Raw genomic sequence first — 230,686 nt, 5'->3', positions numbered from 1 at the left:
TAGCCCACTTCTTTTAACACTAAGTCTCCAAAATCATGCCCGTAGGAGTCGTTTACATATTTAAAATTATCTAAATCTATTATCAGCATCGCGGCTCTAGTATTACTATTAACAACATTTTGTAACATTTTGGCTACCGTGTTCTTGAAAAAATATTTATTAGGTAGCCCTGTAATTCTATCACTATGAATTATTGAATCTATTGTTTTATTGACCATAGATTCTTTCCAATTTTTCGTCAAAGAATCTATATCACCATATTCATTCTCTAAGTCCTTAAAGCAATAACTAGTTCCAGTAAAGTAATACTGTTCATTACTTTTAATTGACTTCCCGACAAGAATAAACTCAACAATGTTACCCCTAGGACTTTCCATCTTGTATTGTAGCTGCATTTGTTCTCTATTTATATAGTGTCTCTTTAAATCTTGAGAGAAAAAGCTTAAAACATTTTGTTTATCTTCTTCACCAACAAAATTTATAAATTGATCTAAAGTTTCATTCTTAGTATCATACTCTTCAAAAAAACTTTTCATTGTATCATCAATTATTAATTTAAGCTCTGATTGATTCCAAATTATATTAACGCCCAAAATTGGTATAGAATCAAATATTTCCTCATGATTTAATTGAAGTTCCTCCCTAATCATATATATACAATCCTTCACATAATTCTATAATTTGTACTATTCCTGTTTGTTAGAATCTTTAGATTTCTTATCATTTGCTAATGATGCTATTAAAGCTGCTGTTGCTGCTATAACAGTAATTAATTTGCCTGTCTTTTTTAAATTCATATAACATCACCTTCCTAACTTTATGAATAATTATTTATTAAGACTCTAATTCTTAAATTGATTTTCTTCTTCCTCGTATTTATAGCCGATACTTATTAATATATTTATAATATCGTCTTTAGATAATTCTAAATCATCACAAAGAATATCTAATGAACCATATTGATCTCTTAATTTCATGTTTATTACACTTAACAATATGTTTGGATCACTGATCCCCATAGGATTATTTTCCATCTCTACTCTTCCTTTTCATCTATTGGTATATGGTTAATTATAGCATAGCATACATTTCCAAATTAATAAATACTTTTAGTTACTTAAGTCTACTCTTCATCGTAATAATCTAGAAAAGAATGCTTTTCTTCGCCCTTTTGCCAACCTAATATTGAATCCATACTAACATTTTCAGCTGCTTTAAAGATAGACTTTTCAACTCCGCTAAAATTCTTCTTTAATTCTTTAATAAGATCTTTTATTTCATATCTCTTATTACCTATTCTTTCAGCTGCAACCATACAAGCGCAATTCAATGGCCATATACCACTATAATTTATAAATCTTTTTATATACTCTTCCTCTATAAAATACATAGGCCTAATTAATTCTAAACCTTCAAAATTTTTAGCTTTTAATTTAGGCAACATTGTCTTAAAATTACCACCATATAAAATGTTTAGCATAGTTGTTTCAATTACATCATTATAATGATGTCCTAATGCAAGTTTATTACATCCAAATTCTTTTGCTTTTGCATAAAGAGAGCCTCTTCTCATTCTTGCGCATAAATAACATGGGTAATCCTTAGCCATTTTATCAACAACATCAAAAATGCCTGATTCATACATATGAATTGGAATATTTAGATGCTCACAATTTTCTATTAGTAAATTTTTTATATCTGGATGATACCCTGGATCCATAGCTAAAAATACTAATTCAAATTTAACTTGACCATGTCTTTGCAACTCCTGAAATAATTTCGCCATAAGTATACTATCTTTTCCTCCAGAAATTCCAACAGCAATTTTATCTCCTTCTTGAATTAAATTATATTCTTTAATTGCCTTAACAAATTTTGACCAAATATGCTTTCTATAGCTTTTAATTATAGCTTTTTCAATCTCTTCTAGTGGCTTTTTTTCTCCATCTGGTATAATTCTTGGACAGCCTTTTCCTGCAATTGTACTCATTATTTCATTTCTCCTTATTATCTTAATAGTATCCAGATCATAGATACTAATTATTCTTGAATATATCTTTCTTTAAAGAGTTTATAATGAACACTTAAGATTTACAAGTGTTTTTAGGTTTTAATATTAGCTGATTTTAATTATTCGTATTTGTACTTTGATTTTCATATATCAAAGTAATGTTTCTTTAGAAAGAGATTTCACTAGTTCTTCAGGGTTTTTGTCTTTCATTAAACTAGACATTATAGCAATTCCACTTGCTCCAGCATCCAATACTTTCTTATAATTATCTTGATTTATTCCGCCTATCCCAATGACTGGAATGTCAATCTTCTTGGAAAGAGCCTCTATTTCCTTAATTCCTCTAGGAGGAAGACCTTTTTTACAATCAGTTTCAAACACATGGCCATAAATAACATAGTCTGCTCCTAATTTAGCCGCTTGTATACCTTCTTCGCAACTATGTATTGAAACGCCGATCATCTTATATATTTTATATTTATTCCCACTAAAATAAAAATTATCCACCATTTCTTTAGAATTTATTGCTCTTCCTGTGCATAACCTGTTACTAATATTTATAAAATCATTAAATGATAACTGAATTCCATCAACATTGGACTTTTTAGCAATATCTATATTGGAATTTAGTATTATTCTGATATTTGTATTTTTCAGTTCCTCTTTTACTTTCAAAACTAATATCATTAGCTCTTCACTGCTTAAATCTTTTTCTCGTATAATTAAGAAATCTAGATTAGATTCTGATATTTTTTTTATTTGATCAAAAAAGTCCCTACAAAGTTTTCTATTTGTTATTCCAATTACAGACATCTTTAGTTTATACCTCTTCTCCTAATATTAATCTAAGCGCCATATTTGCTTCATGACAAGCTGCGATACCAACCCTAGGTGCCATTAACCCCTCATTTACTTTTGCCTCATTTTTAAAGTCTCCACACATATATAGCCTTGTATTTATTTTTTTGCTAATTATTAGATTATTAGAATAATACCCTGCCATACCTGAGGCTGAAATAACCTTTGGTTTTTCTGTCTGAAGTAAAACTTCTCTAACTATCATCGCTTTATTTTCTGCGCCATCAAATGCTTCAATTACAATATCCATATCCTCAAATAAATCTTTAATGTTATCCTTATCTACATACGTATCAACAACTTCGATATTTATGAACGGATTGATTTCTAACAATATTTCTTTTAATGCATGGCATTTTTTCATTCCAATATGTCTTATAAAGTATTGTTGTCTGTTTAAATTACTAGGTTCAACCACATCAAAATCTATTATTTTTATATGTCCAACCCCAACTCTTCCCAACGCTAATGCTACTGTTGAACCAAGTCCACCAAGTCCAGCAATAGCTATCTTCGCCTTCTTAACTTTCTCATGAACCTTTGGAGTATGTCTACTTACCATTAGTGCCTCTAACTCTTCTTTTTTAGGCACCTCGCCTCTCTTAATTAAAGTAACTTTATCGCCTTCATTTAGAGAATAATCTTGTTTAATTGGAAAACCATTTAAAATAACTATATCCGCATCACTTTTTATCCTGCTTCTAACTTCAAATGCAGTAATTTCTCCCTCAATATCTATTTCTCTTTCATTTACTAAAACTTTCAAACTAATATCCCCAATCTAAATAAATTTTAAAACTTAATATATCTGTTCATTATTTACTCATTATTTTCTTATCAGTCTTTTTTCATAATTTGTACGACCAATGGGCAGAACCTCTACTTATTTGGCTTCCATAATAAATTACTAGATAATAAAAAGACTTACACTAAGGTAAGTCTTATAAATCTTCTAAAATATTTATTGCTTCCCTACGGTGGTATTAGCCACATCAGGTCAAAAGAGTTAAAGCAAATAAGCTTCTCTCAGCCAATTAAATTGGCACCCCTAGCCTTTTATACTATTCAATTTCTGTTATGGTTATATATTATCATTTTATTTCTTATAATTCAAATTTTTATGGATTAAATCCATAAATTAGATTTGTAAATTTATTCATATTTTGTATAAAAATCAACTTTTTTCTAAGTTCATAGAATTAAATATAGAATCAGTAATTATTATTACTATATTTAAATTTATATTTTTAAAATATAATTGAACATTTTTTCTAACGTGGTAAAATAATATGTGTCGGTATTCAATTAGAAGCTGAACGGAAATTCGTATATATTATATATTTTTCCGAATTATATCCATATATCAAGGAATAAGAACGGAGGTACCTTATGGAAAGAGGCTATACTAAATCTAAATTTTCAGTTAGACAGATTGCAATGATCGGAATGCTTTCTGCAATTTCAATTTTCTTAGGATTAACCGGGCTTGGGTTCATACCAATTCCACCTGTAAAAGCTACTATAATGCATATCCCAGTTATTATAGGTGCGATAGTTGAAGGCCCCATAGTTGGATCCCTAGTTGGATTAGTTTTTGGTTTATTCTCAATGTATCAAAATTTTACCGCTCCTGGTCCAACATCATTTATATTTTGGAATCCTATAATTGCATTAGTTCCTAGAGTCCTAATTGGAATTGTAGCATACTATGTGTATATACTTCTTAGAAAGAGATTTAAAAATCAAAGCATTAGTATTGCAATAGCATCAATCTGTGCTACATTAATTAACACTATAGGTGTTTTGGGTTTAACTTACGTATTTTACTTAGAAAGATACTCTGCTATTTTAAAGATAAATCCACAAACTGCTGGAATTGCAATTGCAACCATTGGTTTAACAAATGGAGTTCCTGAAGCTATAGTGAGTGCTGTAATATCAGTCCCTGTAATTGTAGCTATATTTAGAATTAAGAAAAAAATTTAACTAAACTCTAAACAAGTAAAATAAAATATTTTTTAAAGAATATAAATTATAAAGAGGCACTTGCTAAAAGCTGCCTCTTTTCTTGTTCTAATTATTGGTTACATATAAAACTATTATGAAGAATTAAAATATGGTATATAATACAAATATACCGATTCCTATTTACTACTTAAAAAGTTACTCACATTTTTTTGATTATAATTTTCTAGAGAATAAAAATTCCTATAGATCACATTTATCTACAGGAATTTTACAAAACTTATTTTTTACTAAAGTGGTTTTATTATTATTTCTTCATCTTTATTATCAATCACAACCTTAGATCCATAGCCTAGTTCACCCTTAATTATCATCCTAGCGAGTCTATTCTCTAAAGTGTTCTGTATATATCTTTTTAACGGCCTTGCTCCATAAACCACATCATAACCTTCTCTTGCCATTATTGTTTTTGCTTTATCTGTAACTTCTATTTCGATATTTTTATCTTTTAGTCTTAAACTTACTTCTCTTAAGAATATATCTATAATTTTCTTAATGCCAGACTCTGTCAAAGGTTTAAACATTATAGTATCATCTACTCTATTTAAAAATTCTGGTTTAAATCTTGATTTTAAAACACTCATTACTTTTGATTTTATTTCTTCATCAACGTGATCTTCATTAGTATTTTCTAATAAATATTCACTTCCGATATTTGAAGTCATAATTATTATAGTATTTTTAAAATCTACAGTTTTACCCTTATTATCAGTTAATCTACCATCATCTAATATTTGAAGGAATATATTAAACACATCTTCATGCGCTTTTTCAATTTCATCAAATAAAATTACGCTATATGGTTTTCTTCTTACAGCTTCTGTTAGCTGACCACCTTCATCATAACCTACATATCCTGGAGGCGCTCCAACTAATCTAGACACTGAATGCTTCTCCATATATTCCGACATATCAATTCTAATAATATTTTCTTCTGAATCAAATAAATTTCTAGCTAGTGTTTTTGCAAGCTCCGTTTTACCAACTCCTGTTGGCCCTAAGAATATAAATGATCCTATTGGTCTATTGATATCTTTAAGCCCAGCTCTTGCCCTGAGTATTGCATTAGTTACAGCTTCTATTGCCTCACCCTGGCCTATAACTCTATTACTCATATCATCTTCTAGTCTTAAAAGTTTTTCCCTTTCTCCTTCAAGTAAGTTAGTTACAGGAATTCCAGTCCATTTAGAAAGTACAGCGGATACTTCCTGCTCAGTTACTTCCTCTTTTAATAGAGCTCCCTCATAATTTTCTCTTAGTTCAATTTCTTTTTGCTTAATTTTTTCTTCTATAGCAGGAATCCTACTATATTGAATCTCAGCAACTTTATTATAATCAAAGTTTCTTTGCGCTACTTCTATTTCTCCTCTAGCATCATCTAGCTCACTTTTTAAGGTTTTAATAGCTGTGATTTGCTCTTTTTCTTTGGTATATTTTGCAGTCATTTCATCATTCTTTTCTTTTAATCCTGCAAGCTCTTTCTCTAAGTCATCTAACCTATTTTTTGAACCCTCATCTTTCTCTTTTGACAAGGCTTCTTTTTCTATTTCTAACTTAAATATTTTTCTTCTTATAACATCAAGTTCTGTTGGGAGGGAATCTATTTCAGATCTTATCATAGCTCCAGCTTCATCAATTAAATCAATTGCCTTATCAGGCATATATCTATCTTGAATATATCTGTCAGAAAGCTTTGCAGCAGCTACTATTGCTGAATCATGAATTCTAATCCCGTGATGAATTTCAAACCTTTCTTTTAATCCTCTTAGTATTGCAATTGTATCCTCTACTGTAGGTTCATCTATAATTACTGGTTGGAATCTTCTTTCTAAGGCTTTATCTTTCTCAATATATTTTCTATATTCATCAAAAGTTGTAGCACCTATACAATGTAACTCTCCTCTTGCTAATAATGGTTTAATCAAATTACCAGCATCCATTGCTCCATCAGTCTTACCAGCTCCAACTATTGTATGAATTTCATCTATGAATAGTAATATTCTACCCTCACTGCTTTGAACTTCTTTTAATACCGCTTTTAATCTTTCTTCAAATTCACCTCTATACTTAGCTCCGGCAATCAAAGATCCCATATCCAAAGCAAATATAATTTTATCCTTAAGGCCTTCTGGAACATCTCCTCTAACTATTCTTTCAGCTAATCCTTCAATAATTGCTGTTTTACCAACACCAGGTTCACCTATTAATACTGGATTATTCTTGGTTCTCCTTGATAAAATCCTTATTGTCCTTCTTATTTCTTCATCTCTTCCTATAACAGGATCTAACTTATGCTTTTTAGCAAGGTCAACTAAATTAGTTCCATACTTTGCTAATGCGTCATATGTCCCTTCTGGATCTTGCGTTTCAACTCTTTGGCTTCCTCTAACTTCAGAAAGAACTTTTAAGAAATTCTCCTTGGTTATATTATATTGCTTTAATATTTTAGAAACTTGATTGTTATCTATTTCTATAATAGCAAGCATTAAATGTTCAACACTAACATATGAATCTTCAAACTGTTTCGAAAATTCTTCAGCTTTAATTAACACTTCCTCTACTTTTCTAGTTATATATACATTGCCAACTCCTTCTCCTAAAACTTTTGGCATTGCATCTAATTCCTTATTTACTGACGCTTTTAAATTCTTTACTGATATACCCATTTTAGTAAGAATATTAGGGACTAACCCGTCCTCCTGCTCTACAAGAGCTGAAAAAAGATGAATTAAATCTATTTGCTGATGATTAAATTTAACAGCTGTAACATTGGCATCATTCAATGCTTGTTGAACTCTCAACGTCATTTTATCAATATTCATACTTATTCCTCCTAAATCTCTATGTTAAATTTCGAAATTATTATTAAAACTAGTTTATCACTATACCTAAATAATTCCTCTTTATCTATATAATAATACATAGGTCAAAGAAAGTCAAAGTTTATTTAGTCTTTTTTTTAATTTTTTTATCATCTAAAGATTTATTTTAAATTTTGTTGTTTTATAGTAAAATAGTAATATAAATATTATTAGCCTGTTATTTTACAGCTTAACGATATTAAACTTTTTTAAAAGAGGTGATGTTATGAAAATAAGTTCTATCATTAAACCAAATTTCCATACAATTAATGTAAACGATACTATAGATAAAGCTTTAGATTTTATGGACAAACTTAATATTAATGGAATGCCAGTAGTAGATGATAAAGAAATTGTAGTAGGAATGGTAGTAAAAGCTGATATATATAGATTCATGATACATCCAGGACATTATGTTAGCTGTCCAGTTGAGTGGGTTATGTCAAAATCAGTTATCTCTGCGCAATCTGATGAAGATCTACTCACTGTAGCTAAGCGTCTAAGAGAAAATGATATTATAACAATGCCTGTTATTGAAGACGAAAAAATTGTAGGAGTTATTAATATAGATGATTTATTAGATTACTTCATTGACTCTTGTTCAAAAAATTAGTAACAATAATATCCATATGAATTTAATAGCTTAAATATATCATTACTGATCTTAAAGGCTTAATTGTGAATATAAAAAAATAGAAGTGGCGATATTTTGTTAATCCATTATAATCGAATTAACAAAATATCGCCCTTCTATATATATTTACGAGAAATTAGATTTTTTTATCAACAGCTAATGCAAGATTAAAGTATTTTAGCGAATCCGCTGTAAGTCCAAGCTTATAATAAAGCTTACCCATATCTACATATCTATTTCTTCTTTCTTCTCTGGTACCAAATTTAAACAACGAATCTAATGATAGATTCATATATTTTTCTGCTTCCAAATGTTTGTCCATTTTCTGAAGAATTATACCTTTAAAATAATATGACTTCTCAATTAACTTTATATTATCAGTCATAATAGCTAAATTTAATGATTCTTCTGTAATCCTATAAGCTATCTCATACTCTGAATTATCAATTAATATTTTTGTACAATAATTCAAAAACTCCACATATTTTTCTACATTATCTTGTGGAAATATCTTTATTCCATCTTCTATTTCAGAGATTGCTTTTTCCTTTTCTTCTACTTCAAAATAATACTTTCCATAATTTCCATGGGATGCTGCCAGAGAAATAGGATTATATTTTTGATATTGAAATGCTTTCTTTTTATATTCATCAACATAATCTTTTTTAAGCTTAATGCATACTGTAGCATATATATGATATATTTTTCCTTTGCTTTCATCTGTTTTAAGGTCATCAACATATCCTATGATTTCTGATAAAATGCTATATGCTTCTTCAGATTTTCTTAAATTCTGATAACACAGAGCCTCATTGTAGCCTATTAAACAGTACTCTGAACTATCAAATCCATCTTCTTTCAATCTAAACATTTCTCTAAGCTTGCTGTAGTAAGAAATAGCCTCAATATATTCACCATTTTGAGATAAATAACGTGCCATATCTTTAAAGTAGATAGCTGTATTTTCTTCCGTATTATTTCTTTGATATAAATCATAATATTGAGAAACTATAAGCTGAATATTTTCAACCTTATTTTCTTCTACATAATACGAGAATAATATGTGTATTAATTCAAAAGCTAAATCATAATATTTATATTTTAGTGCATAGCTTAGGTTATCTTTCAACTTACTTTCAGAATCAGTATCGGAAGATACATTCCTCTTTATTATATTTAGATTATTTGAAATTTGTTCATATACGTCTTCTATTAAATAATCTACATCTATTTCTATCTTCTCAGCTATATAATTCAGTAATTCGGTATCTGCCTTAATCTTTCCATTTTCTATACAGCTCATCTTGGCAATTGAAATCTTATTTCCGCATAATTCTTTCAATGTTATACCTTTAAATACTCTAGCTCTTTTTATCTTTTCGCCAGTAGATAGTATTTCCAAATATCTCACCCACTTACTTATAATTTGTAATTTTCTAACTTTTCTGCTTCATCAAATAACTTTATTCCTTGATTTAAGTAATATGAAGCCTCTTCTTCTTCTTTTTTATCTATGAAATATTTTCCGACTCTCATAGCTAATTCAGCAGCCTTCGACAACTTTCCGCTATTTTTTGCTAGCACATATGTATCAATCAATACACTTTCTGCTTGTTCTGGTTTATCGTCAATATTGAACATAGTATATTTTATTAGTTTACATTCGATTTTTCTGTCTATATCATGCTCTTCAATTCTATTTTCTATATCTTTTAGTATTTTGCTACATTGTTCAGTATTCTTTAACTTCAGATAACTTTTACAAATATCTATTAGTATATCATTTATACATCCTACACGATTTTGTGTACTAATACTTTTTGATATATCATAATGCTTAAGAGATTCATCTAAATTTCCTAGTTCATAAAATAACTTTCCTAAATTATGTTCTATATTAACTATGCTCTTGTTATACTGTATCTTTTTATATACTTCTAATGTTTTCTTTGAATACTTTATTGCATTCGGCAAGTCACCTTTTTTATTAAATTCTTCTGCTAAAGAGAATAGATTTCTCGCATAATCTTCATCATTATAGACTTGTTCAAATCTATTTCTTGCTAGACAAGAATATTCTAAGGCTAAATCCAGTTCTTCTACATCGTAATATGTTCTAGCCATATTGTAGTATATTTCTCCCATTAAAAATTCATCTACAACCTTATTGTCTATATATACCTTTTCAGCCTGTTTTAAGTAACTACTAGAAGAATGATATGCCTTTAATTCTAAAGCAATATTAGCTAAATGTAGGAAAGTTTTTATTATCTGCTCATAATTATTATTTTTTACAAAAATTACATTTGCTGATAAAAAAAACTTCTGAGCCATAGGAAAATCTCTTTTATACATGTAGGATTTTGCTGTTATAAAATATATCATTGCTTTTCTATATTCTAGATTATATTTTTCACAGTAGTATAGAGCATTATCAATATATCTTTGACCTTTTTCGTAATCTCCCTGGAGTATGCATGATTCCCCTACCTGTTCGTAATATAAACTAATCTTTTCAGCTTGGCTTTCTTCTGATTCCATTAAATATTCTACATTTGTGTTCAATGCATCAGCTAAATATTCTAGCAAATCTACTGATGGATTCGAACGGCCAGATTCTACCAAACTTATTTGTCCTGGAGTTATTCTGTCTTTTGCCAAATCCTTCAACGTCATATTCAATTGTTTTCTTCTTCTCTTGATCTTTTCTCCCAATGATAGAATTTCCATCTTTTTAATCCTTCTCTATTCAACAAATTATTTAGTTATTTTAATATAATTTCCTTAATTATAACATAAATTTATAAAAAACTGCATAAAAATATAAATGTGCCCCAAATTTTATATAATTTAATTTTATTATCCATATTTATGTACAAAAGTATAAATACAATAAATAAAAATAAAAAGGCATGAAAGAAATTCATGCCATTCTATTTTTGTTATACCTAATTTTTACATATTATACTTTCTTTTTGTAATTCTATCTCATCCAATCATAAACTTCATGACCTACTGATTCAGCCATATTCCTCATTCTTCTGCCTGCTCTTCTCATTGTTTTTTGACTCCTTCTATCCATACGTGGCATTAGAGACATTTCGACAGCAACTCCAATTAAAAATCCAGTCATCATTCCCTTAGAAAATCTTTCCATAATAAACACCTCTTTAACATCAATTTATTTTCTATAAATATATTGTGTATTAATCAAAAAGTTATCCAAGTTAATTTATTCCATGATTATATACAGTTTTAAAAATATTCTAAAAAGTAACTATGCATATTACAATCAGCTTTCTATATTCCAGTCCTAATTAAGCACTTTTCTTATTTGCATTTTAAATGCAAATCTATTATTCCAACATATATACTGGTTTAATTATTATCAATGTACTCTTTAAGAAGATAAAAAATTAATTTTTCTTTTTCTTTGCTTAATAGCTTAGAAATTATCTTTTTGCCTTCGATATCGTTATTTCTATATAAACCAATAATTTGTTCAAATCTAATTTCATTGTCATCTTTCTTATCTACGTTCAATATATTTTCCATTTGTGAATTTTCATCTTCGCCAATTAAAATTATATTATTTGAATGACTTGGAGCTATGCTTAAGATTTCTTCTTTAACCTTAGTACCAGAAACTCTTATAATATTTTTACTTAACCATTTTTCAACGGTTCTATCAGAAGTTATCCCTAAGCACTCTTTACATTTCTCATCAACAAGCTCGTTAAATAAATCTCCAGTATGACTATCAACTTTTACAAATATAATTTCCATTCCAGAATTTATTAACTCTTGCATCTTTTTATAATATTGCATAGATGATTCTTCTTTTCGTTCCCATGCTCCAGTTGCATGATGAGCTATCCCCTCGTAATCATGAAATAGAACTACTTTTTTTTGTCCATGTTCTAAAGCATATTCAACAGCTCTAACAGCTCCCTTAAGTTCGCCTGCTATTTGTCTTATATTTTTAGAAGAGCTATCTTTTTCAGCTCCGCTTTCTATATATTCTACAACATCATCATTAACACAAACTACCCCATAAGAATATCTTCCGTCAGAAGAATTATAACTTCCATCAACATATGCATGAAGACAGTCTTTTGGATAACTTTCATCACTCTTTTTTAGCATTCTATTTCCTTCGTTTAGATATGATTTTGCCTCTTCTATGTCTTCGAAACTCTTATACTTTGCTCCCTTTACCCCTTTTACATATGCTAAGCATTCATTCCAAGTATTGACTATTACATTTTCAACCTTTTTGTTATTTTTAATATCAAAACCATATTGTATTGCATAAACTTTTTTCGCCATATATTATTCCTTTCTCCGACCGTCTAACTTATTATTATACTTTTCATGGAATATTTATAAACTTATAATCTATATGTTATTAAATTTATAAATAATATTTTCTATAGTGATGATAATTCTTCTACAGCACTATATAATTTTTCAATATTTGCAGCATTTGTAAAGTTAGTTAGATATTCTATTCCTTTTTTTAATACTAAAAGTATATCATTTTTACCTTCCCAATTCTCTACTATTATCGATAATGGTATATCTTTAATAATCTTATTTAAAACAAAAAATATAACTCCAATATCATCAATCACGCCTATAAATGGTATACTATTAGGTATTATGTTAACTGGTACAGTTACATATGCTATTCCTGCCGACATTATAAGCTTAGTCTTTATAGATACTCTTTTATCCTTAAGTAATCTATATATTAAAGAAGCTATGTCTGGTAATACAAATATATACTCTTTATAATTTCTCACATTTTCAGATAATTTATTTGTAATTTTATTTCTTCCGACAGAATAGCAATCTTTAGTTTTATTTATAGTATCCAATGATGCTACATCAATCTCTTCTTCTTCACTTGTTTCTTCAACATCACTTTCCTTTATTAATTCTCCTAGTATTGAAACCTCAACATTAGAAATTTCAGCCCATACCTCTGATTTTTTCATGAAGACCTCACTAATATTTAGATTTATGTATGGTACATCTTGAAGTATTGTATTTATATCAATTATTACTTTATCTCTATCACTATCTATTCCATACTTTTTAAAAGCTTTTGCTAATTGCTTTAACACAAAACTTCTTAATATTCTGAAGAAACCAACATTTAATACTTTAACTTTAACTATCTTTACAGTAATTTTGTTATGAACACACCCAACTAATTGAACCTTTATATTGAAGTCTATATCTATTCCCTTTTTCAAAGTTCCTTCTAATATTATTCCATCATTAATAGTTACTGTTCTTAAATCCAACCCATCAACCTTAACAAATTCATTGATTATACTTAATATATCATTACCAGTTAATTTAACTTTTACTTCTGATATGTTCATTTTTTATTCCCCTTTAGAGTAAATTCTTACTTTATATATAAATTAAATCTAATTACTTTCCTAAATATACTTAAAAGTATACATTATTCCAGAAAATTATTAAAGATATGTTATATATAGAATCTACAATTTTTCTTAATACCAGAAGCCCCCATTTAACTTTCTTATAAAAAAAGAAGGCATGCCTTAATATCATTTTGTTGCCTAAATGATATTTGGCATAGCCTCTCTTCTTGTAATGCAGCATATTTATGCTGCAAATACTACTTATTATTCAATTTCTTTTTTGAATCTATATGTTCAAAATGAACTATTAAAATACTGGAATTACTGAACCATTATATTCTTTTTCTATAAATTCTTTTACTTCTGGTGATGTCATAGCTTTTACTAAAGCTTTGATTTTTTCTTGATTTTCATTACCTTGTTTTACAACAACTATGTTTGCATAAGGTTTAGCAGCTTCTGAAGCCTTATCTTCAATAATAATTGCATCTTTTGCTGGATTAAATTTAGCTTCTATAGCATAGTTTCCATTGATTACTGCAGCATCAACGTCATCTATTGCTCTTGGAACTGCTGCTGCTTCTAATTCATTAAACTTTAAGTTTTTAGGGTTTTCAGTAATATCCTTTGATGTAACTAGTTCTCCATCTTTAATTTTTATTAAGCCTTTTCCTGCTAATAATTTTAATGCTCTAGCTTCATTTGATGGATCATTAGGAACGGCAATTGTAGCTCCATCTTTAAGTTCATCTAAACTTTTTACCTTCTTAGAATATAATCCCATTGGTTCTAAATGTATTGCACCAACTGAAACTAGGTGATATCCCTTAGATGAATTTTGTTCATTTAAGTATGGAGTATGTTGGAAGAAGTTTGCATCTAATGAACCTTCTTCTACAGCAGTGTTAGGTTGATTGTAATCATTAAATTCTGTTATTTCTACTGTATATCCTTCTTTTTCAAGTAATGGTTTAGCTATATTTACTATCTCTTCATGTGGCTTTGGTGTTACCCCAATCTTTATTACCTTGTCATTTTTAGAATCTTTACTTCCTGAAGTAGCTGTGCCCCCGCAACCTACTAATCCTAGTGTCACTACTCCTGCTAAAACTACTGATAAAATTGATTTCTTTTTCATATTTATTCCCCCTATTTTGATAATTTATTGTAAAAATAATTGCCTATAAGCTGTAGTCCTTGTACTACTATGATTAACACAATACATGTTACTACCATATAATCAGTTTGGAATCTTTGATATCCATAGCTTATAGCTACTTGACCAAGTCCTCCACCCCCAATAGTTCCTGCCATTGCAGAATATCCAACAATGCTTATTATTGTAAGAGTAATTCCTGATGCTATTGAAGGAATTGCTTCTTTAAGCATTACCTTAAAGATGATTTGAGTGTTTGATGCTCCAAAAGATCTTGCCGCCTCTATTATTCCTTTATCGACTTCTCTAAGTGATGATTCTATAATTCTTGCTACAAATGGTGCTGCTGCAATTGTAAGTGGAACAATAGCTGCTTCTGTACCTATAGATTTACCAGCAATAAATCTAGTTAATGGTATTATTGCTACCATTAATATGATAACTGGAAAACTTCTTAATATATTAATTATTAAATCTAAAACTGTATAAACTATTTTATTTGGTTTTAATCCGTCTTTTGCAGTAACTGTTAATATTATTGCAGGTATGAATCCTAAAATAAGTGAACCTATAGTCGATGCAAAAACCATCTCTAGGGTTTCTATTAAAGCTTTTACTATTACCTGATTCATTATTCGATCACCTCCAATAAGATATCCTTATTTTCAAGGTACTTTATAACCTTGTCCTTATCCTCTTCGTTGATGTTTATTACAAGCCCACCTAATACTTCGCTCCTAAATTTTTCAAGTTTTCCCCAAACTATAGAAAAATCTATCTCTAATTCCCTTGCCATCTTTGTAATTAGTGCATTTTCAGAAGAATCACTTGGGAAGAATATCTTGATATTAACACCTTCTTCTGGTAATATTCCTTCATCTTCTTCTCCTAAGAATTTCTTTAATGATTTTCCTGGTTGTAAGAATAAATCTTCTGATCTTCCTTCTGCTTTTATTTTTCCACCATCTAGCAATGCAACTTTTTCACAAACTTCTTTTATTACTTCCATTTGATGAGTTACCATTACTATTGTAATCCCTAATTCTTTGTTTATTTTAGAAAGTAATGCTAAAATGTCTTTTGTAATTTTAGGATCTAATGCAGAAGTTGCTTCATCACAAAGTAGTATTTTAGGGTCTAACGCTAATGCCCTTGCTATTGCTACTCTTTGTTTTTGTCCACCACTAAGCTCTGACGGTTTGCTTAGCTTTTTGTCTGTTAATCCAACTAAATCTAATAATCTTAATACTTTGTCCTTAATTTCACTTTTGTTGTACCCCCACACTTCAAGAGGAAGAGCAACATTATCAAAAACATTTTTTCTTTGCATAAGATTGAAATTTTGAAAAATCATCCCCAAATCTTTTCTAAATTCCCTAAGACTTTTTCCTTCTAATGATGAAACCTCTTTCCCCATTACATTTATTGAACCTCCATCATAAGATTCAAGTCCATTAATGCATCTTAATAGTGTTGACTTTCCTGCTCCGCTGTGTCCTATTATTCCATAAATTTCGCCCTCTTTAATGCTTATTGATACATCTTTTATAACTTGTGTTTCCCCAAAATTCTTTACCACATTTTTGATTTCTATCAAACACATTTCCTCCTTTGACTTTGTTTTGTTAGTTTCCGGATAACTAAGGTGATGTAATAATTAACTTAATTATTAACGTTCACCTCAAAACAAAAGCGCTAGAGAATAAATCTCTAGCGCATAAAACACCATACAAATTTATCCTCTCATCTATCAGCTAAAAGCTGCTGGAATTAGCACCATATAAATATCATTTAGTAAAAAATAATATTTCGGTTGCCGGGTTTCAAAGGGCCAGTCCCTCCACCGCTCTCGATAAGATATTCAGATTATTTAATTTAGCTTTGACCTAATTATATACAACTTTTTTTAATTTGTCAAAATCTATAGAATAACCTTTTGCTCTTTCAAATCCAAGTATTGTAATCGGATTGGTTTTATTATATATACTTTCTGCATATATTGCAAGATTTTTTTACGAAATTAATTAATAAATTTAAGTTTATAGTATAAATATTAAATTATTTTATATTTATATTGTTAAATCCACTGTATATGCTATATATTTCTATCAAATATTCAAAATCAATATCTAAGCTAATAAAAATATTAACATAAAAAATAATAGATATTCTACAATAAAATTTGAAACCATACACATGTAGATAAATCTATCTATGTGCATGGCTTCATTTTTACTAGAATTACTTATATATTTTATGCCTCAAAATAATTGCTTCATAATCTTAGGCTGCTTTTTTCTGCTTATCTAAATTCAGTATCTCCCAATTATTTGAGCAATCTGGAGATATCTCTCCATGTTTTTTAATGTAGCTAGTCATTAAACTTCTCACTTGGCCATCATCACCAAGTGCTTTTCCTGAATCATAGACAATAATACTTGGATCAGTATTGCTTAATCCAGCGGCCTTCATAAAACCGCCACCGCCATTAAATCTATAGTTGTTTATAGCAACTGTAAATTCATCTGAATCTTTTACTTCAACACCATTAACCTTTAAATTCTTTATTCTATTTCCTGATATTACTCTTCCTGTTTCCTTGTCGATAGTACATGCAGGTTGTGTTAAATCAATATCATATGTTGCACCATATAATTGATCCAAGTTATAATCTGGAATATTTAATATTGGATCTTTTATTACTGCTGCATTATCCCCTGTTGTTTGAGCATAATATCTAACTGAATATTCCATCCAGTCTTTCAATTGCTTTCCTGTCATTTTTACTCCATACAAAAAGTTTTCAAATACATATACTGCCATCATATCTTTTATTGTAACATCACCTTGAGGTATATATGCCCCAGAACTTAATGGTGCTGCAATTGATAATTGAGTCCCAGCACTTTCTTTTTGTACTTTATTAATCAGCTCCATAATTGCAGTAGGCTCTGTTAACTGTCCACTTCCTGTAAATTCTCCAGTTGAAGTTCCTATTTTTGTATCTACATATTTTAATGTTGTATCTTCATAAGGTTTAATTAAATCGACAATCTCCTGATCATCTACTATGCTATTATCAATAACAATGTTTTTTGTTGAAATTCCTATAAGCTTTGCATTTCCATCAAAGTTCATATCAACTTGTGCCAAACCTGTAGCTCCCTTAGTTGACTCAACTATTGGAACAACTTTACCTTCTGGATTCTTCTTAGTTAGATCATTTACTTTCAAATGTGTATGACCTGCTATAATTGCATCTATACCATCAACTTGTGTTGCTATTGCGTTAATTTCATTTTCTGGTATAACATCTGCATCAGTCTCTTGACCACTATGTGCTGAAATTATAACAACATCTGCGCCCTTGGCTTTTACTTCTTTAACCCACTTTTTAGATTCATCTACAAGGTCATTAAATACCAATCCATCGTAATGTTTTTTATCTTCCCAACTTGGTATGCATTTATTTTCTAAACCTATAACCGCTACTTTTACTTCTTTACCATTAACATAAAAACTTTTCATTATATATGGATCTACAAAATTTGTTGAATCGTTCTTATATATATTGGCTCCAAGTACTTCTATTCCTTCTGACTTATAGTCTTTAATCACTCTATTTAATACATCTAATCCATAATTGAATTCATGATTTCCTAGTGTCCACGAATCATACTTCATAGCTCCCATAACCTTTGCCATAGGGTGCTCTAAAGTAGTGTCTAAAATATCATAGTAATATGATAGTGGTGTTCCTTGAATTGTGTCTCCATTATCAATTAGCATCACATTATTATTATTTTCTCTTACACTTTTAACATATGATGAAACTTTAGCTAATCCCTGTGCTTTAGATGGTGCTTTTCCTGTTCCATAATCATAATTTAAAACTGTACCATGAACATCCGTTGTTGCTAATAAAGTTATTGAACTAGACATATTAACCATTCTTGGTATATCAGTATTAGGTATTGTATTTTTATCATTTTTATCTTTATTTTCTTTACACCAATCTATAAATGCATCTCTTACTAAAACATGAGTATCATTTTTAACATCTAATCCACCGTACTTTGTAAATGCAGTAAACGAATCTCCTCCTTGAGCCACAAAATCTGGAACTGCAACAGATAAACTTTCGTTATCACTAATAGGAGTTCCATCTTCTTTTGTGATAGATTTAACTCTTTGACCTGATGGAAGATTTGAATCATAGCCAAATTTAATTCCCGATACCTGTAACCCCTTACTGTTATCCGCAACAGCCTGCTCTAGAACTTCTTTTAATTGAGATTTTGTCATGCTTAATTTATAAATTGTGTTATCAAAAGGCATAAACTGCCACATAGTTCCGACTGTAATGTTTCCTTGTGGAATATCTATTCTAAGACCTCCATTATTTTGAAATCCAACATCAGCTTTAATAGAATTTCTTGTAACGTCAGATGCCCAATTTCCTAAAACTGATGATCCATATGGAGAAGCATCTAATTTTCTTGTTAAATCCTTTTCTGTATTATACCCAATAACTTCACTCGTCATTGGCTCTATCTGTTTATTGGCATTATCTACAATTTTATCAACATCACTGTCTGTTTGTGGTGTTCCAGTTTTATATCCTTTGTCATTATCTAGCGCCACATAACTTGTTTCAAGATTTGGCTGATCAAATACGATTTTATTATCACTAGTCAACTTGAATTTAGCATCTATATATCCTTTACCGTTTGATCCCCCAATATATACTGGGATATTGGTATTCTTAGCAATTGCAGCAGTTTTAGTATGGCTATGTCCACCAAATACAGCATCTACATTCTGAAGGTTATTAGCTAAATCAAATACTGGCCCTGTTGCATTATCACCCTTATCACCTTCATGCACCAATACAATTACTACATCCGCCAATTTATCTTTCTTTATTTGTAGTGCAATAGGATTTATTTCACTTGCAAGGTCTGTAAATTTATAGTCACTCACAAATTTAGGTGATACACTCGTCTCTGTTTCTCTTGTTATTCCTCCTATAACGGCGATTTTTATGCCATCTTTAGTTATAATTTTATATGGATCAAATACAAGCTTGCCAGTCTTCTTATCGTAAAGATTGCTGCAAACTATTGAATACGCTGCACCCTTCATTGTTGTATTTGTAGTTGTATCCAATCCCCAATCAAACTCATGATTTCCAAGAGTTGTTATCTCCATTCCAATCTTAGACATAGTCTCCTGAACAGGAACCCCTTTCATGATATTAGATGTTGCAGATCCTTGATACAAATCACCTCCACCTAAAATCAATGTCCTATCTTTATTAGACTCTTTCACTTTTTCTATTCTATCTGCTAAAACCCCTGCAACTTGATTTCCTGATGAATCATTAAGTGTTCCATGAAAATCAGTGATTTCGATAACGTCAAACATTTTTTCATTCTCAGTTGCATAAACTCTTATAGAAAACGAGCTAAATAAAGTAATTATGAAGAATAAGCTAGTAAAAATTGATATAACTTTTCTGAACTTTAGAAGTTTTTTCACAATTATTTCCCCCTTAATACTAATCTCATTTACATATTATTACTTACAAAAAATTATATGACACATATTTTTTCAATAGTATATTTATTGTAAATGTCACCCATTTATTATTCAGATTATTTCTATAATAATTTTATCTAGAAACCCCATATTATCTTGTATTCTAACCAAATAAAAAACTACCAAAAATATTTTTATACTTTCGGTAGCATGCTTAATTAATATTTATTCTTTTCCTTAATTGCTCTATCCATGTCCCTCTTATGAGCTTTTTCTAACATCGAGTCTCTCTTATCATAATTTTTCTTACCTTTACAAACTCCAAGCGCAACTTTAACTTTTCCGTCCTTCAAATACAATGATAGAGGTATTAAGGTATATCCATCTCTAGACACTAAACCATCAAGTCTTCTTATTTCATCTCTATGAAGAAGTAATTTTCTCTCTCTTAATGGATCTACATTAAATATATTTCCTTGTTCATAAGGAGATATGTGCATATTCTTTACAAATATTTCACCATTATATATATCTGCATAACAGTCTTTAAGATTCACTCTTCCATTTCTTATTGATTTAACCTCTGTCCCAACTAAAACCAATCCTGCTTCCATTGCCTCTTCTACAAAATAGTCATGCCTTGCTTTTCTATTTTCTGCTAATGAATTCTCATTTCTTTTTCTTGCCATCATAATCACCCGCTATGGTTATATTTCTACTAAAATTATATTATACCCATTTCTGTAAATCAACTTATTTTGAACATTGCTGATATGAACGCTCAAAATAAGTTTATATGCACAAATTTTTGCTCTTTCAGAACATTAAAATCATATCTTATACTTCAACTAACTTTTTTTCTACTTCGCTAATTTTTCCTTCTGATTCAAAATCTTTATCTGTTTCTTCTCTCTTTGGCTCTTGTGTAATCTTAAAAAATATCTCTCTATTTGTTATATCTACATTAACGCATTCTACTTTTACTTTATCTCCAAGTTTATATAACTTTTTAGTTCTTTCACCAATCAAGCTTAAATTTGCTTCATTGAATATATAATAATCATCATCTAGATCTGTTATATGAACTAAACCTTCAATGGTGTTTGGTAACTCAACGAATATTCCAAAAGATGTAACTGAAGATATAATTCCTTCGAATTCTTGACCAATTCTCTCTTGCATATACTCAGCTTTTTTAAGATCATCAACTTCTCTTTCTGCATCTTGAGCCTTTCTTTCCATTTCAGAAGATTGTTTAGCTGCATAACCTACTATATTTTTTAATTTATTTATTCTAGTTCCATCTACTTCTCCATGCAAATATTCTTTTATGATTCTATGAATTTGTAAATCAGGATATCTTCTTATTGGTGAAGTGAAGTGGCAGTAGTACTCAGCTGCAAGCCCAAAATGTCCGCTACATTCTGGTGCATATCTTGCCTGCATCATAGATCTTAATAAAAGTGTACTTACAACTGTTTCTTCGTTTTTTCCCTTAACCTTTTCTAGAATCTCTTGAAAACTTTTTGGTCTTATTTCTTCTGTCCATTGAATAGCATATCCCAAATTATAAACAAATTCTTTAAATTTAGCTAATTTTTCTTCATCTGGACTCTCATGTATTCTGTATACAAAAGGTAGATGAGTACCAAACATATGCTCTGCAACTGTCTCATTTGCTGCCAACATAAATTCTTCTATCATCCTATTTGATATTTCACGATCATACGGTTTAATCTCAATTGGTTTTCCTAACTCGTTAAGTGTTATCTTAGCTTCTGCTATTTCAAAATCAATGGCACCTCTTTTGGTTCTCTTATTTCTTAATATACCGCATAGCTCTTCCATCATTTTAAAGTCATCAACAAGATAGTCATATCTTTTTATAAGTTCCTCATCATTATCTCTTAATATCTTTGTGACATCTTTATATGTCATTCTCTCATCAGTTTTTATTACAGATTCTACAATTTCATGGTCTACAACTTTTCCTTTATGATCTATCTCCATGAAGCAAGTTAATGTTAATCTATCTACTCTAGGGTTTAATGAACATATTCCATTAGATAATTTTCTAGGTAACATCGGAACAACTCTATCTATTAAATAAACTGATGTTGCTCTTTTTAATGCTTCCTTATCTAATGGACTATTTTCTTTTACATAGTGTGTTACATCGGCAATATGAACTCCTAGTTTAAAGTTGCCATTACTTAATTTTTCGATAGATACAGCATCATCTAAATCCTTAGCATCTTCACCATCTATTGTTACCATTCTCAAATCTCTTAAATCTCTTCTGCCTTTATATTCTTCTTCATCAATTTCATCAGAAATACCTTCAGCATACTTTTGAACTTTTTCACTAAATTCTTCTGGAAGTCCAAGTTTTTTAATTATCATTAGAATGTCTATTCCTCTGTCACCTTTTCTTCCTAAAACCTCTGTTACAACTCCTTCAGCTTTTCTATTTTCCTCAGGCCATTTTGTTATCTTAACTGTAACAACATCTCCATCATTGGCACCATTCCTATCCTTCTTTGAGATGAATACATCTTTAGATATCCTTGGATCCTCAGAAACTACAAAACCAAAATTTTTAGAATCTTCATATACACCTACTATTCTAGTAGTGTTTCTTTCAATAATTTCTACTACTTCTCCTTCTCTTTTCTTGGTCTTTGTATCTTCTCTTGTTACTCTAACAGATATTTTATCACCATTCATAGCTCCATTTATACAATTGCTTGGTATAAATACGTCTTTTTGTCCCTCTTCTTCTGGAATTAAAAATCCAAAACCTTTTGAATGTGATTGAAGCGATCCTATAATAAGACCTTCTTCTTCATGATTCGCATTAGCTATCATATACTTGTCTTTTTTAGTTCTTATAATAAGTCCTTCATTTTCCATAGTTCTTAAAGTCTTTTTAAACGCATTATATTCATTTTTCTTTATATCAAATACAGCAATTAACTCTTCAATGTCCATTGGCCTATATGCAGGTTCTTTCATAAAACTTGCTAATGTTTGTTTTATTCCCATAATTTCTTCCTCCATTATACTATTACTATATTTTATTCCTATATACCTATATACTACCACAATAACCTTGTACAATATAGATTTTATCTTATTTTAATATTAGTATTGACATATATATTCTAATTTATTTATATACTATAGTTTAGTTAATTAAAAAATGGCAACATTTGAATTGTTTATATTATGTTGCAATAATAAATTTAATTTAAAATTCTGTTACTCCAAATGCTAAAATAAGTCTAGTAATAAAAAATCCAATTAAAATATACATATTTAGGCATTACTTAACAAAAATAGATATCCTCTTTTATCAAAAGGATATCTATAAATGACTTCATAATTAAACTATTTAAATTTTAGATGTGCTTAATAATTCGTATTATTTTCTTAAATTTTTTTACTTATTTTATGTTTAAAGATTTTTACAATAAATTTTATGCACTAGCGCTAATTGCAGTAGTATAAATCTTCTCTAATAAATTAAGCGCTCCTTTATATCCAATATAAGTTCTTGATAGTACTACTTCATAAGAGGCTGGAAAACCTACTTCAATAATTGCTCCCTTTAATTCTTTAGCTGTATCTCTTTCCCATGTAGTACCAAATATAATAGGCGGCTTATGCCCGAAGTCTGTCTGTCTTAGCAATTGTCCTATTACATATCCATCCTCTGCAAAATCAACATCTGCAGATACATCTTCTGCTAATTTACTATACTCACTCGCAATTGCTCTTCTATACTGCTCTGGAGGATTTTCAGTAATAATTTGTTTAGCCGGAATTAATCCCAGCTGGTTTACTAAAAATTTATTTAGAGCTAAATTATAAGCGCTATCTCCCACTACTGCATATTTAGCCGGTAAGCCCCACCAATATTCAGCATAGAAATCTGAAAAGTGTTCTAAATAATAGTAGTAATTTTTTTCTTCATCTTTTATAAAATTTTCACTTTTTTGTTTATCTATTCCGGAGAAATCAACTACCTTACGCAAAAATGCACTTGTTTCCTTTGCTCCAATAGGAACAGTAGGGATGTGTAGAAATGGTTGTTTATATTTATTTTCTAGATGCTTAGCAGTGTCTAAGCCAAGCCAAGGCGAAATCACTAAATTAAACTGTGCTTTAGGTATATCTCTCCATTCGCTTACTCCTTTTGATTCTGGTCCAAATAGAATGTTTACTTTAAGCCCTGCTCCTTCAAGTACACGTTTTATTTCTGTAAGATCTCCACGCCAAAATGTATTTTGATATGGCAAAAGTGACCATACATTAATTAACCCTTTTTCTTTTTCTCCATCATATTCTCCAACATATTGATCTATAATAGCCTTTGTAACTAATTCGTGGCCTATAAAATTATTTCCTTTAAATCCACCAGTTTCCGCATATACAACAGGGGCTCCTTTTTTCTGAAATTCTCCAACAACTGCTCCTACATCATCTCCAACAATTTCACCTATACATCCAGTAAGAACTACAAATAATTCTGCATCCATTATCTTTAAGGATGATTTAATCAATTCTCTAAGACGATTTTCTCCACCAAATACAACCTCATTTTCACCTGCATTAGAACTCGGCGATACTGCTCCACCACTATATCCACCACCTTGAAAACCATTATAAAATGCGAGACCAGTATACTGCTTATCTGCACAACCAGGACCACAATTTACAATAGGCATTGCTCCAGGAATTGATGATACACTGTAAATAGCTCCTATAGCGCAACCATAACGCACTTGATTTATAGAATTTGTTTGAGTAATATTTACGTCTTTGTTAATCTCCATAACTTCCTCCTTTAAAAAATATCAATTATATTATTTTTTCATTTAATATTTCTGGTTTTTTTGCAAGAATATAAGGATCCTCTTGATCAAGCCACCATTTGGTATAAGGCAGCTTTACATGCTCTTTTAGGTCTTGATGAAATTTCCTATGGGCGAGTACATCCAAAACAGCTTCTCCTAAATTAACCATTCCATCATATCCAATAGCAAGATGTTCATCTCCGAGTGGAGCCGCTGGTATTCCTAATCTGGATGCCAATGGTGCGAGCCCATTATGCCTTATTAATATGAAGTCTGGATTTGTCTTTTTTAAGAGTCCATAAAATTGATATTGTTGTCTATTACTTACACTAAATGAAGGTACATCATCATAATTATCTATTAAAAATTTAAGAGAATCCTGCTTTGGATCTCCACTATCATAAACCGGGTCATGATGAAATACTAAAGAACCATTTACTTCAACTCCTAGTTCTCTTAAAACAGTAATTAAACCATGAGCATAAGCTGAACCAGTTGCAACATATCCTTTTACACCTTTAAGTTTTTCCCTAAGTTCTTTTAACTTAGGTTTTATTCTTTCATGTTCTTTTTTGATAAACTCTTCAGCAAGTTCCTCTCTATGAGTGACTCTTGCTATTTCACGAATCCAAGCATCTGTACCTGCAAAGCCATAAGGTTGAGGTGCCTTTATTTCTGGAACACCAAATTCTTGTTCTAATGCTGCTGCCATATACGATGACAAGGTATAGCAAAACCCAACTGTTCCTGCTGCTTCTGAAAGTTGTGCAAGATCATCTACCGTTGCTAAATCTACAACATAATTTACTCTTAATCCTAGCTCTCCTAGCATTGGTGTAAATACATCAGATCCCCAAAGATTTATAACATTAATTAAATCTTCCTGCTTTTTAGGATTTTTACGTACAATTTTTCTAAGAATTCCATGTTGAGTAGCATCAAAACCTGTGCTCCAATGTTTTGATCTAAAGCCTTCACAGGCAAGTGGAATTACAGGTATGCCAATTTCATCTTCTGCTTCCGCAGCCACACTCTCCATATCTTCTCCAATGATTCCTGTTGCGCAAGATGTACCTAAAAAAATCGCCTTAGGACTATACCTTTCAAAAGCATCTTTAATTGATTGTTTTAACTTTTTAATACCTCCAAATACCATGTCACTTTCATCTAAGTTAGTACAAATAATTCTTATGTTTTCTACTGGTAAATTCCGAAGTGCAAGTCCATTTCGATAAATTGAATTATAAGGTACTTGCCCCACTCCACAACCAATGGGTGAATGTTGAATAAGCACTGCATCTCTTACGTTTCCAGCTTGACATTCAACCATCTGTTCGCTACAAACTGATCCTTGTGTAAAGGGTCCTTTCATTTCACAAAGTCTGCATTGTTTACCTCTGCCCTCGCATCCTCTGCGTTCATAAGAAGATTGCTCTGATAGTTCTGATGCCTTTCCATCCCATGCAATAATAGTTCCAAGTCTTTGTTCACGACTTTCAACCTCTGGAATATCCAGATTGATCTTTTTATATGCCATATCTTTTATCCCTCCTAAAATTTTATTTTATGAACAATAAAACTGAGTCTCTTGCATACTAAATAATGTATAATCAAGAAACTCAGTCTCTAGTTTTCTAGTCAACTTCGTTAATAAAGTTATCATAGTTAAGTTTTTTCCCATCCAAAATCAAAATCTTGTCCTTATATCTCTTATTTCCATAGCTTATTAATTTATTTATATTACTTAGTCATCAAACAATGTTGTACTTAGATATCTATCTCCCCTATCAGGAAAAACAACAACTATATTTCCACTATCGATTTCCTCAGATAACTTCAATGCTGCTGCGAGTATTGCTCCAGATGATGATCCAACTATTAAACCTTCCTTTTTAGCCAGTAACTTTACATTCTTAAAAGCCTCATCGTCATTAACCTTTATAACTTTATCAACCAAAGATATATCCATTGTTTTAGGAACAAAATCATTTCCTATACCCTCTATTTTGTAACTCTTATGCTCTCCACCGACCATTGTTGACCCTTCTGGATCTGCGAGTACTCCTTTAATATCCTTATCCTTTTCTTTTAGATATTTTATGATCCCCGTAAATGTGCCTCCACTTCCCGCACCTGCCACGAAATAATTTATATTACCATCTAATGCTTTATATATTTCAGGGCCTGTTGTTTCATAATGTGCTAGAGGATTATCTTCATTTTCAAATTGACCTAGGCTAATGCTATTTGGAATTTCTTTTAATAATTCACTAGCTTTATTTATAGCTCCAAGCATACCTTCTTCATCTGGAGTATTAATGATTTTAGCCCCCAAGGCTTTCATTAGCTTTTGCTTTTCTATTGAAAATTTGGTTGGTACTACAAAGATTATATTATAGCCTCTATTTATTGCCGCTAGAGCTATACCAAGACCAGTATTTCCTGCTGTTGCATCAACTATGGTATACCCCCTCTTTAAGCTTCCATTTCTCTCAGCCCCCTCAATCATTGTTACTCCAATTCTATCTTTTATACTGCCACCAGGATTAAAACATTCAAGTTTAGCAAATATATTAACATTTTTTTTAACATTGATATGTGTGAGTTTTATAAGCGGAGTATTTCCAATAAGTTCTTTTACATCACTTACATAATTCATATCAAACTCTCCTTAAATGCATTGTTTAAGTCCTCAATTAGATCATCAATATTTTCTATCCCTACTGACAACCTAACTAGATTATCGACAATTCCAACCTCCTGCCTTATTTTATATGGAATTGCTGCATGTGTCATGCTAGCTGGGTGACATATTAAAGATTCCACCCCACCTAGACTTTCTCCTAAAGTTATAAGTCTTAGTGAACTTAGAAACTTTTTGTAATCTATCTTTTCATTTATAACAAAAGATAATACTCCCCCAAAGCCAGATGCTTGTTTCTTATGAATTTCATATCCTTTCGAATCCTTTATTCCTGGATAATAAATTTTAGTTATATATTCACTTTGTGATAAAAATTGTGCTATTTTCTCTGCATTTTCATTGTGCCTATCCAATCTAACACCTAAAGTTTTTATGCCTTGAAGCAATATAAATGAATCAAATGGTCCAAGTACTCCTCCCGTTGAATTTTGTATAAAGTGTAACTTGTCCCAAAGCTCATCATTATTTACAGCTATTAATCCAGCTACTACATTACTATGACCGCCTAAATACTTAGTAGCACTATGAACAACAATATCCGCTCCAAATTCTAAAGGTCTTTGCAAATATGGTGACATAAACGTATTATCTACAACAGTAAGTGCTCCGTATTCCTTTGCAAGCTTACTAACCTCTTCTATATCAGTAATATCCATGAGCGGATTTGTTGGAGTTTCAATAAAAACGGCTTTTATACTTGTGTTGTCCTTTCCATTTTCTAAAATTCTTTTTACATCATTTAGTCTAGAAAAGTCAACTATCTCATATTGAAGATTAAAATTCTTAAATACTTTATCAATTACTCTAAAAGTTCCTCCATAAAGATTACTTGGAATTATCACTTTGTCACCGCTATGAAATAAAGATAAAACAGCCGTAATAGCAGCCATTCCGCTGCTAAATGCAAGTCCACCGCTTCCACTTTCCAGCAAGGCAATAGTTTTCTCTAATGCTTCCCTTGTCGGATTTCCAGTCCTTGAATATTCATATCCTTTATTTTTACCTAACTGTTCTTGCTTATATGTGGAAGTTTGATAGATTGGAACATTCACCGATCCTGTTGTCTCATCCCCATCAATTGCACCATGAACTAATAATGATTCTATTTTCATTTTTCTCTCCTCCTCAAGGTTTCGCTAGTGCAAAGTTTTCTACACTATTCTTTATTTCTTATATATAAAGGTTGCTACTATTTCTAAATATAAATTACTATATATTACTCATATTATTCTTATTTGTTTACTGTGTTTTAGGATAAATGAAATATTTATATTTTATTTATCTTAACGATTGTCATTATGAATCCTTAATAATTTTTTAATACTTGTTTCTATTCATATTAATCAACTAATTTCCTATCCATGAGAGAAAGTTTCAACAACTTCTTTATCATATAATTGACCATGTATATCTTGATTTTTACCTGGAACTCCACAGGCATCAGCTCTGCAATGTTTGCAGTGCCTAAATACATCAAGATATTCACCTGCTTCTCCTCTACATTTATCAAGCATTAGGCATGATGGCGCTTCAAGATGAGAAAGTTCGTTTTGTGGTATTAGTGGAATTATATTTAATATTGATGCTCCTAACCCCTTAGTTACTTTAGCTATCTCCTTGATATGTCTATCATTAATTCCTGGTATTAAGACACTATTTATTTTTACTATAACTCCTAATTCGCTAATCTTTTTAATACCTCTAAGTTGTGCATTTATTAACTTCTTTGCACCTTCTTCCCCTTCTAGTCTTTTACCATCTTCATCAATTACAAAAGAACATATATCTTTTTGAATCTTTGGATCAATGGCATTAACAGTAACAGTTATTGTCTCAACCCCAGCTTCAACAATCTTTTCAGCCTTTTCTTCCAATCTTAATCCATTGGTACTTAAGCAGTTAATAAGATGAGGAAATTCTTTTTTTACTAATTTAAAAGTCTCAAGAGCATGATCAGTTGCAAGCGTATCTCCTGGACCTGCAATCCCTACAACACTAATTTCTGGACATAACATTAATGCTTTCCTAACAGTTTTTACAGCCTCTTCTGGAGTAAGTAGTAATGAACTTACTCCTGGACGCACTTCTGATTTATTAAATCCCCTTCTACAAAACTTACATTGTATGTTACATGAGGGACTCACTGGTAAGTGTATCCTCCCATATTTAAAATGCGCCTCCCCACCTAGGCACGGATGAGTTTTTACAAGGTGGTCAAAATTCCCCATATAGTTCACTTCCTTTATTCTAACTTTGATCAAAATTTATTCATTATCCAAAGTTTAATTTTATAATCTAAGTCCTAATTTAATTGAATTCTTTAAATACTATTTACTTACTTGAATCATACTTATAACTTAGATTATTAATATAAATCTAAAATATTTACTTTTGAATTTAGCACTTTTTTTAGTATATCTTCTATAAAATAAGGTGCCTCAATTCCTTTTATTCCTTTCGCCTCAACCTCAGCTAAGGCTCCTTGTCCAATTCTCGCTACAAAGACTGCTTTACAATCAGATATTAATTCAATAGATTTACTTAAAGCATCCTCAGTGTGCTGAAATTCTTGGCACGATGGCTCATTAAATCTTGTCTCTACATACTTATATTCTTTATCATCCACTTCAACAATTAAGAATTGCTTTGTTCTTCCAAAATGTTGATTTACAACTTTTCCATCACTGCTTGCAAATGCTATTTTGTATGACATATCTTCCTCCTCTTTAAAATGCTGGAACTACCGCAGAACCATATTTTTCTTTAATAAAGTTTTTAACATCATCTGTAGTTAGGACTGAAATAAGTGCCTTGATTTCTTTTCTATCTTTATCTCCTTTTCTAACCGTAATTACATTTGCATAAGGAGAATCTCCATCTTCCCTAAGAATTGCTGTATTTGGATCAATTTTAGCATCTAAAATTATATTAGTATTTATTACTGCTCCCGCTAAATCTCCAAGAGATCTAGGTAATTGTGCTACATCTGCCTCTACAAATTGAAGATGTTTAGGATTTTCAGCTATATCATTTGGTGTCGCAGAATAATTTTCTAATCCACTTTTTAGTTTAATTAGTCCATTTTTTTCAAGAAGAACTAAGGCTCTATATTCATTTGAAGGGTTATTAGGTATACCTATCTTATCCCCATCTTGTAAATCATTTATTGATTTAAGTTTATTAGAATATAATCCTATAGGCTCAACGTGTATTTTTCCTGCCACTTCAAAGTCGTATCCTTTTTCTTTTGATACAGACTCTAAGTAAGGAACATGTTGAAAATAATTTGCATCAATTTGCTTTTCATCCAATGCCGGATTTAGCTGGCCTTCATCATCAAGGGTCACTATTTCTAAGTTAATACCTTGTTCCTTTAGTTTTGGCTTAATATGCTCTAATATCTCAGCATGCGGTGTTAATGCTGCACCTACTTTTAAAGTCACTTCGCTCTTTTCAGTTGTTGTTGATGCACTTGTAGCTTTGCTTGCATCTTCTTTGTTAGCTGAGCATCCAGCAAATACTCCTACTAAAAGTAATCCACTTGTAATTATTGATAATAATTTTTTCTTCAATTTAATCCCTCCATATTTATTCAAACTTAAATCTCTTCTTATTAATTGACTTTGCGATGAGATCTCCAATAAGCTGTATAGCTTGTACTATAATAACTAGAATAACTACAGTCCCTATAAGTACATCTGTACGAAATCTTTGGTAGCCAAATCTTATAGCTAAACTTCCAAGTCCACCAGCACCAATTGCACCTGCTATAGCTGTAAAGCCTATTATTCCTATAATTGCTATAGTTATTCCTCTTACAATTGAAGGAAGAGCTTCTGGAAGCAGAACTTTTTTTATTATATCAATAGGAGTTGCACCCATTGATTCTGCAGCTTCTATTTTTCCAAATTCAACTTCCTTTAAGCTGTTTTCAATTATTCTCGCAATAAATGGAGCTGAACCTATTGAAATAGATACTATTGCTGCATTTGCACCTAATGTGGTCCCAACAATAAATTTTGATAATGGCAATAATATAATTATTAATATTATTTCAGGCGTGGATCTTATTACATTAATTAAGAAACCAGCGATTTTGTTAACTTTATATAAAGGAAAAATTCCGCCTTTATCCGTAACAACCAATAATACTCCAATTGGCACACCTATCAAAAAGGCTACTATGGATGAAAGCAATACCATATATAAAGTTTCCTCTGTTCCAACTAAAAGCAATTTAACTAAATCATTGCTCATATTCCTTCCCCCCCTGAAAATTTCCTATTATTTTGAAATCCTTCTGTTATTGTTATAAATTTCTTTAAAGTATCACTTTTAGGATTTAAAAATAAGTTTTCTGTATTCCCCTCTTCTACTATATGACCATCTTCTAAAACTACCATATTATTAGTGCAATACCTTAACACATCTAGTTCGTGTGTTATTATCACTATTGTTAAGCTTAACCTTTGGTTTATATTTTTCAAAAGTTCTAAAATTGAAAAGGTGGTTTGTGGATCTAAAGCAGAAGTTGCTTCATCACTTAAAAGTACATCCGGATCATTAGCCAAAGCTCTTGCAATACCAACCCTTTGTTTTTGCCCTCCACTTAGTTGAAGTGGATATGAATCCCTTTTTTCTGACAATTCAACTAATTCCAATATCTCTTCAACTCTTCTCTTTATTGCCTCTTTCTTATATCCTGAAATTTCTAATGGAAAAGCAATATTTTCATAAACAGTTTTTGAATCAAATAAATTAAATTGTTGAAATATCATACCTATTTTTTTTCTAGCACTTCTTAATTCTTTTCCATTTAACTTAGTTATCTCATTTTCTCCAATGATTATATTACCAGAATCGGGTTTTTCAAGGCCATTTAAACAACGTATTAATGTCGATTTACCTGCGCCGCTAAAACCAATTACTCCAAATATATCCCCTCGCGCTATTTCTAGGCTTATATCTCTCAACACCTCAACTTTTCCTGTTGGAGTATTAAATGTTTTACTTATATTCTTAACAGTTATCATAAAATTGCCTCCCATTACCTCGAATAGTGATGTTTTAAGTCTTCCTATTCCTTATAATATGTCTAAAAGATTTTAAACTAAATTATATAATCCTCATCTAAATCCATTAATCCATATTCTATTAAAATTTCTTCGAGTCTGTCTTGAGTCATTGGTTTTGGAATTACAAATAAATCATTTTCTTCTATCTTTCTAGCTAATTCTCTGTACTCATCAGCCTGTTTATCTTCTGGGTTAAACTCTATGACAGTCTTTTTTCTTATTTCAGCTCTCTGAACAACATTATTTCTTGGTACAAAATGAATTAATTGTGTTCCAAGTTCCTTTGCAAAAGCTTTTAACAGGTCAAGCTCTCTATCAACATTTCTGCTATTACATATTATTCCTCCAAGTCTAACTCCACCTTTTAGCGCATACTTTTGAATTCCTTTGGAGATGTTATTTGCAGCATATAATGCCATCATTTCACCGCTTGCAACTATATATATTTCTTTTGCTTTACCTTCTCTTATAGGCATTGCAAAACCTCCACATACAACATCCCCAAGAACGTCGTAAAATACATAATCTAAATCTTCAGTGTAGGCTCCTAACCTTTCAAGCATTCCAATAGAGGTTATAATTCCTCTTCCTGCGCATCCAACTCCAGGCTCTGGACCTCCAGATTCAACGCATTTTATACCTTTAAAACCTGTCTTCATAATGGCTTCAAGCTCTATATCTTCTCCTTCTTCTCTCAAAGTGTCTAAAACAGTTCTTTGAGCTAGTCCCCCCAATAATAATCTTGTTGAATCTGCTTTAGGATCGCAACCAACTACCATTACATTTTTTCCAAGCTCTGCAAGCCCTGCTGTTAAATTTTGAGTAGTTGTTGATTTTCCTATTCCCCCCTTACCGTAAATTGCCACTTGTCTTAAAGTTTTTTCTGCCATTGCTATATTCTCCTTTTTTATAAATTATTAAAACTTATCGGCATATAAAAATATGAATTCTTTTAATTGGTCATTTCCCTATTTTAATATACCTAAAGTATTTTTAAACTTTCCCTATACTTAGCTTAAAGCTTCCTTAAAAGCTTGTCTTAAATCATTAATTAAATCTTCAGAATCCTCAAGGCCAATTGAAAGCCTAATAGTTTCTTGAGGAATTCTTGCTAATTTTAATTGTTCCTCTGTTAATTCTCCATGGGTTGTTTTAGGTACATTAACTATTAAAGATCTTGCATCTCCAACATTTGCCTGATAACTAAATAGTTTTACTGAATTTATTAATTTATAAATTTGTTCTGTATTTCCTTTAAAACCAAAAGTAAAGGTTGATCCTGCTCCTTTAGCAAAATATTTATCTGCTAAAAATTTATATGGGCTTCCCTCGATTTCAGGATAATTTATCCAGGCAACAGATTCTTCATTTTTAAGATAATCTATTATTTTTCTTGTATTATTAATTTGCTTCTGGACCCTTTCAGATAATGTTTCTAAACCTATTAATATCAAATAAGCATCAAAAGGACTTAAAACTGCTCCAAAATATGTTAGATAATCTAATCTGATTTTTCCAGCAAATGCACTTTCTTTAAATACATCTATATAACTTCTTTCATTTCCCTCTAAATCTTTTAGAGTAAAGTACGGTTCAGAAAACTGAGGATACCTTCCATTTGCCCAATTGAATTTACCACTATCAACTATTACTCCTGCAATCACGTTTCCATGGCCACTTAGGGCTTTTGTTGCTGAGTATATTACTATATCTGCTCCATATTTAATAGGATTAAATAGATATGGTGTTGCGAATGTATTATCAACAATTAGTGGAATATTATTTTCATGTGCTATCTTAGCGATTGCCTCTAAATCATATAATGCTGCATTAGGGTTACTTATAGTTTCTATAAAAATTGCTTTTGTGTCTTCTTTTATAGATTTTCTAAATTCCTCAATATCATTGTCATCTTCAATCCTGTCAATTTGGATTCCGAACTTAGGATAAAGTTTTTTTAAAGCATCTACGGTTCCACCATACAATTGATGTGTTGTTAAAATTCTTCCTCCCCCTTCTGCTACTGCAAGTAATGCATAAGTTATAGCTGCCATTCCTGATGCAACGCCTACCGCTGCTATGCCACCATCCAAAGAAGCTATTCTATTTTCCAAGACACTAACTGTTGGATTTCCAAGTCTGCTATAAATAAAACCTTCTTCTGAAAGACTCGCTAACCTATCAAATCTTTCTGCTTCACCTACTTCAAAAGATGCTGTTGCATATATCGGTACTGATACAGCATCATTATGTTCCTTTGGATTGTATCCTCCTCTAACTTTAATAGTATCGAACTTGTAATTACTCATCTTTCTCCCTCCAAATTTATCAATTATTGATGTTAATTTGCATTAATAATTCTTATAAAAACGCTCATATTTAAAACCTCTATAAATCCATATAATCCCTTTCATCTTTTATATTTGGTTGGCTTAAATCCATCTCAAACCCGCTATTTATCTATAAATATTTATATATTTAAATTCTTATCTAGATACATATTTAAATAGTTAAATTTTTTTCTATTTAACTATATACATATTTAAACTCTTACATATTTTCATATTTATCTATAGGTGTTTAGCACTCTATCATATATATCCTCAATTGCTCTAAGCCCCCCATTGTATCCTGCGTAACCACAATTTAATACAAGTCTATATGTTACTGGCACACTAGTGATAAGCAAATCTGCATTTAATTTTGCCGCTAAATCTCTATCCCAGCCACTTCCAAGTATTAAAGCCCTGCCTTCTTGAAAATCTTTTTCTTTTTCCTTTTCTATTTCCAATTGAACTGCGCCAGCATCTACATTAAATTCAACTTCTGCTGATCTATACTCAGATATATTCTTAAATTCTTTTATTATAGATTCTTTATATTGTTCTGGTGTATCATCAATAATAAATTGCTTTCCAGGAAGTATACCCAGTTCATTTAATAAAAATTTAGAAAAACCTAAGGAATATGATGAATCCAAAATACTGTAGAATTTTCTAGGTAATCCATATCTAAACTCAAGCATAAAGTCCGCAGTTTTTTCTATATGAAAATAAAATTTTTCTTCCTCTTTCTTTATAAAATTCTCAACTTTATTTTTATCTAAATGCCCAAATTCACCAATTTGTCTTAAAAATCTTGATGTCGCAATTGCTCCTATTGGCAAGTATGGAAAATGCACGTATGGTGTTTTATATTTATTTTTTAGATGTTCTGCAATATTTAATCCTACCCATGAACTTGCAACTATATTAAACTCTGCATTAGGTATTGTCTTCCATTCTTCAATACCATTAGATTCATTTCCAAAAAGTATATTTACTTCTAAACCAATACCTTCAAGAACTCTTTTTATTTCTTCTAAATTTCCACTCCAATATGGATCTTGATAAGGTACTGTTGCAAATACATTTACGAGCCCCTTTTTTACTCCATTGCTATTTTTGAATTTATCTACATATTGATCTATTATTGCATTGACAACTTCACTATGACTTACGTAATTATTGCTTTTAAATCCACCTGTCTCTACATATACAATAGGTTTATCTCCTTCTTGATATTTTGACGTAACACTTCCTACATCATCTCCAACAATATCTGATGTGCATCCAGTAAGTACCACATACAAATCAGCATCTATTACTTGGAAAGCTCCCTCAATAACATTCTTAAGTTTTCGTTCCCCACCAAACACTACATCAGCTTCTGTAGCATTAGTACACGGAATTGTATTTCCTCCAGCATAGCCTTCACCTTGTCCTATTAAAGAACTAATTTTATTACTGCATCCTGGTCCAGAATGTAGTATAGGAACTCCTCGTTTTATGGCTATTACTGTTTGCTGTGCTCCTAAAGCACAGGAAAATCTAGGTTGTTCAATAATTTTCGACACTACTATTACCTCCTAAGAAAGTAAATGGATCTTGATCTAGCCACCATTTTGTATAAGGCATAGTACTATGCTTGGCTAAATTACTTACAAATTCTCTATTATCAAGGGTTTCAACTATTCTTGAAGCATAATTTAAAACTCCCTGATATCCAAAACCAAATTGCTCATCCCCAATTAATAAAGTTGGTATTCCAAGCTTTGCCCCCCACATAGTCATTCCACCATGTCTTGCAATCATAAGATCTGGTTTTACTCTGTTTAATATATTAACCAATTCATAGGCTTGTTTATTACAAACATTGTAGTGCTTGATATCACCATAAATATTGACTGTTTGAGCTAAAGCATCCGAAGTTTTATCTTTATTGTCATATAGAGGATCATGATGAAATATTGCTGCCCCTTGAACATTTAACCCAAGCTCTCTAAGCATTGCTATTATTGCATGACCATGAGCAGCTCCCGCTGTTACATATGCTGTCTTCCCTTTTAGTTTGTCTCTATATTCTTCAAGTTTAGGTAGTACCCTTTCATGCTCCTCTTTTATAATTTCTTCAATTTCTTCCTCTTTGCCTAATACTCTGCCAATCTCTCTCATCCATATATCTGTTCCTTCTATACCATAGGCTGGTGGAGACTTTATTTCTTTGACTCCATATTCTTGTTCTAAAGCTGCCCCTAAATAAGTGCTAAGGGATGGGCATATATGGATTGTTGCTGCTGCCTCTGAAATATACTCAAGTTCTGCAACCGTTGAAAATGGTACAATATATTGTGCTTCATAACCCAATCTATTTAAAAATTCATCAAAAATATGACTTCCCCAGAAATTAGCTACATTGATTTTATTTGTTTTCTTTCTAGGCGGCTTTACTAACTTTCTTAAAATTGAGTGATAAGCAGCATCAAAGCCTGTTGTCCATATTTTAGATCTAAACCCTTCACAAGAACATGATATAACTGGTATACCTAGCTCTTTTGACAAATTTTCAGTTATCGCATCTACATCCTCACCTATGATCCCAGATGCACAAGAAGTTGTAACAAAGATTGCATTAGGTTTGGTTCTTTTATATGCTTCTCTTACGGTATCCTCTAATTTCTTAGCTGCACCGAAAACAGTATCTTTTTCTTCAATGCAGGTACTAAAATATCTTCCTATTGTAGCCGGAAGCTCTCTTTTCATCTGTTCGACTCTATAAGTAAAATTAAATCCAAAGAAATCACCTGCGCATCCTATAGGTGCATGATTAACAACAACTGCATCTCTTATCATAGATAATTGACAAAAAGCATGACCTGCGTTACATCCCATACATTGAGAAAATTTTCTTGAACTATCTTTCAATTTTCCCGCATGAGCACATGTGACAAGTTCCTTGGCTGATCCATTAAAGCCAGTAATTGAACCTAACCTTGTCTCCCTTATAGTCACTGAACATTCTTTTAAATTAATTGTTCCCATAATTACGACTTTCCTCCTTAAATTATTTAGAATAATATTTTTCTTAAAAAAGAAAAGAGGACATACTTCTATTAATTAGAAGTATGTCCTCTAGCTTTCCAGTCAGACTTACTTAAATATTATTCTTTTCCATATCCTCTTATTCATATAAGATTGCTGTGTTTTTATATGATATATTCTTCTCATTCGTATATGTCAACATTTTTATAAAAAATTATAAATTATTTTATTAGACCAATATTCTTTGGCTTCCTAACATATACTCCTTCACATGTAAATTTTTATCTTATTCTTATTTTTTCATTTTTATCTACTTGTATAATTACTCCATCTTGTATTATCAAAGTTATAGACCCATACCTTATTTTCTCAACCATCTTTAGTATTTCTTCTAGCTTTTTATTTTCTGTGAGTTCTTTACTATTAACAGCCACACAATCACCCCCAAGATATACATATAAATACCTTATATATTTGTTTTTATTATATAAATTATATATAATTTCCCTCAAAATTTGATATATAATTCTTTTACGCCTTTGCTTTTTTTGAATGCATGTGAGAAAAATCTGCATATAAAAACATTTTATATAGGAGATAAAAAGTTAAATGCGCTCCCCACTTTTTTTATACGTGTATATTTCCCTTTTTATTCTCTGACACTCGTAAACTTTTCAATAAACTATTCCCTCAAGTAACTGTTGTATAAATTTCTAAAGAATAAAATAAAAGACCCCTGTTATAAAACAGAGGCAGAAAATTTCCGCGGTTCCACTCTGATTATTATGCTTAAAATTTAATCGGTCTTACGCAGCATAACATCTTTATGTGCTATATCAGGCACTACTGCTAAGCCTACTAATTCAAGTATATAAAATAATTGATCTACAAAATTAAATTTAACGACCTTATTATTTTTAAACATACCAAAAATTCAACTTAGTACTCCAGGATGCATTCTATAGAGTTCCATTTAGAATTCCTTTCAGCTATTTTAAGAATTCCTCTCTGAAAATTTTCCTCAATATACTTATTCCCTTCATCGCATTAAAATTATAATTAGTATATATTAATATATACTATACTTTTTTCTTATTATTCCTATTGAATTACTATGATTTATTATTACCTATTATATTCTATATAGTAATAATTAGTCAATATACTTTTTCATTTTTACAAAAAAATTTCTATAACATATTAAGCTTTATTATTAAAGAATCCCTTATGATTTTAGAACCCCAAAAATAAATTAAGCTGAAAGTGAAGCTATTACATTAATTAATCTATATATAATATACCATATTATTTTCACTTAGTTAGACAGATTCTTTATAAAGCAAATACTCTTTAAACTTATACTTTTGTCATTCGAATAAAATGAGATATGTGGGAATTAGTATAATATGCTATAAAAAACTATATCTTCTTATTCTTTTTCATGGAGTATATATTTCAAATATACGTTTTTATTTTCTAAATACATAACTATTGAATCCATTAACAATCCTATCATAGCTATAACAATAACTATTCCTATTACCCAATCAACTCTGTACATATTTTGACATGATTTAATTAGAAATCCAAGGCCAGAACTCCCTCCCATCATCTCTGCGGCTATTAGCATAAATAATGAATAATTCAGACTTAGTTTAACACCATGCATAATTTGCGGTAAAGCACCTGGTAATAATATTTTACTTATAAAATTCCATTTATTAAGTGCAAAAGATTTTCCATGTTTAATATAAGAATCGTCTACATTAAGTATTCCAGTTATGGTACTAAAAAGTATTGGCCAAATGCATGTCCATGTAATAACTACGATCTGCGTAAATTCTCCAACACCTAAAATAATTATAATTAGATGATAAATAATAAATGGATTTATCTGGGAACACGCATCTAAAACAAGTTCTACTGATGATTGCATTTGTTTTACTAAAATACTAATTGCAATACCTAATGGTACTGCAATTATAATTGAAAGTAAAAATCCTAAAAAAGACCGATAAAAACTTAGCTCTATATGATATAACAGTTTTTGCTTTAAAAACAATTCACCTATTCCAGTTATAACTTTCGAAAAAGATGGAATAAGCACAGGATCTAATATTTTAAGTCTGCAAAAAAATTCCCAAGCAAAAATAAAAATTACTATTGTAATATAACCTCTTATATTCACATTTTTTAGTTTCACCTAATTCAACTCCTCCCTTTTAATATCATAATAAAGCACTTGTTAATCACACTTTACTCTTTAAAGAATTCAATAGGATGTTCTGATTTATACGCTGCCAACTTTAATTGCACTTCTCCTAAAATTAATATTCCCGCTATAATAATGGATAAAATAATTAAAGTAAAGTTGTCTATTTTTTTATAGGTTTTATGATTTTTAAAAAGTGACTCTGGTTTTTCCCATAAAAACAACCCATTTTGTATATATCTGAAAAATCTATTTATAATAACTCCTAATATTATTATAATTACACAGCTCGCATATACTTTAGGTGCATCAAAATAATGATGTGCTCCGTTGTGCAGAAGATATCCAAGTCCTGAATTGACGCCCAACATTTCCCCAACGATTATAATAAAAAATGTCATTTGAACGCTTATTCTGATCCCAGCAAAAATGCTATGTGCAGATGCTTGAATATATACTTTGAATATTATATCAAATAACGAAATATTCATAGCTTTAACGTTTTTTATTAAATCCTTGTCGATTTGTTTTATCCCATTTAATGTTCCCAGTAATATCGGAAACACGCCAACCCATATAATTGCTGCAAGTCTTACCATTTCACCTGTTCCAAAAAATGCAATAAATACAGGAATTAAAGAAAAGGGATTAACTTTCGAAAAAATTCTAATTAAAGGTTCAAACATTAAATAAATATCATTATATTTTGCAAATATACTTCCTACAGCCACACCTATTAAAACGGCTGATAAAAGTCCAAATGTAAATCTCCACAATGTTGACATTATATGCATATATAGATCCTCATTTCCCCACAGATAACCTATTTCTCCTATAGTTACCGTAAAACTTGGAAATACATCACTATTTATAATTTTTGCTCTAGCTATAAATTCCCAGATTATAATCAAAATTATCAAACCTGATATTTCTATTAGTTTATCTTTAAGCTTTAAAAGAACATCTGTATTTTTTTTCATTATTGTGCCTCAAATTTATGTGTTATAATATCATCTACTTTAATAGCTCCTTTAGGAATAGCGCCTGTGTTCTCTAAGTCTTCAATCCATGGATTTATAGTCTGTTCATCAATTTTCGTAGTTTCAGAATAATAGTGATTTCCTTTTACTTCAGTTCCTATAAATTCACTAGTTAATTTTGCTGTTTCTTCAACATTTGCATTCGCCCATTTTTGTGCCTTAGTCATAGCTTTAACAAATGCTGCTACTTTATCTGGATGTTTTTCTATAAAACTATCTGAGAAATAGTATAAATAAACTCCAGTTGCTTCACCAAGTCCCGCTTCTGATGAATCTGCAATTTGAGTAAGTCCTGCTTCTTGCGCTGCATCGAAAAATGGCGGATGAACACCTATAATATCAACTTGTCCAAGTTTTAAAGCTTCAATTTTTTGAAGATCTGTTTCAAATGTAATCCATTCAAATTTATCTCTTGAAACACCTTTAGTATCTGAAATTTTATTAGGAATGAAATCTTCACAAGTATTAGTATAACCAGCTGACTTAAGTTTTTCATTGCCTTTATAATTTGTTAAGTCATTCCATGTTTTAACTCCAGCAGCTACTGCATCTTTATTCACGTAGAACCTCATATGTCTCAATTTAGGATCTACTCCAGGACCAGGTTCAATTATTGAACGCCCTACCGCTTTAATTTTTGATCCCCCATATACCTTAAGCGCTAATGCATTCGGATGTGTATCCGCTACATCATTATCTCCAGACAAAATTGCAGGTGTGACAGCATCACTACTTAGTTCACCAGTAAATACTAATTTCAATCCTTCCTCTTTAAAAAATCCCTTTTTATCTGCTACCAAAAAAGGGGCTAATGTACAATCTTTTCTTGTTGCCGTTTTTATTGGAAATAAATCATCATTACTGGCAGAAGTACTATCATCACTTTTTGCGCTACTATTAGCTTCCAAGGATTCAGATGGAGATGAATATTTCGTCTTACCAAGTTGCGCTCCTATAATAATACCTCCTATAACCAAAACTGCTATTGCTGCTTGAATAACTCTTTTTACTTTTTTTTCTTTTTCTATTGCCATTATAATTTACCCTCCTTGAATATATTAAAAAGTTTTTTCTTTCCATACAAATAATTTGCTCTCTAATATGTTTAATATTTTATTTATAGTTATCCCTAATGCAGCAACAAATAATGTTCCTCCATATAAGTTAGGAAGATTATATTGTGTTTTCGCAATACTTATAAACCATCCTAATCCAGCTGATGAACTCAGCATTTCTGCTGAAATAACTAATATAAAAGCTATTTGCGCGCTAAATTTAATACCAGTAATAATATCTGGTAATGCTGCTGGTAAAATTACTTTGAAAAATTCTGTTTTAGGTGATGCTCCAATTGTTCTTGCTGACTTTATTAGTAGCTTATCTACACCTTCCACGCCAGCTATAGTGTGAAAAATAATTGGCCAAACTGCAACCCAAAAAATTATTATTACTTTGCTAAATTCTCCTATTCCAAAAAACAACATAAACAAAGGGAAAAGTGCAAACGGATTGAGTTTTTCGAAAAATTGTAAGATTGGAATTACGTAATTTCTCAACTTCTTTGAAATAGAAGCTAAGAAAAAACCTATTAATAATCCTACTATTAGTGCCACAAAAAAACCTATTATAGCTCTTTTAAATGTCAGTAATGTATGACTAAGCAAATCACCCTTAAATATATTTGTAGCCAATTGATTAAATACTTTTAATGGTTCAGGAATAATTCCAGTATCTAAAATTCCAGTTGAAGTCGCTAAATACCAAATTACAAAGAATGCTGCTGTTGATAAAGTGCTAAACATCAATTTTCCTATTTTAGATATTACTTTGTTTTTTTCCTTCACGTTACTCACCTCTTTCCTTATTTATACACTATTCTTCCTTTAAATTATCTTCCCAAACAATTATTGAGCTTTTTAAATTATCAGCTAATACCGATATTAATGCTCCCACTATTGCTATAGTCAAAATTCCTACATATAATTTAGGTACATCATAATTTTTTTGAGAATTAGAAACAATCCATCCTATTCCTGCTTCGGAACCAACCATTTCGGTACCAATAAGCATAGTAAATCCTACTGTTAATGCTGTCTTTATACCAGTAAATATTCTACTTATGCTTCCCGGAAGAATAACATTGAAAAATATTTGTATTCCAGTAGCTCCCATTGATCTTGCACCTTTAATAAAGATTGGATCTATTTGATTTATTCCTGCCATTGTTGTAAAAAGCATTGGCCATAATATAACCCAGAAAATAATACTTACTTTACCTGCTTCTCCAATTCCAAATAAAATTATAAATAATGGAATTAAAGTAAATGGATTAACCTGAGAAAAATTTGTAAACAGAGGATTAAAGAAGCTTGCTAACTTAGGAACCCATCCTCCTAAGATAAATCCAGCTGGTACTGCTACAATTGTAGCTAAAATAAATCCTATTGCCATTCTCTCAATACTTATAGCAATATGGATAAATAATTCGCCACTTAATGCCATCTTAAACATTCTTAATGCTACAGTTGAAAATGCCGGTATAAATTGAGTATCTAATATTCCAGTTCTAGCTGCTAATTCCCATATTAAAAAGAAAATAGCTACAACAATAATATTTACATATCTTTGTTTCATTCTTCCTGTCACACCTTTCCAAATTATTTAAAATTATAAGAAATATCATCATAAAAACTTTTATGATGTTATTATCTTTGTATCTGTTGCTGTGACTATAGTATAAAGTCTTTCTAGGAATGTTAATGCCCCTCTATAACCAACATAACATCTATCAATAACAATTTCATTTGACACAGGAAGAGCAATTTCCATAATATATCCTTTCAATTCTTTTGATAAATCTCTATCCCATGATGTACCAAAAATTATTGGTGCTCTACCCTTGAAATCAGTATTTCTAATGATTTCATCTATTGTATATCCATCTTCAGCATATTCAACTTCAGTAGATACACCTTCTGAAAGATTTTCAAATTGATTACTTATTTGTTTTCGATATTTTTCTGGTGGATTATCTGTAATAACCTGTATAGCCGGAACAAAACCTAATTGGTCTGCCAAAAATCTATTAAGTGCTAAACCATAAGTTGAATCACTAATTACAGCATACATTGAGGTTACACTCCATCCATACTCTGCATAGAATTCTGAAAAACTATCTAAATAATGATAATATCTTTTTTCTTCCCTTTTTATGAAGTCCTCAACCTTTCTCTTGTTCTTACCTGAAAACTTTGCTACTTTTCTAAGAAAATCTGTTGTCTCCTTTGCTCCAATTGGCACAGTAGGAATATGCAAAAATGGTTGTTCATATTTCTTCTCAAGATATTCTGCTATTTCAAGGCCAACCCATGGTGAAAGTACAAGATTAAACTGCGCTTTAGGAATGCTTTTCCATTCTTCTACACCATTACTCTCTACACCAAAGAAAACATTAACCTTAAAACCTGACCCTTCCAATATTCTTTTAATTTCTTCTAAATCTCCACGCCAAAATGTATTTTGATAAGGTACTTCTGACCATAAATTAATAAGTTTATCTTCTTTTTCACCAATATAATCACCTACAAATTGATCAATTATAGCTTTAATAACTATTTCATGACCAATTAAATTATTTCCTTTGAATCCACCTGTATCTGCATGAACTATTGGAAATCCTAACTCCTGAAATTCTTTTACAACTGCGCCTATGTCATCTCCTACTAATTCGCCTATACACCCATTTAGCACTACGTATAAGTCTGCTTTAACTATAAGTAAAGTACCCTTAATTAACTCTCTTAACTTTTTTTCTCCACCAAATACAACTTCTTTTTCTGTTGCATTAACGGATGGGATTACGGGACCGGCACTATATCCACCACCTTGAGCGCCATTACTCATTAATACACCGGATTGTTTTGATGTACATCCTGGCCCACAATGTGTGATTGGCATAGCATATGGAATTGCTGATACTGATGCAAGTGCTCCTATTGCACATCCATAGCGCACTTGTTCTATAGAATTTGTTCTCACTATCTCTTTAACTTTTTTACTCATCTATCTTCTTAACTCCTTCTAAATAGCTGCTGCTCTTCTTGATTCAAGTAATTCATTAAATTTCTGATCTAAAAGGTTAGGATTTTTAGCTAATACATATGGATCAGATTGTTCTAACCACCAGTCTGTATACTGCATTTCTGTATGTTCTTTCAGAATGTTATGGAATTTCTTTTTTGCTAAAATATCTAATATCTTGTTTCCCAGATATATCATTCCCTGATAACCTATTGTTAAACTTTCATCACTTAAAGGTGCAGCTGAAATTCCCAATTTTGATGCAAGTGGTGATAATCCTCCATGTTTTATTAAAATAAAATCTGGATTAACTCTTTTTAGCAAGCTATAAAATTGATACTGTTGTCTGTTGCTAACACTAAAGTTTTTAACATCTCCATAATTATCGACTAAGTGTTTTAAGGAATCTGCTTCTACATTTCCACTATCATATACTGGATCATGATGGAATACTAAAGAACCATCTACTGATATTCCTAGTTCTCTAAGTACTGTGATAAGACCATGAGAATATCCAGAGCCAGTTGAAGTGAATCCTTTTACTCCTTTTAGTTTCTTCCTTAATTCATTGATAATAGGTTCAACTCTCTTATGTTCTTTTTCAATATATTTTTCAACTAATTCTTCTCTATGAGTTACTCTTCCTATTTCTCTAAGCCATGCATCAGTTCCCTTGAATCCATATGGTTGCGGAGCTTTTATTTCTGGAACTCCAAAATACTGTTCTAAACCAGCTGAAAGATAAGAGGATAATGTATAACAGAAGCTTACGGTACCCGCTGCTTCTGATAGCCTTTCCAAATCCTCAACACTTGCTAAGTCAATTACAAAATTAACTCTAAGCCCAAGCTCTCTAAACATTGGGGTATATACATCTGATCCCCAAAGTGTAATAATATTAATTAAATCTTCCTGCTTTTTAGGATGCTTGTTTACTATTTGTCTTAAGATACCATGCTGTGTAGCGTCAAATCCTGTAGTCCAGTGCTTTGACTTAAAACCTTCGCAAATCAATGGCACTATTGGAATTTTAAGTTTTTTTTCATATTCAGATGCTACACTTTCAATATCTTCTCCAATTATTCCAGTCGCACATGATGATACTATAAAAATAGTCTTTGGTTTATACCTCTTATATGCATCTTCAACTGTCTGTTTTAACTTCTTTGTTGCTCCAAAAACCATATCACCTTCAAGTAAATTAGTGCTCATAATTTTTACATTTTCTATTGGGAGATTTCTTGTTGCAAGTCCAAAACGGAATAGTCTGTTATTTCCAACTTGTCCAGCACCACATCCAATTGGTGAATGTTGTATTAATACTGCATCTCTAACCTGACCTGCTTGACACTCTACCATTTCCTCAGAACATCCAGAGCCTTGAGCAAAGGGGCCTTCTATTTCACATAGTCTACAACTGCCATTTTTACTGCCGCACCCTCTTCCATTATAGTCAGATTGCTCTACAAGTTCCGCTGCATTACCATCCCAAGCTATAATTGTTCCCAATCTTGTTTCACGCTTTTCTACTTCTGCAATATTTAAATTTATTTTCTTCATGCTTCTCCACCTTTCTTAATTTTTTATTGCTTTTAAACCATAGCTATAAGTAATTAATGTTGAAACAGTTTTTTTTCATAATTATACAAATCGGTAATTTAATAAAAGAAAACTGGAGGATGTATATTCTATCTTTTAATAAAATATATATCCTCCAGTTTTCTAGTCAGACACATAAAATTGTATATTCTAATCTTTGGTTCTTTTCTATGGTTAATATCTAAAAGTTTGCTAATCCCAAAATGGTAACACATCTGCAAAAATACTCTTAAGAAAATTCTCTTCATTTAAATCACTATTAATAATTCCCATTGATTTTTGAATATGTATATATTCCTTTAAATTTTCTTTACCTGTTTTAACTGAAGGCATCCACATAAAATATTTTGTTTTAGCTTCTTCATCCTCACTTACATTTTTTATATATCCTTTTTCCACAGCATTACTTAAAGATTTATCCTTACCTTCCTCAACATCAGCCGCACCTTCAATCCACGCGCGTAAAATACCTGCTGTCTTTTCTGGATACTTGTCAGCAATCTCACTTCTTACTCCAGCAAAATTAATATAAAAATAACTATTGCCATGATTACCATGATTATTGCCTGATGAATTTTCACTATCTATAAGTCCAGTTTTATATATAACATTAATATTATTATCTTCTCTATTTATATCCCAAACCACAGCAGCATCAACCTCTCCATTTTCAATAGCTGTTGTTGGATTTTCATCCTTTAAATAAACCCATTTAATACTATTATCATTTATATTATTTTTATTTAATACATTAATGGCAGCGGCCATAGTTCCATCTCCTTGATTTACAATACCTATTCTTTTATTTTCTATATCGGTAATTTTTTGAAGATTACTATCTTTTGATGTTATAATTTCAATTGCACCGCTTGTAATACCCATACTAACTTTCATATTAATATTAGGATTATTCCATTTTAAAAATTTATAATCGCATGTAAATGCATCAATATTTCCATTCTTTATTTTTTCTTCAACTTCATTATCATTAATTTTTACTAATTCTACCTTTACTCCTTCTTTCTCAAAATATCCATTTTCATATGCCGCAAATAAAGGCAATTCAGTAAAATTTCCAATATATCCTATTTTTACTATATCGTCATTTTCATATAATTTTGAGCATCCTGTAAACATCAATGCTAATATCACAATAGTTAATATAAAAAATTTATTCTTCATTAAAATCTACCTCTTTAATTGCTTTGTGAAACTAAACTTAAGCTGCTTCATTATCACCTGCTTTAAAAATAAATTAACAACATCGGAATTATACATATACACTAGGATTATTTCTATAATCTCTTACATCTTATGTGTCTCATCTTTTAATCCATTAAAAACTAGTGAAAATTTTAGTTAAATAGCTCCTATTATGATTTTGCACACTAAATAACAACTTTATAATGCTATTGCAGGAGTTATTTCTTTTGAAATGATCAATTCATCATCATACTTCTCTTTTTTCTCTTCTGTTTTATTATGAAGATATTCATATATCTTATTAGTTATCCTGTTATAATCCGCTGAAGCTCTCATATCAGAATTTGTTCTTGGTCTTGGTAGATCTATACTAACTATTTCTTTTATGGTTCCAGGATTTCTAGTCATTACTACAACTCTATCTGCAAGAAGAACAGCCTCTTCAATACTATGAGTAACAAAAATTATTGTTTTATTCGTTTTGTCCCAAATTCTCATAAGCTCATCTTGAAGATTTTCTCTAGTCTGAGCATCAACTGCAGCAAATGGTTCATCCATAAGCAACACCGCTGGATCATATGCAAGAGAACGCGCTATAGCAACCCTTTGTTTCATACCTCCTGATAATTCATGAGGATACCTGTTTTCAAAGCCTTTAAGTCCTATAAGCTCAATGAATTCATCACTTATTTTATTTCTTTCTTTTTTAGGAACTTTCTTTAATTCAAGACCAAACTCAACATTTTTTCTTATTGTTCTCCATGGAAATAATGCATACCCTTGCATTACGAATCCCCTGTCTAACGCTGGCCCATTAACAACTTTTCCGTCAATAGAAATACTTCCTGATTCTGCTTTTACTAAACCTGATATTATATCAAGAAGTGTTGATTTTCCGCACCCACTTGGACCAACAATTGCAATAAATTCTCCTTTACCAATTGATAACGAAAAATCTTTTAACGCTTGAAATTTTTCTTTTTTTGAATTTTCCTTTATATAATATACTTGACTTAAGTTATTTAATACAATTTTTGATTCTTTGCTTTCTACATTATTTACTGTCATAATATTTTCCTCCAAATTCATTATATTGTTCTTAAAATCATTAAGATAAGTAGCGTTAATACTATTTGCTATAATGCTATTATTTTACTTAAAATTATGTGATTCAAATATCAAAGAAGGCATTAAATAAAATTATATTAATCCTATTTAATGCCTCTAGCTTTCTAGTCAGCTTAATCCAAAATATTTGAACCTAGTTAATATGGCCTTTTAGTTTAATCTTCAAAGGCTTGTGATAAATCATAAATTATATCATCAATATGCTCTGTTCCTATTGAAAGACGTATTGTATTTGGTTTGATTCCCTGATCAAGTAATTCTTCTACACTTAGTTGTGAGTGTGTTGTACTAGCTGGATGTATTACTAATGATTTAACATCCGCTACATTTGCTAGTAATGAAAATATCTCTAGTTTATCAATGAACTCTTGAGCTTCTTTAGCATCACCCCTAATTTCAAATGTGAATATTGAACCTGCACCATTCGGAAAATATTTATTATATAATTCATTATCTGCATTTTCTGATAATGATGGATGATTAACTTTTTCAACTTTCGGATGTTTATTCAAAAACTCTATTACTTTTAACGTGTTTTCAACATGTCGTTCAACTCTTAGCGAAAGAGTTTCTAGCCCCTGCAGTAGTATAAATGCATTAAATGGACTTATACTAGCTCCAGTATCTCTTAATAAAATAGTACGAACTCTAGTTATATATGCTGCTGGTCCAGCCGCTTCTATAAATTTAATGCCATGATAACTCGGATCTGCTTCTGTTAATTGAGGAAATTTTCCTGAACCTAACCAATCAAATTTTCCAGAGTCTACTATTACCCCTCCTAAAGTTGTACCATGACCACCTATAAACTTTGTTGCTGAATGAACAACTATATCTGCTCCATGCTCAATTGGTCTAAAAAGATATGGAGTTCCAAATGTATTATCAACAATTAGGGGAATTTTGTGTTTATGTGCAATTGCTGAAAGTCCATCAACATCTATAATATTTGAATTTGGATTTCCAAGTGATTCTATAAAAATTGCCTTTGTATTATCTTGAATTGCATTTTCAAAATTTGATAAATCCTCTGGGTCTACAAATGTTGTTGTAATACCATAAGTAGGTAATGTATTTGCTAATAAATTATAAGATCCTCCATATATAGTTTTTGCAGAAACTATATGATCTCCTGCACGAGTTATATTTTCAATAGAATAAGTAATTGCCGCTGCTCCTGATGCTACTGCAAGACCAGCAATTCCTCCTTCTAAGGCTGCAACTCGGCTTTCAAAAACATCTTGTGTAGAATTTGTTACACGTCCATATATGTTGCCAGCATCAGACAATCCAAATCTAGCTGCAGCATGTTCAGAATTTCTAAACACATATGAAGTTGTTTGATAAATTGGGACTGCTCTTGCATCTGTTGCAGAATCTGGTTTTTCTTGTCCTACATGTACTTGTAATGTTTCAAATTTTAATTTTCTTTCTTGATTACTCATAATTTTTCCTCCATTTTATTTAATTATTTTTTGTAATTAATATCTTCTCTAAGTTTCTTGATTAATGTTTCTACTTTCGACAATTGCTTAGCTATGCTTATTATTATTGAGTAAAATTAAAAGGAGACTAATTTATCTTCTATAAGTTTAGAAAATAAATTTAGTCTCCAGTTTTCTGGTTAACTTCCACTAAGAAAAAATCTTCAGTATTCCGATAGTTTTTATAAGAAATGTATTTTTATTATATTATAACATTTAGATAACTTTGTCAATGAACAATTTGTATTTATTAACTTAAATATTTTGACTCTAAAATTATTTCAATATAATGATTACATATCATTTAATTAACATTAGAATCTATCTTATCTACTACACTTATTTTGCTTTTTATCATTCCCATTCCACACGTATATGGTATTTCTCTTATTTCTTTAGGCGTAAATTCAATGATATTCTCTCCTTCTTTCAAATGCTTATCAATATTTAATTCTGAAATAACAATCTCGTTATTACACTCATTTAATTTATCTTTTTCCACTTCTATAATCCATTTTACTGGCACATCTTTTTGAACACGTATCTCTGGAAATGAATCTTTCTCAAGCTCTGTAATTAAATTTTGACTACCTCCATTAATGTATGATGTATAAACTTTACTTGAATCTTTTGATTCCATTTTCATATCCATCGCATTAGCTCCAAATAATGCAAAACCTCTATTTATTAGTGAAAATCCTAATATAAAGACTAGTATTGCTCCCACTTTAGCTATTTTAACAGTATATCTTCTGTTTAACCGAGAATTTATAGTTCCAAATATCATCAAAACTGGAAGCGTGCCTATACCAAATAGAAACATAGAAAAACTTCCAACTATAATACTTTTACTTCCTAATGCATATAATTCTACTGTTTGAAGCGGTACACATGGCATTATTCCACTAATTAGACCTAAGAATATTGGTCCATAGTTTCTTCCAACTCCAATTTTTCTTATAATTTTTAAAGAAGGATTCCAATTGAACTTTCTTAAAAATTTTAAAAATCCCAATTGATTTATAGCAGTAATAATTATAAATATTCCTCCTATTATTGGAACAATCCCTTTAAGTATTTCAGTAAATCCAAGAACACTCCCAATTCCACCAGCAAGTCCACCAACAATAGTATATGAAATTATTCTTGAAGCATTATATAATAAATATCCGTTAAATTTTTTCTTATTTTCTACTTTACTCCCTAATACTTGAGAAATTGTAAAACCTCCGCACATAATGATACAATGAAAAGAACTTAGTAATCCGAAGATAAATATTATACCATAACTTGTGTTTGTATTAAGATCCGGCAGATATTTAAGCAATAGTATGTTTTGAAAAAAATTTATTACTTCATTTCCCCATTCATTCATCAAAAGCTCCTCCTTTCTCTAAAAAATGGCTTTTTGTTGCTTAGTCGCATTTTTAAACTTAATGAATTTAAAAGTACAGATAAAGAACTAGCTGACATTGTAATTGCAGCAATGGCTGGTGTTAAATGCCCTGTAGCTGCAAACGGAATTGCTATTATATTATAGATAAATGCAAAAATTAAATTTTCTCGGATTTTTCTTCTTATCTTTTTAGCCTTCTTAATCGCACTTGGTATAGAAAATAGATTACTATTCAAAATAATTACATCTCCTATTTCTATTGCCACATCCGTTCCACTTCCCATAGCAAAATTTACATCTGCTTTTGACAACGCAACCGCATCATTGATTCCATCTCCTACCATTGCAACAGTTCTTCCATCAGCTTTTAACCTATCAATTACTTTTCCTTTTTCTTCTGGCAGTACTTCTGCGATAACACTAGTAATCCCTACTTTATCACCGATTTCTTTAGTGGATTTTTTATTATCACCACTTAACAGTATTACATCTATACCATTATTTTTTAGCTTCGCAATAGCCTCCTTAGCATCTTGCTTTATAGTATCAGATAACAAAATAATTGCTTCACAGTTATTATTTATGCCTATAACAATAACTGTCTTTCCATTTTCATAACCTTTATTTTCAATTAAATTACTTAGCGCATTATCTAAGCAAATACCTTGCTCCTTTATAAATTTTTCTGTTCCAATGATTATTTCATTGTTATTATAGATAGCAATTATTCCTCTCCCTGGAATAGCTTTAAAATCATCTGGATCTTCTATTTTTGCTGAAAAATCTTTCTCAATTTCTTCATATATAGCTTTACCTATTAAATGTTCTGATTTTTTTTCAGCAATTGCAGCAAGTTTTAGAATTTTTTCTTTTTCTAAATTACTCTTATCTTTTACAAATATAATTTGATCTACAGTTAGATTTCCCGTAGTAATTGTTCCTGTTTTATCAAATACAACTGTATCTAAGGTACATAATTTTTCTATGCTGGCACTATTTTTTATTAATATTCCTTCTTTAGCGAGATTTCCAATTCCAGTCATAATAGCAGTTGGCGTGGCAAGTCCTAGTGCACACGGACAAGATACAACTAAAACAGCTACAGAGTATATTATTATTTTTGATAAAAAGTAATAACTCCCTTTTAAGATAATGAAATACCAAATAATGAATGTAACTATTGAAATTAAAACAACCACAGGAACAAAAATGCTGCATACTTTGTCCACTAAATTTTGGATTGGAGCCCTGCTGTTTTGAGCTTCTTCTACCAGTTTTAGTATTTCACCAAATTTTGTTTTACTTCCAACTTTAGTTGCTTTAAACTTAAATGTGCCATACATATTCAAGGTAGATCCTATTACTTCATCTCCGATGCTTTTTTCTACAATGAAACTTTCTCCTGTAATCATTGCTTCATTTACTGATGAATTTCCTTCTAATATAATGCCATCTACGGGTATTTTTTCTCCCGGTCTTACTATAATTTTATCTTCTGGCTTAACTTCTTCTATTGGAGTATCTTTTTCTACTCCATTCATTTCAACTCTGGCTGTTTTAGCTTGTAGATTAAGTAAAGATTTTATCTCCTTTGAAGTCCTTCCTTTCGTTATTTCCTCTAAATATTTTCCAAGTAAAACAAATGTTATTACAACCATAGAAGATTCATAAAATACATTTTTTATCCCTGATGAGTTGGTTACTCCAAAGAATGATGTATATAAACTATAAAAATAAGTTACGGTTGTTCCTAATACCACAAGTACATCCATATTTAAAATTTTAGCTTTCACAGCAAAATAAGCTTTTTTATAAAATCTAGAACCTACTATAAACTGAACTGGAGTTGCCAATATAAACTGTAATCTCCAATCATGAAGGAAGAGAGTTTTATATCTTAAGCTTTCTAAAAATTTACTTAAGCTTGATTTGTTTAAAATGTCAAAAGATATACAACAGTCACTAGCTCCATTAAGGATCATCATTAAAATCATAGGACTGGTTAAAACAAATGATATTATTACTAATTTTCTTAATGTGTCGATTTCACTTTTTCTCTTATTAGGCACATGATTTTCTTCTGGATCGTATAAATAATATCCACTTTTCTTAAGTTTGTCTTTTATCATTGAAATAGAAATTATTTTACTATCATATTCAATATTAACCTTCTCGCTTGCATAACTGGCTTGAATATTTACTACTCCATTTAATGTTTTAATTGCATTTTCTATTATTATTGTACAAAGTGTACACGTCATTCCTTCTACTTTTAAAGTAGTTTTTTCAATCAAAAGCATCACCTCTATAAAACTATAAATAATATTCTAAATCTTTAGGTTTACTTACCAGATTTAATTTTTCAAGTATTCTCTTACGTAGCTTCAAAAAATCATCACTGGTACGATTTCTTGGTCTTCTTAAATTAACATCAATTATCTCTTCAATTTTTCCAGGCCTTGGAGACATTATTACAATCCGATCACTTAAATATACAGCTTCATCAACATCATGAGTAACTAAAATCATTGTGTTTTCTCTTTCTTTCCATAATTCTAGTAGCTTGTCCTGAAGTGCAAATCTTGTAAAGGAGTCTAGCGCTCCTAAAGGTTCATCTAATAATAAAACCTTAGGACTGTTTATAAGCGCTCTAACTAAAGATGCTCTTTGTGCCATACCTCCAGATATTTGATGAGGATAAGATTTTTCAAATCCTTTAAGTCCCGCAATTTCTATATAATGTGATACCTCTTCTTTGTGCTCTTTATATATTTTTCTTGCTCTAAGGCCTGCTGAGACATTATCCTCAATATTTTGCCAAGGAAACAGATTAGCCTGTTGAAAAACATATCCTCTTTCATAACTAGTTCCATTAATTTTTTCACTATCTAAAAATAATTCGCCTTCTTGTGCTTCATCTAAACCTGCAATAAGTCTCATAAGTGTTGTTTTTCCACATCCTGAAGGCCCTATAAAAGATATAAATTCTCCAGATTCAATATTAAGATTTATATTTTTCAACGCTTCAACTTCATTACCATTTACATCAATATAAGTTCTGAAGACATTCTTTACAGTAATTGAACCATAGTTCTTGCTATTTTCTTCTATCATTTTAACAACCCCTTTTGCCATACTAATACCTTATCTCTAATTTTGAATATAATAGCCATTACTATTGAAAAAACAATTGCCATTATTATTATAGAAGCATAAACTTTAGCATAATTAGACCACCCTTTAGCCCAATTAATATACCATCCAAGACCAGCCTTAGCTCCAATCATTTCTGATACCACTAGGGTTGCAAATGAGATTCCTGTAGCTGTATAGATGCCTGTAAAAATTGAAGGCATCGCACCCGGTATTGCTACTTTAAATACTAAAAAATCTTCTTTTGCACCTAGTGTTCTTGCAGCTTCAAAATAAGATTTTGGTAAATTTTCAATTCCTGAAGACGTCATAAATGCAACAGGAAACCATACACAAATTACTATTAAAAATATTTGGGCATAAAAACTTGAAGGGAATATAAACATTACTATAGGAATCCAAGCTGTAGCTGGAACTACCCCAATTATTTTTATTATTGGAAATATCCAATAATGCCACTGCCTGTACCAGCCTATTAATACTCCTGTAGTTGTTCCTAAAATTGTTCCTATTGTAAATCCTATAACTAACAGCCTCATTGAATGTCCGGTACTTATTATTAAAGTTCCATAATCTTCGACCATAACTTGAAGTATTTGAGCAAAGCTTGGAAAGAATGGAAGTGGTAAAGTATTAGATTTTGTTGTTAGTAAGTCCCATATTATAAGCAATATACCTATTCCCGAATACAGTTGCGCATTATGATTAATCTTAGCTTTAATCTTAGAATTAAATAATGCGATTATATTTGTTACTATAAAATACACTATTAAAATTATTAGAAAAAATCTGTAAGGTTCTAAAATTACATTTTGCTTTAATGGAATTACAAAGCTTACAAGAAGCGCTAAAGCAAAAATTGCAATATTAATAATTCTCCATACTACAGATTTTGGCTTCCAATAAAGAGCATCTAACAATTTCAATCCAATATCTTCTTTATTTCTTTTTAATATAATAATATTTGATACATTTTTTGCCTTCTCAATATTTGCTTCCTGTAAATCCATGTGCACAACTCCTATCTTTTTTAACTCTTTAAAATATCATAATAAGTATCATTGGCAAATTGGGCTGGATCTGTATTATCCTTTAAAAATCCTGTTTTATCTAATTTTTTAACAAAATAACTAATATCATCTTTTGCAGTATCTGTTGTGTATTCAAAATCGTAAGACTTAATAAGCTGTGTTACAAGCTTAACATCATCAGATGCTATATATTTTTTATCTATTTCAAGTTGTGCTGTTTCTTCTGGATGTTCTTTTATCCATGCATCAGCCTTTTGATATGCTCTAGCTATAGCTTTAACTTTATCCGGATTTTCTTTTATTTGATTTTCGCTTGCATATAGAAAACAGCAGCTTTTACCTTTAAACAATGGGTCTGTTGAAATATCAGTTAATACAGTATATCCATTGTTTTCTACAGCTAATGTTCCAAATGGATCCCATGCTGCAAATGCATCAACTTCTCCTTTACTAACAGCTTCATTTAATTGATCTAAAGGATATGGTTTCCATGTTACTTCGGTTTGAGGATTAATTCCAGCATTAGCTAATACAATTGTTGCTACTGACATTGGTGTACCACCAATTTCATCAACACCTATATTCTTACCTTTTAAATCAGCAGCAGTCTTAATTGGTGAATTTGGTGGAAGTACTATTTTTATACATCCTTTGTGTAGCCCTCCAATCACTTTTAAGTTCATTCCTTGTTGTATAGATGGAAACCATTGAAAATCACCATTAGTTACAACAAACTCTCCAGTTGCAAGCCCAGTTTTATTTTCATCTAAGGTTCCACTAACAAGTTCTACATCCAAGCCTTCTTCTTTAAAAAATCCCTTTTCATATGCAACATACGCTGGTGCCCCGCAAACAGCTCCACTAAGTGCTTGTATTTTTAATTTTCCATATTTATATTCTGAATTGACTGCTTGATCTACATTTTTTTGACATCCAGTAACAAAAACACTGATAGCACAAACTAATGTCAGAGATAATAATCTTTTGAATTTACCCATTACTCTTTCTCCCCCTATCTATAAAAATTTTAATTAATTTCTTTAAATATTTATTGCAAACTCAGACCTTAGGTTTCATATAAGTGATTCCAATAACTTATATGAAATCCTAAGATCTTTTTTTAGTATGCTTTGATGCATATAATTTTTACGGAATATCTAGGCATATTATCACCTCCTTAAAGTACTTAATTTTAAATATAGACTTAAATAAAAATCTAAATAGCATAAATATTATTCCTTTATCTATAAGGTGCATTATTAAAAGAAAAGGGCATATTTCCATAGCTATAGAAACATGTCCTCCGGTTTTCCAGTCAGATAACTAAATCTAATTAATTTTTATGCTTTATATTCTTCTCATTTATTCAAGTATGTAGCTATTAAATATCTTTGTAATGCAAAAAGAGGACATATTCAAATTAATGAAAATGTCCTCTGGTTTTCCAGTCAGATAATCTTTTATTTCTTACAATTCCTATATATTTAGTAAAGTATATTAAATATATATCACATTGAATAATTTGTCAATATATATTTGCAATTTTATTAGTATTTATTAAATACTTTAATTTATTTTTTTAGTAAATTTCTCATAAAAAAAGCTACCTAAGTAAAGTAGCTTATAGTTATTATTTTATTAAATTTAATAAAACTGTATTAATTGCAAACAACGCCATAAAAATAACTGTTAATCTCACAAGAATTACTTCTTTAGTTCTCGATTTATTTTTTGCAAAGAATGTATCTTTTGTGCTTCCTTGTATTAAACCACTTAACGCATCAGCTTTACTAGGTTGCATATAAACAGTTATAATAGTAGCTAAGCCTAATATTCCTTCAAAAATTAATAATATATTTTGCATAGGTAACACCTCCTATAATGATCAATAACATACGTTTAATAATATCACATTTATTTACTTATTACAACTTATGTAATAAAAATTACATTAAGATCAAATTATTTAGAATTTAGAAAAAAGTTATAAGAACTATATTCCTATAACTTTTCCTAATAAACTTTATTATGATTTATCCTTAAGCAAAATTACTTCTTACTTAAAAATTATCTTTAATAATAATTTATTTTATATTAAAGAAAGCTTTTCTTCCTCTGTACTCAGCAACATCATTTAACTCTTCTTCAATTCTTAACAATTGATTATACTTAGCAACTCTTTCTGATCTAGCTGGTGCTCCAGTCTTTATTTGGCCTGCATTTACAGCTACAACTAAGTCAGCTATAGTTGTATCTTCTGTTTCTCCTGATCTATGAGAAACAACTGCTGTATATCCAGCTCTATTTGCCATTTCTATAGCATTTAATGTCTCTGTTAATGTACCTATTTGATTTAGCTTAATAAGAATTGAATTAGCTACACCAAGATCAATACCTTTTTCAAGTCTTTCTGTATTAGTAACAAATAAATCATCACCAACTAATTGAACTTTCTTTCCTAATCTTTCAGTTATAAGCTTCCAACCTTCCCAATCTTCTTCTGCCATACCATCTTCAATTGAGATAATTGGATATTTATTAACCCAATCTTCAAAGAAATCAACCATCTCTGCTGATGTTAATGTTCTTCCTTCATGTTCTAATACGTATTTACCATCTTTATAATATTCTGATGAAGCAGCATCAATTGCTATAAAGATTTCTTCTCCAGCCTTATATCCAGCTTTTCCTATTGCTTCAATTATTACATCAAGAGCTTCTTGATTTGATTTTAAGTTTGGTGCAAATCCACCTTCATCACCAATACCTGTTGAATAACCTTTATCATTTAAAATTTTCTTTAATGTGTGATAAACTTCAGCACACATTCTTAACGCTTCACTAAATGTAGGTGCTCCTGCTGGCATGATCATAAATTCTTGTAAATCTACAGAGTTATCAGCATGTGATCCACCATTTAATATGTTCATCATAGGGACTGGCAATACTTTTGAATTAACTCCACCAATATATCTATATAAAGGCATATCTAATGAATTTGCAGCTGCATTTGCAACAGCTAATGAAACTCCTAATATAGCATTAGCACCAAGCTTACTCTTATTGTTTGTTCCATCTAATTCAATTAGCATTTTATCAATGTAAGTTTGTTCAAACACATTGCATCCAATTAATTCTTCTGCAATAATTTCATTTACATTTCTAATTGCATTTAAAACACCTTTTCCTAAAAATTTATCTTTATCACCATCTCTTAATTCTACTGCTTCATACATTCCTGTTGAAGCTCCTGATGGAACTGCTGCTCTTCCAATTGTTCCATCTTCTAAATATATTTCTACCTCTACTGTTGGGAAACATCTTGAGTCTAAAATTTGTCTTGCAACTACATCTACAATTTCTAAATAATCTTTCATTTAATATTACCTCCTCATTTTTATAATTGTATTGAGAATTCTTATCAATATAATTATAATACATAATTTACTAAATAAAAAGCTTTTTATTTCATTTACCATAATATTATTGGTAAAATAATTTAGGAATATTCATATTATTTTTTATGTAAATATAAAACTGACTTATATGATCTAATTAGATCAAAAATCAAACTTACATAACATAACTTATTTGTTTAATTTATATAATTCTTCTTAACATATTATCCGATATAATATTTTATATAAATTCCATTAGAGATTTACTCAAAATGATACTAATGTCATAAAGTTTATAATTGCTTTACTTAAAACTCATTACATTAAATATTCATTTTGAGTTATCTTCTCCTATATCTTTATATATTTAATCATCATCTAATATCGATAAATTTTTTGCCCCACAATATCTTCTAAATTTTAATTCCCATGATGCAGCTTTCTTTGCGTCTATTTTTTTTATACATTCAAAAAATTCATCCAATACACCAACTTTGCATAATCCTTTCATTAAGTGTCTTGGATAATCAACCTTTCTAGTATACGCCTTTTTAGGATCTATTATCATAAGTTTTTCATCCTCTGAGACATAAACATCTTTACATCTTATATCTAATTTCTTAAATTTAAGTCTCTTGAACTCTAATAATAGTTCATATATGTTTCTAACTAATCTTTCACTTAATCCATTTTCCTTAATATGCTTATCAAGCCTTATTCCATCCACCAAGTCCCTTATCACATAGAATTTTCCTCGCTTATACATATAGGGAAAGTATTTTGATCCATTAGTTTTAGCAAGAATACTGCCTTCATCATTACATACCTTTTTCCTCAGAAATATTTTGATAGCTTTTTTATTTGGCAACTCATAAACCACACCATTGTTTCCCTCACCTAGATACTTAGCCTCTCTAAATAATTTTTCTGTATACTCATCAAAATCAGCAGAATATGCAAAATTCTTTTTCATATTATCAATCCTAAATCTTTTTTACTAATATATTAATTTTATGCTTACTTTATGCAATTCTGATTAAATCCTTCTTTAAAATCTTGTCTTTCTTACCTTATCTAAGTAGATTTATATTTAGTCATATATATTTTTAAATTCACACTTACTGATAAAATTCTTGCAATATTTTCAGAATTATCATAAAGAATTATTTTTGCAATATATATCATAAGTTTTAATTCATGAAGCTTATAATTTAGTGTATACAACATTGTTTTTTTAATGACAACTCAAATTTTAATAAAGAAATTTCAAAAAATTATATTTTTTCTAAAATAAAAAACTGCCTGAAACAATTTTAAAATTATTTCAAGCAGCTTTTTTATTAATTAAAATTACTTATTTACTATTAGATTTTCTCCAGTCATTTCTGTAGGAACTTCAAGTCCTAATTGAACTAACATTGTTGGAGCAATATCAGCAAGTTTTCCGTTGCTTAATTTCTTACCTTCAGTATCATTTGCAACCCAAACAAATGGCACTTCATGTGTAGTATGCGCTGTATATGGGGTTCCTGTTGAAAAATCTATCATAGTTTCAGCATTACCATGATCCGCAGTGATAAATAAGCATCCATTCTTTTCTAAAATTTTATCTGCAATCTTTCCTACACATTCGTCAACTGCTTCGATTGCTTTAACTGCAGCCTCAACAACTCCTGTGTGACCTACCATATCTGGATTAGCAAAGTTTAGAATTACCATATCATACTTATCGCTATCTAATCTATCTAGTAATTCATCTGTTACTTCATATGCACTCATTTCTGGTTTTAAATCATAAGTTGCAACCTTTGGTGAAGGTATAACTTTTCTGTCTTCACCTGGATTTTCTTTCTCTACTCCACCGTTAAAGAAGAAAGTAACGTGAGCATATTTCTCAGTTTCTGCTATTCTTAATTGATTTAAGCCCTTATTACTTACATATTCTCCAAGAGTATTACTTAAAGTTTGAGGAGTATATGCAACATTTACTCTTTCTAGAGTCTTATCATATTGAGTCATTGTTACAAAAGTAAGATCTAGAGTTTCTCTCTTGAATCCTGCAAATTCTTTATCATTAATAGCTCTAGTTATTTCTCTTGCTCTATCTGGTCTAAAGTTAAAGAATATAACTGAATCTCCATTTTTAATATTTGCAGTTGGATTACCATTTTCAGTTACAACTGTTGGTAATACAAATTCATCAGTTTTATTATCATGATATGATTTTTCTATAGCTTCAGTTGCACTACTTGCAGTTTCACCTTTTCCTAAAACTAAAGCATTATATGCAAGCTCAACTCTTTCCCATCTATTATCTCTATCCATTGCATAGTATCTACCACTTACAGTTGCAATCTTACCTACCCCTACTTCGGCCATCATCTTTTCAGTTTTTTCAATGAATTCTTGTCCTGATGAAGGTGGAACATCTCTTCCATCCATAAATGCATGAACATAAACATTTTGAACTTCTTCTTTTTTAGCAAATTCTAAAAGACCTCTTAAATGTTCTATATGTGAATGAACTCCACCATCTGATAATAAGCCCATTAAATGTAAAGACGATCCTGTCTTTTTAGCATTAGTCATAGCTAATTTTAATGATTCGTTCTCAAAAAAATCTCCATCTGCTATTGCTTTTGTAATTCTTGTTAATTCTTGGTATACTATTCTACCAGATCCGATATTTAAGTGACCAACTTCTGAATTACCCATTTGACCTTCTGGTAATCCAACAGCTAAGCCACTAGCTTGTAATTGTGAAGTTGGGTATTTTTCGAATAGTTTATCTAAATTTGGCTTTTTCGCTAAAGTTACAGCATTTCCTTCTGATTTTGGTGCAATCCCAAAACCATCTAATATCATTAACATAACAGGTTTTTTTGACATTTCCTATCCCTCCAAATATTTTCACAAAATATACTATAAAATTCTTAGATTTCTTTATTAAATTAATATCTGTAAGTTAACTAAATAAATTTATTTGTTATAAATAGATAATATTAAATATTATCATTTATTATGTTTTACATACTATTAATATCTTAAATTATATTATTTTTTTACACTTAATGCAACTTTATAAAGATTTAAAGTAAATTTATGTTATTATAATATAAATGTTTTATGAATTACTTTAATATCAAATTATTATTTACTTAAAAAAAGCTGTCTTAGTGCGATTTTCGTCATTCTAAGACAGCTTAAAAAATTTAATACTAATAATTAACTATTGCAGCGAAATCAGCTGGAACTAAGCTAGCTCCACCAACTAATGCTCCGTCTATATCAGACATTTCCATTTGTGCTTTTATTGTATTTGGTTTAACTGATCCACCGTATTGAATTCTTGTTTTTTCAGCTGATTCTGATCCATACATTTCAGCAACCATAGCTCTTATAGCTTTGATTGTTTCATTTGCTTGTTCATCAGTAGCAGTTTTTCCTGTTCCAATTGCCCAGATTGGTTCGTAAGCAATAACAAGTTTTTCTACTTGTTCATTAGTTAATCCAGCTATATCAGCTTTTATTTGAGCTTCAATAACTTTATTAGTAGTTCCGTTTTCTCTTTGTTCTAAAGATTCTCCACAACAAAGTATTGGAGTAATATTATGTTCGAAAGCTTTCTTAACTTTTTTGTTTAATGCTTCATCAGTTTCATTGAAGTATTCTCTTCTTTCACTATGACCTAAAACAACATAATCTATTCCCATAGCTTCAAGCATTCCTGGAGCAACTTCTCCTGTGAAAGCTCCACTTTCTTCAAAATGCATGTTTTGTGCAGCAACCTTTATATTTGAACCAGCTACAGCCTTTTTAACAGCATCTAAACATACAAATGTAGGACATACAACTACATCACATGTAGCATCTTTAACTAATGGCTTTAATTCTTCTACCATTTTAACTGCTTCATCAATAGTTTTATTCATTTTCCAGTTTCCTGCGATAATTGCTTTTCTCATTCCACTCACCTCATAATTTTTTTATTAATGAAACTTATAAATTGTCTTAATTATATTATGAATCTATATAAGCTTAAGGAAAGTGATCAAATTTCCTTAAGCTTATTATATATCTACAAAAATTACAAACTAAATATTTAAGAATGGCTCCTTGGCCTTGGACCCACCAAATCCCGTCGAATTTGCTTCCTAAAAAAATAGCTTATTACTTTTTTTGAATATATATTCCCTAACTATTCAAATATCTTACTTAACCATCCAGCATCTTCAAAAATCTATTACTTAAATATAAGAGATATGTTTACACTCTTGTGGATAAGTTCAACTTAAATTCATTAGGGGGCAATCACTACCTATCAAGTTTCACTTTATAATCTAACTAAACTTATAAACTTCTTTTGAAAATATTATTTATTCAAAACCAATTATTTAAAATTAGTCGTTTAATGCAGCGATTCCTGGTAATACTTTACCTTCTAAGAATTCTAATGATGCTCCACCACCTGTTGAAATGTGAGTCATCTTATCTCCAAATCCTAAAATATTAACAGCAGCAGCTGAATCTCCACCACCAATTATAGTAGTAGCATCTGCATCAGCCATAGCCTTAGCTACTGCAATTGTTCCTTTATTATAGTTTTCGAATTCAAATACACCCATTGGTCCATTCCAAATTACAGTCTTAGCATCTTTAATTGCATCAGCATATAAAGTTTCTGTCTTTGGTCCAATATCCAATCCCATGTTTCCTACTGGAATATTTTGATCTTCAGTAATTGTAGCTTCTACATCTTTAAATTCTGCAGCAACTCTGTGATCTACTGGTAATAAGAATTTAACTCCTTTTTCAGCAGCCTTAGCAACCATTTCTTTAGCATATTCAAGTCTATCTTCTTCAACTAATGAAGTTCCGATTTCATATCCTTGAGCTTTTAAGAATGTATAAGCCATTCCTCCACCGATAATAATTGTGTTAACTTTATCTAAAAGATTGTTTATAACAGCGATTTTATCAGAAACTTTAGCTCCACCTAAGATAGCAACGAATGGTCTTACTGGACTTTCAACTGCATTTCCTAAGAATTTTAATTCTTTTTGGATTAAGTATCCACATACAGCTGTATCTAAGTAATCAGTTACACCAACAGTTGAACAGTGAGCTCTATGAGCTGTTCCAAATGCGTCATTAACAAATACATCAGCTAATGAAGCTAATTCTTTAGAGAATTCTGGAATGTTCTTAGTTTCTTCTTTTCTGCATCTTGTGTTTTCTAATAAAACGATGTCTCCATCTTTCATTTCTGAAACTGCTTTTTTAGCGTTTTCGCCAACAACTTCTTCATCCCTAGCAAAAACAACTTCTTTCCCTAGCATTTCGCTTAATCTTGTAGCGACTGGTGCTAATGATTTTGAAGCATCTTTTCCTAAATGTGAACAAAGAATAACCTTTGCACCTTTTTCTACTAAATATTTAATAGTTGGAAGAGCTCCTACCAATCTATTTTCATCAGTTATAACTCCATCTTTAAGTGGTACGTTAAAGTCACATCTTACTAGCACTTTTTTTCCACTCACTTCAATATCTTCAATTGTTTTCTTATTGAAATTCATTTATTTTCACCTCTGATATTTATTTTATTGATTATTCCTTCATTTTAAAATAGTCTGGCTTTATAGCCTTATACTACAAAACCAGACTTATTTACTTTAACATAAATTTGCGCTCTTTATGTTCTAAGATATAATTCAAATTACTTTAAGTTAGCGAAGTATCCTAAAGTTCTGATTAATTGGTTAGTGTATGACATTTCGTTATCGTACCAAGCAGCTACTTTAACTAATTGTTCTCCATTAACTTCCATAACTTTAGTTTGAGTACCATCGAATAATGAACCGAAGCTGCTTCCGATTATATCGCAAGAAACTATTTCATCTTCAGTGTATCCGAAAGATTCAGTTGCAGCAGCTTTCATAGCAGCGTTAACTTCATCTACAGTAACTTTCTTAGATAAAGTACAAACTAATTCAGTTAATGAACCAGTGATTGTTGGAACTCTTTGAGCACCACCATCTAATTTTCCAGCTAATTCTGGAATAACTAATCCGATTGCTTTAGCAGCACCAGTTGAGTTAGGAATGATAGAAGCTGCAGCAGCTCTAGCTCTTCTTAAATCACCTTTTCTGTGTGGAGCATCTAAAGTATTTTGATCGTTAGTGTATGAGTGAATTGTAGTCATGAAACCTTTTGTTAATCCAAAATCATCACTTAATACTTTAGCCATTGGAGCTAAACAGTTAGTAGTACATGAAGCACCTGAAATAACTGTATCTTCTGCCTTTAAGATGTCGTGGTTTACATTGTAAACTACTGTTGGTAGATCATTTCCTGCAGGAGCTGAAATAACAACTTTCTTAGCACCAGCTGCGATATGAGCTGAAGCTGATTTCTTTGATGCAAAGAATCCAGTACATTCTAAAACGATATCTACGTTTAATTCTCCCCATGGTAAGTTTTCAGGCTTAGCATCAGCAGTAACCTTAATTTCTTTTCCATTAACTACGAAAGCTCCTTCTTTAACTTCGATTTCTCCATCGAATCTTCCTTGAGCTGAATCATATTTAAATAAATGAGCTAACATTTTAGCATCTGTTAAGTCGTTGATTGCAACCACATTAAATTCAGGGTTGTTAATCATTAATCTTAAAGCTAATCTTCCTATTCTTCCAAAACCATTAATTGCTACGTTTACCATTACAATTACCTCCTAATAATGCTTTTCTTTTTTATAAAAATAAATTTTACAAACTAATTCAATAACTGAATTTAACTATTTAGTTTACTTAATATTCCTTTGGCTGCTGCCTCATCTGTAACTAAAACACCATCATTGTCGTTATATTCAGTTGCAATAATTGACTCTACTTTATTTTTCCCACCTGCTACTGCAATATGTGTTTTTATTTTTCTTGCTTCATTAATTTTAATTCCAATTGCGGTAGTTTCTGAGATTATTTTCGAATCTTTATTAAAATAACATCCAAATGCTTCTCCAACAGCTCCATTATTAATCAAATTATCAATTTCTTGCTGTGGTACACCTCTTTTTCGAGCCATTTGCACCGCGTTACCTATACCATAAATTAGTACATCTGCCTTATGTATAGTATCTATAACAACTTTTACCGCCTCTTCTTTAAGCAAGGTGCCTATTATATCTAGACTCAAATTTTCTGAGATGTGAAGCATCTTATAAGTACCATTTAATTTTTTTGCCAAAGTGGCTGCTAACGTATTGGCCTGGGTTTCAACCTTTTTCCCCATTCCACCTCTAGCTGGTACTACTTGTATCTGAGATAAATTTGTTACTCTTGGAAAAGCTTCTACAACTTCTTTTAAAGTGCTCCCGCCTGTTAATGCTATAATAGAATTATCTTTTAGCACATCTTTAACATAATTAGCACATGCTTTTCCTAAATCCTTTAAAACTAAAGGATTTTCTTCTACATCTCCTGGGACTATGATTACTTTTTTTAAGTTAAGAGAAGATTGTATTTTCTTTTCAACTTCTGAAAGACCTTTTATTTCATGAATGAAATCATTTAGTTTGTGTATAATCTCTACGCCTTCACTTGTAACTGTCATTCCAGAAGTATTTATCTCAATTAAACCTTGTTCTTTTAAAAAACCTATTTCTGTTCTAACTGTTCTTTCACCAACATTTAACATATCAGCGAGTACTCTTCGTCCTATAGGTTGATTATGAAAGATTGTTCTGAGTACGTTATACCTTTTCTCCAATGTATTTACAAGCTCAGGAACTATCTTCTTTTGTAATTCTAATATTTCCTGCAACTCAAACACTCCTTTGGTCACTACGTGTCCCATATCATTTCATTACGTCCCACATCTATTATTATAAAACACCTTTTTGAAATTTTAAAGTCTTTAGGAAAACTTTTTTTATAATATTTCAAAAAAAACAAAAAAACCCTAACAAAATAAATTATTAGCAAACTTTTTTCTAGTTTTATACAGCGTTTCATATTTAATATTATTACGCTTAATAATAGCTATGTGAAATAGTATTTTTGAATTCAAGAACCATTTTATCAACTGTCAATATTAATTACAGAAAAAGTAATCATGAACTTTATATATTACTATACTCAAAGTTAACATATTCTTAAAACGTAATTGAATATTGACAATTGAATTTTTAACATTAAAATTTTAAAGTAATTATTTTATGGAATTTTTATAATCTCTTCCTTGCAGAAGATGATTTAATACCTAATTCCTCTCTATATTTTGCGACAGTTCTTCTAGATATATTCATATTTTTTTCTACTAACATAGAACTTATTAGTTGATCTGACAAAGGCTTACTTTTATTCTCTTCTTCTATTATTTTCTTTATTTCATTTTTTATTTTTGAAGTTGCCATATCTTCATTATTATTTGAGGATAACCCACTTGCGAATAAATCTTTTATTTTAACTGTTCCATAACTTGTTAAAACATATTTATCTTTAATTGCTCTACTTACAGTAGATTCATGAAGATTGATTATTTCTGCAACTTCTTTTAATGTCAAAGGTTTTATATACTGTCTTCCAAACTTAAAGAAATCATTTTGCTTTTCAACAACACATTCTAACACCTTATATAATGTATTTTTCCTTTGCTCTATTGACTTAATTAAGAAAAGTGCTTGATTAATTTTTTCCTTAACGTAAGTGTTTGTTTCCGAATCTTGATTATTTCTTAAAACATCTCTATATGTTTTATTTATCATAAGTCTTGGCAAAACACTTTCATTCATCAAAATGAAAAATTCACCATCAACATTCTTTATTTCAGCATCAGGAATTATATAATTAACCTCTTCTCCTGTATAAAATCCTCTTGATGGTTTAGGTTCCAGCTTTTTTATTAAATCACCATATCTTTGAGCTTCTCTTGGATTTATATTAAGGTCCTTTGCCACAGTTTCATATTTATTTTCCGCAATATTTTCTAAATGATTTAAAATTATCTTTTCTATTACATCATCTAAAATATTTAATTTTAGACTCTGGATAAGCAGACATTCCTTGATATTCCTAGCACCTATTCCATATGGTTCCAACGCCTGTACCACATCTAATGCCTTATTAACTATCTCTTCAGGTATATTCAATTCTTCTGCAAGTTCTCCTGTTGATATTTCCAAATACCCTCTATAATCCAATGATTCAACAATATAATTACATATATCTAACATATATTGATCTATGTCGGCTTCAATCAACTGCTCTTGTAAATATTCTTTTAGTGATACTTTTTTCTCAATGAAATTTAATGGCGAAACTTCTTCATTAGAATAATTTGTTTCTGATCTATCCTTGTAATTATCAGAATATAATTCTTCAACTAATTTTTTATGATCGTATTTGTCTTCTATATTAACGTCTCTGTTTATCTGTTCATCATCATATGAGCTTATTTCCTCATTAACCTCTAACACTGGATTTTCCGAATATTCATTGTCAATATATTCTCTCAAATCATGAAGAGACATTTGTAAAAGCTTTATGGATTGTTGCATATTTTGAGTGAGTACTAATCTCTGTTCCTGGGTCATCTTCATGTTATAATCCAAATTCATAAGTTTCCTCCTTATAATTTATATAAATTATTTTTAATTAAACGTATTCATTAAATTTATTGAAGTAATCTCTCTTTCTATTAGTATACCTCCTATTCTGTAAATATTGCAAGTCCACTATATGTAACTATGAAAATTAGGTCTGGTAAAATAAATATAAAAACATGCTTATATACTACTTATATCAACTATGTTTAAATATAAATTGTAGCTAAAAGCATGTTTTTTATTTATTAATTAAATTTATTTATTTAAAAAAACTAATCCACAGCAGCCAGGTCCAGAATGTATACATACAGTTGATCCAACTGGACATTCAATAAAGTTAACACCATTGTCCTTCATATATGTTCTAAGTGCTTCCTTTACTTCAATATTATTTACGTCAATCAATATTACAGGTACTTCATCATCTAACGTCGCGTTTTCTAAATCACTAATAATTTTCTTAATCGCCTTTTTATTTCCTCTAATTTTATCTTTAACTGACATTATACCATCTTTTATTTCAAGTATTAATTTTATTCCAAGCATTCCACCAACCATGCCAGCAGTTTTTGAAATTCTTCCGCCTCTCACGAGGTATTCTAAAGAATCAAAGTAAACTGAAAGCTTAACTTTATTTCTAATGCTATTTAATTTTTCTTCAACTTCTGAAATGTTATAACCATTTTCTCTGAGCTTAACAGCTTTTAATACAAGTATTCCTAAAGCGGCTGTTACATTCTGAGAATCAACAACTATTATATCTTGGCTTTCTAGCATTTCCTTAGCAATACATGCCGATTGGTATGTTCCACTCATCATAGAAGACATATGAATTGATATAATTTTACATCCTTCCGCTAAGTACTTCTTATATATTTCAACAAATCTATTCGGAGTAACTTGAGCTGTAGTTGGAAGTATATTTTCATTTCTAATTCTTTCAAAAACTTCATCCGTATTTATCTCAACACCATCTAGATAACTTTCTTCACCAAAGTTTATCAATAATGGCAAAACTTCTATATCGTATTTCTCATATATATCTTTTGGCAGATCAGCAGTGCTATCTGTTATAATTTTTATCTTTTCCATATATCTTCATTCCTCTTCAATTATTTCATATTAGGAAATCCTATCTGCCTTAAAGCTTCATAAGCCACTATAGCTACTGTATTAGATAAATTTAAACTTCTAGTACTTGATTTTATCATTGGAACCCTAAATCCAATATGCCTATTATGCACCTCTTCAGGAACTCCACTAGATTCTCTTCCAAACATTATAAAATCCCCTTCTTTGAAGGAAATTTCATCAAAATGCGTTTCTCCATGTGTAGTGGATAAATATATTGTTTTATCACCATATTTTTTCAAGAATTCTTCATAGTTATCATGTATTTCTAGATCTAAATCTTTCCAATAATCTAAACCTGCTCTTCTCACTTGCTTTTCATTTATTTCGAACCCAAGAGGTTTTATTAAATGCAACTTGCTGCCTGTTAAAACGCAAGTTCTTGCAATATTTCCAGTATTCTGAGGTATCTCAGGTTCATATAATACTATATTTAAATTCAAAACGTCACCTTCTCCTATTTTGTACAAAAATTATTTCACTTTAATTTAAAATTATACTATATGGTTCATAACAAGTCAAAAATAATAATTGCTTAACCATAGAAAAGTCTTTCACTATAAAAGGTATATTATTGTGTATTCTAATCAGTAAATTATTAAATATATTAAAGTTGTTTTAACCTTAATAAAACTTAAGCATATTTTCTTTAATTAATCTTAATAATTCCTAAAGAAAATATGCTTTGAGTTTTTTATAAATATTAAATTTTTATCTATTGTGTTGGTTGAGCTACAGGTGGTTCTGCTGTTGGCTGAGCTACTGGTGGCTCTGCTGTTGTTTCTGGCTGTTGAGTCGCATCTACAGGTTGAGTTCCTTTTTTGACTACTATCCCTACACTTGCATAAGTATCTGTTGATACTACTTCTCTATTCACTTCAGAACCATTTTCATAAGTTATCTGATATGCTCTTGCTCTATAACCAGTCATTCCAGCTCCCTCTGTTACTTCTTGTCCTACTGGTAAACTGCTATCATCTACCACTTTTGTTTCTGGTGGTATTGTTTCAAGAATTTCACTTGCCATATCATATGTTCTTCCATTTAAAGCACTAGGATCTCCATATATACTGTAAGTCACTACTTTACCTGACGTATTTCCTTGAATATATATAGGAAAATCATATGTGTTTTTAAACTTATAATCTAAATATCCATATGAAACAGTGGCATCAAGCCCAGGTTGTGCATAACCAACAGCCATGGAATGATTTGTTCTTTCAATAGACCTTAGGTTTGCTTTCATAGCAGCTCTATAAATAGTGGTCGATACTTGACATATTCCACCACCAATTCCGGGCTCTATTTTATTTCCAACATATGTTCCAGCTTCCTTATAACCTCTTTCAGCTGTTCTAGGTCCTACAACGTCATTAAAACTAAATATTTCTCCTGGCATAACTATTGTTCCGTTTATTGCTGAAGTAGCTATTTCTATGTTATTACATCTTCCTTCCGGCGATGTGGAATAATTTGATGAAAAAGTACCCATTACTCCTTTTATCTTGGATAGATCTTCTTGAGTTATTTTAGGTTTTGTTACTTCTAAATCAATTGATACTGAATTATCAGAATTAATATCTCCATTTATATTTTCTTTCAACTTCTGATCTAGTGTATCTAAATTAACTGTCTTTCCTTCTGTCTCTGGTTTAATCACAATATTATTCTTTTGTATGCTAACTGCTGCATCTTTAGCAGGTTGATTAACAGCTATCTGAAGTTTTTCCTCGTATTCCTTCAAATTTTCTTCATTATAAGAAAATTTGATTGGAACCTCCTTGCTCTTACTATTATTACTCTTTATGCTTATATATCTGCTTAAGACCCCATCTTTTTTTCCAAGTTTATAAGCCTCTTCAACAGTTGCATCTATATCATATTTAGGATTAATATCAGAGTAAATAAGTTCATATTGTTTGTCCTCTATTTTAATAGATAACTTTTTATTTTCTATAGATGTTACAAATGTTTCGGTAAGCTTATTCTTAGCTTCTTCTTTAGTCATTCCTCCAATATTTACTTCTTGTACAGTTACTCCCGGATATATTTTATCATCCCACTCCTTAACTATACCTTTTATAGCTATTGAGTATGCAATTAGTGCAGCAGCTCCTACTATAATTAATGTAAATATTGCGAGCATAATTTTCTTCTTTTTATTATAATTGTTTTTAGAAGCGTTTGCTCTTTTGCCGGTGCGTTTTTCCACTCCCTTATTCTCCTTTCAAGGAATTAAATATCATACATCTTCTATGTTTAATATTTATTTTGAGTACATTTATCGATAGCAATTTACATATTTTTCAAATTGTCATCAATGTTTTCATTATATCATATTCCAACTATCAATAGAAATATGATTATATTCCCATATAAGCTGAAATACGATACTATTTATTATAGATTTACTTTTGCACGAGTTTTTGAAGTTTCTCCATCATAATCAAAAGCTTCAATTGATACTTCTACTGGTGCATTTTTCTGAGTATTTACCTTATTACTAGTTATTAAGTAACTTGTAGCATTTTCATCAACAGTTCCAACCCATTCTCTATTTACAAAAATGTTATATCCCAATAAATCTACATCAGGATTTCTATTCCAAGAAACATTTATGTTCCTATTCTGGTACGCTGCCTTTAATCCAGTAACAACACGAGGCTGCCTTAATAAATCTACATTATCCGGTCCCCAATTTGCATCAACAGGATTCCCAATTCCTTGTACAGTTTGGCTTTCACTATATTGCCATATCCTCCATCTGGTCCAGCCTCCAACATTAGGAGGGAATTCAGGATTAATAGGGATGCTTGTATACATTGCAATCCATAGTGGCATATTTTTTAGTGGATAGCCACGTCCAGGAATATAAAAATTATCATAAAGCTCTATAAAATTTGTTCCTGTGTAAATCATAAGCCTTCTTCTAGTTTTTCTTTCAAATCTTTTTCTAAATCTATCAATCCAATCAATTAATGTTCTTGTACTTATTGATTTATCCAAAGGTGCCTCTACATCTATTACAGGAAACAAATCCCCATAATCATTGTTTCCGAACCCCTGCTGCAGTGTATTTATAAAGTCATCACATTGTCTATCCGCATCTGTTAGATCATAAGATGGCATAGAAAAATGATATGCTCCAACTGGGATTCCATAATTCCTACTATTCTTCGCATAATCTACAAACTTTCTATCAACCCTAAACCTTCCTGTTGCAGATCCTGACGCTCTCAAGTACAAAAAATCTACTTTTGTTGCCAATACGTTAAACTGAACACTTGTTGTATATTCATTTATGTCTACTCCAAAACGACTGTTAGGATTTTTGTTTTGCATATTTCCTCCACATAAAAATACTTCTCTAATATAAATATTAATTTACAACAGAAAAAGTACCTATAATTTAGTAATTAATTATAGGTTTAGTTGTACATAAAAACTTATATTATTTCCTACTGATTCAGCCCATATTTTGCCGTCATGCAATTCTACTATATTCTTAGAAATAGCTAACCCAAGACCTGATCCTCCTGTATTAGTATTTCTCGATTCATCTAGTCTATAAAATCTATCAAATAATTTTTCACTTTTTTCTTTTGATAAATGGTCTCCTTTATTTCTAAAAACTACAATGGCTTTACCATCCTTCTCGTATAATCCTATTAATATTTCTCCTGGTTTATACGAATATTTTATTGCATTTGTTATTATATTCTCAAAAACTCTAAGCATCTTTAATGTATCTATAGAAACTGAGATTTTTTCAGATTCGAATTTTTTATATATCGTTAATTTATTTTCATCGAGTAACGGTGTCAATTCTTCTATTAATTGTGATAGAAATTCTGCTAGATTAACTTTAGTCTTTGTTAGTGTTATTCCGCTGTTATTTAGCTTAGTATACTCGAATAAATCATCAATTAGTAGCTTTAATCTTTCAGCTTTATTGAATGCTATGTTTAAGTATTCCTCCATTTCTTTTTCATCTTTATACCTGTTTTGAATAACAAGCCCTATGTATCCCATCACAGATGTCAGTGGCGTCCTTAAATCATGAGAAACATTCGTTATCAAATCTGCTTTTGTTTTTTCTGCATCTCTCTCAGCACTAATTTTCTCTCCAATTTCTTTAGCCATTTGATTTATATTATAAGCTATATTTTTAATTTCATCTGTTCCCTTTTCTTCTATCCTATAATTCAAGTTACCACTTGCTATTATCTTAAGACCGACTGCAATCTCATCTAAATATTTCATCTTATTATTAGTTATTACAACAAATAAAACTATAAAAACTATAACTGTAAGAATTAGTGCTAAAGATGAATTTGACGTGCTAATTGTATTGTATGTTATCCTTGCTTCTGGAATCTTTGAATAGATTAAATACACCCTATCAGTTCCTATCTTTAGAGGCATTATATAACTTTTTTCTCTTGGTTCACCAATCTTTTCACTATTTACATTTGTCATTGCACTTTTTAGTGCACTATAAATATCTATATTTTCCTCTGCAACATTTTTAGTTTTATATAACACCTTTCCATCTAAATCTGTTATATAACTTTCCTCTCCATCAGATACATTTTCTAAAATATCATTAATCTTATCTTTATCTTCTAATTTCAAATTTTCTTGAGACTCTATTTGTTTAGCCAAATCATTTGCAGACCTCTCAATAGAATCATAATCATATTTTATCTGCGGCTCAGTATGCTCTCTCTTAAAAAGATTATTAGAAAAACTATAGAAGATAAATGCTACTAAAAAGCATATTCCTATAACCATCATAAGTTCAAATCTTATATTCTTCTCAATTCTCTTTTTTATACTTCGTATTAATTTTTCAGTATACTGTAGTAATTTTGAATTTGGAATGTCATTGCTAAAAGTTCTATGCCTTCCAACATCTTTATTTCTCAACTTTATATCCTACCCCCCAAACAGTCTTTATAAATCGAGGATTTCTTGGATTTTCTTCTATTTTCTCTCTTATTTTTCTTATATGAACCATAACAGTGTTATCAGAAGTCATGAATTCCTGATTCCAAACACTCTCATAAATATTTTCTATTGAAAATACTTTACCTCGGCTTTGAGCTAACAATGATAATATATCAAATTCTGTTGGAGTAAGTTTCACTATATTATCGCCTAACAATACTTCATGTGTTTCTAACTTTATTTTAAGATCTTCTATTTGTATTATATTTTCTTCTTCTACTTCTAACATATTTGTGTTCTTACCAAACATATGAAATCTTCTAAGTTGTGACTTGACTCTTGCAACTAACTCTAATGGATTGAATGGTTTCGTTAAATAATCATCTGCTCCCATATTAAGTCCTAATATCTTGTCAATATCTTCACTTTTCGCAGATAACATTATTATAGGCATTTCTTTAATCTCTCTAATCTTTAAACAAGTCTCTATTCCATTTAAGTTAGGCATCATAACATCTAATATAATTAAATCTATATCATTATCTCTAACTAAATTAATAGCTTCCAAACCATCACATGCATTTATAGTATTAAATCCATCACTCTTAAGATATATATCAACTAAATCTCTTATTTCCTTTTCATCATCCACAATTAGAATAGTTCCTTTTTCCAAACATTCCATCTCCAATCTAAAAATTTTATATCTGAATTCTATTATAATTTCATTCTAACCTAAATATCTTAAAAAAAATTACTAGTAGTTCTTAATATTTTATAAAATATGTTCATGCATATTTTTATGTCTGACTATCAAAATAATTAAAATACTCTCTATATGTGCATATAATACACATATAATTTCCTGATAAAAGGCATGCATTGTCATAGTTTATGAAACCTAATAAACTGTAATTAAGTTCACATTTGCACCATACACAAAACATGCCTTTATTTATAATGTTAATAGTCTTTCTCCCAGTTTTCTCTTTATAACTTGTTAGTCTATCTCACATTAAACTAACTAGAAAGCTCTTCCCATTGTTCATATAATTTTTCAATAGTTTCTTGAAGATTCTTAATTTCCTTATTTACTCTCTCACTTTCAGATGGATTAGAATAAACTTCTTCTTTACAAAGTTCCTCCTGTAACTTTTCAAGAGCTTCTTCATTTTGAGTTATATTAGTTTCTATATTCTTAATTTCATTTTGCTTAGCCTTAGCTTCTTTCTCTAGAGCCTTTTTCTTTTTCTTTTCTTCATTTAATTGAGTTTTTGTCTTTCCAGATGCTAGCCCCTCATATGTTTCAAATCTCTGTGGATTCTTCTTTTTTTCAGTATAGTAGCTATAATTCCCAAGATATTCATTGACTCCATGCTCTTCTAATTCCAATATTCTATTAATTACTTTATTTAAAAAATATCTATCATGGGAAATTACAATTAATGTACCATCATAGCTTAAAATTGCTTCTTCAAGAGCCTCTCTCGAAGGAATATCCAAATGATTTGTAGGTTCATCTAATAGAAGTAAGTTTGATTTAGATAACATTAATTTTAGTAGATTTATTCTACATCTTTCTCCTCCGCTCAACTTGTTTATTTCTTTAAATACATCATCGCCTCTAAAAAGAAATGATCCAAGAAATCCTCTAAGTTCACTTGTAGTTAACTCTGGAAAGTCATCCCATACTTCATTTAATATTGTCTTATTAGGATCAAGATTAGATTGTTCCTGATCATAGTATCCTACATTAACATTTACTCCTAAAACCTTAACTCCTGAATCACTTTTAACTTTATCCATTATTATATTAAAAAGTGTGGTTTTCCCCCGGCCATTTTCACCTATTAACGCAATCTTTTCTCCTCTTTTTAAATCAAAAGATAAATTATCGAATAATTTCTTTTCTCCATAGCTTTTAGCCAATTTTTCCACATGAAGCACATCATATCCACTTTTAACGGAAGCCTCAAATTTAATCTTCGATGCGGTTTTTTCTTTATCAGGAGCATCTACAATTTCCATTTTATCAAGTGCCTTTTCTCTACTTTCAGCTGCTTTTATACTTTTCTCTCTATTGAATGACCTAAATTTTTCTATTATTGCTTCTTGTCTTTTTATTTCCGTCTGTTGTAAATTATAAGCTTTTAATTTAGCCTCATAATCTTTCTTCATAAGTTCTAAAGATTTTGTATATGGAGCATTATAACAATTCACATGACCATTTATAACCTGAAATGTTCCTGTTGTTACAGAATCCAAGAAAAATCTATCATGGGAAATTACAATTACAGTTCCTTTATAGGTTTTTAAATATTCTTCAAGCCATTCAATTGCTTCCAAATCCAAATGATTTGTAGGCTCATCAAGCAATAATATATCAGGATTTAAAAGTAATAGCTTACAAAGTGCGACTCTAGTTTTCTGCCCTCCACTTAAAGTTGAAATTAGTTTATCAAAGTCACCTTCAGTAAATCCCAATCCCTTAAGAACTCGAGATATTTCTCCCTTATATGTATATCCACCTCTGTTTTGATACAGATCTTGGGCAGTTCCATAGTCTTTTATAATTTTCTCATGATATGAAGCATTATTTTCATCATACGGTTCATTCATCTTAGCTTCTAACTCTGTAATCTTCCGTTCTAACCTTTGGAGATCTTCAAAAACAATGAGCATTTCATCATAAATCGTTTTGCATGAATCTAATGCTAAATGTTGAGCAAGATAACCCAAAGATTTATTTTTATCTATAAATACTTCTCCATCATCTTGCGTAATTTCTTTTGATAATATCTTAAATAAGGTCGTTTTTCCTTCTCCATTTGATCCAATTATACCAACCTTATCTCCTTCATTTATTGAAAATGTTACATCTTTTAAAATAGTATTTATACCATAACTTTTACATATATTTTTACAACTTAATACAATCATTTTTTATCCTCCAGTATTTCATACGAAAATCCAGAATTTAAACTATAAAGGTTTAATTTAATATTAAAACGTAAATCCTATATATAATGGATTAATAGTTTAACTAAATTTTCTCTACTAAATTATACTATCTTATCGGTGTTATATCAATTTAACTATATTAAGAGTTAATTGATAATTTTTTATTATCTCTACGTAAAATTTGGATTATTATTTAATTTGCTTTATAATAAGTTAAACACGTAATTTGGAGGCAAAATATGACTTTAAAGAATAACAACAAATCTCTTACCCAGAATAAAAAACAATTAAAAGAGGAAGAGTTATTTTTAGCGGCATATGATTTATTTCTTAAAAATGGCATAGAAAAAACTTCGATCGATGATATAACTAAAAATGCAAAAGTAGCAAAAGGGACTTTTTATCTGTATTTCAGTGATAAATATGATATTTTAAATAAATTAATTCTTCAAAAAAGTAATGAAATAATACGAGAAGGATTAGCTAAAACAAATGCTTTTGGAAGCAAAGATTTTAAAGAACGTACACTATTCTTTATTGATTATATAATAAATTATTTAAAAGATAATGTTTCTCTGTTGAAGCTAATTAATAAGAATATTTCATGGGGACTTTATAGAAAGGCAATAATGAAACCAGAAGCATATAATGATGTAAAGAAAGTTCTAGATATTTTTGTAAAAAACCTAACTAAATCAGGAATGAATGAAGAAGAAGCTGAAATGACATTATTTATGATTTTTGAATTAGTTGGCAGCATATGTTTTACTACTATAATATTGAAAGAACCTACAGATATCGAAAGTATAAAACCAATACTTTTTAAAAAAATTTTAGCTATGATAAGCGTGTAACTCATATATATTGAAACCTATTTTTAAAAGCTATGTAAAGAAATATCTTAAAGATTTTACATTATAGTAGTTGTAAATCTTCAAGATATTTTTGTATGTTAAACTGGTTATTAATAGTTATTATTTTTATCGCAATATGCTAATGTAAGTTTTATCAACCTTTTTATAATTACTCTAACTATCGGACGAGGAATTCTATATGAATAGAGAGTCGCGAATATTCCTGGATGTCTTCTTTCAATTCTAGCATAAATTTTATTCACATCATTATCAGAATTATTTCTTTCAAGATCTTCTTCATTTAAATCTGAATCAAGACCTCTTAGTGCATCAAAAGTAGTAGGTATTTCATTATTAGCTATGTTATTAAAATTGAGACCACTACTAATTCCCTCATTTTGATTATCGGAATAATAACATAATTCAGGCATGCCTGTTTCGGAAGGAAATAAATCTAAATTACGATTATTATCATCAATACCAAACGAAGCTTTTTCGTAGATATTTGTACTCATAAATGCTGGTGGAACAAATCTAATATCGTTATCACTCGAGCTGACTTGAGACATATACTTCTTATCAGGGTTCATTTTAAACTACCTCCTATAAATAAATAATATTTGCTTCTCTTAATTAATATGCATAACAATTATATATAGTACAAACTGAAAAGAAAAAGATATGAATTTTACAGCCCTCTTAAGCGAACAATAAATATATTATAGGAATAATATATATATTGGAGGAGATGCATATGAAGATAGAAAATAAGGAAAACATTAAAGACTTATTTGTTGGATTAGATGAAAAAGTGTGTGATTCAGATGGAAACTGTATCGATGGAATAAATTTTGATAATGCAGCTACAACTCCGCCTATTAAGTCAAGTATTGAATATATAAAACAATTGAGCAATACTTATGCTTCTATAGGACGAGGAACAGGTCAAAAAGCTGAAATAACCACCAATTTATATAAAGAATCTAAAAATTTTTTATTGGATTTTTTCAATGTAAAAGATAAAGATAAATATGTTGTAATATACGTTAGTAATACAACTGAAGGTATAAACAAACTAGCAAAAACTCTTACTAAAACTCCAGACGAAATAGTATTAACCTCTAGAATGGAGCATCATTCAAATGATTTGCCTTGGCGAAAAAGAGGTAACGTTGATTATATCGAAGTAGATCAACAAGGCAGACTTAAACTTGAAGAGTTGGAAGAGAAACTAAAGAAAAGCAATGGTAAAATAAAATATGTATCTCTTACTGGAGCTTCTAATGTAACTGGTTATATAAATCATATTCATTTTATAGCAAAACTGGTTCATAAATATGGTGCCAAATTGATTGTAGATGGTGCACAACTTGTACCACACACAAGAGTTAATATTAGCGGGGATACAGATGATGATCAAATTGATTTCTTAGTATTTTCGTCGCACAAAATTTATTCTCCCTTTGGTATAGGAGTCATAATAGGATTAAAAGAGGATTTCATGGATGCAGACCCAGATTATTTAGGTGGTGGAACCGTTGAATTAGTAATGGATAGAGAGGTTAAGTTTCTTACACCACCAGAGAAGAATGAAGCAGGAACACCAAATTTTTTGGGTGTAATGAGCTTAGTTAATTCATTACGAGTTATTAATACCATTGGATACGACTATATAGAAAAACATGAAAGACTTCTTTTAGAGCACACTATAGAAGGACTTAAGAAAATCCCTAAAATTATAAACTATGGAGATACTGAAAACATCAGTGATAGACTTGGAATTGCTACCTTTAATATAGAGGATATGTATCATCATGATGTAGCTGATATCTTGGCTAAAAAGAAAGGAATTTCTGTACGACATGGTTGGTTTTGTTCCCATCCATATTGTAGAAGGCTCATGAACGTAAGTGAAGATGAAGCTAAAGAATTCCTTGATAATCCAGATAAAAAAATGTTAGGAATGATACGAGTAAGTTTTGCATTATATAATTCAATTGAAGAAGTTGATACCTTTTTAAATGTATTAGAAGATATCTCTCTACGAAAAATAAAATAACAAATTTTCTTGATTTAGAGCTAAAAATAAATAGTATAATAAAATTTATTATACTATTGAAAATTCTATTAATTTATAGGATGTATAAATGAAATTCTTCATATATACATCCTTCTTTTAGTTAAATATTAAAACATCTAAGCTTATGATTTTATACTTATTATCTATTGATTAAATACCTTATATTTTGGAAGATTTCTCTCAAAAGCTAAATTAGGAGAATCTTTGATTAATGGCTCAAAATATGAGCACGCTTCAGGTGTTAAAAAATTACCTTCTTTATTAATCCATTCTATAGGGAAATACTTAACATTATTTGCTACATCTTCTGCATTAACTAATGGGTAATTCACTTCATAAGGCTCATTAGATAACCTGTTAATGCTAACCATTTTCCCTGATTCTCCTTGTGAAGCATATTGTAAAGCCATCTTTCCAGCATTATACGCTTCTGTTAAATCAGTGTCTGAAGCACAATGCATTGCACAACGTTGAAGAACCCCAAGTTGTAGTGCTTTTACTCTTGTTGTAAATCCAGCATCAAGAATTATCCTTCTTAAGTATTCAGATACACCTCCTAATTGAACGTGTCCAAATTTATCTTGAGAAACACAATCAAATTCAGAAATGAATCTTCCATCTTTATCTCTTATTCCTTCTGATACAATTATATACACTTTATTTTGTTCTTCAAATCTCTGCCTAACATCATTTAAAAATTTAATTTTATCAAAAGCTGCTTCAGGAAGATATATAAAATCTGCAATTGGTTTTCCATCAAGCTTTGCAATACATGCAGAAGCTGCAAGCCATCCTGTATCCCTTCCCATTGTTTCTAAAATAAATATACCGTTGTTTATGTAAACTGATGCATCTAAATATGTCTCAAGCGCTGTTGTTCCAATGAATTTTGCTGCGCTGCCAAAGCCAGGAGTATGATCAGTGAATTTTAAATCATTATCAATAGTTTTAGGTATACCTATAAAACTTATTCCAATATCATTTTGTTTTGCATATCGTGAAAGCTTTGCTATGGTATCCATAGAATCATTCCCACCAACATAAAAGAATGACGTTATATCATATTCTCTAAGTATTTCTATTAAACTTTCATATTCTTCACTACAAGAATCTAAATCTTTTAATTTATACCTACAAGATCCAAGTCCTGAAGATGGAGTAAATCTAAAATTATCTATTTCATTTTCTGAAACTGATGACAAATCAATTATATTTCTATTTAATATACCCTCAATACCATTTAGGCCTCCATAAACTTTTTCAAAAGTTTTTAGTTCTTTATTAGCATTTAAAAGTCCTACTACACTTGAATTAATTACTGCTGTTGGCCCCCCAGATTGAGCTATTATACAATTTGACATGAAATTTCCTCCTTGTTTGCTATACTAATTTGGTTAAATATGCTATACTATTTAGCCAATAGTAATACACTATTTATTAATATACAACAAAAAAAAGATTTAATAAAGACTTTTTTTAAAATTTTTGCATATATTAAAAAAACTTTAATTATTATAGAGTAAGTCTAATTTTAAAGGAGGAAGAGAAAATGAATTTGTACGATATTATAATAATAGGAATTGCACTGGCCATGGATGCTTTTGGCGTAACATTAGGAATCGGTCTAAATCCTAGAATTAATAGAATCCATAAAATAAAGTTTTTATTATCATTTGCATTCTTTCAGTTTTTATTTACATATGTAGGTGGAAGTTTAGGATATTTATTTGATACTTATATTACATGTATACCTTCCATTGCTGGTGGAATAATTATGGCAATCGTAGGAATTCTTATAATAATAGATGGCTTTAAGGAAAAAGAAACTGAAATTTTAATAAAGAATACTACTTGTTTAATACTTGGAATATCCGTTAGTATAGATGCATTAGTTATAGGATTCACTGCATTTCATGAGATTTCATACAATCTACTACTTTGTGTTGATTCAATTTTGATTGGATTAATCACTTTATTTACATGTACAGTAGGATTTTTTATGTGTAGATATATTAAAAAAATAAAATTTGTTACAACGTATGCTAACTTTTTTGGCGGGATAGCTCTTATATTTTTTGGTTTTAAGATGATATTTTTTTAAGATATTAAATATATGTGATATAATATATTTAATATTTAGCTGTTAGGGGATATGAAAATGGAACCAAAGGAAATTCTTAAAAATAAAGGAATTAAAATAACTAAAGGAAGAACAGAAATCCTAAGTATATTAAAAAATTCTGAAAACAGTTTGTCAGCTGAAAAAATATATCAGATTTATAAAAGCAATAATATAAATATAAATTTGAGCACGGTTTATAGAACTTTAGAATTATTTGAAGAAAAAGAAATTATTGAAAAAATAACTCTAAATGATGGAGTCTTTTCATATAAGCTAAAAGGAAAAACTCATAGGCATCATTTGGAATGTGATATATGTCACAAAGAAGTTGAAATTCCTTGCCCTATGCTTCAAATTCAGGAATTAGTTCAAAATGCGACTGGCTTCACTTTAACAGATCATGACTTGGTTATGAAGGGCGTATGTAAAGATTGCAAAAAAAAACAATAACTAAGTTGTCTTAATATAAGTTATATTTTCTAAAAGGTTTTACAGGAAGATTTGCAGATTGTTTTCAATAGAAATTATGATAAAAACTACTTGTCTAAGGTATTCTTAAACAAGTAGTTTTTCAATTTTAATGTTATAAATATTCAAAAAGTTTTATACTTCATATACTATCTGCTTATTTTCAATGAATCCTGTATGATCATATCTATTAGTTCTGAAAATCCTATATTCAAAGCTGCTGCACTTTTAGGAATTAGGCTATTTTTAGTCATTCCTGGAAGAGTATTTATTTCTAAAATGTATGGTACACCTTCCTCTGTAACTATCATATCAACTCTAGAATACACTTCGCATTTAAGTGCCTTATAAGTTTCTAACGCCATCTTTTCTACTTCCTTGTGTAACTCTGCTTCTAGCTCAACCACTATTTCTTCTGCCCCTCCATCTTGATATTTAGATGTAAAGTCAAAGAATTCAGCCTTAGGCTTAATTGCAATTACTGGAAGCATTTTATTATTATATACAGGACAAGTTATTTCATCACCTTTTATAAATTTTTCTATCATAACTTCACTATCCCATTTAAAAGCTTCTGAAACACAGTTTTCAATTTCCTTATCTTCTTTAACTATAAATGTTGCAACACTTGATCCACCATGAGTAGGTTTTACTACAACTGGATATCCTAATTCATTTATTTTATTGAAATCTATATTATCACCTTTTCTTAAATTAATCCAAGAAGCAGTTCTAATCCCATTTGCCTCTAAAACGGATTTTGATACGTCTTTATCCATGCACATAGCACTACTTAAAGGTCCACACCCTGAATATGGTATACCTAGTGTTTGAAGCACTGATTGAACTGTTCCATCCTCCCCAAATTGGCCATGTAAAGCTAAAAGTGCGAAATCTATCCCTTTAGATTTATTTATTATATCTTCTTTTTTATCTATTACAATTGGTAACACTTCATACTTTTCCTTGTTTATATTTTCAATTATAGATTTTCCACTTTGCAATGATATCTCTCTTTCTGATGATATACCACCCATTATAACTCCAATTTTCATAGATTACCTCCAAAATACTTATTAATATTTCCCGTTAATTAAATTTATTCATTCTAACTTATCTTTATTTTATTAAATTAACAGCACAATTAAAAGAACCACTTTGACTATAAATTGTCTTAATTGTGGTTCGTGAAAATTTTATAACTATTCTTTTATCTGTTAGTTTTATTATCATAACTACATAAATCCCTTATTGGACATTCCCCACACTTAGGATTTCTAGCACTACAACATCTTCTTCCATGAAATATAAGTAGATGATGCATAAGAGTCCACTCTTTCTTTGGTAGTTCTTTTTGTAATTGTTTTTCAACTTCTAAAACATTTTCCGAATCTGCAAGTTTTAATCTATTCGATACTCTAAAAACATGTGTATCTACAGCAATAGATGGTACATTAAAGGCATTTGATAAAACAACATTAGCAGTTTTTCTTCCCGCTCCAGCAAGTGAAGTTATTTCTTCCATTGTCTTTGGGACTTCTCCGTTAAATTTTTCCTTAAGTTGATTGAACATAAGTATTAAATTTTTAGATTTATTTCTATATAAACCTATTTGTTTTATCCGTTTTTCAAGTTCCTCATTCGTTAATGTTAAAAGTGAATCTAAATCTGGATAATCCTTAAATAAATCTTTTGTTACCTCATTTACTTTTTTATCTGTTGTTTGAGCAGACAATATTGTAGCTATCAGCAATTGTAGTGGTGTTTCATAATTCAATTCACATTTTGCATCTGGATATGTCTCTTTTAATATATCTACAATTTTTTTTGTCCTTGCTTTCATATCTTTTGTAATCTCCTTACTTATAAATTCCTCTATAACTTTCAGGTAAAAGACTAGCTATACTCCTCATTAGGATATCCATACATTTATTATCATATTCATGTTTGTCTTCATCCTTTTCTTTAGCAGGAAATACAATTTTTTCACCTATATTTATAGTAACATCAGCATGTTGCCATTTCTCTGCTCCCATATCACCACTTTTACTTATAGGTAATAACTTATCTGTTCCAGACATACCAATTGGAATTATTTCTGCTTTCGCCATCCTTGCAAATAACAGAATTCCCTTTTTACCTTCTATCATAGCACCTGTCCTACTCCTAGTACCTTCAGGAAATATTAAAATATCATTTCCCTCTTTAAGAGTTTTAACAACTCTTGTAATAGCTTCCTTATCAGCAGAATTAGGCTTTATTGGTATGTTCTTCACTATCTGAGTTCCTAATTTCGTTATTGGATCTTCTGACAATTTTATTCCCATTACAAAATGAGGATCACTTTTCTCTTTTAGCATTTTTGATAAAACTAATCCATCCGAATTACTCAAGTGATTACATACAAATATTCTTGGTTTTTTTACTTTATCTATATTATCTGCTCCATTAACAGTTATATTAGCATATTTTCTTATATAATTATCTACTATTTTTTTTGCTATTTTTATAATTATTCCTTCTGGCATCATTCTTATTAATTTTATTGCAACTGGTGATAACATTTTTCTCCAACCTTTCTTAATAATCACATTTTATATTATACTACTAATTACATTTTATTACAATTATTCAATTCTATACAAGTATTACATGCATAATATATTATTGATTATTATTTATATACATTATATATGCTTTCATATGTCTATGCAATTACCAAAAATATTAAGGTTATTGTAAGATTTAACACCAATTATACTAATATCTTCTTTTATTATTATAACTTATTTGCAAAAAGCATTTTAATTATGACCAGGATAAATTAATATAACTTATTTAACTTTATCAGAATTTTAATATAAAAAATACATTAACTAAACTTTCTTGGTCTAAAGTTTAATTAATGCATCTATTAATTTTCAGATTATGATACATTTCTTAATAAAATAATTAATAAAAAATGCTCTATTTTAATATTTAGTAAAACCTCTTAACTTAGTAAAATTCCTATAAATAAATGCTACTGAACTATACAAGATACGAGTTTATATTAATTGTACTTCATATATTCCAATACTATAAAGCATTAAATAACCATATCGTTAAATATTTTCTTTTTGCGTCCTTTTAAATCACTAATTTCAATTATTGCTGCACTTGCACTATTTCTAACAATATTTTTAGCCTGAACTCCTATTGCTGTTGCACTTGCTGGTACATTCTTTACAACTACAGCATTAGCTCCTATCTTAGCACCCTTTCCTACAGTTATAGGTCCAAGCACCTTTGCACCTGTACCTATTAAAACATCATCCTCAATAGTTGGATGCCTTTTCCCTACATCCTTACCTGTACCACCTAGAGTTACACCATGATAAAGCGTAACATTATCGCCAACTTCTGCAGTCTCACCAATAACTACTCCCATTCCATGATCTATAAACAACCCTTTTCCTATCTTAGCTCCCGGATGAATTTCTATACCTGTAAAAAACCTAGATAATTGGGAAATTAATCTCGCCAAGAAAAACCATTTCTTTAAATATAGGGCATGTGCGATTCTATATGATATTAGTGCATGAATACATGGGTACAATAATAATACTTCCAGTTTACTTTTAGCTGCTGGATCTTCGTTTAAAACTCTTTCTAGATCGTAATTTAATTTTTTAAACACAGCCTATTCTCCTTTCTATAGTTTTCAGTAGAGCTTTTCACATATACAATTATTAATAGAACTTCATTAGTATCTTAAGTTAAATCAATTGTTTCACTGTTAATTGCTGATGATTAATAAAACTTTTATAGTTAAATTAATTAATCATATAATCCCATAGATATATACTTTTCTCCCCCATCTGGAGCAATAGCCAATACCTTTTTACCTTTTCCAAGTCTTTTTGCAACCTGTATTGCTGCATATACAGCTGCACCTGAAGATATTCCAATCAATACCCCTTCATTTTCAGCAAATGCTTTTGCTGTTTTAAATGCATCTTCATCTCTTACTTGTAGTATTTCATCTACATATTCCTTATCATAAACTCCTGGAACAAATCCTGCCCCTATACCTTGAATTTTATGACCACCTGGATTTCCACCACTTAAAACTGGTGAATTTGCTGGTTCAACTGCAAATGCTTTAATATCCGAATTCTTCTTTTTTAAATTTTTAGATACTCCTATCACAGTTCCACCACTTCCAACTCCTGCAACAAAGGCATCTAAATCTGGAATGTCTTTATATATTTCTTCTGCTGTTGTTTCATAGTGCTTTTCTGGATTAGCTATATTTTCAAATTGTTGAGGGATAAAAAATCCTTCTCCACTTCCTATTTCTAGAGCCTTTTCTATAGCTCCCTTCATCCCCTTAGATCCTTCAGTCAATATCAGATTTGCGCCGTATGCTTTTATAAGATCTCTTCTTTCCTTACTCATTGTTTCTGGCATTACTATTGTTACACTATAACCTTTCAATTTTCCTATAAGTGCGAGTGCTATTCCTGTATTTCCGCTTGTAGGCTCTACTATTGTTGCCCCTGGCTTTAATACTCCTTCTTTCTCAGCTCTTTCGATCATTCCTAACGCTGCTCTGTCTTTAACACTTCCACCCGGATTAAATTTTTCAAGTTTTACGTATATATCTGCACTATTTTCGTCCTTAATTAAATTATTAATTTTTAAAATAGGTGTATTTCCTATTAACTCTAATCCTCCATTATAAACCATATTATTATTCTCCTCCTCAAACTTCTACTAATTTTAGTATATCTTTTTACATTCTTTTTATATTAAATATAATAAAAAAACTTCATCCTCCATAAAAAATTATAGAGACGAAGTAAATTTCGCGGTTCCACTCTAATTGGATTAAATAACTAATCCCTCTCAATTTTGATACTTAAGATATCATATCACTATAACGGGTGATCCCGGAAAATCATACTAAAAAATATATCAAAAAATCAATGGATATACTATCGCTCCATTTTTTAATATAATTAATTTCAAATTTCAACTCCAAAGAGCACTTCACATAAATTCTAGATAAAAAGTTCTCAGCATCCTTTTCTCTCTGTAAACTTCCTTTATGCTACTTTTCTTTTTCATAGTTTTTAATTCTTAGTGTTTTGATAGGTTTTATATTATAATTATATTCTTTCTAAAAAAAAAGTCAATACTTTTTAAAGTTTTAATTAAAAAGTGTTGACTTTCTTAAATATATAAAAATAAGTATTCCTGATGGTAAATACTAAAACTAAAATATTCTTTTTATTAAAAATTCAAATAATTTATGTTCTAATTTTTCTTCTTCCAGAGTGGATACAAAAATTCATCTATTAAATCATGAATAATTACTATTCCAATTAATTTTTCGTATTCATCTACTACTGGCACTGAATTCAAATCATATTTTGAGGCAACTTCTATAGCTTCGCTAATTTCATCATCATGCCTTACACGTGATACAGAATAGTCCATTATTTCTCTTATCTTCAACTCACTATCACTAACTATTAAATCTCTTAAAGATACCACACCTTGAACACGTTCTTCTTCATCCGTTATGTAAATATAATAAATAACTTCTTCATCTGGTTTTGTTTCTTTCAATATCTCAATAGTATCTCCAACTGTAATATCTAGATTAACAGATATAAATTCTTTACTCATTATACTACCAACAGTTTCATCCTCATATTGCAACAATTCCTTAACTTCATCTGCATCTTCTTTTTCTAAATTCACTAATATTTTTTCTCTTTCCTCTTCATCTAAATCATCTAACAAATCAGCTATCTCATCATTAGGCATATTTTCTAGCACTTCTACAGTTTTGCTGTCAGATAATTCCTTAATTATTGTCCCCTTATATTCTGAATCTATTTCCTCTAATGTATCGGCTGCTAAATCCTCATCCAGCGATTCCAACACTTGTTTTCTTGAGTTTGTATCTAGATTTTCTAATATATCTGCAAGGTCCGCTGGATGTAGAGTTGACAATTTTTTATATGGTATGGATAATTTCAAATTATTTTCAACCATTTCCAAGGATTCAACATCATCCCATCTTAAAACTTTATCTTCTAACTTCTTTCTCATGATCCCGTATATGAATTTCATAATACCAGCTATTTTTAGTCTTCTGTATCTCGCTAATTTTCCTGTTTCAACTCCAATAACTCTGTATTCTCCTGCAATTTTTGCGATTCTCAAATCATTAACCCTTACAACTTGTTTTCCATTTATATCAACTATCTTTTTATCTAATAGATTTTCTGAAAGAAGATAGCTGTACCTCATCGGTAATATTTCTTTACTTCCTCTTGTTGTGATCTTAATTTTACCATCCCTATTTAAAAATTCTATATATCTAAACTCATAATGAAAGGCTACTCCGTCCTTTTTAAGCTTATACCCAATTATTCTAGGATATCCATCCTCCGTAGTCACATAAATGTCTCTTAGAGTTCCTAAAACATCTCCAAACTCGTCATAAACTTTTTTATCTAGAATGTTAGTATATAGAAATATAGATAATTCCATCTTAATTATTTCCCCCCTACTTCTGCAGAAAGAAAATCCTTAAGTAAAATTAGTATTGTAACTAAATTGCATCTACTTATATCTTTTAAGGCAAGATAAAAGATTTTCCTTCTGAATATATTTAGTTTTTGCCATATTATAGTTTATATTCTGAGGTCCTTCCTCCATCTTTTACACCGCCCTGTATATCTTCACTTAGTTATAATTTACTACTATCTCTAATTATTATATTACATAGAAGTAAAAAGGCAATAATTTTTTGTTTTGATTTATCTTTTAAACACATAAAAATTTCTTTAATTAATCCTCAATTTGTAAATTATAAATATTTCTTTATGAGTTGCATTGAATTTACACTACACTTGCCTATTGATATTGTTTGTAAACTAATTATTGTTATGTTAATATACTTTAAGAATAAGCTTTAAAAGCTTATTCATTTGACTTTTTAATTATTTATTACGTTAGTATAATATCCCAATATAGCGATCTTTAATATACGTAATTTTAATATAAATATGCTTTAAGTAAAATAAATTAAGAATTGGAGTTAATATTATATGAAGCTTTGTAAAGAATTCTTACCTATTAGTAAAGAAGACTTAAAAAAAAGAAAAATTGACCAATTAGATTTTATTATTGTTTCTGGCGATGCTTATGTAGATCACCCTTCTTTTGGTACTGCTATTATAGGCAGAACTCTTGAAGCACAAGGTTTTAATGTTGGTATTATAGCTCAACCTAATTGGCATAGTTCTGAGGATTTCAAAAAATTAGGTAAGCCTAAATATGGTTTCCTAGTTAATTCAGGGAATATAGATTCTATGGTTAATCACTATACGGCCGCAAAGAAAACAAGACGTGAAGACTTATATTCTCCTGGAGGAGAGGCTGGCCACAGACCAGATAGATCAATAATTGTTTACTGCAACAGAATACGTGAAGCTTATAAAGATGCAGCTATTGCAATCGGAGGAATAGAGGCAAGTCTTAGACGTTTTGCTCACTATGACTACTGGGATAACAAAGTTAGAAGAAGTATCCTTGTAGATTCCAAAGCTGATTTATTGATGTACGGCATGGGCGAAAAAACCGTTGTTCAAATTGCAGAGTTATTAAGATATGGAGCAAATATTAAAAATATAACAAGTGTTCGTGGGACTTGTTATTTGACTAAAGATATATCTAATATTAAAAATGCAGTTATAGTCCCTTCATTTGACGAAGTATCTACGGATAAGGAAGCTTATGGTGAAGCTTATAAATTAGAATACTACGAACAAGATTCTATAAACGGTAGAACTATAATTCAACAATACGGTGATAGATATTTAGTTCAAAATCCACCTCAAGAAAACTTAACTCAAGAAGAAATGGATATGACATATGATTTACCTTACACAAGAACCTATCACCCTATATATGAAGAAAAGGGCGGCATACCTGCAATACAAGAAGTTAAATTTTCTATAACAAGCCATAGAGGCTGTTTCGGCTCATGTTCATTTTGTGCGCTAACATTTCATCAAGGAAGAGTAATTCAGAATAGAGGGCAAGAGTCAATAATTGACGAAGCAAAGCTTTTAACGACTTTACCTGACTTCAAAGGATATATTCATGATATTGGAGGTCCTACTGCAAATTTTAGACATAGAGCTTGTAAGAAACAAATAGAACACGGTACTTGCAAAAATAAACAATGTATGTTCCCTAGCCCATGTAAAAACTTGATAATAGATCATACTGAGTATCTTTCTCTATTAAAGAAAGTTAGAAAACTTCCTGGAATAAAAAAGGTATTTATACGTTCTGGTCTAAGATATGATTATTTAATACATGATAAAAATGATGCATTTTTTAAAGAATTATGTGAGCATCATATTAGTGGTCAGTTAAAGGTTGCTCCAGAACATGTAGTTCCAAAAGTATTGAATCAGATGGGTAAACCAACAAGAGAAGTCTATGATAAATTTGTTAATAAGTATTTTCAAATTAATAAGCAAATAGATAAAAAGCAATTTTTAGTGCCTTATTTAATGTCATCTCACCCAGGTTCTGATATAAATGCAGCAATAGATTTAGCATTATACATTAAAGAGATGGGATATACACCTGAACAAGTGCAAGATTTTTACCCAACACCAGGAAGCTTATCAACAACAATGTATTATACTGGATTCAACCCAATTACCGGAGAAAAAGTTTATATTCCAAAAACACCCGAAGAGAAAGAAATGCAAAGAGCTTTAATACAGTTTGCTGTTCCTAAAAATTATCAAAAAGTAAAGAAAGCTCTACTTAAAGCTCACAGAGAAGACCTAATTGGTAATAGTAAAAACTGTTTAATAGGCTTTGCTCCTGGAAAACTAGGCTATCAAGGTAAGCATAAATCAAACGATAGTCCTAGGAATAACTCAAATAAAAATTCAAATGTTAGTAGTAAAATATCTAATGAAAAAAATTCTATGAGTAATACTAAGAATAATTCAACTAATAGCAATAAAAAACACTCAAATAAACATTCATCTGATAATTATTCAAATAGAAGAAAAAGAACCATATAAAAGAAAGGATACTTAGTTGCTTGATATTGCAACTAAGTATCCTTTCTGTCTATTAACCGTTAGCACATATTACTTTTATTCAAAAAAATCCTCTACACACTTATAACAACTTATCTTAGTATTTTACCTGCTATTTACATATTCTAAAGCGCGAATTCGTACTCAATCCATTTCCTAGGAACGATAATTGTTCTTTGGCAATATTTTAAAGCCCTTTAATACTAAATTTATGATTATAAGAAATAACATATCGCCAATTACCGAATAAGGGAAGAGCTTAATTCCACCTAAGATAATAATATCCTCTATCATTACTATTAATATTGCTATAATTATAAACCATATTCCCTTCTTATTTGCGTATGGTCTATCCAATAAAATTACATTTAGTATCAGTAATGCACCAAGTAGTATTAGCGAAAACAAAAATAAAATAGTTTCCTTATCTATCTGTAAGATAAATCCATATAAATAATTTACCTGAACTGTCAACTTTGAAGTTTGCATTATTACAGCATAAATAATACATACTGTTGCTGCAATAACATATGTTCCACCAAAATTCAACTTCTCAGATCTTAAATAAACATAGCTTACAGCTAGCACTATAAGAGGCACTGACAGATGATTCAAAAATATTATTGGTTTTAAATAATATATTATTGTACTATTCTTGAGTATACACAATAAAAATAATGCTATATGCCTTAATAAAAATAATGTAATTACTAATGCCAAATATATTTTTATTTTCTTTGGTGAAACCTCAAGATTCTTTCTTATAAGTGAAATTGACAAAAAAATTATAAGTAACAAAAATAAATAATATGCAAAATTCACAAATTACGCTCCATTCCATATTCCTGTTACTTATATTTATTACTGTCTATCTTATTTTATACCTAAAAGTTTAATTCCACCCTTAATACATTGAACCCTCAATGGAAAATCAGGCCCTCTTTCTCCATCAATATCTGTAACAATGTCTTCTGGAGATTCCATATATAAATCATCTGTTTTAAAATAAACCACTTTATCCGAATCTAAATGCTCGCCCTTTAAAAGCTTTATAAAAAGTGGTATTAGCTCTATTATTTGTATAGCCTTAAATATTATTACGTCGAGTTTTCCGTCTGTAACTTCTGCTTCTGTAGCTAAGTTAAAGTTTCCAGCAGTTTTACCATTAAAAACCAAAAGCAAATACATCTCTCCGTCATAATCACATTCTTTAGATGATAATTTTATCTTTAACTTTCTAAAGTTAGGTAATTCTTCAAGACCTTTTAGATAATATGCTAACTTCCCTATTGTATTTTTTAAATTCACATCAGTTTTTTGAGATACATCAGTGAAAAGTCCTGAGCTTGCTACATTTATAAAATACTTCTCATTTATTTTTCCAACGTCAACAGCTACTGGCTTTGAGCTTAATATTTGCTTACATGCTTCTTCTATATCATTTGGCATATTAATAAACTTTCCAAAGTCATTTGCAGTTCCAACTGGTAATATACCTATAGGTATATTTATGTTTTTATTTTTCATAGCATTTACTAAAGAATCCACTGTTCCATCTCCACCAGCTATTAAAATATAGCTATAAGTTTCATCTATTATATCTAATGCCTCTGCTAAATCTTTACCTTTTTGAATTCTATATGGCACTACTATTAATCCTACTTCTTGGTGTAGTTTTATAATATTGTCTAATTCGCTTATTATACTATTTTCTCCTGAGTATGGGTTGTATATGAATCTAACCTTTTTCATAAATTAACCTACCTCCAATAAATTTTCTTAAATTATTATTTATATACATAAAAAATAGCCTTAAAATAATTCTTAATACAAAATTATAATTAGCTCTAAATACATATATTAAATTCCTATAAATATTTACATATAATACCTTTGTCATAGAGTTTATTATATCATTTTACTTACTTAATGTCGATACTAGATAATCTTAATAAAAACTTAAAGTTAATTTTGCACCTTATATTATTTTCATTTATGTGCTATAATAACTCTTTGTAAGTATTTTTTATAATTTTAGGAGTGATTTTATGAGGAAAAGTTGTATTCCTAATGTATTTACCTTTATTAATTTATCTTGTGGAATTATATCTATATTATCAGTAATGAATGAAAAGTATGCAATATCAGGTGCATTTATTTTATTAGCAGGATTGGTAGATAGATATGATGGAAGAATAGCTCGTTTTTTAAACGTTTCTAGTGAATTAGGTAAAGAATTAGATTCTTTAGCAGATTTGGTTTCATTTGGAGTAGCACCATCTATATTAGTATATATATTATTTAATCTTGAATCTTTTGGCCCTAAAGGATTATTTGGATTTATAGTTTTATTACTATTTCCAATTTGTGGTGCCTATAGATTAGCTAGATTTAATACTACTGATTTTGACGGCGCTTTTACTGGTATACCAATAACAATAGCAGGTTGCTTTATGGCATTCTTTTCATTAATTATATTTAATTTTAATATTACACCATCGATTTATTTTGTTGTTCTTTTGATGATCCTTGGTTCATACTTAATGGTAAGTAAAATTAAATTAAAGAAATTTTAATTATAATTCATAATAAAAAACTCTATCCTAAAATTTCAAGATAGAGTTTTTTTGTTCAGTTTTCATCATTATTCTTCTCTTTCTGAGTTTTGAAAATTCAATTCATTATCTATTTCAGTAAATATCTTATCTTTCTCTGTACTTACTGTAATATATTCATTTTTAATCTTGCAATACTTTAGATAAGAACCTTCGCATCGTTCTAAAGTGCTTATCAACTTATCTATTAATTCACCTACATTTTCAACTCTCTCTAGTGCTTTCTTAACTTCACTTTTCTCTGCTAAATTTACACCATATAGTTCTGATGCTCCAGCAATTAATAGTCTATAAACATCCACATAATTCTTTAATAATACACTTAAATTATCGATATCTTCATATTGTTTTTTAGCTAAATCATTAAATCTCATAATTAATCCCTTACAAAAAATTAATACTATCTAAATAAAATATTTGTAGTTAATCCCTAATAAGTGACTAACTACAAATAATACATTACATTCTTAATGTTTCACCATCAGCATATTCATTATCTATATCGTTAAATATATTGTTAGAGCTATAATGTTCTTCTTCACTTTCAACTATATCATCAAACTTATATTTTTCATGGCAAGGTTTTTGAAGCAAATCTTCATCTAAATCTAAAAACATCATTCCTTTGTTTGAAATATCTTCATCATGGTACGTGCTCATCTGAAACATTTTATTTTCTTGTGGCTTTTCACTAGGAGTCATACTTTCATCAATCTGAAAATACTTAAACTCCAAACTTCTGTTAATAGGCTTCTCTTTCAAACCCTCTACATAAACCACAGGAACCACAAATTCTTCAGGATATTCATAAATCATATGTTTTCCCCCTACTTACAATCCTCATTACATAATCTTCTAAAATATGCTCTTGGATATCTACATAATGGGCATTTCATAGGTGCTTCCTTACCTTCGTATATATAACCACAATTTAGACATATCCATTCTTCTTCTCTATCTGATTTAAACATCTTACCTTCTTTAAGTTTTTTAGCTAAATCTAAAAATCTCTCCTTATGATGTTCTTCAACTTCTTGAAGTTCTTTATAAAAATCTGCAATATCATCAAAACCTTCTTCTCTAGCAATTTCTTCAAATTCTTTATAAATTACCTTACTTTCTTCAGATTCGCTAAGTGCAGATTCTATCAAATTATTTTTTGTATTATTAATCCTATCTAAATATCTTCTAAATACTTCTCTTGCATGCGCTTTTTCATTACCTGCAGTTGCTTCAAATACCTCTGCAACATAGAGGAAACCATCATCCCTAGCTTTCTCAGCATAAAAAGTATATTTATTTCTAGCTCTAGACTCTCCTGCAAATGTTTTAAATAAATTTCTTTCAGTTTGACTACCTTTTAAGTTCATCTTTGTCTCCCAAAATATTACTTTCTCTCATATATAAACTATTCATTTTTATACTTTTGGTTACCTCATAAGTTAACTCATAATGATGAAACATGCTTATTAGCTTAAATCATAAAATATTGTTTATTACTTTTTTATAATTCCGATCTTTTAGGATACAATTATCTTCTTTTCCTGATTACAAGTTAAGATTACTTCTTGCTTATCGCTTGATTTAGTAATTAGCCTAACATCATGCCCCCATAATTCTTGAACGTACTTCAACGTTTCCTTTGCATAAGAAAGCTCAAGTGGTCTTCCGTCGAAAACATTTTCTAGGGTCAATGTATAATTCTTCTTATTCAAATCAACAACTCTAATATATGGTATATTCCCCATACCAGCAGTATAACTTAAAGTATCTCTAATAGTTTTCCAGCCAGTTTCATCTGAAATTTCTTCAATGACAACATCAAAAGTTCTTTGATTATATTGAAATAAATTTAATTCTTCGCACAATTCTTTAGTTAAATAACGTCGTAAAAATGAAGAATCTCTTTCAATTTCTCTTACTTCAAATATTTTTTCCTTTCCGTATCTTTTTTCAATATCTTCAAATACTTTGAAACCAACATAATAAGGATTTAACCCGCCTATAGCAGGAGCTATTACATCATTATGCCTTTTCAAGAACTCTAAATGTAGTTCTTGTGGCAATTCTAATTGTTTTAAAATATTATAGTGTGTATAGCTTGCCCATCCTTCATTCATAATTTTAGTTTCAATTTGAGGAATAAAATATTCTGTTTCTCTCTTAACAATTCTTAATATTGTTTTCTGCCATTCTTGTAACTGACCATAATTTATTATAAATCCCATGAGATCATCAACAGGTTCCAATGGAATCTTATCTAAATCTGGTAAACTAATTTCTTCATAAGGATCTAAAATATCTCTATTTTCTTTTTTGCGTTCATAATCTTTTAAAATATTTTCTTTAATCTCATTGTTAGTCAGTTCCTTGACTCCAACAGTTCTTTTAGATTGATACCTTATCGCATGACCTGCATCTAGTATTCTTTCAACTTCCGAGTATCCAATACTTGGATCGTCAATATAATTTCTTATTATTTTTGCATCTAAATTAAACATTTCTAAAGTATATTTAGCATTAGTTCCTTCTTTAAATAATCTGTTATTTCTGAAGAAGTCATTATGCCCATATACATGGGCCATTGTTAATATCTGTAACAATAACGTATTATCCTTCATTAAATATGCTAAACAAGGATCTGAATTAATAACCATTTCATAAGGAAGGCCAGTAAGATTTAAAGAATAAAGTGTTTTACTTTTCTCATAAGATTTACCAAAACTCCAATGTGGATATCTTGAAGGCATTCCAACATAAGCTTCATATCCAATCATCTCATTAAAGCCTATAATTTCAAATTCTTGAGGATAACATTCTAGCCCATATTCCTTAACCTTTTTCTCTATTTTCTCATTCCACTTTTCAATATCACTAAAGCTATATTCCAATTTCTTATTCCTCCTTTAACTCCTTCCTAAGCATAATCTTAAGTGCATCCCATAAGTCCTTCTTTTCTTTTATAATTACAGGAACAAATTTTTCATTAGTGATCTCTTTTTTGAACTTATGATACATTGTAGTGGTATATGTGGATGGTAAAAGTTCTGCATAACCGAACATATTGCTAACCTCACATATATCTTTTACCGCTGCAACTGCTTTTTCATTATCTTCAGACCAGTTATCTCCATCACTTGCGTATATGCTATATATATTCCATGCTGCCGGAGGATACTTCTCTTCAATCACCTTTAATGCCTCATTAATGCCACTAGATATATAAGTACCACCAGATTCAGACTTATGGAAGAATTCGAATTCATCTACTCTCTTTGCAACTGTAGTATGATATATAAATTCAAATGCTATATTGTTATATTTTCTTTTTAGAAAAGTTGCCAACACGAAAAAGTAAGATCTTGCTAAATATTTTTTAGTCACATCCATAGAACCAGAAGCATCCATAATAAATAGCATTACTGCATTGCTATCTTTTTTAGGTTTTAATTTAACTCTATAATACCTAAGATCCTCCTCTCTAAAAGGAAATCTTTCTAACTCTTCATCACTTTCTAATTCCTTTAAAGCTCTCTTCTTTCCCTGTTTTCTTGCTATCTTTGACATAACTGTTTTCTTTTTTGCAAGTCTTGGTCTTATTCCATGAGTTTGATATCCTCTCTTCTTGCCGCTAGTTTCAGTAACTATTTCTGAATACTTTTTTTGATCCAAATTAGGTAGGTTAAGATCTTCAGATATATAGTCCATTAGCTCCTCGAGAGTGATTTCTGTTTCATATATATCATCACCCTCTTCATTTCCAGCTCCCTGGTTTCCTTTGGCTAATTTCTTATTTCCATTCCCTAATTTTTCTCCCCTTTTTTCGTTACCTACTCCACTAGCCACTCCCTTAGAGTTCTTTCCATAGACGAATTGGTATTCCTTAATTCCTTTAATTGGTATCTTAAATTTTTTGTTTTTACTCTCTCCAACTATACTCTCTTCTGATAATATATCTCCCAAATTTTCTTTTATTGATTTTTCTACAAGTTGCCTATGCCTTCTTCTATCTTCTATGGATCTGTCGTGATCAATTTGATTGTTAGTGTAATCTCTAAATATTGCCATAAGCTAATCTAATCCCTCCATAAGTTATTAGCTGCATATTTTAAGATTACGTCACAACAATGAAGACAATATCCGTTTCTTTTCATTTCTTCAACCATAGAATCATATTTCTCTGCTTGTTCCTTATCCCTAACCTTTGATTTAGTTATGATTCTTGATAAATCTTTAACTGAAGCTGTTAATTTCTTTTCTATTGCTTCCTTCAAAGGTTCATAAGAAGTATAATCTAATTTTCCGCCTTTCCTAACTATATAGAACATATATGAAGTCACATCTGATCTAAAGCCTTTAGCTGATGCGGCATATACACCTATTTGCTCTTCTATGCTTCTCATAAATTCTTCATCTGGATTAAGTTCTTCACCAGTTGAAACATCTTTTATCTTAGTCTTATTTACATATGCCTCAGCATTATCTATATAATTGTTAAATAAACTCTCAGCTTGTTCTCTAAATGAGTGAATAAATGCCTTTGTAATTTCTCTTTCAAGAATTTTATTATATTCTTTTCTTATATTATCCTGAATAAAGCCTAAATACTTCTTTTTATCATCTGCTGCAATATCTAGTTCTCTAACAGATTTTATTATACTTTCCATTATACTAAGTGGATTTATGCAATCATATCCTGACTCAGCAAGTGCATTATCTATTGCTTTTATGATAAATCTTGTACTTATTCCCTTCATGCCCTCATATTGACCGGCTTCTTCTCTAAGTTCTCCAATATCGATCTTCTTTGTAGTTCCTTTTTCAACAATCTCTTCTCCATTGTAGATCTTAAGTTTTGTCACCGCGTCTACTTTAGCTGAAGGTGTTAACCTTGAAAGTATTGCAAACATCGCTGCGATTTCAATAGTATGTGGCGCTATATGCGCTTTAAAATTGCTCTTCTTTAATATTTTTTCATATATCTTAACTTCTTCGTCTAGTTCTAAGCAATATGGAACTTCAACCTTTACAATTCTATCTAAAATTGCTTCATTTGTATGGTCTGATTTAAATTTATTCCATTCTGCCTCATTTGAGTGAGCAACTATGACTCCATCAAAGTAAATCATTGAACCCTTACCTGGAGATGGTACTGATTTTTCTTGGGTTGCAGTAATTATTGTATGAAGATATTCAACATCATTCTTAAATACCTCTATAAATTCTACTAGTCCACGGTTACCGACATTAAATGCTCCATTTAGAGAAAAAATTCTTGGATCATCTTCAGAGTACATATCCATCTTAGAAATATCAATTGATCCTGTTAGTATTGATGTATCTTGATTATTAGGATCAACAGGTGGAACTACTCCAATTCCTTTTCTTGATCTAATAGAAAATCCTGTTCTTTCAACCGGAAAATCTTCATAAACTCCCTTAAGTTCATTAACAAGTTTATACCTGCATACTGGGCATAAATCTCCTTCGATTTGTACTCCTAACATTTCCTCAAATTTTGGTCTTAAATGCTTTGGAATTAAATGAAGAGGTTCTTCATGCATTGGGCATCCCTTTAATGAATAAACTGGTTCACAACTTTCTAAAGCTGATTTTAAACTCTCAACTATTGAAGATTTACCTGCTCCTACTGGACCAACAAGATATAATACTTGCCTTGATTCTTCACCTTTCATGGCTGCTGATTTAAAATAACTTGCAAGTTTCATTATAACTTTATCAATTCCGTAAAAATCATTTTTAAAAAAGCCATATTTTCTTATTAAATCATTTCCATAAATTTTTCTTACTCGATGGTTTTCTTCACCTTTTAACTCCTCTACGCCTTTGCTCATAATCATCTCATAGATTCTTTTATGCGCAAGATTAACAACTTCTGGATTCTCCTTAACAATATCTAAATATTCTAGAAAACTTCCTTCAAACTTTTGGGTGTTAGACTTTTCTCTATCTGTTTCTATAAATTCTTTAAAGTTCATACTCATAAACACTCCTCCTCCTTTATAACTAAAATATATTCAATTAAACAAAGACATTATGACTACTTTTTTCAAATACTTACTGTTTAATTCCTATTAAATAAAAACCTAAACAATAACCATACAAATTTATCACTAAGTGAGTGTTATTTCATAACTTTATTAAATAACATCCATATAATAATTTTGTTTTTCCCTGTAGCCTGTCTAATATATAGATATTTTGATATTTCTAATTAATAACTAATTATTAAATAAATTAATAATATTTCAAATTTATACCTTAAAACATTAAATTCTTTTGCACTAAAAAAGGAATATTTTAAGTTTTTTATACTCAAAATATTCCTTCTTTAACTATTAAATTGTTTGCTCTATTATACAATTCACATTTCAGAAATCATTCTGAAATATAACTATATAATATATACAATCGCGCCTATGTTTAATTTCTATTTTATTAGTCAAAAGTTCTTGGAGTAAATTCAGAATCTTTCGCTTTTGGCTCACCAAAAACTGATTTTACGCTTTCTGCTTGTGGATTATGATTTAAAGTCTTATGTTTGCTTGTATGTTTCTTTTTCATACTGTTGTCCATTTATATCACTCTCCTCTTCCTATTGACTCTTTAATATTATGTGTATTTTAGACTGTTTTATGCTGGCTAATGTTGTATATATATATTTAGTTTTCTATAAGTTCTTTTATATCATCAACTGACGCACCTATTGTAAATATTATATTTTCATCAATTCTTAATTTACTTTCATTTTCGTTAATTTTTATTTTGTTGACAGTTAAGTTATTCGGACGTAATTCTTTGTATCTAGTACTTGATATATCTATATCAAACTTTTTATCTTTAGCGCCTGTAATTTTTATTACAGATCCATGCTCATTACCATCACGCTCTACACTTATATCTATAATGTTGTCTTTTCCATTGCAGCCACAGTTTGAATTATTTGGATACTTTAAAACATTAGCATTACCAGTTATTGTAGCCCATCCACCACTCAAGGCTAATTTCACTAATATGTTCAAATCATATTTATCCTCTATTTTCTTTAAAAGTTTTCCTAATTCAAATATTGTTAAATCTAGTTTCATTCTATAGTCTCCTTTGCTTATGTAATATACCATCTATTATAATTGCTTTTATAAAAAATTAATAATTTAATTTCCCTCTATCTATATACTTGTTAATATAAAATATAAAGGATATATCAAACAGATAAAAACATTTTGATATATCCTCTTTATATTATAGGTGATCCTTTTCTTTATGTGGAGACGCACCTATCTTTTTTCCATCAATAATGCCTAAATCCGCATTATTTTTAGGATCTATTTTTCTACGTTCAGCATTAGATTTAGGTCTATCTTTTATTCTGTTTTTGTTATTATCCATATGTATCACCTCATTATTATGGTGTACATTTAAATTCATTTTATACTGCTGGCTTTAAAATTAAAATTTATTCAAATAATTATTAATAAAATTAACTATTGCCAATTAATATGGTTATCTATTATTCCTGAACTTACCTCTTTCATATTGCTCAGGCCATTTTACCTCACCATCTAATTTTGAATCAGCTTCAAGCGGCCAGTATGGTTTTCTTAAAAGAATTCTTCCTAAGAAAACCATATCTGCTCTATCATTTTGAATTATTTCCTCTGCCATATAAGGCGATATAATAAGTCCTCCAGCCATTACAGGAAGTCCTGTATTTTCTTTTATTATCTCTGCAAGTTTTATCTGATATCCTTCATATACCTTAATTGGAACAGGAGTTGGTGCAACGCCACCTGAGCTTACATTAATTATATCAATTCCTTCTTCTTTAACCAAATTTATTATTTTAGCCAAATCCTCTGGATGATTTCCTTCATTTAAATAATCTTCAGCACTTATCCTAAGTATTATTGGTTTTTCCTTTGTCCACACTTCTCTAACCGCTTTTACTACTTCTTTTAGAAATCGCGCTCTATTTTCTAAGTTTCCTCCATATTCATCATTTCTTTTGTTGGTAAGAGGAGATAAAAATTGATTTATTAAGTATCCGTGAGCACCGTGGATCTCTATAATATCATATCCTATTTCAATACACCTTTTAGCAGCACTTTTAAAGGCATTTATTACTTCATTTATATTCTCTTTACTCATTTCCTTTGGAACTTTATATTCACTACTAAATGCTTCAGCACTAGGTCCTATAATCTCAAGATTCTTTATTTCACACTTTCTACCTGCATGACCAAGTTGAATTCCCATAACCGCACCTAGGCTTTTACATGTATCAACTATCTTCTTTAAGCCATCTATTTGTGAATCATTCCATATTCCTAAATCTTTATCGCTTATTCTTCCTCTACTTTCAACTCCAGTTGCTTCTTGGATTATAAGTCCTACTCCGCCCAAAGCTCTTGTAGCATAATGTATTTTATGCCACTCAGTGGCTATTCCATCTTCTTTAGCTGTATACATACACATAGGCGCCATAACAACTCTATTTTTAAATTCTAAATTTTTGAGTTTAAAATTTGAAAAAAGCTTTGACATATAATTCTCCTCCCTTGTGTTTTTATATTTATGATGTTAATTCTATTCTTTCCTAATTAAACAATTGGATACTGAATTTTAAATATTAATTACCCATATAAAATCATTGTAAAAAACTACAGCTTATTAATAATACTAGCATTATATGCCGCCCCGAAACCATTATCTATATTAACTACGCTAACACCGCTAGCACAGCTATTCAACATAGATAATAAGGCTGCAATTCCTCCGAAATTAGCACCATATCCAACACTTGTTGGCACTGCTATTACTGGCTTATCTACAAGTCCTCCTACAACACTTGCTAAGGCACCTTCCATTCCGGCAATTACTATAACAACTTTTGCGCCCCTAATAACATCCAATTTTGAAAAAAGTCTGTGTATCCCTGCAACTCCAACATCAGTTATTTTTTCAACTCTATTGCCTAATATACTAGCTGTTTCAAATGCCTCCTCCACAACAGGCAAATCAGAAGTACCTGCTGCAACAATTGCTATATAATTCTCCGTAAGAGGTTGTTCATTTTTCCTAATAGTTATTGTTCTGCCAAGTTTATTATATTTTGCTTCTTTACATATTTCTTTAACTGCATTGTACATTTCCTCATTGGCTCTCGTTCCTAATATATTATTGTTTTTTGTAAGCATAAATTTTACAATATCTCTAACCTGCTCTACAGTCTTACCTTCGCAGTATATTACTTCTGGATAGCCAACTCTAATTTCTCTATGATTATCTATCTTCGCGAAACCCAAATCTTTAAAAGGTAGATCTTCTAACTTTTCAAGTGCCTCATCTACATTCAACTTGTTATCTTTAACACTTTCTAACAATTCTTTAATTTCTTCTTTGTTCATTAGCTTTATCCTCCTAAGATTTTCTCTGCTAACTTCTTACACCGCTTTAATTAATCTTCAAAATATTCTTATTTATTTTTGATTCTATTCTTTTTTCACTATAGTTTCATTAAAACTTCCTACTCTATAACCTTGTAAGTCTAATGTCACATATTTAAATCCGCATTCTTTTATTTTTTCAGCAATAGTATCTAAAAGCTCTTCATTAAATAATTTACTTCTATCATCCCTACTTACTTCAACTCTCGCTAAGTCACCGTGGCATCTTACCCTAACAGCTCTAAAACCTATACTCATCATATACTTTTCTGCATTTTCAATCTTTTCAAAATCTTCTACTTTCAGTTCATTTCCATAAGGTATCCTTGTCAAAAGGCAAGCATAAGGCGGCTTATCCCAAGTGTTAAGTCCCAATTCTTTAGAGAATGCTCTTATTTCTGCTTTAGTTAATTTACACTCTAATAGCGGGCTTTTTACTTCTAGTTCTTTTAACGCTTTAAGACCTGGTCTATAATCACTTATGTCATCAAAATTTGTCCCATCAATTACACAATTATAACCTTGTTCTTTTGCTACATTTAATATCATAGTGAATACAGCTGTTTTACAAAGATAGCACCTATCTTCTGGATTAAATTTAATTGAATCAATAATTGGAGCCTCAATAATTTCATGTTGAACTCCCAATTCCCTTACCAATTCTCTAGCCTCTGCTATTTCCCACTTAGGAATGTAAGGTGATAAAATCGTTACTGCCTTTACATTGTCTCCAAGAGCTTCTTTAGCTACTCTAAGTAAGAATGTGCTATCTACTCCCCCTGAGAATGCTAAAACTACTTTTCCTAATCCTTTAAGGTATTTCACTAGTTCACTATATTTATCATTATTAATCATCTATCTCTTCCGCCTCTCACCAATGCATTTCTATTTTCTTAATTTGATTGTAGAATTACTCATTATAAATATTCGAAGTTTGCCTATAAACTTCCCTATACACCTTTTCCATAGTTATGTTATTCTCTTTTGCAATCTTTTTACATTCCTCATATTCCGGCTTATATTTAACTAAGTCACCTTTATAATATGATTTCTTGATTGTTACTTCTCCATACTGAGTTTCTACCTTTGAAAACTCTCTATTTAACATTATTTTTTCAACTTTATATTTTCTTACGCCTATAGATGTCGTCTCTTCAAAAACTATGTCCAAAATATCTTTTTCTATTTTTTCACTGATTAATACACTTAACTTTATTCCTGGTCTTCCTTTTTTCATGAATATAGGAGTTTTAAAAACATCTAATGCTCCTGCATCAAAAAGCTTTTCTTCAATATATCCATAAAATTCTGGGTTCATATCATCTATATTAGTTTCTAATATATACTGTTCTTCTATCTTCTCTAAACTATTGTCTTCTCCTAAGTAAACTCTCAAAACATTAGGTATATCTAGATCTCTATGTCCAATTCCATATCCAATTTTCTTTATAGAGAAATCTATTTTTGAAGTAAATTCTTGAACATTTTCAGCTAGTATCGCAGCTCCTGTAGGCGTAGTTGTTTCAAATTGAACCACCCCAACATTTATTGGAATGCCTTTTAATATTTCTACAGTAGCAGGTGCTGGAACTGGCATGAGACCATGAGCACATTTTACGAATCCGCCACCAACTTGAACATGAGATGCCATAATCTTATCGACTTTTAAATACTCTAAACAAATAGCAGCTCCTACTATATCAACAATTGAATCAATGGCGCCTACTTCATGAAAGTGTACTTCATATAATGTTTTGCCATGTACCTTTGCTTCTGCTTCTGCTACTCTCATAAACATATTTAAACTTAAATTCTTAACTTTTTCACTTAAGTCACTAGAATTTATTATATTCTCTATATCTTTTAAGTTTCTATGATGATGCTCGTGATTTCCTGAATGGCTATGAACATGAGCTTGTTCGTGATTATGTGAACAATCATGTTCATTGCTATGTGGATGACTGTGTTCATGATTATGTGAAGCATCTTCACCATGAGAATGATCGTGATGATTGCGCTCTTCATCATGTACGTGAGAGTGACTGTGATCTTCTCTAATATCAGTACTGCAATGCTCAAAATCTTTATATCCTATGTTATCTGAATTATTTACTTCATCTTTTAATATAACATCTACTCTTGTTCCTGTTATTCCAAGTTTCTCAGAACTGTTAATTTGTATATCATATTCAGAATTTAAATTAATCTTTGAAATTTCTTTAAATAAATATTCTTTAGGAACTCCTAAGTTCAACATCGCTGCCAGATTCATATCTCCACTTATACCGCAAAAACAATCGTAATATAATATTCTCATTTAGCTCACTCCTTAACTCATTTGTATGATTTTAATAAATTTATTTTTGTCTATATAATGTTATATCTTCTTAATTATCGAAAAAATACTCTTTGAATATATACATTTTTTTCTTCTTTTGGAATGTAATCATCTTTTTCAACTGTTTAGAAACTATTTTGTGAATTGTAATATTTTACTTTATGCAAATATTGTTCTAACATTTTTTAATTCTTGACGAATCTTGATTGCTTGAGGACAATGGCTTTCACACTTACCGCATTCAACACACTTATCTGCTCTTTCTGATGGCGCTACTCCATTATATCTTTCCTTAAGTTCTTTTTCTGTTGCTGGAGTAACGAATATATTATACTCATTATATAATGTAAAATTCTTAGGAATATTTACGCCTGCTGGACATGGCATGCAGTACTCGCAAGCTGTACAATTAACTTTTATTCTTTCTTTAAATGCTTTTTTAACATTATCCATTATTTCTAGCTCTTTTTCTGTTAGTGAATTTGGTAAAGCTTCACCTGCCACTCTAATATTTTCAGTAACATTATCCATTACATTCATACCACTTAGTACTACAGATACCTCTGGATGATTCCATACCCATCTTAGTGCCCATTCGGCTGGAGATCTCTTAATTTCTGCTTTATCAAATGTATCAGTAACTACATGCGGAAGATTTCTAACTATTTTTCCACCTCTAAGCGGCTCCATGATAACAACTCCAAGACCTCTATCTGCTGCATATTTTAAGCCTTCAGTTCCGGCTTGGAATTCTTCATCTAAATAGTTATATTGAATTTGACAGAATGACCAATCATAATAATCCACTATCTCTTTAAAAACTTCTAACTTATCATGAAATGAAAATCCTGCATATCTTATTCTTCCATCTTTAATTGCTGAGTTTAAAAATTCATCTATTCCTAACTTCTTTAAATTTTCCCAAGAACCCTTATTTAAAGCATGAACTAAATAGAAATCTATTCTATCTGTTTGCAACCGCTCTAATTGTTCATTTAAATATTTATCCATATCCTCTCTAGTCTTAATTGCCCAACTAGGAAGTTTTGTAGCTAAATTCACCTTTTCTCTATATCCGTCTTTTAAGGCTCTACCTACAAATGGTTCACTTTCCCCTCCAGTTCCCATTCCTGTCCCATGATAAGGGTATGCAGTATCAATATAATTAACTCCTTCATCAATTGCGTGGCGAATCATTTTTGTAGCTTTTTCTTCGTCAATTTTAGTAGTATCTCCATTAATAATAGGTAACCTCATACAACCAAATCCTAGAACCGAAACCTTTTCATTTGTCTTTCCAAACCCTCTATATAACAAAGTAATTCCTCCTTAAAATAGATAATTTATATGATAAATTGTTCTATATATATTTTACATCTTATAGTTAACTCTAAGTCAACATATTTTGGAAAAATAAACCCTAAAATGAAAAGTTAATTTCGTTATTACAGTACTAAAGTCATTGTTCTAAAATTAAAAAGTAATTTTTTATTTATAATACCATATTCATCATTTATAACTTTTCATTTTAGAAATAATTTTTTGATGCAATTTTACAAATGCTTACTCTTAGAGTATACTCTAAGTTATAAAATACATCATGCAGTTTAAAGGAGGGTAATACTATGGGATACAGTATTGCTGAAGTTGCTGAAAAAACACATTTAAGTCCACACACTCTTAGATATTATGAAAAAGAAGGATTACTTCCATTTGTGGATCGCAGTGAGTCAGGCAACAGGGATTTTAAAGAAAAAGATTTAGAATTGCTTGAACTTATTTGTTGTTTAAAAAATACAGGTATGCCTATAAAGCAAATCAAAGAATATATCCAGTTATGCCTTAAAGGTGATAATACTATTGATGTTCGTAGAGAAATATTTATAAAACACCGTGAAGAAGTTATTAGCCAAATAGCTGAATTACAAAGAAATCTCGATAAAATTAATTACAAAATTAATTTTTATAATTGCGCCTGCAAAAAGACTGTATAACTGAGATAATACAGAACTTTATATAATAATTAATCCAAATAAAGGATACTCATTGTTAATCTTACCAAGATTAACAATGAGTATCCTTTATTTAGACTTTTTCATAAATTACAAATGAATAAATTAATATTTTATTCAAAAAATTCATCTAGTTTTTTAATTTAAAAACTCAATTTTAATTAATATTCTTCTAAAATTTATATACTTCTAAAACTGGGGCTATTACTATAGTCCTAAAATAATCTTTATTTCCTTAACATGAGATCTGCTCACCGGTATTTCATTATTTTCATCATCATCAATAATTAACTTATAAGTACCGTTAAACCAAGGGTAAACTTCTTTAACTTTTTCAAGATTTACTACGTAACTCCTGTGGCATCTAAAGAAATTTGTTTTCTCCGTTAGCTCTTGTAAAGTTTTTGTTGTACAATAAATATCTTTATTAGTCTTAACATAATTCCTCTCTCCCTCTGAATAAAAGAAGGAAATTTTGTTAACATCGATAAGAATTATTTTTCCATTGTTCTCACACGGGATTTTCTTCAATGCTTGTTTATTTTCAAGCTTACTTAATATATTGATTATTTCATTTTCATTTCTATTACTAATTGTATTTAACGCACAATTTAATGATTCCGCTATTCTCTTTTCATCATATGGCTTTAGTATATAATCATAAACTTTAAGTTCAAAAGCCCTTATTGCATAAGTATCATATGCCGTTAAAAAAATTAGAATTATATCCGGAAATATCTCTTTTACATCTTCTGCCAATTTTATTCCGTTTTTTCCCGGAATATTAATATCAATAAAAGCAATATCTGGCTCCTCGCTTTCAATTAAAGTTAATGCACTTATTCCATCATATGCTTGCCCTACAACTTTGAATCTGCCATCCTTAGATATTATGTATTTTAATTCATCGCTGGATATTGCTTCATCCTCAACTATTGCTACTTTTATCTCATCTAGTAATTTCAATTTAATTCCCCCCATTAATTATAATAATTATTTTGGAATGTTAAAATTAACACTACTTCCATTATTTGAACTTACTATATTTAAAGAGTAACTTTCTCCATATAATAATCTAAGTCTATTGTTGATATTTTTAAGGCCAAGTCCAGTTGATAAAGATTCATCTGCATTTTCAAAGCCTACCCCATTATCACTAATTTCAATACTAACGTCATTTTCATCATTTCTAATAGAAATTGTTACTATACCACCATTAATTTTTTTCAGTATTCCGTGCTTAATTGAATTTTCCACAATTGGCTGAAGTACAAGTATTGGGAATTTTATATCTAGTAAATTATCATCTATTAAAAATTTCACTTCTAGTCTATTTGAGAATCTAGCTTGTTCAATTGCTACATAAGCCTTTATCAAAGCCAATTCTTTTTTTAATGTAGAAAAATCTCCTTCTATTTCTAGCGTAGCTCTAAAATAATTTGAAAGATTTAATATAAGTTCTCTTGCCTTTTCTCCATCAGTTCTACAATATGCACTTATCACATTAAGAGAATTAAATAAAAAATGAGGCTCTATTTGTGCTTTTAAAGCCTTTAATTCTGCTACTTTATTTTCTTCTTTTAATTTTATAAGTTTTACTTCACCATCAACCAATTTTTTTGAGCTTTCAATTACCATAACTATTAAAAATACACCAATAGAATTTATAAGTATCATAGATAATGCTATTGTTTTCTCAAGATCTATTGCTGAATTTATATCTTTAGAAAACATTAATATAATTATCATTTGAGTAATTTCTGCTACTACTGCTGCTAACCCTGCAACGGCTGGGTTTAGCCCCTTTTTCTTAAATAATATTCTAAATCCTCCACCTATTGCGCCTTCCACAATTGTTGATAATCCGCAAGCTAATGCCGTAAATCCTCCAAATGAATACCTATGCAATCCACTTATAAATCCAACTATAATTCCAATAACAGGTCCCCCTAAATATCCTGCAACTATTGCTCCAACTGGTCTGCTATTTGCTAATGATTGATCTTTTATATATATTCCAAAATAAGTTCCTAAAATAGCAAGGAGTGAAAATATCAGAATCATCATTATATTATCTTTTCTATCAAACTTGTCCTTAACGAAACACTTCATAATATTAGTCTGTAATATTACATATATAAATATTGTTATAAGTGCCATTCTCTCTAGCATATTCACCATCAACATACTATCACCTCCCTTTTACCCTATATACATAAATTATACTACTATGTAATAAAATCTCAATTTTTACTTCCTTTATATAAAAACTTACTGCAAACCGCCTCAATATTTTGTTAATTCATCCACTAAATATAGCATTTCACATACAAAATATAGTCACTATTTATTTCTGATGTTAGATTATATATGTAAGAAAACATTTACACAAAGGGGATGTAGATATGAATTCTATTGTTTTAGTTATTATTGGTGCTTTAATTCTAATACTATCATACAGATTCTACGGCGCTTTCATTGCTGCAAAGGTATTGGTTTTAGACGAATCTAAAAAAGTTCCTTCAGAAATATACAATGATGGCAAGGATTATGTTCCAACAAATAAGTGGGTTCTGCTAGGTCATCACTTTGCGGCTATTGCAGGAGCTGGGCCTCTTATCGGACCCGTTTTAGCCGCCCAGTTTGGTTACCTTCCTGGTGCTCTCTGGATATTGATTGGTTCCGTTGCTGCAGGTGCAGTTCATGACATGATAATGCTTTTCTCATCAGTTAGGTTTAATGGTGAGTCCATAGCAGAAATTGCAAAACATACATTAGGAAAAAGAATTGGCTTTATTACTTCCATTTCAGTTATCTTCATATTAATAATTACAATGGCAGGTCTTGGCTTGCCAGTCGTTAACTCGCTTTATAATAGCCCTTGGGGTACATTTACAGTTGGGGCTACTATTCCAATTGCAATTTTTATAGGAATTTATTTAAAATACATTAGACCTGGTAAAATAGGTGAGGCTACTATAATAGGTATGGCCTTAATAATGCTTGCGGTCATCTTTGGGCCACAAATTGAAGGTACAACTCTTGGTAATTTTTTGACTCTTGATACTAAACAACTATCTGTAATATTAGTAATCTATGGATTCTGTGCTGCGGCTTTACCTGTATGGCTATTATTATTACCTCGTGATTATCTAAGTACTTATATGAAACTTGGAGTTATTGGTGCTTTAGTTATCGGTATAATAATAGTCAGACCAAATTTAGAAATGCCTGCACTAACTCAATACGTTCATGGTGGTGGTCCGGTTGTTAGCGGTAAAGTATTCCCGTTTTTATTCATAACAATAGCCTGTGGTGCGCTATCTGGGTTCCATTCACTTATTAGCACTGGAACTACTCCAAAACTAATAAAGAGCGAAAAAGATATTCTTCCAATAGGTTATGGTTCTATGTTACTTGAGGCTTTTGTCTCCCTAATGGCATTGATTGCAGCTACCTCATTGCCTACAGCTGACTATTTTGCCATAAACTCTTTGCCAGAAGTTTTTGATAAATTAAATTTGGTCCCAAAAGATTTAGGAATGCTCGAATCACTTGTTGGTGAGAAACTTGCTGGAAGGCCTGGTGGATCTGTGTCTCTAGCCGTTGGTATGACATATGTATTCCAAAAGCTACCTGGTGCATCAACCTTAATGTCTTATTGGTATCATTTCTGTATAATGTTTGAAGCATTATTTATTTTAACAACTATAGATTCAGGAACAAGAATTGGAAGATATTTATTACAAGATCTTTTTGGCAAAATGTACAAACCACTTGCTAGAAAAGATTCTAAATTTAATCTAGTATTTTTCAGTGCATTAATGTCACTTAGCTGGGGAGCCTTACTTTATAGTGGTAACATTTCAACTATTTGGCCTCTATTTGGAGTCGCCAATCAAACTCTTGCCGCAATTGCTTTTGCAATCGGAACTTCTGTACTTATAGAGATGGGCAAGAAGAAATATACCCCTATAACAATATTACCTATGATATTTATCGCTATAACAACTTCAACAGCTTCTATTGAAAATATCTTTAATAACTATATTCCAAATGGTAAGACTACATTAACCGTGTTATCAGTTATAATACTTGCTATGTTAATTATAATCCTATATGAATGTATTAAATCTTGGAAAAATAATTGGAATAAGCATCCCAGTGATAAAATAAACTCCATTACTCAAGCTATCCAATAAATGCCTGATAAAATTTTAGTGGAGACTTATATGATTGATATTAGTCATATAAGTCTCCACTAAATCATTTATTCTTAGATTCTAAGCTACATTTTAAATTTACTTTTTATTCGGTTCTTTGTATTCAACACCTTTTGTATCAACAGTTATTGATGTAATTACAACATCCTTTTTAGGTGCATCAGCAGAATTAGTTTCTACATTTTGAATTTTATCTACTATATCTAACCCTGATATTACTTTTCCAAAAGCAGCATATTCTCCATCAAGATTTGGTGCATCTCCTGACATTATAAAAAATTGACTTCCTGCACTGTTAGGGTCTTGTGCTCTTGCCATAGATAATACTCCTTTTGTATGCTTTAAACTGTTTGCAAAACCATTAGAAGTAAATTCCCCTTCAATTGAATAATCTGGCCCACCGGTTCCATTTCCTTTAGGATCTCCTCCTTGGATCATAAACCCTTTAATTACTCTATGGAATTTTAAATTGTTATAAAAGCCTTTATTGGCTAAATATATAAAGTTGTTAACAGTATTAGGAGCAATTTCCGGATATAATTCAGCTTGAATTTCTCCGAATCCTTCTACTTTTATAGTAGCTATTGGCAGGTCCTTACTATTTGCTGATGGAGTTGCCTCATTGCTTTCACTTGTTTTAGAGGAATTATCTGCTTCCCCTTTTCCATTGCTAGCATTTTTATTTCCGCAACCTACCAATAAAAATATTCCCATTATAATTGTTATAAAAACAAAACTTTTCTTCTTCGTGATCCTCATAACTTTTTCCACCTTTTATGTATATTTTGACAGCTTAAGTATATCATAATTCTCTATATTACTTAATATTTATTATAGAAGTAATATTGCTATATTACTATTTTTTATTCATTATGCAATTTGATTAGTAAAATTACGCTATACACATCATATAATTTTATTAATAAATATTTTTAATTTTGATATATACTCTTTAATAATTCTATCTCCCTTGCATATCCGTCAAGCTCATTTGGTGTCTCAAGGAAAAATGGTAAATTGCATAACATTGGATGATTAATAATATTCTTAATTCCCTGTAATCCAATAGAACCTTCTCCTATTTTTTGATGCCTGTCTTTATGACTTCCAAATGGATTCATACTATCATTTAAATGTATTGCACATAATTTATCTAAGCCAATTATCTTATCAAATTGTTCTACTACTTCATCTAAATTATTAACAATATCATACCCTGCATCATAAACATGACACGTATCAAGACAAACACCTACTTTATGTGATAATTCTACATTATTTAAAATCTCTTTTAATTCATCAAATGTGCGTCCAATTTCTGTGCCCTTTCCTGCCATTGTTTCTAGCAATACAGTAGTTGTTTGTTCCGGCTTAAGAACTGTATTTAGCATATCTGAAATATATTTAATTCCAATCTCCACACCTTGCTTAACATGACTGCCTGGATGAAAATTATAAAGATTATTAGGAATATACTCCATCCTTTCTAAATCATCCTTCATTATCTCTACTGCAAAATTTCTTGTGTTCTCATCTGCAGAGCAAGCATTTAATGTATATGGTGCATGACCTAATATTTTAGAGAAATTATTTTCTTCTGCTAACTTTAAAAATTCTTTTATATCTGTTTCATCTATAGTCTTTGCTTTACTACCTCTTGGATTTCTAGTAAAAAATTGAAATGTATTTCCGCCTATACTAATAGCCTCTTCTCCCATATTCTTGAATCCTTTTGAAGCAGATAAATGGCAACCTATCTTTAACATTGTATTTCCTCCCCGTATCTTATGTAATGCAATATATCTTCATAATATTATTTTAATTACTACATGTACTTTTGCCTATATAATATTTTTATATTCCTTCAAATTTAAATATTATAATCTCTCTTTATTATAAATTTTTCTCTTTACGCCCCCTAAATATATATTACACTCAAGTTTCTAAATTACAATCTTATTTTAACGCTTAGCTTACTATAGTCCTAATTGTAAATTTATTATAGCAACATATATAAATATCTTCATGAAAAAAAGACTGCTACAAAAATTTCTCTGTAGCAGTTTTAATAAAAATTTAAAATTGTGAAAGCATGATTATACTATTTAATATTCTTGTATGTGATTATTGGTTTATACTTAAATACTGGCGAAAATTATTATTTAATTTCTTTTATTTCATTTATCTTAGATTTATAATCCTCTATTTTATTGTTAAATAATGCAGATGTACCTAAAACATAAACATCTATTTGTTTATGTTTTAATTCCTTAACTGTCTCTTTATTTATGCATCCATCAACTTCTATTAATGGTCTATTACTAAGTGTTGATAAATATTTATTTAATTCATCTAACTTATCAAGAACTTTATAATTAAACTTTTGTCCTGAAAAACCAGGATTAACAGTCATAACAAGAATCATATCTATATCCTGTAAATATGGTTTTACGCTTTCTAATGACGTTTCTGGACTTATAGCAATTGATGCTTTTATTCCTTTTGATTTAATCTTCTTTATATCTATTTCTACATCTTTACTTGCTTCAATATGAAATGATATATACTCTGGATTTAGATAGCTATACATATCTATATATTTCAGTGTGTCTACAGTTGCCAAGTGTATGTCTAGAGGAATATTGGTAACACTTTTTATTTGTTCCAATACATAAGGTCCCATAGCTAAATTGTTAACAAAAACTCCATCCATTACATCGCAATGTAATAAATCAACCTTTGCATCTTCTAATTTTTTTAGTTCACTATGAAGTTCTAATTGATTCGCGCACATTATTGAGGCTGCTATCTTCAATACAATCACTCCAATCAAAAATCATTTAAGGCATATGAAAGAAAATAACAAGTCCAAAATGCCCTTATTATTTTTTTAATTGTACTTCAAATATATTGCTAAAGTTATCTAAGTTCAAATCTTCATATTTTCTTAAAAATGGCATTAATCTTTCTAATATTATGTTAATAGAGTTTTCCGAATCCGATTCTATATTTAGTGGCAGTACAGGCTCGTGCAGCGATAATCTTAACAATAGCCAGCCATCTCCATTTTCTTTATCGCAATTTATCTTTATCCCTTCATAATTTTTAGGTTCAATGGTCCATCCATTCACATGATCTGCATATTTCTTCAAGCCTTCTATTATCATTTCTCCATATGATTTAAAATCTTCCCTCTTTATGTTTATTCTCATATCCATACTTTCCTTAGGATATTTCAAATTTTCTATAAGGCTTGATATTTCTTTTCCTTCATCTTTTAACTTAGCCATCTTAATTAGTATTTTGGCTATTAAATATGCCCCATCATCTAAAAAGTAATTTTCTTTTAAAGCTGCGTGTCCTGATGTTTCTATTGCCAAACAGCTTAATTTTCCTTCTTTATTTAACCTTTTAGATTCATTTATTACATTCTTATATCCTCTTTTAAATCTATGATGGATACCACCTAAACTAGTTATAAAATCTGAAAGTCCAGTAGAGGTTACTGAATCTGTAACGATAATTGAATTTGGATTTTCCTCTAGCACTATTGAAGATATCAATGCTATAAGTGCATTTTTATTTATTTCTTTTCCATCACTACTAACTATAGCCGCTCTGTCTACATCTGTATCAAAAATTATTCCTAAATCAGCTTTATTATTAAGTACTGCTTCTTTTATAGAATTCATAGCTTCTTCATTTTCTGGATTAGGAATATGGTTAGGAAAATTTCCATCTGGTTCTGTAAATTGGCTTCCCTCAACACTCGCACCTAATTTCTCTAGAACTTTATATGCAAAAAAACCACCTGCTCCGTTTCCTGCATCTACAATTATTTTGGTTCCCTCTAAAGGTCTCTCATAATTTGTTTTTGAATTTACGTTCTTTCGTATCTTATCAACTAAGATGTTTGAATAAACATCTATAAAATAGATTGTTTCAACTAATCCTTTAGTAATACATTTCTTTTCTGCTAAGTTAGAGCATTCAATTATGTCTTCAATATCTTCTTTTTCACCACCACCTTCTTTAGTGAAAAACTTCAATCCATTATAATAATACGGAAGATGACTTGCTGTTATCATTACAGCTCCATCACATGAATAATTCTCTAGTATAGTTGTCATAAACATTGCAGGAGTTGTACATATTCCACAATCATAAACATTGCAACCTGAATCAACTAAAGCTTCTATTAATGATTTCTTCAATTCTGGTCCAGATAACCTTGAATCCATGCCAACTGCTATTTTTATATTTTTATTACTGAGTCCTTTAGTTTTTTTAAGCCACTCTACAAAACCAAACCCGACATTATTGACTAAATTAGGCGTAAGATTTTTAGTTCCTTCATGTTCTATAGCTATTCCCCTTATATCCGTTCCACTTTGTAGTCTTTTAAGTTCTTGCAGCATAATAAACCCTCCCCATTTTTGTCCATGCATAATTTCCCCGCAAAAAAGGATACTTCTTTAATTCCATATATCTATAACCTAGATAAAAAGATAGGAAAATAAGCATATTCTCCTATCTTGCTTTTAAAGGAAGTTACTTGCTTTGTCCATAGTAAGCATTTTTACCATGTTTTCTTAAAAAGTGCTTATTCATAAGCATCTTGTCCATAATATTGTCTGGACTCAACAATTCAGTGAAATATGCCATCTTCGCAACTTCTTCCATGACTACGGCATTATGGACAGCTTCTTCTGCATTTTTTCCCCATGCAAATGGACCATGATCATTTACAACTACACCTGGACAGTGTAACGGATTGTTTCCTGTTATTTCTTCAATTATAACTGTTCCTGTTTCCTTTTCATAAGCTCTACTTATTTCTTCCTTAGTCATTTTCCTTGTGCATGGTATACTTCCATAAAAATAATCTGCGTGTGTTGTTCCACAAGCTGGTATAGCTCTTCCTATTTGCGCCCATATAGTAGCCCAAGTTGAATGTGTATGAACAATTCCACCTATTTCATCAAACTCTTTATATAGTTCTAAATGTGTTGGTGTATCTGATGAAGGCTTTAAACTACCTTCAACTACGTTTCCTTCTAAGTCTACAACTACTAAATCTTCTAAAGTCATATTATCATACTCAACGCCACTTGGTTTTATTACCACTAATCCAGTACTTCTATCAATCCCACTAACATTTCCCCATGTATAAGTTATAAGTTTCTTTGCTGGTAATTCTAAATTTGCCTTTAAAACTTGTTTCTTTAATTCTTCTAACATTAATAATCACTCTCCTAATTAATATATTATTTAAATTTTTCTTCTATTTCTTTTATTTGATTGAGTCTATTAACATGATGCTTACCTATAAACTCTGTGGATAACCAAATATCTACTATCATTAAAGCTAATTCTTCGCCAATTACTCTTCCACCTAAACAAAGTACATTAGAATCATTATGCTCTCTGGTAGCTTTCGCAGTAAAACTATCTCCAACTAATGCTGCTCTTACACCTTTTATTTTGTTTGCTACGATAGACATACCAACACCAGTTCCACAACAAAGTATTCCCTTTTCACAATCTCCTATAGATACCCTATTTGCTACATCCATAGCTATCTGAGGATAATCTATACTGTCTTCTGAAAATGTGCCAACATCGATATATTCTACTGAGTTTTTATCTAAATATCCCTTGATAAATTCTTTTAATTTATATCCTCCATGGTCTGCCCCTATTGCTATCATGTATTTCAGCTCCTTCACTTTATAAGCTTAGTTAAAGTATTGCTTCCCTAAATCTTTTTATTGTTGAATCAATATCCTCTTCTCTAAATATTGCTGATCCAACTACTATATTAGTTGCTCCATTTTCAACAACTTTACCTATGTTCTCTAAATTTATTCCTCCATCAACCTGAAGCTCACATTCTATATTTTCGCTTTTTATGAAATTACTCACTTCATTAATCTTTTCCATCATAGGCTCAATGAAGCTTTGTCCTCCAAATCCTGGTTCTACAGTCATTATTAATATTTTATTTACCATATGACTTATATGTTTCAATGTATTTATTGGTGTTGCCGGATTTAACGCTACCCCAACTTTTATCCCAAAACTCTTAATTATATACATTAAGTTATATATATGTGGAGAAGATTCTTGATGTATTGTTATTGTATTCGCACCAGCTTCAACTAACGCATCAATGAATATCTCTGGATTTGTTACCATTAGGTGTACATCTAATTCTATATCACAAGCAATTTGTTTAATCATCTTAATTTGATCTATTCCAAAAGCAATATTAGGTACAAAATGTCCATCCATTATATCTATGTGTAATTCTTTAATTCCCTGCTTTTTAAGTTTTACTATAGTTTCTTCGAGTTTTAAGAAATTTGCTCCTAATATTGAAGGTGATAATTTAACTTCCATACTATATCCCTGCCTTTAAATTGATTTTACTGTTTCAACTATATGTTCTGCTGTTAAATTATATTTTTCTAATAAAACTTCGGCGTTACCTGATCTTCCAAACTCATCATTTATACCAATTCTCTTTATTTTTACTGGGTACTCTTCAATTAAAGCCTCTGCAACAGTTGAACCTAACCCTCCAATTATGCTATGCTCTTCTACTGTTACGATTTTACCAACTCTTTTTGCAACCTCAACAATTAAGCTACTATCAAATGGCTTTATAGTTGAAATATTAACAACCGTTGCATTAATACCTTGTTCACTTAATATTTGAGCCGCATCCAAAGCTTTTGCTACCATTATTCCAGTTGCAATTATAGCCACATCATCACCATTTCTTAGGATTTCACCTTTCCCAATCTTGAATTCATAATCTTCAGTGTGTATTTCTGGAGTTGCTGCTCTTCCTAATCTTATATATACTGGCCCACTGTATTCTTTCGCTGCAAATATTGCTTTTTTTGCTTCAATAACATCTGCTGGACTTAATACAACCATATTAGGGATACTTCTCATTAAAGATATGTCCTCTATTGCTTGATGACTTCCACCATCTTCACCAACAGTTATACCTGCATGAGTTGCCACTATCTTAACATTTAATTTAGGATATGCTACTGAATTTCTTATCTGTTCAAATGCTCTTCCTGCTGCAAACATAGCAAACGTACTTGCAAATGGTATTTTTCCACATGTAGCAAGACCTGCCGCAGTTCCAATCATATCTCCTTCAGATATTCCCATATCAAAATATCTTTCTGGTGCAATTTTCTTAAACTCAATGCTTTTAGTTGCTTTTCCTAAATCTGCTTCTAATACAACAACATTATTATCTAATGCTAGCTCCTTTAATGCTTGTCCATACGCTTCTCTTGTTGCTACTCCCATTATTTTTCCCCTCCTTCTAATTCAGCTAGTGCCTTTTCAGTTTCTTCTTTATTTGGTGCCGATCCATGCCAATTAACGTTATTTTCCATAAACGAAACGCCTTTGCCTTTAACTGTCTTACAAATTATAATTGTTGGTTTACCTTTTGTAGCCTTAGCATCGTCTATAGCTTTACTTATCTCTTCAATGCAATGTCCATCTATAGTTACAACATTCCATCCAAATGATTTAAACTTCTCGTCAATTGGACTTATACTCATTATTTCTTCATTAGATCCATCTATTTGCAATCCGTTTAAATCAAGAAAAGCAGTTAAGTTATCAAGTTTATAGTGTGCAGCACTCATTGCAGCTTCCCATATTTGCCCTTCTTGTACTTCCCCATCTCCTAATATTGAATAAACTCTATAACTACTCTTATCCAATTTACCTGCTAATGCCATTCCATTCGCAGCTGATAATCCCTGTCCTAGTGATCCCGTAGACATATCTACTCCTATTACTTTCTTCATATCAGGATGTCCTTGCAAATTTGACTCATATTTTCTTAACCCTAAAAGCTCTTCTTTAGGAAAGTATCCTCTTTCTGCTAAGGTGCAATACAATGCTGGTGCTGAATGCCCCTTTGATAATACAAATCTATCTCTATTTAGGTCTTTAGGATTTTTAGGATCAATATTCATCTTTTCAAAATATAAAACAGTTAAAATATCTGCAATTGATAATGATCCACCTGGATGACCTGATTTTGCTGCTGATACACTTTTAATTATGTTCATTCTAATGCTATTAGATATTTTCTTTAAATTTTCTTTCATAACTATTCACCACCTATATTTCTACTACTACTTTATTGAAATTAATTTCTCTATTTGCCATCTTCTTTAAATATTCTCCAACCTCTTCAAGTTTTATCTTATGAGAAATCATAGGTTTAAATACAATCTCTCCTTTTCCCATAAAATCAACGGTTGCATGCCAAGCATTCCCTGGATATGGCTGTGTGTAAGAATTCCAAGATCCTTGAATTTTTAATTCTCCTCTTAATATACTTTCTGTTGCTGATTCACTTAATGGTAGTGGTGTATGAGATATTCCTACAAATACCACATTTCCTTTCTTTTTAGAAATAAGTAAGGCTTGTTCTTGAGTAAATTTGCTTCCTGCTGTCTCTATTACCGCATCAGCTCCACCACTTGTAATCTTTTTAATTTCAGCCACAACATCAGATTCCTTCGAATTGACTGAATAATTAGCTCCTAATTTTTTAGCAAGCTCCAATTTTTCATTAAAAATATCTACTGCTATAATTTTAGATGCTCCGAAAACCTTAGCCCATTGTATAGCAAATTGACCTATTGGCCCACACCCTAAAACTACTACACTGTCACCTACCTTAATACCTGCTTTTGCTAGTCCATGGTATGCTATAGTTGCTGGTTCAATTCCGGCAGCAGTTTCAAAATCTAAACTATCTGGTAATTTTAATATATGATCCGCTGGCACTTTGACATATTCAGCTAAAGCTCCATTTACTCTTGTTCCAATAATGTGATAATCAGTACATAATCCATAATCTCCAGATTTACAGTAAATACATTTTCCGCAAGGAACTAAAGGTGCAACTGCAACTCTATCTCCTATTTGAATATTTTTGACATCCGATCCTACCCCACTTATTTCACCTGAGAACTCATGACCTAATATAATCGGATATTTTGCTCCTCCACTAAGTCCACTTACCATACTTCTTGGTAGATCTGAACCACATATACCTACATTTTTAACTTTTACTAGCACTTCATTAGATGAAATTTCTGGTATATCTACAATTTCATATCTAACATCTCCTATTCCATATAATAATGAAGCCTTCATTTTATTTGTCACTATAAACATCCCCTTTCTATCTTTCTGAAAATATATAAAGCAATTTCCGTGCCATACAAAAAAGTAATTTTAATTTCTTTATATGCCTTATATTTAAAGTGTTAAATTGATTTATATTACATTTTATAAAACTCATTACATTATGATAAATTGTAAAATCATATGGTTCTATTGTGACCTATCTTTGTTAAAGCGAATAAGATTTCTTTTCTATTCTTTTTTAAATATAAAAACTACTCAATCAAACTTTTTTAAGTTATACCCTTAAGGAGTACATCTTCCATAGATTTTACTGAAATATAAATTCCTAAAGAATAAAAAAGTATCCTGATCAGTAGATCAACTATGACTATCTACTAAACAGAATACTTTTCACTTAATTTATTTTTCTATATTAACTTGCCATGCTCGGAGTTGCCCCATCTTCCCCTATATTCTTCACAGCTTGTCTTTCTAAATAATCAACAATCGCATTTTTATTCTTCTTAAACAATGCCCATAAAGCAATATATACTGCCACCGCAATTGCAATAAACACTGGATTTCCTGTTAAGAATGCAAAGAATACTAATCCCATTAAAGGTTTTCCTAGTATATTAAAGCTTGTAATCATCATAGCACCTGCTGGTATAGCTACACCCACACCAACTGCCATCGATGTGAACAATGGCGCTGTAAATGTACATACATATAACCCTAATCCAAACCATATTATACCTGAAAGTAAAACTTTAAATATATTTCCGTTATATACAGCAACTAAACCTTGAACCATGTATGGAAGTGCAAGTAAATCAACTACAGGTAATACTTGATTTCCTGGAAGTATCATTGCTAATACAAGCATAAATGGTATTAATATTAACCCTGATATCAATGTTGCTGGTTCACCATATCCTACTGCATCGTTTACTGCTATAAACCAATCACGATTTCCTTGATTTTGCATGAATTTCCTTGCTCCATCTGTTATAGGTGAAAATGCTTGTGCAAACATACTAGCAACTTTAGGGAAAATAGCCATAACTGCACTAGTTGCAATACCTAATTTTAATATTTCTCCCCATGCCTCCATAGTTCCTATTCTTGCAACATTACCTAATATACCTATAAACATTCCTAAAAATAATCCTAGCGTCATAGGTTCACCAAAAAATCCTAGTTTCTTTTCTAATTGTTGTGGATTCAGTTTAATCTTATTAAATCCTAATGCGTTATATATTGGATCTATAGCAACTGCAAATATTGATGCTTCTACATTATGCATAGCTATTATTGTACAATTCGGATATCTGTAATAATTTGACCATCTTCTTGCTACTAATTCTGATATTAGTAAGCTGTATAGATTCAATAAAACCATACATGCTATTCCTAAAGGAAAGCTTCCTGTTACCCCTATAACCATAGCTCCCCAAACCATGTATGAGTAATTATTCCATAAATCTGATGGTTGAAAAACATCTGTCCACTTTATTAGAAATAATACAGTCTGCAATAGAATTCCTAGTCCAAGATATATCATACCTGCACTTGAAGAAAAAGCAACTAGCGATGTAGCTTGCCAGCCTACGTCAAACACAGGACGATTGACCCCTGTACTTTCAACCATTCTATTAATAACCGGTGTTACTATTGGAGTAAATGAATTCAATATTAGTGAAAAGCCCTGCAAGGCAACACCAGCATATATAGCAGAAAGAAATGATTTCTTAGTTGATATTCTGAAAACTTTTGCTATTACAAATATAATAAACGGAACTATTATTGCTGACCCAAATGTGTCAATTATTGATTTAAGAAATGCTAACATATTTAATTCCCCCATTATTAATAATATTTTACTATTTGTTTAGTTCGTCTACTGTTTTGAATACGTCTTCAAAAAACTTATCTTCTCCTATTCCTGTAAGGCATGCAAATGCATTGATAGTTGGTATCTTGTAATCCCCAGGTGGTAGTGGACTTGTATAAACAATAAAGTCAAACCTTCCTGACTGTGCTAAATTTAATGCTTCTGTTGGTCTTGCTTCTGTTGTAGATGAGTTTATTCCTTTTTCCTTTAATGTTTCCTTAACTTTTCCTGCGACCATTGATGATGTTACTGTACCTGAGCCACAAACTGATAATACGTTGACATTTTTCATAATATATTCCTCCCAAAAATTTATTATATAAACTTAAAATCTTTTATAATTTTAAGTACTATATTCCTATACATTCTAATAATTTTGTTACTTCCTCTGTAGATGATGAACTCTTTATCTGCTTTAATAACTCCACATTTTGAAAAACTGACATTAGCTTGCTTAGCAAAGTTACCTGAGAATCAGGATCGTTTATAGCTAATAAAAATACAACCATTACTTCAACTTTTTTGCTAGGATCTATCATATTTCTAAACTCTACTGGATTCTTTAGAACAGCTAGTGCTACATTAGATTCATTTACATGCTTAGAATCGGTATGCGGGATTGCTACACACATTTCTCCGATATCAAGTCCTGTAGGCAGCGTCTTTTCTCTTTCTAGAACAGCATCTATGTAAGTAGACTTAACATATCCCTTTTCAAACATTCTCTTTCCTAATTCCTGTATGACCTCTTCTTTGTTTTTTACTTCTAAATTTAATGCAATTAAATCTGAATTCATTGTTATTCCCCCTATTTGTTATATTTCTTTAAACTTGTTTAAAATTATATTTTTAAATTCCAACTCAGTTAAACTATTCTTCATATTTTCTATGAAAATCTTATCCTCTAAAATTTTTAGTGTGTTTTTTACAATTACCTTATCATTTGCTTTAAAAACTGGCATAAATATTATATTTACATTTCCAACCCCCCAATCAATTGGACTTTTTAACTTGATAAACACAAAGCTTGTCTTGTTTACGTATGAAGACTCTCCATGTGGAACAGCTATTTCTCCCTTTAGATATGTTGGAGCTAAATTTTCCCTATTAACAACAGATGATAAATACTCTTTATCTACACTTCCATTATTTATAAGTATTGAGCAAACATACTCCAATAAATCCTTTTTGAAATATATATCTGGTTCAAATATCAACAAATCTTCATCTATAATCCTTTCATATTTTTTTAGTTCTTCACTTTTATTTACTAATGAATCTATATTTAAATTATTTAAGATTTCTTTATCATACGGTATGAAATTTATTCCCTGTATTTCTGGATCCATAGTTCCTATGACCGCTAATATATTATTATCTTCTTTTAATTTAACTATCTTGTTTGATAATTCTTCATCTAGTGCACTCATTTCATAGAAGTTTACATCACTATATTTATCCATTAAACTCTTACTTATATATTTAGCCATTCCCTCACCAGTTAGACATAATGAAATTATTGCTTTTGGTTTATCTGATACACTTTCCATAAAATATCTATGACCAAGCCTATCCTTCATTAAAGAAAAGTATATTTCATCAAGATTCCCTTCTCCTATTGAAATCTTTCTAGCTGCTTCTAATGCGATTATAAGGTCTACCCTATCCATTGTTCTTGATTTTATTCCAGTTCTTTTATTAACTATATCTCCTATATTATTTAATGAACCCATATCTACTAAGAAGAGCACGCCTTTTCCCTGATCTATTATTTTTGATAGTTCAACTACCTTGTTATATATATTGATTGGATTCTCATCTAAAGGCATATCTATTGCTACAGGAAATCTTATTCCTAAAAGTTCCTTAACTACATTAGTTATAGCAGTAGCTATTTTTCCATGAGAAATTATCATTAATCCAACTTTATCTCTTTTATTTTCAGATTTTAGTGCTGCTTTTATATACAGTCCTATAAATATAATTTCATCATTAGGTATTTCTATGTCTTTTATTTTTTCAACTCCCATAGCAAATCTTTTAGCTACTTCATATTCATAAGTTGTATCGCTTATAATTTTATCTACATTTATTATCTTTTGTTTTAACCTTATCCTTTTAATGCTTTCCTCTACATGGATAGCTAAGTATTTAAATACATTTTTATTTATTTCTAATGATGGATTCTCTTTAATTAGTTCTTCCATAAAAGTTTCTATAAAATCTAATAAATCTTCACTTACAAAGCTTCTTAAATCATTCATAGAAAATGATTTTTCATAATTAAAAGTAGTTTCTATATTTGTAAAACTATTTTGTATAAATGCCCAGAGAATACTTTCAATATCTGCTTCTTGTATATCTATCTTCTTAAGTTCGTAATATTTTCTTTCAATCTGCCTATATATATCCTCTGGAAACGCGCTTTCACTAACTTCTGTTGATTCTTCTCTTAATTGATTTTCCAACATAAATGGAATAAATATAGAATCCTTTACATATTTTCGTATCTCTGCTCTATTAATATCCTGAAATTTTATATCTTGAAACGAATCATTTATCTTTAATATTTGATTCATATCTATTATCAATGATTCTTTATTTATATCTTCCTTATTTATGAAAGTCATAAAAGCTCTTGCGCATAAAACCTGAATCATATTCTGCAATTGACCAATATTAGCGCTAAACTTTTTTAGAGCGAGTATTTCTACTACTTTTTTATCAACAAAAATTTTAGCATCTATTCTATTACACTCTGCTTGAAATTCATTATAGATGATATCAATCTTCTCTCTTATTGATCTTTCATGCAGAGAAGGAATTTTTATTACCATTGGTATCCTTCTTCTAAATGTTAATAGTAAATTAGCTTCTACATTTTCAGTGGTTGCTCCAATCAACATTAAATTAACTTTTCTTTCTGAATTGGCTTCACCCAATCTTCTAAATTTTCCTCTGTCCATAATAGAGAAGAGTATTTCTTGACCTTTCGGAGGTAACCTATGAATCTCGTCTAAAAAAAGTACTCCTCCATTCGCTTCTTCTACTAATCCAGATGCATCTGAATCTGCGCCTGTAAATGCACCTTTTTTGTGTCCAAATAAGAGTGATAATAATAATTGTGGATTGTCACCATAATCAGCACAATTGAATACAACAAACGAAGCGTTTTCTTTTATAACCTTCTTTTTCTTTGCAAATTCATACATGCATTCAGAAAATTTACTCTTACCAACTCCACTTTCTCCAACTATTAATGTTGTAAGTCCTCTAGGTGGATATAAAATTGCTGATTTAGCTTGTTCGATAGAATTTTTCAAACTTCCATTACTTCCAATTAAGCAATCAAAAGGATCTGTTACTTCCTCTTTTTCAACTTTAACTTTATTAACTTCAAAATTATCTTTTTCTAATATTTCTTCAACAATTCTTCTTGAAACATCAAATCCTTCAGCCAATAGTTCTCTAGTAAGCTCAGATACTGCAATGTCTTTATTTTTTTTCAATATAGTTGATGTTGCCACCTTTAAATATGGATATCGCCTTTGCCTAGAGTTTGCTATGTTTAATTCTTTTCTTAAATTGGTTATTGATTCTCTAGCTACACCCAAGAATTTAGCCATTTGAACATCAGTCAGTGGATTTTTTTTATTTTCGGTATTAATGATGTTTATAAGTTTGTTTTCTAAATCCATAATAATATCTCCTCTCGCAAATTAAATATAGCAACTTCCATGCCATACTTAATTCTTTTTTGTAATTTTATCCTAAGCATTGTATTTACTAGCATTTATTAAACCCTTTACATTTTAATCAAATATACATTTTGTATAGTAAGTAATTAACAAAATGTATATTTAGAATTAATGATATAGAAGTTATTATAATTTTACTATAATATCACTTAACTATATAATTTTGATCTAATGTTAACTTGAAAATTGAATTTTATAGTATATAATTGGTATTATAATTTAGTTGCATAGGGGGTATTCAATTTGAAAACATTTACTACCGAATCTATAATTAATCACTCTTGTAAGAAAATATTTAATACTTTTGTAAAATCTGCAAAGGCAAACTTTCCTGACTTTAAAGAAAAAAGAGCTGTTGGAACCTATTCTAAGCAAAAGAAGAATAAAAGATTTAGGGTTGAAATAACTGCATTTGAAAGAGATAAAATCTACGAAATAACTGCTAGAAATAGAAGAGAATCCTTTATAACTAGATATCAACTTATTCCTATTTCTGAAAATGAGACTAAACTCATTTTTACTGAGATAGAAAGTGATAGAAACATATTTGGAAAAATAAATTCTGCATTAACTTCTTTACTTTTAGGTAAACGTCAACCTGATGAATTTAATACTTTTATAAAGAACTTAGAAAAATCATTAGCTTCCTAATCAACATATTTTAATCTTTCATATAGAAAGCATTGTCATTAATAAATTGTTTCTAATAAAAACTACTTTAACTTTTAATGACAATGCTTTTTATAATTCATATATTCTCCACTTTTATACTAAGTGAATTAGGAATAAAAAAACTTTATTAAGCTGCAGTATCTATTTACAAATTATCAGTCTGCCTAAAATACACATAAAAATAAGATAGGACTAGTTTTATCACATAGCCTATCTCGAAAACTTGTTGATATTGTAATATCTATTTTATATATTTATTTACTAATCTAATCTCCAGTTTTTACTTAGAAATTGCTTTTCTATACATTATAGATATAAATTTATTTCCGCTTTTATTTATTCATGTATTTGAATTATTATATTTCTTCTATTGCCAACAGTCTAGGGTTACTCCCCTCTTGTATTTTAATATATACTTTTGCCATCTTCATTTGTAAATCTTTTATTACTGTTTTTACTCTACATATAAAATAATAATCTTCAATTCCATTTGTAATTACTGCAACCGGATTGAACTTCCATCCCTTTATGCCATCTAGTGCTTTTCTAAGCATTTGTTTGTCTTCTATTGTAATTTTATCTTTAATTTTTAATTCTTCAATTTCTCTTAACATAAATATCAAACTCCCTTCCTTATGAATATACTATTATTTTTTCTTGTCAGTTCTTTGTCAAACATCTTAATCATTTCTTAATATATTGTTAAAAAAAAATAACTAATAAATTAATAGTATTAAATGATATAAATCTGTCCCAATAAACTCAAAATATTAGGCAGCATGTGAGCTAATTTAACCGAAAAAAACTAGTATGCTCTATACTAGTTTTTTCAAATCTTTTGCATTACATAATAAAAAATCACACTCTTATTTATAAACAATGTGATACGTTAGCGTGATATTTACCTTAAATATGCACATTGGGAAATCAGTTTTCCAAAACTCTTCTGACTGATTGTATTAATCTTTCATTTCTAAATGGTTTAACAATGAAATCTTTGGCTCCAGTTTTTATGGCTTTAATAACAATATCGCCTTGTCCCATTGCAGAACATATAATCACCTTCGCATTAGGATTAATCTCCATAATTGATGATAGTGCACTAATTCCATCCATTACAGGCATTGTAATATCCATTAGTATTAAATCAGGATTTAATTGCTTATATTTTTCAATCAACACTTCTCCATTTTCTGCCTCATCAACTACTTGATATCCTTCTTTTTCTAAGGAATTCTTTAAGGTAACTCTCATAAATCTAGCATCATCACAAATTAAAATTTTGTCATTCATTTCATTTTCCTCCTATTCATTTCAAATAGGCAAAGACTTGCAACTGGCTGCCATCCTTTCAAAAGGAAAAGGCCCTCTAGCTTTGCGTCACAGTTTTTCAACTGCTTTGCCAATTTAATATTAAATTTAACATTAAATATATCGTACTTTTAAATAAAAACTTTATTTTGCTTATCTAACGTTTATTGTTAATGTAGTATTGTTAAACTTCCATAGATTATTATCCTAATTAGCATTTATCTACTTTTTATACAATTATTATCGTTACATTTCACTAAGTTTTAAACTTTTCATAATAATTCTTTTTCTTAATATACTCAGCAATAAGCTATATTTTTTACTCCTTAATTGAAGTGCGAAGAATTATCTATTACTATTTAGAATTATTTGATGTTAGCCTTCATATAATTAAAAGAAACCTCTTGAATGTTATTTGTTTCTCATTTAGTTACTCTCCATTCATAATCTTTTTTTATTTTAACCTATTCACTAGCCCCTTCACTTTAGGGGCTATTTTGTTTTAAGATAAAGTAATACTTATCTATATCAAAATATGTAAAAAACTAAATCCTCTAACTATATGAATCTACAGTCAGAGGATTTTTAATTAATTATATTCAGAAAAGTCCCTTTAGTACTTAATAAAGCATACTTTCATAACCACTATCTGAATTCTAAATCCACCATTCCGCTCATCTTCGCTTAGGCTAAAAAGTTATGTTTAATTTAACTTATCTGTTTATTCATAGAGATTTCTAGTAAACTTTTTCGTCTAATTCCAAGCCATAAGGCAATTCCTATGAGACATGAGAGTCCTTCTGTAGCTGTCATAGCCCAAATAACACCATTAACAGCAAATAGCAAGTTTCCTACAATCAGAATAGGTACAAATAAAACACCCCTCACAGCGGCCATAATATTTGATTTCACACCATCACCTTGAGCTTGAAAAATTCCAGTAAAAAATTCACATAGGGCAGCAAAAACAGTTGAGGAAAGTTGAGCTATAAGGGTTATTTGACCAATGGCAATAACATTAGGATCAATACTGAAGATGCCAATAATCTGTAACCTGAGTGCAAATAGAACTGCTCCTAAAGTTAATGTTAAACCAAGCATATACAATATAGTTTTCTTAACAATTTCCATGAGACGCTTTTGGTTATTTGCAGAGTAAGCAAATGCAATTAGTGGTACAACTCCCATTGCAAAGCCCATACCAATACAATCTACAATTTGGACAACTCTTTGTGCGATTCCAAATCCCGCCACAACACTATCTCCATAAATCATAGAATAATTATTGAATAGCAGGCTTATGATAACAAAAAATCCACTCATTAATAAAGCTGAAACTCCAACCTTAAAAATCTCACCATAAATTTCTTTACTTGGTTTAAAGTCCTTAATTGACAAGCTCTGAACAGTACTCTTCTTTTGCAAATAATATATAAAATACAAAACGGAAACTATATTACCACAAACAGAGGCTAGTGCTGATCCCATAACATTCATATTTAGAACGAAAATGAAAAAGGGATTAAGTATTATATTAATAATAATACCTGCTATGGTACCAGTCATAGAAATAGTGGATGCACCCTCTGCACGTACAGCTGCGTCAAGCGCCATATTAACAATGATAATTGGAGCTCCAATAACAAGTACCATAACAAAATTTCTTGTATATTGTAACGTTTCGCCACTTGCTCCTAAAAGCGGCAAAATAGAGGATAAAAAAGGCAGACATATCATCATAAGAATAATACCCATAAGCATTGATGACCAAAAGTTAATAGAACTAACTTTTCGGGTATTGTCTGTATTGCCTTCACCTAAAAGTCTTGATATATATGTTCCAGAACCTACTCCAAACATTTGTCCAATTGCCATTAATACTAATGAAAATGGTAATGCCAGTATCACTGCCGCCATCATTGCAGTATTATTAAGTTTACCAACAAAAAAAGCATCGATGATATTATATACAACTGATGCGATACTACTTAGTATCATAGGAGTAGCCATGTGTATTATTGCTTTTGTAACAGGTGCCTTTTCAAGATAGTAGAGTGATTTTTCATCTATATTTTCTGTGTTTTCCATATAAAAAACTCCTTTCGCATTGTATTTAAGTAATAAAATTTGCCTTAACAATAATATTATTTCTAAAGCCCGTTTGGCTTCTACAAAACATAGTATATGTCTGCAATTTAAACTAAACTTAAATGGAACTTAAACTCAATGTAAACAAAAAATTACAGTCTGTTAATTCAGACTGTAATAATGAACATATTTAGCTTCTATTTGCACATTATCAAAAAAATAACAAGTCAATCTGCCTGAATATTAGGACTTGTTATTTTCTTTCATATACCTTAGGCAGCCAAATAATAAATTCTGTACCTTTTCCAATTTCACTTGTAAGAGATATTTTCCCTCCATGTAAGTCAATAATCTTTTTTACTATTGAAAGTCCAAGTCCGTTTCCACCCAAAGAACGATTACGAGCTTTATCTGCTTTATAAAACCTCTCGAAAATCCGCGGTTGATCTTCCGATGAAATACCTATACCTGTATCGGAGACTTTACATTCGACCCCGTCTTCATTGTTATATAAGTTAACACCTATATTTCCGTTTTCTGGCGTAAATTTAATAGCATTATTAAGCAAATTTATAAATACCTGACTTAATAAATCTTCATCTCCGCATATCATAGTTTCTTCAAGAGAAATATCGAGTGTTATATTTTTTGCCGACCACTGTGGCTCTAACATAAGTAAAACACTTTCAATTTGCTTGTTTATTTCATATTTCTTTAAGTTTAAATTATTGTCTTCTGATTCCAAATTAGATAATCTTAATAGATTTTCGCTTAATTTAGATAATCGTTTACTTTCAGTTTCTATTATGCTGGCATAATGTGATATCTGATCCTTATCTAAACTTCCTTTTTTTAACAGAGTAGCAAACCCTGATATAGAAGTTAATGGTGACTGTATTTCATGTGACACATCTGATATAAAATCTTGGCGTAGTTTCTCCAAAGACCCTAGCTCCTTTGCCATTCTGTTGACATTGTCTGCTACCTCATTAAAAGGATCGAGTTCATTTGTTTTAACAAGTACATTGAAATCACCAGAAGCTATCTTGTTCATGGCTTCAACAGCTCCGCTTAATATTGGAAAATGTGAAAGATCAAATTTTTTATGTTTATTAGCGAAGCGCCAGTGCATATATATAAATGCTTTCCAACCTAGAAAATATATCACAGCAGAAGTTAAGCTTTGAACAATAAATATTATATGTAGAGGAATGCTTTCTGACTTACCGAAAATAAATATACAAATGTAATATCCACTAGTAAGACCAAGTAATGTTATAATAAAAATTAGTATTAGCGAAAAAAAATACCTGTTCCCTTCCCTCACTTCACTTCCTCCACTCTGTAACCAAGACCCCTAATAGTAGTAATTTTGAACTTGTAAATATCAGACTGAAACCTCTCTCTAAGACGATTTATATGAACGTCAAGTGTTCGTTCGTTTCCTTCAAAATCAAGACCCCAAACCTCTTCTATGAGCCTGTCACGAGAAAGGGTTTTACCCGGATAACTTCCAAGCATGAATAAGAGTTCAAATTCCTTCATAGGTATATCGAATTGTTCATTATTACTAATGACTGTATAACTACTTTTATCCATCACTAAATTACCAATATTAATAATCCGTGAAGCAGCTACTTTATAGCGTCTCAAAAGGGCTTTTATTCTAACAAGTAACTCATCAATCTCGAATGGTTTTGTTAAATAATCATCTGCACCAATTTCAAAGCCCTTTACTTTTTGGGAAAGCTCGCTTTTGGCGGTCAACATTAAAATTGGCATATCCTCATAATATCTGCGTGCTTGCTTACAAAATTCATAGCCATCCATTTGAGGCATCATAATATCAAGTACACAAAAATCAATTTTTGCCTCTCCAAGTTTTTCTAATGCATCCCTTCCATTTACAGCCTCAGCTACAGAAAATCCTTCATCTTTTAATACTGTACAAATAAGCTCTCTGATATAATCATCGTCATCTATAACTAAAATCTTATTCAAATCTATCACCTTCCTCTTTTGAGTGTAGAATATCAATGTAAATACAATATAAATTGATCTGTATTTTAGTTTATTATTTTTATATTAAATTACCACCCATCTAAAACAATGGGTGGCAAATAGCTTTTATATAAGATTTTAAAACATTAAAATTACTTTATTGCTTAATTAGCTTCACTACAGTTTCAACGTGAGGTGTATTTGGAAACATATCCTTAACTTTAGTTTTAATAACTTTATATCCCTTTTCCGTAAGCACTCCAAGGTCATTAACTAATGTCTTTGGATTGCAGGAAACGTATATTATCTCTGGTGCATTAAATTTAATTACATAATCTAACGCCTTAGGATGTACTCCAGTTCTTGGTGGATCTAATATTATTATATCCGGTTTAACTTTTACTGTTTTTATTATTTCTGCTACATCACCAGCTATAAATTCACAATTATTTAATCCATTTAATTTAGCATTTTCTCTTGCAGCTTCAACTGCTTCTTCAATAAGTTCTATTCCTATTACTTTCTTTGCATTTGGAGCTACTATTTGCCCTATTGTTCCTGTACCACAATAGAGATCAAATACAATTTTTTCTTCACTATCTCCCATAAACTCTTTAACAATAGAATATAGGCTTTCTGCGCCTTTTGTATTGGTTTGAAAGAATGAAAATGGAGAAATATTAAATTGTAATCCTAGTAATGTTTCTCTAATATAATCTTTTCCAAATAACACATTTACCTTTTCTGGTATTACTGCATCTGATTTCGAATTATTTTCAGTATGAATTATAGATACTAAATTTCCTTTATAACTTTGATTTCTTAGCAATTTAACATATTCACTTAAATCAAAGTCTATCTGAGTAGTAGTAACTAAATTAACTAATATCTCGCCAGTATTTTGAGCTTTTCTTATCACTAAGTGTCTTAAATAGCCTTCAGCTTTCATTATTCTATAATAAGGCAAATCTTTCTCTCTAAAGTAATCAGCAGTCAATCTAATAATTTTTCTATAATCCTCATCAACAAGTTTACATTCATCTACAGTTAATATTCCAAAGGATTTTCCTCTCATATGCATACCTAATGAAAGTGGCTCTCCCTTGGCTTCATCACCAAATGTAAATTCCATCTTATTTCTATATTCCCATTGGTTAGGGCTTCCTTGAATGCCTAGATACTCTCCTGTGTCAACATTTGCTTCTCTAAATAATTCTTTAACTTCTTCACTTAAAAATTCTAATTGTTTTTCATATGGTATACTTTGTGATGAACAGCCTCCACAAACTCCAAAATGAGAACATGGAGTTTCGATCTCATAATCAGCTCGTTCATCTACACTTATTAATTTTAACTCCGCATAATCTTCTTTCTTCCTTTTTACCCTACCTGTAACTGTTTGACCTGGAAAAGCATTCTTAACATATATAGTCTTATCTTCTGCATAACCTATTCCTGTCGATGGAAATTGTAACTTTTCTATTTTAACGCTTAAATCGCTTCCTTTTTTCATCATCTACTCCTAAGTACTTATATTTTAAAATTTTATCTCTAATAAAAATTAAGAATATAAAAAGTGATTTTTATATTCTTTAAATTATGATAGTAAATTCAGTTTATAAATTAATTCATATTTAATATTTTTTTCCCAAAAGTATTTTCTAGTTTACTCTTTTCCATTATTGGGCCATAAATACAATTTATAATAAAATATATTATTCCTCCTGCTAAAATTATAGATCCATTATCCCTTACGAACATGTATCCACATAATTTTAAGATTATATCACACAATAGTACTAATAAAGCTGAACCAGCAATCATTAATAACTGATCAAGTACGTTAGCTAATATAATTTTAGAAGAAGATTGTTTATCTGATTCTTCATCACTGGTTATTAAACTTTCAACCTCTTTATTAACATTGTTATCTGTTTCTTCTTCAGTATTCGAAATCTTTTTAATTTCGTTTTCTTCCACTTCATCGTTTATTTCATTTTCATTCAAGTTATCTTTTTCCAAAAAATTTTCCCCCTTGTAATCTACTTCATACTCATTTCACCATCAGCAAATTTGTATTTCTTTGTAGATAATTTATATATTATACACGTTTTGGTAGCTAAGATCTCTTCCTTTAAGCCATCAATTGTGTTATTAATCTGAACTTGGTTTTCACCACTTTTTAGTCTATCAATTATTTGTTTATTTATGTCTGAATAATCTCTACCTTCTTGGTCTGTAAATGCTTCTATGTACTTTTTAAAAGATGTCTTTCCTAAGTCAAAATTATTATTCTTTATTGCACTCTCACCATCAAAATTTAAGCTCAACTTTAGACTTATATCACCAGTCTCTAAGTTATCACCATATGTCTTCATTCCAAAATACATACTTTCAATTTTATTTACTTCTGGCTTTTGATTGTCAAAATATATAGAATTATCATTTACAGATTCATCTTTTTCTTTTCTTGTTTTCTCATCTTTTGTATATTTTACCCCTAAATCCTTGGTTATATTCTCCATCTTTGATAATTTATCTTTAAATAGCTTTTGTGTTTGATCTAATGTATAATTTTTTGCCCATTTTCCCTCTAAACTGTCATCATTAGAGTTTGTACTACTTTCCGTTGTTGTGTCCGTTTTCTTTGTTGAACTATCTGTAGCATTTTTACACCCAGCTAATGATGCTGCAACTATTATGCTCATAAGTATACTTATAACCTTTTTAGACACTAAATTTTCCCCCTTATTTAAATTAGATGTTATTTTTATGTCTAACTAATATACGGCAAATGAATAATACAATTTTACCATCAGTGTATTACAACTATGTGTCAATATTATACCTTTTTTCTTATCTAAATGATATTATGTTCTCTTTTGTAGACTGCTTTTACATTCATTTAATATAATTAGTTTTGATATACCACTGTTTATTATATATTTTTTTACTTCTTCATGCAATTATTATAACGTTAACAAGCATTAATGTAATATATTTGTAAGTTGTTCAAATTTCAATTTGTTCCTTTATTCGCTCAAACATGTTATCTCCTATTCCAGATACATTTTTTATTTCCTCAATTGATTTAAATCCACCGCTTTTTTCTCTATATTCAATTATGCCTTTTGCTTTTGAATCACCTATGCCATTTAATGTCTTTAATTGGTCTAATGTTGCACTATTTAAATTAATTTTTTTATTTGAAATATCTTTATTACTAGAATTTGAATTTACAGTTTGGATTTCCTTGTTTTCATCATTTTTATTTGAAATATAAATCAATTCATGATCTTGCAACTTTTTTGCTCTATTTATATTACTTAAATCTGCATTTTCAGTAAGCCCACCTGATATGTCTATGAGATCCTTTACTATTGAGTCTTCACTCATTGTATAAACATCTGGCTTTTTTACTTCTCCTTTTATTTCTACAACTATGTTCTTATTTTTAGCTACAACTATTTGTTTCTTGCTATCCTTATTATTTGATTTATTATTATTTTTAACATTAACTGATTCATCATTTGATGTATCAGCCTCAATACTATCATCTACAAAGATACTTTCAGTATCATTTTTCTTCAGCTCTTTAAACCCAGATTTCACATATAATCCTATAAGTACAATTACCACAATAAATAGCATACTTAATATGCCGATTTTTTTCTTATCTTTTAAGAACTCTTGTACCACTTCTTTTTCTCCTTTATAATTTCTCCTTAATTATTATTTCCACTTTTTTATTATTTAGACTCTTATTGGAATCTATTTGAACTTTGTATAGCGTAAATTCTTTTTTTTTGATAAAATGTATTTTGAGTACTATTAAAAATATTTAATATAAGTATGGAGAATTTTATGAAAAGAATTTTTAAAACATTTAATATATTATTCTTGTTTCTATTTTGCTTTACCTATAGTAGTGTGCAAGCAGAAACACAGCCTCCACAGATTAACGCTGAGGGTTGCGCTTTAATTGATGCATCTACTGGACAAGTGTTATATGGGAAAAATGAAGAAAAAGTTTTAGAGCCTGCTTCAACTACTAAGGTTATGACTGCAATTATAACTTTAGAAAAGTGTAAACTAGATGATGAAGTGACAGTTCAAGAAGATTTCACCAAAATAGATGGAACTGCTGTTGGTTTATTAAAAGGTGATGTAGTAACTGTTCGCGATTTGCTTTTAGGGCTTCTTTTGGAATCAGGAAACGATTGTGCAAATGCTTTAGCTGATCACATATCAGGAAGCACAGAAACATTTTCTAAACTTATGAATGAAAAAGCAAAAGAACTGGGAGCTTTACACACAAACTTTAAAAATCCAAGTGGATTACCAGATCCAGAACATACAACTACTGCACACGATTTAGCGTTATTTTTAAGAGAAGCTATAAATAATAAAGATTACGTTCAACTATCTACTACACCAAATTACACAATAACGCTTAAGAATAACCCTTCAAAAACTATTGTACTTAACAATAAAAATTATATGATAAATAAGAATTCTAGATATTATTACCCTTTTGCTCTTTGCGGTAAAAATGGTTATACAACAAAATCAAATCATACTTACGTAGCTGCTGCAGAAAAGAACGGACATGTTCTTGTAGCTTCATTTTTAAATGCGCTTGACAAAGATCAAAACTTCCATGATATGCAAGCAGTCTTAAATTATGGCTTTGATAATTATTCTTTAGTTCACCTTTACAAAAAAGGCGATGAAGTTTCACAGTACAAAATAACTAACAATCTTACAATACCTGTTATGGCCTCAAAAGATATTGATTATGATGTTCCTAAGGGTCAAGAAGATTCAGTATCTTCTGAAATAAAAATACAGGATCAGGATTTAAGCAAACAATCATTTAATGAAGGTGATAATATACTAAAAGGTACTGTTTATGTCAATGACAAAGAATATACAACTATGGATTTAGCTGCTGGAACATCTAGAAAGTATGAATTTCCCCTTTCTATTAATTCATTGTCAAACAATGCAAATTCAGAACTCTATATAGGATCTGTCGCTATTGTTTTAGCAGGAGTATTTGGATTAAGGAAGCTTATAAATATAAAATTAAAGAAATAAAAATAAAGGAAGCAACAGATGACTTCCTTTATTTTTATTTAAATATATATTAATTATAAAAATTTACTTTGCATTTAAATATCCACAAGCTTTCAAATATTCAGCTGAAAGAACTCCGCCACCTGCTGCACCTCTTAATGTATTATGAGAAAGACACACAAATTTGTAATCGAATATCTTATCTTCTCGTAATCTTCCCATGGATATTCCCATTCCATTTTCATAATCTCTATCTAAATTAGTTTGAGGTCTATTATTCTCCGTGAAGTATTTCAAAAATTTCTTTGGAGCACTTGGAAGCCCTAGAACTATTTCTGGAACTTTGAAGTTTTCCCATCTACTAATTATCTCTTCCTTCGAAGGTTTGTTCTTAAAACTAACATAAACTGCTGCCAAATGTCCATTTGCTACAGGTACTCTTATACATTGAGTTGTAATAATCGGACTATTAGCATTTATAATTTTACCCGATTCTATTTGTCCCCATATTTTTAGTGGTTCCTTCTCACTCTTCTCTTCTTCACCATCAATAAATGGTATCACGTTATCAATAATTTCAGGACACTCATTAAAAGTTTTACCTGCTCCGGAAATGGCTTGATAGGTGCATGCTAGAATATTTTTAGGCTTGTATTCCATAAGGGCACTTATTGGGGGAACATAACTTTGAATTGAGCAATTGGGCTTTACTGCTATAAATCCTCTTTTAGTTCCTAAACGTTTCTTTTGGCTTTCAATAATCTGTGCATGTACTCCATTTATCTCTGGAATTAACATCGGTACATCATCCACATTTCTATTAGCTGAATTATTTGAAATAACTGGTGTTTCATGTTTCGCATAATCTTCTTCAAGTAACTTAGTTTGTTCCTTATTTAGAGAAATTGCACAAAATACAAAATCCACCATACCAGAGATTTCTTCAACTTTAAATGCATCCTTAACTACCATATCCTTATATTTTTCAGGTAATGGTGTTGTCATCTTCCATCTATTAGCTATTGCCTCTTTATAAGTTACTCCTGCTGAATTTTTACTTGCCGCTAGCACTGTAACTTCAAACCAAGGATGATTTTCTAATAAGCATAAAAACCTTTGTCCAACCATTCCTGTGGCACCTATTATACCAACCTTCAACTTATCTCCCATTAAAACCACCTCTTAAAATTAATTTTGCTTATCTATTATAAGTATGATATCATTTATGCATATATTAGTAAAATTGATAATTTCTATTAACATAATCAATTATTTTGATGGAGATGATTATATGGACTTTAAACAACTTAATGCTTTCTTAACGATAAGCAAACTTCAAAGTTTTACTAAAGCAGCCGATAACCTGGGCTATGCTCAATCTAGTATAACGACACAAATTAAGCTTTTGGAAAGTGAGCTTGGTGTAAAACTTTTTGAAAGAATAGGTAAAAACATAACTTTAACACATGAAGGAAAGAAACTTCTGCCATATGCAAAACAAATATTAAAACTATCAAGTGATGTAAAAAATGCTGTACTTAATACTGACGTTCCAAGTGGTACATTAACAATTGGTGCTGCTGAATCTTTATGTGTATTAAGACTTCCTGAAATCCTTAAAGAATACAAAAAGCTATATCCTGAAGTGGATATCTCTTTAAAATTTGGAAATTGTGCTGAATTTAAATATTTCTTAAATGATAATATTATTGATGTAGCATTTTCATTAGGTGTAAAAATTAATTCAGCAGAATTTATATCAGAAATCGAAATTCCAGAGCCAATGTTGCTTTTAGCATATCCTGGCCATCCCCTTATAAATAAAAAAGAAGTATTTCCAAAAGATATAGAGTCAGAACCACTTATATTAACAGAAATGGGATGTAGCTACAGAGCTACATTAGAAAATATATTAAACAGTTGCAATATAAAGCCAAATGTAGCTATAGAAACAGGAAGTGTTCAAGCTATTAAACAATTTACAATGAGTGGCCTTGGAATAACCTTACTTCCAAAGGTTGCTGTTGATGATGAAATAAATAGTGGTAAACTTGTTCCTCTAAATTGGGAAGGCCCTGACTTTGGAATAATATCTCAAGTACTTTATCACAAGAACAAATGGATCTCTCCTGCTCTAAAAGAATTCTTAAATTTATCAAGAAGTTTTATGGAATCATACTTACAATAGAATAATTCAAAAGCTCAAGCAACTTATTAAATTAGATGCTTGAGCTTTTTACATTGTTACTTATCATATTAAATTTATTTCAATTTACTAATTAATTCTTTCATATCATCTGGAAGTTCTGCTCTTAATGAAAGTATTTCACCACTCCTTGGAGATTTAAAATCTAATCCAAATGCATGAAGAGCCTGCCTTTTTATTAAATCTTCTTCATCCCCATCTCCATATAATGTATCACCGTAAATAGGATGACCCAAGTGACTCAAATGCACTCTAATTTGATGGGTTCTTCCAGTCTCAAGTTTGCATTCTACTAAACTTGATTCATTGTATTCTTCAACAACTTTATAGTGGGTTATGCTCCTTTGGCCTCTCTCATCAATAACTCTCCTAATGCCATTTTCAATTCCTTCAGGTTTATATATTGGTAGATCAATTGTCCCTTGTTTTTCTTTCATAATTCCATGAACTAATGCCAAATATTTTTTTTCTACCTTATTTTCACTCATTTCTTTAGATAGCATTCCATGAGAAAACTGATTTTTAGCAATTATAATAAGACCTGATGTATTCATATCTAATCTAGAAACTAATCTAACTATACAATTTTGACCGCTCTCCATAAAATAATTTATTACTCCATTTGCAAGAGTCCCACTTTGATAACTTTTAGTTGGATGCACCACCATAAAAGGTTTCTTGTTGACTACTAAAATATCTTCATCTTCATAAACTATATCTATATCCATTTTTTCTGGAGCTATATCCTGACTTTCATCTTTTGCCAGATCAATTTTAATAATTTCTCCCTCATTTAGAACTCTATTCATTTTTACAACTTCATCATTAACAAATATTCTTTTACCAAGAGATGCACTTCTAATTAATCTTGTTGATAAGCCAAGTTCCACTTTTAAATATTCTCTTATTTTAGTGCCCTTCTCTATGTTAACAACCTGTTTTTCTAAAATACTCATATAATTTATCTTCTCCTCATATAGTATAATTTAGGAATATGTCAAATTGATAATGCACAATAACGATAATACTCCTTCTAATATCTTTGTATTTTTACTAACCATACATATCCATTAAGTTTATGTGCATTACTCTACTAGAAATAAGCAACATATTATGTGGAGTGTTTCATTGAGCCACCACAAAACTCTAAATTAACTTTACTTACCAAAGGTTTCAAAATCCTTACCTAAGATTATAATCACATCATAATCTTTATATTCTTTCTTGTTATCTTTTTCATCATTTTCTTTTATATTTAAATCCTGTTTAATAGTCTTTAATTTATCAGCATCATTACTAAGTATCTCACTTTTATCACTAAGTTCAGTATTGCCAGTATCAACTTTTGTATACCCAGCATCATTTAATTCCTTTGCTACTTTTGCCGCCAATCCATTAATCTTTGTGGCATTTAAAACCTTAATCCTTATATCATCTTTTGCTGCTCCTTCTGCTGATTTATTAGATGCAGAAGATGAAGTAAGTGATGATAATATATCTTTATTTTCATTTTTATCAACTATTAAAAATGACTCTCCATTTATGGTTTTTGGTGTTCCACTTACAGTTGCCATTGTTACATTTTCCTTTTTTATACCAATAAATTTAAACCCATATACTAAAATATCAGTTGGTGACAGATTAGTTTCTACATTATCTCCTAATGCTGTCATTATTTTAGGTGCTCTAAATATTACAAAAGGACTTGTACACTTTTCAATAACCTTAGAAATAAATTTTTGTTGATTTTCTATTCTATCTAAATCTCCATTAGCAAGTCCACTTCCATCATTATTTTTTCTCCACCTAAAAAATTCCTCTGCTTTCTTACCATCTAGAGTTACAGTTTCACCGGCTTTAAAATTTATATGAAGATTCTGACCTTCATCATCATAAATCATATTTCTATCGATTTTCATTTCAATTCCTCCGATAGCATCAATGATTTCACGAAAAGCATTGTAATCAACTTTAACTATATAATTTATATTTATATTCAGTAGATTTTCAACTTCTGATTTTATCTTCGGATATCCACCAATTGCATAAGCTGAATTTATTTTAACATTTCTATCATTTATACTTATTAACGTATCTCTTGGAACAGACACAATACGAATACTTTTTGTTTGAGGATTATAATTAGCTACAATTATTGTATCCGTTCTCTTTATTGATTGATTATTTACCTGCTTCGGATCTCCTATATCCATACCAAGTAACAAGATATTTACTGGCTGATTAAATGATACACTTGCACCACTTGGCATTGACTTGCTCTCAACCTTCATTAAAGCATAAACCCCAGATACCATTGATACTATAACAAAAGTTATTATAAGAGATATAATACCTAAAACTAACTTTTCAAATACTGTTGTAGAATCATTATCCTTTTTAAAAATTTTTGAGAATGCTGTATCTCTCTTTTTATTAGTTTTCCTTCTCATGCACCCACCTCTTATAAATTTTCTTTACTTAATATAATATACGTTAAGTAACCTCTCTAATCTCATTAAATAAGTCGAAATTTCTATTTATATAAATACTTATAATTTAAATTCAGGATTAAATAGAAAATAATTTCGTGCCTTTATAGTATTTTCATCAATTAATAAGTTCCTAGCCAATAATATTTTTATGCTACTAGTCAAACCAAAATAGACTCCTTTATCCAAGTTATTAAATGTAGTTCTTCTTATCTCATCAACCCCATCAAAATTTCTTCCAGGTTCTATCATATCTGCTATATAAATAATCTTTGTTAAAGTGGACATATCCTCTTTACCTGTAGTATGCCATCTTATGGCATCCAGTATTTCATCGTCATCAATTCCAAGTTTATCTTTTGCCTCTATTGGTGCAACAATACTGTGCCATAAATTCATATTCTTTTCTTCTATCTCAGAGATAATAACATTATTTTCTTTCATCATTTCTCTCATTTTATCTATAGATAAATTTTTAGCAACATCATGAGCAAGACCTGCAATTTCAGCCTTCTTTTCTGAAACTCCATTTAGCTTTGCTAACCTCTTTGCTGTGTCTGCAACTCCCAAAGTATGCATATAACGCTTTTCTAATAAATTAGATTTAAGATACAAATTCATTTCTTCTATGGATAACAAGATAACTTCCTCCTAAAATTAAATATATTTCTAAATGAATCAACTTATATTTCTATAAATCACCAGACCATTAGCTTTATGAAATTCTATCTATATAGCCTATTTTTATAGATAATATCCGAAACTCTCTCTGGCACAAAAAAATCTATTCTCTTATTTTCATGTACTCTATTTCTTATATCAGTTGATGATATTTCAAGTTCTTTCAAATCTAAAACAATTATTTTTCCATTATACTTTTCTTCTATCATATGTTTCCTATTTATCATATCACTTTTGTTTATTCCTCCTCTTGAGAACACCACAAGAGTTGCTAGTGAAAAGATTTTTTTTACTTCTTTCCACTTTTCCATGCTAAACAAACAATCTGCTCCAGTTATAAAAAACAATTCATTATCTTTATCTCTATCACTAATCTTATTTTTGAAATACTCTAATGTTTCATGAGTAAAACTAAGTCCGCCCTTCTCTATTTCATAATCCGATACAGAAAACTCGCTAAAGTGCTCTATCGCTGCTTTAACCATACTATACCTTAATCCAGGATCTGTAATTATGTTATTGGCCTTAAGCGGCTGTATTCCTGCCGGCATAAAGATCACTTCATCTAAGCTTAATTTTTCTTTAGCTTCATAGGCTATATATAAATGCGCATTATGAATAGGGTCAAAAGTACCACCTATTATACCAAAGCGTTTCATAAGATTTCCTCCAAAAGTATTATACTTATTATAATCATATTAAAAATTCCTTTTTTATTATATCATGAAGTAAACTTAAATATTATTTTTAATATCTTAATTTTTATAAAAAAAGAAGCTTCTATAAAAGCAGCTTCTCTATTAATTATTTCCTATATATAATTATTTATTAGGTAATTCAATTTTTCTCTTTTTCAAATTGCTAGATTGTTTATATAAAACTATCTTATTACCTATCGCTTGAATTCCTTCACATTTTACAGCTTTACATATCGTATCAGAAGTTTCTCTTGTTTCTAAACCACTGTTCTCTAAAACTTTTATTTTAATTAATTCTCGAGCTTCTAATGCTTGTGAAACTTGTATTAAAAAGTTTTCCTCAACACCATTTTTACCTATTTGAAATATTGGTGAAATATCATTAGCTAATCCTCTTAAATAAGCTCTTTGTTTTCCTGTTAACATATTATTTATTCCTCCTAAAATTTTTCAACATATTTGTTGTATTAATTATCCCTGGGGGTTATTTTTCAACTTATAACTTAAATTTCACTGCACTCAATTATAAGCAGAACATTTTTATATATCAATATAATATTAAATTTGAATTAATTAAAGTATATATTCAAATTCAAAATCATTTAATCTAACCATATCACCGTCTTTTACTCCCATTTCTCTAAGTTCATCAAAAATACCTTTATTTCTAAGAACCTTATGGAAGTATCTTAAAGAATCTGCATCATTTACATTTACTGCACTTAGTAATCTATCTACAAATGTACCTTCAACTATATAAACATCATATCCCTCTTCTTTATTATGTTCAACAGTAATATCATAAGTAAATCTCTTTTCTTCTGGTATATACATTTCATCTTCTGAGATTTCTAATTCTTTAACTGGAATATCCTTAAGTATTCTTGCCGCTTCTTTCATAACAGCATCAACACCTTCATTAGTAGCTGCTGACATCTTAAATACTTTATCAAATCCCATTTCTTGAACTTTCTTTTTAAAATCTTCAAATATGCTTTCATCATAAAGCATATCAGATTTATTAGCCACAACAATTTGAGGTCTATCCCAAAGCTTTACAGAATACTTCTTTAATTCCTCATTGATTTTAATGAAATCTTCAAAAGGATCTCTTCCTTCAACACCAGATATATCGACTATATGAATTAAAAGTCTAGTTCTCTCGATATGTCTTAAAAATTGTATTCCAAGTCCAACACCTTCTGCTGCTCCTTCAATTATTCCTGGAATATCAGCCATTACAAAAGGATCAATTCCATCAACAGCAACAACACCTAGATTAGGTTTTAATGTAGTAAAATGATAATTTGCAATCTTCGGTTTTGCTTTTGTTGTCATTGATAACAATGTTGATTTACCTACATTAGGGAATCCTAATAATCCAACATCAGCGAGTAACTTTAATTCTAAAACTATATTTAACTCGTCTCCTGGCATCCCTGGTTCTGCATAATGAGGTGCTTGCTTAGTAGCAGTAGCAAATTTAACATTTCCCTTTCCACCTTTTCCACCTCTTAATAATACTAATTCTTGCCCCTTATGAGAAAGATCTGCAATTATCTTATTAGTTTCTGCTTCTCTTATAATGGTTCCCATAGGTACCTTTATATATAAACTTTCACCATCTTTACCGTAGCATTTTGAACCGCCGCCATTTTCACCAGATTCTGCAATAAACTTTTTCTTGTATTTAAAGTCTAATAACGTTGTTATTCCAGTTTCAACTTGAAAAATGATGCTACCACCCTTTCCTCCATCTCCACCATCTGGTCCGCCTAGAGGTACATACTTTTCTCTTCTAAATGAAATAGCACCATTACCACCGTTACCAGATTTAACGAAAACCTTCGCCGTATCTATAAACATAAAAATCACCTTTCCTTGTTTGTTTTACTTTATCATCTTAATATAAAATTTTTTAGTTCTATTATTACTTATTCTTTCCTAAAAAATATTGCTTTATTATATAATATTGGATTTAATGTCTAATCTCAATATATATTATCATAAAAATATTAAGGCATATCAAAGAAAATAACATCTAAAATGCTAGTCTATTTCTCTGATATCTGTCACTCTAGACATCGGCACCTTCTTAACTCATTATTTTCTTTCATATGCCTTAAAAAAGCACTCTTAAACTAAGAGTGCTTTATTTCTAAAATAATTATTCAGCTATTGCTTCAACGTCTACTGGGTAAACACTTGCTCTTTTCTTATCTCTACCAAGTCTTTCGAATTTAACAACTCCATCAACTTTAGCAAATAAAGTATCGTCCTTACCTTTTCCAACATTTTCACCTGGGTGAATTTTAGTTCCTCTTTGTCTTACAAGAATGTTTCCAGCAAGAACAAATTGTCCGTCAGCAGATTTAACTCCTAATCTTTTTGATTCAGAGTCTCTACCATTCTTAGAACTACCAACCCCTTTTTTATGAGCGAATAATTGAAGGTTCATAATTAGCATGTGACTACACCTCCTCTTTTATTAAAGTTATATATTCTCTACGTTTCTTTTTCCCTACTAATTGATCAAATCCTAAAATTACACTTTCCAAGCTTTTTTCAAAAGTTTTTAATAAAACTTGAGCTTGATTTAGTTCTTCTAGATTAAAATCTTGAAGGTCTAATTTCAAGTATCCATCTTGTATTTCGTATGTTGAATTAAGTTCTAAAACTTCATCCAAACCAATAATTACACTTTGAGATAAAACTGAAACTGAATTACATATCATATCAAATGCTTCACCTACTAAAGCAGGCTCATTTGAAAAATCTCTGTCATTACCTATAGCGTGACCATTTATTACGAATCCAACAATATCATTATTATGTTGTTTGATTTTTACTTTAACCATAATTTTATTATGCTTCGATCTTTTCGATTACTAGCTTAGTGTAAGGTTGTCTGTGTCCATTCTTTCTTCTATAGTCCTTTTTAGACTTATACTTGAAAACTACAACTTTCTTTGCCTTACCTTGTGCTGCAACCTTAGCTACAACTTTAGCTCCTTCAACTACTGGCGCACCAACTTTGATACCTTCCTCAGTTCCTACAGCTAAAACTTCGTTTAATTCAACTGTTGAGTCAACATCAGCGTTAAGTTTTTCAACGTATATTACGTCTCCTTCTTGAACTCTGTATTGTTTTCCTCCTGTTGCTAATACTGCGTACATTAAAACACCTCCTCATAACGGTCTCGCCACTTTTGGTACAAAGATTCAACTTTGTTTTACATAAAACCTTACGTGCGCGGTCTACAAAAGCCAGTTTATCATATTTCTATTACTTTGTAAAGTATAATCTATAATTTATCCATATAAACATAATTTAGCATGATTGTTAACTGATTTAATACTTTTCTATAACTGTAACTTTATAATCTTTTAAATTATCTTTTTGCCCCTGAAATATCAGTGGTTCAATTTTATATCCTTCTATATTATCTACATAATTTAGATATATCTCTTTATCTAATCCATCTATTTCTTTCATAAACTCAAAAATATTTTCTCTTATTCTATCTTTATAAACGCTATCCATTTGTATATGAAAACAATTTATAGAACTTTCTTCCTGCATCCTTACTATATCATTTTTTATTAGCCCTTCAATATAAGATAACTTTAGAATTATTCCTCTTCCTTTACATAGGCTGCATTCTTCTTCCATATATTCATATATACTTTTTCCTTGCCTCTTTCTAGCTATTTGAACCAAATCTAGCTGGGTAAATGGGAATATCTTTACATTACCTTTATCTAACCTAAGACTTTCCTTAAGTGCATCCATTACAATATCTCTTTGACTTTTATCTCTCATATCAATAAAATCTATTACTATAATTCCACTTAAGTTTCTAAGCCTAATCTGTTTTCCTATTTCTCTAGCCGCTTCTAAATTAGTTTCCAAAATTGTTTTATTGAAACTTTTCTCCTTTATGTTTTTTCCACTATTAACATCAATAACATACATTGCTTCAGTTCTATCAATTACTATGTATCCTCCACATTGTAGGTTAACTTTATTATGCCTCAACCTTAATATTTCTTTCTCAATTCCATAAAAATCAAAAAGTTTTCTATATCCTTCATACTTCTCTATTTTTAAATTTTCCTGTCCTTTTGCAAAGCTTGATATCTTATCAAAATCAATGCTATTATCAACATAAATTTTTATAATTTCTTCTCCAGAAAAATTCATCAAAAGCTTAGTTAATGTTAAATCTTCACCATAAATCTTTCTTACTCCTAATGAATGTTTCATTTTTTTATCTATATTTTGAAATTCATCATAAAGCTTAGAAATCTCATTTTTAAGAATATTTATATCTACATTTGCACCTTCTGTCCTTACTGTTATGCAAACATCTTTTAACGGTTCAATATTCCTCAATAGTTCTATTTTCTTTTCTTTATCTTCTATTCTCTTAGAAAATTCTATTCCTTGTTCATAACAATTTAAGACAATATATTTCCCGGGAATTGACACCTTTGCAGTTAATTTGGCGCCTTTATCATTAAGAGGCTCTTTTAAAACTTCTACTAGTATATCGTCTCCCTTTTTTATTCCTTTTGCCTTTAATTCATCACTATAATATAGGTAACCTTCTTTATCTAAACCCAAATCAACAAACACTGAGTTTATAGCCGGAATTATATTTTTAATTCTTCCCTTATAAATTTCTCCTATTATCGGTTCATTCTTGCTTTCTTCAACAATGCTTTCTATTAATTCATTATTAGATTTAATAGCTACCCTTAAAATTCTTTCTCTTCTCTCAACAAAAATCTCTTTCATTCTATAACACATCCTAGTCAATGCACAATGCACAGTTCACAATGCACAATTAGTGAGCAATTTCCTTTGAAAATCTAATTATCATATAATTTGATACCTTAGTATTTTGCATTTATTATAATTTTTAAAATCTCTTAAGAGATTTATTCCTTAATTGTGTATTGCGCATTGTAAATTGTGAATTATATATTTATACACATTTATATAATGGTACAAGTTTATTATTCTTGTAAAAATACATTTCTTCTCTTTTGGTATTAACAAACGAATCTAAAATCGCATTTGAAGTTTTTTCTTGGATATAACTAACAAGTAAATCTGCACTTAAATGTTCCCTACTTCCTGTACTTATAACTGCATTAAGAATTAAGAACTCATCTTTAACCCAGAAACTAAACTCCTTAACAAAAGCCCTTATATTGACTTCTCTTTCACCTTTTTTGCTTTTCTTGACTGTATTCCACTCATTAATTTCTAAAAGTTTACCAACTTCCTCTTCTAAATTTGAGACATCAGAATACTTAATTTTTATAGTATATCTTGCTGCATCAATTAAAGCCATAGCTTGAGGAACTTTCTTTTCTCCTTCTTTATAAGGAATTGCAAGTGCACTTATATATTTTATTCCACTTGGCGCGGTCTCATTTAATTTATCCACAATTTCATTTTCATTCACCTCAGTTGTTAACACCATATCCATATACTCACCACTTGAATATACTCCTACTGATAAAGGCTGTGCTATTGATGTATTCATATGTGGATTAAATCCTTGAGAGTATTCTATAGGTAGCCCCGCTCTTCTAATATTTTTTTGAATAGTTTTAAGCACATCTAAATGAGATATAAACTTAATATTTTCCTCTTTAGTAAATTTAGTTAAGTATCGCACCTTCAAAACACTCCCCATCTTTAAAGTTCACATTAATTCCACATCCTGTACATCCTTCTCTACAGTTTTGTGTTAACTCTGCTCTTTTAGCTTTTTCATTTTCTATTTCTAAATATTTTCTATTTACTCCAATATCAATGAAATCCCATGGTAATACTTCATCATAGCTTCTTTCTCTGTATGCATAGAAATCTACATCTAAATTACACTCTTCTATAGCTTCCATCCATACGTCAAATTTAAAGTGTTGATCCCAACCGTCGAATCTAGCACCCTTTTCAAAAGCTTTAATTAAAACATCACATAATCTTCTATCCCCTCTTGCAAAAACAGATTCCATTACTGATGTCTTTTGCTCATGATAGTTATAAACTATACATTTTGATTTAATTGAAGATTTAACAGCCTTGATTTTTTCAGTAACCTCATCAAACTTCGCCATTGGTGACCATTGGAATGGAGTAAATGGTTTCGGTATAAGTATTGATGTACTTACTGTAAGTCTTAAACCTTTATTATTATTTATCTTATTAGGCACTTGTTTATATCTATATACTATTTTTTCTGCTAATTCCCCAATTCCTCTGCAATCTTCAAGCTCTTCATATGGAAGTCCGACCATAAAATAAAGCTTTAAAGTTTTCCACCCAGCTGCAAATGCACTTGTAGCTGCATCTAAAATTTTATCTTCAGTAAGACCCTTGTTGATTATGTCCCTCATTCTTTGAGAACCTGCTTCTGGAGCAAAAGTTAATCCTGTTTTTCTTACCTTTTGAATATCCTTAAGCAAATCTACTGAAAAAGCATCAACTCTTATAGACGGAAGTGCTATACCAACTCTGTCGTCTTCATGCTCATTAACTAAATCTGTAATTAATCCTTTTATATCAGAATAATCGCAAGTACTTAATGATGAAAGAGAAATTTCTTCATATCCTGTACTTTTGACTAATTTTCTTGCTAAATCCTTTAAATCTTCCCTTGTCTTTTCTCTAACTGGTCTATAGAGCATACCTGCCTGACAGAATCTGCACCCATTTGTACATCCTCTGAATAACTCTAGAACTATTCTATCGTGAACAATTTCTGAATAAGGAACTATTATATCTGTAGGAAAATCTACCTTAGTATAATTATTTATAATTCTCTTTATAATAGTTTTTGGTACATCATCATACTTAGGTCTAAATTCTTTAATTGTATTGTCTTCATTGTAAATAACATCATATAAGGAAGGCACATAAATACCTTGTATTTTAGATATTTCTCTTAGAAATTCTTTCTTCTTACCTTTTCCTTTATACTTCTTATAAACATCTAAAACGTCATTCATCATTTCTTCGCCTTCACCAATTTCAAAAAAATCAATGATATCATATAACGGCTCTGGATTATATGCGCAAGGTCCACCAGCCATAACTATTGGCTCATCTTCTCCTCTTTCTGATGCCCTTATAGTGATATCAGACATATCAAGCATATTTAAAATATTTGTATAACTCATCTCATATTGAAGTGTGAATCCTAAGATATCAAACTCCTTTAGAGAATCTTTTGTCTCTAATGTAAATAACGGGATATTATTTTTTCTAAGTTGCTCTTCCATATCAGGCCATGGTGCAAATGATCTTTCGCAATATGTATCACTTCTTTGATTTATAGTATGATAAAGTATTCTGCTTCCTAAATGTGACATTCCTACTTCATAAACATCAGGAAAGCAAAATGCAAATCTTATGTCAACTTCCTTTAGATCTTTAACAATCTCATTTAATTCTCCACCAGTGTATCTACTTGGTTTTTCAACTTTAAATAAGATATCATCTGAAATTTTATTCATTAATAAATTTCCTCCTTAAAACACACCATCATATGTGCAATTCTCCATAAATGCTTGCCTTTAAATTTTTGTCAAATTTAAAGAATTTAAAACCTTTAGTATTTCAAATACTAAATGAACCCACTTTTTGCTTATGCATAAATAAAAGAAGTATAAACTCTAATTGCTATACTTCTTATTTGCTATCCCTATTCTAACATAATTAATTCTGAATGGGAATATTCTTATTGTTTCCAATACTATATACAATTTATTTTATTCTACATTTCCTTCAAAGCCTTTGAATTTTTATCATTGTATTTCTTACTATATCTCCAATCAATTATCCATAATATAAATGATAATCCGGCATTTATACCAAATACAAATCCAAACACTCCATAAAGGCGAAGCTTATTGAAAAAGTCTCCTGCAAAGGAATTGAACATTACATCAATTTCCTTTGGATTGAGCAGCTCAATTTGCTTATTGCTGATATTCTTTAGATTTATTTTCCTTAATATTGGCACAATATAATCACCAACTGAATTTAAACCTGTCTCAATAGTTTTACTTATAAGATAATCCTTAGATCTATCTGATATAAAGTAAAAGTTTTTATTAATTGCATTTTGAACTATAGCATCAATTGCAATCATAATTTTTTGGTTAAATTCTGCATTAGCGAAAATATATTTAATAACCCTATCAAGATCATTGCTTAGAGTACTTGCATCAATAATTTGTTCTATCTTTAATTCCGATAATGTATTTTCATAGAAATTTTCCATAAACATAGATATCGATTTTTTTGATTCTTCACTCTCAACAATTATGCTTAAAATATTATTTATACAATTTTCAATTTCATAGCTATCAATTCCTTTTAATAATACAGAATTAAATTCAATGTTAAATAAATTTTTCACCATATTTTCATTAAATAACTTTTCTATTGTTATAGATAATTTATCTTTATTAATATTTATGCTTCTATATATATCTTCTTTTATGATATTGACTTCATCAAAAAACTTCTTATAAATCGAATCCAAAGTGCTTAATTCAAATAATTCAAGATATTCTGAAACTGAAGCCACAGCTAATGAATCTAAAATCAGATCACTTGCGCTATAGATATAACTATTTAAATTAGCATTCTCACCAAATTGCTCAAATAAATCATCTATTATTATTTGAGTGTTAAATTCTTCACCCTTTATATTTAATTCACTCACTCTAATAGGGTATATATTTTCATTTAATACAGCTTTCGTAGTATTAATAAGTTTATCATTCTCTTCTCTTAGCATTAAAGGAAGTTTTTTATTTAGTATAATATCAACAACTCTATATGCTATGTCATCTCCACCAAAAGTTGCATAGGCTATCTTCTCAAAGAAATTAAGTTCACTCTTAATAGTTTCTTGTACATTTTCAGTTATAATATTCTGATTGTTTCTTAAGTATGATATTAACTTATTTGAAAAATAATATGTTATATGATTCAGGTTATTATCAATCATGTTCTTGACCTTACCATTAAACATTGATCCTATATCATTATTTTCATTTAAGCCATTACATAAATATTTACTTGTCATATTTTCTAAGTATATTTTAAAGTCATTAGAAAAATATTCATATACATATTTCCCTATATTAATTTTTGCTTTTTCTATAGAATCTTTACCTATAACCTCTTTACACGATTGTTTTATAGCTGCAGAATAATCATCTTTATATTCTTTTGTAATTAACTCTAAAAAATCTACCTTTTCAATAGTACTAAGATTATCTTGTATAAACTTAGTACCTTCCTCTTGAATATAATTTTGGATTTTAATAAGTATATCTTCTGAAATAACATCACCAATTTTGTAATTTGAAGATATTTTATTTTCTATAAACTTCGTTAAAGAACTTTTACTATTACTAATACTACTTATTATTTTAAGTATTCCATTCTGAATGTAACTTTCCTTAATAAAATTATTAAATTTGCTTTCTTTTAATCTGTTAGTAATTCCTTCGGATAAATCTGAACTACTATTACAATACTTTAAAATTATTTTATAAATATATTTTACAAAATCATTCTTTTTACTTCTAGAAAAGTTAACTAAAATTTGATAATTATTATTTTTAACTAAGGTAGTTAGTACTGAAGACATATTATCTTTATGAGAATTGAAACTTTTATTAATTTCCTCTTTGTTTAATAATTCTTCATCAATTAGTTTCGCCATTCCAATTGCGAACTCATTTTTATGTGCCGGTATATATCCTAATGCAAACTTCTTAAAAAATGGTATTTTAGATATAATTTTATTTTCTTTGTATGGATGAAAAATCATCCACAAGGCTACAACATTTGTTATGTATCCTATAAATGCCATAACTCCAAGTGACAACAATCCATTAAACATATTACTTGGAAATCCGTAAAGTCCAATAGAATTTGGAAATATTAATTGATATATTATCCCAACTACAGTGCCTAAAACAGCACCAAAAACAGAAAGTGGTTTAAGTTGACTTCCCATAAAATCTTGAACTATATCGCATATTTCATCCTCATCATATTTACTTAAACTATTTTTTGCAATTTTTTTAATATTTCCATTTAATAGACTTGGAAGCTTAGATATTAATGCTGGGTAACCTTTATTTATAAGAATATTTGATAATTGATCCTTATTAAATCCTTTATTAACTAATTTCTTAACTTGATAATTCTTATATTTATCCACAGCTTCTCTATAAATTGATACTGAATTATCCACAATATATTCCAATATGTTCACATTATAGTTTGATAATATATCTCCTATTTTAAGTTTTTTAACATTTGATAATATAACCTCTTCTAATTTCTCGCTATATGTATCTTTGTTCTTTCTGAACAAATTATTAGTCCATATTGAAAATTTATTAGATAAACTAAGTACTCTTTCGTCTTTAAATAATTCTGATAACTTTTTGTGGAATATTTCATCACTCTTTGAATTTATGAATTTTGCAATTAAACTATTTATATTTTTACATAATCTCGTTTTGTTTTTAAAAATACTTTCATATAACATTGGCTTAAACTTTGCATTGAATAATTTTAACAAATCTAACTTAGCAATCTCACTTACTTTCTTTGAAAATTGAGGTTTTATTAGTATCCTCAACGTATTCTTTCCATGAGCTGAAAATACTTTAGTAGCAATTTCAGCGATCTCATCAGATGTAACTAAATTGTATTTCTCCAATGCTTCTACTATATTTTTAACCTTTGTGTCCTTCAAGTAATCTATAATAGAAGTTACTATTTTATCACTTGATTCATCATCAAAATTATTATTAATATAGCTTATAATTTTATTAACTATATTATTTTTAGATGAAACATCTCCCATAAGTGCATTTCTAACCTTTGAGATTATAAGTTTCTTTATGCTTTCATCTATATCTTGTATCGCTTCATCAATTGCGGATTCAATCATTTCGTCCAAAGATGATTTATTACTTGAAATCCACTCCAAAATATAAGGCATGACCTTAGGAATAACTATTTTTATAAAATTCGTGAGTGATTTTTCTATCTCTTTAGGAAGTATTTCATAAAGAGTAAAATCAATATTTTTCCCAATTGAAACAATCTCATTTGTAATTTTTAATATTAAATCCTTTCCTTCAGAAGAGTTAATAAATTCAGTAATTTTAATGAATAATCTTGAAATAACTTCTTCTTGCTGAGTTTCCGTAATAAAATGATTAATATTCCGACTTACGATAGAGTCTTGTAATTCGACAAGCGTTGCATCTACATTTATATTTGAAAGCATATTGTCCAAAAACATCTTGCACGACTTTTCATCTGATAAAATATCGTTATTAAATATGTTTTCAACACACTCAATAATATTATCAGTTAATTTTTTCTGGACTTCTTTAGAAAAAATATCAGCTAAAGTAATATTAGAATTTTCCTTGTATAAATCAGAAATAAATCCATTCACTGCATCAGCATTTTCAAGTTCGCAAATCAGTAGCTCATAGCATGAATTTATAACTTTTGATGTCTGTTTTTCACTTAATATATCTTGCAGATCAACATCACGCATAAAACCATCTATTAATTCTGGTAAAAGTATATTTAGATTGTTTCTTATAAATTCTTCACTTTTAAGTATGCCATCAGAGAAACCATCTATTTCAGCTATTTTAGTATTTCCTAAACTATTGCTTAATTGCTTCTCAAAAAAAGTTTGAGCCATTTGTTCAATATATTTATTTATATTTATATTAGGAATTTCAGACCTTAATGTATCTGCATTTATTATATCTCTTTCTACTAATTCGCTAATCTCTTCAATAAACTTCTCCTTCTTCTTTTTAATTACCCCTCCTAGCTTTAAAGGTGTATATTCTTTAAAAAGCATATCAACTGCATATTTATTTGTGATATATCCAGCTACTCCACCTGAAAATCCCTGAAATGCTAATAAAAAAATAAATGTTAACATCAGCTATTCTCTCCTTATGTAATATTAATTCTAAACAATAACTTTTTCACATATAAAATATGTTGTTTACATCATATTATACTAATTTATTGACTTTATTTCCACATCTCAGCCTGCAACAACAAAAAGTGCTAATCCTCATAAAAAGATTAGCACTTTTATTAAATTATTTTCCGTTGTTCTTTATTAGGTTATATAAAATTACAGCCGCTTCTGCATTGCTTATATTATGTGACCCATTAAAGTTCCCATTAGTATCCCCTTTAATGATATTAAGAGCATAGCACATTGATGCATATCCTTTATATGAGTCTTCTATATTATCTTTAAAAGGACTATTAAATATTTCAGAATGTCCAGCTAATTTCTCATAGCCTAAGTATCTTATAATAAACTTTGCTGCATCATTATATGATACTACTGAATTTGGAGCTTTTTCTTCATCTTTAATTACTCCATTTTGAATTAACATATCATAAAATTCATCATCGCTATAATTATTTTTTACTGGCGAATATATATATTTAAAGAAATTTATTTGAGTAATATTCATATTAGGATTAAATTTTTCCCCATCTATATAATACCCATTATCTAAAAGTTCTTTTACTGTCTTTTCACACCAATGCCCATTTATATCCGTATATTCTGGTAATTTATTTTCTCTATATGCTTTTCCGGTATAATCTATCCTTATGCCATTTATAGGATCAATAATATAACTATCATTCTTGTTTATAAAGTCATATACTATTCCAACTTTATTTTCATCTAACATTGTATATTGTAATGAGAATCCTGCTAAATCCTTAATTTTATTGAATGCAGCTTCTTTATTTATAACGTTACTAACATCAGGAAAAGAGGCATTATCATACCAGTTATTATCATAACCAATAATTTTACCTGTATTCTTATCTACTTCAACATTCAAGTAATTTCCTGAAAACTCTATTCCATTCACTTGACGTACATAGTTAAACATAAACGTATTTTCTTCTATTGGTCTATCAGTAATCTTTAAAATTGGATTATTTATATCCTTAAACTTTGTTTGTGTAAACTTATTAGGTGCTACTTTTTTCAAAAAGTTTTCTACTGTGTTTTGCGCATCTGCCTTAGAAGTATTACCACTTGTTCCAAGTTTATTATAATTATAAGAATGTAACGATATTACTTCTCCAGATTTTGCATTCACTCTTCCATATACACCGTCAAAAGAAATATTCCATGAATATTCATCATCAAGATAGTTTTTATTTAATGATGCATCACTAACTTTCATATCAGCCGTTATTAAATCAGATGTTTCTCTAAGTATACTTTCTGCCTTTTCTTTACTTATAAGATTTGCAACATTCTGAATCGCATCCATCTCTTCTTGTGTCAACTCTTGATTTGCTTTATCCAAATTATTTGCAGAAGCATTTACTAATGAATGATCCTTATTTCTATCATCTAATTTATTATCACTTGAATATGATACTACTTGTCCAGTTTTAGCATCAATAAATTCACTTATATTACTTGGAGAATATCCTGCAAATATATTCATTTTCTTCTTCTCATAATCATAATAAGAATAATATTTTAAATCTATACCTATTTTATCTATATATGCTTTTTCTGCAGTAACAGAATCAATTATCCCACTTAAATTAGGATATTCAGCTCCCTTTACTTCTAAATTGTCATTGCTAAATGATGTCACTTTCCCACTATATTTATTTACACCAACATTTACATAAATATAGTTAACCGGAATTTCATTTACAAACTTTTGGTAAGTAAAGTTATACTCATCCCCTTGAAAAGAAGCTGAATCATTTTTTACTAACTTTATTTCCCCAATATATTCTGGAATTACATTTTTCAAAAAATCTTCTGCTGAAACTTGGGCCTGATCTTTCGTAATATTTGCTAAACCATCTTTGCTATCCTTGCTATCCCCATCATAATTACTATATTGATATAAGAATCCATCTTCACCTATTGATACAGATATTGATCCTTTCTTATCTTCTTTTTCTGCCCAATTTAAATCCCAAATTCTAACTTTTGCCCCCCTTACTTCACGTTCGCTTGAATTATGTGTGAACTCTGTATAATCATCCGGAACTGTTATAATTTTCTTTGCTGATATGATAGCTTGCTCTAAGTTTTTGCTATCTTCATCCGCAGCAAATGTCGGAATAGAAATAGTAGACAATATTAAACATAATGTTAATATCCCGCTTATAATCCCTTTCTTTTTCATAAATATCCTCCAATCTTTAATAATGAGTTATTTTTTATACTATCTAAATATAATACGATTCTTCATATGAAAATTTTGCATTAAATTATAATTTTTTCACAATTTTTTATACAGTTACTTTTAAATACCTGTGTTAAAGCAATAAATTAATATTTTAAATTTTTGTAATTCATAAAAAATCTAAAATTTTCTATATAAAAAATGGAGTTAATAATTAATTTTAATTATTAACTCCACACTACTAACTATTATCATACTATGCGTCTATTAATATTTTCTTCTACTTTATGTTCATCTATATTTTGTTTTATTTTTAATATAGATGACAAAACTACTCTCACTAAAATATTACTAAAAAAAATATCTCGCCTTTTATCTCCTAAATTTCTAATATAAATACTGTGCATATCTTCAATATAATCTACTATATCATTCATAGACTTTAATTCTATTCTGGATTCCTCTGTGCATTCATTCCACACTTCAGATAGCTTTTTCCACCATAAAATTCTTTGAGTTTGTTCATATAATTCATGTCTAATAATATTTCCTTCAAAAGCTTTATTATGTGGAAAAGTAAAAAAATCACATAGGTAATGACTCAATATTCCTAGCTTAATTGAAATATCCTTATTTCTTTTAATTTCACCATAAATTATTTCATCAATAATCCCTATAACCTTCTCCCAATCCTCATTTTTACTATGCATAGTCATTCTATATTTGAGCTTTAAGTCAGGTAACACATTTCCATAAATAAAAAAGTTACTATCAATAATATTTGAGTAGCCTCTCTCAATTAATTCCTTGCTAAGAAAATAACCTATTTTCCCATGAAGTAAAGTATCCATATTAACGCTCCTACCCTTTTTAATCACATTTAGAGAGTAATAAGTAAGTAATTGTCTGAATCACAATGCAAAAGTGCATTTTCACACATAAAAGATACATTTTTATTATGGTACTAGTTATTACTCTTCATCACATGCTTAAATTATAAAAAAAGTAAGTTAAATCACCATTACGTTTCTGTTATTTTTTAACGAGCTTAATTATTTTTCTTTTTTAATTGTACATACTCTTCTAGTGTTATATTTCCATAATCCTTTAATGCTTTTATAAGCTCATCTTCATGTATTATACTAATGAGTTCCATGTCATCATTAAGAATATAAAAACTGTTAAATTTGTTTTTATCAACTAAAGATAAAACATTAACTAAACCTTTTTTATAATACACAGAAATTGATTTATTCTCTATATAGTTATGCTTTTTTAACTTTCTTATTTTCTTGATCATATCTCCCATTATTATATACATAGTTTTTTCTTTTTCTATAAATGTTGCATATGTGATTAATATGACTGCAAGAAATAAACTTATATTAACTTTATGTAATATCATTATTATAATAAATATTAAAAATAATGTTCCTGAAATAATAAAGCTAAAGATTTCTGTAATTTTCTTTGATCTTTTATATAATAGCTTCTTTGATAATAGTATTTCACATACCCTTGAACCATCAAGAGGATAAGCAGGCAATAAATTGAATGCTCCTAAAAAGAAATTAACTTTTATACTATCTTCAATAATTTGATACTTAAAATATCCATATAAATAGCACATAACCACGGCCATAAAAATATTGAAAAATGGTCCAGCTAAATATAAAATCATTTTTTTTCTTTCAGTTAACTCATCGATGTCACTTAATTCGACTTTAGCACCAAATATGCTAATATTAACATTATTAAATTTGCACCCAAATTTACTTGCAACTATCATATGTGCAAATTCATGCAATATTACCCATAGAAAACTAATAACAATGTAACCTTCATAATCTCCAAGCCACATTAATATCGACAGTTCTAAAATCAATGCCATATACCATTTCTTCATTTCTAACCCCTATAATATTGCTATATCAAAATAATTTGCAATGCACAAGTAAAAAATGGAACTTAATCAAATATTAAAATATATTTTATATTCATAATAATATGTTATTTCCTATAAATTTAATTGTTCATATTACTGTTGCTTCTTATATATTCCATAAAATTAAAAGTCCTTGACTTTAAATTTTCAATTTTCAAATCATCTACAGTAAAATTTCCAATCTTTAAATCCTTACCTTTTATATTTCCTATCTGCATTGTACTAAAAGTATCTATATACTCGTTATAATTAAAATTTCGGTTTAATGCTTGTTTACATTTAATGTGCATTTCTTGTACTTGTGCGTAAGGGGTATACTTCAATCCAACAAAAAATAGCAATAAAAGTGTAGCTCCGGTTAGTTCCTTAGTTATTCTCTTAATCAAAACATTTATCATCTTATCGTTACTTTTCATATTACTCCCATATCTTGAACCAATGATAGCATTATTAGCCTTCTTACCTGAAGTCAAATGGTTCCTTTTATCCTTTCTTCCTTTCGTTGTATTATTAATGTTCTTATAGTAATCCTCATAAGCTGATCTATAGCTGCCCATGATACACTCCTTTCAAATTCATTCACATTAAAGTATATTTACTACTTCATAAAATTATGAGAACAAAATTGTTGCAGAATCTTTGTATTTGCTACATTCCGCAATATTTAGATATCATTTAGGTTGCTTAATTAAAAAAATACACCGCCTAGAATTTTTATGCCACTAATACCTACTCTTCGAAAATCATCTATTTTATAATAAATAATCCTTAAAAATTAAAATAAGATTAATAATTTTATACTGTACTCAAAATTCTTATTTGCAATTTCTACTGTACTGGATAAAATTATTAATCCTATTATTTTATAAATAATTTTGGTATATTCACTATAATTATTTTTTACATTTCCCTCCAAATTGAGCACTCAACTTATTGAAATTGTAGCATAAATTTATTATAGCAACATGCATATTCTAAAAGTGTATCTTTTTTCTTCTCATTCCTACATTTATTACTAGTGCTATTGAAATTACTGTTGTAAGCAATGAACTTCCTCCATAGCTAACAAGCGGCAGGGTTATTCCTGTAATTGGTAGTAATCCTATTGTCATCCCTATATTCTGCAATATAGCAAATAAAAAATATGACACTATTCCAACACATATAACTGAGCCAAATATATCTTTAGATGTTCGTGCTACTGAAATCATCTTATATATAAGAAATCCGTAAAGCATTAACAAAACAATTGCACCTAAAAAGCCCCATTGATCTGCTATTGCAGCAAAAATAAAGTCCGTCTGAACCTCTGGTACATTTTGTGCAGCATATGTTGTAACCCCATCTTGAGCCAGCGACGGACTACTTCCAAGTAATCCACCTGAACCAATTGCAATCAACGACTGATTTAAATGATACGTACTTGCATCATCGATGCTTGGATTCAAAAATGCTGTAAATCTTGCTTTTTGATATGTTTCTATGAGTCCTGAATTCCACACAATCACTATTCCAAGTACTAAGCAAGCTAATCCTCCAGCAATAATTCTCGTATCAAACCCCATTGTATAAAATATTCCTAAAACTATAAAGAAACATACCATACTCATTCCCATATCAGGTTGGATTACAATAAATATTACTGGTACTATGCAATAAAATGCTAGTGTGAAAAAATTCTTAACATCATTTATTTTTCCGTCCATCTCATCTAACTTCTTACCCAGCATAAGTATAATTACAAACTTTGCAAATTCTGACGGCTGAAGGTTACCTACTCCTAAACGAATCCATCCTCTAGCACCATTAACTACTATTCCAATCCCTGGAACCATGGTTAATATAAGAAGAACTACAACTCCCCAATATAATATAGGTACATAGTTAAATATTATCTTATAATCTACTGCCACAAAAATATATAACGCTACAAGTGATATTGCAAACCAACCCAGCTGTTGCTTTACAAAACTCAATCCAAATTGTCCTTTTGTGCATAGATATATATTAAATGTTCCGTATAAAATTAAAAGAATTAAAGAAATTAATATAGTCTTATCAATTTCTTTAATTAATTTCATATCTAATTTTAATAGTCTAAACAATATCTCACCTCCTAGTTATATTAATCTTATATAACTCAATCAATCTTAATTATACATTATTATTACCGCATTCTCCATAATAATTATATTGGGTATAAAAAACATAATAATTTTGTAATAATTTAAAGATAATATCTTGTTAAATACCCAAAGTCATCCATATTGAATAAACTTAATTATTATAAAAAAATGAGATGAATTGTTTTAAAGAATTAGCCATACAATTCTTTAAAACAAACATCTCTTATAATTTAAACAAAACAAGTTACTTATCTTCCCTTTATACTTTTAATTGGAATGTTAGCTATTAATGCAGAAGTATTTTCACCTTCTTCATCTCCATTCTTATTTACGGATATTTCAACATCCTCAACTTGTATATCAATATACTTAGAAATTACTTCTAAAATCTCTTCTCTTATTTTCTCAATAATATCTGGGGCAATTTCTCCTCTATCATGTATAAGAATTAGCTTTAGTCTGTCTTTTGCAACTTCTTTAGGTGTTGGCTTACTATTTAAACTCTTAAAAAAACCCATTCTCTCAACCTCCCTTAATTTCGCTTAAATAGCTTCTTTAAGGAGCTAAAAAATCCCTGATGCTCTTCTGTATGTAAATCAATAATAGGAACTTCTTCACCTGTAATTCTTCTAGCTATGTTTCTGAATGCTTGTCCAGCAATCGCACCTTCTTCTAACACAATAGGTTCACCTTTATTAGTTGAAATAGTTATATTCTTATCATCCGGAACTACTCCAAGTAACTCTACTGATAATGTTTCAATAATATCAGCTACATCAAGCATGTCTCCATTCTTAGTCATTTCATAGTTCAATCTATTTACAATAACAGAATGGTCTTCCAATCCCTTTGAATCAAGCTTACCAATAACCCTATCAGCATCTCTAACAGATGTTATTTCTGGATTTACAACAATAATTGCTTTTTCTGCACCTATTACAGCATTTTCAAAACCTTGTTCTATTCCTGCTGGAGAATCTATTAAGACATAATCAAACTCTTCTTTTAATTCATTTACTATTTTTAACATTTCCTGTGGACTTATATCATCTTTATCCTTAGTTTGCGCTGTTGGTAAAAGAAATAAATTTGCAAATCTCTTGTCTTTTATAAGCCCTTGTTTTAATCTGCATCTTCCTTCTATAACATCAATTATTGTATATACTATTCTGTTTTCTAATCCTAGCAATACATCTAAATTTCTAAGCCCTGTATCTCCATCTATAACAACTACTTTCTTACCAAGTGATGCTAAAGCAGTTCCTATATTGGCTGTAGTTGTTGTTTTTCCAACTCCACCTTTACCTGAAGTTATTACAATAGATACTCCCATTAAAAAATCCCTCCGACGTTTTAGTATATATATTTATTTGGTAAATATGGCTCCACTATTATCAACCCATCCCTAATTCTTGCTAATTCTGGATAGCTTGGCTTTTCGATATCATCTGGAGACATAGCTATAACATTTGCAATTTTTAATAGTTCAGGTTGTAGTAGGAATGCTGCTATTACCGCTTTTATATTTCCATTAGTCCCAGCGCTCACTTTACCCCTTATACGTCCTAAAACAATTACATTCCCTGCTGCATATACTTCTGCACCACTATTTATGTCTCCTACTATAACTATGTTTCCTTGGTAATTAATACATTCTCCGCTTCTAACTGTCTTTCTTATAAATTTAGTTTTCCCTTCGTATACACCGGAAAATACCTTAACCTCTTTTTCGTTCACCTGCTCAATTTCCTTTTCTATATCCTCTAGAACAATATCTTTTAATTCAATTTGAGTTAATAATTTTTCTTTAAGAATGCCTACTTCCTTTTTATTAACCAATTTTAAATCTATTCTTAATATTAGAGTTGTCCCTTTATAAAAATGCTTTCCTTTAGAAAGTTTCTTTATTAGTAATACAAGCATATCATCAAAACAAGCAAATTTATTCATATTGATAGTTGTATTTATTCCATCTTTATTTCCCTTTATTAAAATACCATCATTATTATACATTCATTCCCTCCAATGAATTTTGCAGGTTAAAATAGTTAAATTGTTTTGAAAATGGCAACCTCTCTAAAATTATATCATTATACTGACTATTTTTGTATATATGTTTCACTAATTTTTGATTAAATTTTACAAAAGCATATAAAACATCAAATTTTGATAATATGCAGTGTATATACCAAAGCATTGAACAGCTATCACACTACAATATTACATCAACATAATCCCTTATATTAATACTGTCTTCATCTACTAAACAGTCTACTGCAACTATATTTACACCATTCTCTTTTGCATATTTTAGTGTATCTCCAAATTCCTTATGAGTCTCTACATTAGGTTCAAAATGAATAACATCTTTCATTTGTATTACAAATATTACGTAAGCATCATATCCTTCTCTAACGCAATCAATGAGTTCTCTAAGATGTTTAACACCTCTTTCTGTAGGTGCATCAGGAAACTTTACAATTCCATTGTTCTCTAAAGTCACCCCTTTTACTTCTATAAAAATTTTCTGATGCTTTGTCTCAACATAAAAGTCAAACCTTGAATTCTTATATTTAGTTTCTGGTTTTATTAAAGTCACATCTTTTAAGAGGTTCCCTTTTAATATCCATTCATGAACAACCTTATTAGTTACTTGAGAATCCATATTGATCATTCTGTCTCCTTTTACAACACCTATAAGAGAAAACTTAGTCTTCCTTTTTGGATTATCATTTTTTTGAATAAATACTGTCGCATTGGGTGTCAAAAGTTCCTTACATCTTCCAGTATTTTTTACATGGCAGACTTCTTCATTGCCATCAATTTCAACATAAGCTATAAATCTATTTGGTCTTGAGATAAATTTTCCTTTCAGAATATTATTATATTTCATTTTTCCCTCACTAAATCTAAATTTTTATAAAAAGGTATCTATAATTAGGTTTACTTTATGCAATTTTTATAATTGCATACCTAATATAGATACCTTAAAAATTAATTAATTTTTATTAACTTATACTTAAATACAAAGTCTCTATTATAAACTTTTACTAATGAGTTTTATTTGTATTTGTCTGTGAAGCATTTGCCTCTTCGTTATACGGATTACCTAAAACATATTTTTTCCATGTATCTGACGATGAAGTATACTGTGTATCATTCTTTAATTGATCCTTGAAATAAGCATCATAAACTGACTTCACTACTGATGCAATACTACTTCCATGACCGCCATCAAATACTACTGCTGCTACAGCTATCTGTGGATCATTTGCTGGAGCAAAACTGACATATGTTGCAAAAGGTTCTCTTCCTTTTTGTAATTGATCCTCAGCAAAATCGGCTGTACCAGTCTTACCAGCTGTTGGTATTGGATATCCTAAAAATGTAGAACTACCGGTACCATCTGCTTCTTGGTTAACTGCTGTCATTCCTTGTTTAACCGCATCCTGAGTTTCCTTTGACATTTTAACCGTATTTAAAACTTCTGGTTTAAACTCTTGGACTACATTTCCATCCCCATCTGTGATCTTATCTACTAAATGAATCTTATATCTTGTTCCTCCATTTGCAAGAGTTGAGATGTATGATACTAATTGCAACGGAGTGAAAGTATTCATCCCCTGACCTATTGATGCTGAAACAAGGGAACCTGGTGATCTTACTTGCCCTGGCTGATCATTAGCTGCAAATTGAGCTAATGCTTGTGATATTAATGTAGCTTGAGAATCTAAATTTATATTTCTTCCTGCAATACTTGCTTTGTATTCGTCTGAATTATTCATCAAATTTAATACATCTTTCTTAATATCTTTAGCAAATATATCATGGCTAACCGCTGTTGGATCATCAACATCTTTATTTATTGTATCTTTAACTTTATCTTTTATAGCTTTCTTAGACTTCTTAACTTCATCATTATCATCATCTTTATCTCTTATATCAATTGGAGAAAAGTATATTGTATTATTATAGTTTCCGCTCTCTAGAAAATTAATTACATTATCTGTAGACATCTGTAACACAGTATTTCTCCATGATGTAAAATTATAAGTTTGACCAAAACTTTCATTTATTTCTATTCCTGTCGATTCTTTAGCACTACTATTAGGATCAATTCCTAATCCAAACTGCCAAGCATATTTAGCAAGGGAATTTAGAGCTTCAACATTATTAGCCTTGCCTCCTGCCTGAATATACATTCTAGTAACAGTCTCATAAAAATAAAAGTTAATCGATTTTGCTATAGCTGCTGTTAAACTTATATTACCTTGTGCAGCTTCTAGTCCTTTTGGTGCAAAAGCTTTACCAAAAATCTCCGGATGAATATTAAATGCTCCTGTATCATTTATCATTTCTCCAGGACTTATTACGCCAGACTCCAAACCGGCAACTGCTGTAAGCGGCTTAAATGTAGATCCAGGTGGAATTTTTGACTGGGTTGCATAATTAAACATTGCTTTCGGATATAGATCATATGGATCTGTTCTAGTTCCATTTTTTGGCGGAAACAAATCATCAACAGTTTTATTAAGCCCCATTCTTTTAATAAATTCCTGTCCAAACTTTTCTAAATCAGGATTAAAATAATCCTTATACTGTTCAGGCGTTAATTGTCCTTGAACTGTGAATAAATTTGGATTAAAGTTAGGGTAACTTGTTAAAGCTAATACTCTTCCAGTTTTAACTTCAACGGCTACCAATGCACCTCTGGTTGCATTCAACAGTCTATTTCCTTTATCATCACTTTCATTATTCCTTATATATTCAATTTTATCTGCTAATGCTTGATCTGCTGCATATTGAATGTCCCTATCTATTGTAAGATGCACATCATTGCCCGGATACGGTTCAAGTTTAAATAATTCTTGTGAAACGCTTCCTTTAGAATTAACTTTAACAGTTGTTCCACCCTTAACTCCTTTTAATTGTTCTTCGAAAGCTGATTCTATTCCAGACTTTCCTACAGAGTCCGATGAAACATCATATCCTTTAAGTTCATATGCTGATTTTTGTGTATCATTAATTGAAGATACATACCCTAAAACTGAAGATGCTAAATTATTATATGGATATGACCTTATAGGTGCTGAACTCACATTTATTCCTGGCAAATCATATTTCTTTTGCATTACTACTAATGAAGTATCTTTCTTAATATTGTCTGCAATAGTTACTGATTTATATCCTTTAAAACTCTGCATTTTTATAGCATCTTTTACAAGCATGAATTTTCTAATATCATTTAAAGAATATCCTTCTTTTAAAATCATATCTGTTAAATCCTTGCCTTCCATTTTGGAATAAATATTCTTCTTTTCTTTTGAGTCATAATCTGGGTCTACAAGGCCAATTAAATTATATGATTTAACTAATGCATAAAACGCATCATCAGGAGTTATTTTTAGAAGTTCTTCATCCAGTTTTGCATTTTGTTCATCCGATAATTCTTCAACATCTTTGAACATTTTGTTTTTTAGAGTATCATTCAATCCCCTATCCTTTTTAAATCTCAATTCCTCTATATTTTGAGATTGTTTATCATTAGTTTTATACTCAAAATATAAATTATTATTACCATCAATTTTTAAAGGTAACGAATCCTGAATGCTTTCTCCGTTCTCATTCAATATTTTGAAAAGTTCTTTCATAGTTATATAAAACTGTTTATCAGCATCTTTTGTTTCCGTATATGTAATAGTGTATGTTTCAATATTAGTTGCTAAAACATTTCCTTTATCATCATATATTTTACCCCTTGGGGCTTTTTCTGATATAAATCTTGTTGATGTTACATCTGCTTTATCCTTATATTCATCATAATTAAATACTTGAATATATAATAATTTTAGAATAATCACTGAAAATATAGCTATCATGATTATAGATAAAACTGTATATCTAGAAATCTTCTTTTTCTTTTTATTAGTTGGTTTATTTACTATCATCTAAACCTCCATCTTTGCTTTGAATACTCATCATCATAAACATTCATTACTAATTTATACACAAAAAACATTATTACTCCGTTGTATACCCCCATAATGATACTTTTAGAAAATTGTATTTCAATATTAAAAAAATTAAATATCAACATAACTCCTGCATATTTAATTATTGTTATAAAAAAAGCCGAGATCACAGGTATAAGTCTCTTAGTCTTTATTATTCCCGCTCCAATAAAACTTGCTAGAAGACATAGAAATAAATTCAATAATGAATTTACACCAAAACCATTAAAAAAGAAAATATCTTGAAGTATCCCACTCACAACACCCATAAATACAGCTCGTTCTTTCTTATTGACTAATGAATAAGCTATAGCGAAAGTAAATAGTAAACTCGGATAAGCTCCCTTTATTGAAAAAAACGGAATTAGTGAGTTATCTAATATAACCAATCCTATAGAAATCAAAATAATAATTAATTTTTCCATTATAAACCTCTAATTATATTTAATTTCTCTCGTATCCTTCGGAGAGACAATAAATAATTCTTCTAACTTATTAAAATCTACATATGGTTTTACAACTGCATTCTTCATTACTTTTACTTTATCTTCTTCAACTGAAATCACTTCACCAATTCTAATTTCCTTTGGATAAAGCATCCCTACTCCAGATGTCATTATTACATCGCCTTCCTTAACATCTGAATTCATCGGAAGATCATATACCTTAGCTAAGTTTTCTCCCTTACTATCTTTGAAACCTTTTATATAACCTGTAGCATCTCTGGTACTTTGATCCATAACACTTACTGCTATATTTTCATTAATCAGAGATTGAACTATACACCAATTATTCCCAACACTGGTTACTTGTCCCACTAAACCTTGAGCTGCTATAACAATCATACCCTTTTGTATATTGTCATTTTTTCCTTTATTTACCACATAACCATCTAAAAAGTTTCCACCACTATATCCTATAATATCACATGCTACATAGTTATAATTGTTTCTTTCTTCCTGAAAATTCAACACTTGTCTTAATCTATCATTTTCTTCTTTTAAATCTGAATAACTGGCTAACTCATTTTCAAGTTCTTGATTTTCTTTAATTAATTCTTTATTTTGCGCTTTTACTTCTGAAAAATTCAAGAAAAAATCTAAGGTTTCTTTAATCCTACTAGTTCCCGAATATAAGAGACTTTGCACTGGATTTAAAGTACTACCGGCACCACTTTCAATAATACTTCTATTATCCTTTCTAACTGTATAAACTATTAACCCTAAAAAGCTAACTGACAGTACTATAATAGTTACTGCCAGTTTATTCTTAAGAAGCTTCATATTTAACCTCTTTGATCTCTACTAATTTTATCAAAATCTTCTAGTGCCTTCCCTGCTCCAAGTACTACGCAATCAAGAGGTGCCTCCGCAATATGTACGGGCATATTTGTTTCTTTATTTATAAGTATATCTAATCCTTTTAGATATGCCCCGCCACCTGCTAACATTATACCTTTTTCCATAATATCTGCTGAAAGTTCTGGTGGAGTCTTTTCCAATGTTGTCTTAATTGATTCTATAATAGCATATACTGGTTCTTTTAAAGCTTCTCTAACTTGAGTTTCTGAAATTTCAACAATCTTTGGAAGGCCAGTAATCATATCTCTTCCTTTAATCTCCATGACTGTTTCTTCATCTGAAGTCCTATAAGCTGAACCTATTTCCATTTTAACTTGTTCAGCTGTTCTTTCTCCGACCATTAAGTTAAATTCTTTTTTAATATAAGATATTATTGATTGATCTAACTCATCACCAGCTATTCTAAGTGACTTACTAGTTACTATACCGCCTAATGAAATAATAGCAACTTCTGTTGTTCCACCACCAATATCAACTATCATACTTCCTGTTGGTTCACTTACTGGAAGCCCTGCTCCGATTGCTGCTGCCATTGGTTCTTCCATTAAAATAACATCTCTAGCTCCTGAAAGTTTTGTAGCTTCTTCGATAGCTCTTTTCTCAACTTCTGTAACTCCTGATGGATAACAAACTATTATTCTTGGATTTTTAAATGCATTCTTAGTTGATACTTTTTCTATTAGACTTTTCATCATTGTTTGAGCTGTATCAAAATCTGCAATTACTCCATCTTTTAATGGCCTTATAGCTACTATATTTCCAGGGGTTCTACCTATCATAAGCTTAGCTTCTGATCCAACCGCTAATGTCTTTTTAGTCATAGTGTTCATTGCAACAACAGATGGTTCTCTTAAAACTATTCCTTTACCTTTTACAAATACTAGGGTGTTTGCAGTTCCCAAATCTATCCCCATATCTTTTCCTGATCCAAAAAATCCCATTTATTTTTCCCCTTCCAATTCTATATTAGTCCTCTTTCTTTGAGGCTAACAAATTTATTATTTCCTATTATAATATGGTCTACTAATTGAATTCCTATAATATTTCCACATTCTTTAATTCTTAGTGTTATATTTATGTCTTCTCTGCTAGGCGTTGGATCGCCTGATGGATGATTATGACATATAATTATCGATGCGCTATTCTTACTTATAGCTTGCTTAAAAATTTCTCTCGGATGCACAACCGACGTATTTAAACTACCCTTAAAAACATCTTTAATACCAACAACTATATTCTTGGTATTTAATAAGACAACTTTTAATACTTCTTGATTTAATTCGTTCATTTCTCCCATGAGAAGACTTGCTAGGTCCTTTGGTGAAGTTATTTTGATGTCATTATTTATTGCTTTCAATGTTCTAAATCTCTTAAAAAGCTCAGCTAAAGCTAAAATTTGTGAAGCTTTTCCTTGTTTAATACCTTTTATAGATATTATATCATCAAAACTTGCATCTAAAATACCATTTAGCCCTTCTAGCTCAGATAAAAGCCTACTGCACAATTGAAGAACATTCTCTCCTTGTGTTCCAGTCCTAATTATTATTGCTAATAATTCTGAATTACTTAAAGATTCTGCTCCATAAGTCAATAATTTCTCTTTAGGTCGTTCATTTTGTGGTATGTCTTTGATTTTAAGGCTACTTTCCATATAATATATTACCTCCAAATATATGATTTCCCCTCTATCCCTAAAATATAATTATTGTATCTCTTTAAGCATAAACTTTAGCTTATTCAGTGGCAGTCCAACAACGTTGTAATAACATCCTCTTATCTCTTCAACAAATATTCCACCTATCCCCTGGATTCCATAAGCGCCAGCTTTATCTAAAGGCTCACCAGTTTTTATGTATTCTAATATTTCATCGTCGCTTATTTCAGAAAAAGTAACTTCAGTAGATAAACTCTCTTGAATCGTTAAATTTTTAGCTGTATTAATCACAACAACACCAGAATAAACCAAATGCTTTCTACCTTGAAGTGATTTTATAATATTAAAAGCATCTTCTCCATCTCTTGGTTTTCCTAGTATCATATTGTCTATGGTGACTACAGTATCAGCTGAAATTATAATCGCATCCTCATCTAGCTTATTCTTAATATTCATTGCCTTTCCTAAAGCTATGTCTTTAACATATCTATCTATAGAGCCTTCAAAAATAACTTTACTCTCATCAAAATTGCTGACAATAACATCAAAAGTCTTAATTAATCTACTTAAAAGTTCTTGTCGTCTTTCTGAAGCAGAAGCTAATATTACTTTCATATATTCACATCCTAAAATAAAGAATTTTGGCACATGAAAAATAATAGGCGAGCATGATGATCTCCCATTCTTTGAATGTACCTTATTATATATCATTGACAAATAATATATATTGTAGACATGTTAATTTTTTAACCAAAAACTATTAAATTTTAAAGGTGTAGAAATGATATTCTACCATTTCTACACCTTATAGTTTATCATTTAAGATGTTCTTAAACAAGTGTGTTATATTAAGTTATAAGTTTTTTTATATAAATGTAATTTTGTTGTAATAATTATTAACTAAATCTTTCAATTTTTAATAAGTTTATATAACTCCTGCATATCATTACTACTGTTCGTTTTATCCATTTCATCAGGCAGATTTTTTATATAATCATATAATTGGCTTATCTTATTTGATTTGGCTGTGCTTCCTTCATTTACAATTCCATCCGTCCAGGCTTTAAATTCTGCTGTTTTTATACTTTTCACCTGATTATCTTGTAACTTATTCACAATTGTCAAAAATCCATTCATAATTTCTATGAGCTTTTTATTTTCCAAGTCATCACTAGAGGCACCTAAACTAATTTTAGCGACATCAATATTATTGGACTTGAATTCTTCTATCTTCTTTAAGCCATCCTCCTCATTGTATATTCCTGCTAAAACTCTATATTTCCCATCATCTTCTACTATAAATGGCTGACAGTATTTTGATATTGCAGATAGTGACTCTTTTGCATTCTCCTCTTTTGAATAATAGCCACATTGCAGTGCGATGATATTTTTTATTGCACCATTATAGTCACCTTGAGTTGAAGATTTTGAACTATTTATGCCTACGTTTTGTACACTCTTCCCATCAAAGACAACATTGCTAATAAGCACTCCTCCAACTATAGATATCCCAACGATAACGACAACACTACATAAAAATTTCATCCTGCCTGATTTTTTATATTCATATCTTGTGTATCTCATAGTCTCCCCCCTTTTGAACATTCTAAAAATAGCGTGTCAAAAAGTTAAGTTTTATATGTTATCAAAACTTATAGAAAACATTATAAAACAGAATAATATTATATATATTTGACCTGCTATTTTTTCAGATTTCTTATATATTAATATTTATTCTGTAAGTTACACATATATGAATTATGTTAAATAAAAAATATTATATAGGGAATATTTTAAAAATCTAAACTTATATATTAACAATATTAAAGCTATTGAAAGAAACATTCATTCATTCCTAAGCATACTTATATATCATTTTTAACTATAATTATGTTTACATTTAGTATCTTAAGTTAACTACATCCATTAGCAAAAAATTCTTCTTGCAGTAGCATATCTTTCTGAATAGTATCCATCACACAATGAACTTACCATTACTGGTTTTCCAGATCTTGGTGCGTGTATAAATTCTCCGTTCCCAATATAAATGCCCACATGGCTAATTGAACCTTCTGTATTAAAAAAAACTAAATCACCAGCTCTTAAATTACTTTTATCTACTTTAGTCCCTACATTTACTTGTGTATATGTAGTTCTTGATATATCTACACCAAATTTATTATAAACATATTGTGTTAATCCTGAACAATCAAAAGCATTTGGACCAACCGCTCCATAAACATACGGCTTTCCTAAAAACTTATATGCATAATTTACGACTTCATTTCCCTTACTAATTGCTCCTCTTGATGCTGAATCTTCACCATTTGATACTGTTTCTGAATCTGATGGTGCTTTTATCACTTTAGCTGTTTTAAGTTCACTAGTCTTAATTGTAATTCCTCTATTATGTGTTAATGTAGTATCAGCTTTGGCATGTTGCATATTAATAAGAAAAACCCCCGAAAAAATAAAAGTTGTAATTACACATTTCATAATCCTATTATTTTTAATTTTCATCTTAAATTCCTCTCCATACCTAATCTATATTACCCTAAAAGGCATCTTAGTTATCGTTTACACCAAACTGCAAATTTTAAAACATGTTTCTAGTATAGTGATAAGCTAGGTAAAGGTCAAACTTTTTATACTTTTATATTCTTATTTATACCGAAATATCTCTAATTTTCTCAATATTGCTATCAATAATGGTCATTTACTGTAAATTTATAATTTTCTAACTTTTGTTTTACATTTTGTTATTTCTTACTCATTATCTTTTTTATAAATAAACTTAAAACTCAAAATCATGAGAATAATAAAAAAAACAGTAAGTTATCCAATAAATTTTCTGGTTAACTTACTGTTCTAATTAATTTTTTATACTAATTTCTAATTTCCTTAAGAACTTCTACTAAATATTCAAAGCATCTACAAGCAGAAGATATACTTAAATGTTCATTTGGAGTGTGTATATCAATGATATTAGGACCAAAACTAATCATATCTAAATCTCCAAGTCTTTCCTTAAGTATCCCACATTCTAATCCAGCGTGGATAGCTACAACTTCTGCTTCTTTTCCATACATTCTAAGGTATACATCTTTGCATATATCCCTTATTTTTGAATCACTTTTATATGGCCATTCTGGATATCCTGCGGCAGACTCAAATGTACCTCCCATAATTTCAGTTAAACATTTATTTCTTTCAACTATTTCTTCTTTTAATGAAAACACAGAACTTCTAACAGCACTATGATATTTTATATCACTTTCATTGGTTGTTACCACTCCAAGATTTGATGAACTTTCCACTAATCCTTCTATTTCAGAACTCATTGTGTTTACACCATTTGGATACAAATATGATAAGCTAATTGCTTTGGCTGTAGTATCATCTGAAAATACTTTTTCTATTTTTTCTTGACTTTCTAATAATGTTATTTTAAGTCCTGGGTCCTTTTTGGTAAATTCTTTAGAAATATCACTATCTATCTTTGTTTTAGCTTCAATCAATTCTTTTTCCTTTGATTGATCAATTGAAATAACCGCCATAGCTTCTCTTGGTATTGCATTATCTTTTGCTCCACCTTTTAATGAAACTAAATTAAAAGATACCTTATTTAAGATTTCTCTTAATACTCTTGCCATTAATTTATTTGCATTTCCTCTTTCTAAATGAATTTCAGCTCCTGAATGTCCTCCAGCTAATCCTTTAACTTCAATCACATATTCTTTTGTATTTTCTTTTTTATTTGTCCATTCAATGGGCAAAGTAGATTCAGTTCTAATTCCACCAGCACAGCTGACCCAAAGTTTTCCTTCTTCTTCTGAATCTAAATTCAAAACAATTTTTCCATCTAAATCTTTTGATCGTACTGCTTTAGCTCCAGTCATTCCTGTTTCTTCATCTGTTGTTATTAATACCTCTATAGCCGGATGTTCTATCGATGTATCCTCTAATATTGCCATCGCATAAGCAACAGCAATTCCATCATCTCCTCCAAGAGTTGTATTATCTGCATATATATAATCATCTTTGACTACTAAACTTATTGGATCTTTTTCAAAATCATGAATTTTATCGTTATTTTTCTCACACACCATATCCATATGACCTTGGATTATAACTGTTGGAGCTTTCTCATACCCTTTTGATGCAGGTTTTTTAATAATAACATTTAGGGCATCATCTTGAATACATTCTAATCCTAAACTCTTTCCAAAACTCAATAAATAATCACTTATTTGTTTCTCATTTCCAGAACCTCTTGGTATCTTACTTATTTCATTAAAATGATAAAAAATTCTTTTCCCCGTAATATTCTCTAAATTTTTCATTCTACTCTCTTCCTTTCATCAATTATATGATAGAATATGATTATACATATCTTTTCTTAGTTTATCATAAAATATTGCTATATTATGTATATTTTTATTATTTTATGATTAATTATTTCACACACTATAATATATATACAAAATTTTAATGTGAGGTGTTTATATGCAAAAAACAAAAATGATTTTTACTATTGGTCCAGCAAGTGATAATGAGGAGACTTTAAGAAAGTTCATTGAAATTGGGATGAGCGCTGCAAGATTAAACTTTTCTCATGGTACACATGAAACACATAAAGAAAAAATCGAACTAATCCAACGTCTAAGTAAAGAAATGAACTCTGCAACAGCTATAGTTCTTGATATTAAAGGTCCAAAAATCAGAACTCATAACTTTGTAAACGATGGTGTAACTCTTAATGACGGTGACGATTTCGATTTCATATGTGGCGAAGAAATTCTTGGTGATGAGAAAAGATGCTCAATCTCATATGATGTACTTTATCAAGATATAAAAGTTGGCGGAAAAATTCTTGTTGATGATGGTCTTCTAAAATTTAAAGTCACTGGTGTTGAAGGTAAAACAATTCATACAAAAGTTGTTGTAGGTGGTGAAATTAAAAATCATAAGGGTGTAAATGTACCTAATGTAGTTATTAAATTACCATCAATTACAGAAAAAGATATAGAAGATATAAAATTCGGATGCAAAATGGGCGTTGATTTTATTGCTGCATCTTTCATAAGAAAAGCCAGTGATATCTTAGATGTAAAGAAAGTTCTAAAAGAAAACCATGGGGAACATATAAAGGTAATAGCTAAAATCGAAAACCAAGAAGGTGTAGATAATATAGATTCTATCATCGAAGTAACTGACGCTGTAATGGTTGCCAGAGGAGATATGGGTGTTGAAATTCCAATTCAAAAAGTGCCTATAATACAAAAAATGATAATCAGAAAATGTAATGAAGCTGGTAAAGTTGTTATAACTGCAACTCAAATGCTTGATTCAATGATTAGAAATTCACTTCCAACTAGAGCTGAAGCAAGTGATATTTGTAACGCTATTTTTGATGGAACTGATGCAATTATGTTAAGTGGTGAAAGTGCTTCTGGTTGTTTCCCTATAGAAGCAGCAAAGACAATGTCAAAAATTGCTCAAGAAGCTGAAGAATACTTAGATTATAATCACTTAACTGCAAGACTTAGAGAACCATCACTTACTGACTACGCAGCTGCAATAAGTTATTCAGCATGTAGAACAGCTAACATCTTACATGCAAAAGCTATAGTGGCAGCAACTAAGAGCGGTGCTACTGCAAGACTACTTTCAAGGTACAGATCAAAGGCTCCAATCATAGCTATAACACCTTACGAACAAGTAAGAAAAGGATTAAGCTTAAATTTTGGAATCTTCCCAATGCCTTGTAAAATGTTTAACTCAACAGATGAAATATTAACAGAAGCTAAAAACACAGTATTTAGTCTAAATTTCACACAACCTGGAGATGATATAATAGTTGCTGCTGGAATGCCAACAACTCAAACTGGTGGAACTAATATGTTAAAAATAGAAAAGATTTAATTAAAATACTCCAAATAAAATAAGTATGGATGATTATCCATACTTATTTTTCATATTTATACTTCTGTAAATCTACTCAAATTTAAATCCTTTAAGTAACTCCCCCAAAGAGGTTCCACTTTCATCACTATTGTCAATATAATCAAGATATTCTTTATTATTTTCTACAGCTTCTTTTATACTTAATGCTATTCTTTTTTCTTCTCTATTGATACTTAATACCTTGACCTTTACTTTTTGATTAACTTCCAACACATCTGAAGGCTTTGCAATATGTTCATCTGTAATCTCTGTTATATGAACCAAACCTTCTATTCCATCAAATAACTCAACAAATGCGCCAAATGCAGTAAGACGTACAACTTTTCCTTCAAGTATATCTCCTTCATTAATGTCATTGCTATGAACTGTCCATGGCTCTTTAGTTACATCTTTTAATATTAATGATAATCTTTCATTTTTTCTATCCACACTACCTATAAATACTTCTACCTTATCTCCCTCTTTAACTATATCTTCAGGCCTATTTACTCTCTCCCATGATAAATCTGAAATATGAATTAATCCTTCTACTCCTCCAATGTCAACAAATGCTCCGAACTTAACTATTTTCTTAACAACACCGTTTCTTTTCTCTCCCTCTTTTAAGTCATCCCATATATTTTTCTTATTTTTGTTATATTCTTCTTCTTCAAGAATTCTTCTTGAAGCTATAACTCTTTTATTGTTAAAGTCTAATTCAGTGATTCTAACATCTAAATCTCTTCCTACCAAATTACTAAGCTGGATTCTTTCTCTACTTGCAAGGGAGCCTGGGATAAAGACTTTTATGTTGCCATAATATGCAATCACTCCACCTTTAGTTTCTTCTTTCACATGTACTTTAACATTCTTTTCTTCTTTAAAGCATTCACTTAATTCTTCTCTATCCTTTATTTCTAAAGCTTTTATTAAAGAAAGTTCAACATACCCCTCACCATCATTTGGAGATATGACATAAACATAAATTTCATCATCTTTACTGACTACTTCCATTGGATCCCTGTCATCTATAGATACCTCTTCTTTAGCTATTAATCCATCGAAAGCATAATCTATATTAACCGAAACCTCCTTATCGTTTACATCTATAACCTTACCTTTTAATACATCTCCTCTATTTAGTCTTTTTACATCATATTGATTTAAAAGTTCGCTCATATTGCTTTCTAATTCTTCATTGGACATAGTATAATTCACTCCTCATTATAATTTTTCTTACTTACAATAATAGTCTAATAGAATCTTTTACACAAGTACGGTTTACTGTGCTACAAATATAATTATAATATAATCATTTTAAATTTAATCCTCATATTATCTTAATATAAAAATCCATATTGTTTTAATCTAATTATTCCCAAAATTATTTGCAATTTCATTATACAGTATCAAATACCATTTAAAAAGATATGAAATAACCATTATAAGAGAGAGATAATAACCTTTATTACGATATACAATTATAATCATCCTTTTTAGTCTTTTTTCATCGCTTTTCCATATTGTGTATAAGGAATCTTTTTTATATAATAAGTACATAATCTTTTAAGGGGTGATCACTATTCGTAAGATTAAAAAAAAATATGTTTTAACTATATTTTTAACATTCATATTTATATTTTCTAATTTATCTTTAGATGCTATGTCATTTATAGGTATAAATACATCTAACAATACTACAGTCGCCTTTGCTAAATCAACTGGTAGTAGCAGTCGGTCAAGCTCCAGCGGCAGCAAATTTAGTTCTGGCAGTTCAAAATCAAGTAATGGATTTAGTTCGGGATCTTTTAGTGGATCAAGTTCTTCTAGTAAATCCTCAACAAACACAAGTGGTGATTCAAGTAGTTCAAAGAGTGGTGAAGGATTTAAATCTGGTAATTTTTCGAATAGTGATTCTTCAAACTCAAATTCAAAGAATTCTTCTTCATCTTCAAGTAGTGGTGGATCACAAGGATTTAGTAGCGGTTCTTATTCTACAACTGATAAAAGTAGAACCACTGACCCTTCAACTTCTTCTAATACAAATGATAATAAAAATACTAATACTCAAACATATAATAGTGGTTCCAACAGACATTCATTCTGGCCATTCTTTGGTGGAGGATACTTTTATAGACCATTTTATTTTGGTTCACCAGCAAGTTCATTAATTAACACCTTAGTTTTAGCTGGAGTATTCGTACTAGCTATTATATTAATAAAAAAATATTTAAATAATAAAAGAAAATAAAAATTATTTGGAGGTATAGGCATGGGAATTTTTTCAAGGATGTCAAATATGATTAAGGCAAAAGTAAACAACTCATTAGATGAAATGGAAAATCCAGTTGAATTATTAGACCAAAAACTAAGAGATATGGATGAACAATTCAATAAAGCAAAATTAAGTTCAGCTCAAATTTTAGGTAATGTTCATGAAATTGAGAAAAAACTAGATTCTGCTAAAAAGGAATCTGAAGATTATGATCAAAAGGTTAGATTAGCACTAAGTAAAGGAAATGAAGAATTAGCTAAAAGAGCATTAGCTAAAAAAGTTGAAACAGATAAAAAGGCTGCTTCTCTACAAGCAAGCTATGATAATGCTAAAATACAAGCAGATACTTTAAAGGCAAACTTACGTGCTTTAGAAGAAGAAATAACAAAAACTAGGAGTTACAGAGATGAGGCAGCTGCAAGATTTGCAAATGCTGAAGCTTCTCAAAAAGTTAATGAAGTTCTTGCTAATGTTCAAACTAAAAATAACTCAATACAAATTGATAGTATAGAAAGAAAAATTCAACGTAAAGAATCTCTTGCTCAAGGTTTAGGTGAATTAAGAGACCTAGATGATTTTGATAGCGAATTTAAGAAATTAGATGAAGTTGATTTGGATCTTGAATTAGCAAAATATAAATCTAATTAGGTGATAAGACATGGATAATGATAAGGACCTAAATTTTATCAACGAAGAACGAAGGTATTGGGGCAAAATTTATACAGATATAACTTATGCTATAAGTGAAATATCCCCATTTATTTCAGAAAGAGATTCAAAGATAAGAAAATATTTCTCTAAGTCACCTATTCTTAAGGACTATATGAAGCTTTTAGATTCTGCTGAAGCTGACTGCAAGAAAAAATCCTTATTTTCAATGTTTAAATCTAGTCCTAGCATAAACTTACTTCAAGATTTTAAAGCTAAAAATAGAGAAAACTTTAAACAGTTAGAAAAATGCTCTCATTGTGAATGCTTGAGTTGTGCATTTGATTGTAATTTCAAAAAATGTTCAAGCTGTAGAAGCAGTTCTCTAATTTGCTCCTGTGATAAAGAAAGAGTCAATGTAAGAAAATTTGATAATTTTATGCTAGAACTTACTAACAACGATACTGGTATCTCTTCAAAATATAATGTTTTAGCTGTCGTTGAAGACTGTACTTTAGATAATTTGTATATTCTTCTAGAAAATTCCAACAACTCTAATGATAAGCTAGTACTATACTATTACCCTGGAATAAAAGAAGATAGTTACGGAGAGATAACTGATCCCAACGAATTTGATTTTGTAGTAGAAACTTATCAAAATGCAGAGTAGTACTATTAAAAATCTATTATCTAATAATATAAAAGTTATAGTTCGAAGTTGATTTATAAAAGCAAATCTTTCTCAGAATAAAATGGAGATACGTATCTTTATAATAAAGATACGTATCTCCATTTTTACTAGTTACTCATAAGTTTAAATTTTCAAAATCAATATGATTCTTATATCTATAATACTTTAACCTTCATCATACATTGAAAATTGTTGTATTTCTAATTCTTTTCTCTTTTCCATCTCATTGAAACAATAATTTATTATATCGCTTCTTTTTATTATCCCTATAAAAGTACCATCATCATCTGTTACAGGCACAAAATTTTGACTTACAGCTAACGATATTAAGCTTTCTATATTTGAAGTTATAGAAACAGACCTATGAGTTGTTTTTCTATAAATGTCTTTAACTTTAACAGATTCTATGTTTTTAAAATTCAAATTATGTGTATTTTTTAGCTTCCACAATAGATCTCCTTCTGTTAGCGTTCCAACATATTTTCCTTCTCTATCTATAATAGGAATAGCTGTATATCCGTAGCATTCCATTTTCTCCATAACTTGTTTCATAGTTGCATCTTGATTTTCACATATAACTTCATTTTTTGGTGTAAGAAAAAAGGCTATATTCATAAATAAAATCCTTTCATTCAATGTATTCGTTTTGTTCTTCTTCACAAAACTATTTTATCATATCTCGGATTAAATTTCTTTAACTAAATTCTTACTTATTTCTGAATATATACTGAAATCACCTTTTTTTCTCACTATTCTCTAACTTATAGATATAATTTAAGTACGCTTCATCTTTCAATACACTATTAACTTCGTTATATCCATTCTCTCCTTGAAGAGTCTTTTTAACCAGAACTTCGCATAAAACATTGCACTTACATTTCGGACAAGTGCCTACAGCTGCAAATCTCCAATTTAAAAGCTTTATAGGAGTTTGTAAATCAATTTTTTTTCCACATTTAGGACACTTTAGCATTAATTTTTCTTCTTTTATTTTTATACTCTCAAGATCTGATACCTGTATGGCAGGCATATTATATATATCTTTAACTATATAATTTTTTATCACTCTAGAATTATATACTCTTCTAAATACCTCTACGGTATATTTTGCATCATTTAAAGCATCATGTAATTTTGTATCATCTACTTTAATTTTTAATTCATCTAAAGCTGACTTAAGCCCCAATGCTTTTTTATGAGCTAAAATTTTAGTAACATATTCTTGAATATCGAGATATTCGTTTAACCATCTTAAATCATTATAATTATAATGATGGGCATTAATAATTAATTCTGCAACGTCATCCTTTGCCCATGAACATAAAACATCTCCATCTTCAAACATATCCTTTAATTTACTTATAGCTTCTTCAAAAGATACTCCTTTTTCATTAAGTATATCCATATCTATTTTAGTGATTTCTGTTACTATTGGATTAATTACCGGAAATATTTTAGGCTTAATATATTCCCTAATTTCTTTTATAGGTTTCATATATTTATCTACTTTTACTGCACCTATTTCTATAATTTCATTTTCCAAACTTATTGAATCAAACTCGCCATATTTTTCAAAAAAATCTTTTTGATAATTAGTTATATTTTTTAAATTATTAAATTCTAAGTCAATAATAATGTACCCCATGCTTAATCCTTTCTAATGCTAATTTTTAATTCTTTAAACTCAATTATTTATACTTCTATCCCCGCAAGCTTCATTAAATGAATTGCATTTTGTGTTGTACTTCTTCCTTCTCTAAGAATATAGTCAAATTTGATTTTATTATTTTCATAAAATTCTCTAAAATTATAATTTATTATCTCTTCACTTTCATTTTCTAAATCACATAATTCAAAGTCATGAGTAGAAACAAGCCCAACCCCTCCGTATTTAATTAATTGTTTAATCAATACAGATGCACCAGTATGCCTATCTCTTGAATTAGTTCCCTTAAATATTTCGTCTAGTAGAAAAAATACACTTTTTCCTCTTTTGCACGCCTCTATTAATATTTTTATTCTTAAAATTTCTGCATAAAATGATGAAATATTCTCTTCTAAATTATCTTTTGTTCTCATGCAAGTGTATATCTTCATAATTCCACAAGAAAATTTATCCGCATGCACTGGTGCTCCGATGTAACTTAAAACCAGATTAGTACCAAGTGTTCTTAAAAATGTACTTTTCCCAGACATATTGGAACCCGTGATTAAAGAAACCTTTTGATTACCCGTCATCGAAAATGTATTTTCAACTCCTTTTTCTCCTAATAAAGGATGACCTATATTCACTGCAGTTATTTCATTTTTATCTAAAATAACAGGATACGTCCAATTTTCATTTTCAAATGGCAAATTACATACACTAACTAATGCATCTATTTTATGCATTACTTCTAACCAGCCTTTAAGTTTATTCCCATTCTTTTCTCTCCATTTTTCTAAACTTCTTAATAGAAATACATCAGAAAATAATAATATATTAAATAACAGATAATATGCATTATATGAACTATTTCCTATCCAATCCAAGATATTAGAAAAAGCTTTCATCTCTTCCTTACAACTTAATTTATCACTTTTCAACTTTCCTTGTAAATTCTTTAAATATTGTGAATCAAAATTTTCTTCTTCTATTAGAAATAAAATTTTACTATACCCATATATGCTATTTTTTATGGATTCAAATAATTTAATCTCTGTACCCATGCTTTTAGATAACACTTTAACAACGATAAAGTTCACCATAAGATTTAAAAGTAGAAATGATTGTGGTATTACCTTTACTATTGCTAAATATATCGAGAAAATTGTTACTAAAATAAAAGTACATGCGATAACAATTCTCAGCGGACTTGATGATTCTGTCCCTTCACTCCAATTAATTAAGTTATCTAAGTCTATATCTTTTGATTTTTTCAAACTGCCCTCAAGAACTAAATTTTGCCTCCAGACAGCTTTACTACTCAATTCCTTTACAGCTTCTTGTCTTTCAGCAATATCAAGCTTATTCAAATTCCCTTCATTTTTTAATAATTTTACTAGTTCTTCTCTTCCTCCTTTAGTTACTGTATCATTAATATATTGAAAAATCGAGTTATTGCCAAATACGTCCAAATCATCTATAAATGGATGCTTATAGTCCAAATACTCTGAACCAGAATCCTCGAAACTCGTAAAATCACCACTTAATCTTTTTATTCCCTTCTCATTAATTTTCATTATCGTATTTATCTTTTCTCTGTATTGAATTATATTATTGTGATAAAATATCAAAACAATAAATATACCAATAAAAAATATAGTTGAGATCAATATTAGATTTAATTTATTCTGACTATATAATATATAATCAGTTAATACCCCTAAAATCACTACAAACAACCTGCTCCATCCAATAATTTTCACCTTATAGTTCAGGTCTTTTGTTTGTCTTAAACATCGTTGTATGTTCTCTTTATAAAATTCTTCTGCTAAACTCATAATTCCTCCTAACATAATAATTTTATTTTTATAAGCAATCTTTTTGTTGACTATAAACTAAACTTCGTAATTTAAATTTAAACAAAACTCAAATGATTAATATAAATTAAACTATTGTTCCAATTCTATATCACAAATAAAATAAAGCACATTAAGATATCTTATTTTTAATTCAGGATATTTTAACCTACCTTGTTATCTTGTGCAATCTATTTTATTATTACCTCATATCCATTTTAGCTTTATGTAGTGAGTAATTCATATATAAAATACATATTCTATAAGTATAATATTACCATAATAAATTCGATTTATATTCCTTTGTTTAAATTATTTTTTCATTAAACTTATAGATATTATTAAAACACTAAGATAATTTTTTTATTTAAGTCAGAGACATCTACCTAATATGTGATTTTATTAACTCCAAGGATTAAAATTAAAAGGATTATTTCCAATATAACCTTGAAAATAATCCTCAATCTCTATTAAAGTTAATCTAGTCTATTCTTTAGATAAGCACTTGTATATCTCATCCAAATTGTATCTCATAGCTTCTATATAATTTTTGTCATCTTCTTTTGATTCTAATGTAAGTATTGGAACTACATCAGCTTGAACTTCTTTTGCTAAAGTTTCCGAAACTTTAGGGCTCGCTAACGACTCTGAAAAAACAGTCTTTATATTATTATCTTTACAAAAACTTACTAAGTCTTTTAATTGCTTAGGAGTTGGCTCACCCTCTGCAAATAAATTTTCTACTGATTTTTGAGTCAATCCGAAGTCTCTGCATAAATATCCAAATGCAGCGTGACCTGTTATGAAATTTTTCTTACTTAATGTATCAAATTTGGGTTTATATTCACTATATAAACTCTCTAATTCCTCTTTAAACTTATTGTAGTTTTCTTCATAATAATCCTTATTTTTCTCATCTAACTTTACTAGTGTATCTTTTATATTACTTGATTGGATTTCAGCATTTTTTAAACTTAGCCAAGCATGTGGATCAACCGCATCCCCCTCTTGCCTGGTTTCTATACCAGTACTTGAATCTACAACAATTACATTAGTATTCTTAATAGCTTCATTTACTTGACCTACCCATTCTTCCATGCCTAAGCCATTATAAATAAACGCATTACTCTTTGTTAATTCCTGAAAATCTTTGGTTTTAGGCTCATAATCATGTGGCTCCATATTATCAGGAACTAGACATATAACATCGGCTTTATCACCAGCTATCTTCTCTGCGAATTCTTTTAATGGATATATTGAAACTGCAATTTTTAATTTATCTTCAGTTTTGTTTTGTATTCCAGTATTTGCATTAGCTCCACATCCGATTAGCATAAAACTTACTAATACCGCTAGCGCTCCCGAAATTATTTTCTTCTTCATATTATACCTCCAGTTTGCATCTGATTTGCATTTGCAACTCTGTTTATAATATTACTGTTAAAGTTTAAATATGTCAAGATTAGTTAAATATTAATTTAGGATAGTATTATCAATTCAAATTAATTAAATTATAATCATACTTATTTCTATCAAGAATAATCTTTTCTATTTTTTGACATGTAAAGAAAATTACTTGCTCAAAATTTTCATCCATAAGAAGATTTAGTGCCCGCTCTCTTCTCTCATCATCATATTGGACAAGAGCATCATCTAAAAATATTGGGATTCTTTTATTTTTAAACAACATATTTATAAATGATAACCTTAATGCTAAATACAGTTGATCCTTAGCACCATTGCTTAGTATTTCCCCTTCGAATAGCATTCCTTTATTTCTAATCTTTAGCTTATAGTCTTCTGATATCTTAGCTTCTTCGTAATCATCATTTGTTAAGAAATTAAATTTCTTTATAATTTTCTTATTCATATCTGGTCCAATATTCTTTTTTATCTCATCAAATGCTTCTTGAATCAAATTACTAGCTAACTCTAATGCTTTAAATTCTTTCTCCAACTTTTTAGTTTTTTCTTCATTCATTAATATTTCTTCTTCTATCTCTGAAATCTCCCTTTTACCTAAATACCTTTTTTCTATAAGATGTTCTAAATCCTTTATCTCCTTCTCGATTTTCAACAATTCATTAGACTTCGCTCTAATCTCTGAGTCTATTTCTTCTTCAGATTCATAAGAATAGTTTATGTCCTGACTAATAATTTGTTTCATTTCTTCCTTTATTTCATCTATATTTCTATCTTTTATTAAAACCTTATATGTTTCCTCTACACTTTTCAATGCACTTTTAATTTCATTCATTTTATTTATTTTTTCTTTATACTCTCTCAACTTAACATGCATATCTACTATTTCTATATTTTCTAATCCAAGTACATGAGTTTTTTTTCTTATCTCATCATCTTTATCAGCTAATTGTTCATTTATATTTTCTATATCCTTATTAATTGTATTAATCTCGTATTCCTTTATAAGTATTTCTTCTTTTTGTTTTTCATAGAATTCCAATTGTTCTAGCACCTCATCTAAAGACTTGCATCCTAAAACATTATACAAAGATGCTATCACACCTTTATTTCTATTATAATTTGATTTTAATTTAGTAATATCGTATCTGTTAATCTCCTCTTCCTTATTTTTTATTAATAAAATCATATTATCTTTATAATCTATATACTTATCATATTGATTTATCTTACTAATAAAATCTTCATAAGATACTGAATTAGTTTTCTTTATATAAACATCTAATCTTTTTTCATATTCTTCTATTCTTTCTTTTAGCTCATCAATTGATATATTATTTTTCCTAAAAATCTCTGAACTTTTAATTAATAAGGAATATTTGAAATATACTATTCCTATTATAATAAATATAGGTATAAATATAATCATAATGGGAATTATTTGCTTCAACATACTGTATATAAAAGCAGAAATGCAAATTGCTCCAATAAAATAAATACAATTTATTTTTTTATTTAAGCTATTTAAGTCTCCTTCCGACTTACTATAATCCTGATTCTCCATTTTATATTTTAATTCCTTTAATCCTTCTTTATAAGAATTAAGTAATCTCTCTATTTCTTCTCTATTATTTTTTATAAAATCTAAGTTACTAATGCTAGAAGCCTGCTTGCTTATATCCATCTTGAATCCAGCTATTGAATTTTTTATATTTATGATATCATTAAGTTTTTCTTCTAAATTCCTCTGGTCAACTTTTAATGTATATATTTTTTCTTTTATATTACTTCCCATCGAAGAAAAAACTTTATAATTTATCATTTTTTCGTTTTTTACTCTTAATTCTTCTTCTGATTTATAAAGTTTATTTAACTTTTCTTGTTTTACGTCTAATAAACTTAGATATCTAGCACACCTTTCATTAATTTCATCCAAATATTCAGCTGTTATATATTCCTCACCCTTTTTAAGTTCTTCGATTATTGCATCCTGTTTTCTTTTAAGCTGCTCCCCTTTAACTAAATAGCTACTTATTTCTTTGTAGTCTTTTTGAAGTTTTATCTTCTTAATGTACTTTTTATATAAATCTAGCTTTTGAATTTGTTCTTTTATGTTGCTTTTAGCATCTTTCTTCCTTAATAAGTTTTCCTCATTTTGCACGTTTTCTTCAGCTAATTTATATGCTTCCCATAACTCTGTTTTTAGTGAATTATTTTTCTCTTTTAATAAATCAATCTCTCCACCTTTTCTTATTCCTAGCAATTGCTTCTTCTTCTTTTCTAATTTCTCAATTACTTTTTTTACAGAAGTATTTTCATCTCCAACATTGTAAACATTGGTTAGCTTCTCCATTATTTCTTCTTCCTTATCTTTAGATATAACTACTCCTAATTGTCCTATAAATAACGTCTTTATAAAAGTAGATAAATTTATATCGAAGAAATACCTTCCCGGCTCATTTCTATATTCTATTTGTAAGCTCTCTCCCGTTATTTCATCTAAGATTTCGCATTCATCTTCTTTTTTTGTTATACCAAATCTTCTTTTTATAATGTAGCTTTTTCCTTCATGTTCTATCATTAATTCTCCAGAAATATTCTCTCCAGATAGAGGCATGTATCTTTTTCTATCGTTTAGTTTACTTCTAGAATTTTCAATCCCATACAACCATATCTTGATAAAATTCTCAATTGAACTTTTTCCCTTTTCGTTTTTTCCATAAATTAAATTGAATCCTCTGCTTAAATCTAGGCTTTTATCTTTAATCCCTGCAAAAGCTTTTATATTTATTTTTTTAACTATCAAAAGCTTTCACCTCTTTCATAAAACTTACTTGAATACAATTTCTTTCGATACTATTTTCGAATGTATTAATTCTATAATTTATAAATCTCTCTTTAATCAATTTACATCTCATTAATTCTTACCTCTTCACCTGAGATGCTTTGAATTCCTATCTTTAAAGCCAAAGAAATAATTTCTCTATCTTCCTCCGTTGTAACATTCTGTAGCTCTTCATATATTTTTTTTGCAAATATGCTTTTTAATGAGTACCCTTTTATCAATTCGGTTATATCTAACTTAATTTCACTTTTGTCAATAATCTTCACAAAATAGAATTCATCTTTAAGTAGTTCTTCAAGTAATTCTTCACTTAATGAAAATTCATCAGATATTTGCCCTTTTAAAATAATCTTATAAAAATTATTCTTTCTATCATCCTTAGGTATTTCTGATATAATTCTATTTTTTACTTCGTTATATCCAAAGCACCCGTCAATATTTATTCCCTTCTCATAGTAATTTCTTACTGATGTTCTAATAAACCGGCTTTCTACAAATCTATTCTTAATCTCTAATAATACTATTCCTTTCTCTTCAAGCTCATCAAACCCCCTTCCTTGAGGGCATCCGCTATAACTGTAATATGTGTTACCTATCTTCTTAACTTCCGAAAACTTATGTCTGTGTCCTAGTGCTATATAATCCAAATCGCTTTTAATTATATCTTCTTCCATAATTGGATTGTAATTATTTCCTTCCTTTACACTAGAAACTTCTCCATGTATAACCATTATGTTGTTATATCCGTTGATTCTTTCAACATCTTTTAACAAGGATTTACTGACATGTGTGGTATTAAACCCAGCTCCCCAAACAACAGTCTTTAAATCCTCTAATATTACTTTTTCAACACTTCCTTTAAAAATATGAACATTACTTGGCCAATCTACAATGCTATAGAAAGATTTTTCATTAAAAGGATCATGATTTCCAGGACTTATAAAAACTTTTACCTTGCTAATATTTTCAAAACAGCTTTTTATAAAATGAAGTGTAGTTTTCTTTACAGATAAATTATCAAATACATCTCCTGCTATTAGTAAAATATCTATTTCTTCATTTAAAGTTATTAGCATTATGTTCTCAAAAACTTGTTTTAATTCTTCTTTACTCTTTAGTGCTAGCTTTGGTGTCATTCCACTAAAAGGAGTATCAAAATGTATATCTGCTATATGTAAAATTTTAATTTTTCTCATACTATCACACCTAAACTTTTTTATATAACGAACTTTTGTTCTAATTTTACCACGAAATTTGCGAACAGTCCAAAATGATTATTATGCACGTTTATAATTCAAACCTCTATATAATATTTACTCAAAAAACAGGAGATGTATTATACCTTTGTATAATACATCTCCCATTTTTTAGAATATGATTAGATTATCCTAACATACATAGAAACAATATTAAATTATAAAATTTCATTAGATTCTATGTTCATATTCTTCTACCATTCTTTTTACCATTTCTCCGCCTACTGAACCACATTGTCTAGAACTCAAGTTACCATTGTATTCTTTAAATGGTATTCCTAGTTCTTGAGCTACTTCGTCCTTGAATTTTTCCAAGCCACGTCTTGCTTCTGGAACTAATGTCCTATTATTGTTGTTTGACATAACGATCCCCTCCTCGGCTAATTGATAGAATCAGTAAACAAAACTCTAAAAATTTTATCTACCGATAATAGTATTTTAACCTTACGATTATTTATTATTCTCATTAATATAAGGACATTCTTCAATATTTATCCTCTATTAAATATTAAAATAGGAATCTCTACTCAATATAAATTTATCGATTTTACTATTGCACTACTAAATTCAATTTATTCTATACAACTATCTCTTTAAATGTTGTTTCTATATCTCTTTTTATATCAGTAAATATATCACTCTTATCTTTAATAAAAGAATTTAGCAAATCAATGGTTATTGAATTCAATTCAATAATATCTTTATCTGTAATTAAATTATCAGCCTTGCCTCTTTGTAAATACTTATTCATATCCTTAAAGAATCTATACACTTCATCTTTAATTAAATCCTTTGACATTAAGTCTTCTTTCATATTTAATAATCTTTTTCTAATATCTAATGCTTTTAATGGAAATAGTAAATACATGTTTTTTTCGCTTAATTGCTTAAAATCATATTTCCATCCTTTGATTATATTAATTGTATAATCTAGATTTTTTTCCTTAGCTTCTGATTTAATTGGATACACATCAGGAACTTCAATATTGGAATTCAATATTATCATGGATTTAGAATATTTATCCTTCAAAGCATATTCACTTTTATTTACACTTTTCCTCTTTTTTGCATTAAGGCTTATTACATTGTTATTATTCGATAAATTTACCTTAGTTATCATTATTGCTATATTTTCAGCATCGTTAGCGTGAAACTGTACCCTGTATTCAAACTTCCTATACTCATCTTCTGCTAGTATCTTCAAATCATAATTTGAATCTTCTAACTTAATATCTTCATTTATATCTATATTTTTTTTAGTCTTATTATATTTCATTCTCGCATCCATATTTAAATCATCATTATATAATGAATTTACAAGCTCAATTATTGTTGTATTATTTAACAAAAAAATTCTCTCAATAATTTTATTTAGGTTCTTTATACCACCATTCTTATTGAATTCCTCATTATATCTTATTTTCGAGTTATTAGCTTCATCATCTTCTTTGAAGCAATTAAACTTCTCTCTAAAAGATATATAGGACTTATTGCTTTCTTTTTCATTAATAGTATTATTAGTTGATTTTGCCAATCTATTTTTATTCTCTATTCCTTTTTTTCTAACTTCGTTTAGCAAAACTAATTTATTCATATCGTATTCCACCTCACAATGGATTATTACCATAATATGTCTTCAATATTCAAATATTGAATGTATTTTATAATAGCTCATTCACAAGACACAAAATAGTTTTTATAAATACATAATTATTTATGTTTACATATAGTTCATTATATTAATAAAATTATATACTTTTTCTGGGAAAGGTCAAGTTATTTTCTACATTTTATACTAAATTATTCTCTTTTTACTTATTTTTAGCCAATTATTTACACAGATATACAAACCAATCAGATGCATTTCTGTAACTCTAAAATATATTTTTTTATAACCATACATTTTTGTACATAAAAAAGCCGTAGTACAACGTACTACGACCTTTGTGGCAGGGGCAGTAGGATTTGAACCCACAACCAATGGTTTTGGAGACCACTACTCTACCGTTGAGCCATACCCCTAAGACATTAAGTATTGTATCATGTGTTTATCATTTATGTCAACAATTTTATTATTTTAATTTTTAGTAATCATTCAAATCAATAAATTATTATAATAATCTTAACACCCCAATGCACCAAACAAACTTAACTAAATAGTAGTTTTTTTAAATACTTCTTGTTTAACTACTCATATTATTTTATAATAAAATATAATACTTTGATAGTCAAAATATTTTATTGTCGAATTTTTCGTGAAAGGATATATGTAAAATGAATTTTAATTCTCTTAAAATTGGAAATTTAGTTGCTCCTATTCCTATTATTCAAGGGGGTATGGGAATTGGTGTTTCATCTTCTAATTTAGCTGCTGCTGTTGCTAACGCTGGTGGAATTGGAATCATCTCTGCTGCGCAACTTGGTTATAATGAAGATGACTTTGAAAAGAACCCTTTAGAGGCGAATTTAAGGGCTTTAAAAAAACATATTACTATTGCTAAGGCTAAAGCGGTAAATGGCATTATAGGTATTAATGCTATGGTAGCAACTAATAATTATGAAGATCATATAAAAACTGCAATAGAAGCTGGAGTTGATTTAATAATCTCTGGTGCAGGACTTCCTACTATGTTACCTAAAATAGTAAAGAATTCCTCTGTAAAGATTGCACCAATAGTTTCTTCTTTAAAAGCAGCAAAAGTAATTTTGAAACTTTGGGATAAGCACGATAATGTAGCTCCAGATCTTGTTGTAATTGAGGGACCAAAAGCTGGCGGTCATTTGGGCTTTAAAGTTGAAGAGTTAGAAGATGAAAATTTAGATTTTGATAAATCTGTTGTAGATATAATAAATGAAACAAAGAAGTACGCTGAAAAATATAATAAAGAAATCCCAGTAGTAGTTGCTGGTGGTGTTTTTGATGGATATGATATTGCTAAATATTTAAAATTAGGTGCTAGCGGCGTTCAAATGGCAACTAGATTTGTAGCAACTGAAGAATGTGATGCTTCGGATGAGTTTAAAAATGCCTATGTTAATTGTAACAAAGATGATATTCAAATAGTAAAAAGTCCTGTTGGAATGCCAGGTAGAGCTATGAAGAATACATTTGTAAAAAGAACTAGCTCTGAGAGAGAGAAAATAACTCATTGTTATAATTGTTTAACACCTTGTAACCCTGCTAACACACCTTATTGTATAAGCAAGGCTTTAATAAATGCAGTAAAGGGTAACCTTGATGAAGGTCTCATATTCTGTGGTGAGAATGCAAGCAGAATAACAAAAATCACAACAGTAAAAGAGCTTATGGATGAATTAGTATCTGAAATTAAGAAAGCTTAAAAAATAGACTATTTCAAAGAACTTCCTTATCACGAGGATATCTTTGAGATAGTCTATTTTATTTACAATAATATTATTTTAGCATTTCATCTATAAACTATACATTTTTGAAAGCTATTACTTCAACCTCGCATAGTACTCCTTTAGGAAGCTCCTTTACGGCAACGCATGAACGTGCTGGATTACTAATAAAATACTTAGCATATACTTCATTAAAGCTAGCAAAATCACTCATATTTGCAATAAAGCAAGTAGTCTTAATTACATTTTCAAAATTAATATCATTAGCTTCTAATATAGCCGATATATTTTTCATTACCTGAGTTGCCTGCTCTTCTATATTACTTCCTACAACCTCACCTGTTGATGGATCTAACGGTATTTGTCCTGATGTAAATAATATATTTCCAAAGCCTACCGCCTGAGAATATGGCCCAATTGCTGCTGGCGCCTTTTTTGTATTTGTTACTTTTAACATTTTTAATTCCTCCACATCAAATTAATTTAATAATTTATTTATTTAAAACCTTAAAAGAAAATTTAAGAATGATCTTACATTTTCCTTAAGTTTTATCTCTTATTTACAATTAAACTCATATTATGCTATACGTTTAATATATACACTCTTAATACATATGATTAGCCATACTCAACTATTTTGTTATAGTTAAATCAACAATATTATTATCACATAAGTTTTGTATTTCATCACGTAAAACTTTTTTGTTCATCTGTAAGGATTTTATAAACTTTAATCCTATATCCTTATTTCTTTATTATTTCTGCAGTGGCTTTTCCACTTTTATCTTCTCTCTCACCAGCATATCCTTTGTCACTTGAAGTTACTATTCCTACTCTATACAACTTTCATTTCATCTCCACACCTTATTTTTCCACCAACAATAACTTTTGCAAACACACCATTTCTAGGCATAATGCAATCTCCCATTTTCTTATAAATCTCACAGTGATTGTGGCACTCTTTTCCTATTTGAGTAATTTCCAAAACAACATCGTTGCATCTTAGTATTGCCCCGATAGGCAGCTTGGTAAATTCAATTCCTTCTACTACAAGATTTTCACCAAAAGCTCCATCTATTACATTGGCACCTTTATTATTAAATTCTTCTATTTTTTCATAAGACAATAAGCTTACTTGCCTATGCCAATCTCCTGCATGAGCATCACTTTCTATTCCAAAGTTTTCTATAAATTTTCCCTCCTGAATATTCTTCTTTTGCGTGCCACGTTTTTCACTAATGCATACAGCTACTACTTTCCCCATAATCATCCTCCAATCTGTGACATTTTCTTTATTTCAATATTGCTAGATTTCTTTTCTTTATTAAATTCATGCTGTTCTGGTTTACTTAATATACCTCTTTTTATTTCATCTGTTAATTCTTTTTCATTAATTCCATTTCTAATTAAACCTTTTAGATCTAGTCCAGTACCGTAGCATAGGCATGGTTTCAAGAACCCATCAGCGGTAATTCTAATTCTATTACAATTTTCACAAAACTCATTACTCACTGCACTTATAAATCCTATATGTCCCTTAAATTGTTCATTCTTATAATATACGGCTGGCCCATTACCATTAGCTACTTTTAATCTTGAGAATTTTCCATACTCCTTCTCAAGTATATTTAATATTTCTATGCTTGATATTCCTTCAAAGGATTCTCCTAATCCAATAGGCATCATTTCTATGAATCTAACATCTATATTTTTATCTTTACTTATAGCTGCAATATTTACTATTTCATCAAAATTAAAATTCTTAATTGGAACACTATTTATTTTTATTTTTACTCCTATATTTTGAGCTTCTTTTATACCTCTAATAACTTCATCAAATTTATCTCTTCTAGTTATATCGTTGAATTTTTCTTTTATTAGAGTATCTAAACTAATATTTATACTATCAATTCCTGAACTTTTTAATTCATGAATTTTATCATAAAGAAATACTCCATTTGTAGTTAATGTAACATTTTTTACAAGTGGAAGTTCTTTTATTGACCTTATTAAATCTGTAACATCATCTCTAAGTAGTGGTTCCCCACCAGTTACTTTAATCTTTTGAATTCCTAATTTGGAGGCACTCTTGCAGATTTTAATAATTTCATCAAAAGTTAAAATTTCATTATTCATTAAAGTAGCAACTCTATCTTCTGGCATACAATATTTACACCTAAAATTGCATTTATCAGTTATAGATATCCTAAGATAATCTATATTACGTCCATATAAATCTAACAAAATCAGTATACCTCCTTATATACTTAAATTGATCCTATACTCCATTATTTATAAAATTGTATCTATCTACTGTTTTCTATATCTCCACTTTTCCCACCTGTTTTTTTATGCAAATAAATTTTATTTATCTCCATATTTTTATCCATAGCTTTACACATATCATATATAGTAAGAAGCGCTACTGATACTCCTGTTAATGCTTCCATTTCAACACCGGTTTTACCATTCACTTTAACAGTACATGTAGCTTCAACTTCAAATCTTTCTTCAAACAATTCAAAATCGATACTACTTTTTGTGATCATGAGAACATGGCACATTGGTATTAATTCTGATGTTCTTTTAGTTGCCATTATTCCTGCAACTCTTGCAACACCTAAAACATCTCCTTTTTTGGATGTCATATTTTTTATTGCATCAAATACATCTTTATTTACTTTTATTCTTCCTTTTGCCATAGCCGTTCTTTCTGTCACCTCTTTATTGGTTACATCAACCATTATTGCATTTCCATTATTATCAAAGTGAGTTAAATCCATTAATATTCTCCTCCTTTTCTACATGCCCTTTCCAAATCCGCAATTGGGATAAGTGCATGTATCACATGATAAACATAAGCCACCATGACCCATTAGAGCTAAATCCTTGCCACTTAACTTTATATCTGCCATTATTCTTGGTAGTACTAAATCAAAGATAGTTCGCTTAGAATACATTACACATCCTGGCAGTCCGATTATGGGAATAGTATCTTTATAATATGATAGAAGGAACATTGCTCCTGGTAATACGGGCGCTCCATATGATATAACTTTAGCACCTGTACTTTTTATCGCACTCGGTGTAAGATCATCAGGATCAACACTCATACCTCCTGTACAAACCACCATATCTGCACCCTTTTCTAAGAATTTGTTGATAGCATTAGTTATGTTTTTAAGGTCATCATTAACTATTTCTTGTCCTAGAATCTCAGCATTATATTCTGATAATTTCTCTATTATAACAGGACCAAAAGAATCCTTAATTCGTCTATAATATACTTCATTACCTGTTGTAACAATTCCAACTTTCTTACTCTTAAACTTTATAATATTAAGCAGCGGCTCGTTTCTTCCTATTTTTATAGCTTCAGTCATCTTTTCTTTTTCGATAATTAGTGGGATAATTCTAGTTCCGGCCAATTTATCTCCTTTTTTAACCAAAAAATTATTATGACGTGTAGCTATCATCATTTCTCCTAATGAATTAATCATATTTAATCTATTCACATCAATTTGTAGAAGTCCGTCAACGTCTGCTATAAGATCAACTTTTCCTTCTTTCACGTCGCTTCCACTTATGTTCTTTCCTTTACATATATTAAATAAAATATCTGCTGCTTCATTTTCATGCAGCATTCCTTCACTTTTTTCCCATATATAAATATTATCCTTACCAAGTGAAAGTAATACTGGCACATCTTCTTCCCTAATAATATGCCCTTTTTTAAAAGCAACATCTTTAGTTACACCTTTTATTATCTGTGTAATATCATGACATAAAACTTGACCAACAGCCTCTGTTGTTTTTATCATTTTCATTATTATACCCCTCCCTTCTAATTATATCTTTGATATATAATAACTTTAATATCGCTTTATTTAATTTTGTATTATGAAAAGGTATTTTATATATCAATAAACTCGAATAAAACTTTTATTGCTCCCCCACAAGCCATACCAAGTTTTGAAGCAGCTGAATTTGACAAATCATATTTCTCTATTAATGATTCTTTACTTTTAACTAGATCTAACGCTTGTTCATACACCGCATTTTCTACGCTTCCCCCACCTACAGTCCCTATAAATTCTTTATTCTCGTATACAAGCATCTTAGCCCCAACCCCTCTAGGTGATGATCCACGTTTTTCGATTATTGTCGCAAGAACCATAGGTTCCTTTCTATTACATATTTGATTTAAAATAATCTCTTCTATATTGCTGCTTTCTTTTTTATTCTTCTCTAAAATTAATTCTCCAGCTATACTTACAGCTATCTCTGCCGGAGTCTGTCCACCCAATTTAAGTCCAATTGGAGTATGAACTTTGTCTAGTTGCTCTTTTGTGTATCCGCTTTCTAACATATTATTAATAACAAAAGCAACTTTACTTTTACTTCCGATCATACCCACATAAAAAAAATCATTTTGTAATATCTTTTCCAAACATTTTCTATCATCTTTATGTCCTCTAGTAATAATCACAAAGTAAGTGCTTTTATTAGGCTTTATTTCTTCTATTGCTTCATTAAAATCTTTACAAAAGACTTTATCTGCTATTGGAAATCTTTCATTATTCGCAAATTCAGTTCTATCATCTATAATAGTTACATTGAAATCTAACATCTTGGCAATATTGCATAAAGGTAATGCAATATGTCCTCCACCACACATAACTAAATGAGGTTTGCCTACCACATACTCTATAAACAATTCCATATTACTTTCTAACTTGACTACACAAGTCCCTTTGTTAAAATCTAATGTCTTCAACATAGAATTCCAAAAATCTTCTAGGCTCTCATCCTCTATAATAATGTCATTTTCACTTTTAAGAAGCTTCTGCCCCACAATATCTTTCCCATTGTAAATTCCGCTAATTACAGTAACTACATTGATTTCGCCTCTTTCATGTAGTGCATTGACTAAATTACTATAAAAATTTTTTTTCATATTAAATCACCTTATATCTTTATTTTTTATGCTTAATTAATTGCGTTAAATATCTACAAACGCTCAACTTACACTGAACGCATGCCTTTATTAATATTATTATCTGTATAAAAAATTCTTCAACTCTTCTCTAGTATCGATATCCATCAATTCTATTTCATTCATTATTCTAACCTGCTCTAAATCATCAAGGTGTTTTTTCATGATGGACTTACCACCAATATCTCCTTTTAAACCGAGTAGTTCATTTTTATATTTCTTAGAGAATATAGTTGGATTTCCAAGGTTGTCCGCATACTCTAAACAAGCCATTCCCTTATTACTTTTTATAAATCTATCAATTAATATTTCAATGCTCGATAATGATATAAACGGTTGATCACATACCATAAACATATAAGCATCAGCTTCCATATCTCCTTCAATTCCAAGTCTTATAGAATGTGATATGCCAAGTTCACTATTCTTATTCATAATAACTTCAATTGTTTGCTTCAATAAAGCTTCCACTATTTCTTCATATTGAGTAACTAAAATTATCTTATTAAAATTTATTTTAATAATTTTTTCTACCACATTCATGTACATAGGTTTATTGCTTACTGTCGCTAATAATTTATTTCCTTGAAATCTACTACTATTTCCTGCAGCTAGTAAAATTAAATTTATTTTCATAACTTCAATTCTCAGTTATGCCTATGATTTCTTTTTGCATAACTTTCCCTTCATTACTTCATTTTAATTTTTTTATACCCAATCACAGCCGCTCCAATTGCACCTGCATATTGACAAAACTCATTAGTTATTACTTTTCTGTTAAGATAACTTTCAAGCGTTGTTCTAAATGTTTCCGATAATGCTAAGCCTCCGCTAAAAAATATGTCTCCTTGCAAATTTAATTTTTGTGCAAAGTTAGCTGTTCTTTTGGAAATTGAATGAATTATTCCAAGGGCAATATCACCTCTATGAATGTCTTTTGCAAGAAGACTAATAATTTCACTTTCAGCAAAAACAGTACACATACTAGATATACTTACTGGATTTCTATCTTTCACAAAACCATCAATATTCACCATATTTTCTTCTAAAATTCTCATCATGACATCAACAAATCTACCAGTCCCAGCAGCACATTTATCATTCATTAGAAAATCCACAACATTTAATGAGTTATCTAGCAAAATAGCTTTAGAATCTTGCCCTCCTATATCTATAACTCCTCTAATAGTAGGATTAAGAAATACTGCACCTTGTGCGTGACAAGTTATTTCAGTGACAGTTTTATCAGCTTCCTCTAATAAATTCCTACCATACCCCGTAGCTATGGTATATTTTACATCCTTAGAATGGAGTTCATCATAGACTTTACGAATGCTATCTTTTGGTTTTGCAGATGTCTTTATAATCGTAGTCTTAACAATTGTTTTGCCATTAAATAATACACCTTTTGTAGTTGTGGAACCAGAATCAATTCCTAAAGTATATTTAATCATAATTTATCACCTTATATTCTTAGTTAAACTTAAAGCATCTCTATAAATGCAGCCATTCTCGTATTTAATTGACCTATGTCATTAGTAGAAAAATCTGTTTCAACACTCATATATGGTATATTTTTTTCATTGTTTACAAATCTCTTAATTGATAAAGTTTCTACACTATACGTATGACAAGCTGTTAATATCACGTCAATTACAGCATCTACTCTATAATCATCAATCATTTTATTAAGAAGTTTAATTCTATTATGATTAGGAGTCATACAAGAACATCCAATTGATAAATATTTACGTGAAAGAGCATCGTAAACATCAGGATTTTCTTCATCTACTAACTCATCAACTGCTTTCGCAACACTGCAATTTTCAAAAGCAACTACATACGCTCCATTATCTTCAATTGCTTTAATAACTTTTTCTGCTGCGCCGCCAATAGGACAACCAGTGATTAATATACGTGGCTTAGCTTCATATTTCTTTTCTGTTTCATATTCAGAGTTAATTTTTTCAATTAACTCGTCCATTTGTTTTGGAATTTGTTCTTTATCAAAACTAAAAGTTGTCCCATTTATGACCTTAAATATATCTTGACCGAGCATTGCAACGGGTTCTTTTTTACCTAATTCATAAAACTTCTTTAGGGCTTTACGTTCATTATTTTTTATTGTTATAGCTTTTCTTATATCATCTTCACTTATTTCCGCATCAAACATTTCTTCTAAAGTTGACTTTAATTTAATTATTTCATGCTTCCACAATTGAAGTCCTACTTCACTTTGGGAATTTGGAAGTTCCATAACATGTACTGGTTTAAAATCTGAAAGATATTCATACATTTTCTTTTTCCCATCACAAGTTGTCTCCCCAACAATCAGATCTGAAAAGAAAAAGAATGGACATTTATCAGTTTTAGCAAAACCATAACTTGATTTAATTAAAGGACATAAATTACGCGGAAGATCTTGTTCGGCATCAGCAATAGTTTCATCTGATGTTGCACATAATGAAACAGTAGCAGCCCCCATAGCTAATGCTATTTCTTGTGGAAAGTAAGTACAAAACACTCCTATTAGTGGTATATCCTTATCCTTAAGCTCCTTAGCTTTAATAAAGGCATTTCTCCTTCCTTCAGCAAATTCTTCAAATATTTCAGGTAATCTCTTTTGTAATTCCATAATTGCCTCCATTTTCTATATAGCTTCTAAGTAATACTTTATATTTTAATAAAAGTTCTTAAATCTCTGATGTTTCCTATAAATTGTTAACTTTTTTCTTTTTTCCTCTTAAATTTTTTCATTTTTAACTTTTAAAACATTTATCTTTAAACCAATATTTCTTTAATAAAATTTTTATTGTAACCTTTAAAAACATGTTCCTGTTTAAAAAGTTACATTTAAATAAAGTACCTATTTAATCATTATAGATTTATCCCCTTTATCAATTACCTGCCCAATAACTCTCGCATATGGCGTAAACTCTTCAATCCTTGATAAAAATTCTTTAACATTTTTTTCTGGAATTGAGAGTAGCAATCCACCTGATGTTTGTGGATCTATCAACACATCTTGCAGCTCCTGTGTAACATTTGAAGCTAAAGTGAATTTATCTTTTAAATAATCAAGATTATTGTACATTCCTTCAGGTATAATTCCCATTTTGGCATAATCCAACGCTCCATGTATAATAGGTACAGACTGACTAAAAATCTCTATTGTTTTGTTGCTACCACTTGCCATTTCATAACTATGACCGATTAAACTAAAGCCAGTTATATCAGTACATGCATGTACATTAAGACCATAAGCACATTCTTTAGCATACTTATTTAATGTATACATTATAGATGTCACTTCTTTAATCTTATATTCAGTTAGTAACTCTGCTTTAGCAGCAGTATTCATTATTCCTATTCCCAACGGTTTTGTAAGCACAAGCATATCTCCAGTTTTAGCATTACTATTTGAAAGAATATCACTTGGATGTGCAAATCCACTTACGCAAAGACCATATTTAGGAGTTGGGTCCGCTATTGTATGACCACCAGCAATTACTGCACCAGCCTCTTTAACTTTGTCATATCCACCAGCAAGTATATCATGCATGATTGATATATCTAAACAAGAAGGAAAGCAAAGTAAATTCATAGCCGTTGCAGGATTTCCACCCATTGCATAAATATCACTAAGGGCATTAGCAGCTGCAATTTGACCAAATATATATGGATCATCAACCATTGGTGGAAAAAAGTCTACTGTTTGAATTGCTACTGTATTATCATTAATTTTATATACACAAGCATCGTCATTAGTATCAAATCCAACAATCAAATTGGGATTTTCAAACTTAGGTAAACTATTTAAGACATTATGAAGTACACCAGGTCCTATTTTTGCAGCACATCCTGAAGTTTTAGTTAAACTAGTAAGTTTTACATTTCCAGGCAAATAAATCTCCCCCTTCTTAATTAGTTGACAATTAAGAGTTAACTATAAATGTTTATAAAATTAGTTGTCTTTATATATTTTAATTCCTTTAAAGCGTAATAACCTTTGATGCCTCTTTCATGCAGTTTGTTATGTAATACATGTTACTTACTTTTCCTACCTTTAACTTTTCTTCAAGCCCGTAAAAGTTCAGGCATGCGCCACAAACTAGTATTTCAACACCTTTGGTTTCTAAATCTCTTAAGTGCTCTGCTGCTTGATGATTTAATGTTGGTACCTTTACACCATCATTCATAAACAAGATTGATTTTGGTAAATTATCAGACTCTGAAATTGTATAAAGATACATTTTTATTAGAGACTTTCCAAGCTCCTCATTACCTGCTCCAATAATTTCTTTTCCAATAAATACTGACCAGTTGCCTATTTCCGTTTTATTTTCTTCTAATTTGTCAGATGTTCCATTAAACACTTCAACTTCACTCAACTTATCTAAATCTTTTGAGAAATATACTTTAAATAAAGAATTCTCTTCTTCAACTGATACTGCAAAGCCTTGATTATTAGCTAATTTCTTAAGATTTTGCACAGCAATATCGTTGTCTACCTCAACTACAAAACTATTATTTCCACTATCTATCTCTTTCTTTGCCATTATTACTGGCATTGGGCATTCTTTTCCTTTTGCATCAAGCACTTTATTCATTTAACATTCTCCTTAATAATTTATGATAATTCAGTATTTTTTTAATATTCATAAATAAACATTCTATACTTTCTTATAACTCTACCTGAAATGACACGTACTATTTTGTGCAGAGTTACATTGAGAAAATGGGTATAGAATTTTTCTTTATTAGAAATTCATAGCCATTTTCTCTATCAATCGAAACAATAGAGTATTTGTTATTTCAGCTAATTAACCATAAAGCCCAAATATACATTGTTTATCTATAACATGGATTTTAAATATAAAATTGCTTCCAGTACGCCTCCCCCAATAGATCTGGCTTTATCTGAAATTGTAAAACAATGATTTTTTTCACACCTAGGATCAATATCTCCACTTTTCATTCCTTTAAATACATTAACATCCTTTTGAAGCATTCCACGAACTATCCCGCTTATTTCCGCAAATATTGGAATTCTATTTACATAAGCTACAATATCACCTTTTTCCACATAGTCTCCTATTTTATATACCGGAAATATCTTTCCATCACTTATAGCTCTAATTATTCTTTCACTAGTATATCCTCCAATATCTCCTGGTACACCAGTATTAGGAATAGCACTTCCGCTATATATTGCCTTTCCTAAATAATGACCTCTTTGAGTCTCAACAACACAGTGACAATCAAAACCAGCTGTAAATCCTGGTCCGAGAGCAATAACAATCGGAGCATCATTAATCCTTGTTCCTAAATTTTCTTTCGCAATTATAGCATCCACTACTACATCTGGATTAAGATCCTTTATAATTTTTGCTTCTTCATCTACTATTACAGGAATATTTCCTTCCTTAATAACCTTGTTGGTTTCTTCCATTTTAGAGACAAGGATTGCTTTTATCCCTTCAACTTCTACAGTATTATCATATACGGCTTGTGAAAATGCTACTGTTCTTCTGACTGTAGTAGGTTCTGAAATCTCTGTCATAACTATGTCTAATCCACATCTTTTCAATCTATGAGCTACCCCTGTTGCTATATCTCCAGCACCTTTTATTAATACAATCATTATTACTCCACCTTCTCATTTAAGACATATAAAATACTCTCCAATGATGACTTGTTATTTTTCAATATGCCTAAAGTAATTATTGACTTTATATTATAATTTATCTTTAAATGTTGTTATTATTGTTTCATTTATTCCTAAATCATATAATTCCTTAGATATTTTCTTGGCATTCTCCAACTCCATTATTGTATCTGCTTTATTTATAATAACTTTGTAAGGACATCTTACATCTTTCCTTTGACCTTTAGTACTTGCTAATATTTTCGCAACATCCCAATCACTAATGATATGTTCTTCGTCTGTATTCAGAAATCTTGAAACTAAATTTGATCTATGGCATATTTCTTTAATTTTCTTTCCTACTGCATCAATGCCACATACTCCTATAACTAAATTACTTTTTGTTAAATTTACAGGCTCATGCTCAGCTGGAACCTTTAATGGTAATCCTTTTGCTCCATCAGCCTCGACTAGTACGAAATCAGCTATTTCTATAAAACTTTCAGTTATTTCTTTTGACATTCCACTTATTTTTCGTGGAATGTGTTCTTCCAATCTCTCTAGATTACTCCTATCTTCCAATTTGTTATAATCAAATTTTTCATTCTTTTCATCACATAATAACCCAACTGTAATCATATTTTCATCATTTAATAATTTAATAATGTCCTCTTTTTTTCCTGTAATAACCGTATTACTCTCGGGCATAAACATACGAGTAGTTGTAGTTATAATAACTTTCTTACCTAACTCTTTTAATTCTTCACCTAATTTATATATTGAACTAGTTTTACCTCCTCCTCCAACAAATGAAATTATATTCTTCTTATTAATGTCTATTTTTAATGCGTCTATTAATAATCTTTGTTCCCTTATTTCTCCATTATTATATTCAAAAATCTTCATAGATTAACCTCAGTAGCTTATGAAGCAAAGCCTTCAATTTAACTTTGCTTCATAATATATCTTTCAAAGTAAATTCTTATTTCACTTTTGAAGCAGCAAGTTTTGGTTTACGGTAATACGTATTTTCCAAAGGATAACTATATCTGAATATACCATCTCTTTTGTAATATGCATTTTGACATGCTGGTGCACCCATCACGCATACTATTTCACCAATTCCTTTAGCGCCAAATGCAACACTATCAGGATTATTCTTTTCTATTAGGTGTACTTCAACAGTCGGCATTTGATTTGCTCTGAAAACGCCTAAAGTGCCAAGCTTTGCTTGTGGAATACCATCTTTAAGTGGAAAATCTTCTGTTAACCCGTATCCAAGTCCCATTGCTACCCCCCCCTCTACTTGACCTGTAGCAGAAAGAGGGTTAATTATCCTGCCAATATCGTGAGCCGCAACAACTTTTACTAATTTCCCATCCTTATCAATAACAACTAGTTGTGTTGCATATCCATACGCAATATGACTCACTGGATTTGGTTTTGACGAACCAATTGGATCTGTCTTAAATTCAAATTCTCCGATATACTCTTTTCCTTCTAATTCTTCTAATGTATATTCATTATCTAAATCAACTTTTAATTTTAATGATGATCGATGTGCTGCCTCCCCAGCAAATGTTGTTTGGCGAGATGCTGTCGTTGTTCCTGAGTCAGGTGTATATTTAGTATCTGGATGCTCCACAATTATCTTATCTGGTGTTAACCCAGTTGTTTCACAAATTATCTGAAGCAGTACAGTTTGTATTCCTTGACCTATTGCACCAGCAGAGGACCTAGCATGAACTTTTCCTTTTACTATCTTTAAATTACAGCGTCCTATATCTTGAACTCCTACACCAACACCAGCATTTTTCATTGCAGATGCTATGCCCACATAGTAATTAGGGTCTGCTTCATATTTTTCGAATTCCTCTTTAACTGCTTCTAATGTTTCTACCATGGCGGTCCCATCATCCGCAAGTTGTCCATTGGGTAGTGATTGGCCACTTCTTATGGCATTACGGTAACGAATTTCCCATCCTGAAATATCGACTTTTTCAGCCAATTTATTTATCAGAGGCTCCACAACAGCACAGGATTGTGTTACTCCAAAGCCTCGAAATGCACCAGCTGGTGGATTATTTGTGTAATAAGCGTTTCCTTCAATATCTACATTTTGATAATTATAAGGACCTCCTGCATGCGTGCAAGCCCTTTGGAGAACAGGCCCTCCCAAGGAAGCATAGGCACCAGTATCAGAAGTAAGTCTAGCTTTCATCCCTTTTAATATACCATTTTCATCGCATCCTATTTTGCAATAAATCTCCATGGCATGGCGTTTAGGATGATAATTAATGCTTTCCTGACGACTAAAAAACACTTTTACTGGTCGTTTGGTTAGATATGCACAAAGAGCTGCTTGATGCTGCACGCTCATGTCTTCCTTGCCTCCAAATCCACCTCCAACAACTGCACTTTGTATTCTAACCTTTTCCATTGGAATTCCCAGATAACTGCTAATCTCATGATATTCATCATATATACCTTGAGCCCCTGTAATAACCATTACTCCATCTCCATCAGGTAGCCCAATAGCAGTTTCAGGTTCCATAAAAGCATGTTCAGTTGGCGGCACGTAGAAAGTGCCCTCTACTATAAATTTAGAATTTGCAAGTGCAGTTTCTGCATTACCTCGTTTTACTTCCTCATGATCAAATACATTGTTCTCTGGAATTCTAAACTTTCCAAATTGCATAAAACCTTCTCCATGAACTTGGTGTGCACCATCAATACCAGCTTCTTTCGGATTACGAATAGGCTCTAATTCCTCATATTCTATTTCAACAGCCTTTACTGCAGCCATAGCCTCTTCTCTTGTTTCCGCCACAACCATTGCAAGAGTATCTCCACAACACTTTGTTTCTTCTCCAACATCAATCATTCCTGGCCAATCTTGTGCTAAGTGGCCAATATATCTCTGACCTGGAATATCCTTTGCAGTATATATGGCAACAACTCCTGACATTGTTAAAGCCTTATTTATATCAATAGATAGTATTTTTGCACGCGCATATTTACTAAATACATTCTTTCCATATAGCATATCATCAAAAGTATAATCATCTACATACTTTGCTGTTCCTAGTGTTTTATCACGAGCATCTACTCTACATGTTCTCTCTCCAACCCTGCCAGTTTGCTTTAATTCAGGTATTTCTAAGTTTTCTCTTAGCATTTTTGCTGCTAAAAGAATGCCATCCTCAATCTTTGCATAACCCGTACAACGGCAAATGTTAGTACGGATTGCTTGCTTTATATCTTCTCTCGACGGATTCGAATTTTGATCTATTAAACATTTACCGCTAATAACCATTCCCGGAATGCAAAACCCACATTGTACAGCTCCTGCAGCTGCAAAAGCATATGAAAACACATCCCTTTCTCTTTCTGTAAATCCCTCTATAGTCTGTACCATTTTCCCTTCAAGCCTAGAAAGTTTTTGAATACATGCACGTGTTGTCTTTCCATCAATAATAACAGTACAAGTTCCGCATGCACCTTCTTTACATCCGTTTTTCACTGACGTTATCTTAAGCACATCTCTTAGAAAGTCCATTAATGCCATATCCTTTTGTGACTCATATTCTTTTCCATTTATACTTACTTTAAACATTTAAAGCACCTCTCTCACAAAAACATAGATAAATCAACAGTTATAAATTTATACAAATCAAATTGCATTAAACTCTAAATGAAACTTCTAATTATGTATATTTAAAGAAAAGCCCATATAGGCTTTTCTTCATTTATTATTAACTGTTAATTATCATATTCTAACTTAATTTTTTATCTGTCTTCTCTAAAGTATGCTTCTCCGAGAGCCTGAGGTGATGAATTTAAATTATTCTTCTTTAATCCACCTAAAACCAATACTACTATTGTAGTTGCATAAGGAAGCATTCCTATAAAATATTGATTTACTTCTATACCTGTTCCTTGCAATCTTATCCCTAATATATCTAATCCTCCAAATAAAATAGCACCAAAGATTGCTTTTATTGGATTCCATCCTATGAAAATTACAAGTGCTACTGCAATCCATCCTCTACCTGCTGTTACATTTTCCGCCCATGAAGGTATGTAGACTAAAGATAAAAAGCTTCCACCAAGTCCACATAAAGCCCCACCAATTAATAAATTAATATATTTATATAGTGAAACATTTATTCCAGCTGCATCTGCTGCATAAGGATTTTCTCCAATCATTCTCATATTTAATCCGTACTTTGTGAAGTTAAGATAAATAAAAACCAATATTGCACATAAATAACCCAAATACACAAATGCACTCTGATTAAACAATGCTGCTCCAATAAAAGGTATATCACTTATCAAAGGTATCTTAATTGGAGCCAAAGAATTTCTGAAATTATCTGATAGTGTTTGACCCACATAAGCTTTTCCAATAAAACTTGAGAAACCACTTCCAAATATAGCTAGTGCAAGCCCTGTAACAACCTGGCTTGCTCTAAGGGATACCGTAAGAACGGCATATATCAATGCTCCAATAGCACCAAGTAATCCACTGCACAAAAATGCGAAAACTACATTTCCAGTATTGTATCCCATTATAAATCCCCCAATGGCTCCCATTAGCATCATTCCTTCAATTCCTAAATTCAAATTTCCAACCTTTTCTCCCAAAACGCATCCAAGGGTAGCAAAGAGCAAAGGTGTTCCTGCTATAACTGCTGACGATAAGAACAAACTAATTTCCATATGTTTCACCTCTTTCAGTCATATTGGTTTCCATTTTAGTCTTAGCTGAAAATTCAAATACCATCCTGTATTGCAAAAAGAATTGACATCCTAAAACACAGAATAAAATTGTAGATTGTATAATATCCGCTGCTGCCTGTGGTATTTGAAAGGCTGTCTGAATATATGAAGCTCCTTGTATCAAAACAGCAAACGCCACTGAAACAACCAGTGTCCATGTTGCATTAAGTCCTGAAAGCCAAGATACTATTATAGCCGTATTACCTACATTAGATGTTAATTGAATGCTAAGAGTATTTGCAACAGCCGAAGCTTGTATAGCTCCTGCAAGTCCTACTAAACCACCGCTAATAAAAGTAGTCAGTAATATTAACTTTTTTACATTCATCCCTGCATATTTTGCAGTATTTTCACTTTCTCCAAGTACTGATATTTCATAACCTTTCTTTGTGTAATTTAAAAATACATGTACTGCTATAACCAAAACAAGTGCTATTATCCAGCCTATATGAATTCCAAATAATTTTGGCAGAATTGCATTATCTCCAAAATTTGCAATCTTAGGGAACCCAAGTGATGCTGGATCTTTCCATCGTTGATATTGAAGGTAAGTAATCCACTTTAGCGCAATATAATTCAACATCAAAGTAATAATAGTTTCGTTTGTTTTAAATTTTGCTTTTAATATTCCTGCAATTAAAGCCCATATGCCTCCAAATAATATTCCTACAATTATCATTATTGGCATTAATAAAACTCCAGGCAGATTTGTAAAATTTAAAGCTATAAGAGCTGCTCCAAAACCACCCATGAGCATCTGCCCTTCTCCTCCGATATTCCAAAATTTCATCTTAAAAGCTACCCCTATACCTAAACCTGCTATTACAAGAGGTATTGTCTTCACAATTGTTTCGCTAATCCTGTGTCCAGTCCCAAAAGATCCGCTTACCATTGATACATACACTTCAATAGGATTGTGTCCCATAAATAAAATGAAAATACCAGTTAAAACTAGTGCAAGCAGAACTGCAAATAATTGAAGGAATATCTTCTTCTTCTTGCTTAATTTTTTTGCCTTAACTATTCTAACTCTAATCATAAGACTCTCCTCCTTTCTGATCCTGTGTCTTTTCGCTATATTCTAAAGTAGCTTCTTCAATATATCCTGCCATCATAAGTCCTATTTGTTCTTTGGTTGCATTTTTTCCGTTCACAATACCAATTAATTTTCCACCGCATAAAACCATTATTCTATCACTTAGCTCTAAAAGAACATCTAAGTCTTCTCCCACAAATAATATTGATACCCCTTTTTCCTTTTCCTTATTTAAAAGATCATATATCTGATATGTAGCCCCGATATCTAAACCTCTTACTGGATAAGAAGTTATAAGTACATCAGGACTTATACTTATTTCCCTGCCTAATAATATTTTTTGAATATTTCCTCCTGATAATTGTTTTACTGGATGATCTATTCCTGGTGTTTTAATTTCTAATTCTTTAATCATATTTTTAGCTTCATCTTTTAATTTATCTCTTTTAACGATTAATCCCTTTTGCTCATAATAATTTCTAAGTAATAAATTATCTGCAACACCCATACTTCCAACTAGACCCATGCCTAATCTATCTTCAGGTATAAGTCCCATTTTAATTCCCTTTTTATAAACTTCTCTTGGAGATTTATTAGTAATATCTTTTCCTTTAAATATGAGATTCCCATTTTCTATTTTTTGTAATCCAAATAAAGCCTCGCAAAGCTCTTTCTGACCACTTCCTGCGACTCCAGCTACTCCTAAAATTTCGCCTTCCTTCATGCTAAAGCTAATATTATCAAGTACATTTATGCCTAAGCTGCTTTTAACTGAGATATTTTTTATATCATATATTATTTCATTTCTGCTTGAAGATACTTTATCTATCTTTAAATCACTTTTATGTCCTACCATAAGCTCTGTCAATTGATTCTTATTAGTATCAGATATATTTAAAGTCTTTATATTTTTTCCTTTTCTTAAAACTGATACTTTATCACATAATTCCATTACTTCGTGTAGCTTATGAGTTATTATTATTACAGCACACCCTTGTTCCTTCATCCTTTTGACAATGTTAAACAATCTGCTTACTTCTTGAGGCATTAATACTGCTGTAGGTTCATCTAATATCAAAATATTTGCCCCTTTATATAATACTTTAATTATTTCTAACATCTGTTTCTCAGCTATAGACATTTCACTTACTCTTTTGTTTAATTCTATTTGAAGATTGTATTTTTCACATAAATCTAAAATGTTTTTATCTATTTCTTTATTTTTAGTAAAAAACTTTCCTTTGTTACCTGCAATTATATTTTCCTTTGCTGTAAATCTCTCAACTAATTTAAAATGCTGGTGAACCATACCTATTCCATATTCAATGGATTCCTTTGGAGACTTAAACTGAATTTGTTTTCCTCTTATAAAAATTGAACCACTATCAGGATTGTAAATTCCTGATAGCATGTTCATTAGAGTACTCTTTCCAGCCCCATTTTCTCCGAGGAGTGCATGAATTTCTCCACTATGTACCTTTAAATCCACATCTTCATTAGCTATGACAGATCCAAAAGTCTTTGTTATTTTTTTCAATTCAACACTCACACATTGTTCCATAAAGAGCCCCTCTTTCTTCATTATTATTTACTGATTTGACCGTCTACTCCCTCTACAAGCCAGTCAAAACTTAGTAATTGCTCATCTGTCATCTTTTGTCCTTCAGCTACTTTTATATTTCCATTTTGATCTTTAATAGGTCCTGTAAATACATCCCAAGATTTGCTTACCATTTTAGCTTTAGCTTCATCAACTTTTGCTTGTGCTCCTTGTGGTGCGTTTTTAGTTAATGGTGATAAATCGCATATTCCTGTGTCTATACCACCCCAATAGCTTTCTGATTTATATTTTCCATCCATAACAGATTGTACTGCTTGTACATAGTAAGTACCCCAATTCCAAATTGCACTTGTCATATTAGCATTTGGTGCTGAAGCAGACATATCTAAATCACACCCAATAGAAGAAATTCCTTTTTCCTCTGCTGCTTGCTGTACTGCTGTTGTATCTTGATATTGTCCAATAACATCTACACCTTGATCAATTAATGATAAACCTGCTTCTTTTTCTTTTGCCGGATCATACCATGTACTAGTCCAAGTTACTTTCACTACTGCTGTTGGATTTACTGATCTTACACCAAGAGCAAATGCATTTGTTGCTCTAATAACTTCTGGAATAGGGAATGCTGCTACATAGCCAATTTTTCCACTTTTGCTCTTCATTCCTGCTACTATTCCACTAAGATATCTAGCTTGATACTCTCTACCAAAATATGTGCTCATATTATCGGCTGTTTTTACTCCTGAACAGTGGAAGAACTTAACATCTGGGTGATCCTTTGCTACCTTTAAAATATAATCTCCGTATCCAAAAGATGTTGCAAAAATAACTTTGGCACCTTGATCAATCATATCATTAGCTACTTTTTCTACTTCCTGTCCTTCCGGTACAGATTCTTTAACTATAGTTTCAACATTTGGAAGCTTTTCTTCTAAATATTTACGACCATTATCGTGAGCTTGGCTATAACCTCCATCCGAAGCTGATCCAATGTAGATGAATCCTACCTTAAGCTTTTCGCCTGAAGCCTCTGTCTTTGTTGCCTTTCCATCATCTTTTGAAGTTTGTGTAGATGCTGAACCACATCCAACTAGTAGCATAGTAGAGCATGCTACTGCAGTAATTACTGTTAGTAATTTCTTTTTGATACTCTTATTCATAACTATTTCCCCCTCTAAAATTAATTTATTCTATATCCTTGTATTTAAAAAATATTGAATAAGCCTTAATGCTACTGTTTTTCTATAAACAGCTGTGGATCTTTGATCATCAATAGGAACTATTTCTTTGAAATAAATATTACGTATTTTTTCCATCTCAGATTTTATATCCTCTAGATTTTTTTCTTTTATAAAATCTTCTGCCGCTCTTACTCTGACTACCTTAGGAGCCACTGAACCTATTGCAATTCTTATGTCTTTTACTTTTCCAGACTTTACTTCTGCAAGACCAATAAAAGAAAGTTTTGATATAGCAGAAGCCTTTCTAGCTCCAACTTTTTCATAATATACTTTATTGAATTCTGCTTTTGGTATGATTATGCTTTTTAAAATTTCAGTTCTTTCAAGGATAATTTTCCTTGGTCCTAATATAAAATCTTCTATATGAACTTCTCTTGATGAATTTTCACTAACCAATTTAAGCTTCGCACCTAATGCATATAGTATAGGCAAGGTATCCCCAGCCGGAGACGCATTACATATATTTCCTCCAATAGTGCCCATATTTCTTATAGCTGGTGATGCTATTTGTCTTATTGACTCTTTTAACACTTCTGGAATCCCTTTTTCTCGTAAAAGTGATGATAGAGTGCAGGCTGTTCCTATTTCTAAGCTGTCATCCGACTCTTTAATTCCTTTTAGTTCTTTTAAGTTTCCTATATATAACAAGTCGTTATTAAATTTAGGGAGAAGTGATGCGGCATTTTTGTTCCTAACCATTAGGTCAGTTCCTCCGGCATAAATAGTTACGTCTTTTTCATTTAATATTTTTAATGCCTCATCAAAATCTTTTGGTAAATATCCACCTACCATAATCCATCACCTCTTTTAGATGCCATAAGTATTGCATTAATTATCATGTTGTATCCTGTACATCTGCATAAATTCCCTGAAATACCATCTCTGACATCATCTTCTGTTGGCTTTGGAATTTTAGATAAAAGTGCATGTGCAGCCATTATCATTCCTGGTGTACAAAAACCACATTGTACAGCCCCTGCTTCTGCAAAGCATTTTTCCAAAACGTCAAATTGTTTTGTCCCTTTTAATCCCTCAACCGTTATAATCTCTTTTCCTTGTACAGAGCCAATTGTTACTAAACAAGAATTAATCAACTCCTTATCTATAATTACAGAGCAAGCACCGCATTCCCCTTCACCACAGCCTTCCTTTGGACCTGTTATACCCAAATCTTCTCGAAGGAAATCTAAAAGTCTCTTTATAGAATTCTCTTCTGTGGTTATTGTTTTATTATTTATATTTAATGTGATTGTATTACTCATTTACTATCGCCTCCATTATCCATTCCGGAGTCACAGGCAATCTATTCACTTTTACTCCTAGTGCATTTTCTATTGCATTTGCATAGGCTGGCGCAGTTCCTACTAAAGTTAGCTCCCCAGCTCCCTTAGCTCCGAATGGGCCAAGCTCACATGGATTATCTACTAATTCATTTTTAATGTTTACAACATCCTTTGCAGTTGGGATAATATAGTCAGTTATGCTATGTTGCCTAACTTTTCCCACCTGGTCACATTCCATGTTTTCGCAAGAACCATACCCAAGGCCTTGTATAACTCCCCCTTGTATTTGTCCTTCCATTATAGTTTCATCAATTGGAATTCCGATATCAAAAACTGTATATATCCCAGTTACTTCAGTAACAGCTGTTATCGTATTAATCTCAACTTCTACAACATTTATTCCCCATGAATAACTTGGATAAGCATCACCATTAAATTTCGTTATATTCCAAGGTATTAAATCTGGGTGTTTATAATTTTCTTCTATTATTTGTTCTTTTCCATCAACCCAATTTTCTTTTAGTCTTAAAGCAGCTCTTTCAAGCAATTTTCCCACTACCATAATTGATCTTGAAGCTACAGTCGGCCCAGAATCTGGAACTCTATCTGTATCTGGATTTTCATAAATTATATCTTGATAATTCCTATCAAGAACCTTTGCTACAATTTTCTTAAATGTTGTTTGTAAGCCTTGTCCCATATCTGTGTTAGATACTAGAATCTCAATAACTCCACTTTCATATTTTAATAACTTTACCTTGGCTTTAATAAAATCTCTCTCTCCACTTCCTGTAAACCCGCATCCATGTAGAAATATTGACATTCCTATTCCCTTTCTCATAATCCCTTGCTCGCTTGAATACTTTTTATATTTTCTGCTAAAATCACTTATTTTTTCAGCTTTTTCTAACATTTCTTCAAGCTTCACATCATAAGTAAACTTTCCGCCAGTACAAGTATCATCACCGGTTTTTACAAAATACTTATTCTTTAACTCTAAAGGAGCGAATCCTAATTCTTTAGCTATATGAGCCATATGTGTTTCAATTCCAAATATACTTTGTGGACCACCGAAACCTCTAAATGCTCCAGTAGGCACAGTATTTGTTTTTACTACACGCCCCTTAACTCTGATATTAGGTATGTTATAAACCCCTATCGCACATAATAAAGCCCTTTGGAGAACTACACTAGAAACAGTCGCATATGCCCCACCATTCAATATAATATCTACATCCATCCCAATTATTTTGTTATTTTCATCAAGAAGCGTTTTGTATTTCAGTAAAGCTGGATGCCTCTTAGTTGTAAATGCCATATCCTCAACTCTATCTAAAATTAACCTAACTGGCTTTTTAGCTTTATAAGCTGCCACTGCAACCTGTGCTCCGAGTAGAGAAGGATAATCTTCTTTACCGCCAAAGCCACCTCCAGTTGTAGTTTGTACAATTCTTACTTTATCTTCGTTAAATCCTAATGCTTGAACAACAGCACCTTTGACGTAATATGGGCATTGCATAGTTCCATATACCGAAACCTTGTCATCTTCATAATCTCCAACTAATCCTTGAGTTTCTAAGTAAGCCTGTTCTTGATATCCTGTATAAAATTCTTCTTCTATTACCTTTATAGATTTTTTAATTGCATCCTCTATATTGCCTTTTTCGTATTCATATTTATCAAACGATTCCGTAGAATCTCTCATGTCAAAAACAGGATTACCCTCTTCATATTCAACCTTAATATCATTTAAAATACTTATGACTTCTTCAAGATCGGGCCCTAACACTAAAAGGATAGGTTCTCCTATATAATTAACTTCTTTATCCGAAAAAACTGGCATGTCATTTTGAATTATCTTAACCTTGTTTAAGCCAGGAACATCTTTTCCTTCAACTATATAATAGCCATCTTTTAACTCAGGAATAAAAATTCCTTTTATAACAGCCTTTGATTTTTCTGAACGAAGAGTCTTAGCATATAAACTATTTTTAAATTTAATATCTGCAATGTATTTAGCACTTCCGTCCACCTTAATTTTATGATCAGCTTTTATAACTGATTTTCTTATACTATCCATAATCTTTCCTCCATCTCATAAGGAGCTAAAATTAAAATACGTTTTTGATTGCTTTCTTTGAACATTTAGATTCACATAATCCACATCCAAAACATTTACTCTTGTCCATTTCTACTTTTTCATTTTTACTACTAATTGCAAAGTATGGACATATATTTTCGCATAATTTGCAGTTAACACATTTATCGTAATCAATAGAAGGATAAATAGGATCATACTTTACATTACCAGTTTGTAATTCAGTATTTAATACTTCTTCAACAGAGCTAAATCCATACTTTTCTAAAGCACTTGGAAGATCTTCAACTATCTTTTCATACAAATCCTTTCCTTTAAGCATAGCAGCAGACAGCATTTGAACTGCATTTGCTCCAGCTAGTAAAAATTCTATTACGTCTTCTGCTGAAGCTATTCCGCCTACACCAATTACTTCACATTGTGGAAGGGCTTTCTTAATTTTGTTGATAAGTGCTAAAGCTATTGGTTTTATTGCTGGCCCTGAAGTCCACACTTCTCCTTCTTTATTCCCTATTAATACTTTTCTTGATGCTACATCTATTTTCATAGTTGGTCCTAAAGAATTAATCGCTACAACTCCATTGCCACCATTTTCTATAACCATTTTCGCAAATCCTACTGGATCAGGTATGTGTGGACTCATTTTCATATAAACTGGCTTTTTCGTATACTTTCTTATAGTCATTAATGTTTCTTGTATTGCTGATAAATCTTTTCCTACGTAATGAGTTGATATCTCAAAAGCATCAGCATACTTATCTAGCTTTGGAATTAAGTTTTCCATGTCCTCTTTTGAATACCCTACACTTATAAATAATGGTTTATTTATCTCTGCCTTTATTTCTGGTAGAAATTTATCTAACCATACTTCTGGATCATATTCTGACCATAACTCAGCATTCATAACAAAGTCCCGTCCACCATATATACATGGTCTAACCACTTCTGCCCCTTTGCTAGATATTGTTTTTGTAACAATTCCTCCGACTCCAAAGTCAGATATTATTTTCATTTTTTCGCTATCTCCAACTAATGGGCCTGATGCAGGCATTAGAGGATTTTCTAAATTTATTCCACTTAAACTTGTACTCAAATTCATATATTATTTCTCCTTACACTTTTCCCAAATCTCACGTGCTATTTGAGTTGATTCTTTATATATTTTTTCTTCATCATGCAATACCTTATAATCTTTTAATCTAATTTCACCATTGCACCAAACATTTTTAGGTTTAAAATTATCTAACATTCCATAAAAAAAATGACCAAATAAATTATTTTCTGTTATTGGCGTAGGTGCATTATATTCTAAAGTTAGAAAATCTGCTTCGTATCCTTCTTCAATTTTTCCAAGCTTACAGCCTAAAATGTTACTTGCATACTCGTAGTTGTTTTCTATAATCTTCTTAATGTTCCCTAAAGCATATGCTGTAGGATTCTTATACTTCAAGTGCATTCCAAACATTAAATTAATCATGTCTCTAGTTAAATTAAATCCAAGCCCATCATTACCTAAAAGACATTTTATTTCCCTCTTCTCAAGTTCCAATACATCTGCTAAACCCACCGCATTATTAAAATTGGAAGTAGGATTTAATGCTACATAAACCTTATACTTTTTTAAAATATCCATATCATTTTCACTTAAATAGATACAATGTGATAAAATCGAGTTTTCTCTAAGCAATCCATGTTCCTCTAATCTTTCGATAGGTGTTTTTTTAAATTTCTCAATACTTTCTATATTATCCTCATCACTTTCACCAACATGAATGTGTATCGGCATTCCTTTACTTCTATCTGCTATTTTCTTCAATGACTCATCACTTAATGTCAAACATGCATGCATTCCAAATAATCCACTTGTCATAGTTGAATGAATTTTACTAAACTCTATGTTTTCTTCGATACATTCATCTATTGGGAATCTATCGCTACTTTCGAAACAAAATACTCCTCGGATTCCTATATAATCACATAAAGCCCTTTTTAATAAATTTAAGCTACCTCTTATTTTTCTCCCACTAGCGTGATGATCTACTACTGTAGTTACTCCATTTCTTATAAATTCAATTCCACTAACAAGAGCACTATAATAAACATCTTTTTCATCAAGAACCTTATCTAATTTCCACCACATTTGCTCTAGTAAATCTACAAAACTTTTAGGATCAAATTCGGTAATCCATCCTCTAGCAAAGGTTGAATAGATATGGCTATGGCAATTTACAAGTCCAGGCATTAATATTTGATCATCACAATCATATACTTCATCTGCTCCCTTAAAGTTTTCCATGGAACCCACTTCAATTATTTGTTTATCAAATAACACATAAGATTTTTCTTTTAATGAATCAAAATTAAATATATTAACATTTATTAATGCTTTAATCATACTTGTAACCTCCTTGGTAAATACTCACCTTGTCCACCTATAAATTCACCTTCACTAACTACAATCTTTCCTTTAGATATAGTTGCACTTATTTCACCTTTCAAAATTTCATCATGATAAACAGAATTAGCATCGACTATTTTAGTTGTCTTATTTGGGTCAAAAACTACTATATCTCCATCACTACCCGGCATTATCGTTCCTTTTTTAGGATATAATCCATGAATCTTTGAAGGTTCTACTGTAAATTTAGAAATTATACTTTCTCCAAAAATAGTAAACATATTTAAAAATGAATACTTTACTCCATCTATTCCCATGGGAATTTCACTTGTATACTTCTTATTTTTTAGTCTTTTAGAAAAAGGACAGTGATCTGTACCTATTACATCAATTGCATCTATATTATTAATCATCTTTAATCTTTCTTCTTCACTTCTTAAAGGTGGTGTCATAGTATATAAATATCCATCTTCTCTTTCATATAATGAAGAATTAAATTTAAAATAATGAGGTGCACTTTCTAATATTACTGTTGAATGTAATTCATTTGAATAAATATCCTTTAACCTTTCAAGAGTAGTTCCACAATTAGTATGAACAATATATAAAAGACCATCTCTATATCTTGCCATTTCAGTTAATTTTAGAACTTCTGTAATTTCTGAAAGCACTGGTCTTGCTTTTTCGTGATCTTTTACAAAAATATTTTTCTCTCTTATCATGTCATTATTTTCTGCATGAACTAATACTCTAGTTTTTGTTTTCTTTGAATGTTTTAGTAATTCATCTATGTAATAATCCTTTGTTTGTCTATTAGTTGATGAGTATGTTGTAAATAATTTTATAGTTGGCATACCAAGTAAAGAACTTTTGTTTAGGAGTTCTTTAACATCTCCATCTGGATTTCCAAGTGTCACATGAAAACCATAATCAACAACACTTTTTTTTGCTAGCTCATATCTTTTATTAAAAGCTTCATCTAACTGACTAACATCATCAATTGGATCTAAGAAATCTATAAATGTTGTTACCCCTCCTATAGCTGCCTTTTTTGAACCTTCAAAAAAATCATCAATTGAAACATTTTCTCCAACACCTAAATTAAAATGTACATGTGCATCTATGAATCCTGGTAAAACCATTTTTCCTTTAGCATCATATTTTTCTCTACACTCTAAAATTGATGTAGATACTGTATCTATGATTCCATTTTTTATATATAAATTGCTGTATATGAAATTTCCTTCTAAATATAATCTTCCATTTAATATTCCCAAATCAAAAATAAAATCTCCCCCTTTTAGATAAGTTTAAAATTTTCTTTTCATATCTATTATCCTTTTAAGTAATAATTAGCCTATAAATTTTCCATATACTTAATATAGTTTTCTAAATTTGAATTCTAAATTTTTATATTATACTTATCTAAAATTTTTCTTATTTTAGCCTTATTAGAATTTTTTGAGTAATAAAAACAAAAAGAGGCCTTACTTCTGATTTTGAAATAAGACCTCTTTGTCTATACTTAACTTTTATTAAATTTTTTTATTTTTATTAAATATTATATATCGTCCTTCTCTAATAAGTCAATAATATTGAAAATAATTTATTATTATAATTATTTTTTAATATTATTTTTCACATTTTCGTAATCTTCCATAGTATCAACATCCAACAATATTCCTTTATCATTTATATTAAGGTACGAGCACTGCTTCTTACTCAAATATTTTTTTAAATTAGAGTCATCAGGTTCTTGTAATATTTCTCTTATTAGATTTCTACCTAATAAAATCGGATGTCCGCCTCTCATATTAAAGCTTGGTATAACTATTTCCTTCTCTTCACTTAGTAATTTCTTTATTATATCTTTATTTATTAACGGATAATCTCCAGGAGTAAGTAAGAATTTTGATGCCGTAACATATCGTATTCCCTTTTTTACAGAACTAAACATTCCCTTATGAAATTCATCATTATATACTACTTTTGCCTTTGTATAATTTTCTACCAATCTATTTATCTTCTCATGCTTATACCCACTAACTACTATTATATTATTACAGTTATCATATAAAGCCTCTATGCATCTCTGTAAGATTGGCTTATTATTAATTTCAAGTTCCATTTTAAAAGCATTAGCTCTACTTGAATATCCCGCTGCTAGTATAACTCCATCTACATCCATCATTCTTCGACCCTCTTCATCTAATATGTATCATTCTTAACATATTAATAATATAATGAAAGTTCATTCTAAGTTTCTCACTTTATAATAGCTCCATAGTTGCCAGGAGAGTAATTTTCATTTTCTACAACAATATTTCCATTTACAATTACATATGATATTCCTTCTGGATATTGCTCAGGTTCAATAAATGTACCTTTATCTATTATCTTATCTTTATCGAATATTACTATATCAGCTTTAAATCCGACATCAAGACATCCTCTATCCTTTATTCCCATTGTGACCGCAGATTTACTAGTCATTTTATGTATTGCTTCTTCCAATGTTAAAGCCTTAAGCTCTCTAACATATCGACCTAATGCTCTTGGAAAAGCCCCATATACCCTTGGATGAGGTTTTCCCCCAAGCAAACCATCAGTGCAAAAATTTTGTTCAGGCATTTTCATAAATTGGATTACATGTTCTTCTGATCCGTAATAATCAATCATTCCAACTGCATTTTCTTCTTCTATTAATAAATCTAACGTTGCTTCTATCGGATCTTGATTCCTTATTTCCCCTAGCTCTTTTAAGTTTTTCCCTATAATCTCTTTATTCTTATATGTTTTTACTGAAGTAATATATATTCCATCTATACCTGCAAATTCAACAAAGTTATCCCAATTACAATTTGTTTCATATATTTCATTAATAATCTTTTGTCTTAACTCTTTTGATTTTATTCTTTCCAGCATTTTATTAGTTCCACCACTGTGAACCCATGGCGGGATTATAACACTAAGCATCGTACTTCCAGCATCATATGGGTATTGATCAAAAGATATCTTTACTCCTTCTTTTTGTGCTTCTTCTATAAGAGAAACTATATCATCTATTTTATGCCAATTATTTTTCCCACAAATTTTAAAATGAGAAAAATGTATTTTAACACCGCTTTCTTTACCAATCCTAATTATTTCTTTCATTGAATCAATAATTTCGTTTGCTTCACTTCTTTGGTGTACTACAAAAATCTTATTATATTCCGCAACTACTTTGCAAAGCTCAATTAACTCTTCTGTATCACCATAAGCGCATGGAATGTATATAAGCCCTGAAGATAATCCAATAGCACCTGACTCAAGCTCTCTTCGTAAAATTAATTTCATGCTTTCTATGTCCTCTTTGCCTGCTTTATTTGAAGAAAGCCCCATTGCCTCCATTCTGATATTTCCGTGGGGCACAAGATAACATACATTAGATACTAATCCCCTATCTTCAATTGCATTAAAATAATCTTTTACTGTTTTATAATCCCACGAAATTTCATCACTGTCACCATCAAGACCGCTTAGATTTTTCCTCCAATCCTTAATGAATTTACTTGGCAGCGGGGCTATAGATACACCATCTTGTCCCAAAACCTCAGTTGTTATCCCTTGGTAAATCTTAGGCCTTATATTTTGATTACTTAAGATTTCTAAATCTGAATGACTATGTGTATCAATAAATCCTGGAGCAATAATCAAGCCACTTGCATCTAATACATAATCCATGGCTTCCTTTTTACTTTCCAAATTACCAATTTCTGCAATTGTATCATCACTTATTATTAAATCTCCACTGTATGCTGGTTTATTAGTTCCATCAACTATAGTTCCATTACTTATCATCCATTTCATTTTCTTATTCCTCTAGTCCTAATAATGTTCCCATTATTTTATAATAACCTTCAGATGCCTTAGCTAACTGCTCTATTTCAATATATTCATCAATAGTATGTGCTATATTTTCTTTTGATGGACCAAAACCTATAGTTTTTATATTAGCTTCGCCAGCATAATGACTTCCATTTGTGCAGAAGGAATAGTTAGTTATCTTTGGATTCAATCCAATATCGCATAAACCTTTGAAAGTTTTTTGTACAAATACTTCATCCTCTTTATAACACCATGCTGGAAAAAATCTCTCTCCTTCAATTACTTCCCCTGTATGACATTTCTCTGTTCCTCTAGCATAAGAGACCTTGTAATTAATATTAGATGATTCATTTTTTAATTCATCTATTAATTTTATTATTGGCTCTAAAACACCTTCTTTAGTTTCACCAACTAGTAACCTTCTATCATAGGTCGCCTTACAATAACTTGGTACAACAGATGCCCCTGGATAAGGTGATGATTTAATATCTGTAAGTTCTAGAATTCCTTTACCTAAAAAGTCATCTTCTTCATATTTAATTTCTTGAAGCTTATTAATTATTTTAGATATGCTATAAACTGCATTAACTCCTTTTTCTGGATTAGCTGAATGAGCAGGAACTCCAAAAGTTTCAACTACAATTTCAGCACGTCCACGTTGCCCTATTTTAAGATTGAGTTCAGAGGCTTCTCCTATTACCACATAATCTGGCTTTACAAGTTCGCTTATATTTCTTGCTGCGACTCCTTCGAAACATTCTTCATGAACTACTCCAGCAATATATATTTCTCCTGGGAAATCCCTGTTATTATCCTTAGCGAAAAATTCTGCTGCAATTATCATAGCTGCTAAAGAACCTTTCATATCAGACGTACCTCTTCCATAAATCTTATCTTCATCTATTTCAGCTCCAAAGGGATCATGTTTCCATTCTTCTGGATTATTTACTGGAACTGTGTCAATATGGGCATCAAAAAGTACTTTGTTACCTGGTCTGTTCCCTTTTATTTTTCCAATTATACTTCCATACTTATCTACAATAATTTCATCGAAGCCAATACTTTTCATATTCTCTTCTAAGCACCCAACTACCTCTCCTTCGTTACCTGAGTAACTTTGAATTCTAATAATATCTTGGCAAAGTTTTATTAATTTTTCTTTTCTATCCTTATCCATAAATAACCTACCCTTCTTATATTTCATTTCCGCATACATATCTATTCGTTATATTTTTCTTATCACCTAGATATATTAATCTTTCTAATCTTTCTTCAATTGTTCCTTTATCAATTTTCCATAAGTTATCATCATCTATTACTAAGGCATCAAATTCATATCCTTTTTCAAAGCTTCCAACCTTTCCGAAAAAACTTCCTCCACCTTTTGTTGCTAAATAAAAAACTTCTTGAAGTGTTAAAGATTTTTCCTCTTCCATAAAGCACTCTTTTCTTAATTTTGATATTCTAATTGCGCACGCCATTACTGAAAACATACTTAAACTTTCTCCACCAGCTATATCTGATCCAAGTCCTATTTGAACTTTTCTCTTTAATAGTTTGTTTATCGGAGATATTCCACTTGATAAATTTACATTAGAAGTTGGACAATGTGCTACTATAACATTATTTTTTACAATTGTGTCTATCTCTTCTTCTGTTAAGTGAACACAATGAGCCATTATAGTTTTCGTTTGTCCAAAGAGATTTAATTGATTATATACATCAGCATAATTTTTACATTCTGGGTGTAATTCCTTTACCCATTTAATTTCTGATAAGTTTTCTGATAGATGTGATTGGATTGGCATATTTCTATTTGTTGCGATATTACCTAACGCTTTCATTAAGTATCCTGTACAACTTGGCACAAATCTTGGCGTAATTATGGGTCTTACAAATTTATATTTTTTATTACAATTGTCCAACCACTTTATAGTCATTTTTATTGACTCTTCACTGTCTTCTCTTAATATATCAGGACAATTTCTGTCCATATTTACTTTTCCTACATATGATATTATTCCTTTTTCTTCAATTAAGCTCATTAAAATTTCCGTAGCTTCAGGGTGAATTGTTGCAAAAATAACAGCTCTTGTAGTTCCTTCAGCATATAGGTCATCAGTAAATTCCTTATAAACCTTTTTAGCATAAGATAAGTCTTGAAATTTCGCTTCTTCTGGAAAAGTATATGTTTTAAGCCATGGTAACAATTCTTTATCATATCCAATACCTTTTATAGCAAATTGAGAAGCATGAGTATGTAAATCTACAAAACCAGGAATTATAAGTTTGTTTCCATAATCATTAATCTTTATATTTTTATATCTTTCTGGTAACTCCTTATATACTCCTTCAACAAAATTTCCTTGAACTACTATATATCCATTTTCGGCTATATTAAACAATTCACTTGTTTCTGTATACACTATATTTCCTTTTAAAATTTTAATATCATTTTCGCAACCTTTCATAAATCACCCTCCTTAGTTTAATAGATATTGAAATCCCATATTTAATTTATAGATATCAAGTTTAAGAATTAGACTTATTAGATGAATATATTTACAAAGTTGCTAATACTTTAAGTTCGTATCTTCACTAAAAATCATAAATATATTTGTAACCACATGGGTCATAAGATGGAGAAAACATTTGAAAATGAGCTGTCAAAGGTTGTTAGTTTTTCAGAACAAAATATTTATGGTTTTGTTACGTTATCACATAAGTATAACTTTCAACTTGTTTATCTATAGCTTGGATACTTTCCATTCCATACTATATCTCTATAGCTTTCTTTATCTGTATTTCCTTCAGTACTGAAACAAAGGATTCTTGAATTTTCATCAAGCTTTAATTCTTCTTTTAGCCATTGTAAATCTTTATTCTCCAAAATTTCTGCAATGAGTCCAATAGTAACTGCTCCGCTTTCTCCTGAAATAATCTTTTTATCATCTTCAATAGGGTTTCCCATAATTCTCATACCTTTTGCTGTTACATAATCTGGACAAGATACATAATTATCACTATAATCACGCAGAACTTCGTATCCTATTCTACATGGTTCCCCACAAGCAAGTCCCGCCATTATTGTATCCATATCACCTTTGACAAAATGAAGTTTACCATCATTTTTCTCCGCTGTTCTATAAATGCAATCAGCCTTATTAGGTTCTACTATCGTTGTTATTGGCCTATTTTCACCATAGACACTAGCAAAAAATCCTTGAACTGCTCCTGCAAAAGCTCCAACCCCTGCTTGTAAAAAAATATGTGTTGGCATATCTTCTTTCATTTTTTGCAACTGCATATATGATTCATATGCCATTGTAGTATATCCTTGCATAATCCAATTTGGTATTTTTTCATACCCTTCCCATGCTGTATCTTGAACCATTACCCATCCATTTTTCTCAGCCAGATCATTTGAAAATCTTACAGCTTCGTCATAATTCATGTCAGTTATAGAAGCATCTGCCCCTTCGGCTCTTATATTATTTAATCTCTCTAAAGAACTGCCTTTTGGCATATAAACTACAGATTTTTGTTTCAATCTATTCGCTGTCCATGCAACTCCACGCCCGTGATTTCCATCTGTTGCAGTAATAAATGTTATATCTCCAAGTTCTTTTTTCACTTCATCAGAAGTTATTTTGTCGTATGGTAGATTGTCTATATCTTGTCCTAGTTTTTCGGCAATATAATTACCTATTGCATAACTTCCTCCAAGCACTTTAAATGCATTTAATCCAAATCTGTATGACTCATCTTTTACATATATATTACTCACACCTAAAGTACTAGCTAAATTCTTAAGCTCAGTAAGCGGAGTCATACTATAATTATGAAAACTGCTATGAAATTTTTGTGCTTTTCTTGCAACATCAATACTTAAAAAATCTAATGGTGTTTTCTTTTCATTTTTCCTCTTAAAATTAACGTTCTTAAAATTTTCAGTCATTATGATTATCCTCTCTACTCTTAATACATAAAATAAGTTACTGTTATTTTTACTTATACTTAATTTTTATGATACACCTTACTCTAACTAATTATTTAATAATAGATTAATGATAAGATACCCCTTTGCACAAATCGCCTACTCTATGTTTATTTTAATTATAAGAATAATTGTTCAATATCCAGTACCAATAAAAAAAAGCCACCACAAATAATTATGTGATGACTCCATCGTCAATATAAGTTTAATGTGACTAAATTTATTTAATGTCTGTATAATATCATTTCTTAAATAGGTTGTCAATAAATTCATAATAATTGTATTATTTTTTAGAATTGAGGAGGAGTAATGGTTGAAATAAATATTAGTTCTTCTGAACCAGTATTAATAATTTGGTGTGGAGTTGTTCCAAAATAGTAAATTGTATCACCTTCTTCGAGGGTATACTCATCTGTGCCTATTTTTATCCACATCTTTCCCTTTAAAACATAGGTTACTTCTTCTCCGGGGTGAGTTAATGGTTCACTACAAGTCATGGCTCCTGGCTCCAGCTTAGCCATAAACATTTCCAGCTGTCTATCCATATCTGGGCATAGTAGTTCATATGTCATATGAGATTCTGAGAATCTTATTTTCTTCCTTTCATTATGTCTTACTACTGGGTTTTTAACCTTATTATCTATTAAAAAGTAAAACACAGCCACTCCCAAAACTTCTGCAATTTTTCGTAGTGATGAAATTGATGGCTCTGATAAATCTCTTTCTATTTGACTTAAAAAACCAGATGTCAAATCTGTTTTTTCAGCTAATTCCTTTAGGCTCAATCCTAATTGTTGTCTTCTTTCTCTTATTTTTTCTCCAATCATATAAAATCTCTCCTAATACTAAGAACATTTTTATAGAATTCCTCTAAAATCTCCTATTATCTATTATTTTATATAAGTAATAAATAATTTCAAACCATTATTTTATTTGGAATTCTAAATTTATAAAGTATAAAAAATATTATACTATTAAATATTCATTTTTAAACTATTTTATTGTTATAATATTATATAACAATAAAATTATAACGCAAAAACTATCTTTATGTATAAATTTACTTATTAATTTTTTTCGTTGATAATAGCTAACTGTTATATCATATAAATCCTAATATCAACTATTAGCATTTAAATATGTATTACTTGTATCTTCCATAGTCATGATCTCAGTAAAAATGTTTTCTTATGACTCAAATGCGAATTTGAGCTGAGCCTACTTTATATAAACTATTATTAAATATTCGAAGCTTCGGTCGACACAAAGCTATAGAAATTAAATTCATTGCATATCTTAATTTATCTTAAATCTTTTTATTTCTAAATTTAACTTTTCTGCTAATAATTGAAGCTCGTCTGCATATTCAGTATACTTATCCATAGCCCCACTTATTTCTTCTGTTGAAGCTGTCACTTCTTCTGATACAGCTGCATTTTCTTGTGATATAGATGAAATATTTTCAATTTCTGTTACTACTCTGCACTTTTTTTTATCTATATCAGCCACAGATAGTTTTACTTCCTCAACCTTATTGATCATCCCCCCAATTGAATTAAGAATTTCATTAAATATATCATGTGTGTTGTTAACTGATAAATCTTGTTCATTTATTACCTGTTCTGTAACTTTAATAGCCTTTACAACTGTATTTGACTTTTCTTGTATATTTACTATGATATTCTTTATTTCTTCTGTTGCCGTCTTAGACTGCTCTGCAAGTTTTCTTATTTCTTCTGCTACAACAGCAAACCCTTTACCAGCTTCACCTGCACGTGCAGCCTCTATACTTGCATTTAAAGATAAAAGATTAGTTTGCTCGGTTATTTGGGATATCTTTTCAGATATTGTATTTATTATTTTAGTACTTTCATTCATGTCCTGAACTATGTCGTTAACTTCATTAGACGCAAGTTTAGTTTTATTTGATTTTTCCGCTAATATATCTACCATAGATAATCCTTTAGATCCTAACTCTTTAGTTTTTTCAGAAAGCTTATCCATTTCATAAGAATTTTTACTAATTTTATCTAGTCTATTTGATAAATCATTCATTTCTAAAACTCCATTTTGGACATTTTGTGATTGAGTTGTTGCACCTTGTGAAACATCTTCTATTGCTTTTGAAACTTCACTTATAGAGGCTGTTACTTCCTGTGACATGCTAGCCAAATTTGATGAAGTTTCTAATACTGTTTTAGATGATTTTGTAACATTCTCC

Annotated in this window: 202 protein-coding genes, 1 tRNA gene, 3 riboswitches and 1 other annotated feature (2 of these 207 cut by a window edge); of the genes, 18 read left to right on the top strand and 185 right to left on the bottom strand. The window is 30.0% G+C overall.

Going from position 1 to position 230,686, the window contains the following annotated elements; translation table 11 throughout:
• From F3K33_RS03685 to thiF, 5 genes are all read right to left on the bottom strand, one after another.
• Positions 1 to 650: the 5' portion of a putative bifunctional diguanylate cyclase/phosphodiesterase gene (locus F3K33_RS03685; protein ID WP_011967999.1), read on the bottom strand. Its footprint begins 1,096 nt before the window's first position; 650 of the gene's 1,746 nt are visible here — the first part of the coding sequence; it begins with the start codon at positions 648 to 650; its stop codon lies off the left edge, out of view.
• A gap of 192 nt (positions 651 to 842) precedes the next feature.
• Complete coding sequence (locus F3K33_RS03680; protein WP_011967998.1) at positions 843 to 1,034, bottom strand: DUF4250 domain-containing protein; 192 nt, start codon at positions 1,032 to 1,034, stop codon at positions 843 to 845.
• Positions 1,035 to 1,123: 89 nt separating this feature from the next.
• Positions 1,124 to 1,990: a tRNA 2-thiocytidine(32) synthetase TtcA gene (locus F3K33_RS03675; protein WP_011967997.1), complete on the bottom strand. Its 867-nt coding sequence runs from the start codon at positions 1,988 to 1,990 to the stop codon at positions 1,124 to 1,126.
• Positions 1,991 to 2,161: 171 nt separating this feature from the next.
• On the bottom strand, positions 2,162 to 2,824 hold the full coding sequence (locus F3K33_RS03670; RefSeq protein WP_023973634.1) for a thiamine phosphate synthase: 663 nt from the start codon (positions 2,822 to 2,824) through the stop codon (positions 2,162 to 2,164).
• 7 nt (positions 2,825 to 2,831) lie between these two features.
• Complete coding sequence (gene thiF, locus F3K33_RS03665) at positions 2,832 to 3,635, bottom strand: sulfur carrier protein ThiS adenylyltransferase ThiF (protein WP_023973635.1); 804 nt, start codon at positions 3,633 to 3,635, stop codon at positions 2,832 to 2,834.
• 186 nt (positions 3,636 to 3,821) lie between these two features.
• Positions 3,822 to 3,929, bottom strand: a riboswitch (TPP riboswitch).
• 329 nt (positions 3,930 to 4,258) lie between these two features.
• Here thiF and F3K33_RS03660 point away from each other — a divergent pair.
• Complete coding sequence (locus F3K33_RS03660) at positions 4,259 to 4,855, top strand: ECF transporter S component (protein ID WP_011967994.1); 597 nt, start codon at positions 4,259 to 4,261, stop codon at positions 4,853 to 4,855.
• Positions 4,856 to 5,124: 269 nt separating this feature from the next.
• On the opposite strand, the gene clpB is transcribed toward F3K33_RS03660, so the two are convergent.
• Entirely contained in the window at positions 5,125 to 7,716 is a 2,592-nt protein-coding gene (gene clpB / locus F3K33_RS03655) for an ATP-dependent chaperone ClpB (protein WP_039773302.1), read from the bottom strand.
• A gap of 265 nt (positions 7,717 to 7,981) precedes the next feature.
• Here clpB and F3K33_RS03650 point away from each other — a divergent pair, with 265 nt between their 5' ends.
• Complete coding sequence (locus F3K33_RS03650) at positions 7,982 to 8,368, top strand: CBS domain-containing protein (RefSeq protein WP_023973637.1); 387 nt, start codon at positions 7,982 to 7,984, stop codon at positions 8,366 to 8,368.
• A gap of 157 nt (positions 8,369 to 8,525) precedes the next feature.
• Here F3K33_RS03650 and F3K33_RS03645 read toward each other — a convergent pair whose 3' ends face one another.
• The 56 genes from F3K33_RS03645 to abc-f all read right to left on the bottom strand — a co-directional run bounded on the left by F3K33_RS03645 (position 8,526) and on the right by abc-f (position 78,829).
• On the bottom strand, positions 8,526 to 9,791 hold the full coding sequence (locus tag F3K33_RS03645; RefSeq protein ID WP_023973638.1) for a transcriptional regulator: 1,266 nt from the start codon (positions 9,789 to 9,791) through the stop codon (positions 8,526 to 8,528).
• 17 nt (positions 9,792 to 9,808) lie between these two features.
• Positions 9,809 to 11,119, bottom strand: a complete 1,311-nt coding sequence (locus F3K33_RS03640) for a tetratricopeptide repeat protein (RefSeq protein WP_011967990.1) — start codon at positions 11,117 to 11,119, stop codon at positions 9,809 to 9,811.
• Between the two features lie 253 nt (positions 11,120 to 11,372).
• Positions 11,373 to 11,546 carry a hypothetical protein gene (locus tag F3K33_RS03635; protein ID WP_011967989.1) on the bottom strand — a complete coding sequence of 58 codons (174 nt, stop codon included), beginning with the start codon at positions 11,544 to 11,546 and terminating at the stop codon, positions 11,373 to 11,375.
• Between the two features lie 221 nt (positions 11,547 to 11,767).
• The gene (locus F3K33_RS03630) at positions 11,768 to 12,718 is read right to left on the bottom strand and encodes a ribonuclease H1 domain-containing protein (protein WP_039773299.1); all 951 of its coding nucleotides are present in this window, start codon (positions 12,716 to 12,718) and stop codon (positions 11,768 to 11,770) included.
• Positions 12,719 to 12,819: 101 nt separating this feature from the next.
• Entirely contained in the window at positions 12,820 to 13,782 is a 963-nt protein-coding gene (locus tag F3K33_RS03625; RefSeq protein WP_039773296.1) for a YkvA family protein, read from the bottom strand.
• Positions 13,783 to 14,095: 313 nt separating this feature from the next.
• A complete protein-coding gene (locus F3K33_RS03620) occupies positions 14,096 to 14,926 on the bottom strand; it encodes a MetQ/NlpA family ABC transporter substrate-binding protein (RefSeq protein WP_011967986.1) in 831 nt (276 codons plus the stop codon).
• A gap of 11 nt (positions 14,927 to 14,937) precedes the next feature.
• Positions 14,938 to 15,576 (bottom strand): methionine ABC transporter permease, encoded by a 639-nt coding sequence (locus F3K33_RS03615; RefSeq protein ID WP_017212473.1) that lies wholly within the window; start codon positions 15,574 to 15,576, stop codon positions 14,938 to 14,940.
• Positions 15,576 to 16,541, bottom strand: coding sequence for a methionine ABC transporter ATP-binding protein (locus tag F3K33_RS03610; protein WP_011967984.1), 966 nt, complete (start codon positions 16,539 to 16,541; stop codon positions 15,576 to 15,578). The genes F3K33_RS03615 and F3K33_RS03610 overlap by 1 nt, the downstream gene beginning before the upstream one ends.
• A 143-nt stretch (positions 16,542 to 16,684) precedes the next feature.
• Positions 16,685 to 16,803, bottom strand: a riboswitch (SAM riboswitch).
• A gap of 424 nt (positions 16,804 to 17,227) precedes the next feature.
• Positions 17,228 to 20,485 (bottom strand): bifunctional metallophosphatase/5'-nucleotidase, encoded by a 3,258-nt coding sequence (locus F3K33_RS03605; RefSeq protein ID WP_039773294.1) that lies wholly within the window; start codon positions 20,483 to 20,485, stop codon positions 17,228 to 17,230.
• A 218-nt stretch (positions 20,486 to 20,703) separates the two neighbouring features.
• Positions 20,704 to 21,174, bottom strand: coding sequence for an SsrA-binding protein SmpB (gene smpB / locus F3K33_RS03600; RefSeq protein ID WP_011967982.1), 471 nt, complete (start codon positions 21,172 to 21,174; stop codon positions 20,704 to 20,706).
• A 148-nt stretch (positions 21,175 to 21,322) separates the two neighbouring features.
• Entirely contained in the window at positions 21,323 to 23,530 is a 2,208-nt protein-coding gene (rnr, locus tag F3K33_RS03595; protein ID WP_023973642.1) for a ribonuclease R, read from the bottom strand.
• Between the two features lie 434 nt (positions 23,531 to 23,964).
• Positions 23,965 to 25,323 (bottom strand): nitrogenase component 1, encoded by a 1,359-nt coding sequence (locus tag F3K33_RS03590; RefSeq protein WP_039773292.1) that lies wholly within the window; start codon positions 25,321 to 25,323, stop codon positions 23,965 to 23,967.
• A gap of 25 nt (positions 25,324 to 25,348) precedes the next feature.
• Positions 25,349 to 26,881: a nitrogenase component 1 gene (locus F3K33_RS03585; protein ID WP_017212478.1), complete on the bottom strand. Its 1,533-nt coding sequence runs from the start codon at positions 26,879 to 26,881 to the stop codon at positions 25,349 to 25,351.
• Between the two features lie 207 nt (positions 26,882 to 27,088).
• Complete coding sequence (locus tag F3K33_RS03580; protein ID WP_039773290.1) at positions 27,089 to 28,003, bottom strand: PLP-dependent cysteine synthase family protein; 915 nt, start codon at positions 28,001 to 28,003, stop codon at positions 27,089 to 27,091.
• Positions 28,000 to 29,160, bottom strand: coding sequence for a trans-sulfuration enzyme family protein (locus tag F3K33_RS03575; protein WP_039773289.1), 1,161 nt, complete (start codon positions 29,158 to 29,160; stop codon positions 28,000 to 28,002). Before F3K33_RS03575 ends, F3K33_RS03580 begins: the two co-directional genes overlap by 4 nt.
• A 243-nt stretch (positions 29,161 to 29,403) precedes the next feature.
• Positions 29,404 to 30,276 carry a radical SAM protein gene (locus F3K33_RS03570; protein ID WP_039773288.1) on the bottom strand — a complete coding sequence of 291 codons (873 nt, stop codon included), beginning with the start codon at positions 30,274 to 30,276 and terminating at the stop codon, positions 29,404 to 29,406.
• A 137-nt stretch (positions 30,277 to 30,413) separates the two neighbouring features.
• Positions 30,414 to 30,761, bottom strand: coding sequence for a NifB/NifX family molybdenum-iron cluster-binding protein (locus F3K33_RS03565; protein WP_011967975.1), 348 nt, complete (start codon positions 30,759 to 30,761; stop codon positions 30,414 to 30,416).
• A gap of 13 nt (positions 30,762 to 30,774) precedes the next feature.
• Complete coding sequence (locus F3K33_RS03560; RefSeq protein ID WP_011967974.1) at positions 30,775 to 31,620, bottom strand: MetQ/NlpA family ABC transporter substrate-binding protein; 846 nt, start codon at positions 31,618 to 31,620, stop codon at positions 30,775 to 30,777.
• Between the two features lie 16 nt (positions 31,621 to 31,636).
• Positions 31,637 to 32,305, bottom strand: coding sequence for a methionine ABC transporter permease (locus F3K33_RS03555; protein ID WP_011967973.1), 669 nt, complete (start codon positions 32,303 to 32,305; stop codon positions 31,637 to 31,639).
• Positions 32,302 to 33,081 (bottom strand): methionine ABC transporter ATP-binding protein, encoded by a 780-nt coding sequence (locus F3K33_RS03550; RefSeq protein WP_039773286.1) that lies wholly within the window; start codon positions 33,079 to 33,081, stop codon positions 32,302 to 32,304. Before F3K33_RS03550 ends, F3K33_RS03555 begins: the two co-directional genes overlap by 4 nt.
• Positions 33,082 to 33,158: 77 nt before the next feature.
• Positions 33,159 to 34,013, bottom strand: coding sequence for a nitrogenase iron protein (gene nifH, locus F3K33_RS03545; protein WP_011967971.1), 855 nt, complete (start codon positions 34,011 to 34,013; stop codon positions 33,159 to 33,161).
• A gap of 120 nt (positions 34,014 to 34,133) precedes the next feature.
• The gene (locus F3K33_RS03540; protein ID WP_039773285.1) at positions 34,134 to 35,432 is read right to left on the bottom strand and encodes an O-acetylhomoserine aminocarboxypropyltransferase/cysteine synthase family protein; all 1,299 of its coding nucleotides are present in this window, start codon (positions 35,430 to 35,432) and stop codon (positions 34,134 to 34,136) included.
• A 257-nt stretch (positions 35,433 to 35,689) separates the two neighbouring features.
• Positions 35,690 to 37,018 carry a nitrogenase component 1 gene (locus tag F3K33_RS03535; RefSeq protein WP_039773283.1) on the bottom strand — a complete coding sequence of 443 codons (1,329 nt, stop codon included), beginning with the start codon at positions 37,016 to 37,018 and terminating at the stop codon, positions 35,690 to 35,692.
• The gene (locus F3K33_RS03530; protein ID WP_039773282.1) at positions 37,002 to 38,483 is read right to left on the bottom strand and encodes a nitrogenase component 1; all 1,482 of its coding nucleotides are present in this window, start codon (positions 38,481 to 38,483) and stop codon (positions 37,002 to 37,004) included. Before F3K33_RS03530 ends, F3K33_RS03535 begins: the two co-directional genes overlap by 17 nt.
• Before the next feature lie 281 nt (positions 38,484 to 38,764).
• Entirely contained in the window at positions 38,765 to 38,917 is a 153-nt protein-coding gene (locus F3K33_RS03525) for a YezD family protein (RefSeq protein ID WP_011967967.1), read from the bottom strand.
• Between the two features lie 995 nt (positions 38,918 to 39,912).
• A complete protein-coding gene (locus tag F3K33_RS03520) occupies positions 39,913 to 40,686 on the bottom strand; it encodes an ABC transporter permease (protein ID WP_039773281.1) in 774 nt (257 codons plus the stop codon).
• Positions 40,687 to 40,739: 53 nt separating this feature from the next.
• Positions 40,740 to 41,675, bottom strand: coding sequence for an ABC transporter permease (locus F3K33_RS03515; RefSeq protein ID WP_039773279.1), 936 nt, complete (start codon positions 41,673 to 41,675; stop codon positions 40,740 to 40,742).
• Complete coding sequence (locus F3K33_RS03510; protein ID WP_039773277.1) at positions 41,675 to 42,769, bottom strand: ABC transporter substrate-binding protein; 1,095 nt, start codon at positions 42,767 to 42,769, stop codon at positions 41,675 to 41,677. Before F3K33_RS03510 ends, F3K33_RS03515 begins: the two co-directional genes overlap by 1 nt.
• A gap of 24 nt (positions 42,770 to 42,793) precedes the next feature.
• Positions 42,794 to 43,579: an ABC transporter permease gene (locus tag F3K33_RS03505; protein WP_039773275.1), complete on the bottom strand. Its 786-nt coding sequence runs from the start codon at positions 43,577 to 43,579 to the stop codon at positions 42,794 to 42,796.
• A 28-nt stretch (positions 43,580 to 43,607) separates the two neighbouring features.
• Positions 43,608 to 44,369 carry an ABC transporter permease gene (locus F3K33_RS03500; protein ID WP_039773273.1) on the bottom strand — a complete coding sequence of 254 codons (762 nt, stop codon included), beginning with the start codon at positions 44,367 to 44,369 and terminating at the stop codon, positions 43,608 to 43,610.
• A 60-nt stretch (positions 44,370 to 44,429) separates the two neighbouring features.
• Positions 44,430 to 45,797: a nitrogenase component 1 gene (locus F3K33_RS03495; protein WP_011967961.1), complete on the bottom strand. Its 1,368-nt coding sequence runs from the start codon at positions 45,795 to 45,797 to the stop codon at positions 44,430 to 44,432.
• An 18-nt stretch (positions 45,798 to 45,815) separates the two neighbouring features.
• Positions 45,816 to 47,375, bottom strand: coding sequence for a nitrogenase component 1 (locus F3K33_RS03490; protein ID WP_039773271.1), 1,560 nt, complete (start codon positions 47,373 to 47,375; stop codon positions 45,816 to 45,818).
• A gap of 231 nt (positions 47,376 to 47,606) precedes the next feature.
• Positions 47,607 to 48,596, bottom strand: a complete 990-nt coding sequence (locus F3K33_RS03485; protein WP_039773269.1) for an ABC transporter substrate-binding protein — start codon at positions 48,594 to 48,596, stop codon at positions 47,607 to 47,609.
• A 219-nt stretch (positions 48,597 to 48,815) separates the two neighbouring features.
• Complete coding sequence (locus F3K33_RS03480; RefSeq protein ID WP_084670581.1) at positions 48,816 to 49,685, bottom strand: ABC transporter ATP-binding protein; 870 nt, start codon at positions 49,683 to 49,685, stop codon at positions 48,816 to 48,818.
• A gap of 215 nt (positions 49,686 to 49,900) precedes the next feature.
• On the bottom strand, positions 49,901 to 51,190 hold the full coding sequence (locus F3K33_RS03475; protein WP_039773265.1) for an O-acetylhomoserine aminocarboxypropyltransferase/cysteine synthase family protein: 1,290 nt from the start codon (positions 51,188 to 51,190) through the stop codon (positions 49,901 to 49,903).
• A 343-nt stretch (positions 51,191 to 51,533) separates the two neighbouring features.
• Positions 51,534 to 52,604: a sulfite exporter TauE/SafE family protein gene (locus F3K33_RS03470; protein ID WP_039773263.1), complete on the bottom strand. Its 1,071-nt coding sequence runs from the start codon at positions 52,602 to 52,604 to the stop codon at positions 51,534 to 51,536.
• Positions 52,604 to 54,925, bottom strand: coding sequence for a heavy metal translocating P-type ATPase (locus F3K33_RS03465; protein WP_084670579.1), 2,322 nt, complete (start codon positions 54,923 to 54,925; stop codon positions 52,604 to 52,606). Before F3K33_RS03465 ends, F3K33_RS03470 begins: the two co-directional genes overlap by 1 nt.
• A gap of 13 nt (positions 54,926 to 54,938) precedes the next feature.
• Positions 54,939 to 55,739: an ABC transporter ATP-binding protein gene (locus F3K33_RS03460; protein WP_039773262.1), complete on the bottom strand. Its 801-nt coding sequence runs from the start codon at positions 55,737 to 55,739 to the stop codon at positions 54,939 to 54,941.
• Positions 55,736 to 56,788: an ABC transporter permease gene (locus F3K33_RS03455; RefSeq protein WP_039773260.1), complete on the bottom strand. Its 1,053-nt coding sequence runs from the start codon at positions 56,786 to 56,788 to the stop codon at positions 55,736 to 55,738. Before F3K33_RS03455 ends, F3K33_RS03460 begins: the two co-directional genes overlap by 4 nt.
• 20 nt (positions 56,789 to 56,808) lie before the next feature.
• Positions 56,809 to 57,807, bottom strand: a complete 999-nt coding sequence (locus F3K33_RS03450; RefSeq protein WP_039773258.1) for an ABC transporter substrate-binding protein — start codon at positions 57,805 to 57,807, stop codon at positions 56,809 to 56,811.
• 632 nt (positions 57,808 to 58,439) lie between these two features.
• Positions 58,440 to 58,673, bottom strand: coding sequence for a preprotein translocase subunit SecG (gene secG, locus F3K33_RS03445; RefSeq protein ID WP_017212495.1), 234 nt, complete (start codon positions 58,671 to 58,673; stop codon positions 58,440 to 58,442).
• A gap of 220 nt (positions 58,674 to 58,893) precedes the next feature.
• Positions 58,894 to 60,186, bottom strand: coding sequence for a phosphopyruvate hydratase (gene eno, locus F3K33_RS03440; protein WP_011967950.1), 1,293 nt, complete (start codon positions 60,184 to 60,186; stop codon positions 58,894 to 58,896).
• 388 nt (positions 60,187 to 60,574) lie between these two features.
• Entirely contained in the window at positions 60,575 to 61,180 is a 606-nt protein-coding gene (locus tag F3K33_RS03435; RefSeq protein ID WP_023973656.1) for a protein kinase family protein, read from the bottom strand.
• A 377-nt stretch (positions 61,181 to 61,557) separates the two neighbouring features.
• On the bottom strand, positions 61,558 to 63,096 hold the full coding sequence (gene gpmI, locus F3K33_RS03430; RefSeq protein ID WP_039773257.1) for a 2,3-bisphosphoglycerate-independent phosphoglycerate mutase: 1,539 nt from the start codon (positions 63,094 to 63,096) through the stop codon (positions 61,558 to 61,560).
• 329 nt (positions 63,097 to 63,425) lie between these two features.
• Entirely contained in the window at positions 63,426 to 64,172 is a 747-nt protein-coding gene (gene tpiA, locus F3K33_RS03425; RefSeq protein WP_011967947.1) for a triose-phosphate isomerase, read from the bottom strand.
• A 435-nt stretch (positions 64,173 to 64,607) separates the two neighbouring features.
• Positions 64,608 to 65,783, bottom strand: coding sequence for a phosphoglycerate kinase (locus F3K33_RS03420; RefSeq protein WP_011967946.1), 1,176 nt, complete (start codon positions 65,781 to 65,783; stop codon positions 64,608 to 64,610).
• A gap of 140 nt (positions 65,784 to 65,923) precedes the next feature.
• Positions 65,924 to 66,925, bottom strand: coding sequence for a type I glyceraldehyde-3-phosphate dehydrogenase (gene gap, locus F3K33_RS03415; RefSeq protein WP_011967945.1), 1,002 nt, complete (start codon positions 66,923 to 66,925; stop codon positions 65,924 to 65,926).
• A gap of 71 nt (positions 66,926 to 66,996) precedes the next feature.
• Complete coding sequence (locus F3K33_RS03410) at positions 66,997 to 68,058, bottom strand: sugar-binding transcriptional regulator (protein ID WP_031275614.1); 1,062 nt, start codon at positions 68,056 to 68,058, stop codon at positions 66,997 to 66,999.
• 370 nt (positions 68,059 to 68,428) lie between these two features.
• Positions 68,429 to 69,820 carry an RNA polymerase sigma factor SigL gene (gene rpoN / locus F3K33_RS03405; RefSeq protein WP_023973659.1) on the bottom strand — a complete coding sequence of 464 codons (1,392 nt, stop codon included), beginning with the start codon at positions 69,818 to 69,820 and terminating at the stop codon, positions 68,429 to 68,431.
• Positions 69,821 to 70,063: 243 nt separating this feature from the next.
• A complete protein-coding gene (locus F3K33_RS03400) occupies positions 70,064 to 70,900 on the bottom strand; it encodes a fatty acid kinase binding subunit FakB (protein ID WP_023973660.1) in 837 nt (278 codons plus the stop codon).
• A 20-nt stretch (positions 70,901 to 70,920) separates the two neighbouring features.
• Entirely contained in the window at positions 70,921 to 71,382 is a 462-nt protein-coding gene (locus tag F3K33_RS03395) for a tRNA (cytidine(34)-2'-O)-methyltransferase (protein WP_023973661.1), read from the bottom strand.
• A 272-nt stretch (positions 71,383 to 71,654) separates the two neighbouring features.
• Positions 71,655 to 73,151, bottom strand: coding sequence for a VanW family protein (locus F3K33_RS03390; protein ID WP_039770289.1), 1,497 nt, complete (start codon positions 73,149 to 73,151; stop codon positions 71,655 to 71,657).
• Between the two features lie 188 nt (positions 73,152 to 73,339).
• Positions 73,340 to 74,281: a glycoside hydrolase family 25 protein gene (locus F3K33_RS03385; RefSeq protein ID WP_011967939.1), complete on the bottom strand. Its 942-nt coding sequence runs from the start codon at positions 74,279 to 74,281 to the stop codon at positions 73,340 to 73,342.
• A gap of 78 nt (positions 74,282 to 74,359) precedes the next feature.
• Complete coding sequence (locus tag F3K33_RS03380; RefSeq protein ID WP_017212503.1) at positions 74,360 to 75,868, bottom strand: sensor histidine kinase; 1,509 nt, start codon at positions 75,866 to 75,868, stop codon at positions 74,360 to 74,362.
• Positions 75,858 to 76,574, bottom strand: coding sequence for a response regulator (locus F3K33_RS03375; protein WP_069187757.1), 717 nt, complete (start codon positions 76,572 to 76,574; stop codon positions 75,858 to 75,860). The genes F3K33_RS03380 and F3K33_RS03375 overlap by 11 nt, the downstream gene beginning before the upstream one ends.
• Positions 76,575 to 76,909: 335 nt before the next feature.
• Positions 76,910 to 78,829, bottom strand: a complete 1,920-nt coding sequence (gene abc-f / locus F3K33_RS03370; RefSeq protein ID WP_039770292.1) for a ribosomal protection-like ABC-F family protein — start codon at positions 78,827 to 78,829, stop codon at positions 76,910 to 76,912.
• A gap of 260 nt (positions 78,830 to 79,089) precedes the next feature.
• On the opposite strand from abc-f, the gene F3K33_RS03365 reads away from it, so the two are divergent.
• Positions 79,090 to 79,704 (top strand): TetR/AcrR family transcriptional regulator, encoded by a 615-nt coding sequence (locus tag F3K33_RS03365; protein ID WP_017212506.1) that lies wholly within the window; start codon positions 79,090 to 79,092, stop codon positions 79,702 to 79,704.
• A gap of 110 nt (positions 79,705 to 79,814) precedes the next feature.
• On the opposite strand, the gene F3K33_RS03360 is transcribed toward F3K33_RS03365, so the two are convergent.
• Positions 79,815 to 80,294, bottom strand: coding sequence for a hypothetical protein (locus F3K33_RS03360; protein WP_039770294.1), 480 nt, complete (start codon positions 80,292 to 80,294; stop codon positions 79,815 to 79,817).
• A gap of 164 nt (positions 80,295 to 80,458) precedes the next feature.
• Between F3K33_RS03360 and F3K33_RS03355 the strand changes: the two genes are divergently transcribed.
• The gene (locus tag F3K33_RS03355; RefSeq protein ID WP_011967933.1) at positions 80,459 to 81,763 is read left to right on the top strand and encodes an aminotransferase class V-fold PLP-dependent enzyme; all 1,305 of its coding nucleotides are present in this window, start codon (positions 80,459 to 80,461) and stop codon (positions 81,761 to 81,763) included.
• Between the two features lie 164 nt (positions 81,764 to 81,927).
• Here the strand turns inward: F3K33_RS03355 and F3K33_RS03350 are convergent, their stop codons facing one another.
• Positions 81,928 to 83,145 (bottom strand): 6-phosphofructokinase, encoded by a 1,218-nt coding sequence (locus tag F3K33_RS03350; RefSeq protein ID WP_023973666.1) that lies wholly within the window; start codon positions 83,143 to 83,145, stop codon positions 81,928 to 81,930.
• 188 nt (positions 83,146 to 83,333) lie between these two features.
• Here F3K33_RS03350 and F3K33_RS03345 point away from each other — a divergent pair, with 188 nt between their 5' ends.
• Entirely contained in the window at positions 83,334 to 83,885 is a 552-nt protein-coding gene (locus tag F3K33_RS03345; protein WP_011967931.1) for a manganese efflux pump MntP, read from the top strand.
• Between the two features lie 57 nt (positions 83,886 to 83,942).
• The gene (locus tag F3K33_RS03340; protein WP_011967930.1) at positions 83,943 to 84,356 is read left to right on the top strand and encodes a Fur family transcriptional regulator; all 414 of its coding nucleotides are present in this window, start codon (positions 83,943 to 83,945) and stop codon (positions 84,354 to 84,356) included.
• Between the two features lie 167 nt (positions 84,357 to 84,523).
• Here the strand turns inward: F3K33_RS03340 and F3K33_RS03335 are convergent, their stop codons facing one another.
• The 6 genes from F3K33_RS03335 to F3K33_RS03310 form a co-directional block, all read right to left on the bottom strand.
• Entirely contained in the window at positions 84,524 to 85,429 is a 906-nt protein-coding gene (locus F3K33_RS03335; RefSeq protein WP_023973668.1) for a D-alanine--D-alanine ligase, read from the bottom strand.
• Between the two features lie 155 nt (positions 85,430 to 85,584).
• Complete coding sequence (gene nth / locus F3K33_RS03330; RefSeq protein ID WP_023973669.1) at positions 85,585 to 86,217, bottom strand: endonuclease III; 633 nt, start codon at positions 86,215 to 86,217, stop codon at positions 85,585 to 85,587.
• A 16-nt stretch (positions 86,218 to 86,233) separates the two neighbouring features.
• Positions 86,234 to 86,938 carry a lysophospholipid acyltransferase family protein gene (locus tag F3K33_RS03325; RefSeq protein ID WP_023973670.1) on the bottom strand — a complete coding sequence of 235 codons (705 nt, stop codon included), beginning with the start codon at positions 86,936 to 86,938 and terminating at the stop codon, positions 86,234 to 86,236.
• A gap of 524 nt (positions 86,939 to 87,462) precedes the next feature.
• Positions 87,463 to 88,053 (bottom strand): serine O-acetyltransferase EpsC, encoded by a 591-nt coding sequence (epsC, locus tag F3K33_RS03320; protein WP_023973671.1) that lies wholly within the window; start codon positions 88,051 to 88,053, stop codon positions 87,463 to 87,465.
• 140 nt (positions 88,054 to 88,193) lie between these two features.
• On the bottom strand, positions 88,194 to 89,105 hold the full coding sequence (gene cysK, locus F3K33_RS03315; RefSeq protein WP_011967925.1) for a cysteine synthase A: 912 nt from the start codon (positions 89,103 to 89,105) through the stop codon (positions 88,194 to 88,196).
• A 100-nt stretch (positions 89,106 to 89,205) separates the two neighbouring features.
• Positions 89,206 to 89,495: a binding site (T-box leader), on the bottom strand.
• 180 nt (positions 89,496 to 89,675) lie between these two features.
• Positions 89,676 to 90,923 carry a magnesium transporter MgtE N-terminal domain-containing protein gene (locus F3K33_RS03310; protein ID WP_023973672.1) on the bottom strand — a complete coding sequence of 416 codons (1,248 nt, stop codon included), beginning with the start codon at positions 90,921 to 90,923 and terminating at the stop codon, positions 89,676 to 89,678.
• 560 nt (positions 90,924 to 91,483) lie between these two features.
• Here F3K33_RS03310 and F3K33_RS03305 point away from each other — a divergent pair.
• Positions 91,484 to 93,487 (top strand): YgiQ family radical SAM protein, encoded by a 2,004-nt coding sequence (locus F3K33_RS03305; RefSeq protein WP_023973674.1) that lies wholly within the window; start codon positions 91,484 to 91,486, stop codon positions 93,485 to 93,487.
• 174 nt (positions 93,488 to 93,661) lie between these two features.
• Here F3K33_RS03305 and F3K33_RS03300 read toward each other — a convergent pair whose 3' ends face one another.
• Positions 93,662 to 94,327, bottom strand: coding sequence for a hypothetical protein (locus F3K33_RS03300; RefSeq protein WP_017212512.1), 666 nt, complete (start codon positions 94,325 to 94,327; stop codon positions 93,662 to 93,664).
• 51 nt (positions 94,328 to 94,378) lie between these two features.
• A complete protein-coding gene (locus tag F3K33_RS03295) occupies positions 94,379 to 95,257 on the bottom strand; it encodes a YegS/Rv2252/BmrU family lipid kinase (protein ID WP_023973675.1) in 879 nt (292 codons plus the stop codon).
• Positions 95,258 to 95,553: 296 nt separating this feature from the next.
• Between F3K33_RS03295 and pssA the strand changes: the two genes are divergently transcribed.
• Positions 95,554 to 96,081, top strand: a complete 528-nt coding sequence (gene pssA / locus F3K33_RS03290) for a CDP-diacylglycerol--serine O-phosphatidyltransferase (protein WP_023973677.1) — start codon at positions 95,554 to 95,556, stop codon at positions 96,079 to 96,081.
• 68 nt (positions 96,082 to 96,149) lie between these two features.
• Here pssA and F3K33_RS03285 read toward each other — a convergent pair whose 3' ends face one another.
• From F3K33_RS03285 to F3K33_RS03230, 14 genes are all read right to left on the bottom strand, one after another.
• Positions 96,150 to 96,494: a hypothetical protein gene (locus F3K33_RS03285; protein ID WP_011967919.1), complete on the bottom strand. Its 345-nt coding sequence runs from the start codon at positions 96,492 to 96,494 to the stop codon at positions 96,150 to 96,152.
• Positions 96,495 to 96,579: 85 nt separating this feature from the next.
• Positions 96,580 to 96,936 (bottom strand): hypothetical protein, encoded by a 357-nt coding sequence (locus F3K33_RS03280; protein ID WP_023973678.1) that lies wholly within the window; start codon positions 96,934 to 96,936, stop codon positions 96,580 to 96,582.
• 11 nt (positions 96,937 to 96,947) lie between these two features.
• Positions 96,948 to 97,490 carry a rubrerythrin family protein gene (locus F3K33_RS03275; RefSeq protein ID WP_011967917.1) on the bottom strand — a complete coding sequence of 181 codons (543 nt, stop codon included), beginning with the start codon at positions 97,488 to 97,490 and terminating at the stop codon, positions 96,948 to 96,950.
• 150 nt (positions 97,491 to 97,640) lie between these two features.
• Positions 97,641 to 99,011, bottom strand: a complete 1,371-nt coding sequence (locus F3K33_RS03270) for a SpoVR family protein (RefSeq protein ID WP_023973679.1) — start codon at positions 99,009 to 99,011, stop codon at positions 97,641 to 97,643.
• 4 nt (positions 99,012 to 99,015) lie between these two features.
• On the bottom strand, positions 99,016 to 100,188 hold the full coding sequence (gene yhbH, locus F3K33_RS03265) for a sporulation protein YhbH (RefSeq protein WP_011967915.1): 1,173 nt from the start codon (positions 100,186 to 100,188) through the stop codon (positions 99,016 to 99,018).
• An 8-nt stretch (positions 100,189 to 100,196) separates the two neighbouring features.
• Complete coding sequence (locus F3K33_RS03260; RefSeq protein ID WP_039770381.1) at positions 100,197 to 102,119, bottom strand: PrkA family serine protein kinase; 1,923 nt, start codon at positions 102,117 to 102,119, stop codon at positions 100,197 to 100,199.
• Between the two features lie 460 nt (positions 102,120 to 102,579).
• Positions 102,580 to 102,717 carry a CPC_1213 family protein gene (locus F3K33_RS26250; protein WP_017212516.1) on the bottom strand — a complete coding sequence of 46 codons (138 nt, stop codon included), beginning with the start codon at positions 102,715 to 102,717 and terminating at the stop codon, positions 102,580 to 102,582.
• Positions 102,718 to 102,803: 86 nt separating this feature from the next.
• Entirely contained in the window at positions 102,804 to 103,229 is a 426-nt protein-coding gene (locus F3K33_RS03255) for a hypothetical protein (protein WP_039770298.1), read from the bottom strand.
• A gap of 154 nt (positions 103,230 to 103,383) precedes the next feature.
• Positions 103,384 to 103,530, bottom strand: coding sequence for a hypothetical protein (locus tag F3K33_RS26245; protein WP_167514405.1), 147 nt, complete (start codon positions 103,528 to 103,530; stop codon positions 103,384 to 103,386).
• A gap of 114 nt (positions 103,531 to 103,644) precedes the next feature.
• The gene (namA, locus tag F3K33_RS03250) at positions 103,645 to 104,685 is read right to left on the bottom strand and encodes an NADPH dehydrogenase NamA (protein WP_039770299.1); all 1,041 of its coding nucleotides are present in this window, start codon (positions 104,683 to 104,685) and stop codon (positions 103,645 to 103,647) included.
• A gap of 116 nt (positions 104,686 to 104,801) precedes the next feature.
• On the bottom strand, positions 104,802 to 105,548 hold the full coding sequence (gene larB / locus F3K33_RS03245; RefSeq protein ID WP_023973683.1) for a nickel pincer cofactor biosynthesis protein LarB: 747 nt from the start codon (positions 105,546 to 105,548) through the stop codon (positions 104,802 to 104,804).
• Positions 105,549 to 105,632: 84 nt separating this feature from the next.
• Entirely contained in the window at positions 105,633 to 106,442 is an 810-nt protein-coding gene (gene larE / locus F3K33_RS03240) for an ATP-dependent sacrificial sulfur transferase LarE (RefSeq protein WP_023973684.1), read from the bottom strand.
• 55 nt (positions 106,443 to 106,497) lie between these two features.
• Positions 106,498 to 107,904, bottom strand: coding sequence for a nickel pincer cofactor biosynthesis protein LarC (larC, locus tag F3K33_RS03235; protein WP_039770301.1), 1,407 nt, complete (start codon positions 107,902 to 107,904; stop codon positions 106,498 to 106,500).
• A gap of 180 nt (positions 107,905 to 108,084) precedes the next feature.
• A complete protein-coding gene (locus tag F3K33_RS03230; RefSeq protein WP_023973686.1) occupies positions 108,085 to 109,242 on the bottom strand; it encodes an aldo/keto reductase in 1,158 nt (385 codons plus the stop codon).
• Positions 109,243 to 109,550: 308 nt separating this feature from the next.
• On the opposite strand from F3K33_RS03230, the gene F3K33_RS03225 reads away from it, so the two are divergent.
• A complete protein-coding gene (locus tag F3K33_RS03225) occupies positions 109,551 to 109,919 on the top strand; it encodes a MerR family transcriptional regulator (protein ID WP_011967905.1) in 369 nt (122 codons plus the stop codon).
• A gap of 225 nt (positions 109,920 to 110,144) precedes the next feature.
• On the opposite strand, the gene F3K33_RS03220 is transcribed toward F3K33_RS03225, so the two are convergent.
• Together F3K33_RS03220 and F3K33_RS03215 are read right to left on the bottom strand one after the other, a co-directional pair.
• Positions 110,145 to 110,903 carry a LytR/AlgR family response regulator transcription factor gene (locus tag F3K33_RS03220; protein WP_023973687.1) on the bottom strand — a complete coding sequence of 253 codons (759 nt, stop codon included), beginning with the start codon at positions 110,901 to 110,903 and terminating at the stop codon, positions 110,145 to 110,147.
• A gap of 27 nt (positions 110,904 to 110,930) precedes the next feature.
• A complete protein-coding gene (locus tag F3K33_RS03215; protein WP_011967903.1) occupies positions 110,931 to 112,124 on the bottom strand; it encodes a sensor histidine kinase in 1,194 nt (397 codons plus the stop codon).
• Positions 112,125 to 112,342: 218 nt separating this feature from the next.
• Here F3K33_RS03215 and F3K33_RS03210 point away from each other — a divergent pair, with 218 nt between their 5' ends.
• On the top strand, positions 112,343 to 114,139 hold the full coding sequence (locus F3K33_RS03210; RefSeq protein ID WP_023973688.1) for a carbon starvation CstA family protein: 1,797 nt from the start codon (positions 112,343 to 112,345) through the stop codon (positions 114,137 to 114,139).
• A gap of 99 nt (positions 114,140 to 114,238) precedes the next feature.
• Here the strand turns inward: F3K33_RS03210 and F3K33_RS03205 are convergent, their stop codons facing one another.
• From F3K33_RS03205 to F3K33_RS03140, 14 genes are all read right to left on the bottom strand, one after another.
• Positions 114,239 to 114,919, bottom strand: a complete 681-nt coding sequence (locus F3K33_RS03205; protein ID WP_017212525.1) for a peptidylprolyl isomerase — start codon at positions 114,917 to 114,919, stop codon at positions 114,239 to 114,241.
• 173 nt (positions 114,920 to 115,092) lie between these two features.
• Positions 115,093 to 115,926, bottom strand: a complete 834-nt coding sequence (locus F3K33_RS03200) for a deoxyribonuclease IV (protein ID WP_023973689.1) — start codon at positions 115,924 to 115,926, stop codon at positions 115,093 to 115,095.
• Between the two features lie 392 nt (positions 115,927 to 116,318).
• A complete protein-coding gene (locus tag F3K33_RS03195; protein ID WP_236888026.1) occupies positions 116,319 to 116,984 on the bottom strand; it encodes a ribulose-phosphate 3-epimerase in 666 nt (221 codons plus the stop codon).
• Between the two features lie 58 nt (positions 116,985 to 117,042).
• Positions 117,043 to 118,578, bottom strand: coding sequence for a phosphohexomutase domain-containing protein (locus tag F3K33_RS03190; RefSeq protein WP_023973691.1), 1,536 nt, complete (start codon positions 118,576 to 118,578; stop codon positions 117,043 to 117,045).
• A 133-nt stretch (positions 118,579 to 118,711) separates the two neighbouring features.
• The gene (araD, locus tag F3K33_RS03185) at positions 118,712 to 119,401 is read right to left on the bottom strand and encodes an L-ribulose-5-phosphate 4-epimerase (RefSeq protein ID WP_011967898.1); all 690 of its coding nucleotides are present in this window, start codon (positions 119,399 to 119,401) and stop codon (positions 118,712 to 118,714) included.
• Between the two features lie 26 nt (positions 119,402 to 119,427).
• Positions 119,428 to 119,871, bottom strand: coding sequence for a ribose 5-phosphate isomerase B (rpiB, locus tag F3K33_RS03180; RefSeq protein ID WP_023973693.1), 444 nt, complete (start codon positions 119,869 to 119,871; stop codon positions 119,428 to 119,430).
• 31 nt (positions 119,872 to 119,902) lie between these two features.
• Positions 119,903 to 120,562, bottom strand: coding sequence for a ribulose-phosphate 3-epimerase (rpe, locus tag F3K33_RS03175; RefSeq protein WP_011967896.1), 660 nt, complete (start codon positions 120,560 to 120,562; stop codon positions 119,903 to 119,905).
• Positions 120,563 to 120,577: 15 nt separating this feature from the next.
• Positions 120,578 to 121,495, bottom strand: coding sequence for a transketolase family protein (locus F3K33_RS03170; RefSeq protein ID WP_023973694.1), 918 nt, complete (start codon positions 121,493 to 121,495; stop codon positions 120,578 to 120,580).
• Positions 121,495 to 122,313 (bottom strand): transketolase, encoded by an 819-nt coding sequence (locus F3K33_RS03165; protein WP_023973695.1) that lies wholly within the window; start codon positions 122,311 to 122,313, stop codon positions 121,495 to 121,497. Before F3K33_RS03165 ends, F3K33_RS03170 begins: the two co-directional genes overlap by 1 nt.
• Positions 122,314 to 122,326: 13 nt before the next feature.
• A complete protein-coding gene (locus F3K33_RS03160) occupies positions 122,327 to 123,394 on the bottom strand; it encodes a galactitol-1-phosphate 5-dehydrogenase (RefSeq protein WP_034850487.1) in 1,068 nt (355 codons plus the stop codon).
• Between the two features lie 385 nt (positions 123,395 to 123,779).
• Positions 123,780 to 125,198 carry a PTS galactitol transporter subunit IIC gene (locus tag F3K33_RS03155; protein ID WP_023973697.1) on the bottom strand — a complete coding sequence of 473 codons (1,419 nt, stop codon included), beginning with the start codon at positions 125,196 to 125,198 and terminating at the stop codon, positions 123,780 to 123,782.
• Between the two features lie 31 nt (positions 125,199 to 125,229).
• Complete coding sequence (locus tag F3K33_RS03150; RefSeq protein ID WP_017209707.1) at positions 125,230 to 125,532, bottom strand: PTS sugar transporter subunit IIB; 303 nt, start codon at positions 125,530 to 125,532, stop codon at positions 125,230 to 125,232.
• A gap of 58 nt (positions 125,533 to 125,590) precedes the next feature.
• The gene (locus F3K33_RS03145; RefSeq protein WP_023973698.1) at positions 125,591 to 126,037 is read right to left on the bottom strand and encodes a PTS sugar transporter subunit IIA; all 447 of its coding nucleotides are present in this window, start codon (positions 126,035 to 126,037) and stop codon (positions 125,591 to 125,593) included.
• Positions 126,038 to 126,055: 18 nt separating this feature from the next.
• Positions 126,056 to 128,938, bottom strand: coding sequence for a sigma 54-interacting transcriptional regulator (locus tag F3K33_RS03140; RefSeq protein WP_023973699.1), 2,883 nt, complete (start codon positions 128,936 to 128,938; stop codon positions 126,056 to 126,058).
• Positions 128,939 to 129,241: 303 nt separating this feature from the next.
• Between F3K33_RS03140 and F3K33_RS03135 the strand changes: the two genes are divergently transcribed.
• A complete protein-coding gene (locus F3K33_RS03135) occupies positions 129,242 to 129,649 on the top strand; it encodes a DUF3284 domain-containing protein (protein WP_011967888.1) in 408 nt (135 codons plus the stop codon).
• A 377-nt stretch (positions 129,650 to 130,026) separates the two neighbouring features.
• Here F3K33_RS03135 and F3K33_RS03130 read toward each other — a convergent pair whose 3' ends face one another.
• From F3K33_RS03130 to F3K33_RS03090, 9 genes are all read right to left on the bottom strand, one after another.
• Entirely contained in the window at positions 130,027 to 130,284 is a 258-nt protein-coding gene (locus F3K33_RS03130) for a hypothetical protein (RefSeq protein ID WP_011967887.1), read from the bottom strand.
• A 313-nt stretch (positions 130,285 to 130,597) separates the two neighbouring features.
• On the bottom strand, positions 130,598 to 130,963 hold the full coding sequence (locus F3K33_RS03125; protein WP_011967886.1) for a response regulator: 366 nt from the start codon (positions 130,961 to 130,963) through the stop codon (positions 130,598 to 130,600).
• Between the two features lie 35 nt (positions 130,964 to 130,998).
• Positions 130,999 to 131,084: riboswitch (cyclic di-GMP riboswitch) on the bottom strand.
• Between the two features lie 605 nt (positions 131,085 to 131,689).
• Positions 131,690 to 133,069: an MATE family efflux transporter gene (locus F3K33_RS03120; RefSeq protein WP_039770307.1), complete on the bottom strand. Its 1,380-nt coding sequence runs from the start codon at positions 133,067 to 133,069 to the stop codon at positions 131,690 to 131,692.
• Positions 133,070 to 133,322: 253 nt separating this feature from the next.
• Positions 133,323 to 134,396 carry a sensor histidine kinase gene (locus tag F3K33_RS03115; RefSeq protein ID WP_023973701.1) on the bottom strand — a complete coding sequence of 358 codons (1,074 nt, stop codon included), beginning with the start codon at positions 134,394 to 134,396 and terminating at the stop codon, positions 133,323 to 133,325.
• Positions 134,393 to 135,070: a response regulator transcription factor gene (locus tag F3K33_RS03110; RefSeq protein WP_023973702.1), complete on the bottom strand. Its 678-nt coding sequence runs from the start codon at positions 135,068 to 135,070 to the stop codon at positions 134,393 to 134,395. Before F3K33_RS03110 ends, F3K33_RS03115 begins: the two co-directional genes overlap by 4 nt.
• Before the next feature lie 157 nt (positions 135,071 to 135,227).
• Positions 135,228 to 136,583, bottom strand: coding sequence for a 23S rRNA (uracil(1939)-C(5))-methyltransferase RlmD (rlmD, locus tag F3K33_RS03105; RefSeq protein WP_023973703.1), 1,356 nt, complete (start codon positions 136,581 to 136,583; stop codon positions 135,228 to 135,230).
• A 110-nt stretch (positions 136,584 to 136,693) separates the two neighbouring features.
• The gene (locus tag F3K33_RS03100) at positions 136,694 to 137,092 is read right to left on the bottom strand and encodes an RDD family protein (RefSeq protein WP_023973704.1); all 399 of its coding nucleotides are present in this window, start codon (positions 137,090 to 137,092) and stop codon (positions 136,694 to 136,696) included.
• Positions 137,093 to 137,112: 20 nt separating this feature from the next.
• Positions 137,113 to 137,805: a hypothetical protein gene (locus tag F3K33_RS03095; RefSeq protein ID WP_023973705.1), complete on the bottom strand. Its 693-nt coding sequence runs from the start codon at positions 137,803 to 137,805 to the stop codon at positions 137,113 to 137,115.
• Between the two features lie 277 nt (positions 137,806 to 138,082).
• Positions 138,083 to 138,769, bottom strand: a complete 687-nt coding sequence (locus F3K33_RS03090; RefSeq protein ID WP_039770309.1) for a helix-hairpin-helix domain-containing protein — start codon at positions 138,767 to 138,769, stop codon at positions 138,083 to 138,085.
• A gap of 165 nt (positions 138,770 to 138,934) precedes the next feature.
• On the opposite strand from F3K33_RS03090, the gene F3K33_RS03085 reads away from it, so the two are divergent.
• Positions 138,935 to 140,170 carry a D-alanyl-D-alanine carboxypeptidase family protein gene (locus F3K33_RS03085; RefSeq protein WP_039770311.1) on the top strand — a complete coding sequence of 412 codons (1,236 nt, stop codon included), beginning with the start codon at positions 138,935 to 138,937 and terminating at the stop codon, positions 140,168 to 140,170.
• 63 nt (positions 140,171 to 140,233) lie between these two features.
• Here F3K33_RS03085 and asd read toward each other — a convergent pair whose 3' ends face one another.
• On the bottom strand, positions 140,234 to 141,319 hold the full coding sequence (gene asd / locus F3K33_RS03080; RefSeq protein ID WP_023973708.1) for an aspartate-semialdehyde dehydrogenase: 1,086 nt from the start codon (positions 141,317 to 141,319) through the stop codon (positions 140,234 to 140,236).
• Between the two features lie 121 nt (positions 141,320 to 141,440).
• Here asd and F3K33_RS03075 point away from each other — a divergent pair, with 121 nt between their 5' ends.
• Positions 141,441 to 142,337, top strand: coding sequence for a LysR family transcriptional regulator (locus tag F3K33_RS03075; RefSeq protein WP_023973709.1), 897 nt, complete (start codon positions 141,441 to 141,443; stop codon positions 142,335 to 142,337).
• A 74-nt stretch (positions 142,338 to 142,411) separates the two neighbouring features.
• On the opposite strand, the gene F3K33_RS03070 is transcribed toward F3K33_RS03075, so the two are convergent.
• The 31 genes from F3K33_RS03070 to F3K33_RS02920 form a co-directional block, all read right to left on the bottom strand.
• A complete protein-coding gene (locus tag F3K33_RS03070) occupies positions 142,412 to 143,311 on the bottom strand; it encodes an RluA family pseudouridine synthase (protein ID WP_039770313.1) in 900 nt (299 codons plus the stop codon).
• Between the two features lie 201 nt (positions 143,312 to 143,512).
• Positions 143,513 to 144,805 carry an LCP family protein gene (locus F3K33_RS03065; RefSeq protein WP_039770315.1) on the bottom strand — a complete coding sequence of 431 codons (1,293 nt, stop codon included), beginning with the start codon at positions 144,803 to 144,805 and terminating at the stop codon, positions 143,513 to 143,515.
• 99 nt (positions 144,806 to 144,904) lie between these two features.
• Positions 144,905 to 145,483 (bottom strand): bis(5'-nucleosyl)-tetraphosphatase (symmetrical) YqeK, encoded by a 579-nt coding sequence (gene yqeK, locus F3K33_RS03060; protein ID WP_011967863.1) that lies wholly within the window; start codon positions 145,481 to 145,483, stop codon positions 144,905 to 144,907.
• An 86-nt stretch (positions 145,484 to 145,569) separates the two neighbouring features.
• Complete coding sequence (gene nadD, locus F3K33_RS03055) at positions 145,570 to 146,184, bottom strand: nicotinate-nucleotide adenylyltransferase (RefSeq protein WP_011967862.1); 615 nt, start codon at positions 146,182 to 146,184, stop codon at positions 145,570 to 145,572.
• 162 nt (positions 146,185 to 146,346) lie between these two features.
• Entirely contained in the window at positions 146,347 to 146,649 is a 303-nt protein-coding gene (gene yhbY, locus F3K33_RS03050) for a ribosome assembly RNA-binding protein YhbY (protein WP_023973712.1), read from the bottom strand.
• Positions 146,650 to 146,796: 147 nt separating this feature from the next.
• Positions 146,797 to 148,089: a GTPase ObgE gene (gene obgE / locus F3K33_RS03045; protein WP_023973713.1), complete on the bottom strand. Its 1,293-nt coding sequence runs from the start codon at positions 148,087 to 148,089 to the stop codon at positions 146,797 to 146,799.
• A gap of 301 nt (positions 148,090 to 148,390) precedes the next feature.
• Positions 148,391 to 148,690 carry a 50S ribosomal protein L27 gene (gene rpmA, locus F3K33_RS03040; RefSeq protein WP_011967859.1) on the bottom strand — a complete coding sequence of 100 codons (300 nt, stop codon included), beginning with the start codon at positions 148,688 to 148,690 and terminating at the stop codon, positions 148,391 to 148,393.
• A gap of 4 nt (positions 148,691 to 148,694) precedes the next feature.
• Entirely contained in the window at positions 148,695 to 149,081 is a 387-nt protein-coding gene (locus F3K33_RS03035) for a ribosomal-processing cysteine protease Prp (protein ID WP_011967858.1), read from the bottom strand.
• Between the two features lie 7 nt (positions 149,082 to 149,088).
• Positions 149,089 to 149,400: a 50S ribosomal protein L21 gene (gene rplU, locus F3K33_RS03030; protein WP_011967857.1), complete on the bottom strand. Its 312-nt coding sequence runs from the start codon at positions 149,398 to 149,400 to the stop codon at positions 149,089 to 149,091.
• 175 nt (positions 149,401 to 149,575) lie between these two features.
• Positions 149,576 to 151,024 (bottom strand): Rne/Rng family ribonuclease, encoded by a 1,449-nt coding sequence (locus F3K33_RS03025; RefSeq protein ID WP_039770318.1) that lies wholly within the window; start codon positions 151,022 to 151,024, stop codon positions 149,576 to 149,578.
• A 190-nt stretch (positions 151,025 to 151,214) separates the two neighbouring features.
• On the bottom strand, positions 151,215 to 151,916 hold the full coding sequence (locus tag F3K33_RS03020) for a TIGR03936 family radical SAM-associated protein (RefSeq protein WP_017209731.1): 702 nt from the start codon (positions 151,914 to 151,916) through the stop codon (positions 151,215 to 151,217).
• The gene (locus F3K33_RS03015) at positions 151,900 to 153,756 is read right to left on the bottom strand and encodes a TIGR03960 family B12-binding radical SAM protein (RefSeq protein ID WP_039770320.1); all 1,857 of its coding nucleotides are present in this window, start codon (positions 153,754 to 153,756) and stop codon (positions 151,900 to 151,902) included. The genes F3K33_RS03020 and F3K33_RS03015 overlap by 17 nt, the downstream gene beginning before the upstream one ends.
• 260 nt (positions 153,757 to 154,016) lie before the next feature.
• Positions 154,017 to 158,252: a DUF445 family protein gene (locus tag F3K33_RS03010; protein WP_039770322.1), complete on the bottom strand. Its 4,236-nt coding sequence runs from the start codon at positions 158,250 to 158,252 to the stop codon at positions 154,017 to 154,019.
• Positions 158,253 to 158,418: 166 nt separating this feature from the next.
• A complete protein-coding gene (locus F3K33_RS03005) occupies positions 158,419 to 160,509 on the bottom strand; it encodes an S-layer homology domain-containing protein (protein WP_011967852.1) in 2,091 nt (696 codons plus the stop codon).
• A 251-nt stretch (positions 160,510 to 160,760) separates the two neighbouring features.
• The gene (locus tag F3K33_RS03000) at positions 160,761 to 161,360 is read right to left on the bottom strand and encodes a zinc dependent phospholipase C family protein (RefSeq protein ID WP_011967851.1); all 600 of its coding nucleotides are present in this window, start codon (positions 161,358 to 161,360) and stop codon (positions 160,761 to 160,763) included.
• A 197-nt stretch (positions 161,361 to 161,557) separates the two neighbouring features.
• Complete coding sequence (locus tag F3K33_RS02995) at positions 161,558 to 162,415, bottom strand: M50 family metallopeptidase (RefSeq protein WP_023973719.1); 858 nt, start codon at positions 162,413 to 162,415, stop codon at positions 161,558 to 161,560.
• 119 nt (positions 162,416 to 162,534) lie between these two features.
• Positions 162,535 to 163,011, bottom strand: a complete 477-nt coding sequence (locus F3K33_RS02990) for a hypothetical protein (RefSeq protein ID WP_017209736.1) — start codon at positions 163,009 to 163,011, stop codon at positions 162,535 to 162,537.
• A 417-nt stretch (positions 163,012 to 163,428) separates the two neighbouring features.
• On the bottom strand, positions 163,429 to 164,559 hold the full coding sequence (locus F3K33_RS02985; protein WP_011967848.1) for an FtsW/RodA/SpoVE family cell cycle protein: 1,131 nt from the start codon (positions 164,557 to 164,559) through the stop codon (positions 163,429 to 163,431).
• 269 nt (positions 164,560 to 164,828) lie between these two features.
• Positions 164,829 to 165,098 (bottom strand): cell division topological specificity factor MinE, encoded by a 270-nt coding sequence (gene minE / locus F3K33_RS02980; RefSeq protein WP_011967847.1) that lies wholly within the window; start codon positions 165,096 to 165,098, stop codon positions 164,829 to 164,831.
• Positions 165,099 to 165,112: 14 nt separating this feature from the next.
• Positions 165,113 to 165,913: a septum site-determining protein MinD gene (minD, locus tag F3K33_RS02975; RefSeq protein ID WP_011967846.1), complete on the bottom strand. Its 801-nt coding sequence runs from the start codon at positions 165,911 to 165,913 to the stop codon at positions 165,113 to 165,115.
• 20 nt (positions 165,914 to 165,933) lie between these two features.
• Positions 165,934 to 166,593: a septum site-determining protein MinC gene (gene minC / locus F3K33_RS02970; RefSeq protein WP_011967845.1), complete on the bottom strand. Its 660-nt coding sequence runs from the start codon at positions 166,591 to 166,593 to the stop codon at positions 165,934 to 165,936.
• A gap of 199 nt (positions 166,594 to 166,792) precedes the next feature.
• Complete coding sequence (gene sfsA / locus F3K33_RS02965; protein ID WP_039770323.1) at positions 166,793 to 167,473, bottom strand: DNA/RNA nuclease SfsA; 681 nt, start codon at positions 167,471 to 167,473, stop codon at positions 166,793 to 166,795.
• A 157-nt stretch (positions 167,474 to 167,630) separates the two neighbouring features.
• Positions 167,631 to 170,528 carry a penicillin-binding transpeptidase domain-containing protein gene (locus tag F3K33_RS02960; protein WP_039770324.1) on the bottom strand — a complete coding sequence of 966 codons (2,898 nt, stop codon included), beginning with the start codon at positions 170,526 to 170,528 and terminating at the stop codon, positions 167,631 to 167,633.
• The gene (gene mreD, locus F3K33_RS02955; protein WP_011967842.1) at positions 170,525 to 171,016 is read right to left on the bottom strand and encodes a rod shape-determining protein MreD; all 492 of its coding nucleotides are present in this window, start codon (positions 171,014 to 171,016) and stop codon (positions 170,525 to 170,527) included. Before mreD ends, F3K33_RS02960 begins: the two co-directional genes overlap by 4 nt.
• Positions 171,017 to 171,025: 9 nt before the next feature.
• Complete coding sequence (mreC, locus tag F3K33_RS02950) at positions 171,026 to 171,874, bottom strand: rod shape-determining protein MreC (protein WP_017209741.1); 849 nt, start codon at positions 171,872 to 171,874, stop codon at positions 171,026 to 171,028.
• Positions 171,875 to 171,876: 2 nt separating this feature from the next.
• Positions 171,877 to 172,893 (bottom strand): rod shape-determining protein, encoded by a 1,017-nt coding sequence (locus tag F3K33_RS02945; RefSeq protein ID WP_011967840.1) that lies wholly within the window; start codon positions 172,891 to 172,893, stop codon positions 171,877 to 171,879.
• Positions 172,894 to 172,913: 20 nt separating this feature from the next.
• Positions 172,914 to 173,603: a RadC family protein gene (gene radC / locus F3K33_RS02940; RefSeq protein ID WP_011967839.1), complete on the bottom strand. Its 690-nt coding sequence runs from the start codon at positions 173,601 to 173,603 to the stop codon at positions 172,914 to 172,916.
• A gap of 51 nt (positions 173,604 to 173,654) precedes the next feature.
• Positions 173,655 to 174,221 (bottom strand): Maf-like protein, encoded by a 567-nt coding sequence (locus tag F3K33_RS02935; protein WP_023973723.1) that lies wholly within the window; start codon positions 174,219 to 174,221, stop codon positions 173,655 to 173,657.
• Between the two features lie 294 nt (positions 174,222 to 174,515).
• Complete coding sequence (locus F3K33_RS02930; protein ID WP_023973724.1) at positions 174,516 to 175,190, bottom strand: hypothetical protein; 675 nt, start codon at positions 175,188 to 175,190, stop codon at positions 174,516 to 174,518.
• 342 nt (positions 175,191 to 175,532) lie between these two features.
• Positions 175,533 to 176,126, bottom strand: coding sequence for a C40 family peptidase (locus F3K33_RS02925; RefSeq protein ID WP_023973725.1), 594 nt, complete (start codon positions 176,124 to 176,126; stop codon positions 175,533 to 175,535).
• A gap of 365 nt (positions 176,127 to 176,491) precedes the next feature.
• Entirely contained in the window at positions 176,492 to 177,949 is a 1,458-nt protein-coding gene (locus F3K33_RS02920; protein ID WP_023973726.1) for an aminoacyl-histidine dipeptidase, read from the bottom strand.
• Positions 177,950 to 178,112: 163 nt separating this feature from the next.
• Here F3K33_RS02920 and pyk point away from each other — a divergent pair, with 163 nt between their 5' ends.
• Positions 178,113 to 179,531 (top strand): pyruvate kinase, encoded by a 1,419-nt coding sequence (gene pyk, locus F3K33_RS02915; protein WP_011967834.1) that lies wholly within the window; start codon positions 178,113 to 178,115, stop codon positions 179,529 to 179,531.
• Between the two features lie 72 nt (positions 179,532 to 179,603).
• On the opposite strand, the gene rpsA is transcribed toward pyk, so the two are convergent.
• The gene (gene rpsA, locus F3K33_RS02910; RefSeq protein WP_039770326.1) at positions 179,604 to 180,758 is read right to left on the bottom strand and encodes a 30S ribosomal protein S1; all 1,155 of its coding nucleotides are present in this window, start codon (positions 180,756 to 180,758) and stop codon (positions 179,604 to 179,606) included.
• A gap of 457 nt (positions 180,759 to 181,215) precedes the next feature.
• Between rpsA and F3K33_RS02905 the strand changes: the two genes are divergently transcribed.
• The 3 genes from F3K33_RS02905 to F3K33_RS02895 are packed head-to-tail and all read left to right on the top strand — an operon-like array spanning position 181,216 to position 183,145.
• Positions 181,216 to 181,803 (top strand): hypothetical protein, encoded by a 588-nt coding sequence (locus F3K33_RS02905; protein WP_207715502.1) that lies wholly within the window; start codon positions 181,216 to 181,218, stop codon positions 181,801 to 181,803.
• 21 nt (positions 181,804 to 181,824) lie between these two features.
• Positions 181,825 to 182,475 carry a PspA/IM30 family protein gene (locus tag F3K33_RS02900; RefSeq protein WP_011967831.1) on the top strand — a complete coding sequence of 217 codons (651 nt, stop codon included), beginning with the start codon at positions 181,825 to 181,827 and terminating at the stop codon, positions 182,473 to 182,475.
• A gap of 10 nt (positions 182,476 to 182,485) precedes the next feature.
• Positions 182,486 to 183,145: a hypothetical protein gene (locus F3K33_RS02895; RefSeq protein ID WP_023973729.1), complete on the top strand. Its 660-nt coding sequence runs from the start codon at positions 182,486 to 182,488 to the stop codon at positions 183,143 to 183,145.
• Between the two features lie 186 nt (positions 183,146 to 183,331).
• Here the strand turns inward: F3K33_RS02895 and F3K33_RS02890 are convergent, their stop codons facing one another.
• The 10 genes from F3K33_RS02890 to F3K33_RS02850 form a co-directional block, all read right to left on the bottom strand.
• Positions 183,332 to 183,781, bottom strand: coding sequence for a CBS domain-containing protein (locus F3K33_RS02890; protein WP_011967829.1), 450 nt, complete (start codon positions 183,779 to 183,781; stop codon positions 183,332 to 183,334).
• A gap of 118 nt (positions 183,782 to 183,899) precedes the next feature.
• Complete coding sequence (locus F3K33_RS02885; protein WP_011967828.1) at positions 183,900 to 184,811, bottom strand: 3'-5' exonuclease; 912 nt, start codon at positions 184,809 to 184,811, stop codon at positions 183,900 to 183,902.
• Between the two features lie 47 nt (positions 184,812 to 184,858).
• The gene (locus tag F3K33_RS02880; protein WP_023973730.1) at positions 184,859 to 186,649 is read right to left on the bottom strand and encodes a MutS family DNA mismatch repair protein; all 1,791 of its coding nucleotides are present in this window, start codon (positions 186,647 to 186,649) and stop codon (positions 184,859 to 184,861) included.
• A 504-nt stretch (positions 186,650 to 187,153) separates the two neighbouring features.
• Positions 187,154 to 188,050 carry a metal ABC transporter solute-binding protein, Zn/Mn family gene (locus F3K33_RS02875; protein WP_011967826.1) on the bottom strand — a complete coding sequence of 299 codons (897 nt, stop codon included), beginning with the start codon at positions 188,048 to 188,050 and terminating at the stop codon, positions 187,154 to 187,156.
• A 109-nt stretch (positions 188,051 to 188,159) separates the two neighbouring features.
• Complete coding sequence (locus tag F3K33_RS02870) at positions 188,160 to 190,895, bottom strand: AAA family ATPase (RefSeq protein ID WP_039770329.1); 2,736 nt, start codon at positions 190,893 to 190,895, stop codon at positions 188,160 to 188,162.
• Complete coding sequence (locus F3K33_RS26930) at positions 190,885 to 191,007, bottom strand: hypothetical protein (RefSeq protein WP_274596493.1); 123 nt, start codon at positions 191,005 to 191,007, stop codon at positions 190,885 to 190,887. Before F3K33_RS26930 ends, F3K33_RS02870 begins: the two co-directional genes overlap by 11 nt.
• A complete protein-coding gene (locus F3K33_RS02865; RefSeq protein WP_039770331.1) occupies positions 190,997 to 192,130 on the bottom strand; it encodes a metallophosphoesterase family protein in 1,134 nt (377 codons plus the stop codon). Before F3K33_RS02865 ends, F3K33_RS26930 begins: the two co-directional genes overlap by 11 nt.
• A gap of 231 nt (positions 192,131 to 192,361) precedes the next feature.
• Entirely contained in the window at positions 192,362 to 192,553 is a 192-nt protein-coding gene (locus tag F3K33_RS02860) for an alpha/beta-type small acid-soluble spore protein (protein WP_011967823.1), read from the bottom strand.
• 214 nt (positions 192,554 to 192,767) lie between these two features.
• Complete coding sequence (locus tag F3K33_RS02855; protein ID WP_039770333.1) at positions 192,768 to 193,784, bottom strand: hypothetical protein; 1,017 nt, start codon at positions 193,782 to 193,784, stop codon at positions 192,768 to 192,770.
• Between the two features lie 353 nt (positions 193,785 to 194,137).
• Positions 194,138 to 194,212: transfer RNA gene (locus F3K33_RS02850), tRNA-Trp, on the bottom strand.
• Between the two features lie 252 nt (positions 194,213 to 194,464).
• On the opposite strand from F3K33_RS02850, the gene F3K33_RS02845 reads away from it, so the two are divergent.
• Positions 194,465 to 195,532: an NAD(P)H-dependent flavin oxidoreductase gene (locus tag F3K33_RS02845; RefSeq protein WP_039770335.1), complete on the top strand. Its 1,068-nt coding sequence runs from the start codon at positions 194,465 to 194,467 to the stop codon at positions 195,530 to 195,532.
• 97 nt (positions 195,533 to 195,629) lie between these two features.
• On the opposite strand, the gene F3K33_RS02840 is transcribed toward F3K33_RS02845, so the two are convergent.
• The 31 genes from F3K33_RS02840 to F3K33_RS02685 all read right to left on the bottom strand — a co-directional run.
• Positions 195,630 to 196,010, bottom strand: coding sequence for a RidA family protein (locus F3K33_RS02840; RefSeq protein ID WP_039770337.1), 381 nt, complete (start codon positions 196,008 to 196,010; stop codon positions 195,630 to 195,632).
• Positions 196,011 to 196,388: 378 nt separating this feature from the next.
• Entirely contained in the window at positions 196,389 to 196,817 is a 429-nt protein-coding gene (locus tag F3K33_RS02830; protein ID WP_039770339.1) for an MOSC domain-containing protein, read from the bottom strand.
• A 2-nt stretch (positions 196,818 to 196,819) separates the two neighbouring features.
• Entirely contained in the window at positions 196,820 to 197,797 is a 978-nt protein-coding gene (gene moaA / locus F3K33_RS02825) for a GTP 3',8-cyclase MoaA (RefSeq protein WP_039770340.1), read from the bottom strand.
• Positions 197,798 to 197,859: 62 nt separating this feature from the next.
• Positions 197,860 to 198,336, bottom strand: coding sequence for a cyclic pyranopterin monophosphate synthase MoaC (moaC, locus tag F3K33_RS02820; RefSeq protein WP_039770343.1), 477 nt, complete (start codon positions 198,334 to 198,336; stop codon positions 197,860 to 197,862).
• A gap of 18 nt (positions 198,337 to 198,354) precedes the next feature.
• The gene (locus F3K33_RS02815) at positions 198,355 to 199,380 is read right to left on the bottom strand and encodes a molybdopterin-binding protein (RefSeq protein ID WP_039770344.1); all 1,026 of its coding nucleotides are present in this window, start codon (positions 199,378 to 199,380) and stop codon (positions 198,355 to 198,357) included.
• 86 nt (positions 199,381 to 199,466) lie between these two features.
• The gene (locus F3K33_RS02810; protein WP_039770346.1) at positions 199,467 to 200,510 is read right to left on the bottom strand and encodes an XdhC family protein; all 1,044 of its coding nucleotides are present in this window, start codon (positions 200,508 to 200,510) and stop codon (positions 199,467 to 199,469) included.
• 99 nt (positions 200,511 to 200,609) lie between these two features.
• Positions 200,610 to 201,185, bottom strand: coding sequence for a nucleotidyltransferase family protein (locus F3K33_RS02805; protein WP_039770348.1), 576 nt, complete (start codon positions 201,183 to 201,185; stop codon positions 200,610 to 200,612).
• Between the two features lie 53 nt (positions 201,186 to 201,238).
• Positions 201,239 to 202,003, bottom strand: a complete 765-nt coding sequence (locus F3K33_RS02800; protein ID WP_039770350.1) for an acyl-CoA dehydratase activase — start codon at positions 202,001 to 202,003, stop codon at positions 201,239 to 201,241.
• Between the two features lie 29 nt (positions 202,004 to 202,032).
• Positions 202,033 to 203,184, bottom strand: coding sequence for a double-cubane-cluster-containing anaerobic reductase (locus F3K33_RS02795; RefSeq protein WP_039770352.1), 1,152 nt, complete (start codon positions 203,182 to 203,184; stop codon positions 202,033 to 202,035).
• 231 nt (positions 203,185 to 203,415) lie between these two features.
• On the bottom strand, positions 203,416 to 204,453 hold the full coding sequence (gene selD, locus F3K33_RS02790) for a selenide, water dikinase SelD (protein ID WP_039770354.1): 1,038 nt from the start codon (positions 204,451 to 204,453) through the stop codon (positions 203,416 to 203,418).
• A gap of 88 nt (positions 204,454 to 204,541) precedes the next feature.
• Complete coding sequence (yedF, locus tag F3K33_RS02785) at positions 204,542 to 205,159, bottom strand: sulfurtransferase-like selenium metabolism protein YedF (protein ID WP_039770356.1); 618 nt, start codon at positions 205,157 to 205,159, stop codon at positions 204,542 to 204,544.
• 245 nt (positions 205,160 to 205,404) lie between these two features.
• A complete protein-coding gene (yqeB, locus tag F3K33_RS02780; RefSeq protein ID WP_039770358.1) occupies positions 205,405 to 206,193 on the bottom strand; it encodes a selenium-dependent molybdenum cofactor biosynthesis protein YqeB in 789 nt (262 codons plus the stop codon).
• 93 nt (positions 206,194 to 206,286) lie between these two features.
• On the bottom strand, positions 206,287 to 207,102 hold the full coding sequence (yqeC, locus tag F3K33_RS02775; RefSeq protein ID WP_039770360.1) for a selenium cofactor biosynthesis protein YqeC: 816 nt from the start codon (positions 207,100 to 207,102) through the stop codon (positions 206,287 to 206,289).
• Positions 207,103 to 207,178: 76 nt separating this feature from the next.
• A complete protein-coding gene (gene xdh, locus F3K33_RS02770) occupies positions 207,179 to 209,812 on the bottom strand; it encodes a selenium-dependent xanthine dehydrogenase (protein ID WP_039770362.1) in 2,634 nt (877 codons plus the stop codon).
• 173 nt (positions 209,813 to 209,985) lie between these two features.
• Positions 209,986 to 210,918, bottom strand: a complete 933-nt coding sequence (locus F3K33_RS02765; RefSeq protein ID WP_039770364.1) for an ABC transporter permease — start codon at positions 210,916 to 210,918, stop codon at positions 209,986 to 209,988.
• On the bottom strand, positions 210,908 to 212,017 hold the full coding sequence (locus F3K33_RS02760; protein WP_039770366.1) for an ABC transporter permease: 1,110 nt from the start codon (positions 212,015 to 212,017) through the stop codon (positions 210,908 to 210,910). The genes F3K33_RS02765 and F3K33_RS02760 overlap by 11 nt, the downstream gene beginning before the upstream one ends.
• Positions 212,010 to 213,575, bottom strand: coding sequence for an ABC transporter ATP-binding protein (locus F3K33_RS02755; RefSeq protein WP_039770368.1), 1,566 nt, complete (start codon positions 213,573 to 213,575; stop codon positions 212,010 to 212,012). The genes F3K33_RS02760 and F3K33_RS02755 overlap by 8 nt, the downstream gene beginning before the upstream one ends.
• Positions 213,576 to 213,598: 23 nt before the next feature.
• A complete protein-coding gene (locus F3K33_RS02750) occupies positions 213,599 to 214,738 on the bottom strand; it encodes a BMP family ABC transporter substrate-binding protein (protein WP_039770370.1) in 1,140 nt (379 codons plus the stop codon).
• Positions 214,739 to 214,768: 30 nt separating this feature from the next.
• Positions 214,769 to 215,611, bottom strand: coding sequence for an FAD binding domain-containing protein (locus F3K33_RS02745; RefSeq protein ID WP_039770372.1), 843 nt, complete (start codon positions 215,609 to 215,611; stop codon positions 214,769 to 214,771).
• Positions 215,605 to 216,081, bottom strand: coding sequence for a (2Fe-2S)-binding protein (locus F3K33_RS02740; protein WP_039770374.1), 477 nt, complete (start codon positions 216,079 to 216,081; stop codon positions 215,605 to 215,607). The genes F3K33_RS02745 and F3K33_RS02740 overlap by 7 nt, the downstream gene beginning before the upstream one ends.
• On the bottom strand, positions 216,074 to 218,182 hold the full coding sequence (locus tag F3K33_RS02735; RefSeq protein WP_039770375.1) for a xanthine dehydrogenase family protein molybdopterin-binding subunit: 2,109 nt from the start codon (positions 218,180 to 218,182) through the stop codon (positions 216,074 to 216,076). Before F3K33_RS02735 ends, F3K33_RS02740 begins: the two co-directional genes overlap by 8 nt.
• 31 nt (positions 218,183 to 218,213) lie before the next feature.
• Entirely contained in the window at positions 218,214 to 219,299 is a 1,086-nt protein-coding gene (locus F3K33_RS02730) for a 4Fe-4S binding protein (RefSeq protein ID WP_039770377.1), read from the bottom strand.
• Positions 219,300 to 219,302: 3 nt separating this feature from the next.
• Positions 219,303 to 220,595, bottom strand: coding sequence for an amidohydrolase family protein (locus tag F3K33_RS02725; RefSeq protein WP_051144792.1), 1,293 nt, complete (start codon positions 220,593 to 220,595; stop codon positions 219,303 to 219,305).
• Positions 220,592 to 221,875, bottom strand: a complete 1,284-nt coding sequence (locus F3K33_RS02720) for an amidohydrolase family protein (protein WP_243141296.1) — start codon at positions 221,873 to 221,875, stop codon at positions 220,592 to 220,594. The genes F3K33_RS02725 and F3K33_RS02720 overlap by 4 nt, the downstream gene beginning before the upstream one ends.
• A gap of 341 nt (positions 221,876 to 222,216) precedes the next feature.
• On the bottom strand, positions 222,217 to 222,789 hold the full coding sequence (locus F3K33_RS02715; RefSeq protein ID WP_243141297.1) for a nucleotidyltransferase family protein: 573 nt from the start codon (positions 222,787 to 222,789) through the stop codon (positions 222,217 to 222,219).
• A 74-nt stretch (positions 222,790 to 222,863) separates the two neighbouring features.
• The gene (locus F3K33_RS02710) at positions 222,864 to 224,450 is read right to left on the bottom strand and encodes an N-acyl-D-amino-acid deacylase family protein (protein WP_039768176.1); all 1,587 of its coding nucleotides are present in this window, start codon (positions 224,448 to 224,450) and stop codon (positions 222,864 to 222,866) included.
• A gap of 4 nt (positions 224,451 to 224,454) precedes the next feature.
• Positions 224,455 to 225,645, bottom strand: a complete 1,191-nt coding sequence (locus tag F3K33_RS02705; protein ID WP_039768192.1) for a YgeY family selenium metabolism-linked hydrolase — start codon at positions 225,643 to 225,645, stop codon at positions 224,455 to 224,457.
• 16 nt (positions 225,646 to 225,661) lie between these two features.
• Positions 225,662 to 226,939, bottom strand: coding sequence for a guanine deaminase (gene guaD, locus F3K33_RS02700; RefSeq protein ID WP_039768179.1), 1,278 nt, complete (start codon positions 226,937 to 226,939; stop codon positions 225,662 to 225,664).
• Between the two features lie 272 nt (positions 226,940 to 227,211).
• Complete coding sequence (dpaL, locus tag F3K33_RS02695) at positions 227,212 to 228,426, bottom strand: diaminopropionate ammonia-lyase (RefSeq protein ID WP_039768182.1); 1,215 nt, start codon at positions 228,424 to 228,426, stop codon at positions 227,212 to 227,214.
• 329 nt (positions 228,427 to 228,755) lie between these two features.
• Positions 228,756 to 229,292, bottom strand: a complete 537-nt coding sequence (locus F3K33_RS02690) for a type II toxin-antitoxin system RelB family anti-toxin (protein ID WP_039768184.1) — start codon at positions 229,290 to 229,292, stop codon at positions 228,756 to 228,758.
• A 469-nt stretch (positions 229,293 to 229,761) separates the two neighbouring features.
• A protein-coding gene (locus tag F3K33_RS02685; RefSeq protein ID WP_039768187.1) for a methyl-accepting chemotaxis protein crosses the window boundary here: on the bottom strand, positions 229,762 to 230,686 show its end. Its footprint extends 1,079 nt past the window's final position; only the last 925 of its 2,004 coding nucleotides appear in the window; its start codon lies beyond the right edge, outside the window; its stop codon occupies positions 229,762 to 229,764.

Origin of the sequence: Clostridium beijerinckii, from assembly GCF_008705175.1 — a bacterium.
GTDB classification, from domain to species: domain Bacteria; phylum Bacillota; class Clostridia; order Clostridiales; family Clostridiaceae; genus Clostridium; species Clostridium beijerinckii.
The sequence above is the reverse complement of the archived record's forward strand: the minus strand, read 5'-3'. Positions and strand labels throughout refer to the sequence as shown.

Bases quoted from the DNA above. Each gene is read 5' to 3' on its own strand.
- F3K33_RS03680 (WP_011967998.1), bottom strand. From the start codon at position 1,034: ATGGAAAATAATCCTATGGGGATCAGTGATCCAAACATATTGTTAAGT.
- F3K33_RS03675 (WP_011967997.1), bottom strand. From the start codon at position 1,990: ATGAGTACAATTGCAGGAAAAGGCTGTCCAAGAATTATACCAGATGGA.
- F3K33_RS03670 (WP_023973634.1), bottom strand. From the start codon at position 2,824: ATGTCTGTAATTGGAATAACAAATAGAAAACTTTGTAGGGACTTTTTT.
- F3K33_RS03660 (WP_011967994.1), top strand. From the start codon at position 4,259: ATGGAAAGAGGCTATACTAAATCTAAATTTTCAGTTAGACAGATTGCA.
- clpB (WP_039773302.1), bottom strand. From the start codon at position 7,716: ATGAATATTGATAAAATGACGTTGAGAGTTCAACAAGCATTGAATGAT.
- F3K33_RS03650 (WP_023973637.1), top strand. From the start codon at position 7,982: ATGAAAATAAGTTCTATCATTAAACCAAATTTCCATACAATTAATGTA.
- F3K33_RS03640 (WP_011967990.1), bottom strand. From the start codon at position 11,119: ATGGAAATTCTATCATTGGGAGAAAAGATCAAGAGAAGAAGAAAACAA.
- F3K33_RS03635 (WP_011967989.1), bottom strand. From the start codon at position 11,546: ATGGAAAGATTTTCTAAGGGAATGATGACTGGATTTTTAATTGGAGTT.
- F3K33_RS03630 (WP_039773299.1), bottom strand. From the start codon at position 12,718: ATGGCGAAAAAAGTTTATGCAATACAATATGGTTTTGATATTAAAAAT.
- F3K33_RS03625 (WP_039773296.1), bottom strand. From the start codon at position 13,782: ATGAACATATCAGAAGTAAAAGTTAAATTAACTGGTAATGATATATTA.
- F3K33_RS03620 (WP_011967986.1), bottom strand. From the start codon at position 14,926: ATGAAAAAGAAATCAATTTTATCAGTAGTTTTAGCAGGAGTAGTGACA.
- F3K33_RS03615 (WP_017212473.1), bottom strand. From the start codon at position 15,576: ATGAATCAGGTAATAGTAAAAGCTTTAATAGAAACCCTAGAGATGGTT.
- smpB (WP_011967982.1), bottom strand. From the start codon at position 21,174: ATGGCAAGAAAAAGAAATGAGAATTCATTAGCAGAAAATAGAAAAGCA.
- rnr (WP_023973642.1), bottom strand. From the start codon at position 23,530: ATGGGAATAAAACAAACATTAGCAAGTTTTATGAAAGAACCTGCATAT.
- F3K33_RS03590 (WP_039773292.1), bottom strand. From the start codon at position 25,323: ATGGAGATTAACAAAGACGTAAATATTACTCAAACAAATTCTATAAAT.
- F3K33_RS03585 (WP_017212478.1), bottom strand. From the start codon at position 26,881: ATGGCATATAAAAAGATCAATCTGGATATTCCAGAGGTTGAAAGTCGT.
- F3K33_RS03580 (WP_039773290.1), bottom strand. From the start codon at position 28,003: ATGAATTATGTAAGTGATGTAAAAGAACTTATTGGAAATACTCCGCTT.
- F3K33_RS03575 (WP_039773289.1), bottom strand. From the start codon at position 29,160: ATGAAAATAGAATCATTATTAGTTCATGGTGCAATTGATGGGGATGAG.
- F3K33_RS03570 (WP_039773288.1), bottom strand. From the start codon at position 30,276: ATGGGGAATTTTGACCACCTTGTAAAAACTCATCCGTGCCTAGGTGGG.
- F3K33_RS03565 (WP_011967975.1), bottom strand. From the start codon at position 30,761: ATGTCATACAAAATAGCATTTGCAAGCAGTGATGGAAAAGTTGTAAAT.
- F3K33_RS03555 (WP_011967973.1), bottom strand. From the start codon at position 32,305: ATGAGCAATGATTTAGTTAAATTGCTTTTAGTTGGAACAGAGGAAACT.
- F3K33_RS03550 (WP_039773286.1), bottom strand. From the start codon at position 33,081: ATGATAACTGTTAAGAATATAAGTAAAACATTTAATACTCCAACAGGA.
- nifH (WP_011967971.1), bottom strand. From the start codon at position 34,013: ATGGCAGAAAAAACTTTAAGACAAGTGGCAATTTACGGTAAGGGGGGA.
- F3K33_RS03540 (WP_039773285.1), bottom strand. From the start codon at position 35,432: ATGAGTAATTACAAGTTCGATACTATTAAAGTTAGAGGAGGATACAAT.
- F3K33_RS03530 (WP_039773282.1), bottom strand. From the start codon at position 38,483: ATGGGAACAATTAATTTAAAAGAATGTTCAGTGACTATAAGGGAGACA.
- F3K33_RS03515 (WP_039773279.1), bottom strand. From the start codon at position 41,675: ATGAAAAAAAATACAGATGTTCTTTTAAAGCTTAAAGATAAACTAATA.
- F3K33_RS03510 (WP_039773277.1), bottom strand. From the start codon at position 42,769: ATGGCAATAGAAAAAGAAAAAAAAGTAAAAAGAGTTATTCAAGCAGCA.
- F3K33_RS03500 (WP_039773273.1), bottom strand. From the start codon at position 44,369: ATGAAACAAAGATATGTAAATATTATTGTTGTAGCTATTTTCTTTTTA.
- F3K33_RS03495 (WP_011967961.1), bottom strand. From the start codon at position 45,797: ATGAGTAAAAAAGTTAAAGAGATAGTGAGAACAAATTCTATAGAACAA.
- F3K33_RS03490 (WP_039773271.1), bottom strand. From the start codon at position 47,375: ATGAAGAAAATAAATTTAAATATTGCAGAAGTAGAAAAGCGTGAAACA.
- F3K33_RS03485 (WP_039773269.1), bottom strand. From the start codon at position 48,596: ATGAAGAATAAATTTTTTATATTAACTATTGTGATATTAGCATTGATG.
- F3K33_RS03480 (WP_084670581.1), bottom strand. From the start codon at position 49,685: ATGACAGTAAATAATGTAGAAAGCAAAGAATCAAAAATTGTATTAAAT.
- F3K33_RS03475 (WP_039773265.1), bottom strand. From the start codon at position 51,190: ATGAGTAATCAAGAAAGAAAATTAAAATTTGAAACATTACAAGTACAT.
- F3K33_RS03470 (WP_039773263.1), bottom strand. From the start codon at position 52,604: ATGAATGAATGGGGAAATGAAGTAATAAATTTTTTTCAAAACATACTA.
- F3K33_RS03465 (WP_084670579.1), bottom strand. From the start codon at position 54,925: ATGCTTTTGATTGAAAAAACTACTTTAAAAGTAGAAGGAATGACGTGT.
- F3K33_RS03460 (WP_039773262.1), bottom strand. From the start codon at position 55,739: ATGATAGAAGAAAATAGCAAGAACTATGGTTCAATTACTGTAAAGAAT.
- F3K33_RS03455 (WP_039773260.1), bottom strand. From the start codon at position 56,788: ATGGATTTACAGGAAGCAAATATTGAGAAGGCAAAAAATGTATCAAAT.
- F3K33_RS03450 (WP_039773258.1), bottom strand. From the start codon at position 57,807: ATGGGTAAATTCAAAAGATTATTATCTCTGACATTAGTTTGTGCTATC.
- secG (WP_017212495.1), bottom strand. From the start codon at position 58,673: ATGCAAAATATATTATTAATTTTTGAAGGAATATTAGGCTTAGCTACT.
- eno (WP_011967950.1), bottom strand. From the start codon at position 60,186: ATGAAAGATTATTTAGAAATTGTAGATGTAGTTGCAAGACAAATTTTA.
- F3K33_RS03435 (WP_023973656.1), bottom strand. From the start codon at position 61,180: ATGAAAAAGAATTTTGCATATTCTGCTGATTTTGATGAGTATACAGAA.
- gpmI (WP_039773257.1), bottom strand. From the start codon at position 63,096: ATGTCAAAAAAACCTGTTATGTTAATGATATTAGATGGTTTTGGGATT.
- tpiA (WP_011967947.1), bottom strand. From the start codon at position 64,172: ATGAGAAAAGCAATTATCGCAGGAAACTGGAAAATGAATAAAACTATT.
- F3K33_RS03420 (WP_011967946.1), bottom strand. From the start codon at position 65,783: ATGAATTTCAATAAGAAAACAATTGAAGATATTGAAGTGAGTGGAAAA.
- gap (WP_011967945.1), bottom strand. From the start codon at position 66,925: ATGGTAAACGTAGCAATTAATGGTTTTGGAAGAATAGGAAGATTAGCT.
- F3K33_RS03410 (WP_031275614.1), bottom strand. From the start codon at position 68,058: ATGGGACACGTAGTGACCAAAGGAGTGTTTGAGTTGCAGGAAATATTA.
- rpoN (WP_023973659.1), bottom strand. From the start codon at position 69,820: ATGAATTTGGATTATAACATGAAGATGACCCAGGAACAGAGATTAGTA.
- F3K33_RS03400 (WP_023973660.1), bottom strand. From the start codon at position 70,900: ATGGAAAAGATAAAAATTATAACAGATAGCACTGCTGATCTGCCAAAA.
- F3K33_RS03385 (WP_011967939.1), bottom strand. From the start codon at position 74,281: ATGCAAAACAAAAATCCTAACAGTCGTTTTGGAGTAGACATAAATGAA.
- F3K33_RS03375 (WP_069187757.1), bottom strand. From the start codon at position 76,574: ATGGAATGTTTGGAAAAAGGAACTATTCTAATTGTGGATGATGAAAAG.
- abc-f (WP_039770292.1), bottom strand. From the start codon at position 78,829: ATGATTGTATTAAGTTGTAAAAATATATGTAAAAGTTATGGTATAAAT.
- F3K33_RS03365 (WP_017212506.1), top strand. From the start codon at position 79,090: ATGACTTTAAAGAATAACAACAAATCTCTTACCCAGAATAAAAAACAA.
- F3K33_RS03360 (WP_039770294.1), bottom strand. From the start codon at position 80,294: ATGAACCCTGATAAGAAGTATATGTCTCAAGTCAGCTCGAGTGATAAC.
- F3K33_RS03355 (WP_011967933.1), top strand. From the start codon at position 80,459: ATGAAGATAGAAAATAAGGAAAACATTAAAGACTTATTTGTTGGATTA.
- F3K33_RS03350 (WP_023973666.1), bottom strand. From the start codon at position 83,145: ATGTCAAATTGTATAATAGCTCAATCTGGGGGGCCAACAGCAGTAATT.
- F3K33_RS03345 (WP_011967931.1), top strand. From the start codon at position 83,334: ATGAATTTGTACGATATTATAATAATAGGAATTGCACTGGCCATGGAT.
- F3K33_RS03340 (WP_011967930.1), top strand. From the start codon at position 83,943: ATGGAACCAAAGGAAATTCTTAAAAATAAAGGAATTAAAATAACTAAA.
- F3K33_RS03335 (WP_023973668.1), bottom strand. From the start codon at position 85,429: ATGAAAATTGGAGTTATAATGGGTGGTATATCATCAGAAAGAGAGATA.
- nth (WP_023973669.1), bottom strand. From the start codon at position 86,217: ATGAAAGCAAGGACAAAAAAAATTGTAGATATATTAAAAGAGACATAT.
- F3K33_RS03325 (WP_023973670.1), bottom strand. From the start codon at position 86,938: ATGTTATCACCAGTTGCAATAAAATTAATAAGAATGATGCCAGAAGGA.
- cysK (WP_011967925.1), bottom strand. From the start codon at position 89,105: ATGGTTTATAATGGAGGATTAGAGTTAATAGGAAATACACCTATTTTA.
- F3K33_RS03310 (WP_023973672.1), bottom strand. From the start codon at position 90,923: ATGGAATTATCTATATTTCTATATACTAACATTCTAGATAAAAAAGTT.
- F3K33_RS03305 (WP_023973674.1), top strand. From the start codon at position 91,484: ATGAAGCTTTGTAAAGAATTCTTACCTATTAGTAAAGAAGACTTAAAA.
- F3K33_RS03295 (WP_023973675.1), bottom strand. From the start codon at position 95,257: ATGAAAAAGGTTAGATTCATATACAACCCATACTCAGGAGAAAATAGT.
- pssA (WP_023973677.1), top strand. From the start codon at position 95,554: ATGAGGAAAAGTTGTATTCCTAATGTATTTACCTTTATTAATTTATCT.
- F3K33_RS03285 (WP_011967919.1), bottom strand. From the start codon at position 96,494: ATGAGATTTAATGATTTAGCTAAAAAACAATATGAAGATATCGATAAT.
- F3K33_RS03280 (WP_023973678.1), bottom strand. From the start codon at position 96,936: ATGATTTATGAATATCCTGAAGAATTTGTGGTTCCTGTGGTTTATGTA.
- F3K33_RS03275 (WP_011967917.1), bottom strand. From the start codon at position 97,490: ATGAACTTAAAAGGTAGTCAAACTGAAAGAAATTTATTTAAAACATTT.
- yhbH (WP_011967915.1), bottom strand. From the start codon at position 100,188: ATGGCAATATTTAGAGATTACACTAACAATCAAATTGATCACGACAGA.
- F3K33_RS03260 (WP_039770381.1), bottom strand. From the start codon at position 102,119: ATGAACTTTAAAGAATTTATAGAAACAGATAGAGAAAAGTCTAACACC.
- F3K33_RS26250 (WP_017212516.1), bottom strand. From the start codon at position 102,717: ATGGACAACAGTATGAAAAAGAAACATACAAGCAAACATAAGACTTTA.
- F3K33_RS03255 (WP_039770298.1), bottom strand. From the start codon at position 103,229: ATGAAACTAGATTTAACAATATTTGAATTAGGAAAACTTTTAAAGAAA.
- F3K33_RS26245 (WP_167514405.1), bottom strand. From the start codon at position 103,530: ATGGATAATAACAAAAACAGAATAAAAGATAGACCTAAATCTAATGCT.
- namA (WP_039770299.1), bottom strand. From the start codon at position 104,685: ATGTCAAAGCTTTTTTCAAATTTTAAACTCAAAAATTTAGAATTTAAA.
- larB (WP_023973683.1), bottom strand. From the start codon at position 105,548: ATGAACAAAGAAGAAATTAAAGAATTGTTAGAAAGTGTTAAAGATAAC.
- larE (WP_023973684.1), bottom strand. From the start codon at position 106,442: ATGATTAATAATGATAAATATAGTGAACTAGTGAAATACCTTAAAGGA.
- larC (WP_039770301.1), bottom strand. From the start codon at position 107,904: ATGAGAATATTATATTACGATTGTTTTTGCGGTATAAGTGGAGATATG.
- F3K33_RS03225 (WP_011967905.1), top strand. From the start codon at position 109,551: ATGGGATACAGTATTGCTGAAGTTGCTGAAAAAACACATTTAAGTCCA.
- F3K33_RS03215 (WP_011967903.1), bottom strand. From the start codon at position 112,124: ATGTTGATGGTGAATATGCTAGAGAGAATGGCACTTATAACAATATTT.
- F3K33_RS03210 (WP_023973688.1), top strand. From the start codon at position 112,343: ATGAATTCTATTGTTTTAGTTATTATTGGTGCTTTAATTCTAATACTA.
- F3K33_RS03205 (WP_017212525.1), bottom strand. From the start codon at position 114,919: ATGAGGATCACGAAGAAGAAAAGTTTTGTTTTTATAACAATTATAATG.
- F3K33_RS03200 (WP_023973689.1), bottom strand. From the start codon at position 115,926: ATGTTAAAGATAGGTTGCCATTTATCTGCTTCAAAAGGATTCAAGAAT.
- F3K33_RS03190 (WP_023973691.1), bottom strand. From the start codon at position 118,578: ATGCTGCAAGAACTTAAAAGACTACAAAGTGGAACGGATATAAGGGGA.
- araD (WP_011967898.1), bottom strand. From the start codon at position 119,401: ATGTTAGAAGAATTAAAGAAACAAGTTTTAAAGGCAAATTTAGAATTA.
- rpiB (WP_023973693.1), bottom strand. From the start codon at position 119,871: ATGATAGCAATAGGGGCAGACCATGGAGGATATAAATTAAAAGAATTT.
- rpe (WP_011967896.1), bottom strand. From the start codon at position 120,562: ATGGAAGTTAAATTATCACCTTCAATATTAGGAGCAAATTTCTTAAAA.
- F3K33_RS03170 (WP_023973694.1), bottom strand. From the start codon at position 121,495: ATGGGAGTAGCAACAAGAGAAGCGTATGGACAAGCATTAAAGGAGCTA.
- F3K33_RS03165 (WP_023973695.1), bottom strand. From the start codon at position 122,313: ATGAAAGAAAATTTAAAGAAAATATCTAATAGCATTAGAATGAACATA.
- F3K33_RS03160 (WP_034850487.1), bottom strand. From the start codon at position 123,394: ATGTTTATAGTGACAAATAAAATGAAGGCTTCATTATTATATGGAATA.
- F3K33_RS03155 (WP_023973697.1), bottom strand. From the start codon at position 125,198: ATGTTAGCATTTCTTAAATCAATAATTGACACATTTGGGTCAGCAATA.
- F3K33_RS03150 (WP_017209707.1), bottom strand. From the start codon at position 125,532: ATGAAAAATGTCAACGTATTATCAGTTTGTGGCTCAGGTACAGTAACA.
- F3K33_RS03145 (WP_023973698.1), bottom strand. From the start codon at position 126,037: ATGAATTCAGATTTAATTGCATTAAATTTAGAAGTAAAAAACAAAGAA.
- F3K33_RS03140 (WP_023973699.1), bottom strand. From the start codon at position 128,938: ATGGATTTAGAAAACAAACTTATAAACATCATTAATACCGAAAATAAA.
- F3K33_RS03130 (WP_011967887.1), bottom strand. From the start codon at position 130,284: ATGTTAAGAGAAATTGAAGAATTAAAAATTAAAGATAAAATTACAATA.
- F3K33_RS03125 (WP_011967886.1), bottom strand. From the start codon at position 130,963: ATGAATGACAAAATTTTAATTTGTGATGATGCTAGATTTATGAGAGTT.
- F3K33_RS03120 (WP_039770307.1), bottom strand. From the start codon at position 133,069: ATGGAAAACACAGAAAATATAGATGAAAAATCACTCTACTATCTTGAA.
- rlmD (WP_023973703.1), bottom strand. From the start codon at position 136,583: ATGAAAAAAGGAAGCGATTTAAGCGTTAAAATAGAAAAGTTACAATTT.
- F3K33_RS03085 (WP_039770311.1), top strand. From the start codon at position 138,935: ATGAAAAGAATTTTTAAAACATTTAATATATTATTCTTGTTTCTATTT.
- asd (WP_023973708.1), bottom strand. From the start codon at position 141,319: ATGGGAGATAAGTTGAAGGTTGGTATAATAGGTGCCACAGGAATGGTT.
- F3K33_RS03075 (WP_023973709.1), top strand. From the start codon at position 141,441: ATGGACTTTAAACAACTTAATGCTTTCTTAACGATAAGCAAACTTCAA.
- F3K33_RS03070 (WP_039770313.1), bottom strand. From the start codon at position 143,311: ATGAGTATTTTAGAAAAACAGGTTGTTAACATAGAGAAGGGCACTAAA.
- F3K33_RS03065 (WP_039770315.1), bottom strand. From the start codon at position 144,805: ATGAGAAGGAAAACTAATAAAAAGAGAGATACAGCATTCTCAAAAATT.
- nadD (WP_011967862.1), bottom strand. From the start codon at position 146,184: ATGAAACGCTTTGGTATAATAGGTGGTACTTTTGACCCTATTCATAAT.
- yhbY (WP_023973712.1), bottom strand. From the start codon at position 146,649: ATGTTAACAGGAAAACAAAGAGCTTATTTAAGAGGATTAGCTAATGAT.
- obgE (WP_023973713.1), bottom strand. From the start codon at position 148,089: ATGTTTATAGATACGGCGAAGGTTTTCGTTAAATCTGGTAACGGTGGT.
- rpmA (WP_011967859.1), bottom strand. From the start codon at position 148,690: ATGCTAATTATGAACCTTCAATTATTCGCTCATAAAAAAGGGGTTGGT.
- F3K33_RS03035 (WP_011967858.1), bottom strand. From the start codon at position 149,081: ATGGTTAAAGTAAAAATCAAACAACATAATAATGATATTGTTGGATTC.
- rplU (WP_011967857.1), bottom strand. From the start codon at position 149,400: ATGTACGCAGTATTAGCAACAGGAGGAAAACAATACAGAGTTCAAGAA.
- F3K33_RS03025 (WP_039770318.1), bottom strand. From the start codon at position 151,024: ATGAAAGAGATTTTTGTTGAGAGAAGAGAAAGAATTTTAAGGGTAGCT.
- F3K33_RS03015 (WP_039770320.1), bottom strand. From the start codon at position 153,756: ATGAATAAAATTTCAGATGATATCTTATTTAAAGTTGAAAAACCAAGT.
- F3K33_RS03010 (WP_039770322.1), bottom strand. From the start codon at position 158,252: ATGTTAACATTTATTTTTTTATTAGCATTTCAGGGATTTTCAGGTGGA.
- F3K33_RS03005 (WP_011967852.1), bottom strand. From the start codon at position 160,509: ATGAAAAAGAAAGGGATTATAAGCGGGATATTAACATTATGTTTAATA.
- F3K33_RS03000 (WP_011967851.1), bottom strand. From the start codon at position 161,360: ATGGATACTTTACTTCATGGGAAAATAGGTTATTTTCTTAGCAAGGAA.
- F3K33_RS02995 (WP_023973719.1), bottom strand. From the start codon at position 162,415: ATGAAGAAATGGTATATGGCATTGATTTTAGAACTGTCGATATTAATG.
- F3K33_RS02990 (WP_017209736.1), bottom strand. From the start codon at position 163,011: ATGGGCAGCTATAGATCAGCTTATGAGGATTACTATAAGAACATTAAT.
- minE (WP_011967847.1), bottom strand. From the start codon at position 165,098: ATGGGTTTTTTTAAGAGTTTAAATAGTAAGCCAACACCTAAAGAAGTT.
- minD (WP_011967846.1), bottom strand. From the start codon at position 165,913: ATGGGAGTATCTATTGTAATAACTTCAGGTAAAGGTGGAGTTGGAAAA.
- minC (WP_011967845.1), bottom strand. From the start codon at position 166,593: ATGTATAATAATGATGGTATTTTAATAAAGGGAAATAAAGATGGAATA.
- sfsA (WP_039770323.1), bottom strand. From the start codon at position 167,473: ATGAAATATAATAATATTCTGAAAGGAAAATTTATCTCAAGACCAAAT.
- F3K33_RS02960 (WP_039770324.1), bottom strand. From the start codon at position 170,528: ATGATAGTAAATAAACCAACTAATAAAAAGAAAAAGAAGATTTCTAGA.
- mreD (WP_011967842.1), bottom strand. From the start codon at position 171,016: ATGGAAAAATTAATTATTATTTTGATTTCTATAGGATTGGTTATATTA.
- mreC (WP_017209741.1), bottom strand. From the start codon at position 171,874: ATGAAGCTTCTTAAGAATAAACTGGCAGTAACTATTATAGTACTGTCA.
- F3K33_RS02945 (WP_011967840.1), bottom strand. From the start codon at position 172,893: ATGGGATTTTTTGGATCAGGAAAAGATATGGGGATAGATTTGGGAACT.
- radC (WP_011967839.1), bottom strand. From the start codon at position 173,603: ATGGAAAGTAGCCTTAAAATCAAAGACATACCACAAAATGAACGACCT.
- F3K33_RS02935 (WP_023973723.1), bottom strand. From the start codon at position 174,221: ATGAAAGTAATATTAGCTTCTGCTTCAGAAAGACGACAAGAACTTTTA.
- F3K33_RS02930 (WP_023973724.1), bottom strand. From the start codon at position 175,190: ATGAGATACACAAGATATGAATATAAAAAATCAGGCAGGATGAAATTT.
- F3K33_RS02925 (WP_023973725.1), bottom strand. From the start codon at position 176,126: ATGAAAATTAAAAATAATAGGATTATGAAATGTGTAATTACAACTTTT.
- F3K33_RS02920 (WP_023973726.1), bottom strand. From the start codon at position 177,949: ATGAAAAATTTAGAGAATATTACGGGGAAAAGAATTTTTTATCATTTT.
- pyk (WP_011967834.1), top strand. From the start codon at position 178,113: ATGCAAAAAACAAAAATGATTTTTACTATTGGTCCAGCAAGTGATAAT.
- rpsA (WP_039770326.1), bottom strand. From the start codon at position 180,758: ATGTCCAATGAAGAATTAGAAAGCAATATGAGCGAACTTTTAAATCAA.
- F3K33_RS02905 (WP_207715502.1), top strand. From the start codon at position 181,216: ATGTCATTTATAGGTATAAATACATCTAACAATACTACAGTCGCCTTT.
- F3K33_RS02900 (WP_011967831.1), top strand. From the start codon at position 181,825: ATGGGAATTTTTTCAAGGATGTCAAATATGATTAAGGCAAAAGTAAAC.
- F3K33_RS02895 (WP_023973729.1), top strand. From the start codon at position 182,486: ATGGATAATGATAAGGACCTAAATTTTATCAACGAAGAACGAAGGTAT.
- F3K33_RS02890 (WP_011967829.1), bottom strand. From the start codon at position 183,781: ATGAATATAGCCTTTTTTCTTACACCAAAAAATGAAGTTATATGTGAA.
- F3K33_RS02885 (WP_011967828.1), bottom strand. From the start codon at position 184,811: ATGGGGTACATTATTATTGACTTAGAATTTAATAATTTAAAAAATATA.
- F3K33_RS02880 (WP_023973730.1), bottom strand. From the start codon at position 186,649: ATGAGTTTAGCAGAAGAATTTTATAAAGAGAACATACAACGATGTTTA.
- F3K33_RS02875 (WP_011967826.1), bottom strand. From the start codon at position 188,050: ATGAAGAAGAAAATAATTTCGGGAGCGCTAGCGGTATTAGTAAGTTTT.
- F3K33_RS26930 (WP_274596493.1), bottom strand. From the start codon at position 191,007: ATGAGATGTAAATTGATTAAAGAGAGATTTATAAATTATAGAATTAAT.
- F3K33_RS02865 (WP_039770331.1), bottom strand. From the start codon at position 192,130: ATGAGAAAAATTAAAATTTTACATATAGCAGATATACATTTTGATACT.
- F3K33_RS02860 (WP_011967823.1), bottom strand. From the start codon at position 192,553: ATGTCAAACAACAATAATAGGACATTAGTTCCAGAAGCAAGACGTGGC.
- F3K33_RS02855 (WP_039770333.1), bottom strand. From the start codon at position 193,784: ATGAATAAATTAGTTTTGCTAAACGAAGTTAGAAAAAAAGGAATAGAG.
- F3K33_RS02845 (WP_039770335.1), top strand. From the start codon at position 194,465: ATGAATTTTAATTCTCTTAAAATTGGAAATTTAGTTGCTCCTATTCCT.
- F3K33_RS02840 (WP_039770337.1), bottom strand. From the start codon at position 196,010: ATGTTAAAAGTAACAAATACAAAAAAGGCGCCAGCAGCAATTGGGCCA.
- F3K33_RS02830 (WP_039770339.1), bottom strand. From the start codon at position 196,817: ATGGGGAAAGTAGTAGCTGTATGCATTAGTGAAAAACGTGGCACGCAA.
- moaC (WP_039770343.1), bottom strand. From the start codon at position 198,336: ATGGATTTAACTCACTTTGATAATAATGGAAATGCAATAATGGTTGAT.
- F3K33_RS02815 (WP_039770344.1), bottom strand. From the start codon at position 199,380: ATGAAAATGATAAAAACAACAGAGGCTGTTGGTCAAGTTTTATGTCAT.
- F3K33_RS02810 (WP_039770346.1), bottom strand. From the start codon at position 200,510: ATGAAAAAAAATTTTTATAGTAATTTAGTCAATGCACTACATGAAAGA.
- F3K33_RS02805 (WP_039770348.1), bottom strand. From the start codon at position 201,185: ATGAAAATAAATTTAATTTTACTAGCTGCAGGAAATAGTAGTAGATTT.
- F3K33_RS02800 (WP_039770350.1), bottom strand. From the start codon at position 202,003: ATGATTAAATATACTTTAGGAATTGATTCTGGTTCCACAACTACAAAA.
- F3K33_RS02795 (WP_039770352.1), bottom strand. From the start codon at position 203,184: ATGGAATTACAAAAGAGATTACCTGAAATATTTGAAGAATTTGCTGAA.
- yedF (WP_039770356.1), bottom strand. From the start codon at position 205,159: ATGAATAAAGTGCTTGATGCAAAAGGAAAAGAATGCCCAATGCCAGTA.
- yqeB (WP_039770358.1), bottom strand. From the start codon at position 206,193: ATGATTGTATTAATAAAAGGTGCTGGAGATATAGCAACAGGGGTAGCT.
- yqeC (WP_039770360.1), bottom strand. From the start codon at position 207,102: ATGAAGATTTTTGAATATAATAATGGAGAAATAAGGGAACAAAGATTA.
- xdh (WP_039770362.1), bottom strand. From the start codon at position 209,812: ATGTTTAAAGTAAGTATAAATGGAAAAGAATATGAGTCACAAAAGGAT.
- F3K33_RS02765 (WP_039770364.1), bottom strand. From the start codon at position 210,918: ATGGAAATTAGTTTGTTCTTATCGTCAGCAGTTATAGCAGGAACACCT.
- F3K33_RS02760 (WP_039770366.1), bottom strand. From the start codon at position 212,017: ATGATTAGAGTTAGAATAGTTAAGGCAAAAAAATTAAGCAAGAAGAAG.
- F3K33_RS02755 (WP_039770368.1), bottom strand. From the start codon at position 213,575: ATGGAACAATGTGTGAGTGTTGAATTGAAAAAAATAACAAAGACTTTT.
- F3K33_RS02750 (WP_039770370.1), bottom strand. From the start codon at position 214,738: ATGAATAAGAGTATCAAAAAGAAATTACTAACAGTAATTACTGCAGTA.
- F3K33_RS02745 (WP_039770372.1), bottom strand. From the start codon at position 215,611: ATGGTAGGTGGATATTTACCAAAAGATTTTGATGAGGCATTAAAAATA.
- F3K33_RS02740 (WP_039770374.1), bottom strand. From the start codon at position 216,081: ATGAGTAATACAATCACATTAAATATAAATAATAAAACAATAACCACA.
- F3K33_RS02735 (WP_039770375.1), bottom strand. From the start codon at position 218,182: ATGGATAGTATAAGAAAATCAGTTATAAAAGCTGATCATAAAATTAAG.
- F3K33_RS02730 (WP_039770377.1), bottom strand. From the start codon at position 219,299: ATGAATTTGAGTACAAGTTTAAGTGGAATAAATTTAGAAAATCCTCTA.
- F3K33_RS02725 (WP_051144792.1), bottom strand. From the start codon at position 220,595: ATGATTAAAGCATTAATAAATGTTAATATATTTAATTTTGATTCATTA.
- F3K33_RS02715 (WP_243141297.1), bottom strand. From the start codon at position 222,789: ATGATGGATGTAGATGGAGTTATACTAGCAGCGGGATATTCAAGTAGA.
- F3K33_RS02710 (WP_039768176.1), bottom strand. From the start codon at position 224,450: ATGAAATGGATGATAAGTAATGGAACTATAGTTGATGGAACTAATAAA.
- F3K33_RS02705 (WP_039768192.1), bottom strand. From the start codon at position 225,645: ATGGATAAGGATAGAAAAGAAAAATTAATAAAACTTTGCCAAGATATT.
- guaD (WP_039768179.1), bottom strand. From the start codon at position 226,939: ATGAAAGGTTGCGAAAATGATATTAAAATTTTAAAAGGAAATATAGTG.
- dpaL (WP_039768182.1), bottom strand. From the start codon at position 228,426: ATGACTGAAAATTTTAAGAACGTTAATTTTAAGAGGAAAAATGAAAAG.
- F3K33_RS02690 (WP_039768184.1), bottom strand. From the start codon at position 229,292: ATGATTGGAGAAAAAATAAGAGAAAGAAGACAACAATTAGGATTGAGC.